At 41.4% G+C, this 227,277-nt stretch carries 256 protein-coding genes, 1 tRNA gene, 1 other RNA gene, 1 pseudogene, 2 riboswitches and 2 other annotated features (2 of these 263 only partly in view); of the genes and pseudogenes, 51 read left to right on the plus strand and 208 right to left on the minus strand.

Going from position 1 to position 227,277, the window contains the following annotated elements; genetic code table 11:
- The 25 genes from recN to NSQ76_RS12135 all read right to left on the minus strand — a co-directional run.
- Positions 1 to 1,083: the 5' portion of a DNA repair protein RecN gene (gene recN / locus NSQ76_RS12015; RefSeq protein WP_252049572.1), read on the minus strand. 651 nt of this gene lie to the left of the window's left edge; only the first 1,083 of its 1,734 coding nucleotides appear in the window; the start codon lies at positions 1,081 to 1,083; its stop codon lies off the left edge, out of view.
- 33 nt (positions 1,084 to 1,116) lie between these two features.
- Positions 1,117 to 1,566 (minus strand): transcriptional regulator AhrC/ArgR, encoded by a 450-nt coding sequence (gene ahrC, locus NSQ76_RS12020; RefSeq protein WP_024422938.1) that lies wholly within the window; start codon positions 1,564 to 1,566, stop codon positions 1,117 to 1,119.
- 369 nt (positions 1,567 to 1,935) lie between these two features.
- Positions 1,936 to 2,790, minus strand: a complete 855-nt coding sequence (locus tag NSQ76_RS12025) for a TlyA family RNA methyltransferase (protein ID WP_025092991.1) — start codon at positions 2,788 to 2,790, stop codon at positions 1,936 to 1,938.
- Positions 2,787 to 4,688, minus strand: coding sequence for a 1-deoxy-D-xylulose-5-phosphate synthase (dxs, locus tag NSQ76_RS12030; protein ID WP_024428010.1), 1,902 nt, complete (start codon positions 4,686 to 4,688; stop codon positions 2,787 to 2,789). The genes NSQ76_RS12025 and dxs overlap by 4 nt, the downstream gene beginning before the upstream one ends.
- 150 nt (positions 4,689 to 4,838) lie before the next feature.
- Positions 4,839 to 5,735: a polyprenyl synthetase family protein gene (locus NSQ76_RS12035; RefSeq protein ID WP_445661668.1), complete on the minus strand. Its 897-nt coding sequence runs from the start codon at positions 5,733 to 5,735 to the stop codon at positions 4,839 to 4,841.
- Entirely contained in the window at positions 5,719 to 5,979 is a 261-nt protein-coding gene (locus NSQ76_RS12040; RefSeq protein ID WP_003215880.1) for an exodeoxyribonuclease VII small subunit, read from the minus strand. The genes NSQ76_RS12035 and NSQ76_RS12040 overlap by 17 nt, the downstream gene beginning before the upstream one ends.
- Positions 5,976 to 7,322 carry an exodeoxyribonuclease VII large subunit gene (gene xseA / locus NSQ76_RS12045; RefSeq protein ID WP_041106829.1) on the minus strand — a complete coding sequence of 449 codons (1,347 nt, stop codon included), beginning with the start codon at positions 7,320 to 7,322 and terminating at the stop codon, positions 5,976 to 5,978. The genes NSQ76_RS12040 and xseA overlap by 4 nt, the downstream gene beginning before the upstream one ends.
- A gap of 70 nt (positions 7,323 to 7,392) precedes the next feature.
- Complete coding sequence (gene folD, locus NSQ76_RS12050; protein ID WP_024422943.1) at positions 7,393 to 8,244, minus strand: bifunctional methylenetetrahydrofolate dehydrogenase/methenyltetrahydrofolate cyclohydrolase FolD; 852 nt, start codon at positions 8,242 to 8,244, stop codon at positions 7,393 to 7,395.
- 11 nt (positions 8,245 to 8,255) lie between these two features.
- Positions 8,256 to 8,651: a transcription antitermination factor NusB gene (gene nusB, locus NSQ76_RS12055; protein ID WP_012010530.1), complete on the minus strand. Its 396-nt coding sequence runs from the start codon at positions 8,649 to 8,651 to the stop codon at positions 8,256 to 8,258.
- Positions 8,652 to 8,861: 210 nt separating this feature from the next.
- The gene (locus NSQ76_RS12060) at positions 8,862 to 9,269 is read right to left on the minus strand and encodes an Asp23/Gls24 family envelope stress response protein (RefSeq protein ID WP_024422944.1); all 408 of its coding nucleotides are present in this window, start codon (positions 9,267 to 9,269) and stop codon (positions 8,862 to 8,864) included.
- Between the two features lie 25 nt (positions 9,270 to 9,294).
- Positions 9,295 to 10,644: an acetyl-CoA carboxylase biotin carboxylase subunit gene (accC, locus tag NSQ76_RS12065; RefSeq protein WP_341054011.1), complete on the minus strand. Its 1,350-nt coding sequence runs from the start codon at positions 10,642 to 10,644 to the stop codon at positions 9,295 to 9,297.
- Between the two features lie 11 nt (positions 10,645 to 10,655).
- Complete coding sequence (accB, locus tag NSQ76_RS12070; RefSeq protein ID WP_024428007.1) at positions 10,656 to 11,138, minus strand: acetyl-CoA carboxylase biotin carboxyl carrier protein; 483 nt, start codon at positions 11,136 to 11,138, stop codon at positions 10,656 to 10,658.
- Positions 11,139 to 11,332: 194 nt separating this feature from the next.
- A complete protein-coding gene (locus tag NSQ76_RS12075) occupies positions 11,333 to 11,953 on the minus strand; it encodes a SpoIIIAH-like family protein (RefSeq protein ID WP_268414028.1) in 621 nt (206 codons plus the stop codon).
- Entirely contained in the window at positions 11,953 to 12,624 is a 672-nt protein-coding gene (gene spoIIIAG, locus NSQ76_RS12080; RefSeq protein WP_024428005.1) for a stage III sporulation protein AG, read from the minus strand. The genes NSQ76_RS12075 and spoIIIAG overlap by 1 nt, the downstream gene beginning before the upstream one ends.
- Entirely contained in the window at positions 12,617 to 13,249 is a 633-nt protein-coding gene (gene spoIIIAF, locus NSQ76_RS12085; protein ID WP_135032090.1) for a stage III sporulation protein AF, read from the minus strand. Before spoIIIAF ends, spoIIIAG begins: the two co-directional genes overlap by 8 nt.
- A 14-nt stretch (positions 13,250 to 13,263) precedes the next feature.
- Positions 13,264 to 14,457, minus strand: a complete 1,194-nt coding sequence (gene spoIIIAE / locus NSQ76_RS12090; protein ID WP_024422950.1) for a stage III sporulation protein AE — start codon at positions 14,455 to 14,457, stop codon at positions 13,264 to 13,266.
- Positions 14,458 to 14,476: 19 nt separating this feature from the next.
- The gene (gene spoIIIAD / locus NSQ76_RS12095; RefSeq protein ID WP_087978339.1) at positions 14,477 to 14,890 is read right to left on the minus strand and encodes a stage III sporulation protein AD; all 414 of its coding nucleotides are present in this window, start codon (positions 14,888 to 14,890) and stop codon (positions 14,477 to 14,479) included.
- Entirely contained in the window at positions 14,887 to 15,093 is a 207-nt protein-coding gene (spoIIIAC, locus tag NSQ76_RS12100; protein ID WP_003153142.1) for a stage III sporulation protein AC, read from the minus strand. Before spoIIIAC ends, spoIIIAD begins: the two co-directional genes overlap by 4 nt.
- Before the next feature lie 19 nt (positions 15,094 to 15,112).
- Complete coding sequence (spoIIIAB, locus tag NSQ76_RS12105) at positions 15,113 to 15,628, minus strand: stage III sporulation protein SpoIIIAB (protein WP_024428003.1); 516 nt, start codon at positions 15,626 to 15,628, stop codon at positions 15,113 to 15,115.
- Entirely contained in the window at positions 15,622 to 16,545 is a 924-nt protein-coding gene (gene spoIIIAA, locus NSQ76_RS12110) for a stage III sporulation protein AA (RefSeq protein WP_024428002.1), read from the minus strand. The genes spoIIIAB and spoIIIAA overlap by 7 nt, the downstream gene beginning before the upstream one ends.
- 66 nt (positions 16,546 to 16,611) lie before the next feature.
- The gene (locus tag NSQ76_RS12115) at positions 16,612 to 16,893 is read right to left on the minus strand and encodes a YqhV family protein (protein ID WP_024422953.1); all 282 of its coding nucleotides are present in this window, start codon (positions 16,891 to 16,893) and stop codon (positions 16,612 to 16,614) included.
- A gap of 170 nt (positions 16,894 to 17,063) precedes the next feature.
- Positions 17,064 to 17,621: an elongation factor P gene (gene efp / locus NSQ76_RS12120; RefSeq protein WP_024422954.1), complete on the minus strand. Its 558-nt coding sequence runs from the start codon at positions 17,619 to 17,621 to the stop codon at positions 17,064 to 17,066.
- 25 nt (positions 17,622 to 17,646) lie between these two features.
- Complete coding sequence (locus NSQ76_RS12125; protein ID WP_341054015.1) at positions 17,647 to 18,708, minus strand: M24 family metallopeptidase; 1,062 nt, start codon at positions 18,706 to 18,708, stop codon at positions 17,647 to 17,649.
- Entirely contained in the window at positions 18,705 to 19,148 is a 444-nt protein-coding gene (gene aroQ / locus NSQ76_RS12130) for a type II 3-dehydroquinate dehydratase (protein ID WP_024422956.1), read from the minus strand. Before aroQ ends, NSQ76_RS12125 begins: the two co-directional genes overlap by 4 nt.
- A gap of 108 nt (positions 19,149 to 19,256) precedes the next feature.
- The gene (locus NSQ76_RS12135; RefSeq protein ID WP_341054018.1) at positions 19,257 to 19,784 is read right to left on the minus strand and encodes a YqhR family membrane protein; all 528 of its coding nucleotides are present in this window, start codon (positions 19,782 to 19,784) and stop codon (positions 19,257 to 19,259) included.
- Positions 19,785 to 20,007: 223 nt separating this feature from the next.
- On the opposite strand from NSQ76_RS12135, the gene NSQ76_RS12140 reads away from it, so the two are divergent.
- Both NSQ76_RS12140 and NSQ76_RS12145 read left to right on the plus strand, forming a co-directional pair.
- A complete protein-coding gene (locus tag NSQ76_RS12140) occupies positions 20,008 to 20,964 on the plus strand; it encodes a DUF1385 domain-containing protein (RefSeq protein ID WP_024427999.1) in 957 nt (318 codons plus the stop codon).
- Positions 20,965 to 21,002: 38 nt separating this feature from the next.
- Positions 21,003 to 21,398 (plus strand): SA1362 family protein, encoded by a 396-nt coding sequence (locus NSQ76_RS12145; RefSeq protein WP_024422959.1) that lies wholly within the window; start codon positions 21,003 to 21,005, stop codon positions 21,396 to 21,398.
- Here NSQ76_RS12145 and NSQ76_RS12150 read toward each other — a convergent pair.
- From NSQ76_RS12150 to NSQ76_RS12160, 3 genes are all read right to left on the minus strand, one after another.
- Positions 21,395 to 22,270, minus strand: a complete 876-nt coding sequence (locus NSQ76_RS12150; protein WP_024422960.1) for a patatin-like phospholipase family protein — start codon at positions 22,268 to 22,270, stop codon at positions 21,395 to 21,397. The genes NSQ76_RS12145 and NSQ76_RS12150 overlap by 4 nt on opposite strands.
- A gap of 104 nt (positions 22,271 to 22,374) precedes the next feature.
- Positions 22,375 to 22,809 (minus strand): transcriptional regulator MntR, encoded by a 435-nt coding sequence (gene mntR, locus NSQ76_RS12155; RefSeq protein WP_024422961.1) that lies wholly within the window; start codon positions 22,807 to 22,809, stop codon positions 22,375 to 22,377.
- A gap of 85 nt (positions 22,810 to 22,894) precedes the next feature.
- Positions 22,895 to 23,731 (minus strand): lipoate--protein ligase family protein, encoded by an 837-nt coding sequence (locus NSQ76_RS12160; protein WP_024422962.1) that lies wholly within the window; start codon positions 23,729 to 23,731, stop codon positions 22,895 to 22,897.
- 219 nt (positions 23,732 to 23,950) lie between these two features.
- Between NSQ76_RS12160 and NSQ76_RS12165 the strand changes: the two genes are divergently transcribed.
- A complete protein-coding gene (locus NSQ76_RS12165; RefSeq protein WP_087978357.1) occupies positions 23,951 to 24,331 on the plus strand; it encodes a rhodanese-like domain-containing protein in 381 nt (126 codons plus the stop codon).
- Positions 24,332 to 24,375: 44 nt separating this feature from the next.
- Here the strand turns inward: NSQ76_RS12165 and gcvPB are convergent, their stop codons facing one another.
- The 3 genes from gcvPB to gcvT are packed head-to-tail and all read right to left on the minus strand — an operon-like array spanning position 24,376 to position 28,289.
- A complete protein-coding gene (gcvPB, locus tag NSQ76_RS12170; RefSeq protein WP_135032088.1) occupies positions 24,376 to 25,836 on the minus strand; it encodes an aminomethyl-transferring glycine dehydrogenase subunit GcvPB in 1,461 nt (486 codons plus the stop codon).
- Positions 25,829 to 27,175, minus strand: a complete 1,347-nt coding sequence (gene gcvPA / locus NSQ76_RS12175) for an aminomethyl-transferring glycine dehydrogenase subunit GcvPA (RefSeq protein WP_135032086.1) — start codon at positions 27,173 to 27,175, stop codon at positions 25,829 to 25,831. Before gcvPA ends, gcvPB begins: the two co-directional genes overlap by 8 nt.
- A 16-nt stretch (positions 27,176 to 27,191) precedes the next feature.
- Positions 27,192 to 28,289, minus strand: a complete 1,098-nt coding sequence (gene gcvT / locus NSQ76_RS12180) for a glycine cleavage system aminomethyltransferase GcvT (protein ID WP_135032084.1) — start codon at positions 28,287 to 28,289, stop codon at positions 27,192 to 27,194.
- Between the two features lie 103 nt (positions 28,290 to 28,392).
- Positions 28,393 to 28,487, minus strand: a riboswitch (glycine riboswitch).
- Between the two features lie 3 nt (positions 28,488 to 28,490).
- A riboswitch (glycine riboswitch) is annotated at positions 28,491 to 28,597 on the minus strand.
- A 253-nt stretch (positions 28,598 to 28,850) separates the two neighbouring features.
- Here gcvT and NSQ76_RS12185 point away from each other — a divergent pair.
- The 4 genes from NSQ76_RS12185 to sinR all read left to right on the plus strand — a co-directional run bounded on the left by NSQ76_RS12185 (position 28,851) and on the right by sinR (position 32,048).
- Positions 28,851 to 30,521 (plus strand): DEAD/DEAH box helicase, encoded by a 1,671-nt coding sequence (locus NSQ76_RS12185; RefSeq protein ID WP_341054027.1) that lies wholly within the window; start codon positions 28,851 to 28,853, stop codon positions 30,519 to 30,521.
- Between the two features lie 14 nt (positions 30,522 to 30,535).
- Positions 30,536 to 31,333: a YqhG family protein gene (locus NSQ76_RS12190; protein ID WP_024427993.1), complete on the plus strand. Its 798-nt coding sequence runs from the start codon at positions 30,536 to 30,538 to the stop codon at positions 31,331 to 31,333.
- A 181-nt stretch (positions 31,334 to 31,514) separates the two neighbouring features.
- Entirely contained in the window at positions 31,515 to 31,679 is a 165-nt protein-coding gene (locus NSQ76_RS12195) for an anti-repressor SinI family protein (protein WP_073206269.1), read from the plus strand.
- Positions 31,680 to 31,712: 33 nt separating this feature from the next.
- Positions 31,713 to 32,048, plus strand: a complete 336-nt coding sequence (sinR, locus tag NSQ76_RS12200) for a transcriptional regulator SinR (protein WP_024422969.1) — start codon at positions 31,713 to 31,715, stop codon at positions 32,046 to 32,048.
- Between the two features lie 67 nt (positions 32,049 to 32,115).
- Here the strand turns inward: sinR and tasA are convergent, their stop codons facing one another.
- From tasA to tapA, 3 genes are read right to left on the minus strand one after another with little or no spacing between them, the layout of a single operon-like run.
- On the minus strand, positions 32,116 to 32,916 hold the full coding sequence (gene tasA, locus NSQ76_RS12205) for a biofilm matrix protein TasA (RefSeq protein WP_098677431.1): 801 nt from the start codon (positions 32,914 to 32,916) through the stop codon (positions 32,116 to 32,118).
- Between the two features lie 54 nt (positions 32,917 to 32,970).
- Positions 32,971 to 33,543 (minus strand): signal peptidase I SipW, encoded by a 573-nt coding sequence (gene sipW / locus NSQ76_RS12210; protein WP_024422971.1) that lies wholly within the window; start codon positions 33,541 to 33,543, stop codon positions 32,971 to 32,973.
- 51 nt (positions 33,544 to 33,594) lie between these two features.
- Positions 33,595 to 34,122 carry an amyloid fiber anchoring/assembly protein TapA gene (gene tapA / locus NSQ76_RS12215; protein WP_341054031.1) on the minus strand — a complete coding sequence of 176 codons (528 nt, stop codon included), beginning with the start codon at positions 34,120 to 34,122 and terminating at the stop codon, positions 33,595 to 33,597.
- Positions 34,123 to 34,421: 299 nt separating this feature from the next.
- Here tapA and NSQ76_RS12220 point away from each other — a divergent pair, with 299 nt between their 5' ends.
- Entirely contained in the window at positions 34,422 to 34,700 is a 279-nt protein-coding gene (locus NSQ76_RS12220; protein ID WP_171464609.1) for a DUF3889 domain-containing protein, read from the plus strand.
- 34 nt (positions 34,701 to 34,734) lie between these two features.
- Here the strand turns inward: NSQ76_RS12220 and NSQ76_RS12225 are convergent, their stop codons facing one another.
- The 9 genes from NSQ76_RS12225 to NSQ76_RS12265 all read right to left on the minus strand — a co-directional run bounded on the left by NSQ76_RS12225 (position 34,735) and on the right by NSQ76_RS12265 (position 40,002).
- A complete protein-coding gene (locus NSQ76_RS12225; protein ID WP_056767455.1) occupies positions 34,735 to 34,929 on the minus strand; it encodes a YqzE family protein in 195 nt (64 codons plus the stop codon).
- Positions 34,930 to 34,988: 59 nt separating this feature from the next.
- The gene (locus NSQ76_RS12230) at positions 34,989 to 35,372 is read right to left on the minus strand and encodes a competence type IV pilus minor pilin ComGG (RefSeq protein ID WP_103131951.1); all 384 of its coding nucleotides are present in this window, start codon (positions 35,370 to 35,372) and stop codon (positions 34,989 to 34,991) included.
- Positions 35,369 to 35,896, minus strand: coding sequence for a competence type IV pilus minor pilin ComGF (gene comGF / locus NSQ76_RS12235; RefSeq protein WP_341054035.1), 528 nt, complete (start codon positions 35,894 to 35,896; stop codon positions 35,369 to 35,371). The genes NSQ76_RS12230 and comGF overlap by 4 nt, the downstream gene beginning before the upstream one ends.
- Positions 35,808 to 36,122 carry a competence type IV pilus minor pilin ComGE gene (comGE, locus tag NSQ76_RS12240; protein ID WP_087978326.1) on the minus strand — a complete coding sequence of 105 codons (315 nt, stop codon included), beginning with the start codon at positions 36,120 to 36,122 and terminating at the stop codon, positions 35,808 to 35,810. The genes comGF and comGE overlap by 89 nt, the downstream gene beginning before the upstream one ends.
- Positions 36,106 to 36,552: a competence type IV pilus minor pilin ComGD gene (gene comGD / locus NSQ76_RS12245; RefSeq protein WP_025092973.1), complete on the minus strand. Its 447-nt coding sequence runs from the start codon at positions 36,550 to 36,552 to the stop codon at positions 36,106 to 36,108. Before comGD ends, comGE begins: the two co-directional genes overlap by 17 nt.
- Positions 36,545 to 36,838, minus strand: coding sequence for a competence type IV pilus major pilin ComGC (comGC, locus tag NSQ76_RS12250; RefSeq protein WP_024422977.1), 294 nt, complete (start codon positions 36,836 to 36,838; stop codon positions 36,545 to 36,547). The genes comGD and comGC overlap by 8 nt, the downstream gene beginning before the upstream one ends.
- Positions 36,839 to 36,854: 16 nt before the next feature.
- Positions 36,855 to 37,895: a competence type IV pilus assembly protein ComGB gene (gene comGB / locus NSQ76_RS12255; RefSeq protein ID WP_341054040.1), complete on the minus strand. Its 1,041-nt coding sequence runs from the start codon at positions 37,893 to 37,895 to the stop codon at positions 36,855 to 36,857.
- Positions 37,876 to 38,946, minus strand: coding sequence for a competence type IV pilus ATPase ComGA (gene comGA, locus NSQ76_RS12260; protein ID WP_025092972.1), 1,071 nt, complete (start codon positions 38,944 to 38,946; stop codon positions 37,876 to 37,878). Before comGA ends, comGB begins: the two co-directional genes overlap by 20 nt.
- Before the next feature lie 180 nt (positions 38,947 to 39,126).
- On the minus strand, positions 39,127 to 40,002 hold the full coding sequence (locus NSQ76_RS12265; RefSeq protein WP_024422979.1) for an STAS domain-containing protein: 876 nt from the start codon (positions 40,000 to 40,002) through the stop codon (positions 39,127 to 39,129).
- 97 nt (positions 40,003 to 40,099) lie between these two features.
- On the opposite strand from NSQ76_RS12265, the gene NSQ76_RS12270 reads away from it, so the two are divergent.
- Positions 40,100 to 40,170 (plus strand) — tRNA-Gln (locus NSQ76_RS12270).
- 55 nt (positions 40,171 to 40,225) lie between these two features.
- Here the strand turns inward: NSQ76_RS12270 and NSQ76_RS12275 are convergent.
- Positions 40,226 to 40,606 carry a Spx/MgsR family RNA polymerase-binding regulatory protein gene (locus tag NSQ76_RS12275; RefSeq protein ID WP_007501232.1) on the minus strand — a complete coding sequence of 127 codons (381 nt, stop codon included), beginning with the start codon at positions 40,604 to 40,606 and terminating at the stop codon, positions 40,226 to 40,228.
- A gap of 212 nt (positions 40,607 to 40,818) precedes the next feature.
- Between NSQ76_RS12275 and NSQ76_RS12280 the strand changes: the two genes are divergently transcribed.
- Positions 40,819 to 41,061, plus strand: coding sequence for a DUF2626 domain-containing protein (locus NSQ76_RS12280; RefSeq protein WP_003217440.1), 243 nt, complete (start codon positions 40,819 to 40,821; stop codon positions 41,059 to 41,061).
- Positions 41,062 to 41,108: 47 nt separating this feature from the next.
- Here the strand turns inward: NSQ76_RS12280 and NSQ76_RS12285 are convergent, their stop codons facing one another.
- Positions 41,109 to 41,747: an MBL fold metallo-hydrolase gene (locus NSQ76_RS12285; protein ID WP_034621600.1), complete on the minus strand. Its 639-nt coding sequence runs from the start codon at positions 41,745 to 41,747 to the stop codon at positions 41,109 to 41,111.
- A 157-nt stretch (positions 41,748 to 41,904) separates the two neighbouring features.
- Between NSQ76_RS12285 and NSQ76_RS12290 the strand changes: the two genes are divergently transcribed.
- Positions 41,905 to 42,078, plus strand: a complete 174-nt coding sequence (locus NSQ76_RS12290) for a DUF2759 domain-containing protein (protein WP_003217333.1) — start codon at positions 41,905 to 41,907, stop codon at positions 42,076 to 42,078.
- Positions 42,079 to 42,103: 25 nt separating this feature from the next.
- Here the strand turns inward: NSQ76_RS12290 and NSQ76_RS12295 are convergent, their stop codons facing one another.
- The 10 genes from NSQ76_RS12295 to rpmG all read right to left on the minus strand — a co-directional run bounded on the left by NSQ76_RS12295 (position 42,104) and on the right by rpmG (position 51,683).
- Positions 42,104 to 42,418: an MTH1187 family thiamine-binding protein gene (locus tag NSQ76_RS12295; protein ID WP_024427984.1), complete on the minus strand. Its 315-nt coding sequence runs from the start codon at positions 42,416 to 42,418 to the stop codon at positions 42,104 to 42,106.
- A gap of 76 nt (positions 42,419 to 42,494) precedes the next feature.
- Positions 42,495 to 43,748: an MFS transporter gene (locus NSQ76_RS12300; protein ID WP_034621598.1), complete on the minus strand. Its 1,254-nt coding sequence runs from the start codon at positions 43,746 to 43,748 to the stop codon at positions 42,495 to 42,497.
- Positions 43,749 to 43,902: 154 nt separating this feature from the next.
- A complete protein-coding gene (locus NSQ76_RS12305; RefSeq protein WP_034621596.1) occupies positions 43,903 to 45,027 on the minus strand; it encodes a M14 family metallopeptidase in 1,125 nt (374 codons plus the stop codon).
- 85 nt (positions 45,028 to 45,112) lie between these two features.
- Complete coding sequence (locus NSQ76_RS12310) at positions 45,113 to 47,032, minus strand: LTA synthase family protein (RefSeq protein ID WP_024427981.1); 1,920 nt, start codon at positions 47,030 to 47,032, stop codon at positions 45,113 to 45,115.
- A 213-nt stretch (positions 47,033 to 47,245) separates the two neighbouring features.
- Positions 47,246 to 48,199: an ROK family glucokinase gene (locus tag NSQ76_RS12315; protein WP_341054052.1), complete on the minus strand. Its 954-nt coding sequence runs from the start codon at positions 48,197 to 48,199 to the stop codon at positions 47,246 to 47,248.
- Positions 48,200 to 48,212: 13 nt separating this feature from the next.
- Positions 48,213 to 48,416, minus strand: a complete 204-nt coding sequence (locus tag NSQ76_RS12320; protein WP_008342322.1) for a YqgQ family protein — start codon at positions 48,414 to 48,416, stop codon at positions 48,213 to 48,215.
- Between the two features lie 70 nt (positions 48,417 to 48,486).
- Positions 48,487 to 50,025, minus strand: a complete 1,539-nt coding sequence (locus NSQ76_RS12325) for a rhomboid family intramembrane serine protease (protein WP_341054054.1) — start codon at positions 50,023 to 50,025, stop codon at positions 48,487 to 48,489.
- Between the two features lie 86 nt (positions 50,026 to 50,111).
- Positions 50,112 to 50,285 (minus strand): hypothetical protein, encoded by a 174-nt coding sequence (locus NSQ76_RS12330; protein ID WP_162176177.1) that lies wholly within the window; start codon positions 50,283 to 50,285, stop codon positions 50,112 to 50,114.
- A gap of 639 nt (positions 50,286 to 50,924) precedes the next feature.
- Entirely contained in the window at positions 50,925 to 51,485 is a 561-nt protein-coding gene (locus tag NSQ76_RS12335; protein WP_034621592.1) for a 5-formyltetrahydrofolate cyclo-ligase, read from the minus strand.
- Positions 51,486 to 51,533: 48 nt separating this feature from the next.
- Positions 51,534 to 51,683 (minus strand): 50S ribosomal protein L33, encoded by a 150-nt coding sequence (rpmG, locus tag NSQ76_RS12340; protein ID WP_008360061.1) that lies wholly within the window; start codon positions 51,681 to 51,683, stop codon positions 51,534 to 51,536.
- A 413-nt stretch (positions 51,684 to 52,096) separates the two neighbouring features.
- Here rpmG and NSQ76_RS12345 point away from each other — a divergent pair, with 413 nt between their 5' ends.
- Both NSQ76_RS12345 and NSQ76_RS12350 read left to right on the plus strand, forming a co-directional pair.
- Entirely contained in the window at positions 52,097 to 52,444 is a 348-nt protein-coding gene (locus NSQ76_RS12345; RefSeq protein WP_024422989.1) for a hypothetical protein, read from the plus strand.
- On the plus strand, positions 52,441 to 52,941 hold the full coding sequence (locus NSQ76_RS12350) for an endolytic transglycosylase MltG (RefSeq protein WP_024422990.1): 501 nt from the start codon (positions 52,441 to 52,443) through the stop codon (positions 52,939 to 52,941). The genes NSQ76_RS12345 and NSQ76_RS12350 overlap by 4 nt, the downstream gene beginning before the upstream one ends.
- A gap of 41 nt (positions 52,942 to 52,982) precedes the next feature.
- On the opposite strand, the gene pstB (NSQ76_RS12355) is transcribed toward NSQ76_RS12350, so the two are convergent.
- The 9 genes from pstB (NSQ76_RS12355) to NSQ76_RS12395 all read right to left on the minus strand — a co-directional run bounded on the left by pstB (NSQ76_RS12355) (position 52,983) and on the right by NSQ76_RS12395 (position 62,585).
- Positions 52,983 to 53,765 carry a phosphate ABC transporter ATP-binding protein PstB gene (gene pstB / locus NSQ76_RS12355; RefSeq protein WP_024422991.1) on the minus strand — a complete coding sequence of 261 codons (783 nt, stop codon included), beginning with the start codon at positions 53,763 to 53,765 and terminating at the stop codon, positions 52,983 to 52,985.
- Positions 53,766 to 53,780: 15 nt separating this feature from the next.
- Complete coding sequence (gene pstB, locus NSQ76_RS12360) at positions 53,781 to 54,593, minus strand: phosphate ABC transporter ATP-binding protein PstB (protein WP_024422992.1); 813 nt, start codon at positions 54,591 to 54,593, stop codon at positions 53,781 to 53,783.
- A gap of 23 nt (positions 54,594 to 54,616) precedes the next feature.
- Positions 54,617 to 55,501, minus strand: coding sequence for a phosphate ABC transporter permease PstA (gene pstA / locus NSQ76_RS12365; protein WP_025092964.1), 885 nt, complete (start codon positions 55,499 to 55,501; stop codon positions 54,617 to 54,619).
- Positions 55,501 to 56,427: a phosphate ABC transporter permease subunit PstC gene (gene pstC, locus NSQ76_RS12370; RefSeq protein ID WP_024422994.1), complete on the minus strand. Its 927-nt coding sequence runs from the start codon at positions 56,425 to 56,427 to the stop codon at positions 55,501 to 55,503. Before pstC ends, pstA begins: the two co-directional genes overlap by 1 nt.
- Positions 56,428 to 56,506: 79 nt before the next feature.
- Positions 56,507 to 57,424, minus strand: coding sequence for a phosphate ABC transporter substrate-binding protein (locus NSQ76_RS12375; protein ID WP_024422995.1), 918 nt, complete (start codon positions 57,422 to 57,424; stop codon positions 56,507 to 56,509).
- Positions 57,425 to 57,639: 215 nt separating this feature from the next.
- Positions 57,640 to 59,775 carry a peptidoglycan D,D-transpeptidase FtsI family protein gene (locus tag NSQ76_RS12380; RefSeq protein WP_024427976.1) on the minus strand — a complete coding sequence of 712 codons (2,136 nt, stop codon included), beginning with the start codon at positions 59,773 to 59,775 and terminating at the stop codon, positions 57,640 to 57,642.
- Between the two features lie 122 nt (positions 59,776 to 59,897).
- A complete protein-coding gene (locus NSQ76_RS12385) occupies positions 59,898 to 61,184 on the minus strand; it encodes an MFS transporter (RefSeq protein ID WP_024422996.1) in 1,287 nt (428 codons plus the stop codon).
- Positions 61,185 to 61,309: 125 nt separating this feature from the next.
- On the minus strand, positions 61,310 to 61,918 hold the full coding sequence (gene sodA / locus NSQ76_RS12390) for a superoxide dismutase SodA (RefSeq protein ID WP_007501264.1): 609 nt from the start codon (positions 61,916 to 61,918) through the stop codon (positions 61,310 to 61,312).
- A gap of 181 nt (positions 61,919 to 62,099) precedes the next feature.
- Positions 62,100 to 62,585, minus strand: a complete 486-nt coding sequence (locus NSQ76_RS12395; protein WP_024427974.1) for a DUF456 domain-containing protein — start codon at positions 62,583 to 62,585, stop codon at positions 62,100 to 62,102.
- A 145-nt stretch (positions 62,586 to 62,730) separates the two neighbouring features.
- Here NSQ76_RS12395 and NSQ76_RS12400 point away from each other — a divergent pair, with 145 nt between their 5' ends.
- Positions 62,731 to 63,489: a DUF1189 domain-containing protein gene (locus tag NSQ76_RS12400; protein ID WP_327823095.1), complete on the plus strand. Its 759-nt coding sequence runs from the start codon at positions 62,731 to 62,733 to the stop codon at positions 63,487 to 63,489.
- Between the two features lie 72 nt (positions 63,490 to 63,561).
- On the opposite strand, the gene NSQ76_RS12405 is transcribed toward NSQ76_RS12400, so the two are convergent.
- Positions 63,562 to 64,107 carry a GNAT family N-acetyltransferase gene (locus NSQ76_RS12405; protein WP_034621583.1) on the minus strand — a complete coding sequence of 182 codons (546 nt, stop codon included), beginning with the start codon at positions 64,105 to 64,107 and terminating at the stop codon, positions 63,562 to 63,564.
- A gap of 198 nt (positions 64,108 to 64,305) precedes the next feature.
- Here NSQ76_RS12405 and NSQ76_RS12410 point away from each other — a divergent pair, with 198 nt between their 5' ends.
- Together NSQ76_RS12410 and ispG are read left to right on the plus strand one after the other, a co-directional pair.
- Positions 64,306 to 64,608, plus strand: a complete 303-nt coding sequence (locus NSQ76_RS12410; RefSeq protein ID WP_024427971.1) for a hypothetical protein — start codon at positions 64,306 to 64,308, stop codon at positions 64,606 to 64,608.
- Between the two features lie 105 nt (positions 64,609 to 64,713).
- Positions 64,714 to 65,829 (plus strand): flavodoxin-dependent (E)-4-hydroxy-3-methylbut-2-enyl-diphosphate synthase, encoded by a 1,116-nt coding sequence (gene ispG / locus NSQ76_RS12415; RefSeq protein ID WP_024423001.1) that lies wholly within the window; start codon positions 64,714 to 64,716, stop codon positions 65,827 to 65,829.
- 43 nt (positions 65,830 to 65,872) lie between these two features.
- Here the strand turns inward: ispG and NSQ76_RS12420 are convergent, their stop codons facing one another.
- On the minus strand, positions 65,873 to 66,235 hold the full coding sequence (locus NSQ76_RS12420) for a DUF308 domain-containing protein (RefSeq protein ID WP_025092959.1): 363 nt from the start codon (positions 66,233 to 66,235) through the stop codon (positions 65,873 to 65,875).
- A 139-nt stretch (positions 66,236 to 66,374) separates the two neighbouring features.
- Here NSQ76_RS12420 and NSQ76_RS12425 point away from each other — a divergent pair, with 139 nt between their 5' ends.
- Complete coding sequence (locus NSQ76_RS12425; RefSeq protein ID WP_025092958.1) at positions 66,375 to 66,953, plus strand: 5' nucleotidase, NT5C type; 579 nt, start codon at positions 66,375 to 66,377, stop codon at positions 66,951 to 66,953.
- A gap of 66 nt (positions 66,954 to 67,019) precedes the next feature.
- Here NSQ76_RS12425 and NSQ76_RS12430 read toward each other — a convergent pair whose 3' ends face one another.
- The 5 genes from NSQ76_RS12430 to NSQ76_RS12450 form a co-directional block, all read right to left on the minus strand.
- Complete coding sequence (locus tag NSQ76_RS12430; RefSeq protein WP_025092957.1) at positions 67,020 to 67,937, minus strand: ROK family protein; 918 nt, start codon at positions 67,935 to 67,937, stop codon at positions 67,020 to 67,022.
- Positions 67,938 to 68,056: 119 nt separating this feature from the next.
- A complete protein-coding gene (locus tag NSQ76_RS12435; RefSeq protein WP_003217433.1) occupies positions 68,057 to 68,485 on the minus strand; it encodes a Fur family transcriptional regulator in 429 nt (142 codons plus the stop codon).
- The gene (locus NSQ76_RS12440; RefSeq protein ID WP_024427968.1) at positions 68,463 to 69,323 is read right to left on the minus strand and encodes a metal ABC transporter permease; all 861 of its coding nucleotides are present in this window, start codon (positions 69,321 to 69,323) and stop codon (positions 68,463 to 68,465) included. Before NSQ76_RS12440 ends, NSQ76_RS12435 begins: the two co-directional genes overlap by 23 nt.
- Positions 69,323 to 70,102 carry a metal ABC transporter ATP-binding protein gene (locus NSQ76_RS12445; RefSeq protein ID WP_224426731.1) on the minus strand — a complete coding sequence of 260 codons (780 nt, stop codon included), beginning with the start codon at positions 70,100 to 70,102 and terminating at the stop codon, positions 69,323 to 69,325. The genes NSQ76_RS12440 and NSQ76_RS12445 overlap by 1 nt, the downstream gene beginning before the upstream one ends.
- Positions 70,103 to 70,237: 135 nt before the next feature.
- The gene (locus NSQ76_RS12450; RefSeq protein WP_024427967.1) at positions 70,238 to 71,119 is read right to left on the minus strand and encodes a YitT family protein; all 882 of its coding nucleotides are present in this window, start codon (positions 71,117 to 71,119) and stop codon (positions 70,238 to 70,240) included.
- 140 nt (positions 71,120 to 71,259) lie between these two features.
- Between NSQ76_RS12450 and NSQ76_RS12455 the strand changes: the two genes are divergently transcribed.
- A complete protein-coding gene (locus tag NSQ76_RS12455; protein WP_024427966.1) occupies positions 71,260 to 71,514 on the plus strand; it encodes a DUF2624 domain-containing protein in 255 nt (84 codons plus the stop codon).
- A gap of 48 nt (positions 71,515 to 71,562) precedes the next feature.
- Here NSQ76_RS12455 and NSQ76_RS12460 read toward each other — a convergent pair whose 3' ends face one another.
- Both NSQ76_RS12460 and NSQ76_RS12465 read right to left on the minus strand, forming a co-directional pair.
- Positions 71,563 to 72,456 carry a deoxyribonuclease IV gene (locus tag NSQ76_RS12460; RefSeq protein WP_024427965.1) on the minus strand — a complete coding sequence of 298 codons (894 nt, stop codon included), beginning with the start codon at positions 72,454 to 72,456 and terminating at the stop codon, positions 71,563 to 71,565.
- A 9-nt stretch (positions 72,457 to 72,465) separates the two neighbouring features.
- Entirely contained in the window at positions 72,466 to 73,785 is a 1,320-nt protein-coding gene (locus NSQ76_RS12465) for a DEAD/DEAH box helicase (protein ID WP_341054071.1), read from the minus strand.
- A 155-nt stretch (positions 73,786 to 73,940) separates the two neighbouring features.
- Between NSQ76_RS12465 and vrrA the strand changes: the two genes are divergently transcribed.
- Together vrrA and NSQ76_RS12475 are read left to right on the plus strand one after the other, a co-directional pair.
- Entirely contained in the window at positions 73,941 to 74,645 is a 705-nt protein-coding gene (vrrA, locus tag NSQ76_RS12470; protein WP_025092954.1) for a VrrA/YqfQ family protein, read from the plus strand.
- A 157-nt stretch (positions 74,646 to 74,802) separates the two neighbouring features.
- A complete protein-coding gene (locus NSQ76_RS12475; protein WP_024423011.1) occupies positions 74,803 to 75,747 on the plus strand; it encodes a 4-hydroxy-3-methylbut-2-enyl diphosphate reductase in 945 nt (314 codons plus the stop codon).
- Between the two features lie 37 nt (positions 75,748 to 75,784).
- Here NSQ76_RS12475 and NSQ76_RS12480 read toward each other — a convergent pair whose 3' ends face one another.
- The 25 genes from NSQ76_RS12480 to rpsU form a co-directional block, all read right to left on the minus strand.
- A complete protein-coding gene (locus tag NSQ76_RS12480; RefSeq protein WP_341054073.1) occupies positions 75,785 to 76,906 on the minus strand; it encodes a Nif3-like dinuclear metal center hexameric protein in 1,122 nt (373 codons plus the stop codon).
- Positions 76,899 to 77,615: a tRNA (adenine(22)-N(1))-methyltransferase gene (locus NSQ76_RS12485; protein ID WP_341054076.1), complete on the minus strand. Its 717-nt coding sequence runs from the start codon at positions 77,613 to 77,615 to the stop codon at positions 76,899 to 76,901. The genes NSQ76_RS12480 and NSQ76_RS12485 overlap by 8 nt, the downstream gene beginning before the upstream one ends.
- Before the next feature lie 120 nt (positions 77,616 to 77,735).
- Complete coding sequence (cccA, locus tag NSQ76_RS12490; RefSeq protein ID WP_024423014.1) at positions 77,736 to 78,095, minus strand: cytochrome c550; 360 nt, start codon at positions 78,093 to 78,095, stop codon at positions 77,736 to 77,738.
- Between the two features lie 301 nt (positions 78,096 to 78,396).
- Positions 78,397 to 79,518 carry an RNA polymerase sigma factor RpoD gene (rpoD, locus tag NSQ76_RS12495; protein ID WP_008342392.1) on the minus strand — a complete coding sequence of 374 codons (1,122 nt, stop codon included), beginning with the start codon at positions 79,516 to 79,518 and terminating at the stop codon, positions 78,397 to 78,399.
- Between the two features lie 206 nt (positions 79,519 to 79,724).
- A complete protein-coding gene (gene dnaG / locus NSQ76_RS12500) occupies positions 79,725 to 81,554 on the minus strand; it encodes a DNA primase (protein ID WP_024423015.1) in 1,830 nt (609 codons plus the stop codon).
- A gap of 33 nt (positions 81,555 to 81,587) precedes the next feature.
- Positions 81,588 to 82,088, minus strand: coding sequence for a YaiI/YqxD family protein (locus tag NSQ76_RS12505; protein WP_024423016.1), 501 nt, complete (start codon positions 82,086 to 82,088; stop codon positions 81,588 to 81,590).
- Positions 82,089 to 82,349: 261 nt separating this feature from the next.
- Positions 82,350 to 83,171 (minus strand): pyruvate, water dikinase regulatory protein, encoded by an 822-nt coding sequence (locus NSQ76_RS12510; protein ID WP_008342399.1) that lies wholly within the window; start codon positions 83,169 to 83,171, stop codon positions 82,350 to 82,352.
- A gap of 25 nt (positions 83,172 to 83,196) precedes the next feature.
- The gene (locus NSQ76_RS12515) at positions 83,197 to 83,835 is read right to left on the minus strand and encodes a helix-turn-helix transcriptional regulator (protein WP_024423017.1); all 639 of its coding nucleotides are present in this window, start codon (positions 83,833 to 83,835) and stop codon (positions 83,197 to 83,199) included.
- 167 nt (positions 83,836 to 84,002) lie between these two features.
- Complete coding sequence (gene glyS, locus NSQ76_RS12520; RefSeq protein ID WP_252049591.1) at positions 84,003 to 86,048, minus strand: glycine--tRNA ligase subunit beta; 2,046 nt, start codon at positions 86,046 to 86,048, stop codon at positions 84,003 to 84,005.
- Positions 86,041 to 86,928 carry a glycine--tRNA ligase subunit alpha gene (gene glyQ / locus NSQ76_RS12525; protein ID WP_012010611.1) on the minus strand — a complete coding sequence of 296 codons (888 nt, stop codon included), beginning with the start codon at positions 86,926 to 86,928 and terminating at the stop codon, positions 86,041 to 86,043. Before glyQ ends, glyS begins: the two co-directional genes overlap by 8 nt.
- A 329-nt stretch (positions 86,929 to 87,257) precedes the next feature.
- Complete coding sequence (recO, locus tag NSQ76_RS12530; RefSeq protein WP_024427960.1) at positions 87,258 to 88,028, minus strand: DNA repair protein RecO; 771 nt, start codon at positions 88,026 to 88,028, stop codon at positions 87,258 to 87,260.
- Between the two features lie 35 nt (positions 88,029 to 88,063).
- Positions 88,064 to 88,207 carry a YqzL family protein gene (locus NSQ76_RS12535; protein ID WP_003217288.1) on the minus strand — a complete coding sequence of 48 codons (144 nt, stop codon included), beginning with the start codon at positions 88,205 to 88,207 and terminating at the stop codon, positions 88,064 to 88,066.
- 148 nt (positions 88,208 to 88,355) lie between these two features.
- Positions 88,356 to 89,261 carry a GTPase Era gene (era, locus tag NSQ76_RS12540; RefSeq protein WP_007501305.1) on the minus strand — a complete coding sequence of 302 codons (906 nt, stop codon included), beginning with the start codon at positions 89,259 to 89,261 and terminating at the stop codon, positions 88,356 to 88,358.
- Positions 89,254 to 89,652, minus strand: coding sequence for a cytidine deaminase (locus NSQ76_RS12545; protein ID WP_008356263.1), 399 nt, complete (start codon positions 89,650 to 89,652; stop codon positions 89,254 to 89,256). Before NSQ76_RS12545 ends, era begins: the two co-directional genes overlap by 8 nt.
- A 113-nt stretch (positions 89,653 to 89,765) precedes the next feature.
- Positions 89,766 to 90,152: a diacylglycerol kinase family protein gene (locus NSQ76_RS12550; RefSeq protein ID WP_024423020.1), complete on the minus strand. Its 387-nt coding sequence runs from the start codon at positions 90,150 to 90,152 to the stop codon at positions 89,766 to 89,768.
- Positions 90,130 to 90,609 carry an rRNA maturation RNase YbeY gene (gene ybeY / locus NSQ76_RS12555; RefSeq protein ID WP_024423021.1) on the minus strand — a complete coding sequence of 160 codons (480 nt, stop codon included), beginning with the start codon at positions 90,607 to 90,609 and terminating at the stop codon, positions 90,130 to 90,132. Before ybeY ends, NSQ76_RS12550 begins: the two co-directional genes overlap by 23 nt.
- The gene (locus tag NSQ76_RS12560; RefSeq protein WP_370880885.1) at positions 90,610 to 92,721 is read right to left on the minus strand and encodes an HD family phosphohydrolase; all 2,112 of its coding nucleotides are present in this window, start codon (positions 92,719 to 92,721) and stop codon (positions 90,610 to 90,612) included.
- 114 nt (positions 92,722 to 92,835) lie between these two features.
- On the minus strand, positions 92,836 to 93,795 hold the full coding sequence (locus NSQ76_RS12565) for a PhoH family protein (protein ID WP_024423023.1): 960 nt from the start codon (positions 93,793 to 93,795) through the stop codon (positions 92,836 to 92,838).
- A 3-nt stretch (positions 93,796 to 93,798) separates the two neighbouring features.
- Entirely contained in the window at positions 93,799 to 94,989 is a 1,191-nt protein-coding gene (yqfD, locus tag NSQ76_RS12570) for a sporulation protein YqfD (protein ID WP_024427959.1), read from the minus strand.
- Between the two features lie 18 nt (positions 94,990 to 95,007).
- Positions 95,008 to 95,289 carry a sporulation protein YqfC gene (yqfC, locus tag NSQ76_RS12575; protein WP_012010618.1) on the minus strand — a complete coding sequence of 94 codons (282 nt, stop codon included), beginning with the start codon at positions 95,287 to 95,289 and terminating at the stop codon, positions 95,008 to 95,010.
- A 205-nt stretch (positions 95,290 to 95,494) separates the two neighbouring features.
- On the minus strand, positions 95,495 to 95,992 hold the full coding sequence (locus NSQ76_RS12580) for a hypothetical protein (RefSeq protein WP_024427958.1): 498 nt from the start codon (positions 95,990 to 95,992) through the stop codon (positions 95,495 to 95,497).
- 31 nt (positions 95,993 to 96,023) lie between these two features.
- Positions 96,024 to 97,016, minus strand: a complete 993-nt coding sequence (gene floA / locus NSQ76_RS12585) for a flotillin-like protein FloA (RefSeq protein ID WP_024423026.1) — start codon at positions 97,014 to 97,016, stop codon at positions 96,024 to 96,026.
- Between the two features lie 27 nt (positions 97,017 to 97,043).
- The gene (locus NSQ76_RS12590) at positions 97,044 to 98,357 is read right to left on the minus strand and encodes an NfeD family protein (protein WP_041106925.1); all 1,314 of its coding nucleotides are present in this window, start codon (positions 98,355 to 98,357) and stop codon (positions 97,044 to 97,046) included.
- A 142-nt stretch (positions 98,358 to 98,499) separates the two neighbouring features.
- Positions 98,500 to 98,949, minus strand: a complete 450-nt coding sequence (locus tag NSQ76_RS12595; protein ID WP_024423028.1) for a GatB/YqeY domain-containing protein — start codon at positions 98,947 to 98,949, stop codon at positions 98,500 to 98,502.
- Between the two features lie 14 nt (positions 98,950 to 98,963).
- Positions 98,964 to 99,137 carry a 30S ribosomal protein S21 gene (rpsU, locus tag NSQ76_RS12600; RefSeq protein ID WP_003152957.1) on the minus strand — a complete coding sequence of 58 codons (174 nt, stop codon included), beginning with the start codon at positions 99,135 to 99,137 and terminating at the stop codon, positions 98,964 to 98,966.
- Between the two features lie 182 nt (positions 99,138 to 99,319).
- Between rpsU and NSQ76_RS12605 the strand changes: the two genes are divergently transcribed.
- Positions 99,320 to 100,249: a Na/Pi symporter gene (locus NSQ76_RS12605; protein ID WP_341054089.1), complete on the plus strand. Its 930-nt coding sequence runs from the start codon at positions 99,320 to 99,322 to the stop codon at positions 100,247 to 100,249.
- Positions 100,250 to 100,290: 41 nt separating this feature from the next.
- Here NSQ76_RS12605 and mtaB read toward each other — a convergent pair whose 3' ends face one another.
- From mtaB to gpr, 12 genes are all read right to left on the minus strand, one after another.
- Positions 100,291 to 101,649 (minus strand): tRNA (N(6)-L-threonylcarbamoyladenosine(37)-C(2))-methylthiotransferase MtaB, encoded by a 1,359-nt coding sequence (mtaB, locus tag NSQ76_RS12610; protein WP_073206350.1) that lies wholly within the window; start codon positions 101,647 to 101,649, stop codon positions 100,291 to 100,293.
- A complete protein-coding gene (locus NSQ76_RS12615) occupies positions 101,649 to 102,419 on the minus strand; it encodes a 16S rRNA (uracil(1498)-N(3))-methyltransferase (RefSeq protein ID WP_341054092.1) in 771 nt (256 codons plus the stop codon). The genes mtaB and NSQ76_RS12615 overlap by 1 nt, the downstream gene beginning before the upstream one ends.
- Positions 102,420 to 102,442: 23 nt before the next feature.
- On the minus strand, positions 102,443 to 103,378 hold the full coding sequence (prmA, locus tag NSQ76_RS12620; RefSeq protein ID WP_024423032.1) for a 50S ribosomal protein L11 methyltransferase: 936 nt from the start codon (positions 103,376 to 103,378) through the stop codon (positions 102,443 to 102,445).
- A 22-nt stretch (positions 103,379 to 103,400) separates the two neighbouring features.
- Entirely contained in the window at positions 103,401 to 104,534 is a 1,134-nt protein-coding gene (gene dnaJ / locus NSQ76_RS12625) for a molecular chaperone DnaJ (protein WP_024423033.1), read from the minus strand.
- A gap of 165 nt (positions 104,535 to 104,699) precedes the next feature.
- Complete coding sequence (gene dnaK, locus NSQ76_RS12630; protein WP_024423034.1) at positions 104,700 to 106,538, minus strand: molecular chaperone DnaK; 1,839 nt, start codon at positions 106,536 to 106,538, stop codon at positions 104,700 to 104,702.
- A gap of 24 nt (positions 106,539 to 106,562) precedes the next feature.
- Positions 106,563 to 107,120 (minus strand): nucleotide exchange factor GrpE, encoded by a 558-nt coding sequence (gene grpE, locus NSQ76_RS12635; RefSeq protein WP_024423035.1) that lies wholly within the window; start codon positions 107,118 to 107,120, stop codon positions 106,563 to 106,565.
- Positions 107,121 to 107,183: 63 nt separating this feature from the next.
- A complete protein-coding gene (hrcA, locus tag NSQ76_RS12640; protein ID WP_003217350.1) occupies positions 107,184 to 108,215 on the minus strand; it encodes a heat-inducible transcriptional repressor HrcA in 1,032 nt (343 codons plus the stop codon).
- Between the two features lie 81 nt (positions 108,216 to 108,296).
- Entirely contained in the window at positions 108,297 to 109,436 is a 1,140-nt protein-coding gene (gene hemW, locus NSQ76_RS12645) for a radical SAM family heme chaperone HemW (protein WP_024423037.1), read from the minus strand.
- A 114-nt stretch (positions 109,437 to 109,550) separates the two neighbouring features.
- Complete coding sequence (gene lepA, locus NSQ76_RS12650) at positions 109,551 to 111,389, minus strand: translation elongation factor 4 (protein ID WP_024423038.1); 1,839 nt, start codon at positions 111,387 to 111,389, stop codon at positions 109,551 to 109,553.
- A 141-nt stretch (positions 111,390 to 111,530) separates the two neighbouring features.
- Positions 111,531 to 111,863: a YqxA family protein gene (locus NSQ76_RS12655; protein ID WP_024423039.1), complete on the minus strand. Its 333-nt coding sequence runs from the start codon at positions 111,861 to 111,863 to the stop codon at positions 111,531 to 111,533.
- A gap of 13 nt (positions 111,864 to 111,876) precedes the next feature.
- Positions 111,877 to 113,085 carry a stage II sporulation protein P gene (locus NSQ76_RS12660; RefSeq protein ID WP_025092944.1) on the minus strand — a complete coding sequence of 403 codons (1,209 nt, stop codon included), beginning with the start codon at positions 113,083 to 113,085 and terminating at the stop codon, positions 111,877 to 111,879.
- A gap of 66 nt (positions 113,086 to 113,151) precedes the next feature.
- Complete coding sequence (gene gpr, locus NSQ76_RS12665) at positions 113,152 to 114,267, minus strand: GPR endopeptidase (protein ID WP_341054099.1); 1,116 nt, start codon at positions 114,265 to 114,267, stop codon at positions 113,152 to 113,154.
- Between the two features lie 198 nt (positions 114,268 to 114,465).
- On the opposite strand from gpr, the gene rpsT reads away from it, so the two are divergent.
- On the plus strand, positions 114,466 to 114,732 hold the full coding sequence (gene rpsT / locus NSQ76_RS12670; protein ID WP_024423042.1) for a 30S ribosomal protein S20: 267 nt from the start codon (positions 114,466 to 114,468) through the stop codon (positions 114,730 to 114,732).
- 134 nt (positions 114,733 to 114,866) lie between these two features.
- Here rpsT and holA read toward each other — a convergent pair whose 3' ends face one another.
- Complete coding sequence (gene holA / locus NSQ76_RS12675) at positions 114,867 to 115,886, minus strand: DNA polymerase III subunit delta (RefSeq protein WP_034622828.1); 1,020 nt, start codon at positions 115,884 to 115,886, stop codon at positions 114,867 to 114,869.
- Between the two features lie 236 nt (positions 115,887 to 116,122).
- On the opposite strand from holA, the gene NSQ76_RS12680 reads away from it, so the two are divergent.
- Entirely contained in the window at positions 116,123 to 116,257 is a 135-nt protein-coding gene (locus NSQ76_RS12680) for a YqzM family protein (RefSeq protein ID WP_012010638.1), read from the plus strand.
- Between the two features lie 39 nt (positions 116,258 to 116,296).
- Here NSQ76_RS12680 and NSQ76_RS12685 read toward each other — a convergent pair whose 3' ends face one another.
- The 3 genes from NSQ76_RS12685 to NSQ76_RS12695 form a co-directional block, all read right to left on the minus strand.
- Positions 116,297 to 118,624 carry a DNA internalization-related competence protein ComEC/Rec2 gene (locus tag NSQ76_RS12685; protein ID WP_341055781.1) on the minus strand — a complete coding sequence of 776 codons (2,328 nt, stop codon included), beginning with the start codon at positions 118,622 to 118,624 and terminating at the stop codon, positions 116,297 to 116,299.
- A complete protein-coding gene (locus NSQ76_RS12690) occupies positions 118,617 to 119,186 on the minus strand; it encodes a ComE operon protein 2 (RefSeq protein ID WP_024423045.1) in 570 nt (189 codons plus the stop codon). The genes NSQ76_RS12685 and NSQ76_RS12690 overlap by 8 nt, the downstream gene beginning before the upstream one ends.
- 65 nt (positions 119,187 to 119,251) lie before the next feature.
- On the minus strand, positions 119,252 to 119,881 hold the full coding sequence (locus NSQ76_RS12695; protein WP_163114822.1) for a helix-hairpin-helix domain-containing protein: 630 nt from the start codon (positions 119,879 to 119,881) through the stop codon (positions 119,252 to 119,254).
- A gap of 90 nt (positions 119,882 to 119,971) precedes the next feature.
- Here NSQ76_RS12695 and comER point away from each other — a divergent pair, with 90 nt between their 5' ends.
- The gene (gene comER / locus NSQ76_RS12700; RefSeq protein WP_034622823.1) at positions 119,972 to 120,820 is read left to right on the plus strand and encodes a late competence protein ComER; all 849 of its coding nucleotides are present in this window, start codon (positions 119,972 to 119,974) and stop codon (positions 120,818 to 120,820) included.
- 48 nt (positions 120,821 to 120,868) lie between these two features.
- On the opposite strand, the gene NSQ76_RS12705 is transcribed toward comER, so the two are convergent.
- The 8 genes from NSQ76_RS12705 to NSQ76_RS12740 are packed head-to-tail and all read right to left on the minus strand — an operon-like array spanning position 120,869 to position 125,887.
- Positions 120,869 to 121,612 (minus strand): class I SAM-dependent DNA methyltransferase, encoded by a 744-nt coding sequence (locus tag NSQ76_RS12705; protein ID WP_341054106.1) that lies wholly within the window; start codon positions 121,610 to 121,612, stop codon positions 120,869 to 120,871.
- Positions 121,609 to 121,965 carry a ribosome silencing factor gene (rsfS, locus tag NSQ76_RS12710; RefSeq protein ID WP_341054109.1) on the minus strand — a complete coding sequence of 119 codons (357 nt, stop codon included), beginning with the start codon at positions 121,963 to 121,965 and terminating at the stop codon, positions 121,609 to 121,611. Before rsfS ends, NSQ76_RS12705 begins: the two co-directional genes overlap by 4 nt.
- A 13-nt stretch (positions 121,966 to 121,978) precedes the next feature.
- Positions 121,979 to 122,542, minus strand: coding sequence for a bis(5'-nucleosyl)-tetraphosphatase (symmetrical) YqeK (yqeK, locus tag NSQ76_RS12715; RefSeq protein WP_087975784.1), 564 nt, complete (start codon positions 122,540 to 122,542; stop codon positions 121,979 to 121,981).
- A complete protein-coding gene (locus tag NSQ76_RS12720; protein ID WP_087977490.1) occupies positions 122,532 to 123,101 on the minus strand; it encodes a nicotinate-nucleotide adenylyltransferase in 570 nt (189 codons plus the stop codon). Before NSQ76_RS12720 ends, yqeK begins: the two co-directional genes overlap by 11 nt.
- Positions 123,102 to 123,114: 13 nt before the next feature.
- Entirely contained in the window at positions 123,115 to 123,405 is a 291-nt protein-coding gene (yhbY, locus tag NSQ76_RS12725) for a ribosome assembly RNA-binding protein YhbY (protein ID WP_008342507.1), read from the minus strand.
- The gene (gene aroE, locus NSQ76_RS12730; protein WP_341054113.1) at positions 123,399 to 124,241 is read right to left on the minus strand and encodes a shikimate dehydrogenase; all 843 of its coding nucleotides are present in this window, start codon (positions 124,239 to 124,241) and stop codon (positions 123,399 to 123,401) included. The genes yhbY and aroE overlap by 7 nt, the downstream gene beginning before the upstream one ends.
- Before the next feature lie 21 nt (positions 124,242 to 124,262).
- Positions 124,263 to 125,363, minus strand: a complete 1,101-nt coding sequence (yqeH, locus tag NSQ76_RS12735; protein WP_341054116.1) for a ribosome biogenesis GTPase YqeH — start codon at positions 125,361 to 125,363, stop codon at positions 124,263 to 124,265.
- Between the two features lie 2 nt (positions 125,364 to 125,365).
- Positions 125,366 to 125,887, minus strand: a complete 522-nt coding sequence (locus NSQ76_RS12740) for a YqeG family HAD IIIA-type phosphatase (RefSeq protein ID WP_008356191.1) — start codon at positions 125,885 to 125,887, stop codon at positions 125,366 to 125,368.
- A 361-nt stretch (positions 125,888 to 126,248) separates the two neighbouring features.
- Here NSQ76_RS12740 and NSQ76_RS12745 point away from each other — a divergent pair, with 361 nt between their 5' ends.
- A complete protein-coding gene (locus tag NSQ76_RS12745) occupies positions 126,249 to 126,389 on the plus strand; it encodes a sporulation histidine kinase inhibitor Sda (RefSeq protein ID WP_003217327.1) in 141 nt (46 codons plus the stop codon).
- Positions 126,390 to 126,524: 135 nt separating this feature from the next.
- Here NSQ76_RS12745 and NSQ76_RS12750 read toward each other — a convergent pair whose 3' ends face one another.
- The 4 genes from NSQ76_RS12750 to NSQ76_RS12765 all read right to left on the minus strand — a co-directional run bounded on the left by NSQ76_RS12750 (position 126,525) and on the right by NSQ76_RS12765 (position 129,596).
- Positions 126,525 to 126,674 carry a hypothetical protein gene (locus tag NSQ76_RS12750; RefSeq protein WP_162842499.1) on the minus strand — a complete coding sequence of 50 codons (150 nt, stop codon included), beginning with the start codon at positions 126,672 to 126,674 and terminating at the stop codon, positions 126,525 to 126,527.
- 78 nt (positions 126,675 to 126,752) lie between these two features.
- Positions 126,753 to 127,481 carry an SGNH/GDSL hydrolase family protein gene (locus NSQ76_RS12755; RefSeq protein ID WP_024423053.1) on the minus strand — a complete coding sequence of 243 codons (729 nt, stop codon included), beginning with the start codon at positions 127,479 to 127,481 and terminating at the stop codon, positions 126,753 to 126,755.
- A gap of 84 nt (positions 127,482 to 127,565) precedes the next feature.
- A complete protein-coding gene (locus tag NSQ76_RS12760) occupies positions 127,566 to 128,306 on the minus strand; it encodes a polysaccharide deacetylase family protein (protein WP_025092934.1) in 741 nt (246 codons plus the stop codon).
- A 168-nt stretch (positions 128,307 to 128,474) separates the two neighbouring features.
- Entirely contained in the window at positions 128,475 to 129,596 is a 1,122-nt protein-coding gene (locus NSQ76_RS12765; RefSeq protein WP_024427938.1) for a response regulator aspartate phosphatase, read from the minus strand.
- A 218-nt stretch (positions 129,597 to 129,814) separates the two neighbouring features.
- Between NSQ76_RS12765 and sigK the strand changes: the two genes are divergently transcribed.
- Positions 129,815 to 130,543: an RNA polymerase sporulation sigma factor SigK gene (gene sigK / locus NSQ76_RS12770; RefSeq protein ID WP_034738387.1), complete on the plus strand. Its 729-nt coding sequence runs from the start codon at positions 129,815 to 129,817 to the stop codon at positions 130,541 to 130,543.
- 206 nt (positions 130,544 to 130,749) lie between these two features.
- Here sigK and NSQ76_RS12775 read toward each other — a convergent pair whose 3' ends face one another.
- Positions 130,750 to 131,589, minus strand: a complete 840-nt coding sequence (locus tag NSQ76_RS12775) for a LysR family transcriptional regulator (RefSeq protein WP_341054122.1) — start codon at positions 131,587 to 131,589, stop codon at positions 130,750 to 130,752.
- A gap of 32 nt (positions 131,590 to 131,621) precedes the next feature.
- Between NSQ76_RS12775 and NSQ76_RS12780 the strand changes: the two genes are divergently transcribed.
- From NSQ76_RS12780 to NSQ76_RS12790, 3 genes are all read left to right on the plus strand, one after another.
- Positions 131,622 to 131,969, plus strand: coding sequence for a DMT family transporter (locus NSQ76_RS12780; protein WP_341054125.1), 348 nt, complete (start codon positions 131,622 to 131,624; stop codon positions 131,967 to 131,969).
- Positions 131,970 to 131,971: 2 nt separating this feature from the next.
- Entirely contained in the window at positions 131,972 to 132,286 is a 315-nt protein-coding gene (locus NSQ76_RS12785; RefSeq protein ID WP_341054128.1) for a DMT family transporter, read from the plus strand.
- A 64-nt stretch (positions 132,287 to 132,350) separates the two neighbouring features.
- A complete protein-coding gene (locus tag NSQ76_RS12790; protein ID WP_341054130.1) occupies positions 132,351 to 132,833 on the plus strand; it encodes a DinB family protein in 483 nt (160 codons plus the stop codon).
- 22 nt (positions 132,834 to 132,855) lie between these two features.
- Here NSQ76_RS12790 and NSQ76_RS12795 read toward each other — a convergent pair whose 3' ends face one another.
- The 7 genes from NSQ76_RS12795 to NSQ76_RS12825 all read right to left on the minus strand — a co-directional run bounded on the left by NSQ76_RS12795 (position 132,856) and on the right by NSQ76_RS12825 (position 137,274).
- A complete protein-coding gene (locus NSQ76_RS12795) occupies positions 132,856 to 133,152 on the minus strand; it encodes a DUF3986 family protein (protein WP_268422162.1) in 297 nt (98 codons plus the stop codon).
- Between the two features lie 9 nt (positions 133,153 to 133,161).
- Complete coding sequence (locus NSQ76_RS12800; protein ID WP_341054137.1) at positions 133,162 to 133,578, minus strand: hypothetical protein; 417 nt, start codon at positions 133,576 to 133,578, stop codon at positions 133,162 to 133,164.
- A gap of 35 nt (positions 133,579 to 133,613) precedes the next feature.
- The gene (locus NSQ76_RS12805; RefSeq protein ID WP_041086300.1) at positions 133,614 to 134,039 is read right to left on the minus strand and encodes an NUDIX hydrolase; all 426 of its coding nucleotides are present in this window, start codon (positions 134,037 to 134,039) and stop codon (positions 133,614 to 133,616) included.
- Between the two features lie 241 nt (positions 134,040 to 134,280).
- On the minus strand, positions 134,281 to 134,466 hold the full coding sequence (locus tag NSQ76_RS12810; protein ID WP_025092862.1) for a hypothetical protein: 186 nt from the start codon (positions 134,464 to 134,466) through the stop codon (positions 134,281 to 134,283).
- Between the two features lie 107 nt (positions 134,467 to 134,573).
- Positions 134,574 to 135,977: a polysaccharide deacetylase family protein gene (locus NSQ76_RS12815; protein ID WP_341054140.1), complete on the minus strand. Its 1,404-nt coding sequence runs from the start codon at positions 135,975 to 135,977 to the stop codon at positions 134,574 to 134,576.
- A gap of 159 nt (positions 135,978 to 136,136) precedes the next feature.
- Positions 136,137 to 136,691, minus strand: coding sequence for a delta-aminolevulinic acid dehydratase (locus tag NSQ76_RS12820; protein ID WP_268478938.1), 555 nt, complete (start codon positions 136,689 to 136,691; stop codon positions 136,137 to 136,139).
- 16 nt (positions 136,692 to 136,707) lie between these two features.
- Complete coding sequence (locus NSQ76_RS12825; RefSeq protein ID WP_235566784.1) at positions 136,708 to 137,274, minus strand: GNAT family N-acetyltransferase; 567 nt, start codon at positions 137,272 to 137,274, stop codon at positions 136,708 to 136,710.
- A gap of 260 nt (positions 137,275 to 137,534) precedes the next feature.
- Between NSQ76_RS12825 and NSQ76_RS12830 the strand changes: the two genes are divergently transcribed.
- The 5 genes from NSQ76_RS12830 (at position 137,535) to NSQ76_RS12850 (ending at position 141,430) form a co-directional block, all read left to right on the plus strand.
- Complete coding sequence (locus tag NSQ76_RS12830; protein WP_024427926.1) at positions 137,535 to 137,861, plus strand: uberolysin/carnocyclin family circular bacteriocin; 327 nt, start codon at positions 137,535 to 137,537, stop codon at positions 137,859 to 137,861.
- A gap of 933 nt (positions 137,862 to 138,794) precedes the next feature.
- A complete protein-coding gene (locus tag NSQ76_RS12835; RefSeq protein WP_245207151.1) occupies positions 138,795 to 139,700 on the plus strand; it encodes a hypothetical protein in 906 nt (301 codons plus the stop codon).
- Positions 139,663 to 140,202 (plus strand): stage II sporulation protein M, encoded by a 540-nt coding sequence (locus NSQ76_RS12840; protein WP_226014623.1) that lies wholly within the window; start codon positions 139,663 to 139,665, stop codon positions 140,200 to 140,202. Before NSQ76_RS12835 ends, NSQ76_RS12840 begins: the two co-directional genes overlap by 38 nt.
- A gap of 21 nt (positions 140,203 to 140,223) precedes the next feature.
- Complete coding sequence (locus tag NSQ76_RS12845; RefSeq protein WP_135032027.1) at positions 140,224 to 140,769, plus strand: hypothetical protein; 546 nt, start codon at positions 140,224 to 140,226, stop codon at positions 140,767 to 140,769.
- Positions 140,762 to 141,430: an ATP-binding cassette domain-containing protein gene (locus tag NSQ76_RS12850; RefSeq protein ID WP_024427923.1), complete on the plus strand. Its 669-nt coding sequence runs from the start codon at positions 140,762 to 140,764 to the stop codon at positions 141,428 to 141,430. The genes NSQ76_RS12845 and NSQ76_RS12850 overlap by 8 nt, the downstream gene beginning before the upstream one ends.
- A gap of 38 nt (positions 141,431 to 141,468) precedes the next feature.
- On the opposite strand, the gene NSQ76_RS12855 is transcribed toward NSQ76_RS12850, so the two are convergent.
- A complete protein-coding gene (locus NSQ76_RS12855; protein ID WP_197198278.1) occupies positions 141,469 to 141,762 on the minus strand; it encodes a CotD family spore coat protein in 294 nt (97 codons plus the stop codon).
- Positions 141,763 to 142,012: 250 nt separating this feature from the next.
- Between NSQ76_RS12855 and NSQ76_RS12860 the strand changes: the two genes are divergently transcribed.
- Complete coding sequence (locus NSQ76_RS12860) at positions 142,013 to 142,225, plus strand: hypothetical protein (protein WP_024427922.1); 213 nt, start codon at positions 142,013 to 142,015, stop codon at positions 142,223 to 142,225.
- Between the two features lie 40 nt (positions 142,226 to 142,265).
- Here the strand turns inward: NSQ76_RS12860 and NSQ76_RS12865 are convergent, their stop codons facing one another.
- The 4 genes from NSQ76_RS12865 to NSQ76_RS12880 form a co-directional block, all read right to left on the minus strand.
- Entirely contained in the window at positions 142,266 to 143,606 is a 1,341-nt protein-coding gene (locus NSQ76_RS12865; protein ID WP_024423073.1) for a sugar porter family MFS transporter, read from the minus strand.
- A gap of 81 nt (positions 143,607 to 143,687) precedes the next feature.
- The gene (araA, locus tag NSQ76_RS12870; protein WP_341054163.1) at positions 143,688 to 145,109 is read right to left on the minus strand and encodes an L-arabinose isomerase; all 1,422 of its coding nucleotides are present in this window, start codon (positions 145,107 to 145,109) and stop codon (positions 143,688 to 143,690) included.
- A gap of 17 nt (positions 145,110 to 145,126) precedes the next feature.
- Positions 145,127 to 145,831: an L-ribulose-5-phosphate 4-epimerase gene (locus NSQ76_RS12875; RefSeq protein ID WP_025092857.1), complete on the minus strand. Its 705-nt coding sequence runs from the start codon at positions 145,829 to 145,831 to the stop codon at positions 145,127 to 145,129.
- Positions 145,825 to 147,450: a xylulokinase gene (locus NSQ76_RS12880; protein ID WP_341054167.1), complete on the minus strand. Its 1,626-nt coding sequence runs from the start codon at positions 147,448 to 147,450 to the stop codon at positions 145,825 to 145,827. The genes NSQ76_RS12875 and NSQ76_RS12880 overlap by 7 nt, the downstream gene beginning before the upstream one ends.
- Before the next feature lie 274 nt (positions 147,451 to 147,724).
- On the opposite strand from NSQ76_RS12880, the gene NSQ76_RS12885 reads away from it, so the two are divergent.
- Positions 147,725 to 148,813 (plus strand): GntR family transcriptional regulator, encoded by a 1,089-nt coding sequence (locus NSQ76_RS12885; protein ID WP_034622791.1) that lies wholly within the window; start codon positions 147,725 to 147,727, stop codon positions 148,811 to 148,813.
- A 146-nt stretch (positions 148,814 to 148,959) separates the two neighbouring features.
- Here NSQ76_RS12885 and NSQ76_RS12890 read toward each other — a convergent pair whose 3' ends face one another.
- The 13 genes and pseudogenes from NSQ76_RS12890 to NSQ76_RS12950 form a co-directional block, all read right to left on the minus strand.
- On the minus strand, positions 148,960 to 149,685 hold the full coding sequence (locus NSQ76_RS12890) for a DsbA family oxidoreductase (RefSeq protein ID WP_034622792.1): 726 nt from the start codon (positions 149,683 to 149,685) through the stop codon (positions 148,960 to 148,962).
- Between the two features lie 137 nt (positions 149,686 to 149,822).
- Positions 149,823 to 150,380 carry a 6-phospho-3-hexuloisomerase gene (gene hxlB, locus NSQ76_RS12895; RefSeq protein ID WP_034622794.1) on the minus strand — a complete coding sequence of 186 codons (558 nt, stop codon included), beginning with the start codon at positions 150,378 to 150,380 and terminating at the stop codon, positions 149,823 to 149,825.
- Complete coding sequence (gene hxlA, locus NSQ76_RS12900; RefSeq protein ID WP_024423080.1) at positions 150,377 to 151,009, minus strand: 3-hexulose-6-phosphate synthase; 633 nt, start codon at positions 151,007 to 151,009, stop codon at positions 150,377 to 150,379. The genes hxlB and hxlA overlap by 4 nt, the downstream gene beginning before the upstream one ends.
- A 247-nt stretch (positions 151,010 to 151,256) precedes the next feature.
- Positions 151,257 to 151,613, minus strand: coding sequence for a winged helix-turn-helix transcriptional regulator (locus tag NSQ76_RS12905; protein ID WP_029708013.1), 357 nt, complete (start codon positions 151,611 to 151,613; stop codon positions 151,257 to 151,259).
- Positions 151,614 to 151,685: 72 nt separating this feature from the next.
- On the minus strand, positions 151,686 to 152,555 hold the full coding sequence (locus tag NSQ76_RS12910; RefSeq protein WP_034622796.1) for an alpha/beta hydrolase: 870 nt from the start codon (positions 152,553 to 152,555) through the stop codon (positions 151,686 to 151,688).
- Positions 152,556 to 152,800: 245 nt separating this feature from the next.
- Positions 152,801 to 153,148 carry a YxiJ family protein gene (locus tag NSQ76_RS12915; protein WP_341054173.1) on the minus strand — a complete coding sequence of 116 codons (348 nt, stop codon included), beginning with the start codon at positions 153,146 to 153,148 and terminating at the stop codon, positions 152,801 to 152,803.
- Positions 153,149 to 153,213: 65 nt separating this feature from the next.
- Positions 153,214 to 153,822 (minus strand): hypothetical protein, encoded by a 609-nt coding sequence (locus tag NSQ76_RS12920; RefSeq protein ID WP_341054175.1) that lies wholly within the window; start codon positions 153,820 to 153,822, stop codon positions 153,214 to 153,216.
- A 69-nt stretch (positions 153,823 to 153,891) separates the two neighbouring features.
- The gene (locus tag NSQ76_RS12925; RefSeq protein ID WP_341054177.1) at positions 153,892 to 154,512 is read right to left on the minus strand and encodes a hypothetical protein; all 621 of its coding nucleotides are present in this window, start codon (positions 154,510 to 154,512) and stop codon (positions 153,892 to 153,894) included.
- A gap of 24 nt (positions 154,513 to 154,536) precedes the next feature.
- Positions 154,537 to 154,920: pseudogene (locus tag NSQ76_RS12930) on the minus strand (DUF2750 domain-containing protein).
- A 65-nt stretch (positions 154,921 to 154,985) separates the two neighbouring features.
- Positions 154,986 to 155,228, minus strand: a complete 243-nt coding sequence (locus NSQ76_RS12935) for a DNA-binding protein (protein ID WP_249856301.1) — start codon at positions 155,226 to 155,228, stop codon at positions 154,986 to 154,988.
- Between the two features lie 47 nt (positions 155,229 to 155,275).
- Positions 155,276 to 156,034, minus strand: a complete 759-nt coding sequence (locus tag NSQ76_RS12940) for a hypothetical protein (RefSeq protein WP_341054187.1) — start codon at positions 156,032 to 156,034, stop codon at positions 155,276 to 155,278.
- Positions 156,035 to 156,107: 73 nt separating this feature from the next.
- Positions 156,108 to 156,764 (minus strand): hypothetical protein, encoded by a 657-nt coding sequence (locus NSQ76_RS12945; protein ID WP_341054189.1) that lies wholly within the window; start codon positions 156,762 to 156,764, stop codon positions 156,108 to 156,110.
- Between the two features lie 64 nt (positions 156,765 to 156,828).
- Positions 156,829 to 157,431: a TetR/AcrR family transcriptional regulator gene (locus NSQ76_RS12950; protein ID WP_216099706.1), complete on the minus strand. Its 603-nt coding sequence runs from the start codon at positions 157,429 to 157,431 to the stop codon at positions 156,829 to 156,831.
- 138 nt (positions 157,432 to 157,569) lie between these two features.
- On the opposite strand from NSQ76_RS12950, the gene cyoE reads away from it, so the two are divergent.
- Complete coding sequence (cyoE, locus tag NSQ76_RS12955) at positions 157,570 to 158,466, plus strand: heme o synthase (RefSeq protein WP_370880886.1); 897 nt, start codon at positions 157,570 to 157,572, stop codon at positions 158,464 to 158,466.
- 55 nt (positions 158,467 to 158,521) lie between these two features.
- Here the strand turns inward: cyoE and blaBPU are convergent, their stop codons facing one another.
- Together blaBPU and NSQ76_RS12965 are read right to left on the minus strand one after the other, a co-directional pair.
- Positions 158,522 to 159,310 (minus strand): BPU family class D beta-lactamase, encoded by a 789-nt coding sequence (gene blaBPU / locus NSQ76_RS12960; protein ID WP_341054194.1) that lies wholly within the window; start codon positions 159,308 to 159,310, stop codon positions 158,522 to 158,524.
- Positions 159,311 to 159,435: 125 nt separating this feature from the next.
- A complete protein-coding gene (locus NSQ76_RS12965; protein ID WP_268456536.1) occupies positions 159,436 to 160,599 on the minus strand; it encodes an acyl-CoA dehydrogenase family protein in 1,164 nt (387 codons plus the stop codon).
- 144 nt (positions 160,600 to 160,743) lie between these two features.
- Here NSQ76_RS12965 and NSQ76_RS12970 point away from each other — a divergent pair, with 144 nt between their 5' ends.
- The 4 genes from NSQ76_RS12970 to NSQ76_RS12985 are packed head-to-tail and all read left to right on the plus strand — an operon-like array spanning position 160,744 to position 163,786.
- Positions 160,744 to 161,508, plus strand: a complete 765-nt coding sequence (locus NSQ76_RS12970; protein WP_024427908.1) for an amino acid ABC transporter ATP-binding protein — start codon at positions 160,744 to 160,746, stop codon at positions 161,506 to 161,508.
- The gene (locus tag NSQ76_RS12975; RefSeq protein ID WP_034622805.1) at positions 161,505 to 162,365 is read left to right on the plus strand and encodes an amino acid ABC transporter substrate-binding protein; all 861 of its coding nucleotides are present in this window, start codon (positions 161,505 to 161,507) and stop codon (positions 162,363 to 162,365) included. The genes NSQ76_RS12970 and NSQ76_RS12975 overlap by 4 nt, the downstream gene beginning before the upstream one ends.
- Positions 162,362 to 163,060, plus strand: coding sequence for an amino acid ABC transporter permease (locus NSQ76_RS12980; RefSeq protein WP_024423088.1), 699 nt, complete (start codon positions 162,362 to 162,364; stop codon positions 163,058 to 163,060). The genes NSQ76_RS12975 and NSQ76_RS12980 overlap by 4 nt, the downstream gene beginning before the upstream one ends.
- 12 nt (positions 163,061 to 163,072) lie before the next feature.
- The gene (locus NSQ76_RS12985) at positions 163,073 to 163,786 is read left to right on the plus strand and encodes an amino acid ABC transporter permease (protein WP_025092843.1); all 714 of its coding nucleotides are present in this window, start codon (positions 163,073 to 163,075) and stop codon (positions 163,784 to 163,786) included.
- Between the two features lie 35 nt (positions 163,787 to 163,821).
- Here NSQ76_RS12985 and NSQ76_RS12990 read toward each other — a convergent pair whose 3' ends face one another.
- The 9 genes from NSQ76_RS12990 to NSQ76_RS13030 all read right to left on the minus strand — a co-directional run bounded on the left by NSQ76_RS12990 (position 163,822) and on the right by NSQ76_RS13030 (position 174,617).
- The gene (locus NSQ76_RS12990) at positions 163,822 to 164,652 is read right to left on the minus strand and encodes a manganese catalase family protein (RefSeq protein WP_034622807.1); all 831 of its coding nucleotides are present in this window, start codon (positions 164,650 to 164,652) and stop codon (positions 163,822 to 163,824) included.
- 125 nt (positions 164,653 to 164,777) lie between these two features.
- A complete protein-coding gene (locus NSQ76_RS12995; RefSeq protein ID WP_341054199.1) occupies positions 164,778 to 165,818 on the minus strand; it encodes a 2,3-butanediol dehydrogenase in 1,041 nt (346 codons plus the stop codon).
- Between the two features lie 70 nt (positions 165,819 to 165,888).
- Positions 165,889 to 167,109, minus strand: coding sequence for an MFS transporter (locus NSQ76_RS13000; protein ID WP_034622809.1), 1,221 nt, complete (start codon positions 167,107 to 167,109; stop codon positions 165,889 to 165,891).
- Between the two features lie 372 nt (positions 167,110 to 167,481).
- The gene (locus NSQ76_RS13005; RefSeq protein ID WP_341055782.1) at positions 167,482 to 168,231 is read right to left on the minus strand and encodes an SDR family oxidoreductase; all 750 of its coding nucleotides are present in this window, start codon (positions 168,229 to 168,231) and stop codon (positions 167,482 to 167,484) included.
- 290 nt (positions 168,232 to 168,521) lie between these two features.
- Positions 168,522 to 170,240 carry an ABC transporter ATP-binding protein gene (locus NSQ76_RS13010; protein ID WP_341054203.1) on the minus strand — a complete coding sequence of 573 codons (1,719 nt, stop codon included), beginning with the start codon at positions 170,238 to 170,240 and terminating at the stop codon, positions 168,522 to 168,524.
- Positions 170,240 to 170,803, minus strand: coding sequence for a GNAT family N-acetyltransferase (locus NSQ76_RS13015; RefSeq protein ID WP_341054206.1), 564 nt, complete (start codon positions 170,801 to 170,803; stop codon positions 170,240 to 170,242). Before NSQ76_RS13015 ends, NSQ76_RS13010 begins: the two co-directional genes overlap by 1 nt.
- A gap of 723 nt (positions 170,804 to 171,526) precedes the next feature.
- The gene (locus NSQ76_RS13020) at positions 171,527 to 172,300 is read right to left on the minus strand and encodes a class I SAM-dependent methyltransferase (protein WP_034622868.1); all 774 of its coding nucleotides are present in this window, start codon (positions 172,298 to 172,300) and stop codon (positions 171,527 to 171,529) included.
- Between the two features lie 98 nt (positions 172,301 to 172,398).
- Positions 172,399 to 173,613 (minus strand): formaldehyde dehydrogenase, glutathione-independent, encoded by a 1,215-nt coding sequence (fdhA, locus tag NSQ76_RS13025; protein WP_024423097.1) that lies wholly within the window; start codon positions 173,611 to 173,613, stop codon positions 172,399 to 172,401.
- 401 nt (positions 173,614 to 174,014) lie between these two features.
- Positions 174,015 to 174,617 carry a class I SAM-dependent methyltransferase gene (locus tag NSQ76_RS13030; RefSeq protein WP_024427897.1) on the minus strand — a complete coding sequence of 201 codons (603 nt, stop codon included), beginning with the start codon at positions 174,615 to 174,617 and terminating at the stop codon, positions 174,015 to 174,017.
- 268 nt (positions 174,618 to 174,885) lie between these two features.
- Here NSQ76_RS13030 and NSQ76_RS20970 point away from each other — a divergent pair, with 268 nt between their 5' ends.
- Positions 174,886 to 175,011, plus strand: coding sequence for a YjcZ family sporulation protein (locus NSQ76_RS20970; RefSeq protein ID WP_008342643.1), 126 nt, complete (start codon positions 174,886 to 174,888; stop codon positions 175,009 to 175,011).
- 43 nt (positions 175,012 to 175,054) lie between these two features.
- On the opposite strand, the gene NSQ76_RS13040 is transcribed toward NSQ76_RS20970, so the two are convergent.
- The 7 genes from NSQ76_RS13040 to NSQ76_RS13070 all read right to left on the minus strand — a co-directional run bounded on the left by NSQ76_RS13040 (position 175,055) and on the right by NSQ76_RS13070 (position 179,735).
- Positions 175,055 to 175,216: a hypothetical protein gene (locus NSQ76_RS13040; protein ID WP_155267112.1), complete on the minus strand. Its 162-nt coding sequence runs from the start codon at positions 175,214 to 175,216 to the stop codon at positions 175,055 to 175,057.
- A 159-nt stretch (positions 175,217 to 175,375) separates the two neighbouring features.
- Complete coding sequence (locus NSQ76_RS13045) at positions 175,376 to 175,510, minus strand: YrzI family small protein (RefSeq protein ID WP_065214597.1); 135 nt, start codon at positions 175,508 to 175,510, stop codon at positions 175,376 to 175,378.
- A gap of 449 nt (positions 175,511 to 175,959) precedes the next feature.
- Positions 175,960 to 176,190 carry a YrhC family protein gene (locus NSQ76_RS13050; protein WP_034624035.1) on the minus strand — a complete coding sequence of 77 codons (231 nt, stop codon included), beginning with the start codon at positions 176,188 to 176,190 and terminating at the stop codon, positions 175,960 to 175,962.
- A gap of 72 nt (positions 176,191 to 176,262) precedes the next feature.
- Positions 176,263 to 177,411 (minus strand): bifunctional cystathionine gamma-lyase/homocysteine desulfhydrase, encoded by a 1,149-nt coding sequence (locus NSQ76_RS13055; RefSeq protein ID WP_341054211.1) that lies wholly within the window; start codon positions 177,409 to 177,411, stop codon positions 176,263 to 176,265.
- A gap of 1 nt (position 177,412) precedes the next feature.
- Complete coding sequence (locus NSQ76_RS13060) at positions 177,413 to 178,336, minus strand: PLP-dependent cysteine synthase family protein (protein ID WP_103131907.1); 924 nt, start codon at positions 178,334 to 178,336, stop codon at positions 177,413 to 177,415.
- A 46-nt stretch (positions 178,337 to 178,382) separates the two neighbouring features.
- Positions 178,383 to 179,078 carry a 5'-methylthioadenosine/S-adenosylhomocysteine nucleosidase gene (mtnN, locus tag NSQ76_RS13065; RefSeq protein WP_024423101.1) on the minus strand — a complete coding sequence of 232 codons (696 nt, stop codon included), beginning with the start codon at positions 179,076 to 179,078 and terminating at the stop codon, positions 178,383 to 178,385.
- A 15-nt stretch (positions 179,079 to 179,093) separates the two neighbouring features.
- Positions 179,094 to 179,735: a class I SAM-dependent DNA methyltransferase gene (locus NSQ76_RS13070; protein WP_024427893.1), complete on the minus strand. Its 642-nt coding sequence runs from the start codon at positions 179,733 to 179,735 to the stop codon at positions 179,094 to 179,096.
- A 186-nt stretch (positions 179,736 to 179,921) separates the two neighbouring features.
- Here NSQ76_RS13070 and NSQ76_RS13075 point away from each other — a divergent pair, with 186 nt between their 5' ends.
- Positions 179,922 to 180,125, plus strand: a complete 204-nt coding sequence (locus tag NSQ76_RS13075; protein WP_024423103.1) for a YrzA family protein — start codon at positions 179,922 to 179,924, stop codon at positions 180,123 to 180,125.
- A 219-nt stretch (positions 180,126 to 180,344) separates the two neighbouring features.
- On the opposite strand, the gene NSQ76_RS13080 is transcribed toward NSQ76_RS13075, so the two are convergent.
- From NSQ76_RS13080 to greA, 3 genes are all read right to left on the minus strand, one after another.
- The gene (locus tag NSQ76_RS13080; RefSeq protein ID WP_024427892.1) at positions 180,345 to 181,010 is read right to left on the minus strand and encodes a YrrS family protein; all 666 of its coding nucleotides are present in this window, start codon (positions 181,008 to 181,010) and stop codon (positions 180,345 to 180,347) included.
- A gap of 67 nt (positions 181,011 to 181,077) precedes the next feature.
- Entirely contained in the window at positions 181,078 to 182,820 is a 1,743-nt protein-coding gene (locus NSQ76_RS13085; protein ID WP_111926413.1) for a peptidoglycan D,D-transpeptidase FtsI family protein, read from the minus strand.
- Positions 182,821 to 182,870: 50 nt separating this feature from the next.
- Positions 182,871 to 183,344 carry a transcription elongation factor GreA gene (greA, locus tag NSQ76_RS13090; RefSeq protein ID WP_008358505.1) on the minus strand — a complete coding sequence of 158 codons (474 nt, stop codon included), beginning with the start codon at positions 183,342 to 183,344 and terminating at the stop codon, positions 182,871 to 182,873.
- Between the two features lie 623 nt (positions 183,345 to 183,967).
- Here greA and NSQ76_RS13095 point away from each other — a divergent pair.
- Positions 183,968 to 184,321, plus strand: a complete 354-nt coding sequence (locus tag NSQ76_RS13095) for an Ig-like domain-containing protein (protein WP_341054217.1) — start codon at positions 183,968 to 183,970, stop codon at positions 184,319 to 184,321.
- Between the two features lie 52 nt (positions 184,322 to 184,373).
- On the opposite strand, the gene udk is transcribed toward NSQ76_RS13095, so the two are convergent.
- The 13 genes from udk to NSQ76_RS13160 form a co-directional block, all read right to left on the minus strand.
- The gene (gene udk / locus NSQ76_RS13100; protein ID WP_024423106.1) at positions 184,374 to 185,006 is read right to left on the minus strand and encodes a uridine kinase; all 633 of its coding nucleotides are present in this window, start codon (positions 185,004 to 185,006) and stop codon (positions 184,374 to 184,376) included.
- Between the two features lie 7 nt (positions 185,007 to 185,013).
- Positions 185,014 to 186,282 (minus strand): peptidase U32 family protein, encoded by a 1,269-nt coding sequence (locus NSQ76_RS13105; RefSeq protein ID WP_024427877.1) that lies wholly within the window; start codon positions 186,280 to 186,282, stop codon positions 185,014 to 185,016.
- Between the two features lie 20 nt (positions 186,283 to 186,302).
- The gene (locus NSQ76_RS13110) at positions 186,303 to 187,232 is read right to left on the minus strand and encodes a peptidase U32 family protein (RefSeq protein ID WP_056767952.1); all 930 of its coding nucleotides are present in this window, start codon (positions 187,230 to 187,232) and stop codon (positions 186,303 to 186,305) included.
- Positions 187,229 to 187,894, minus strand: a complete 666-nt coding sequence (locus NSQ76_RS13115; protein ID WP_024423109.1) for an O-methyltransferase — start codon at positions 187,892 to 187,894, stop codon at positions 187,229 to 187,231. Before NSQ76_RS13115 ends, NSQ76_RS13110 begins: the two co-directional genes overlap by 4 nt.
- 211 nt (positions 187,895 to 188,105) lie before the next feature.
- Complete coding sequence (gene mltG, locus NSQ76_RS13120; protein WP_341054221.1) at positions 188,106 to 189,188, minus strand: endolytic transglycosylase MltG; 1,083 nt, start codon at positions 189,186 to 189,188, stop codon at positions 188,106 to 188,108.
- 73 nt (positions 189,189 to 189,261) lie between these two features.
- Positions 189,262 to 190,350 carry an acetyl-CoA C-acyltransferase gene (locus NSQ76_RS13125; RefSeq protein WP_341054224.1) on the minus strand — a complete coding sequence of 363 codons (1,089 nt, stop codon included), beginning with the start codon at positions 190,348 to 190,350 and terminating at the stop codon, positions 189,262 to 189,264.
- The gene (locus NSQ76_RS13130; protein ID WP_341055783.1) at positions 190,338 to 191,798 is read right to left on the minus strand and encodes an acyl-CoA synthetase; all 1,461 of its coding nucleotides are present in this window, start codon (positions 191,796 to 191,798) and stop codon (positions 190,338 to 190,340) included. The genes NSQ76_RS13125 and NSQ76_RS13130 overlap by 13 nt, the downstream gene beginning before the upstream one ends.
- On the minus strand, positions 191,798 to 192,364 hold the full coding sequence (locus NSQ76_RS13135) for a biotin transporter BioY (protein ID WP_041107025.1): 567 nt from the start codon (positions 192,362 to 192,364) through the stop codon (positions 191,798 to 191,800). Before NSQ76_RS13135 ends, NSQ76_RS13130 begins: the two co-directional genes overlap by 1 nt.
- A 154-nt stretch (positions 192,365 to 192,518) precedes the next feature.
- Positions 192,519 to 192,800, minus strand: a complete 282-nt coding sequence (locus tag NSQ76_RS13140; protein WP_024423112.1) for a DUF1292 domain-containing protein — start codon at positions 192,798 to 192,800, stop codon at positions 192,519 to 192,521.
- Positions 192,801 to 192,815: 15 nt separating this feature from the next.
- Positions 192,816 to 193,232 carry a Holliday junction resolvase RuvX gene (gene ruvX, locus NSQ76_RS13145; RefSeq protein WP_024423113.1) on the minus strand — a complete coding sequence of 139 codons (417 nt, stop codon included), beginning with the start codon at positions 193,230 to 193,232 and terminating at the stop codon, positions 192,816 to 192,818.
- Positions 193,233 to 193,235: 3 nt separating this feature from the next.
- Positions 193,236 to 193,502 carry an IreB family regulatory phosphoprotein gene (locus NSQ76_RS13150; RefSeq protein ID WP_008358522.1) on the minus strand — a complete coding sequence of 89 codons (267 nt, stop codon included), beginning with the start codon at positions 193,500 to 193,502 and terminating at the stop codon, positions 193,236 to 193,238.
- Positions 193,503 to 193,591: 89 nt separating this feature from the next.
- Positions 193,592 to 196,228, minus strand: a complete 2,637-nt coding sequence (alaS, locus tag NSQ76_RS13155) for an alanine--tRNA ligase (protein ID WP_248350873.1) — start codon at positions 196,226 to 196,228, stop codon at positions 193,592 to 193,594.
- 80 nt (positions 196,229 to 196,308) lie between these two features.
- Positions 196,309 to 196,516: a binding site (T-box leader), on the minus strand.
- Positions 196,517 to 196,560: 44 nt separating this feature from the next.
- Entirely contained in the window at positions 196,561 to 197,625 is a 1,065-nt protein-coding gene (locus NSQ76_RS13160) for an AI-2E family transporter (protein ID WP_024423115.1), read from the minus strand.
- A 230-nt stretch (positions 197,626 to 197,855) separates the two neighbouring features.
- On the opposite strand from NSQ76_RS13160, the gene NSQ76_RS13165 reads away from it, so the two are divergent.
- From NSQ76_RS13165 to NSQ76_RS13180, 4 genes are all read left to right on the plus strand, one after another.
- Complete coding sequence (locus NSQ76_RS13165) at positions 197,856 to 198,584, plus strand: amino acid ABC transporter ATP-binding protein (protein WP_024423116.1); 729 nt, start codon at positions 197,856 to 197,858, stop codon at positions 198,582 to 198,584.
- 13 nt (positions 198,585 to 198,597) lie between these two features.
- The gene (locus tag NSQ76_RS13170; RefSeq protein ID WP_025092422.1) at positions 198,598 to 199,407 is read left to right on the plus strand and encodes a transporter substrate-binding domain-containing protein; all 810 of its coding nucleotides are present in this window, start codon (positions 198,598 to 198,600) and stop codon (positions 199,405 to 199,407) included.
- Between the two features lie 77 nt (positions 199,408 to 199,484).
- Positions 199,485 to 200,138 carry an amino acid ABC transporter permease gene (locus NSQ76_RS13175; RefSeq protein WP_341054233.1) on the plus strand — a complete coding sequence of 218 codons (654 nt, stop codon included), beginning with the start codon at positions 199,485 to 199,487 and terminating at the stop codon, positions 200,136 to 200,138.
- Positions 200,139 to 200,153: 15 nt separating this feature from the next.
- Complete coding sequence (locus NSQ76_RS13180; protein WP_024427867.1) at positions 200,154 to 200,804, plus strand: amino acid ABC transporter permease; 651 nt, start codon at positions 200,154 to 200,156, stop codon at positions 200,802 to 200,804.
- Between the two features lie 96 nt (positions 200,805 to 200,900).
- Here the strand turns inward: NSQ76_RS13180 and NSQ76_RS13185 are convergent, their stop codons facing one another.
- From NSQ76_RS13185 to cymR, 8 genes are all read right to left on the minus strand, one after another.
- On the minus strand, positions 200,901 to 201,032 hold the full coding sequence (locus tag NSQ76_RS13185) for a YrzQ family protein (protein WP_003216198.1): 132 nt from the start codon (positions 201,030 to 201,032) through the stop codon (positions 200,901 to 200,903).
- Positions 201,033 to 201,052: 20 nt separating this feature from the next.
- The gene (locus NSQ76_RS13190) at positions 201,053 to 201,244 is read right to left on the minus strand and encodes a hypothetical protein (RefSeq protein WP_003216308.1); all 192 of its coding nucleotides are present in this window, start codon (positions 201,242 to 201,244) and stop codon (positions 201,053 to 201,055) included.
- 13 nt (positions 201,245 to 201,257) lie between these two features.
- Entirely contained in the window at positions 201,258 to 201,776 is a 519-nt protein-coding gene (locus NSQ76_RS13195) for a PRC-barrel domain-containing protein (protein ID WP_224426924.1), read from the minus strand.
- A 111-nt stretch (positions 201,777 to 201,887) separates the two neighbouring features.
- Positions 201,888 to 204,272 (minus strand): SF1B family DNA helicase RecD2, encoded by a 2,385-nt coding sequence (recD2, locus tag NSQ76_RS13200; RefSeq protein WP_024423121.1) that lies wholly within the window; start codon positions 204,270 to 204,272, stop codon positions 201,888 to 201,890.
- 19 nt (positions 204,273 to 204,291) lie between these two features.
- Positions 204,292 to 204,945 (minus strand): tetratricopeptide repeat protein, encoded by a 654-nt coding sequence (locus tag NSQ76_RS13205; protein WP_025092425.1) that lies wholly within the window; start codon positions 204,943 to 204,945, stop codon positions 204,292 to 204,294.
- Between the two features lie 59 nt (positions 204,946 to 205,004).
- A complete protein-coding gene (gene mnmA, locus NSQ76_RS13210) occupies positions 205,005 to 206,123 on the minus strand; it encodes a tRNA 2-thiouridine(34) synthase MnmA (RefSeq protein WP_024423123.1) in 1,119 nt (372 codons plus the stop codon).
- Positions 206,124 to 206,217: 94 nt separating this feature from the next.
- Positions 206,218 to 207,360 carry a cysteine desulfurase family protein gene (locus tag NSQ76_RS13215; RefSeq protein ID WP_044331688.1) on the minus strand — a complete coding sequence of 381 codons (1,143 nt, stop codon included), beginning with the start codon at positions 207,358 to 207,360 and terminating at the stop codon, positions 206,218 to 206,220.
- 18 nt (positions 207,361 to 207,378) lie between these two features.
- The gene (gene cymR, locus NSQ76_RS13220) at positions 207,379 to 207,798 is read right to left on the minus strand and encodes a cysteine metabolism transcriptional regulator CymR (RefSeq protein WP_024423125.1); all 420 of its coding nucleotides are present in this window, start codon (positions 207,796 to 207,798) and stop codon (positions 207,379 to 207,381) included.
- Between the two features lie 208 nt (positions 207,799 to 208,006).
- On the opposite strand from cymR, the gene NSQ76_RS13225 reads away from it, so the two are divergent.
- A complete protein-coding gene (locus NSQ76_RS13225; RefSeq protein ID WP_025092426.1) occupies positions 208,007 to 209,272 on the plus strand; it encodes a replication-associated recombination protein A in 1,266 nt (421 codons plus the stop codon).
- Between the two features lie 32 nt (positions 209,273 to 209,304).
- Here NSQ76_RS13225 and NSQ76_RS13230 read toward each other — a convergent pair whose 3' ends face one another.
- The 5 genes from NSQ76_RS13230 to NSQ76_RS13250 form a co-directional block, all read right to left on the minus strand.
- The gene (locus NSQ76_RS13230) at positions 209,305 to 210,069 is read right to left on the minus strand and encodes a tRNA threonylcarbamoyladenosine dehydratase (protein WP_024423127.1); all 765 of its coding nucleotides are present in this window, start codon (positions 210,067 to 210,069) and stop codon (positions 209,305 to 209,307) included.
- Between the two features lie 92 nt (positions 210,070 to 210,161).
- Positions 210,162 to 210,342, minus strand: a non-coding RNA gene (ssrS, locus tag NSQ76_RS13235) — 6S RNA.
- Between the two features lie 77 nt (positions 210,343 to 210,419).
- Positions 210,420 to 212,198, minus strand: coding sequence for an aspartate--tRNA ligase (gene aspS / locus NSQ76_RS13240; protein ID WP_024423128.1), 1,779 nt, complete (start codon positions 212,196 to 212,198; stop codon positions 210,420 to 210,422).
- A gap of 18 nt (positions 212,199 to 212,216) precedes the next feature.
- Positions 212,217 to 213,491, minus strand: coding sequence for a histidine--tRNA ligase (gene hisS, locus NSQ76_RS13245; RefSeq protein WP_341054246.1), 1,275 nt, complete (start codon positions 213,489 to 213,491; stop codon positions 212,217 to 212,219).
- Between the two features lie 73 nt (positions 213,492 to 213,564).
- Positions 213,565 to 213,803 (minus strand) — a binding site (T-box leader).
- Positions 213,804 to 213,861: 58 nt separating this feature from the next.
- Complete coding sequence (locus NSQ76_RS13250; protein ID WP_003216250.1) at positions 213,862 to 214,032, minus strand: YrzK family protein; 171 nt, start codon at positions 214,030 to 214,032, stop codon at positions 213,862 to 213,864.
- A gap of 137 nt (positions 214,033 to 214,169) precedes the next feature.
- Between NSQ76_RS13250 and NSQ76_RS13255 the strand changes: the two genes are divergently transcribed.
- Complete coding sequence (locus NSQ76_RS13255) at positions 214,170 to 215,750, plus strand: SH3 domain-containing protein (RefSeq protein WP_341054249.1); 1,581 nt, start codon at positions 214,170 to 214,172, stop codon at positions 215,748 to 215,750.
- Positions 215,751 to 215,847: 97 nt separating this feature from the next.
- On the opposite strand, the gene dtd is transcribed toward NSQ76_RS13255, so the two are convergent.
- The 8 genes from dtd to NSQ76_RS13295 all read right to left on the minus strand — a co-directional run bounded on the left by dtd (position 215,848) and on the right by NSQ76_RS13295 (position 225,299).
- Entirely contained in the window at positions 215,848 to 216,291 is a 444-nt protein-coding gene (gene dtd / locus NSQ76_RS13260) for a D-aminoacyl-tRNA deacylase (protein WP_024427859.1), read from the minus strand.
- Between the two features lie 18 nt (positions 216,292 to 216,309).
- Complete coding sequence (locus NSQ76_RS13265; protein WP_024427858.1) at positions 216,310 to 218,520, minus strand: RelA/SpoT family protein; 2,211 nt, start codon at positions 218,518 to 218,520, stop codon at positions 216,310 to 216,312.
- A gap of 142 nt (positions 218,521 to 218,662) precedes the next feature.
- Positions 218,663 to 219,175, minus strand: coding sequence for an adenine phosphoribosyltransferase (locus tag NSQ76_RS13270; RefSeq protein WP_024423133.1), 513 nt, complete (start codon positions 219,173 to 219,175; stop codon positions 218,663 to 218,665).
- 23 nt (positions 219,176 to 219,198) lie between these two features.
- Entirely contained in the window at positions 219,199 to 221,523 is a 2,325-nt protein-coding gene (recJ, locus tag NSQ76_RS13275; protein WP_212051562.1) for a single-stranded-DNA-specific exonuclease RecJ, read from the minus strand.
- A gap of 81 nt (positions 221,524 to 221,604) precedes the next feature.
- Positions 221,605 to 221,955: a LapA family protein gene (locus NSQ76_RS13280; protein WP_024423135.1), complete on the minus strand. Its 351-nt coding sequence runs from the start codon at positions 221,953 to 221,955 to the stop codon at positions 221,605 to 221,607.
- 101 nt (positions 221,956 to 222,056) lie between these two features.
- Positions 222,057 to 222,545: a cation:proton antiporter regulatory subunit gene (locus tag NSQ76_RS13285; protein ID WP_024423136.1), complete on the minus strand. Its 489-nt coding sequence runs from the start codon at positions 222,543 to 222,545 to the stop codon at positions 222,057 to 222,059.
- Between the two features lie 187 nt (positions 222,546 to 222,732).
- Positions 222,733 to 224,961, minus strand: a complete 2,229-nt coding sequence (gene secDF / locus NSQ76_RS13290) for a protein translocase subunit SecDF (protein WP_341054259.1) — start codon at positions 224,959 to 224,961, stop codon at positions 222,733 to 222,735.
- Positions 224,962 to 225,002: 41 nt separating this feature from the next.
- Complete coding sequence (locus tag NSQ76_RS13295; RefSeq protein ID WP_003216788.1) at positions 225,003 to 225,299, minus strand: post-transcriptional regulator; 297 nt, start codon at positions 225,297 to 225,299, stop codon at positions 225,003 to 225,005.
- Positions 225,300 to 225,415: 116 nt separating this feature from the next.
- Here NSQ76_RS13295 and spoVB point away from each other — a divergent pair, with 116 nt between their 5' ends.
- On the plus strand, positions 225,416 to 226,966 hold the full coding sequence (gene spoVB / locus NSQ76_RS13300) for a stage V sporulation protein B (RefSeq protein WP_341054263.1): 1,551 nt from the start codon (positions 225,416 to 225,418) through the stop codon (positions 226,964 to 226,966).
- Between the two features lies 1 nt (position 226,967).
- Here spoVB and NSQ76_RS13305 read toward each other — a convergent pair whose 3' ends face one another.
- Positions 226,968 to 227,277 carry the 3' portion of a DUF421 domain-containing protein gene (locus tag NSQ76_RS13305; protein ID WP_024423139.1) on the minus strand. The gene runs 353 nt beyond the window's last position, so the window shows 310 of its 663 coding nt (coding positions 354-663); its start codon lies beyond the right edge, outside the window; its stop codon occupies positions 226,968 to 226,970.

The following is a 227,277-nucleotide window of genomic DNA, read 5'->3' on the forward strand; positions in this document are numbered from 1 at the left end:
TTCGAGCAGGGCGTCACGGCTCATCGCATCTAATTTATTTTTGAGCGTCTGCAGATGGCTGTCTCGATTTTGGATTTGATCTATTTCTTCTTCAATCTTCGCCGCATACTCCAAAATTTCTTCAACGGTTGTGCCGTATTTTCGTTTTAGCTGCTTCATTTCATTCAGCCTGGATTCAATAAAATCAAGACGAGCCGGGTCGAATTCTAATTGATCCAGCATGCTCCGCATTTGGAAGGTTGAATCCTCTAATAAGTAGTAGGAGTTCGACACTTGTTCAGATAGCTTTTTCAAATCATCGTTGATCTCAGACACCTGATCAAGCTCGCTTGAAGACATACCAACCCAATCTAGCCCTCCTTGCTCATTACGCAAGGCGTTATACGCGTTTTGGAGTGAGGAATAGATTTTTTCGTAGTTGCTGATTTGATGACGCTCTTCCTGAAGCTTCTCATCTTCTCCCGGCTCTAATTGTGCCGCCTCAATCTCCTCTAGCTGAAATTGCAGTAAATCTAAGCGGTGCACCATTTCCTGCTCATTCTCAGACAGCTGCCTTAGCTTTTGGGCCGTCTTCATATATTGATCATATGCTTCTTGATACTGCATGAGAGCCGGTGCAATGTCTTCTGCTCCAAATTGATCGAGCAAATGCAGATGATTTTCATCTTCCATGAGCAGCTGGTTATCGTGCTGTCCATGTATATCAAGCAAAAGCCGTCCTACTTCCCGTAAAAGTGAGATGGTGACAAGCTTTCCATTAATCCGGCAAATGCTTTTCCCGCTGTTATTAATGTCACGGCGGAGGATCATCATTTCATCTGATGCGTCAATTCCCTGCTCTTCGCATAGAGCAAATACAGGGTGATCGGCTGGTACAAGAAAAAGCCCTTCCAGCTCTGCCTTTTTTTCACCGTAGCGGACAAATTCAGAGGATCCTCTTCCTCCCACGAGAAGTGAGACAGCGTCAATCATGATGGATTTTCCGGCACCTGTTTCCCCCGTTAGAACCGTGAGTCCTTTTTCAAATGAAACCGTTAACTCTTCAATGATTGCAAAGTTTTTAATGGTTAGTTCTGCTAACACTCATTTGACACCTCTTTTAGTAAACCTGATTCTTTATAGAAGCTCTAAAATTTTGCTCGAAACTGTCTCTGTATCATCTGGGGTGCGGCAAATGATTAAAATCGTATCATCCCCGCAAATCGTTCCCATAATTTCTTCCCAATCTAAATTATCCATTAAAGCACCAATCGCCTGAGCATTACCCGGCATTGTTTTCAGAACAATTAAATGACTGGCAGCATCCATTTTAATAAATGCATCCATTAGGGATCGCTTCAGCTTTGACAGCGGGTTAAACCGCTGATCTGCAGGAAGACTGTATTTATATGTTCCATTGTTCGTCGGAACTTTCACTAAATGCAACTCTTTAATATCCCTAGAAACGGTCGCTTGTGTGATGTTATATCCATCGGCTTTCAAAATATCGACCAATTCATCTTGTGTTTCAATTTCTTGGCTTGCAATGATTTCTCTTATTTTAATATGCCTTTGACCTTTATTCATATTTGACCCCCCTAGGCGTTTCATTCTCAGTTTGTCTTTACGTTCTATGTTATATGATGCACACTTCAAAAAACAAGCATTACGTGAGATACGGCCAATTCTTGTCTTTTGACCATGTAAAAAGGAATAATAGCGAGCTATTATTCCTTTCAGCGTGTAGACAAACCCTCGCATTCGGTGTCAGTCCTGCGCGCTGGTGCTCACGAATGTCAAATTCGCTCCGCAAAAGTAGCTGAACTTCCTAGACTTCAAAGGTTTTCTATCACGCTGAAAAGAAGACAAAGGGCTAAAATAAAGATCATTTTAACCCTTTGTCAACAATCTGAAAAGGAATAATAGCGAGCTATTATTCCTTTTGTTTCAATGATTTCATGTGTCAGCCGGCTCAGGGCTGTTTTTCTTTTCTTTCAATACGGAATGGGCTTCCTTGACGACCTTCTCAAGTTCTGAAGCAGGAAGTGCCGCATTTTCTTCTTGATCAGGATGAAGCACTAAATGAAGCAGAAATTCAATATTTCCATCTCCACCAGTGATAGGCGAAAATGATACATCCTTTACATCATAGCCTTCTTTTGCAGCAAATTGATTCATCTCTTCTAGTACACCAAGGTGGACAGACGGCTCACGCACGATGCCTTTTTTCCCAACAAGCTCTCTGCCTGCTTCAAATTGAGGCTTGACGAGCGCAATACAGTCACCACCCGGAACAAGAATATGCTTTAAAGCCGGCAGAATGAGTTTGAGTGAGATAAAAGATACATCAATCGATGCCACTTCTGGCAATCCTTCAGTAAAATCAGCTGGAACGGAATGGCGGAAATTGGTGCGCTCCATGACGATGACCCTGTCATCCTGCCTTAATTTCCACGCAAGCTGATTGTAGCCAACGTCTACAGCATATGATTTGACTGCTCCATTTTGAAGAGCACAATCTGTAAATCCGCCTGTTGATGAGCCAATATCAATCAGCAATTTCCCTTCAACTGTCAGATCAAATTCTTTAAGCGCTTTTTCAAGCTTTAACCCGCCGCGGCTTACGTATTTGAGAGGGTTCCCCTTCACTGTAAGCGGGGTATCACGAGCAATTTTCTCGCCTGGTTTATCCAAACGGGTTTCATTTGAGTAAACGATCCCTGCCATGATGGCACGCTTTGCTTTCTCTCTTGTTTCCATTAGTCCTTGTTCGACTAATAAAACGTCAAGTCGTTCTTTCTTTGATGTCATGATCCAATTCCTTTTCTTGGTGCTGCTGGAAGCAGGTCACGTAAAGTCTCAGCAACCTGTGCTTTCGTCAGTCCAATTTCTTCAAGCAGGGCATCAACACTTCCATGCTCAATAAATTGATCTGGGATACCCATACGTTCTACTTTGATATGTGATGCTTTCTTGTCGTGTAAATATTCTAACACGCTGCTGCCAAACCCGCCTTGAAGCACAGCTTCTTCAATCGTTAAAATCGGAATCCCTTCAGAAAGAATGTCATGTAGCATCGCTTCATCAAGCGGCTTAATAAACCGAGCGTTGACGACACGAATTGATTTCCCTTCTTTTTGAAGTTCCTCAGCTGCTTGCAGCGCCATTTTAATCGTCGTTCCGAATGTTAAGATGACGGCATCCTTCCCTGGACGAAGAACCTCCCAGGACCCAATCGGAATGGTTTTCAGCTGTTCATCCATTTTCACGCCAAGACCATTTCCGCGTGGGAAACGCATGGCAATAGGACCGTCATCATACTGAATGGCTGTATTGACCATGTGCTGGCCTTCATTTTCATCCTTCGGCATCATGAGCACCATATTCGGCATATGACGCATGAAGGCAATATCAAACACACCTTGATGCGTTTCTCCATCTGCACCGACAAGACCCGCACGGTCAATTCCGATAAAAACATTGAGGTTTTGGCGGCAAATATCATGCAGCACTTGATCATAAGCTCTTTGCAGGAATGTTGAATAGATCGCTAAAAATGGCTTCATATCCTGCGTCGCAAGCCCAGCTGCCATTGTGGCTGCATGCTGCTCAGCAATTCCTACATCAAACATTCGCTCTGGAAATTCCTTTGCAAAGCCTTCAAGTTTTGAGCCAACAGGCATCGCAGGCGTGATGGCCACAATTCGCTCATCTTTCCGCGCAAGCTTTCTGACTGTTTCACTGACAAGACCACTCCATGACGGTGCAGCAGCTGCTGGTTTTACAAAATCACCTGTATCAATTTTGTATGGACCTGTGCCGTGCCAAGTCCCGATTTTATCGGATTCTGCCGGCTGATAGCCTTTTCCTTTTTTCGTGATGACATGCAGCAGGACAGGACCTTTTGTTTTCTTTGCATATTCAAGGTTTTCAAAAAGATCTTCATAAGAATGTCCATCAACAGGACCTAAGTAAGTGAATCCCATTTCCTCAAAGAACATGCCAGACACTAGTAAATACTTGAGGCTGTCTTTAATACGTTCTGCTGTGGCAGCAAGCTTTCCGCCTACAGCTGGGATCCGCTTAAATAAATACTCGAGCTCGTCCTTTACCCATTGGTACTTGCCTGCTGTGCGCAGTCTGCCAAGCATGGTGTGAATTGCACCGACGTTTGGTGCAATACTCATTTCATTATCGTTTAAGATAACGATCATGTCTTTCTTTTCATCACCGATATGATTCAGAGCTTCAAGCGCCATACCTCCGGTTAATGCACCATCTCCGATAATCGGCAGGATATATTCATCTGTCCCTTTAATATCCCGCGCCGCCGCCATACCCATCGCGCCAGATAATGACGTTGAGCTGTGGCCTGTTTCCCAAACATCATGCTCACTTTCATTTCGTTTAGGAAAACCGCAAAGTCCTTTATATTGACGAAGTGTATCAAACTCCGCCCCTCTTCCAGTTAACAGCTTGTGAACATAAGACTGATGTCCAACATCCCAAAGGAATTTGTCTTTCGGGCTGTCAAATACTTTATGAAGGGCAACCGTGAGTTCAACGACACCCAGGTTTGGACCGATATGCCCGCCAGAGTTAGCCAAGGACTCAATTAAAAACATGCGAATGTCAGCACTAAGCTCCTCTAATTCTGCATTTGACATTCCTTTTAGAAACGTTGGATTTTTTATTGATAAAAGATCCAATCAGGATCAACTCGCTTTCAACAAAATTTCTATCTACATATATAATGCCTTATTCCTATGAAAACCAAGCGGGAATAAGAGTTGTCTCATCATGATAAACTGTTTACAGTTTACCACAATTGCTCGAAGACCCTCAAATCTAGGCTGTTTTTAATGATCTCTTGAGGCGATCAGATCACATAACTCATGCAGCAATTGCTGCTCTAATTCAAGATTTGAGACAATTTCTTTTGCACGTGTGATGTGCTCGTGCAGCTTTTCTTTTGCTCCTGAAAGCGTTAATAAAGAAGGATATGTCGACTTTTCATTCGCTGTATCAGAGCCGACTCGTTTTCCTATTTTTTCTTCGCTTCCTTCGAGGTCTAAAATGTCATCACGGATTTGAAAAGCAATGCCAATATGATAGCTGAATTCTCTTAGTTTTTCGATATCCTCATCTGATGCTCCTGCCAGCATTGCACCTGCTGTGACGCTGAATGTGAGAAGCTTTCCTGTTTTCCGGGCATGAATGGATTCTAGTTCAGCAAGCGGGACTTGTTTTTGCTCTGCTTCCATGTCATCAAATTGACCGCCAACCATTCCTAGTGCACCTGCTGACCGCACAAGCTCATCTACGATTCTAAGCTTTTGGTCAGAAGTGACGCTGCTAGATAGCTGCGATGTAATGAGGCGAAAGCTTTCCGTTAAAAGTGCATCACCAGCGAGAACCGCTGTTGCTTCCCCGTATACTTTATGGTTAGTCGGCTTTCCTCTGCGAAGGTCATCATCGTCCATGCAAGGAAGGTCGTCATGTATCAAAGAATACGTATGAATCATTTCTACAGCACAGCCAACCGGTATGCCATCTTCTTCGTTTTTTCCGTAAGCATGTAATAAAGCAAGAACGAGAACAGGGCGAAGTCTTTTCCCTCCAGCTTCAAGAGAGTAAAGCATCGAAGATTTTAGTTCTTCTGGAATCTTCAATTCCTGAACATATGTAAATAAATAATCTTCAATGGCCTGTTTTCGTGTTGTTAAAAAATCCTGCAAATTACTTGTCACCAGCATCTGCCTCCTTCACCGAGAAAGGAGCCAGTTCACCGTCCTCTTTTAAAATGAAATCCATCTGCTTTTCAACGTGCTGTAATTTTTCATGGCAAAGCTTTGAAAGTGTCATGCCTTCTTGGAAATAATGAATGGCTTGCTCAAGTGGTACATCTCCTTCTTCGAGCTTCCCAACGATCTCCTCAAGACCTTTCATCGCTTCTTCAAATGTCATTTGTTCTTCTTTTTGTTTATTTGATTCTGTCATGATGATTGCCCCTCCTTCTCAATAACCTCACAAATCAGACGTCCATCCTTCATGGTGATAGCCAATTGATCCTTCGTATCGACTTGGTTCACACTTTTAATCAGTTCATCGTCTTTATAGGCTAAACTGTAGCCTCTTTCCATCACTTGAAGTGGATTTAATGCATTTAGTTTACCAAGAACAGATTGGAACTGCGAATGAATTGTTTTCATTTGCACATTCATGCTGCGGATGAGTTGTTCTGTTTCATTGGCATGGCGTTTTTTCGCCTGAAGCAGCTGCTCTTTTGGATGAAGCGGCTTCAGCCTGTATGTCTGGCGGTCTAGTTGACTGCGCTTTTGTTCAATTTGTCTCGTCAGCTGTTTTTGAAAACGGTCAAATACCAAATCGAATTGCTGCTCTTTTTGCTCCTGCAATCGTTTTGGAAAACGGAAGGCATAAGAGGATTGCAGCGCCACAAGACGGTCTTTCGCTTGTGATGTTCGATTCTTCACGGCCCTTGTAAGCCGAATGTCGATGGATTTGATTCGTTCTATTAAATCGGCTGTGCTTGGAACAGCGAGCTCGGCTGCTCCTGTTGGTGTGGGTGCTCTCATGTCTGCAGTGAAATCACTGATCGTAAAGTCCGTTTCATGCCCCACTGCAGAAATGATTGGAATGTCTGATGCGAAGATTGCTCTTGCGACAGCTTCTTCATTAAAGGCCCAAAGTTCTTCGATCGAACCGCCTCCTCTTCCGACAATCAAGACATCACAGATCTGTTTTTCATTTGCTTCTTTGATCCGCTCTACGATTGAACGGATGGCATTTTCACCTTGGACAAGCGCCGGAAGCACAATGATTTTCGCCTGCTGATAACGCCGGTTAATCGTTGTGATGACATCTCGAACAGCCGCTCCTGTTGGGGATGTAATGACACCAACAACCTCTGGATATTCAGGAATTGGTTTTTTATAGCGCGCATCAAATAAGCCTTCACTTGCCAGCTTTTTCTTCAGCTCTTCATAAGCTAGATGAAGAGCACCAACACCATCAGGCTGCATTTCTTTTGCATATAATTGATAGTTGCCGCTTGGTTCATATACTTGAATCCCGCCGCGTACAAACACTTTCATTCCGCTTTTTGGTGAAAAAGGCAGCTTTGCTGCGGAACGCTGGAACATGACGGCTTGCATGCGTGCGTTTTCGTCTTTTAAGGTGAAGTACACATGACCTCTTGAATGAATCTTCACATTGGATAACTCACCTTTGATCCAAATATCTTCTAAATGCGGATCAACATCAAATTTTCTTTTTATGTATTTTGTAAGGGCTGTGACCGTCACAAAGGCTTTTTCACTCATGACGTATTCCTCCTCTTCAAAAACGCACATTCATCCACCGGCAGCATGCAGGTGGATGAATGGATAAAGCTTATGCTAATGTACGTTTTGCTGATTTAACCGTATTATGTGCAAGCATCGTAATCGTCATTGGACCGACTCCGCCAGGGACTGGTGTGATGTAAGAAGCTTTTTCTTTCGCTTCTTCAAAATCAACATCCCCAACAAGCTTCCCAGTATCCAATCTATTGACTCCTACATCGATGACAATTGCGCCTTCTTTGATTTGGTCAGCTTTTATAAAGTTTGCTCGACCGACGGCAACAACTAAAATGTCCGCTTTTAACGTATGTTCTGAAATATTCGCCGTTCTTGAATGGCAGTAAGTAACCGTTGCATTTTCGTTTAACAGCAATTGTCCCACTGGTTTGCCGACAATATTGCTGCGCCCTACAACAACCACTTCTTTTCCAGAAAGACTGACACCCGTTTTATTCAGTAATTCAACAATGCCTGCTGGTGTACAAGGTAGGAATGTATCTTCTCCAAGCAGCATTTTCCCGATATTTAATGGATGGAAACCATCTACATCTTTCTCAGGTGAAATACGTTCAATGACGGCTTTTTCAGAAATATGTTTTGGCAGTGGAAGTTGAACAAGAATCCCGTGGAATTGATCGTTCGCATTGTACTGATCAATCAGCTGAAGCAATTCTTCTTCTGTTAAAGAAGCATCTAAATGATCAAGCTGAAAGTGCATGCCCATTGCTTCTGCTGCTTTTTTCTTCCCGCGTACGTAAGAAAGTGAAGCCGGATCATCACCGATTAGAATAACGGCAAGACCAGGTGTGACTCCTTTTTGTTTTAGCTCTTCTACTTCTTTTGCTAATTGTTCACGTTTTTCTTTTGCTGTTTCTTTCCCATCGATGATTGTTGCTGTCATGTCGAATCCTCCTATTGCTGCTTTAGGTCGTTTTTAATGTTCGAAAGTACACCATTTACAAATTTCGGTGCTTTATCATCGCCGAATAATTTGGCGAGTTCAATCGCTTCATTCATTGAGACACTAACTGGGATGTCTTCTTGATACACCATCTCGTACACAGACAGCCTTAAAATGGCTCTGTCTACGTTTGCAATACGATCGAGTTTCCAATTCACTAGATGCTGCGAGATCATGTCATCAAGCTTGTCCTTTTGTTCAAGCACACCGAAAACCAGTTCCTCGAAAAAAGGATCTGATTCTTGTTCATCCAGCGCATGTGTAATGGCCTCTTTCGGATCAATATTGCTCACATCAATTTGAAATAATGTTTGTAGCGCCTTTTCTCTTGCAGTTCTTCTTTTCATTATTTACTCCTTTAACCACTTTATCCGCTTGTCGTTAAGCCATACTGAGATCATAACATATTTTGACCGTGGTCGCACCAAGATCCATGCGAGCTGTGACGAAAAACGAATCAATCCACGCGTCACGTTATCAATATTCGGAAATTACTCAAAAATGGGCTTTAAAAAACCAAAGAGGCAATGCCTCCTTGGTTTCACTTGAACCTTATTTTACATTTCTTGATCTACTTCAGCCTCAGGTGCTTTTGTTTCAAATTGAATGCCAACGACATGAATGTTAATTTCATTAATCGTTAAGGCAGTCATGTTCAAAAGGGTTTGACGGATATTTTCTTGTACAGCAGTGGATACCTTTGGAATGGATAGGCCAAATTCAACCACACAATACACATCGATTGTGATGCCTTCATCAGAGACATCTACTTTTACACCTTTACGGTGATTTTTCTTACCAAAGCGTTCTGCTACATCAGCAGCGAAATTGCCGCGCATTTCGGCAATGCCTTCGACTTCTGAAGCGGCGATCCCAGCAATGACTTCAATCACTTCTGGTGCAATTTGCACTTTTCCCAATTGATCCTCATCAAGGTTCATTTCAAGCAAATTGTTTTCTGACACGATCATTCACCTCCGAAAGCTGTGATTATTTCATGATTTGGTATGTTTCTAAAAACTTCGTATTAAAGTTACCGCTCACAAATGTTTCATGCTCGAGCAATCTAAGGTGGAATGGAATCGTTGTGTAGACTCCTTCAATGACGAATTCTTGAAGCGCACGTTTCATTTTCGCAATCGCTTCTTCTCTTGTCTTACCATATGTGATCACTTTTGCAATCATGCTGTCATAATATGGCGGAATCACATAGCCCGGATAAGCGGCAGAATCAACACGTACACCTAAACCGCCTGGCGGAAGATACATTTTAATTTCACCAGCTGAAGGCATGAAGTTTTTCTCTGGGTTCTCTGCATTGATGCGGCATTCGATCGCCCAGCCTTCATATACGACATCCTCTTGTGTAAGAGAAAGCTTCTCACCTGATTCAACCTTGATCTGTTCTTTGATCAAGTCTACACCTGTGACCATTTCTGTCACAGGATGCTCTACTTGAATACGAGTATTCATTTCCATGAAGTAGAACTTCTCTTCATTATAATCATAAATGAATTCGACTGTTCCAGCACCTGTGTATTCAACAGCTTCTGCTGCTTTTACAGCTGCTTCACCCATTTGCTCACGAATGTCTGCATTTAGTGCTGGTGATGGCGTTTCTTCAAGAAGCTTTTGCATTCTTCTTTGGATCGAGCAATCACGCTCTCCTAAATGAATCGTATTGCCATGCTGATCTGCAAGCACTTGAATTTCCACATGTCTAAAGTCTTCAATGAACTTTTCTAAATAGACACCAGGGTTCCCAAAGTTTTGCGCCGCTTCCTGCTGCGTGATGGTGACTCCGTTAATAAGCTCTTCTTCTGTACGAGCCACACGGATCCCTTTACCGCCTCCGCCTGCAGTTGCTTTAATAATCACAGGATACCCAATACTAGCTGCTGTTGAAACAGCATCATCAAGATCTTTTACAATTCCTTGAGAACCAGGGACGATCGGAACGCCTGCATTCTTCATTGTTTCTCGCGCGACATCTTTCGTTCCCATTTTGGAAATCGCTGACGCAGTTGGTCCAACAAAGATTACATTACATTCCTCGCAAAGCTCTGCAAAGTCTGCATTTTCTGCTAAAAAGCCGTATCCTGGATGGATGGCATCTGTCCCTGTTAATTTTGCTACGCTGACAATATTCGTGACATTTAAATAACTATCTTTAGAAGCAGTCGGTCCGATGCAATATGCTTCATCAGCCATTTGTACATGCAGCGCATCGCGATCCGCTTCAGAAAATACCGCAACAGTTTCAATTCCAAGCTCTTTACAAGCGCGGATAATTCTAACTGCGATTTCTCCTCTGTTTGCAATTAATAGCTTTTTAATCATGATCGTACTCCTTACTCTGCTTTCACTAGAAAGAGGGGTTGTCCGAATTCTACAAGCTGACCGTTTTCAGCTAATACTTCGACGATTTCACCTTTTACTTCTGCTTCGATTTCATTAAACAGTTTCATCGCTTCCACGATACACACAACAGTGTTTTCCTTGACCTTGGAACCTGTTGTCACGTATGGATCTGCTTCTGGTGAAGAGGAAGCATAAAATGTGCCAACCATTGGGGATGTGATTTTATGCAGATTTTCAGACGCAGCTGCCTCTTGTGCAGGGGCTTCGGTCTGAGCTGGAGCTTGTGCTTTAGGAGCTTGTTGAGCTGGAGCTGCTTGGACAGGAGCCACTGGTGCTTGTGCCGCAACTTGCTGAACGACTTCTTTATTTTTCTTCAGTTTGATTTTTGCACCTTCGTTTTCGTACGTAAACTCATCGATAGTAGAGTCATCAATTAATTTAATCAGTTCATGAATTTCTTCGATTTTTAACATGGATTTGCACCCCTATGTATGGATTTATCTTTTTATTATAGGCTAGTACTAAAAGTACATACTATAACCATCTTACAGGAGGATTTCGATGAATTCAACTACTATTGTGGTGAAGCGCCTCGCGTAAGCACCTTGGAGAGGGCGTCAAGCCGCATCAAAAAACGCCCTTTTCCGCAAAGGGCGCCAGTTCATTTTTATTGATTAGTGGGCTCAAAAGTGACAGCTACGTTATCAAGACCTCTCATTTCTTTTGTGACCATATCAATAATATCGGCCGCTTGAGATTTTGATTTTTTATCAGAACGAACCGTGATGCTCACTTTATCCCCTTCAGCACTTACGAGCGCATCTTTATAGCCTTTTGTTTTGATCAATGTCTCAAGCTGACGCTCAGTTCCTTCTGCTTCACTGAGCGCTGTCATTTGATCGTATGCTTCACTTTTTTCTTGTGCTGTTGCATCGTCACTGGAGACAATTTCGTTGTATTCTTCGCGCTGCTTGCTTCGTTTATCTTCAAGCTCTAGTCTGTATGTTGTAAAAAGCTCATCGTCTGTTTGCTCTGACACAGCCTTTCCTTCTTCACCGCTTGTTTCGATATCCTCTTGTTTGCCGTTTGTTTCTTTGTCAGTGGATTTCTTATCAGCGCCTTTGTCCGTCCCTTTTTCTGTTTCAACTTTTTTCTCTTCAGTGCCTTTTGATTTCGTATCTTCTACTGTCACTGCATTTTCACCCTGTGGAGACATGATATAGTACACACTTAATACGACAACTAAACTTAGCATCGTTAATAGCCAAACCGTTTGTTTTTTTAACATCATTCCGAATCCTCCTTGATTTTTTTAGGGGCAACAGCCACTCTATGGCTCGGTACATCAAGCACTCGTGTAACCGCTTCAATGATGGTTTTCTTTATTTGAACGTTGTCTACTCCTTGAGCAACAACGAGGACACCTCGGATTTCTGGTTTTTTCGTTTGAACAACGACTGGTGTTTCTTCATTGCCATTTTTGATGATGACGACTTCTTCTTCTTTTGTTTGATCAGTGACACTTCGTACGCCGCCTTCTTTATCTGTTTCCTCGGTCGTTGTACTTTTATTGGATTTGTTTTTTTCAAACACTTTTAAAGACGTTGCATCTACATTGACCACAATGGATACATCCTCAACGCCGATGATGGTCTCTAAAATTTCTTTCAGCTGATTTTCGTATTCTTGCTCCACATCCTCAATTGAATTTTTTGGTTTACCTGAGGATGCCGGTTTGAATACCTCCTGCTCTTCTGAGGATGTTTTTTTAGAAGCAGGAACCGCAGCTTGTTGTTTGCTTGATGGCGGTGACAAGATTTGACTGACTAACATGAAAGATACGCCGATAATGAATACAAGCAGCAAGTAATGGTGCTTCGTTAATTTGGGTTTCCCTTCACCTTTTTCAGGCGGCTGGAAGAATGATTTCAGCTTTTGTTTCCAGTCCTTGTTATTCATGATCTGCTGCGTCACCTCCCTCAATGTTCAGCGCGATGTGCTCAGGACTCGTATTCCAAACATCAGCAAGTGTCTCTTTCACCCTCGTGATCTCTTTGCTAGAAGATCCAGCGCTTTCCTCCTTTTGCTTGGAGAGATCAATGTCCACCTTTGCCACCGTTTCTACAGAATCACCTGTGAGCGGGGAAAGAACTGCTTTGATGCGAAATTGATCCGCCTCCATATTCTGATCCAGATGCTCCTCATCAGCCAGCACTTCTACGTGTTTCATTACATAGCTCTCCTTCTCCAGTGGCTCCTTTGCGCTTTTTTCTAGTTGGACAGCCATTTGCTTTAAAATATATGCACGCTGAGAGGCTTGTATTTCTTTTTTTTCTAAATTCATCTGATTTTTTATTTCTTCTGACTGCGCTTCTTCCTTCCCTTTCATCAATTCTGAAAAAATTTGATCAGGATCAGCTCGAAATAAAGCAAAAATCGGATTGAGCATCACCACGATTAGCAGCAGGCTGACGACCATTTTTGCATACTTTTGCATGCTCGAATTGGGAAGCAGAAGATCAATAACAATCGCAAATAAGATAAAAAGAATAATACTTGTGATCCATTCCGTGAGAAAACTCAAAAGGTGTCCCCTCCTTACTTCATCATCATGGTCAGGTTACCAGCAGTGATGATGACGGTAATGCTTAAAAAGAACATGAGCGACACAACAGCAAGTGCGGCAAATATATACAGCACACTTTTTGAAATGACATCAAGACAGCTGATGATGGGTCCGCCCCCTAACGGCTGAAGGATGGCAGCAGCAAGCTTATAGATAAGGGCTAACGAAAGCACTTTAATCGCCGGGAAAGCGGCAATTGAAATCAAAATGGCGACCCCAACTAGTCCGACTGTATTTTTGAGTAAAACAGAGGCGCTGATCACGGTATCGGTCGCATCTGTAAACATTCTGCCTAGGACAGGGATGAAGTTTCCGGTAATGAATTTGGCTGTACGAAGAGCGATTCCATCCGTAACGGCCGCAGATGCACCCTGAACGGAAATGACGCCGAGAAAAACGGTTAAAAAAACGGCAAGCCCGCCAATTGCCACATTTCTTAACAGCTGGGCAAGCTGGGTGACCTTGTATTGTTCGGTCAGCGTACTGATAATGCTCAATATTGCAGATAAAAAGATGAGCGGGAGAACGACATACTGAATGAAAACACCGCTCGTGTTCATTAAAAATATAATAACGGGATGAAAGAATCCGGCTGAGACAAGCCCGCCTGATGAAGCAATAAGCGCTAGTAAAAGAGGAATAAGAGCAAGAATAAAACTGGTCATCGTTTGAATGGCTTCTGTAGCATAGGAAATCGCCACATGAAAGCTGTTAAGTGCAATAATAATCAGCACCATATAAACAAGAGCATATGCGACTTTGCTGACGGTGCTTTGTTCAAAGGCATTTTGTAAAAGCTGCAAAAGCGAACAAAAGATGGTGAGTAAAATCAGAGTACCTAGAAGCTTTCCGTTTGCAATGACCTCGTGAAACAGATAATGTACAAAGGCTTTCAGCCATGTTTGGGGAGACAGCTCTTTATCGCCGTCAATCATTTCCTTCACTGTGCCCTTTTGGCTTTCTGGCAAAAAGCCGCCATACTCGTCCAAAATGGTTTCCCAAAAGTCACTGATGGAATGAAGCTCAAGTGCATCAGCCTGTCCATTCGCCACTTCCTGTGCTGCTGGCTGTTCATTAGATAAAGGTTCTTTTTCTTCTGCCCCTGCATGCGGAGCAATCAGCCAAAAGAAAAGCATCAATCCCATTACAGCGGTCACCCGTTTCATTGTCATCACCTCTTTTCATTTACGTCATGGACGGGATCATTCCTAAGATCGTCTCAATGATGACTGTTAAAATCGGGACTGCCATCACCAAGATGAGAATCTTGCCGCCTAGCTCTATTTTGGATGCAATGGCGCCTTGTCCAGCATCCTTCGTCAGCTGAGCGCCAAATTCCGCAATATAGGCAATGCCAATAATCTTCAATATGGTTTCAACATACTTCATATTGACGCCGGCACTTGCTGCAATTTTTTCAATCATCGAGATAATGGCATAGATTTGATCAATTAAATAAAGAAAAATGACACATCCGGTAAAAACAACAAGCATAAAGGCGAAGGTTGGCTTTTGTTCTTTGACGATTAATGCTAAAAAAGTAGCGATTAAACCAAGTCCAACAATTTGTATGATTTCGATTTGTAAGCCCTCCCCTATCCTTGAAATAGAAATACGGCTTTAATCTTTTTAAACAAATCGTCTACAATGGTTGCCACCATAAACAAAATGTAGATAAACCCAAGCAGCGTCACCCACTGAGCGTACTCTTTCTTCCCCATTTGGTCTAAAATCGTATGGAGAAAGGCCACGACGATGCCTACTCCGGCAATTTGAAAAATGACGTTTACATCAACGCCCATGCTCTCGACTCCCTTCCTCTCACATCAATAAAAGAATCAGTAGTAATCCGCTTAAAAATCCGAGGCTTCTGACCATTTTTTCATTTTTCGCTTGGGCGATTTCAGCTTCTTTCTCCTCTGATTCCAAATGGCCTAAAGCAAGCTTGATATACTTTTGCTGAGAAGTGACATCATGCTGGCCAAGTGTTTCTCCAAAGTGCTTCAACGCCTCATATTCGCCTTTTTTCAATACGGTTTTTTTCCAAACATCTTCAAGACTTTCGTTCCATGCATGGCGTGCAGAAAAAGTCCCCACTTTCAGCTTTTCTGCAAATTGTTCAAACAGCTGATTCACAGGTGGACCTACCTGCGCTGCAATTTGCTCTGCCGCCCGTGCTAAAGGGGTTTGACCATACATAATTTCAGCTTCAAGAGACTGGAGAGCAAACCGCAGCTGCCGAATTTGTTTAGGTCTGTCGCTATATCGTTTGGCAAACTCGAAGCCTCCCCAAGTCGTGGCCGCGACAATGAAAATAGCGCCAATGAGCTTTAACATACGTCCACTCCCCGCCTCCATTTCATCTCTTGGCCGTCCCCGCCGTACATTCGCCCGATCGTGCCAGGCCCATTGTTTCGATTTAATTCAACATATCGTTCAAACACACGAAGCTCCCATAACGGTTTAAAAGAAGGTCGTTTATATACATCTTCAAGTGAATAGCCATGAGCTGAGACGATGATGTTGACTCCGGCATGAATCGCTTCTAACAGTGCCTCGACATCCTCACTTTTTCCGATTTCATCGACAATCATGACCTCTGGGCTCATAGACCGAATCATCATCATCAACCCTTCAGCCTTTGGACATGCATCGAGTACATCAATCCGGTGGCCAAAATGGTGCTGCGGCACCCCTCTTATACATCCGGCAATTTCAGAACGCTCATCAATAATGCCTGTTTTTCTAGGAGGAATGGTTTTTGTGCCTGTACTAGCAAGACGTGCTATATCCCGGAGCAATGTGGTTTTCCCCGTTTGCGGGGGGCCGATGATGAGTGTATTGTGCCAGTGCTCTTCATATAAATAAGGAAGAAAAGGAAGCGCAATCCCGATTTTTTCTTTGGCAATGCGGATATTAAATGAAGAGATATCTCTTAACCCTTTGACAAATCCGTTTTCAACGATCACCTTTCCAGCAAGTCCTACCCGGTGTCCGCCAGATATCGTGATATAGCCCTGTTTTAGCTCTTCCTCAAGTGTGTACATGCTGTAATTGCTCAGCCTGCCTAATAGCTGAGACGCATCTTCCCAAGTTGTGTGATAAGAAAGGAAACGTGGTTTTCCTCCCTGCATTAATTCAATAGGACGATCCGTGCGAATGCGGATTTCTTCTATTTGCGCCCATTCTGCCTCTTTTAGCAGCCTGAGTTCTTGTCCAATCGAGTGCGGGAGAATATCCAACAAACTCCGCAACGAATTCCCCTCCTTTTTTTCTTCTCTAAAATGTATGATGTGAGCCGTTAATTATGCCAAGCCGTTTCACTTATAGATCCCAACAAGAATAAACACGACACCAATGAAAATGAACACAAGCTTTGCATAGGATAGCTGCCCGGCAATTTGATAGATTCCAATCGTCATCGTGATAATAAAAATGAGCGGCCCGATGATTGCCAATATACTATTGATGACTACCGCTTTCCGTACATCATTGGTGATTAAAATAAGGATGGCTGCCGTCAGTTCAATGGCGGCGGATAAGAATCTCATGCCTGCCATTGCAGCGACTGACGGGTGTAGACCTGGGAGAAATTGTTTCATATAGAACCTCCAGCTTTTTTTACACTATATGCTTGACCAGCTGGAAGTAGTCTTGTTTTTCAGGAAGGAAGAGAGATGAATGAGAGAATTGAGAGAAGGCCTGCCTTGAGGAGTCATTTTTCCAATAAAATAAGACTGTAAACACGAGGTTTACAGTCTTTTTTCGTTCATTACGCTCTTGAAACGTATGAGCCGTCAGATGTATTAATCACTAGTTTATCTCCTTGGTTCACAAAGAAAGGAACGTTGACGATTAAACCAGTTTCAGTTTTTGCAGGTTTTGAGCCGCCTGATGTTGTGTCACCTTTAATACCAGGCTCTGTTTCTACTACTTCTAGTTCTACTGTGTTTGGAAGTTCTACTCCAAGAGTTTCAGCACCGTACATCACGATTTGAACAGACATATTTTCAAGCAAATATTTCAGCTCATCTTTAATTTGTGCTTCACTTAGTTCAAGCTGCTCATAAGAACTTGTATCCATGAAGACATGCTGATCGCCATTTGCATACAAGTATTGCATTGTTTTTGTTTCGATTTGTGCTTTCGCTACTTTTTCGCCTGCGCGGAATGTTTTTTCTTGAATGGCACCTGTACGCAGGTTACGCAGTTTCGAACGAACAAACGCTGCGCCTTTCCCTGGTTTTACGTGCTGAAAATCCACTACTCGCCAAATACCGCCGTCCACTTCAATTGTCAGGCCAGTACGAAAATCGTTTACTGAAATCATTTTGTCATCCTCCTACATTTCACCATCATAATATGATAAGTTCTTTCGGTGAGTGGGTCAATCGTTTATTGCCGTCAGCTGTCAGGACAATATCATCCTCAATTCTCACGCCGCCGACATCTGGCAAGTAAATCCCCGGCTCAACTGTGACGACCATTCCCTCTTCTAAGACGACCTCTGATCGTGAGGAAAGGCCTGGCGCTTCATGTACTTCCATACCTAGCCCGTGCCCGGTTGAATGCCCGAAGTATTGACCATAGCCATACTTTTCAATGATGTCTCGTGTGATGCGATCAGCTTCTTTTCCTGTTAAGCCTGGCTTGATTCTATCCACACCAGCGTTTTCTGCTTCTAATACGATATGATAAATTTCCTTTAGCTTGTCGCTTGGTGTTCCGACAGCAATCGTTCTTGTCATATCAGAACAATAGCCTTTATAGTAAGCACCAAAATCGAGTGTCACTAAATCACCAGATTCAATCACCTTTTCACTCGCTCTTCCGTGAGGCAGGCTTGAACGAACACCTGAGGCAACTATCATATCGAATGAAGATCCTTCAGCACCTTCTTTTCTCATGAAAAATTCAAGCTCGTTCATGACAGCAATTTCCGTCAGGCCCGGCTTGATGTAAGTGAGAATATGATCAAAGGCGTGATCTGCAATCTTCGCAGCTTCCTCTAATATCTTAATCTCTTCACTAGACTTAATCAAGCGCAACTTTTCAACTGATTCAGAGACTGGAACAAGCTCTATACCGCCTGCTTTGGCTGCGTACTGCTGATACGTGGCAAATGTCATATGGTTTTGTTCGAACCCAAGGCGTTTCACTCCAAATTCCTTTGCCGTTTGAGCAGCCGTTTCCACAATGTTTCCTTTATGTTCAATGATGTCATAGCCTTTGACTTGAGCCTTCGCTTGCTCTGTATAGCGGAAGTCCGTGATAAAAGCTGCCCGGTCCTTTGAAACGACAGCAAGACCGGCTGATCCGGTAAAGCTGGTCATATACTGTAAATTAAAACTGCTCGTAATGACAAGGCCATCGATATCTAATTCACTTAATAGTGCTCTTAGTTTTTCAAGTTTCATGATACTGCTCCCCCTTCACTGACTAAATAACGAATCGCCAATTTATACCCTTCTAAGCCAAGCCCAACGATTTGTCCTTGGCATACTGGAGCAAGTACAGAATGATGGCGGAATTCCTCTCTCTTATGAACATTTGTGATATGTACTTCAATGACTGATAAAGAAATACTTGCAATGGCATCTCTCAGCGCATAGCTGTAGTGGGTAAATGCACCCGGGTTAAACACGACACCATCGTATTGATCTTCTGCTTCATGGAGCGCATCAATCAAATCCCCTTCGTGATTTGATTGAAAGAACGTTAATTGGATGTTTGCTCGTTCTGCGAACTGGAACAAATCCGTCTCTAAATCTGTCAGCGTCTTACTTCCATAAACAGCAGGCTCTCTTTTGCCAAGCCTATTTAAATTGGGTCCATTCAGTACAAGAAAATGAGGCATATGACCACTCCTTCACCCTAATTCAATCTATATCGAGATCTGTTTCTTTTTCCTTAGAAACCTTTCGTTTCCAAAAATATTTTATCATATGAATAGGCGATTTACACTTTATTCTGTCTTTTTCCCGAGTGCCCTCGCAAGCTTCTGACTCGTCAATTCATTATATTCAAACGAAATGCTGAACCCGACAAACATGCCATATAAAATATATAGGCAAAATGTCGTGACAATAGTGCTTTGCTGCAACTCTTGTACTTGCTTTACATCTGGGAAAATGGGATTAAATACGTAAAAAACGAGCAGCCATAAAAGCCCGCCATATACTAAACCCATCCAAAAGCCTTTGATCCTTTTTAAAAGCCCAAAATAAATAAAGGCGGCTCCAATCGATAAAACTCCTAACAGCACAATACTGATAAAAGTACCAAGTCCTCCCTTTTTCCATTCTCCAAGCACAAATGGCTGAAGCAGCATATTGGGACTCACCTCTGAAAAATGAAACACATGGGTCAGAAACCCGATAAAGCCCCAAAAAACACCGCCGACAAAGCCTGTAGCAGCCGCTCTTGCCACAAGTGATGTCGTTTGCACGGACTGATTTTTTTCTTCTTGGTTTTTCTTTTCATCACGTTTCATTTGTGAACACCTCCAGCAAGTAGTATGTCCAAAATGTCATGAAAAAAAAGGATTTCCATGCGTGAGTGTAAAATTTTTAAAACAGGGTATACTGGCTAAAAAGAGGTAGATAGAATTCTAGTAGATAATCGACCTGTGAGCTAGTGATTTCCCCTCATTTCCTGTACAATAAAGGTATAAGGAAATGCATGTAAATTACAGGAAACAGGCAGGTTGATGAAATATGTCCAATCAAACAAAACCTCCAGCTTATGGAGGGCAGGCAGTTGTCGAAGGTGTCATGTTCGGAGGTAAGAAGAACTATGTGACAGCGATTCGGCGAAAGGACCAGTCCATTGAGTTTTTGAAGCTTCCCCGGACCTCCAATAAACGAACCGCCTTTCTCAAGAAAATCCCCTTTGTCAGGGGTGTTGCTGCACTTGTTGAAGCAAGCGCAAACGGCAGTAAGCACTTAAACTTCTCCAGTGAGCGATATGACTTAGATCCTTCTGAAGATCATACTCTTGAAAAAGAACAAAAAGGCTCGAAATTATCCATGATCTTCGGCATTGCTGTGATCGGAGTTCTCTCTCTACTCTTTAGTAAATTTGTCTTTACCCTGGTACCTGTCTTTTTAGCAGAGCTTGTGCGTCCCATCTTTTCAGGGAATTTCGCACAAATCGCAGTGGAAACATTCTTCAAATTGGTCCTTTTATTAGGCTATATTTACTTTATTTCCATGACCCCTTTAATTAAAAGAGTATTTCAATATCATGGGGCAGAACATAAAGTCATAAACTGCTATGAACAGAACCTTGACATCACAGTGGAAAATGTCCAAAAGCAATCCCGTCTGCATTATCGATGCGGCAGCAGCTTTATTTTATTCACTGTCATTGTCGGGATGTTCGTCTATTTACTCGTACCGACAGATCCTTTATGGGTGAGAGTTCTGAACCGCTTGGCACTTATTCCGGTTGTTCTCGGCATTTCATTTGAAGTGCTTCAATTCACGAACAAACTCCGAGAAGTGCCTGTGCTTAAAGTGCTTGGCTATCCTGGCCTTTGGCTGCAATTGCTCACAACAAAAGAACCTTCTGACGATCAAGTCGAGGTAGCCATTGCAAGTTTTAATGAACTTCTTCGTTTAGAGGAAGTATCTCTGAAACAAGCGTCAGATTCTGCTCATCAAGTGATCTAACTTATAAATCCGGTAAATTCCTTCGGAGGTGGACAGTTATGAATCGCCGAGTACATCCTGCTTTTACCATTATTTTCGCTTTAGGTGTTTTGGGATTTGTGTACTTACTCACAACGAACCCAGGCAGACTTTTTACCATGCTGCTGTCAGTTGTGATCATTGGAGCGGTTTTGTTTTTCCTATTTAGATGGCTGATGAATCGAAGAACTGGAACAGAGGGCAATCTTTATCGTAAAGCAGTCAAACAATCAAAACGTCGCTACCAGCAGCCTAAACCAAAAACGAAAAGCCAGATGAAAAATCGGGTCACTCATTTGCGAAGCGTGCCGACTGACCACAAGTCTAAGCCCGTCCTTCTCAAAAAGAAAAGCCAAACACATTTGACTGTGATTGAAGGCAAGAAAAACAAAAAGAAGAATCGCGCCTTATTTTAAAATGTCCAGCTTTTTAAAAATTGCTCGGCCTTCTGTCTGCCTAGATCGACGAGCGCCTTTTTCTTTTCTGTCATGAGTTGAAAATCAGTGGCAATGACGTGTTCTACAGGAATAAAAATAATATGACGTTCGTGTTTTGTGGCGATATGTCTTTCGTCATGAGCACCACGCATCGTTTCAAAAAGAGCGCCAAACAGTTCAAACGCATTGCGGATGGAGTGTTGAGGGCGTTCTTTTTCGTTTGGCGTTAATGTGACACCGACGAACGGTCTTTTTTTCTCTTCAGCAAACAGCCAAATTGGAAAATTGCTCAGCACTCCTCCATCTACAATGGTACAAATGCCTTTTGATGACTTCAGTTTGACAGGTTCGAAAAAATACGGCAGGCTGCAGCTCATTCGAATGGCCCTCGCCACGGAAAACCGTTCTGGATTTAATCCATATGAAGGAAGGTCGTCTGGCAGAACAAGGATTTTTCCATTCGTTAAATCGGACGCAACGATTTTCAGTGAATCTTTTTTGAGGTCTCCAAACACGGTGACCCCTTTTCGTTTTAGCACATCGGTCAGCCATTTTTCCAGCCGGTCTCCTTTATAAAGACCGAGACGCCAGTAAATGGATACCCACCTGAGCATTTTAAAGGGGATGAATTGACATCTCCTATCAAGCAATTGATGCTCATCCATTTCATCTAAAAGCGTTCGAATTTCCTGGCTTGTAAAACCTGCTGCGATGAGTGAAGCAATGATTGCTCCAGCACTTGTACCAGCAAGACGGACAAATTGAAATCCTCTCGCTTCAAGCGCTTCATAGGCACCTGCAAGCGCTGCCCCCTTAATGCCTCCACCTGAGAACACACCATCTATCTTCATCAAGGAGCCCCCTTTGATTTCACGCTAATAATAGTGTAGGAGCTTTTGCTTTCAATTAGAACTTTAATCAAAAAGGACACCCATGCTGAGGGTGTCCTTTTTGATTAAGATTCTTGATTTGTTTGTTCGTTTTTCTTTTGAATCGCTTTCAGCTGAACAGATCGCTCATCGTTTTCTTCAAAAAATTGAACGAGATCGCCGATGCGGTCAATACTGTTCCAGCTGAGATGATGTTCAATGCCTTCTACATCATCATAAATTTTCTCTTCATCTACACCAATGATTCTTAAAAATTGCTCTAGCAGTTCATGTCTGTATACGAGACGTTTTCCAATTTTTTTGCCTTTCGGGGTTAAAATTAGACCACGATACTTCTCATAAATGAGGTATTCATCTTTATCTAGCTTCTGAACCATTTTTGTTACAGAGGAGGGATGGACAGCGAGTGCTTCTGCAATATCAGAGACTCTGGCATATCCTTTATCTTCTATCAGCATATAAATTTGTTCAATGTAATCTTCCATACTAGGTGTAGTCATAAAACCCCTCCATAATGCACCTTTACTTAATAATCAACCCAATTCTACACCATCGTTCATTAAAAAACAAGGAGTGTCCTTCGGCTTAACGCTTGTAATTCCAATCATCTGAGGCATATTTCGTTTTTGCGAGATGATGGACAAACGCTAATTCTTCATCTGTCAGCTCATAAGGTTCAAGCTCAATATTTAATCCTTTTTCAAACCCTCTTTTAAACGCAGCACGCGCATCGTCTATTGTACATGTTCGGTCTGAGATTTCATTGATGGCAACCGCTTTGTTTTTAAAGCTTCGCTGCATCCGCTCTCTCACCCGGTCGTTTGGATAAAGGAACAAATCGAACAATTTGTCCTCATCAAGGTCAATTAAAATAGATCCATGCTGGAGAATGACACCTTTTTGTCTCGTCTGAGCACTGCCCGCTACCTTTCTTCCTTCTACAACAAGCTCGTACCAAGAAGGGGCATCAAAGCATACAGATGATCTTGGGTTCTTTAAGCTTTCCTTTTCTTTATCTGTACGAGGAATGGCAAAATACGCATCGAGTCCCAGCTCTTTAAAGCCCTCTAAAATGCCTTCTGAAATAACGCGGTACGCCTCTGTCACCGTCGCTGGCATTTCTGGATGTTCCTCTGACACAATCACGCTGTAGGTCAGCTCCTGGTCATGAAGTACTCCCCGTCCTCCGGTTGGTCTGCGGACAAATCCAAGACCATATCGCTTGACGGCTTCTAGGTTGATTTCTTTTTCAACGTTCTGAAAATACCCAACAGATAATGTCGCCGGATTCCATCCATAAAAGCGGATAACAGGCGGAATGAGCTTCTCGCTATGCCAATAAAGCAAGGCTTCGTCCATTGCCATGTTAAAGGCAGGGTCTTGGTTTCCTGAATCAATGAAACACCATTTCTCTTTTTGCATATAAAATCCCTTCTCTTTTACGTAGTCAATGTTAGATGATGGTGGTGACCACCGGTTTTCTCTCTTCATCAGTCTATCAAATAGGGACGGAATTGAAAATAATTCTTACCATTTATGATGACAAGTTTCTTATGCTTTACTATAATAGTATTTGTCTAAAACGTACCATCAGACAGGCTACTGTGCTGATGCTCAAGAAGGAGTCGAGTTGTATTGTCAATATTCAACTATATCGTCCTCGCACTTTGTGGACTTTTCGTTCTTTATTCCATCGGCAGCTACATTTATCAGCAGCGCATTATGAAAACGCTGACGGAAGAAGAATTTATTAAAGGTTACCGCAAAGCCCAGCTCATTGATGTAAGAGAGCCAAATGAGTTTGAAGGCGGACATATTTTAGGGGCAAGAAATATCCCCCTTTCCCAACTAAAGCAGCGCAAAAATGAAATACGTCCTGACAAGCCTGTTTATCTCTATTGTCAAAATAATTTTAGAAGCGGAAAAGCAGCCCAAACTTTACGTAAAAACGGCTGCCGTGAGATTTATAATTTAAAAGGCGGCTTTAAAAAATGGGGCGGCCGCATTAAAACGAAGAACTAACTAAAAAGACTCTGGGAGCATGATTCCCCCTGAGTCTTTTTTCTTTATTTTCTTTCAAAAACGAGAACTGGATTCCGTGCGGCCTTTGTTTCGTCCATACGTTTCACGACCGTTGTATGCGGCGCTTCCTGCACCACTTCAGGATTCTCTTCTGCTTCTTTCGCAATTTGAATCATTGCTTCGATGAATGCATCAAGTGTTTCTTTTGATTCTGTTTCAGTCGGTTCAATCATAATACATTCCTCTACATTGAGCGGGAAGTAGATCGTTGGCGGATGGTAGCCGAAATCAAGTAATCGTTTGGCAATATCCAGTGTCCGCACACCTAATTTTTTCTGACGTTTACCTGATAGCACAAATTCATGCTTACAGTGACGATCAAACGGCAAATCATAATGAGCACTTAAGCGGCGCATCATATAGTTCGCATTTAACACGGCATTATCGGTTACAGCCTTTAAGCCGTCTGGCCCCATAGAGCGGATGTACGCATAAGCTCTGACGTTAATGCCAAAGTTGCCATAGAATGGCTTCACGCGCCCAATTGATTCTGGACGGTCATGATCAAAGTAAAAACGGCCTTCCTTCTTCACAAGCAACGGCTTTGGCAAATAAGGAATTAATTCCTTTTTAACGCCAACAGGACCTGAGCCAGGACCTCCGCCTCCGTGCGGGCCTGTAAAGGTTTTGTGAAGATTTAAGTGGACAACGTCAAATCCCATATCTCCTGGTCTTGCTCTGCTTAAAACAGCGTTCAAGTTGGCTCCGTCATAATAAAGCTTACCGCCAGCTTCATGAACGATTTCAGCCATTTCTAAAATATTCTCTTCAAAGAGGCCTAGTGTATTCGGGTTTGTAAGCATTAAAGCAGCTGTTTCTTCATTAACAACGCGGCGTAAATCTTCTAAATCAACAAGCCCATTTTCGTCAGATGCGACGGTAATGGTTTCAAATCCAGCGACTGTCGCAGATGCCGGGTTCGTTCCATGGGCAGAATCAGGCACAATGACTTTTGTACGCTGATGATCTCCCCTTGCTTCATGATACGCACGGATCATCATGAGTCCCGTCCACTCGCCGTGTGCTCCTGCCGCAGGCTGTAATGTCACAGCGTCCATTCCCGTAATTTCTTCAAGATGTTCACCTAGATCGTATAGTAATTCTAATGCACCTTGCACAGTGTCTGCCTCTTGTAGCGGATGAACCTGCGAGAACCCTGCAAGGCGTGCAACCTTTTCATTAATCTTTGGATTATATTTCATCGTGCATGAGCCAAGAGGATAAAATCCGGAATCAACCCCATGATTGCGTCTTGATAATGCTGTATAATGACGCATAATATCAAGCTCAGATACTTCAGGAAGCTCAGCATCCTCATCCCGGATGTACGTCTCATCAAATAAAGACGGGATCTCCTGTTCAGGTACATCTAAATCAGGCAGGCTGTACCCTATTCTTCCTTCTTTAGATAATTCAAAAATAAGCGGCTGATCTTGTTTATTCATGGCGATCCCCCAATTCCTTGATAAACGTATCAATTTCTTCTTTTGTTCTAAGCTCTGTCACGGCTACAAGCATGTGCTGCTGAAGCTCTGGGTAGTCTAGCCCCAAGTCGTAGCCGCCGATGATTCCTTTTTCAAGCAATCGTTTATTGGCTTCTTTCACAGGCTCCTGTAACTTGATCACAAATTCATTAAAATGAGCCCCTTCTACATCCGCCTGCAGTCCATATTTTTCTGCCTGTTTTTTGGCATAGTGGGCTTTTTGCACGTTTTGATAGGCGATATCTTTTATGCCTGTTTTCCCTAGTGCCGTCATGGCAACAGAAGCAGCTAATGCATTTAATGCTTGGTTTGAGCAAATATTTGACGTCGCTTTATCTCTTCGAATGTGCTGCTCACGCGCTTGAAGGGTCAGAACAAATCCACGAACACCATTTTCATCTTCTGTCTGCCCGACTAAACGACCTGGCACTTTTCTCATCAACTTTTTCGTCACAGCAAAATATCCGCAGTGAGGTCCGCCAAATGCAGCCGGGATGCCAAACGGCTGCGCATCACCAACGACAATATCTGCCCCGAGTTTTCCAGGCGGCGTCAATAGTCCGAGTGCGAGGGGATTGCTAGAGACAATGAATAGGCTTTTTCCTTTATGTGCAATGGGTTCAATGTCTTTTAACGGCTCGACTACACCAAAAAAGTTTGGATATTGCACGAGAACTGCTGCTGTATCATCGCAGACCGCTTTTTCCAATGCAGCTAGATCTGTCTGCCCTTTTTTCGCAGGCACTTCAATAACTTCAATGTTTTGTCCTTTGGCGTATGTTTTCAGCACCGCTCTTGATTCAGGGTGAACCGTTTCAGAAACAACCACTTTTTTCTTCTTTATGTGTCCCGCAGCGAGCATTGCCGCTTCAGCCAGTGCCGTCCCGCCATCATACATCGAGGAGTTGGCAAGATCCATACCAGTCAGCTCAGCAATCATTGTTTGAAATTCAAAGATCGCTTGCAATTCACCTTGCGAAATCTCCGGCTGATAAGGTGTATACGCTGTATAAAATTCAGAACGTGAGATCACATGATCGACAATGACAGGCTGGTAATGATCATATACACCTGCACCAAGAAACGATGCATAGGAAACTGTATCCTTATTCTTTGCAGCTAGTCGGGATAATTCCCTGACAAGCGCTGTTTCAGATGCGGCTTCTTTGATTTTGTATGCTCCTTTGAATCTAACTTTCTCTGGGATATCTGAAAAAAGCTCATCAATCGACTGAACACCGATGACATCCAGCATTTCTTTTTGATCTTGCTCTGTTTGCGGCAAATACCTGTGCTTCATCCTCTGTTCCCCCTCGTTATTTGGCTCTTTTATAAAATGGTGTTGCGACAATTTTGGCTTTTAGACGTTTTTTGCGAACTTGTACCTCCACCTCTGATCCAAGCTCCGCCTCTGAGGTTTCGATCAAAGCAAGCCCGACATTTTTCTTTAATGTTGGGGATTGAGTGCCCGTTGTGACAATCCCAACCTGCTTTTCTCCTGAAAAGACTGGATAATCTGTACGCGGAATCCCTTTATCAATCATTTCAATGCCGACAAGCTTTCGCTTCAGTCCCTCTTCTTTTTGTTTTTTAAGTGCAGCTTTTCCGATAAAATCAGCTTCTTTATCCATTTTGACAGCAAAACCAATTCCGCCTTCTAATGGAGAGATATCCTTTGTCAGCTCCTGGCCGTAAAGCGGAAGTCTTGCTTCAAATCTCAAGGTGTCACGTGCACCGAGTCCGCATGGAATGAGTCCTTTTGGCTGCCCCGCTTCTAATAAAGCGGACCAAAGGTGGACCGCATCTTCTGACTGGCAGTAGATTTCAAAGCCATCTTCCCCTGTGTAGCCTGTTCTGGAAACGAGCACTTCTTTATTTGCGACCTCAGCTTTTGATAAAAATGTAAATGGCTTAAGCGATGTCACCTCTTCACCCGCCACCTCTTTGATGATGTCAGCTGCAAGAGGTCCTTGAAGCGCTAGCAAGGCGATTTGATCAGACATATTTTTGATCAATACATCATCCTTCTCTTGGTGCTTCAAAAGCCAATCCACGTCTTTATCGATATTTGATGCATTGATGACAAGCAAATAGTGATTCTTTTCTTTTTGGTAGACGAGCAGGTCATCTACCGTTCCGCCATCTTCATAACACATGGCTGTATATAGTGCCTTACCGTCTGTCAGCTTAGACACATCATTGGTTAATAACCTTTGTAAAAATGGAAGGGCATCTTGACCTTTGACGTCCACCTCACCCATGTGAGACACATCAAAAAGCCCTGCTTTTGTTCGAACAGCTTCATGTTCTTCTTTAATGGAAGAAAATTGGACAGGTAATTCCCAGCCCCCGAAGTCAATGGTTTTTGCGCCAAACGTTTCATACGCATGAAAAAGCGGTGTTCGTTTCAACATCAATCGTTTCCCCCTTTTTTCTCACAGTGCAAATGCAAGCTGAATTTTCAGAAAAAAATCACAGCAAAAAAGGACAGAGCGCTCCCTTTTATCAAAAAGAAGTCTCTGTCCTTGCACCTGAAAGTTTACAGCACAATATCATTGTGCGTTTTCCCCTTTGGTGGTTTGCTAAAACCCTTAAGCAAACACTCTCCAGAGTTGCGTCCGGTAAGAGTACTTTTGCCTGAGAGATTCACTGAATCATTCAGCTTGCTCCTTCGGCGCCTGCCAGTGCAAAATAACCGCCAAGTCTCTCCCCATACCATCATCCGCTCATATTTTTCACATTTATTGGACATACTATCAAAATGGGTGACTTATTTTCTAGATCACTTATCAACATCCTACCATTAGAAATGGATGAAGAGCAACAGAAAAATCATTAACATTTTTAAAATAACCCTTCGATATCGTTCGCTTTTATTCATATATCTAGTCTTTTAGAGACCTCCAAAAAAATGAAGCGTTTAAAAACAGAACAATTTTATCAGATCCTACTAGAAAGAAAGGCAGGCGACCACATTGAATATTCAAACGATTTTTGATCAGGAATGGGCAAATGAATTTCAGCAGCGGCTTTCAGCAGACGGCCCCTGGGCGAACTGGGATATGTATCGTTTAGCGACGCAGGTTCAAAAAGTCACAGCCATTGATTCATTCGAGGGACTGCAAGCTCCCGCGCACCTGCCTGCATTCACACCTTTAAAGCACCAGCTCGAAGTAGCCAGAAGAGTCGTAGAAGAAATGAATGGGAAAGCCATTCTAGCAGATGAAGTGGGACTTGGAAAAACCGTAGAAGCAGGACTCATTATCAAAGAATACATGATTCGTGGACTTGCCAAAAAGATTCTCATTCTCGTCCCCGCCTCCCTTGTGTCTCAGTGGGTACAGGAGCTGCGGACGAAATTTTATATTGATGCTGTTGAACAAAAAAAGAGCTATGTGTGGGAACAGTGTGACGTTGTCGTTTCCTCTATTGACACAGCCAAAAGACAGCCGCATCGAGACACGATTTTATCGATTGCCTACGATATGGTCATTATCGATGAAGCACACAAACTGAAAAACAATAAAACGAAAAACTATGAATTTGTGAGAAACCTGAATAAGAAGCTCTGCCTGCTGCTGACAGCCACACCTATTCAAAACCGGATCGGAGAAATATTTAATCTTGTTTCCCTTCTGAAGCCAGGCCACCTAGGAAATGAACATCAATTTAAAGATATCTTTGCCAAAAAAGACTTGCAGCTTGAAGACCATGACCGATTAAAACAGCTCGTCAATAAAGTGATGATTCGAAACCGAAGACAAGACACAGGCATCGAGTGGACAAAACGGCATGTCAAAACGATTTCCATTGATTTCTCTCCGACAGAACAAGCCTTGTATGATGAAATCTGCAAGCTGAAAGAGAATCCGTCTTATACAAAGCATATGTTTTCCATTATGACCTTGGAACGAGAATGCTGTTCAAGCCGTGAAGCAGTTTATATGACGATTAAAAAAATGCAGGAAGAAGAAAAGCATATTCTCGGATCTTCTGCTATAACGCAAATCATGGAGAAAATCAATCAAGTGGAGCAAAACTCAAAGGCGCTTGAAGTGGTCAAACTCATTCAGCAGTTAAATGAGAAGGTCATTATTTTCACCGAATACCGCGCCACACAAATTTATTTACAATGGTTTCTACAGCAAAATGGCATCAGCTCCGTGCCATTTCGGGGCGGCTTTAAGCGGGGCAAAAAAGATTGGATGAAAGATTTATTCAGAGAACGGGCGCAAGTGTTAATTGCGACAGAAGCTGGCGGCGAAGGGATCAACCTTCAGTTTTGTAACCAAATCATTAACTACGACCTCCCGTGGAACCCGATGCGTTTAGAACAGAGAATTGGACGTATCCACCGCCTTGGCCAAGAGCGAGATGTCCACATTTACAATATGGCAACGAGCGGAACAGTTGAAGAGCATATTTTAAAGCTTTTATATGAAAAAATTCAGCTGTTTGAAAACGTCATAGGCGATTTAGATGATATTTTAACAAGAATTGATATTAAAGATGTCGAAACAGAATTGCATCAAATCCTCTTCCAGCATGAACCAGGCGGAGACATGAAAAAGAAATTAACCCAGTTTGCTTCTTATTTAACTGAAGCACAAACACCACTTTTAGAAAAAAGACAGCAAGGCTCATAAAGGAGAGTTGATCAATGGAGCAGCATGACATTCACACCTTTCTTCTCCGTTTTTTCAAGGCGAATCAATGCAGCATATTAGAAGAAAGTGCAGGACATATGACCGTACAGCTGACAATTGAAATGGATAAATTGATTATGAACCGTCCTTTTTATTGGCACTGGCTTGAAAAAACTGGCGGTGTACCTGAACCGCGGCAATTGACTTTGATCACAGATCAAAAAAAAGCGGGTGATACGATCAGTGGTGAATTTATCCATTTCGGCTCCCCCCGGTTATTTCAAATATTTGAGGCGGTCAAAGAGCAGGGCCGTTTTATCCGGCTTTATGAACGAGTCAGCCCGCTCACGAACAACCAGATCGCCCTTGAGCCATGGCTTGGTCTCAATGTAAAAATTTCTTACCTTGCAGACCGGAAGAAGGATAAGCTTTTATCATTAGGCCTTCATCTCATTCGCGGAGAAGTCATTGAACAATTTCAAGAGAAGCTGGAAGCTCGTGAGCTGTCGTCTCAAATTCCCGATTATTGCTTTACGATGAGCACAATGATTAAGCCAGAGAGCGGAATCAAACGGCTCTACAGCCTTATGGAGCATTATGCCCATGAGGAGCCGGACGACTGGGCAGTGCGCGCCGTTCAAAAATGGAAGGAAGACTTCGAACTTTTAAACCAATTTTATGAAGGGACTTCAGACACATCTGTAGAATATGAAATAGAAAGACAAGCACTCAAAACTTTATACGAACCAAAAATCAGTCTTACGATTGAAAATGGCGGACTTTTTTACTTACAGCAAAAAAGAGGAGGTTGACTCATGGTCCCCTCCCTTTTATGTGACATACAATTTTCGATCAGTCTAAAGCTAAGTTTGTCTGTTTGTATTGGGCGGAAACATGACGCAAGCAAACTATGAGGTCTTACCACCTATGTCTTTCCATTTCATGCGTTAAGTGCCTGAAATACATGATTCAGTATTTTAGGAGGGTATTTGTATGGAAAAGAAAACGAACAAATTAGACAGTGAATGGGTTCAATTATTACGCGAAGCTCGCAAGGCAGGACTAACAGTTGAAGAAGTCCGTCATTTCCTCAAATCAAATGAAAAGTCCTCTGAGTCTCCCCCTCTGGTAAGAAGTCATTCTATCAAACCTTTCTGAATGTGCTATAATATCGAAAGGAAGGTGATGACATTGATTGGCCAGCGTATTAAACAATACCGCAATGAAAAAGGCTACTCACTATCAGAACTGGCCGAAAAGGCTGGGGTAGCGAAGTCTTATTTAAGCTCAATAGAAAGAAACTTGCAAACAAACCCCTCCATTCAATTTCTTGAAAAAGTCTCCGCTGTTCTGGACGTCTCGGTTCATACACTTTTAAACGAAAAAGATGAAACCGAATACGATGGTCAATTAGATAGTGAATGGGAAAAACTAGTTCGAGATGCAATGACATCAGGGGTTTCGAAAAAGCAATTTCGTGAATTTTTAGATTATCAAATCTGGAGAAAAAAGCAAGAAGAGGAGTAAAGCGCACGTTTTAGCGCATACTCCTCCAATTGCTATGCAGACCTTGATATCAGCCTAAAGACTGGCTTTATTTTTTATCTTCGCTGTGTGCTTTTTCGTTTTCTTTCACGTAGCCTTTTTCATCCGTATGCTTTTTTGGATTGATCGTTAAACCATTCCACTGAGTCGCTTCGAAGGAAAGATCAATTTGAATCGCATCGCCTTGGTATTTATTTTGGATATAGTGACCAGCTTTATCCTTCGTCTGGTCATTGATAAATTCAATGATCATTTCCATTTTATCGTAATCAAACGGATTCTTTGGAATGCCGTCATACTCTGGAGCCACTGTTCCATCAACAGTTGCTACATTAATTTTCCCACTTTCATGTAAAAACTTCTCATCGACGGCATGACGAAGCTTTTCAAATGCGGTCTGATCCTGTTTTGACGTTAATTGATGCAAGTCAAGCAGGTTTGCATGGTCTAAAATAATATTTTTCGGATAACCATTTCCACCTTCGGCTCCAACCGTAAGAACACTCACCTGAAACTGGCTGAGAAATTCTTCAGCTGTATTTTTACTGCCATTCTTCGCGGAAGATCCATCTGTAAACTGGCTGTAATCAAGACTCATCAGCACTTGGTTTATCGCTAGTGATCCCTTATTATCAAAATGAAATTCTTTCTTGATCCGATCACCAGGTTTTAAGTTCGAAAGGTTGATGGCGCCGGAGTTCTCTTTAGCAGATAAATCCAGCTCTCCTGTCGAGTAGACCGCGTTTGCCTTTTCAATATCATTAAACGCCGCCCATGTTCCCCCGCCAATTAATGCAAGACCTAAAGCCCCTGATAATACACCTAAACGAATTGATTTCTTCATTGCCATGAATAAACCCCCTAATATATTGTTTTATTGAAACCTGATTAGGTTACAAACGATTTAAGCTTGTTCCTCTGAGATATGTACATCAGCCGTGTGTCTACGATGTTTTGCTGCGCCCACAAAATGAATGGTTGAATAAACGAGCAGCATGACACCTGGTATAATAAGGAGCAAAGCAGTTCCAGCTGATGTCCCTGCATACGAAAGAAGCTTTCCTGCATAAGGAATGTTCACTCCCATATACTGCGCAGTTACCTGATCCGCTTTTACCAGCGTACCGTCCTGATACATATTATTGTCACCCTTCGTCTCAAACGCTTTATTTGCACCCTTTCCCTTCACCCCAACAATTCGGTGGGTCACAAAGGACTGATCCTGCTTTGTTTGAAACGTAATAATATCTCCTTTTTTGAGCGTCTCAGGTGAGGCGACCTGTTTTACAACAATCAGTGACCCAGCTGAAAATTCTGGTTCCATCGAACCTGATAATACTTGCTTCAATTGATAACCGAAAATCTGAGGTTCTCCTCCTGTTGTTCTTGATGACAACACGACAATAATAGAGGCTATCATCACCGTGAACACCATCACATAAAGAATACTCCCAGACATTTTCATCCATTTTTTCATAACCCCTTCTCCTTTCGCCTATCATTTTTTCACTTTAAAAGACAGCTCCATTTAGGACGCCTTTTCTTGACACTTTGAGAGCACCATCGGTTTAGACCAAAAGTACGCCTGATCAGATGCGCCAAACCCTTTAGGATAATAGATTTTAAATGCATAGCTTCCATTTGTTTTTGCTTTATCTGTCGTGACAGTCGCTGTTTCTTGCGACAACAGGGACTTTATGGAGCCCTTTTCAAGAATATGACCATCTTGTAATGGCTTCTGACCATTTCCTATTTTATGTAATTCCCACTTCCATTCAGAGTACGCAATAGGCTGTCCACTATTTTTTAGTGTCATGCTCAGCTTTTGAGGTGCGCAGACTGTTCCTTCGATCATTGTTTGATCGATAAGCTCCAATTGACTTTCATCCCATTTTTTAGGCTGACAATGCTGATCTGTCTGTTCAAAATTTTCACATGTTCTCATGACAAAGTTTTTGTACTCAACATCGTTAAAAGAAGCATTCGTTGGTGTCATGAGGGAAGACGTCAAAATCAAACAAATGGCACAAAAGAGTACAAAGAGCGACTGTTTCATTCATTCCTTCAACTCCTTGAACAAATGTTCTTTAAAAAGAACGATTATATACAGTATAAGGAAATACCTATAAAACCCAAAACGTCAAATTAGTCCATTTTGTTCTTAAACAAGAACCATTACGAGAAAATTCTCCCATTTTCTCATTTTTTCACCATATTCAATATTTTTTTGTGTGACATTTGTACTTCTTAAAACTTACATAAAAATGTAGGATTTGGTCAGGATATGAAGAGGTGAGGTGATGTTAAGTGAAATATGGAAAAATCATAATCATGCTCAGTTTACTGCTGAGTTCTATGATTCTAGAGGTCAAACCCGTTGATGCGAGAGGTTTGACTGCCGCCGCAGATCAATGGGAAACGCGGGCAGTCAAAGAAGCAAAAAAAAGATACCCGCTAACGCAAGTATTATTTAAACAAAAAGTATGGGACCGGCACCGGGATAAGGAATCTGTGAAACAGTATCATATTACGTTAAAAGACCATACAAAGGAATTTGGGGTATTCGTCACCATTTCCTATAACCCTTACTCAAACAAGGTGAATAAAGTGATTGTTGTGGAGGAATACAGCTAAAGTGGCATAAAAAAACCGCCTGCTGGGCGGCTTTTTACTTTCGTCGATGGCGCTGGCGTTCTTTAAGCATCATGGATAAGCCAAACGGCAGAACCCCAAATAAACGCTGTGAAAACGGCGGTTTCGTTTCTATTTTTTCTTGTTTGTGTTCCTTCCGTTCGTCACGTGGTGTATTCATATATTTAATGATTTCCTGCGTCATATATTTTACATAGTCATTTGTTTTCAAGCACATTCACCTCTTCTTCCTTCAAGTCTTACCAGGAAGAGGATGATTTTATACACTGGCTAATCAGGATTTGCCCATCTCATGATTTCACCGGTCTTCCAATCCAGCATCAGTTCACGCTCATCGGATAAACCATCTTTTGTTTTCACCTTCACCAAAACAAGGACAAGTTTTTTCTTAAGATCGCATTTCATCCGCTTCAGTGTCACACGGCCTTCTTCAGTATCAATATGGGTTTTCTGTTTCGCACAAATACGTTCTACTGTGCTGGCAGCTTCACTCACACCCACCCTAAAAAGCTGCTGTTTTTTATAAAAGGAAATCGTCAGCTCTGCACTTTTCAGTTCTTTTTGAAACCCCATCGTTATCGCCCCTAGGATCAAGAGAAAAAATAAAATCGCCGCAAGTACATGCGGATAGATAAAACCTTCCTCTCTTTTCACGATTTACGAACCACTCCTTTATATGTGAAAAAAACGGCTTCATACACTTTACCAGATCCATCTGTGACTTTCAGGATGGCTCTATGCTGACTCGTTCTCACGTGAAATTGTTTCACCTTATGCAATAAAGGAAGGTGGCCAGCTTGATCCATTCGTTTTCGAAGCATCTCTTGATATGGCTCAATCGTTACCACTCGCCCTTGATCAGAAATATACTCTAACGCTTTTCCATCTTTCACTGATTTCACAGCATCGGCACGACTTAATTCCTCATCTAATTGCAGGACAGTCTGTTTCCACTCCATTTGGGAAAATCCGTTGATGTCTTCAAATGGACGAGCTTTCTCAGCTGCTGAAAAGATCAGTCCACAGCCAAAAGAAAGAAATAGAAATAACTGCAACTGCCACAAAGCTTGTAAAAGGGTAAAAGCTTTGTCATCGCTCCACATGCTGAAAGCATATGGTCTCTTTTTTTTGTACTTTGTATGAAACACATCCCTTCTGTTTACGCCAATTGAAAACATATGTGATCTCGCCTCTCTTCTTTTTGATGGAAGATGTTGTCCCATTTATGAACGCTTCATTCATCTGTTCATGTAAAACCTGATAAGCTTCAAGCTTGGCTCTCACTTCCTTTTTCCCCATCATGAGTTTTTCATAGGCTGGCATGAGCACTAGGGCAGCAAATAGAAAGAGATGACAGGCAAACAGCGTTTCAAACGTACTAAATCCTCTATTGTTTTTGAACATGGATTCGCCCGCTTCCTAAATAAATCGTCAGTTTATACGATTGACTGCCAAATTCGACAATGAAAGATCCACCGCTACTTGGATGTCCGCTTGCATTAAAATAGATACCTTGCGAGAATGTAGAAGTTTTGATGCTGCCCTTTTTATGTTGATATGAAGCAATAACTTCGTTACTCTTTTGATCTATTACCTGATAAGATACATGCGGCGGATGGATCCCAACATGTACACGTGTTTTTTTGATAAATGCAGTATATGATGCCAATTGAAGATCTTGTTTCATGATGTTTACTTGTCTTTTGGCTTCAGCGTTTTCTATTATTTTTGGGATTTTCCCTCCCATGATCGACAATACAATCGATAAAACAAGTAAGATCATCAGCTGTTCAATCAGGGTAAAACCCTTCTCATGTAAAAATAATTTATTCATGCTTCACGTTGCCGTTTTGAATGACAATCGCTTTTCCATTAGGACAAGTTAATCCCTTTTTGACATAACCTTCTTTTTCTAATTCAGCTAAAGATGGCGTCTTCCCATCATGCTCCAATTCATATGCCATCACTTGTGTGCTGACCATTGATTTAAGCCCTTCACAGCCCTTTGCCTGAATCGCTTGGTGATGACGTGTGATATTCGGTATGGTAATGAGTAAAAGAATGGATATTACGAGCATGACTATTAACATTTCTAACAGGGTAAATCCTTTATCATTCATGTCTCTGTCCTCCTTCTTACACTTGCTCCATTAGTTGATACATTGGTAAAAGAATAGATAAATACACGATGAGTATAAGAAGTGCTGTTACCCCATAAATAACTGGCTGCAGCCAAGAAATCCATTTTTCAATTTTTAGCTCTGCATTCTCTAATAGAAATTGGCTGTACGTGTACATTTCTCTCGCAAGCATTCCGCTGGCTTCACCATGCTTGATAATGGCCGCAAAATGTTTTTCGAAAAAAGGAGACACGCTTACTTGATGGGCCATGCTTTCTCCTTTTCTTAACTCTTCCATCATTTGTTCACCTATTTCTTGAAGAAAAGGCAGGTAGCTTTGCTGTTTAAAAGCTTGCAAACCTTCGTACATCGATAATCCAGCTTGAAGCAGTCCGCTGAGCTGAAGAGAAAAAAGGTACGTATGCATCAGCTGCATCCCTTTATATAAAAAAGGCAGCTTACTCATCACCCTCAATTTCTCAAGGGTCGACTTTTTCCTAAAAAAAACAGCATAATATCCAATAAGACAGATACACAGACAACTAGTGATGAGAAGAAAAGCATGAAGGAATTGAAATAGTCCAAACATCCCTTGAATCAGCCAAGACATGCGGGTATCCATCGATGAGTACAAAACAGAAAATTGAGGAATGATCATTTGCTGAACGAGTACCAGCACGACCAAAACCGTGAAGATGAGGAAAAGCGGGTAACGTAACATACGTTTAAACGTGTCTAACTGTTTGATTTTTTTCTCTAAAAAACGGGCGCTTTGTTCTAAAGCACGGGCTAGACTGCCATGCTTCTCAGAAAAACATAGTATAGCGATGACTTCCCGCTGAAAATGGAGTCTCTCCAGCACTACATAAAAAGGCTCGCCTTCGTGAAGCCACTGAATACCTAGTTTTAATTGCTGCCGCTGTTGTTTTGATAACTGGATATTCACTATCACTAATGCCTCAATCAATGTATATCCAGCCTGAATCAACTGAGCTAGTTTTGATAGGCATTCAGCTTGGTCCTTTTTAGACCATACTTTAGAGACTCGCTTCTTCATAAACCCAGCGATGATAAGTGTTTTTTGATAAATAGCCGAGTGCCACTCCTTTACGAATTAATCTTTGCAGTGTTTCATATGACGAGTGAGCATATTCTCCTTTAGCCTCCTTGATACACTCACCAAGCTCTTTTCCGAACAGCAGTTCAAATACATTTGTTCGTCTGATCGGTCGATTTAATTTACAGTAAAGCTGACATCTTTCTCCGCAAAAAGGACAGGTGAGCTCGATTAATCGCTGCGCAGCAATCGCAACCATCGTTTGCTCAAGTTCATTCATCGTGACACCAAATTCAAGCATGCGGTAAAGGGCTCCTTTTGCATTTTTTGCATGGAGCGTACTCAATACTAAATGGCCTGTCAGCGCTGCTCTAATCGCCGTTCTGGCCGTTTCAGCATCTCTTATTTCTCCTAGCACAATCACATCTGGATCATGTCTTAAAATAGCGCGTAATCCTGCGGCATATGTGATGCCGGCTTTTTCATTTACTTGAACCTGTAATACTTCTTCATTCCTTGTTTCGACAGGATCTTCAAGGGTAATAATATTTCGGTTAAAATTCTTTTTTGCAAACTGGATCAGTGAATAGAGGGTTGTTGTTTTCCCCGAATTGGTTGGCCCAGTAAATAAAATGAGTCCATGCGAGTGGTTTAAAAAGGATAATAATCTGGCTGAGGCTTTCGGAAATAATGACAGATGTTTTATTTTCGGAACATGATCCTGCGGCAATATTCTAATCACTAAGCTCTCATCATTCACTGTCGGCAAGGTAGACATTCGAATAAATACTTGACCTTTTCTTAGCATCACAGCTAGTGAGCCATTTTGCGGCCTCCTTTTTTCCCCGATATCCATAGAAGATAAAAACTTAAAATGTGCAATAAGCCGCTCTCCGCTTTTTTTATCAATCGTTCGCTGCTGGATTAAATCTGAGTCAACACGAAATGAGACCGAAGCTTCCTTTTCTTTTGGCACAATATGCACATCAGAAGCCCTCATGCGGCATGCTTCTTCTAGCAGCTCTTGCCTTAAATATTCAATCCCATACAAGTGGATCACTACTCCTTTCTGTGATCACATTGTAGAATGGTGGAACGTGAATGACAAAAGAGTAATTTATGATTTTCATGACTAATAAATGATGAAAACCCTCAACTCACGATGCATTACATCATTTTTTAGAAAAGAGCATATAAAAAAACCTGACTTTTACAAGTACAGGTTTTTTGGTCATGATGTGGCTTCTTGCGGCTGCTCTTCAAAGATACGAAATCCTCTTTTTTCTAACGCTTTTGCAAGGCTGTGTTCTGTATTTACTTTTGAGAAATCAATGCCGAGTTTCACTACAGTTTGAGCGATCTCTGGGCGGATGCCTGAAATAATCGTCTCAATTCCTAGCAGCTTCGCACTATCGACCACTTTAAACAGCTGATAGGCCACCATCGTATCAACAACGGGAACACCAGAAATATCAATAAATAAATGCGTTAGACGCAGTCTTGAAGCCTGTTCTAGTACGGATTCCAGAATGATTTTAGCCCGGTACGTATCGATCTCACCAATCAGCGGCAAAATCCCAATTTCCTTTGATACTGGAATAACTGGGGCACTTAGTTCTTGAATCATCTCTCTTTGTGCATTCAGCTGACTAAGTGTCACGCGGTCATATTCTTCTGATAAACGCTCAATCATGTCATCAAATGTAGCGTGAAAGTGCTGATTCCACTGACACACATCTTGCAGCGTCACTTCAAGCTCTGTTTCTTGGGTGAATGTCTCAATTCTCGAACAGAAAATGTGGCGGAAAATCTTAAACTGTCCAATGATTTCATATAACGGCACCTCGTGCACTGCTCGATCACGTGCAATATCAACAGACCACTTTTTCAAATGGTTTTCTACTTTGTCAGACAGTGTCACAAGCGTGGCTGCAATGGTTTGAATAAACGCTGTGTTCTGTTCCTTCAGCTTCTTTTCCGTTTCCTCTGAAGCATGTTTAGAATATAATGAGCCTTCTTCTGTTCTTGTTTTTAGCCATTCTTCGGTCATGACAGGGGCTTCTTTTAGGATAAACTCGTATAATTGCTTTGATTTTTCATTTTTCATTTATTTCTTTCGCTCCTTTTTCACTAAAACTCGTGACATACAACTTTTATGTATAAATGACCGCAGATGGTGAACAATAACATTACACATTTGATAGTGGGCTATAGCCAAGTGGTAAGGCAATGGACTTTGACTCCGTGATCGTTGGTTCGAACCCAGCTAGCCCAGTTCAGCACAAAAACGAAGACGGCTGAAGCTTGTTTCAGCTGATCTTCGTTTTTTATTAGGAAACCGATTGATGAATCGCTTTCTTCTTTGATATTTTCATGAGTTCTCCTGGATTATAGCCGACCACTAATTTATTCCCATCAATGATGATTGGTCTCCGGAGCAGCTTTGGTTTTTCAATGAGAAGCTGTAAGACCTCGTTTACCTTTAAGTCATTAATATTTAAATTTAAGCTTTTAAAAGCCTGACTTCGTGTGGCTAAAATTTCATCCATTCCTTCTGTTGTTAAAGAAAGAATCTTTTTTAATTCATCTAGTGTTGGCGTTTCTCTGAAAAGGTGACGCTCTTTAAAATCAATTTGATTCGCCTTTAACCAATGTTTTGTTTTGCGGCAAGACGTGCAGCTCGGGTATGAATAAAAAGTAATGTCACTCATTAGTCTTCCTCCTTAGGTCGTTAACCTTTTCTCTTATGGAGTAAGTACCCTCATGCTTTTCAGCATAAACACTTTTTCATCATTTTTTCAAAAAAATTTTTTCTACATTCAAAATAAATTGTTCACATGATGTCAAAAATGTAAATGTTTACATAACAAGTGATGATCAGCTATAATATGAATCAAAGGGGTTTTTAAGGGGAGGGAAAGAAATGAATCGCATGTTCCGCGTGCTTGGCTTTTGGACGGGTATTTTTGCTGTCATGTTCTATTTAGGACATATGAAAGATGCATCGCTGCTGTTCTTCGGTCAAACCGTTCTTTTTGTATTTTTATCCTACTTGAATTTATCCGAAAGAATGTATATTTACATTTTCGGAGCGTACTTGACGATTTTCTTTGCCGGATTTACATATTATTCGATTTTCATCATGGTTCCCGGTACCGGACATTAATTGAAAAAAGCATCTCTTTTAAAGAGATGCTTTTTTCATGCCTGCAATTAAAGAGAAAAACCATTAATAAACGGATTTTGCTCCTGCTCCGTCAGCACAGTCGTTTCCCCGCCATGTCCGCTTAAAACAAGAGTTGATTCTGGCAATGACAATAATTTTTGATGGATTGATTGTAGCAGCACTTCCTGACTGCCGCCTACTAAATCTGTTCTCCCGATGCCGCCTTCAAATAGCGTGTCACCAGAAATAACAAAGCCCTCTTCCGCCGAATAGTAAGACACACTGCCTGGTGAATGCCCTGGTGTATGGAACATTTCTAATGTAAACGATCCAATTTGAAGCGTTCCTTCTGACGTAATCAATTTTTCAGCTTCTTTGACCGTAATTCCATTCCCAATCAATCGAGCTGAACCGTTTAATTCAGCGTTCGTGAGCCATTCTTTTTCATTTTCGTGTACATACAGCGGCACTCCCCACTCTTCGCGCACCTCATCTGCCGCGCCAATATGATCAAAATGAGCATGTGTCAATAAGACAGCAAGTGGTGTAAGCTGTTTTTCTTTTACATAAGCAATCAGCTTTTGCGCTTCACCGCCTGGATCAAAAATTAAGCATTCTCCCTGCTCATTTTTCCAAATATATGCGTTCGCTTGTACATAGCCTAGTGGCATTCTTCTCCAATTCATTTTCATCACCTACTTTATTCATTCTTTTTTATTATGAAGGCTATTCAATAAAAATTCAAACAATCGTCAACTGGAATCTACTCGACAAGCTATATGAAAACGGTTAAAATGAAAAGAAAGGAAATCAAGGGGATTGATGACAAAGGGGGACTTTCACATGATGCTCGTCATTATTTTTGGTCTAGTCACGATTTTAGCTGCGCTCGGCATCTATCGCTCACTAAAAAAAGTGAACGTACTTGCCATCGCTTTTGCAGGCGCTACATTTTTGGTTTTTGGATGGTTCACTGTCATGACCATCATCTATAGCGGTTATCCAACTGCACATTAAAAAGCCTGCATTTAGCAGGCTTTTTTTATTGATTTAAATGCTTATTCACGCTTTCTAATTTGCTTGTAAGTGTTGTGGTTTGATCCCGTCTGTCATCGATGCGAATATTGGTCGCTACTCGGTGCAATCCCTTTTCAAAAGGGGCTTCATGAATGCGCTGAATGACCTCAAATAAAACGGATAATTCGCCTTCAATTAACGTATTCATCGGTGTTAATTGATATTTGATTTTTCCTTCTTGTTGAAAGCCTTCTAAAATTCTTTGTACATCTGCTACATAAGCACTGACACTTGGTGTTTCAGTGCCTATCGGAATGATGGTGACGTCTGCTATAGCCATCGTTTTTCCCCTTTCCATTAAATTCTCATGTTTTCTCGTCCTCATTGTAACCTATCCTCATTCAATCATGCCATGCTTACGTTGCGTTTACGGCAGATTTGTCTCGTTCTATCGTCAACTCCGCTCTCTCTACCTTCCCGATCTTTGTAAACAGAAGCAGGCATATACCTGAAACAGCTTCAATGATGCCGCCAGCCGCAATGACATACCCAGATCCAAACAGGGTTGCCATATAACCGCCAATGAGGGCGCCTAACGGAATCATCAAGTAGGAAATCATGTTGATGATCGCATACACTTGCGGCTGATCCTCTGCCTTTACTGACAATTGAATCATCGTATGTTCGGGTACGTTAACTGCACTAATGGCTGCTCCTAAAGCAAAAGCTGATATAAACACAAGTGGTAACAATGCGTTCATACCTGTGATGAAGAAGGCGATTCCATCAACAATCCCAGCACCTATAAACAGCAATCCATACCGATTCACTTTTATCTTTGTCAAAACAAACCCCATCAAAAATGCGCCTAGTGCGGTTGTGACTTTGATGAATGAATAGACGACAGGTCCACTATGTAAGTCTTCCGTTAAATAAATAACAGACAATGCTTCCCATGGTGCCGCAGCAAAGTTTGAACAGACACAAAAAATCGCTAATGGAAACAAAATATGATGGCTTCTCACAAGTGAAAAACCTCGAATTAATCTTTTGCCGTAAGATAACCCTTTTTTGGCTTTATCGATGATGACTTCTGTTTGATATGAAATCATGACCACCAATAAAGCGGACAAAAGGTAAAGAGGAATGATCACAAGCATTGTATAACCTACGCCTACAAATGCAATCATGACACCACAAATCGTGACCGTCACAAGTCTTACTACATGACTTGCTGATTGGATCGTTGCATTCGCTTTTTGTATGAGGTCCTCATGAACAAGCTTTGGGATAATCGATACAGATGCCGGTTCATAGGAGCCTCCTGTCGCCGAATGCAGCAGCATACAGCCAATGATGAGGACTAATGGTGTGAAACCATAAAAGTAACTAACCACGATCACAAGGATAATCGCTCCTCGTGTTAAATCAGCAAAACACATCCAAAATTTCAATTGATGCGGCTTCATCATAGGCGTAATAAATGGTCCAACAATCGCTTGAGGAACAAAGCTGACTGCAATAAAAAAAGCTGTCCCTATGGCCCCTTTCCCTCCTAGTACTAAAAGCCACAAGATGGTGTTGAAAGATAAACTATCAGCCGTAATTTTGCACATTTTAGAAACAAATAAATAAGTAAAATTTCTTTTCCACAGGCTTTGAGCACTCAATAGTCGACATCTCCCTAAATCATATCCTTTTTTTTACATCCATATCTTTCACAATAGCTTACTAGGAAGCCTTCGTCAATTGCTTCAACATTGTTTTTATTGACCATAAGCAATTGATTTTCTCAAAATATGAAAAAGCACCAGACAGGTGCTTTTAACATTTACACGCTTCCCACAAAAGCCGCTTTGTTTTTTCATAGATCGAATCAAATTGATCCATGGAAAGAGGATTTTTCCCTAGACCAAGCTCGACTGTATAGCCCTCACTATGAAATTGATAAATAAACCAATCACGATAGCCTGCATAGCTGTCGAGATATTGGATCGGTTTGTAGCCGCTCACTAGTTCGAAGCGTTTGACCGTTTCTTTTGAGATGGCTGGCTCATGGCCAAGAAACCCCCAATAGATCTCTTCTCCTTGTGTATGAAGGGCGATCAGCCGGTCAAATCGTTTTCGCAACGCAAGATTGGCCATCGCTTTCGCTTCTGGTTCTGTTAATGGCTCGCGCCCAGGATAATCCCGGTAGGACGGTGCCTTCGACTGATGACGATAGTACTCGATCTCCCAATAAGCAGGGAATTGATTGTTTAAATCCACCCCTCGAATATTTGCTTTCCATTCCCGGTAATCGGAATATCCCTCGTTTAGCAGTGTGAATTCTTCACGATGAAGACCTAGTGACTCCGGTCCATTACGAACCAAATCCACTCCATCTGGATTGACCATTGGCACGATGGATAAAGCGGTGGTCTGCAGGATATGAACCGCTTCATAATGTCTTGCCTGAACCGGATCTGACGCTGCTAAGCAAAGCGATTTCAACCATTTTAATAAAACAGACGTCGTGATCCATTCATTTGCATGAAAAGAGGCATTGAGATGAATAGAATGTAAATGCTGAACAGGCTCTGTTCGGATCTCATAAATAGGTGTATCAAGCACTGAATGGCCAATAACACTGATATGAAGAAAAGGAAATACGGCTTTCAAGCGGCTCAGCTCTTCTTCTAATCGAGCGCTATCATATTCAAATGTTCCATTAATCCAATCATCTGATTGCTGCAGTCTGTAAGGTGCAATAAATCTCTGCACATCACCTATCGATTCAAATACATGGACTCCTTCTGGAAGTCTATATCCCGGTAAAAGAAGGTTATCAGTGCTTGATTGATTAGATAAATGAAAAGCTGCTTTGCCAATACCAAGCTGCTTTGCCACAGCATCCCTCCCTGCTTCATCCAGCTGCCATTCAATTTTTCCAAACGACGTTGTCTTCATTTACATCCCTCCTCTCATACTATATGAGCCGTCAGACAAAAAAAGAAAACCTCTGCTTCTAAAATAGCAGAGGTTTTTTCATCTATTAGGACGCCTTTTTCAGCTCCGTTTCACCTTCTTTTTTGGATGGTGAATGGTCCGGGCTGTTTCGATCATAAAATCTAAGGAGATCTCCGTAGATGATTTGATCAGAGAATTGAAGCTCCTGCTTCGCTTTCTCTTCATAAGACTGACACACATTTTTATCATCTGCTGGCTCGCCTGTCTCTTTATTGTAGCAAACACCATCTGTAAAAATGCTGTCCTTCGTAATAAAGCTTCCATCACGGAGTACTGTAAAGTCATTCGTATCTTTTGATAAAAGGTCATGACCAAATTGAATTTGTTTACTTGTATCAATCCCTAGAAGATTGAGTACAGTTGGACGGATATCGACCTGACCGCCTACCGTATCAATTTCTTTTGGATGTTGATCCGTTACCCCTGGAATGTGTACAACAAACGGGACTTTTTGAAGCTGCACTTCTTCAAATGGCGTAATCTCTTTATTTAAGAATTGTCCCATGGCTTCGTTATGGTTTTCAGAAATTCCGTAGTGATCCCCATACAAAACAAAAATGGAGTTATCGTATAACCCAGCTTCCTTCATCTTTTTAAAGAAAAGCTTAAGGGCTTCATCTTGATAACGCACTGTAGGGAAGTACTTGTTCAGTGTTTTGCTCTTTGAATCATATTCATCAATGAGCTTATCTTCCTCATCTAAATCAAAAGGGAAATGGTTCGTTAATGTAATCAATCTCGTATAGAAAGGCTGCGGGATCGATTTCATTAATTCAGCGGACTGCTCAAAGAACGGACCATCTTTCAATCCCCAGCCAACTGAGTTTTCTTCATTCACATCAAATGATTTAATATCAAAGAACTTATCGTAGCCAAAGCTATCGTAGATAAGGTCACGGTTCCAGAAGCTTTTGTTATTCGCATGAATAACAGAAGAGTGGTAGCCCTCATCCTTTAACAGCTCAGGTGTCGCTGTAAACTCATTACTTGGATTTGTGAAGAACACAGCCCCTCTTCCAAGTGGATAAAGAGAATTATCTACAATAAACTCTGAATCAGATGTTTTCCCTTGACCTGTTTGGTGATAAAAATTAGTAAAGTTATAGCTCTTCTTGATCAATTTGTTTAAAAACGGAGTAATTTCTTTCCCGTTTAATTTTTCATTGATCACGAAACTCTGTGTCGATTCAAGTGATACAAGAATGACATTTCGTCCTTTTGCTTGACCAAATGTCTTTTCATTTCGGTCCGTTTGATTTGCGCTTACATAGTTTTCAATTTCAGTTAAGCTATTGCTGTCAGCAAGAGCTCGCTGGGCGGACTGCTTCGATTGCAATACCCCATCATAAATATGGAAGTTATATAAGCTGATATTTTTCACCAGCATCTCACGGTCAAATGAGCGAGTAAGCAGTTCTGGTCTTTCTGTTTCAGCTAAACCAAGGTTAAAGAAAAATGTAGCTGCCACAAATAAGTAATATGCTGCTCGTTCTTTTCGTGAAACGGTGACATCTGTTCTAAAGGAAGGCTGTTTTTTATAGAGCCAAATTAAAATGATGATATCAACAAACATCAGTAAATCGACTGGTTCAATTAAAGAGGTAATACTGGAACCGAGGTCACCCATATTGTTTGTTTGAAATAGGACGGGGATGGTTAGAAAATCACTATAGAATCGATAAAACACAATGTTGGCTAACAAAACGAATGTTAGGATAAAGCTTGTCACGATGATATATCGATTGCGATTTTTTTCTTTGAAAAATAAACCGATACCGAAGATAAACAAGAGAAAGCTAAGCGGATTAATAAACAGGATAAACTCCTGCATGAAATTTTCAATTTTAATATTGAAGCTAGATTTATAGATAACATAGGTTTTGACCCACATCAGCAATGTCGCAATCAGTAAAAATGAAATCGCCTTTAATCTATTCTTTCGCATTGTAACCTCCTTATGCTAAGCGCGCACCCAGGCTCTAGATACACCCTAATTATTGGTGCTTCTAGAAAAATAACTAAAGTATATCTTATCCTGTATATGATGGAAAATCAATGTCTTTTTCCTCATGACAAACTTATGAATATGCTAAACATCCAATTTCATGCCTATCTATCGCTTTTTTTAATAAAAATGACATCATTATGACTTTTTTGTTCAAGACAGCCATTTGGTTTTAGCCATCCATGCACCGCCGATAACACCCGCATCGTTTCCGAGTGATGCAATTACCACTTCAACATCGTCAGCGCAAGGCGGGAAAGCATGTTGTTTCACAATGCGCTCTACTTTACTGCGAAGAAGCTCACCTGCTTTTGAAACACCGCCGCCAATTACAATTTTTGTTGGGTTTAAAGCACTAGCAAGATTCGCTAGGACAAGTCCAAGATGTGTCGTCACTTCTTCTACGACACGCATTGCAAGATCATCTCCGTTTTCTGCCGCTTCAAATACATTCTTTGCCGATAGCGAAGCGAGCTTGGCAAGTGAAGATGTATGCTGCTCGGTTTCTAATTTATCCTTTGCAATCCGGACGATGCCAGTTGCAGATGCGATCGTTTCAATACAGCCTGTTCTTCCGCAGTTACACGGTGCTCCTTGAAATGGAACGGCACAAATATGGCCAATTTCTCCGCCAGCACCTGTCTCACCTTGAACAACTTCACCATTGACGATGATGCCGCCGCCAACCCCTGTTCCAAGTGTGACCATCAGGATATTTTTTGCGCCATCGCCTGCACCCTTCCACATTTCACCGAGTGCAGCAATATTCGCATCATTTTCAATGACAGATGGAAGTCCCGTCTCTGCCTCTAGGTGATCTTTCAAGGGGTAGTTTGTCCAGCCCAGATTCGTTGTTTTATAGACGATGCCAGATACTTTATCTACAGGTCCAGGTGCACCCATTCCGATCCCAATAAGTGCTGATTTCGGCATACTGATCTCAACCAGTTTATGGTCAATTGATTTGGCAATATCGACTGTGATCGTCTGCCCGGATTTATCCGTAGGAATCTCCCACTTATGCTGAATTTCACCATATAGATTAATGAACGCAAGCTTAATTGTCGTACCGCCAAGATCAATACCTACAAACCAATCCCCTGTCATATGCCCTCCACCTTCACATTGTTTTTCGATTTAATTTGGCTAGCTCCATTTGAAGAATCGTCATTGCGTTTGACCATTCGGTCCGGTCAATGATGCCCGATGTATACATTTCCTTCAATTCGTCTGCCATAAATTCTAATTCTACTTCACGATCTCCGAAATACACATAATTTCCAAATCTCATGAGCAGCTGCTGTACATCATATAACGTTTTCATTGTTTCCACCATTTCTTTTCATCAACAGATAGGATAAGCGTATTCATAAATGCGCTTTCAGTCAAGTCATTCAACGTGTTTGACTATTTTCGATATATTGTTTCAGCTTTAAAAATTGATCATTTTGAGGATCTTGTTTTAACGCTTTCGCTAATAGATCCTCTGCTTTCGCTGTCTCTCCTTTTTCTACGTATAAAAGCGATAAATGATACAGTTTATTTGGATCATCTGGATCTTTTTCAAGCGACTTTTGTAAAAATTGAATAGCCTTATCAAGTTGGCCCTGCTGCGCTTCCGATAGTGCATAGATATGAAGTGCCTCAGCTGATGCATCTTTATCGTGCACATATTCCTCTAGTCGTTCACTTGCTTCGCTATACTTTTTCTCATCAAATAAACTTGCTGCCTCACTTGCTGCCGCTGCTTGCTTTTGATCGTCAGAATGAAACCCTGTATACAATCCAAAACCGCCAATAAAGAGCAAAGCAGCACTCGCAAGAAGCATTTTGACAGGCTGGATCTGTTTAGGCAGACGGACAGCTAATGCGGTGAAAAAACCGCCAACCAGGCCGCCAAGATGCCCTGCATTATCAATACCTGATACAGTGAAGCCTATTCCTAGGTTAATGAGGATAATGACAATAATATTTGTCCCCATCGTCCGAAAGAAAAGCTTTCGGTTTGAGATGGCTAAATATAACAGTGCGCCTAAGCAGCCAAAGATCGCGCCAGATGCGCCTGCTGCAATTGCCGTATTAAACACAAAGCTCGCTATAGAACCAAAAATGCCGGAAATCAAATAGATGAGCAAAAATCTTCCCGACCCATAAATTCTCTCAACAGCCGCTCCAACGGACCAAAGAGCAAAAGTATTAAAGAGTAAGTGCGTCAAGCCAATATGTAAAAACATTGGTGTCATCAGGCGCCACCATTCACCCTCTAAAATCAGCACATTATTTTTAGCACCAAATGCTGTTAAAGTTGCGGTATTGGTACTTCCGCCTGACAGCTCAAGTAAAAGAAACATCACCACTTGGACAGCAATCAGCAAGTAGGTAAAAATGGGTCTCCCATTTTGAAACACGGCCCGTTCTCGTTCTCTCTGCTTTTCCTGATCATCAAATGCCTGAAGCACGTTCCTTTTCAGCTGCATTGCATTCTCAGCTGTATCTTCCTTCGCTTCTTCTACATCTACTGCAAGCGATGTATTCAGCCATTTTTGCAGTTCGTTTACATCGTTTTGAAGCGTGTCTGCATTGAGTAATACAGGAGTAACTGTCACCTTATTCTCTTTTTGCGGCTGACCGTTTAGGTCTTCCCAATCATCTACTGGAACATCAGTTGTAAATTGCAGCTGCAGGAGATGAAGAGATCGTTTACGCATAGCTTCTCTCAGCTGATTGATCCGATATGTTTGCTCCTCGATATCTCGAACGATCTCCTGCCTGAAATTCACATCTTTTCTATATAGACGGATAAGATCATAACCTGAGTTTCGTGGTGCTTCAAAAAATATTTCATCTTCTGGGTACGGACTTTGAATCATCTCGTATCCTTTTTGTCTAAGTTCTTCAACAACTCGCCAAAATAAACTATCTATGACATTCATACATTCGCGCTCCATTTTTTACATTATTATAGCAAGAATCGTTCTTATCCGCATTTCTAAACAAAAAAATCCCGGCTTTTGCGGGATTAGAATGCTTGGCGAATAAATTTCGTCCGAAAATATGGGATTTTCATCAGCCATTTAATCAAAAAGTGCCGGACTTGATTTTGCCCTAAAACCAAATTCATGAGCCGATAACGATTTTGCACGAGAACGAATGCAAACAGTGTGAACACAATGCTCCAAATCATTTTATTCATCATATTCCCTCCTATGTTCGTATCGTGGCTTAAATAGGATTTGTTTATGCATGAACCATCGTTTTTATCGCTTAAAAGGTTCATTTCATATCCGCACTCTGATTGATCATAAGAAACGTCAAATTGAGAAGGTCGATTAAATCCTTGAAAGTATAAGGCAGCCTACAATTTCGCTCTAACTCCTCCACCTTGTGCGGGAAGTAACTGTCGTATGGATTTGGTGTATGAACATATACAGCGTCTAAACCAGGGTCATGTTCGTGAATACAAATCCAAGTTTGGTATGGCTTTTCAAGGCTTTCAAGCTGTTTTAGCCGCCTATGATATAAAGCGATATGAGCTTTGATATGCTCTCTTCTTATTTTTAAGCTATTTTCCCCGACTCCAAAAAATCAAGGTGCGTATGCCAAAAATCAAACCATGAATCACGATCAAGTTTTAAGTCACAAGTATTCACTTCCTCCTACATATTACGGAAGTATCTTTTCTTTCCACGAAATTTTTTCAAAACATATCCCTCGTCAGCTAAAATGCCTTTTAATGAAGAATGTTGATCGCTATCGTGTATGTGACTTTTGATCATAAGCGAGCACCTTCGCTCAACACAAAAAGCCCGTTCATCTGTATAAGCAGCGGGCTTTATTTTGGAAATATGGTACCTTTCTCACTGACCATGATTGAGACCGGGATGTCGTGCGTTTCAGCCGGAATATGCTCGGTTTGCTGTACTGTCAAACAAAGGGCAAGCGTTTCGCCGTGATAGTCAGCTAAGTAGCGGTCATAATAGCCGCCCCCATATCCGATACGGTATCCTTTTCGATCGAAGCACACACCAGGCACAATGATTAAATCGATTGATTCTTTAGATGCAGCGGCCGATGTCAGAGGATCTGGCTCCAATAGCCCAAAGTAGTGGGAGATCATTTTCGTTTCTGGTGTATATTCATAAAACGTCATCTCTTTTGTTTCCGGAAAACAGGTGGGTAAACATACTGTTTTCCCCTCCCGCCATGCTTTTTCAATGAGAGGCATTGTCGGTACCTCTTTTCCTCTAGACATGGTAAGTGCAACCGTATTCGCTTGTTTCCATGCTGGCAGTTGAAACAAGCGCTCATGAAGTAAAGCGGTGCTTCGCTTGAATTCTTCGGCACTCATCTGGTCCAGTTTGGCTAATGTTTGAAGGCGAAGTTCCTTTTTCACAAAGATCATCTCCCATCATAAAAAAACAGCAGGAAAATTCCCTGCTGCTTACTTTGTTTCACGATGTAAAGTTTGTTTTTTATCACGTGAGCAATACTTTTTGAATTCAACGCGATCTGGATTGTTTCGCTTATTCTTTTTAGTAATATAGTTACGCTCACCGCATTCAGTGCAAGCTAGAGTAATATTTACGCGCATGTTTTTCCCTCCAAACTAAAATCAATTCACATTCAGACCTAACTATAATACCACTTCTAGCTTAGGAATGCTAGAATGTTTTTTCACCAATTTGATTTTCAGTGCAATCCATCCGCGTTCTGATCCATATCGCACGGTCATTTCATGAAAAATAGCCTGCTCCCCTATAAAACCTCACTCTTTGTCGTACTGTATACATGAGAAGCCCTCTTTTATTTTGACAGCGAGCAAGATTTTCATACTCGTTTTTCATATAAAAAGAAAAAAGATGAAAAAAAGGTGATTTTTTCAGCAATTCCTTTTGAAACTAGCTTTTTTATGGTATAAAAAAGAAGGGTCGAAAACTGTCTGAAACAATCATGAAAGCCTTTTATGGCTTTCAGCATTAAAATATGAATAAAAGGTGATGAAACATGGAAATTGCAATTATCGGATTGCTTGTTGTCAGTATCGTACTGATCGCATTCTCATATTTTCAAAGAGAGCCGATTAAAGAAGTCGAGCAGGAACTTGAAACACTTCAACTATCTGCAATGCAAGAAATCTATAAACTGAAAAAGAAAATGAAGGTTCTTGAAGAAGAATTGCTTGAAACAAACATTGTCGTCCGCAAACATTCAGAAATTGATCCATCTATCGCAAGACAAATCATTTCAAAGCATCAAAATGGCATGTCTCCTGAGGCCATTGCGCGCGCTGAGCATGTATCTGTAGATGAGGTCAACATGATCATTAAAGACAATGAGAAGGTGCTTGTATGACGAAAAAAAGCATCCAAACGTTTGCGGCAGGTATGATTCTTGCAACTGGTGTTCTGGCGATCGTTTTTTTCCTCACTGGAAAAGATGAAGCGGCGGCTGATACAACCACAAAAGAAACGCTCGCAGCGAAAGTAACAGACACCGATGTGAAAAACTATTTAGACTCTAAAAAAGAAGTCTCTGTCAGCCGTGAAACATATCAGCAGCTTCTTGATTATAAAGAAAAAGCACTGAAAGCAAATGAAGACGGCGATTCTAAAAATGATAAAGAAACATCGGACAAGCCTAAAGGCAAATCGGTCAAATTTGTTATTAAAAACGGGATGAGCACAAGTGATGTTTCAGACATGCTTGAAAAGGACGGAATCATCAACTCGTCTAAAGATTTTAATGATTACGTGATTGACGCCGGCTACCATAAAGAAATTCGTGCAGGCAAGTTCAATTTAAAAACAGGGATGACGTTCAAACAAATCGTCAAAGCCTTAACAAAATAACAACAATACCCCCTGGCGGCGCTGACCTCCAGGGGGTTTTATTATCCAAATCGACCAGATATATAATCATTTGTTCTTTGATCATTTGGCTCTGAGAACATCACATTCGTATCATTGACCTCAACAAGCTCTCCCATTAAAAAGAAGGCTGTTCTATCTGATACCCTCGCCGCTTGCTGCATGTTATGCGTCACAATGGCAATCGTGTATTTCTCTTTTAATTTCATAATCAATTCTTCAATCTTTAATGTTGAGACAGGATCAAGTGCTGATGTTGGTTCATCCATTAGTAAAATGTCTGGGCTCGTAGCAATAGCTCTTGCGATACAAAGACGCTGCTGCTGACCGCCGGAAAGACCTAATGCTGGTGCATTTAATCGATCTTTCACTTCATCCCAAAGGGCAACATCACGAAGCGCTTTTTCAGCGATTTCTTTCAATTGCTGCTTGCTCTTCACGCCATGAATTCTTGGTCCGTAGACGACATTATCAAAGATAGACTGAGGGAATGGGTTTCCTTTTTGAAAGACCATCCCGACGTTTTTACGCAGTTCCACTAGATCAACGCGGCCTTTTAAAATATTGTCGCCGTTATACATCATATCCCCGGTGATTTTCACACCTGGCACTGTTTTGACCATAAGATTTAAGGTCTTGATAAACGTTGACTTTCCGCAGCCTGACGGACCGATAATTGCTGTGACTTCATGCTCTTTAATGTCTAAATCAATATGCTTCAGTGCGTGATGCTGTCCGTACCAAAGGTTCATATCATTCACACGAAACACTTCTTTTTTTGCTGTTTCAGTTGCTACTGCATTCATCAAAATCCACCCGCCTTATCCAAATCGACCATTGATATAGTCTTCTGTTTTTTGTTGCGCAGGACGTGTAAAGATACGTTCAGTGGCATCATATTCTACTAGATCACCGTTCAGGAAAAAGGCCGTATGATCAGATACACGTAACGCTTGCTGCATGTTGTGTGTCACAATGACGATCGAATAATCATTTTTCAAATCTGATAATAACTCTTCAATTTTTGCATTTGAGATCGGGTCTAGGGCAGATGCTGGTTCATCTAATAAAAGAACGCTGGGCTTCATCGCAAGTGTACGCGCAATACAAAGGCGCTGCTGCTGACCGCCGGATAGTGACAAAGCCGAGCGGTGCAGACGATCTTTGACTTCATCCCACAGCGCTGCTTTTGTTAAGCTTTCCTCTACTGCATCATCAAGTACTGATTTTCTTTTTTCACCCGCATACTTTAACGCATGGGTAATGTTATTGTAGATCGATTTAGGAAATGGGTTTGGTTTTTGGAAAACCATGCCGATTTCTCTTCTTAAATTCACCACATTAATGCGGTCATCCAAAATATTGAGTCCTTCGTACATGATCGCACCTTCACTTCTCGCACCTGGGATCAAGTCGTTCATGCGGTTAATGCTGCGTAAAAAGGTTGATTTCCCGCAGCCCGATGGGCCGATTAATGCGGTAATTGCGTTCTTCTCAATTTCAAATGAAATGTGATTGACCGCTCTTTTTTCACCATAATAAATGCTTAAATCCTGCACCTGTAAAATCTGTTCCGCTTGAAGTGGAGCCTTTTTTGCTGCAATCTCTTTTTTTTCTGCTAGCATTTGAACCATATCCCCTTCACACCTCTCTCACATTATTTTGACGTAAGCTTTTTATGAATAAATGAACCAAGCCATCTAGCTGCTAAGTTAAATACTAAAACTGAAAGCACAAGTACGGCTGATGCACCATTTGCAATGGCCTCTGCATCTGGAATGATTCCTTGTGTATTGACGTTCCATATATGAACGGCTAATGTTTCTGCCGGTCTAAAAATATTCAGTGGTGACGTATCAGAAAATGGACTCCAGTTTGTAAAATCAAGACGCGGTGTGGTGAGACCTGCTGTGAAAAGAAGCGCTGCTGCCTCCCCAAAGACTCTTCCTGATGCTAAAATCGCACCGGTAATAATAGAAGGAATCGCACCAGGAATCAGGACTGTCTTCACTGTATGCCATTTCGTCACACCAAGCGCAAGTGATGCTTCCTTTTGATCCTTCGGTACAGAGCGAAGCGCGTCTTCTGTCACCCTGACCATCACTGGCAAGTTAAACACCGTGAGCGCAAGAGCTCCTCCGATGATCGTATAGCCCCAGCCTGTTAAATTGACAAACATGAGTAAACCAAACATACCAATGACAATAGAAGGAAGTGAAGACAACACTTCGATACATGTGCGAATAAAATCAGTGACTTTGTTTTGAGGCGCATATTCAGCCATGTACACTCCACCGCCGACACCAAGTGGTACTGTGATCAGCATTGTTATAAACAAAATGTAAAACGAGTTAAACAGCTGATCCCTAATACCGCCGCCAGAGCCAATTGCACTTGAGCGGGTTGTCAAAAAGTCAAAATTTAATTCTTTTGCACCGTTGAAGATGATATAAGAAAACAAACCAACTAGGATCGCCGTAATAATGGCGGCACATAATCCAAAAACAAACGTGGCAAAACGATCGGTCATTTTGCTATTCATTAAATCTTCCTCCTAGACGACAAGTATCTGATAATGAGTATGAACATAAACGATACAACTAGAAGGACAAGACCCATTGACCAAAGTGTATTGTTTTCAACACTTCCATACGTTGTGTGACCCATGTTTAACGTAATAATGGTTGTTAATGTACCAGCTGTATCCATAATGCTCTCTGGTAAATTACGCGTGTTTCCAATGACCATCTGAACGGCAAGGGCTTCACCAAATGCTCTTGCCATTCCAAGAACGACTGCTGTCATTAATGTTGGAAGAGCTGCCGGTACAAGCACACGTCTAATCGTTTGCCATCTTGTAGCGCCAAGTGCATAGGATCCCTCACGTAAGCTTTTTGGAAGGGAAGCCATTGCATCAGTTGCAATAGATGTAACGGTTGGCAGAATCATAATAGACAGGACAATCGTTCCTGCTAACACGCTATGCCCTGAGCCGCTTGACTTGAAATGTCCGATAAACGGCACCAATACTGTAAGACCTATGAATCCGTAAACAACGGATGGAATCCCTACAAGCAATTCAATGACTGGCTGGAGAATTTTCCGGCCCCATGCAGGTGCAATTTCTGTCATAAAGATCGCTCCTGCGATGCCTAGCGGCGCTGCAATAAGTGCCGATAGAAGCGTGACGGCGATCGATCCAAAGATAAAAGGAAATGCGCCGTACTCCGGGTTTTCTGCTGTTGGGTTCCAATTGATACTGGTTAAGAACTCAATTGGGCTTACACCATTTACGATGAAAGATTGTAAACCCTTAATGCCAAGGAATATTGTGATGGCGATGGATACTGCAATCATTAAGAATGCGCAGAATTTCACCAAAATACTTCCTCTTACTTCATCCATTTGCCTATTTTTCTTCGAGCTGATCAGCCGATCGCTCGCTTCTGTATGTTCTATCTGCTTCATCTTTTTCTACACTCCTATGAATGTCATAAAAGGAAAAGTGAAATGCTCCACTTTTCCTTCATCAGCAATTCAAGACCTCTTACTTATCCGATTGTTTGCCTGTTGCGTCTCTTTCTACTTTCATATTAGAGACTGAGATGTAGCCTTGGTCTTTGACGATTTCTTTTTGTACTTCGTCACTCATAAGGTAATCTAAGAATTGTTTTGCTAGACCTTCCGGCTCACCTTTTGTATAAGAGTGCTCGTATGCCCAAATTGTATATTTACCGCTTTCTACATTGCTTTCTTCTGGTTTCACACCATCAATGCTAAGCGGTGTAATTTTGTCATCTGTTAAATAAGAGAATGCTAGGTATCCAATCGCACCTGGTGTTTCTGCAATCAGCTTTTTCACTGTGTTTGAAGAATCTTCTGTGATTCCTTCTGCAGGTGTTGCACCATCAAGTGCATATTTCACAAATGTTGCACGTGTTCCTGAAGAATCAGGTCTGTTAACAAGCGTGATTTTTTGGTCTTTCCCGCCAAGCTCTTTCCAGTTTTTGATTTTACCAGTGAAGATTTTTTTCAATTCGTCCTTTGTGATGTCTTTGACACCCACTTCAGGGTTTACAGCTGCGGCCATTCCAACAACTGCTACTTTGTGGTCTTTTAAAGCTTTTGCGTCGACTCCGTCTTTCTCTTCAGCGAATACATCTGAGTTACCAATCTGTACAGATCCTTCTGAAACTTGAGAAAGTCCTGTTCCTGAACCGCCGGCTTGTACTTGAATATCGGCTTTTGGATGTTTATCCATGAATTTTTCTGCTGCCGCAAGAACTAAAGGCTGCATCGCAGATGATCCTGAGATGGTAATGGAACCTGATGCCTCATCTTTGTTTGAAGCATTTCCTTTACTGTCTTTTGAATCTCCGCTTGAGCTGCTGTTTCCGCATGCTGTGACGAATGCTAACAATGCGATAGTAAGGAAAGTAAGCAGCCATAATTTGTTCTTTTTCATTTCAAGAATACCCCCTGAATAATTTGTCCTACGAGTAATACATTAAAGGTTCTTTATTAATTTCGTTTAAATGGAATGTTAAGGTTTTGTAAATGTCGAAGTTTTGTAGAGAAATTGCGGCGTTTTTTATGAATTTTGTCAATTTATATCGGAATTTTTGAAGAAAACGTAAAAAAAACGCCCACAAAAAGTGAGCGTTTTTACCTATGAAAGGTCTAGTTATTTGTTTCTGCTTCATTTTCAATTTTGTTTTTGTTTTTCGCCTGTGTATCATTGCTTTCCTGTTTTGATTTCAGTTCAAAGTACTTATCTAATACTTGTTCACCAATATCATTTGTAATTGGATAGCGCTGGTTGTAGTCTTGATACACCCATGGCACGACAACGGAAATAGCCACTTCTGGATTATCAGCAGGCGCATACGCAACAAGAGTTGTGTTATAAGTCGGTGTACCGCGCTTGCTTTTAATTGGACCGTCATAGAATGATTGAGCGGTTCCTGTTTTGCCAGCTGGATTATACTTTTTGTTGCCAAAGTTTGAATAGGCTGTCCCTCTTGGGTTCTGCATCACAAGCTTGAAGCCTTGCTGGACACGCTTGATTTCATCACTTGTCATGTCTAGCTTATTCAATACATCCGGTTTGACGGATTCCGTCACAGCTCCAATACCGCGCTGCGGGTCTGGCTCTCTCACTTCTTTGACAAGCTGCGGACGTAAACGATATCCGCCGTTTGCAATGGTTGAAACGTATTGCGCCATTTGCAGCGGTGTAAACGTATCATACTGTCCAATCGCATAGTCAAGTAAGAGCCCCGATTGTGTAGACGTTCCTCTGTAGCCCGTTGCTTCGTTTGGCAGGTCAATACCTGTTTTGACGCCAAGACCAAATTTACTGAAATTGTAGCGGAACGTATCAAATGCTTTCGGATCAATTGGGAGCGCCTGATTCTTACGATATTCGCTTTTCCCAATGGCGATTGCGGTTTTGAACATATATACGTTTGATGAACGCTCTAGTGCAGTTAAATCATTAATGAGTCCCATATTTTGATAGGATTTCTTTGGCGGCGACTGGGCGATATAGAGAGGTTCATCGTATTGGGTACTTCCAATATGAATAGCGCCTGTTTTATATCCAGTCAATACCGTTGCCCCTTTTACGGCTGATCCCATCGCATATGAGGATGTCATCGTTCCTAATGCGTAGTCATCGAATTTGTATTTTCCGTTTTTGTTTGAAATCTGCTTACCCGCAACAGAGAGAACCTCTCCATTTCTCGGGTCCATCATGACAACAAATGCGCGGTCAAGAAGCTCAGTTCCCCCTCTTTGTTTCGCACTTCTCAAGTTCTTTTCAATAATTTTTTCAACCGCTTTTTGCAGCTGAATATCAATTGTCAGCACAAGGTCTTTCCCGCTCTTACCTTCTGTTAACACTTTAGAGCTTGTGACATTGCCCTGTTTATCAGTTGTACTCTGTTCTTTTTCCTTTTGGCCCTGCAGGACATCTTCATATTGATATTCGAGATAGCTTTTTCCTACACGGTCATTTCGGCTGTAGCCGAGTGATAGATAATGCTCAAGAAGTGACTGCGGAAGACCTTCATCACTCGAAGACACACTGCCGAGCATACTGCGGAGCAGTCCTTTATACGGATAGCTGCGTGACCAGTCTGTCGTCACATCAACACCTGGAAGCTCGTCCAAATGCTCAGAGACGTAAGCAATTTCGCTTGGCTTTACATCTTCATTTTTAATAAATTGAGGCGTAAGTGCATAGCCTCCATCCATCTGCCTTTTAATGGCAAGCACTTGTAAATCTTTTTTCGTCAGTTGATTTAATTCCTTGTCTGTGATGCGTTTTAGCTGAAGCTCATATAGTTTATCATCAGAGACCTTATCGTCACCCTTTAATTCTGATTCCTTTTGAACAAGCTTTTTCGCTTCATTCGGATGCGTTAAGATCCAGAAATCTTTTTTGTCACGATCTGTGATTTTTTTCGTACTCACATGAATCATATCCGCTAATTTTGATGCCACTTTGAGCCGCTCTTCTTGTGAAGTCGTCGAGGTTCTCGTATATGTAATGGCATTCAGCGCTTTATTGCTGACAATCGTATTGTAGTTTCGATCATAAATTTTTCCGCGCGGAGCAGATGAGCTGACATTCACATCCTCTTGTTTTTCTGCCTGCTTTTTATAATCTTCTCCATTGACAATTTGCACAAATCCGAGTCTAACGACAACGCCGGTAAAAATAATAAAGGCAGCTAAAAATAATAAATTCAGCCGGATCGGAAGTGTTTTGCGCCCTTCCTTCGCGTCTTTTTTGTTTTTCTTGTTTCTCATCACATCACCTTTTCTATCAAGAAAGAAATGGCACCCCTTTTTGTGTATAAAAGGTGCCATCATCATTTTAGCGGTTTTTCTATCATTTATCTAGAAATTTGATGTTCCATAGGTAAGAAATTTTACCTTTCTCCCTTAATAAGGTTCGTTTGAGAAACTGGCTTTTGACCGTCAGCCTCTTTCATATCAGCTGTTTTTTCTTTCAAATGAATATCTTTTACAAAGTAATAAATGAGGGTGTGCCCCGCTCCGAGCACAACAAGTGATGCAGGGATTCCGAGCTCATCACCTAGTAAGGTGACAGACAGCAGGAACAAAACAATCGAACAAATACGGCCGGCATTTAAAAATAGCTCTCTGACCACAATATATTCAATTCGGGCCTTTCTGGCGTACCTTGCATGACCAATGACATCATATGTTAAGGATACATAAGGAACAAGCAGGAGTGGATATCCTATTGCAATGGCTACCGCATACATCAGAAGTGATACATAGGACAAGTGGAAAACGATTAAAAACAAGGCGCCGTATAAAATCAGCCCGCCAAGCATGATGGCCTTCTTCCGCCACTTTTTCTTAATCAAACGTGTAGCGAAGAAATAAGCAAAAAAGGCAACACCTGAATTCACTAAACCAAACGTCCCAAGAGCAAGCTCACTGTTTGTTGCAATAAACACAAAGACACTGATTAAGAAGACAAAGACCCCTTCACGAAGCCCTTGAAAAAAGTGAGCTGTTGTAATCCTACGCCAATTCTCGTCTGCATGACGTTCTTTCCAAATTTGTTTGATCATAAATTTGCCTTTAGACTGCCTTCTTTTGAGGAAAAAGCTCATCACAACCGCTAGTGAAAACAAAAAAAGCGATAATGTGAAAATGACTGTGTAGCCTGTATCATCCGTTAACTGAGAAATGACAATCCCCGCAATGAGAGGACCGATCATGCCGGCAGTTGAGGAAAGCACACCGAGAAATCCATTAAAGAAGTCTCTTGTTTCAGGCTCGGTGATCTCAAAGGTGAGTACGTTAAAAGCAAGCCAGTAAAAACCATAGCCGATCCCAAGGACACTTCCCAATAAAACTAGCCGTGCGGCCGCTTGTTCTCCTGCCATTAAGACAATTAAATAAAAAGCGGCTAAAAAGATGACACCGAAACGAAGGACAAACGCCCGGTCTATTTTTTTTGCAAGCCGGCCAGCGAATAAAAACGTAATGGGCTGAAGCACCACAATGGCCAAGTTATAAATCGCAAGATCCGTGAATTTCCCAGACTGTTTCCATAAGTACACATTTACAAACGTATTCGAAAGCGCAATGGCAAGTGCGTATAACCCGCCAATCGTGAGGAGGAGCAATAAATCTTTTGTAACATCCATGTCCCCGAACATTTTCTTTAATCTGCTCATACCATTCATTCTCCTTTTCTACACAATAGTCTGTCTCATCAAAAGGCAGATATGTAAAAAAAAAAAGGAGGGAAAATATAAAAAGACCTGCTTCTCTTGAAAGCAGGTCTTTTCAAATCAAATCATTATTTTGCTTCGCTGTAAAGGCGAGCTACTTCATCCCAGTTCACAACATTCCAGAATGCTGAAATGTAATCAGGACGACGGTTTTGGTAGTTTAGGTAGTAAGCATGCTCCCAAACGTCTAGTCCTAGAATTGGCGTTTTTCCTTCAGTTAAAGGAGAATCTTGGTTTGGCGTGCTTGTGATTTCAAGTTTTCCATTGTTCACAACAAGCCATGCCCAACCAGAACCAAAGCGTCCTGCAGCTGCTGCAGCGAAATCAGATTTGAATTTTTCAAATCCACCTAGTTCTTTTTCGATCGCATCTGCAAGTTCACCAGTTGGTGCGCCGCCACCGTTTGGTGAAAGAAGCGTCCAGAATAATGAGTGGTTCGCATGTCCTCCGCCATTGTTACGTACAGCTGTACGAATGTTTTCAGGCACTGAGTTTAAGTTAGCCACTAGCTCTTCAATTGATTGATCTTCAAGAGCTGATACACCTTCGATTGCTTTGTTTAAGTTTGTTACATATGTGTTGTGGTGTTTTGTGTGGTGAATCGTCATTGTTTCCTTGTCGATATGTGGTTCTAATGCATCGTAAGCATATGGTAATTCTGGAAGTTTAAAAGCCATGGTTAAATTCCTCCTTAAAATGTATGTACTGAAATGCTTCCTCTGTAAGTCAGCAATTCACCCTACTCAAAGAGTATCAAAAGAAACAGCTTGTTTCAACGTTATTGCTCATGTTCTGAAACATTTCAGTGTTTATTTTGTATTTAGCCCTTTTGAAAAAGTTTTAAACACCCTTTTTCACTTAGCGAAGGACATAAAATAAAAAGATCCCCAGCATCAGCGCTTGAATCAATCCTTTTGCAAAAACACCTGATACAAATCCAATTAATGAGCCTAATCCGACTTTCACACTCGTCTTCAGATCTTTTTGATGAACAAGGAGCTCTGCAATGACACTCCCAAGAAATGGACCAATAATAATTCCTGCAATGGGTATCACAAAAGGACCAGCTAATAACCCAATGGTGCTTCCCCAAATAGCTGCCTTGCTGCCGCCAAAGCGCTTTACCCCAATAAGGTTTGAGACATAATCTGCCGCAAATAAGACGGCAGTAAACATGGCTTGAATGAGCCAGAACGTCAGGGTAAGCGGCTCGAAGCTAAAGAAGAAGCCATATAGAATAAATCCGAGAACCATAAAGACCACACTCGGGATAATTGGATAAACCAGTCCAACAAACGCAATGATAAATGCACAGCCAATCAGTATCCAATACAGAATGTCCAAGACCGTGCCGCCTCCTTTTTATATGCTGTATACATTATGCCTCATTCCCTCTATCTTAACCAGTGATGAAGGCCATACTTGTACTTGATGGATAGACATTGATACAATATGAGAAATAGAAAAGAATGTAGGAAGTGAATGGGTATTGAACGTATTTAATCTATTGTTAAAAGGAATTTATTCACCAAAAGATATTGCTAAAGCACGGTTTACAGGGATCGGTAAAGCGATTTTATTCATTTTTATCCTCTCAATTATCGCAGCAGTTCCTCAGGGGTATCATATGAGCCAAGAGATCTCGAATGCGATGTCAGGATTTCAGCATGTGATCAAAAAAGATTTACCCGACTTTTCAATCGAAAAAGGAAAGCTTCAAGCGGATCAAAGTGAACCAATAGAAAAAGAAGAAAACGGCATCACGATTATCTTTGATCCTGCTGAAAAAATAAAAGCAAGTGAGCTTGAATCAAAGCAAGCGGCCATCGCTTTGTTAAAGGAAAAAGCAGTGATTGCCATTGATGGACAAATGACAGATATTCCATACCAGCTCCTTGGTGGAACGCTGACAAAAGATGAACTCGCCCGCGTCACAAATCAGAACCAAGCGATTATCATCCCTGTCATCTGTGTACTGCTATATCTATCAACTGCGGCTCTCATGTTTATCAGCGCAACATTCCTTGCGATGCTTGGTACATTTATTAAACGAATGCAGCAAAAAGAGCTGTCCTTCCAAATGCTTTGGAAGCTCTCCGCTTATTCACTCACATTAACAACGGTCTTTTTCGCCATTATGAGTGCATTAAACACGCCTGTTGCAAACTCATTTTTATTAAATTGGGTCATTAACTTTATCTTTTTATATCTTGTTGTGAAAGAAATCCCTGCCAAAAAAAGCAAATGATCCATCCAACAAGGATTTGTCTATACAATGAAAGCTCCCCCGGCTCGGAGGAGCTTTTTATGTCTATTCATGCTAGGACTCATCTGGATGGATGATCGCAAACAAATAGTGATCCTCCCACACTCCATTAATCTTTACTTTTTTACGATTTAGTCCCTCATTTTCAAAACCTGTCTTTTCAAGTACACGAATGGAACCCTTATTACTTGGCTTTACTCCAGCCTCAATACGATGGAGATTCAACTCAAAAAAGGCAAAGTCAATGATTAAACGAATGGCTTCTGTCATATATCCATTTCCGCCCTGCCTTTGATCGAGTACATACCCGAGCCAAGCTCCTTCTATCGGACCTCTTACGACAGAGCTTAATGAGATCGTCCCAATTAAAGCACCTGTTTCATTTAAGAAAATACCATGCATGTAAGATTCATCTTGTGCAATTCTTTGCCTACTCCGCTGAATTCGTTCAATTTGACGAGGTAACGTGAAGAAATCATCTTTGACCAAAGGTGTAAATTCCTGAAAATATGAGCGATTCTCAAGCTCTAATGTTAACAGTGATTCTGCATCATTTTCTGTTAGTGTTCTCACATATATATGCTGACTAACTTTCTTCATTAAATCTCCCCCTTTTTTATTTTATCATAAATCGTCATATGAGCTTGCTCTCCTATTTACACCACCGATCCAAGCAGTTTTATTACAAGTCATACTAGAACGGACTAGAGCCATCCTTTCCAGCTTTTCTCCTCTTTTTGGTTCTATCATTTCAAGACATGCATAGACTGAAGTAAACTCTTAAAAGCGGTGAGTAAAATGCGGCGAATTCTTTTTTTACTAATCAGTTTGTTTGTCCTCTTTATTATCTTTTTTGATTTGAAAAATGGAACCATCCCTGTTGAGGAAAACCCAGCTGTCCCAGCAAGTGCGCTTCAAACAGCTGAGAAAAAGACTTATAAGAATGTCACTGTTAAACAAGGTGACACTGTCCTCTCCATCGTACATACAAGCAAGCCACTTGATGATGTCATTAAAGATTTCGAGGAGCTGAATCAAGGTGTCAAGGCGAACGAAATCAGGGCAGGCAGCACATATAAGTTTCCTGTCTATAAGAGATAAAACGTTAATTCCTTGTCATTCATACAAAGAGACTGTTACAATATGAACTGTAAAACACGACGTACACGGCAAATGATTGCTTGTACACTAAGGAGCGATTGACAAGTGAGTGAAGTCACACATCGTACTAAAACGCGTCCCGTCAAAGTGGGACCTTTAACTATAGGTGGAAATAATGAGGTTGTCATTCAAAGTATGGCAACAACCAAAACACATGATGTCGAAGCGACAGTCGCTGAAATTAAACGTTTAGAAGAGGCAGGCTGTCAAATCGTGCGTGTCGCATGTCCAGATGAGCGTGCAGCAAATGCAATTGCGGACATAAAAAAACAAATTAACATCCCGCTTGTTGTGGATATTCATTTTGACTACAAGCTTGCACTGAAAGCGATTGAAGCAGGCGCAGACAAAATCCGAATCAATCCAGGAAACATCGGAAGAAGAGAAAAAGTCGAAGCTGTTGTCAAAGCAGCAAAAGAAAAAGGCATTCCCATTCGTATTGGCGTAAACGCTGGTTCATTAGAGAAAAAAATTCTTGATAAATACGGCTATCCAACAGCAGATGGTATGGTCGAAAGTGCACTGCATCACATTAAAATTCTAGAAGACCTAGACTTTCATGACATCATCGTCAGTATGAAAGCATCTGATGTAAACCTTGCAATTGAAGCATACGAAAAAGCGGCTAAAGCCTTTGATTATCCTCTTCACCTTGGGATTACAGAATCAGGTACGTTATTTGCAGGTACAGTCAAAAGTGCAGCTGGACTAGGCGCTATTTTGAATATGGGGATTGGGAACACACTCCGTATCTCATTAAGCGCTGACCCAGTTGAGGAAGTAAAAGTAGCACGTGAATTGTTGAAATCATTTGGTCTTGCATCAAATGCAGCAACACTGATCTCCTGCCCAACTTGTGGACGAATTGAAATTGACCTCATCAGCATTGCAAATGAAGTCGAAGAATATATTTCTAAAATCAAAGCACCAATTAAAGTAGCTGTTCTCGGGTGTGCTGTTAACGGTCCAGGTGAAGCACGTGAAGCGGATATCGGTATCGCAGGCGCTAGAGGCGAAGGCTTATTGTTCCGTAAAGGTGAAATTGTTCGTAAAGTACCGGAAGAAACAATGGTCGAAGAACTGAAAAAAGAAATCGATAAAATTGCTGAAGAACATTATGCGAAAATGGAAGCTGAAAAAGAAAAACAAGCGAATGCCTAACAAAAAACGCCTGACGTCATAGTCAGGCGTTTTTCTGTTCTTGTTAAAAGAACGGGGTGATAAATATGCCTAGGATGACGGAAACAATTCCGATCCCAATTGACCACGCGCCAAGCGCATGTGCTCCTTTTCTTCTTGCAATATAACCAACGACGATTGCCGCTACCCCTAATAGCACCGGCAAGACAAATAATGAGATAATCGCAATCGCGAGTGCTGTATAGCCTATCCCTTTACTGCCTGATTCGTCACCTGCTTGGTCACGTCCTCGTCTATCTTCTCGATCTCTTGAAGCTTGATATGGCTCTGCAATTTCAGCAGCTGTTTCCTCTAAATAGCCATCATCATTACTAAAGTGTGTGTCGATTTCACGATCATTTCTTCTGAAATCCTCGTCTCTTTCCATGATCAATTCCCCCTTTTGGTTAATAGAAAGGAGCTTTTTTAGTATGAGCAAAAATGTCTGTTTCATGATTGCTAAAACTTGCTGGAATTGTGAATTGATTATGTTACACTTTAAGAGTATAAAAATGAGGAGTGTGGGCATGTTACGTTTAGGAATTGATATTGATGGTACAGTGACGGCACAGGACACCTTTGTCCCCTACTTAAATGAGTCGTTCCAATGTGCCATGACACTAGATGATATGACAGAGTATGATTTGACGAAGCTTTTAAAGATTTCTCAAGAAGAATTTTGGGGCTGGATGGATCAGCACGAGCCTCTTATTTATAAACAGGCAATGCCTGCTGAGGGTGCAAAAGAGATCCTCGACGAAATGAAGCTACAGCACAGACTGATTTATATTACCGCAAGAAGGCAGCAGCATTCGGATATCACCTACAAGTGGTTTCAAGAACATGATGTGCACTATGATGCTATTGAGCTGGTTGGCGGTCATTATAAGCTGGAAGCCGTTCAAAAGCACAAAATTGATGTATTTTTTGAAGACCATCATGGCAATGCCACAATGATTGCAAAAGAGGCTGACATCCCGGTTATACTTTTCAACTCCCCTTATAACCAGATGCCAATTGACGACAGAATTATACGCGTAAACAACTGGCAGGAAGCATCTAAGTGGATCAAACAATACGAGCAGCGTCTGCAAACTGCTTATTAATGTAACTGAGCGAGCACCGAAGCGGAACAAACCCGAGGAATAGTCTACACGCTGAAGCCGATACATTTAATGTATCGGCTTTTTCGATGGAGCAAGCTGCCCTTCTTTCATGAGGAAATGGTACAGTGCCCCCTTCATGCCTGCCTGATTCAAGTAGTAGCAAGTTTCCAGCTTCACCTGAATGTTCTTCCACGCATGCAGTGTATGTAAATGTTTTTCAATGTTTTGTAATAAATCTGGTCTTGCACTTACGCCTCCGCCAATGAGGATTTTCTCCGGGTTAAGAACAGTCGCTACATTGTAAACGCCAATGGCGATTCGCTTGTACCATTGATCCACCAGCTTCTCAATGGCCGGATCATACTTCGCCTTTTCAAAAATTTCTTGACCGTCTATTTGAGCACTTTGCGGAATTCCTTGCTTTTCTTTATAGCTCCGAATTAATCCAGCCGTTGAAGCGCTGCTGTTAAGAGTTGTAAACTGGCCATTTTCCGTTTCTGTCAGCATCATGCCAAATTCACCACCGCGGAAGGATGCACCCCGCACAAGCTGACCATTAGCAAAAATACCCCCGCCGACACCCGTGCCAATTGTCATACAAATAAAGCTGTCACAATCTTTTGCATGACCGCTGTATTTTTCTGCGAGAGCTGCACAGTTCGCATCATTTTCCACTTCTACACGAATAGACGTTTTCTTTTCTAAAAGTGTTTTTACATTTTGGCCATTTAAGGCGATGATGGCGCCTGCAAATTCTGTATAACCTGATTCACTGTCCACAAAACCTGGAAGACTGATGGCAATACCGCTGACATCCTGTATCCTTTGATATTGCCTGACCACATCCGCCATGGCTTCTAAAAACGGTTCAAGCTGCCGGCAGTTCGTTTCATAGTCACCACTTGTGACAAGCTCCCCATCCTGATCCATTAATCCATGTTTTGTTCTCGTCCCGCCTACATCAAACACGACGTAATAGGCCACTTTTAACCCTCCCTTTACTTTAAAAAGTAGTACCTTGATCTCATTTTAATGAAACAGCCTCCCTTTGTAAAACGTTTTCAAAAGACAAAACAAAAAAGCCAGCTCCATGGCTGACTTTTTCATGAGTGAACTTCCTTCGGTTCGCAAGAAGGACACGTTCCATATATTTCAAATTTATGTCCGCTAATATGATAATCCTCTAAATCGGCGTCGAGCTTGTCCATAGGGCAGGCATCGATCTCTTTTGTTTTCCCGCATGTAAGACAAATAAAGTGGTGGTGATGATGGGAAAATGAACATTTAAAACGGAATAATTTCTCCCCTGACAATTCCGTTGTTTCTAATATTCCAAGGTCTTCATATAGTGACAAGTTTCGATAAATCGTATCAAAGCTGAGACCCGGGTAATCTTCACTTAGTGCCGTCAGCACATTTTTAGCAGTCAAGTATTTATCAGAATCAGAAAACAATTGAAGCATATCTTCACGTTTGCTTGTATATTTGTAGCCTTTTTCCTTTAATAAATCAAGCGCTTCTTGTACGTTCATGTTGATTCCCCCTTCTGAATTTCCCAATACTAATACACCCGATTAAAATCAAGATCGACAGCATCACAATGGTTCCGCCTGGCGCTAAATCAAGATAATAGCTTAAAATCAATCCGGCCAATACAGACAATTCACCAAACAAGATCGAAAGGAAAATCGCCTGTTTGAATCCTTTGGCAATGCGGATACTTGCTGCAACAGGAAGCGTCATGAGCGCCGACACAAGCAGTGTACCGACGATCCGCATCGATGCCGCAATGACAAGTGCAACGACTAAGATAAAAATAAAATGAATCCATTTTGCTGAAATACCAGAAGCCTTTGCATGCTCTTCATCAAAAGAAAGCAGAAACAATTCTTTATATAAAAGCACAACAACTAACACAACAACGAGTGAGATCCCTACAATAAGCCAAAGATCAAGTCTTGAAACCGCACTGACACTTCCGAATAAATAACTAAACAAATCTGTATTAAAGCCATTCGCTAGTGAAATGAAGATGACGGAAATCCCAATACCACCTGATAAGATGATGGGAATGGCAAGCTCCTGATAATGCTTATACACAGAGCGCAGGCGCTCAATAAACAATGAACCGGCAACAGAAAAAGCCATCCCTAAGTAGAGCGGGCTTACCCCTGTCAAAAGACCAAACTTTTTATCAAGAAATAGACTTGCGGCAATACCGGCAAGTGATACGTGACTGAGGGCATCTGCAATAAGCGAAAGCCTTCTTACGACAATAAATACACCAAGTAAGGGCGCAATAAAACCAATCAGTAACCCTGCGATAAACGCATTTTGTAAAAATTCATAATGAAAAAATGGAAATAGCATTATTCATGTCCCCCATGATGGTGATGATGATCGTGATGAATCACTTGAATGTCATGCCCGTAAAATTGGGATAGCGCCTGATCATCCATTGAATCAAACGCTTCTGCATCCCCGTGGAAATGCAGTGTCTGATTTAAACAAGCCACATGGGTGACTTTATCAGAAACAGTGCCAACGTCGTGTGTGACGAGAATTAAAGACATTCCTTTTTCTTTGTTCAATGTTTCGAGCAGCTGATAAAAGCCTTCTACTGTCCGCTGGTCAACCCCAACCGTAGGCTCATCCAAAATGAGCAGCTTCGGCTGACTGACAAGCGCACGGGCAATAAATGCACGCTGCTGCTGGCCGCCAGAAAGCTCACCGATGTTTTGATGCTTTAAATCCTGTATGCCAACTGAGCGAATAGCATCTTCCACTTGCCATTTATCCTGTTTGCTCATTCGTTTAAACAAACCAATTTTTGCGGTCAGTCCGCTTGCGACGACCTCATATACAGAAGCAGGGAAACCTGTATTAAAGCTATTCGCCTTTTGAGAAACAAATCCAATTTGATCCCAGTCTCTAAATTTTGAGACAGGCGTGCCAAATAGCTTTAATTCACCCTGCTGCGGTTTAATGAGCCCAAGCAGGCATTTTAATAAGGTTGTTTTACCAGAACCATTCGGTCCAACAAGTGCTAGGAAGTTTCCTTCCTCTACTGTTAAATGAATGTGATCAATGACATTTCGCTGTCCATACGAGTACGAAATGTCCTTCATTTCAATAATTGGCTTTGCCATGAATCTTTCCACCTTTAATCAATATAAAAAGAATGATTACGATTTATACAACAAAAAGAAAATGGCTTTTGCCATTTTCTCTGTCCATACATACATTTCATTATATAAAAGAAAGATAAAAAAGTAAAATAAAAGCTAATGAATGGCTGTTTTGAACTTACCGCCTTTTGTTTCATGCGTATCCATAATCGTGATAAATGCTTGGTCATCAATTTCAAATACAATGGATTTCAGCTTTGTAATTTCAAGCCTTGTGACAACGGCGTAGATGACATCTTTTTCTTCATCTGTATAGCCGCCTTTTCCTCTCAGCTTTGTCGTTCCCCTGCCGAGTCGATGCAGAATCGCATCTGAAATTTCATCATAATAGTCTGAGACGATAATGACAGCTTTTGTTTCATCAAGCCCTTGAATAACAGCATCAATTGTTTTCATTGCCAAATAATATGTCATGACAGAATACATAGCCTGCTCTGGTCCGAAAACAAAGCCCGCCCAAATAAAAATGAACACATTGACGATCATGACAAACTCACCGACGGAGAAAGGAATTTTTTTCGTCAGAAGAATTCCCAAGATCTCTGTTCCATCCATTGAACCTCCATTACGGATGACAAGTCCAACACCAAATCCAAGTAATAGTCCGCCAAATACAGTGGCTAAGATCGGCTGTGTTGTAAATGCCTCCACATGATGAAGTGAAGATTCAATCACGGCTAAGCTGACAATCCCAATCACAGTGGAAATGAGAAAGGTTTTCCCAATATGCTTGTATCCTGATATCATAAATGGAATATTTAAAATGACAACAATCGTCGCGAAATTAATAAACGGGTTATCTGTAAAGAGATAATCCAAAATAAGCGAAATGCCGATGATGCCCCCATCAATAATATTGTTTGGCACTAAAAATAATTCAATGCTGACTGCTGCACATGCAGCTCCTACTAGAATCAGAAAAATTCTCAAAATAAAATGAGGCACCGATTCCTTTCTATGCTGTTTACTATTTGCCATACGTTCTCCCTTCTACACATGTTAAATTTTCAATGAACATTTTATCCACTTTACTATTTTATCATTTCACAGAATAAAATAAAATTTTTTGCACATTTTCCGTTTTCGCCCATACATTGTTACAGAGGGGAGGAATGGAATTGATTTTAATTCAAAAAATTGTCCTGCAGCGGCTCAATCAGATCACAGCAAGCGATCTGTTAAGGTATGCGAAACAGTATGGCGTCAGTTTAACGTCTCATCAAGCTGCTGAGGTGGCCAAACTCATGAACGGGAAAAACATCAATATTTTTAATGACTCAGAGCGTAACCGGCTTCTTAAGCAAGTGGAAGCGATTACTTCTAAACAGACAGCACAGACTGTGAATAATTTATTTAACCAGTTTACAAGTTAAGCAAAAAAGGGCCGCATTTAGCGGCACCTCAACATGTTGCATCCTTTTTTACTGACCCGTAATTTTATCTAGTAAGCCTTCATCAAATTGCTTTTCTTTCAGCATGGCAATTTCGAATTTGTAAGGTGGTTTTTTGTTCTTTTTATCTTCACCTACATAAGGCGTTTCTAGAATTTTCGGCACATCTTGAAGCTGCGGATGATGCACAATATAGCTCAGTGCATCGAAACCAATTTCACCAAAACCGATATTTTCATGTCGGTCTTTTCTTGCGCCTTGCACGTTTTTACTGTCATTAATATGAAGAACTTTGATTCGGTCAATACCAACGATTCGATCAAATTCTTCTAATACACCATCAAAGTCACTCACAATCGGATAACCAGCATCGTGCGTGTGACACGTATCAAAGCAGACAGAAAGAGCTTCGTTATGTGTCACTCCGTCAATAATTTGGGCAAGCTCTTCAAAGCTTCTTCCGCATTCTGATCCTTTTCCCGCCATTGTTTCAAGTGCAATTTGAACCTCTTGACCTTTCACAATGACTTCGTTTAAACCTTCAATGATTTTTTGAATCCCTGCCTCTGCCCCTGCTCCGACATGCGCACCCGGATGGAGAACAATTTGTCTTGCTCCCAGCGCTTCCGTACGCTCAATCTCAGAGCGAAGGAAGTCTACACCAAGCTCAAATGTCGCTGGATTCACTGTATTTCCAATATTGATAATATACGGAGCATGCACGACGATATCCGTCATGCCATGCTCTTTCATATGCGCTTGTCCAGCTTCAATATTGAGGTCTTCAATTTTTTTTCGGCGCGTATTTTGCGGTGCACCTGTATAAATCATAAACGTATTCGAACCATAAGAGGCAGCTTCCTCACTCGCTGCAAGAAGCATATGTTTTCCGCTCATGGATACATGTGAACCAATCTTTAACAATGTTTCCCCCTACTTTCCATTACGCTTTGACTTTCTACGTTCCTGTCTTTTGATTTTATCCATCTCACGTGTCATTTTCTTTTTATATCCAGGTTTGACGGCTTTCGGTTTTCTCACAAGACGTTTTGCTTTTTCTTCAATTTCATTTGGGGCTTTTTTACGTCTTTGACGCTTCAGACGGTCATCTGCATCTCGCCATTCGCCATGAACAATGGTTTTGTTTTCAAACACAACGCCCATTTTCTCAATTTGAATGAGTGCATCCTCATCAGCCAGCTCATAAATGGTCATGGCAATTCCAGATGAACCCGCACGAGCTGTTCTTCCAACGCGGTGCACATAAAAATCAAGATCAGATGGAAGTTCATAGTTAATCACGTGGCTGACGCCTTTAATGTCAATCCCGCGAGCTGCAAGATCAGATGCCACAATATAAGTGAACTCCAAATCTTCAATTTGTTTCATCACTTTTTTACGTTCGCGCGGCGTCAATCCACCATGGAGCACACCGATTTTCATTCCTTTTTCTTGTAGGAACGATGCGATTTCATCAACAGTTGTTTTTGTATTGGCAAAAATGATCCCTAAATATGGCTGTACATTCGTCACCATTTCATGGAGCAATTTTAATTTATCACGCTGTTTAGACGGAACTAAAATATGCTGAATGTTTTCAGCTGTAATCCGTCTTGGTTCAACATGCGCATACTTTGGATTGTCCATATATTTTTTCAGGAAAGGCTTTAGTTTTTCTGGGATGGTTGCAGAGAACACAAGCATTTGCAGCTGTTCTGGCATTTGTGCACCAATACGGTCCACATCTTCTAAAAATCCCATATCCAGCATTAAATCAGCTTCATCAATAACAAGAGATGTCGCTTTGTAAACATTCAGCGCCTGCTCATGAATGAGGTCAGCAATACGTCCAGGTGTACCGACAACCAAATGCGGCTGGTTTTTTAGCTTTTGAATTGATTTCTGCTTGTCCGTTCCGCCAATGTAAAGCTTTGCTTTGATCTCTTCTTCTGGAGAAGCATTCTTTAAAATCGTTTGAGCTTCTTTGAAAATTTGATTGGCTAATTCTCTTGTAGGTGCAGTAATCACTACTTGTACCTGTTCTTTGCTTGGATCAATTGAATGAATCAGCGGCAGTAAGTAGGCATGAGTTTTTCCTGTTCCGGTTTGTGACTGGCCAATCACGCTTTCTCCTTTTAAAACAGCAGGGATGATTCTTTTTTGAATATCAGTCGGCTCATAAAAGCCTAGTTCATGAATAGCATCTATAATAAAAGGCTTTAATTCATATATCGTAAATTTCGTTTCTTTCATGTTTTCACTCCTTAAGGCAATGCCTTTTTGCTCATCTCCTCATTATAGCTGATTTTCAGTAAAAAAACCATGTCCGCTTTTCCTACAGGAAACCAATTGGTGCTTCCTTGCATAACCTATGAAGAGAAAGAGAATGCAGTAAGGGAGGTACAAGTATGTTAGGGCAAAGGCCTATGGGCGATTTTCAGCCGCGCCGTCCCTCACGCCGGCACCTTGGAAATGGCGGACAGCCCGGAATATTTCAAAGAGGGCAGCAGCCTCCTATCCAACAGCCTTTTCAAGGGCAAGGCAATCCATTTCAGCAAATGATGCCTCGCTCCCCGTCTGTACAGGGAGGCGGTTTACCCGGGATGGGCGGAATTCCAGGAGGTGAGAGCCGTGCACTAGGCGGCGGAGCAGGAATTAAAGGCATGCTCTCTAAATTTCTTCCTGGCGCAGGAGGAGCTGGAGTCTCTGGAGGTGGTGCGGGATTACAAGGAATCCAGAGCTTCACAAATCCTGCGACCCTCTCAAGCATGTTAGGAAATGTTCAAAAAGTGCTCGGGATGGCGCAGCAATTTACGCCAATGATTCAGCAATACGGTCCTTTAGTGAGAAATTTGCCGGCGATGATTAAACTGTACAGCCAGCTTGGCAGTGCGGATGATGATGAAGAAAGTGCAAATGATGCTGATGCAGAATCAACGGAGACCAGCGCGGAAACAGAAGTGCACGAGGAAGAAGCACAAACTGACGAAATAGAAAAAAATAAAGAACCAGAAGACATCCTCGTCAAAAAAACAGCACCTCACACATCACCTGCTCCTGAAGCAAAACCGAAAAAAAGATCTGGCAGCTCTGTTCCAAAACTATATGTCTAGTGATCTTTTAACGGCGAAGTGTTCACTGCGTATAACAATCTTTGATATATACGCTTACTTTGGCTATAATGGAAGCAAGAGAATGATAAAAAGCCGTTTTTTACGGCTTTTTATATTGTTCTTCTCTAGCAGCACTTCCCTACAGGAGGACGAATAAATGAATGTAATTAAAATATCGCCGCGTGGCTATTGCTATGGCGTTGTGGATGCAATGGTCATTGCTAAAAATGCCGCACTTGATAAGAACTTGCCACGCCCAATTTATATATTAGGTATGATTGTGCACAACAAACATGTCACTGATGCCTTCGAAGAAGATGGCATTTACACACTGGACGGTCCAAACCGCTTAGACATTTTAAAGCAGGTTGAAAGTGGAACAGTCATTTTCACAGCTCACGGCGTTTCTCCTGAGGTTCGTCAAATCGCAGAAGAAAAAGGCCTTGTCGCCATTGATGCGACCTGTCCCGATGTAACGAAAACACACGAACTCATTTCAGAGAAAACAGCCGATGGCTATGACATTATTTATATTGGGAAAAAGGGTCATCCTGAGCCAGAAGGAGCTGTCGGAGTAGCCCCTGACAAGGTACATCTTGTCGAAACAGAAGCTGACATTGAGGCACTCGATTTAACATCAGAAAAACTGCTCATCACGAACCAAACGACGATGTCTCAATGGGATGTCCACGACCTGATGGAGCTGATTAAAGAGAAATACCCTCACGTCGAGTATCATCAAGAAATTTGCCTTGCGACACAGGTGCGTCAGGAAGCTGTATCGCAGCAAGCTGGCCAAGCCGATTTAACCATTGTTGTCGGCGATCCAAAAAGTAATAACTCTAACCGTCTCGCACAAGTGTCAATGGAGATTGCCGGAACGCAGGCTTACCGTATTGGCGACTTAAGTGAACTCAAGCTGGAATGGCTGCAGGGTGTCAAAACCGTTGCCGTTACTGCTGGTGCTTCAACACCAACGCCTATTACAAAGGAAGTCATTCGTTTCTTAGAAAACTATGAACCAGATGATGAAACAACTTGGAAGATTGAACGAACCGTCCCTCTTTCTAAAATTTTACCTCGCGTCAAAACAAAGAAATAAGAAAACGTCAGAGCGGATCTGCTCTGACGTTTTTTGTTTACATAAATTGAAAAGGGTTTGTGTTCGATTCAGAAACAAAGAGCTGTACGTCATATTTTTTATCCGCACATAGCGATTGAAGCTTCGCCTTTACGCCCTCTTTCATAATCTTTTCAGCATAATGTCCTGGGTCCACAACGTTCAGCCCTAGCATCATGGCATCGTGCGCAACATGGAAATAAAGGTCTCCTGTCACATACACATCTGCACCCATTCTTTTCGCTTGATGGATGTATTTATTTCCGTCTCCGCCAAGCACCGCCACTTTTTTCACAACAGCGTTTTGGTCTCCTACAAAACGAGCACCATTCACATCTAGCTTCGTTTTCACAAATTGTGTGAAATCTCTCAGTGTCATTGGCTCATTTAGCTCTCCAATACGGCCAAGACCTTTTTGAATAGGAGGAAGGTCTGTCGTGTGTACACTATAGGCGACTTCTTCATAAGGATGTGCTTTGATCATTTCGCGAATCACTTGTTTTTCTATACTTGCTGGGAAAATGGTTTCAATCCGCACTTCTTTCACAAATTCTAATTGACCCGATTCACCAATAAACGGCTCAGCTTCTTCTGATGGCAAAAAGCTGCCTGTCCCTTCATTTGAAAACGCACAATGGCTGTAGTTGCCAATATGGCCGGCGCCCGCATTTCCTAAAGCTGTCCGGATGGCCTCTTCAAATTCCTCTGGGACATACAGAGCAAGCTGTTTGATTGGATCTTCGTATGTCGGCACTAACACTCTTGTTTCTTCAAGCTCTAAGGCCTCAGCAAGCAGGTCGTTGACTCCGCCATCAGCTACGTCTAAATTCGTATGTGCCACATATACCGCAATATCATGTTTGATGCATTTTTCAATGATCCGTCCAGACGGCTGATCCGTCGCTACATGTTTTAATGGTCGAAAAATCGGCGGATGGTGAGCAATAATAAGATCCACTTTTCGCTCGATCGCCTCATCTACTACATTCTCTAATACATCCAAGGTGATCATCACATTGGTTACTTTTTTATTTAAAGTCCCAATCTGAAGACCAATTTTATCCCCTTCCATGGCGTATGCCTTTGGTGAGAATTGTTCAAATAATTGGATGATTTCATGCCCGTTTACTGTTTTAGCCAACAGTCAAAACCTCCTTTAGCATCTTTATTTTCGCATTCAGCTCTTCAAGGCGTTCTTTATTTTCTTCTGTCCGCGCCGCCTGCTGAATTTGACTTTCTATCTTCTCCATATGCTGAAGCTCTTGCATCCACTTGCGCTGGAAAACGTCATTTTGCTCTTTCGCAAGAAACGGACCAACCAGCATGCCTGTTTCAAGTGACATTCCTTTATAGGCTTTATCTTTATCGCCTTTTTCTGCGATGATGATTTCGTATATTTTGCCGTCCTCTTCTAAAATGACTTCATCTATCAATTCATACCCCTCTTGATAAAGCCATAAACGAATATGGTGGGCATGGATATTCGGCTGAAGAATGAGCCGCTCATGGCCTGCGAGCTTATGCCTTCCTTCATTTAGAATGCTTGCGATGAGCGCCCCGCCCATACCTGCAATTGTCACTGCATTCACTTCGCCTTTTTCAATGACTTCAAGGCCATTTCCTTTTCTGACCGATATCTGTTCATCTAATTCAAGTCTATGTACTTGCTGCTGCGCCGATTGAAGCGGTCCATCGGTAATTTCACCAGCAATGGCTTTCACTGCTTTTCGATGCAGAATCGCATAGCATGGCAAATAGGCATGGTCTGAGCCGATATCAGCGAAGACTGCCTCATCTGGTAAAAAGTCCGCGACTTTTTTTAATCGTTTCGATAAATTCATTTCATTCATACGTATCACTACTTTTCTTTAATGTTCATACTTGTCTATCTTATATAAATTATGGACTTTTTAAAAGTCGTTTTCAAATGAAAAAAGCTCTTCTTTTGAAAAAGAGCTTTTTGTGTAAGATTATTTAATTTTAGACACCCATTCCGCCATTTCATCGAGCTTTTCATTTGGAATCAGCCCGCCTGGCATCCCGTTGCCGCCTTCTTGAATTTTCTTCTTGATGTCAGCTACTTCAAGCTTGTCTCCAACACCTTTTAATGCAGGACCTGCGCCGCCTTCATAGTTTTCCCCGTGACAGCTTATGCAGTTCTGCTTATACAATTCTTCCGGCGTTGCATTTGCTGTCTCTTCTTGCTTTTGCTCTTTGCCCCCAGAGGCAATTTTTTCTTCATCTTTCAGCCCCTTCATTGATAAGAAAAAAGTGAGTCCAATACCTAAAATGGCAATCAATAAAAATGGTATAAGTGGATTCCGTTTCATTTCTTTCATCCTCCCCTTTGTGAAAACCCCTTTGAGACTATGCAAACAATTCTAATTCTACTTTAATTTTACAAAAAGTAAACGAATTATGATACAAAACTTTGGTCAAGTTCACAGATTAGACAAAAATGATTCTAGATGAGAAATGAAGTCTTCAGCACATTTAGATGTATTTTTTATACATCTTTTTTCTAAGAACGTTGCAAATTCATTTGTTATTCAGTAAAATATAATCAGATTGAAAAAAGCGTTTTCATTTTTGATAAGAAAGAACGGATCTCTTTCAAGATCCGTCCGGTTTCTACTCTAAGAAGTCTTTTAATCGTTTACTTCTGCTTGGGTGTCTTAATTTACGAAGAGCTTTCGCTTCAATTTGTCTGATACGCTCTCTTGTTACGCCGAACACCTTTCCAACCTCTTCTAACGTGCGAGTTCTTCCGTCGTCTAGTCCGAAACGTAGTCTTAGCACATTTTCTTCACGGTCCGTCAGCGTGTCTAATACATCTTCAAGCTGCTCTTTTAAGAGTTCGTACGCAGCGTGGTCAGATGGAGATGTCGCCTCTTGGTCTTCGATAAAATCACCAAGATGCGAGTCATCTTCTTCACCAATAGGTGTTTCTAAAGATACAGGCTCTTGCGCAATTTTAAGAATCTCTCTTACCTTTTCTGGAGTTAAATCCATGTCTTCAGCAATTTCCTCAGGCGTTGGTTCTCTGCCTAGGTCTTGCAGAAGCTGTCTTTGAACACGGATCAATTTATTAATCGTTTCCACCATATGAACCGGGATCCGGATTGTTCTCGCCTGATCGGCAATCGCACGTGTGATCGCCTGTCTAATCCACCAAGTCGCATATGTTGAGAATTTATATCCTTTGCGGTAATCAAACTTCTCAACCGCCTTCATCAGACCCATGTTTCCTTCTTGAATCAAGTCAAGGAACAGCATACCACGACCGACATAGCGTTTCGCAATGCTGACAACGAGACGAAGGTTCGCTTCCGCTAATCTTCTTTTTGATTCCTCATCGCCCTCTTCGATCTTTTGAGCATACGTAATTTCTTCTTTAGCAGATAACAAATTGACGCGTCCGATTTCTTTTAAGTACATACGAACAGGATCATTAATTTTGACACCTGGTGGTACGCTTAAATCATTCAGGTCAAATTCTTCTTCTGCTTTAGCCAGCTGCTGAACATTTGGGTCTTCTGTCTCTTCGTTTTCACTAATGAGCTCTACACCCTGTTCGCCTAAGTATTCATAGTATTCATCCATTTGGTCTGATTCAATTTCAAAGCTAGACATACGCTCTGCAATTTCTTCGTATGTTAAAACGCCCCGTTTTTTACCCGTTTCAGTGAGCTTATCTCTCACCTGTTCAAAGGTTAATTCAGTTTCGGTTTCGTGGGCTTGTTTATCAGCCATTATGGATCCCTCCTTCCAAAGCTTGCAACGAATTCTAAAGTAACTTGCGATTTACTTCCGCCCTGCTTTTCTCTCTCTATCAAACAGATGACGAAGCAAATAGGAAATAAAATAAATAATGATGAAGGCAAGATGCTTGCGGTCTTATGCTCCTCCCGTAAAGGATTCATTGCCAGCCGTAAGTCCTGTCATTAATAATAGACGTATTACTTCAGCGAACGGTTCAACTGAATAATTTCTTTTGCAAGTGTTGCCGCTTTGAAGAAATCTTTTTGCCTCTCCGCTTCTGCACGTTCTAGTTCTTTTTCCTTTATCATTGACAAATTCCGATGATTCAACACTTTTTTTACATAATCACTTAATTCAGCTTCACTTAGTTCGTCTCCGACTTGAATCATCAATATATCCGTCAACAGCTGATTCATGACATCATCTTCTATCCGGTTCATCAGGTGCTGCGGCGTTGGTTCTTTGCCTTCTTCATACAAGGCATAAATGTACGTTGCCAGCGCCCTGTGCGAATCTATATTAAATTCAATCCCGATTCTGTCAAGTACTTTGCGGATCACGTCATCGCTTTTTAACATATGAGCAAGCAGCATTCGCTCTGCATTTTCATATGCCGGCCGCAGACGCTTTCTTCTCACTTGTGTTGACAGATGTGCACGCCGTTTTTCAAGCCCGTTTTCTTCCTGCGTGCTTTTGGTTTCTTGCCGCTGCTGTTTTTCAAACAGCTCCAGTTGTTCTTTTAATGAATCAAGTGAGATCGAAAACTCCCCAGCAAGCTGTTTCATGTAAATCTCTTGCTCCAAAGAGCCGTTTAACCGGCTGATTTCTCGGAGAACCTGCTTCATATAAGTAAGACGGTCTCCTTCGTCTGATAAGTTTTTTCCTCTTCGGAAAAAATTCATCTTAAACGTCATTAATGTCACACTTGCATCTATGATGTCATTCCTAAATTTCTCGCCGCCATATTTACGAATGTAATCATCTGGATCAAGTCCATCTGGTATCATGGCAACGCGAACTTTACATCCTCTTTTTCCAAGCAAATCTGATGCTTTCATGGTCGCTTCGTATCCGGCCGTATCAGAGTCATAGCAAAGGATGATCTCTTCTACGTTCCGCCTGAGAAGCTTTACGTGCTCTTCTGTAAGAGACGTACCCATTGTTGCAACACTTTCACCGACACCTGATGTAACAGCTGAGATGACGTCTGCAAATCCTTCAAAAAGAACCGCCCGTTCGCGTTTGCGAATATGCATACGTGCGTCGTGAAAGTGATAAAGCAGCTTACTTTTATGAAAAAGCGGCGTTTCAGGACTATTCATATATTTAGGCTGCTGATCACCAAGCGATCTTCCGGAAAAAGCGATGACCGTTCCATGATGATCATGAATAGGAAACATGACACGATCTCTAAAGCGGTCAAAAAAGCCTGTGCCGTTTTCACGTTGAATCAAAAGACCAGCCTTCTCCATCATCACAGGATCAAATCCTCGTTTTTCTAAAAACTTGGTCACGAAATCCCAAGAATCAAGAGCATACCCGATCTCAAACTTGGCAATTGTTTCATCCGTAAAGCCTCTGGACCGTAAATAATCGAGTGCGTTTTGACCTTCCTTTGTATTTACCAGCAAATGGTGGTAAAATTTCTTAAGAAGCTCATGGGCCTCAATCATTTTATGATCTGCAGTGTCCTCTTGCTGAGAGGAACTCATCTGAGCATTCGCCACCTGATCAGGCAGATCAATATGGTACTTATCAGCCACATGTGAAACGGCTTCAATAAATGAGTAGCCTTCCATTTGTCTGAGGAACGAAAACACATTGCCTCCTGCACCACAGCCAAAACAATGGAAGATTTGCTTATCTGCTGAAACAGAGAATGAAGGAGTATTTTCACCATGGAATGGACAAAGACCGAAGTAATTTCGACCTTGCTTTCTAAGCTGTACGTATTCTCCAATCACTTCGACAATGTCTGCGTTTTTTTGGATCTGCTCCAAAAGTTCATCTGGTATACGTTTGCTCATCCTAATAACACTCCGTCGTACATTATTCGCCTTTTAATTTAAAAATCCTTCATGATTCGACAGGATTTTTTGTAGTTGCGCCATAAATCGCTTCTTATCCTCTTCTAAAAGCTTTTTGGGACCTTTTCCGTATACACCTTTTCTTCGCTGTTTGCTGGAAACATGCCTGCGTTCCAAATCAAAATCAATTGTTTCGTTTGTGTACATTCGTCCTCTTTCAGACAGAACAATGACCTGTCTCGGAAGCAGTAAGGAGGCAAGACCAATATCTTGGGTGACGACAATATCATGTGCGGCAGCTGAGTTTGCAATGACTAAATCCGCTGCTTCCTTATGTGTATCTACAAACCGCCAATCTTCAAGTGGAGATCTTTTGGTTTGAAAATGCTCATATGAAGCAATGAACGTCACTGGTACTTGAAATTGAGATGCGACAGAAAGGATTTCGTCTTTTACAGGACAAGCATCTGCATCGACATAAATCGTCCTCTCTTTTTTACGTTCATTCAGGTGACTAATTCTCCATCCCTCCACCTTATTCCTGCTTTAGAGAAGCAAAAAGACCATACTTTTCCCCTATAAAGCAATCAACAGTAAAACTCATTTTGTCGAAAAGTTATGTTCAGAATCACTTGACTTCTGCCAATATTAGTTTATTCGTTCTTGACTTAACTTAAACCTAAAATCAATCATTTTATCACAATTTTTTATTATAATACAAATGCAGCAAATATGCCATTGTTTTTGTTTACCCGTTTCCCACCATAGGAAAAACCCAGGAGGAGCATCCTGAGTTTATTCGGAACCTCTTTTGGTCAGCATTTGATGAATGACATTTGCCGTTTCCTCAACTGCTTTATTCGATACATCAACGACTTGACAGTTAATGCGGTCAACCACTTTTTCAAAATACTCTAGTTCCTCTTTAATCCGCTCAATGTTCGCATAAATAGCGCGATCATTTAAACCAAGAGATTTCAAACGCTCTTTGCGAATATGATTTAGTTTGTCTGGACTAATTTTCAAACCGATACATTTCTTCGGATCAACTGAAAATAACTCTTCTGGCGGATCAACTTCAGGTACAATTGGAACGTTCGCTACCTTCAGCCGTTTATGTGCCAAATATTGAGATAATGGTGTCTTAGACGTGCGTGATACACCAATGAGTACAATATCAGCCTTTAGAATACCTCTAGGGTCTCTGCCGTCATCGTATTTCACAGCGAACTCGATGGCTTCTACCTTTTTAAAATAGTCCTCATCTAATTGACGTACACGACCCGGCTCATGTTTCGCTTCATTTCCATATGCCGTCTCCATTTTATCAATGAGCGGACCGATGATGTCATAATAAACGACACCGTTGGCTTCTGCTTCCTCGATTAAGAATTGGCGCATTTCTGGCACAACAAGAGTAAAGCAGACGATCCCATTATCTGCTTTCGCCAGTGAAATGACTTCTTTAATCGTACCAACATCCTCTACATACGGGATTCTTCTAATATTTGAATGGTCTGATGAGCCGCCATCAAATTGGCTAAGTGCCGCTTTGACCACGAGCTCTGCCGTTTCTCCAACTGAATCTGATACCACAAAAATTACGCGATTACTCATAACATCCCCTCGCAGTCTTCTGTCATTAGATTATTTCGTTCTCCGATAAGCTGACAAGTATTTTCGTCATGTTTGTTTTCGTAATTCTTCCGACCACTTCAAAACCTTTATCCGTATCTTTTATCACAGGAAGTGCATCTATTTGCTTTTCAATCAAGTGCTTCGCCACATCCATAATGAAATCTTCCTTGCGGCAAACGGTGATGTTCGGCATTCTTGTCATAATAATATGGACAGGGATAGATGGAAGCTCCTGTTTCCCTATACTTGCACGAAGGAGGTCTTTTCTTGATAACACGCCTGTTAAAATAGAGTGATCGTCCACAACGAATAATGTGCCCACATCCTCTAAAAACATCGTACAAATCGCATCATAAACCGAAACATTCTCATGTATCACCACTGGAATGGATTGAAAGTCTTTCACTTGAAGTTTTTTCAGCTTATCTGCGAGAAGCTGCGTGCCTGTTTTTCCTGTGAAAAAGTAGCCGACCCTTGGTCTTGCTTCTAAAAAGCCTGACATTGTTAAAATGGCTAAATCCGGTCTGAGGGTCGCCCTTGTTAAGTTCAGCCGATCGGCGATATGCTCTCCAGTGATCGGACCATTCTCTTTGACAATCTGTAAAATCTGCTCTTGCCGTTTATTTAACTCGATTGTACTCACCACCTTTAAATAGAGAGAGCGAAATCTTTATTTTATGTATATCATTTTCATAACTCATCATATTATAGCGCATCTTTGTCCGAATGAAACAAAAATCCACTCAAAAACCGTGAATTAAATGAGTAAAAAACGATTGCCCTTCGGAAAAGGCAACCGTTCTTAGGTATTTATTTTACAATTAAATTGTTCATATTCGCAAATGATTGAATGACTTTGGCTAGTTTGACCATTTGTGCCAAACGATTTCGCTTCAGTTTCTCATCATCCGCATGAACCATTGTATGATCGAAATAATGAACAATCGGTGTTTTTAACGTATCAAGTGCCTCAAGTGCCAAGCTGTATTGCCCTGCTGCTACATGTTCCTTTACAGCTTTCTCTACTTGCTGATACGCCTCAAACAGCTTTTGCTCATGTTCATTTTCAAACAGTTCAGGCTGAATCTCTGCGTCTTCCCCTTTTTTACTGATTGAAATGACGCGACCCAATGCTTCAGCCGTTTCTTTGAAGCTTTCTTGTTTCACACTCTCTTCAAGAACAGCTGCTTTTTTGACGACTGCATATGGCTCAATATTTTCAACATCCAGCACTGCATCAACAACATCATGGCGGATATGCTCTGCTTGAAGAACATATTTTAAACGATGCGTTAAAAATTCAATCAGAGCAGCTTCATGTTCTGCCTTTACTTGAGCAAGTGCTAACAGCTCTTTAAATGAAATATTCCAATGACGGTCGAGCAGGATTTGAACGATACCGCTCGCTTGTCTTCTAAGTCCATAAGGGTCTTGAGAACCCGTTGGGATCACATCAATTGAGAAGAATGAACAAATAGAATCAAGCTTATCTGCTACTGCCACAATGGCACCAATCAAAGTGGATGGCGCCTCGTCACCAGCAAAGCGCGGCATATAGTGCTCGTTGATGCTTCTTGCTACTTCTTCATGTTCACCAAGAGCTCTTGCATATTTCTCACCCATGATTCCTTGTAATTCTGGGAATTCATAGACCATTTGAGTCACAAGGTCAAACTTCGAAATACTTGCTGCTCTCGCCACACGTTTAGTGGTTTCGTCATCTGCTCCGACATGCGCCGCTAGACGAGTTGCAATGTCTGTCACTCTCTTCAGCTTGTCGCCGATTGTTCCAAGTTTCTCATGGAATACCACTTTATCAAGCTTTTTAATATTGTCTTCAATCACTAGTTTTTCGTCTTCTTTATAGAAGAATGCAGCGTCTGATAAACGCGCACGAAGTACTTTTTCGTTCCCTCTTGCGACATTTTCCAGCGCCTCACTGTTTCCATTTCTGACTGTAATAAAGTGCGGCAATAATTCCCCTTGCTCATTTTTCACAGGGAAGTAGCGCTGATGCTCTTTCATTGTCGTCACCAATACTTCTTCCGGCAATGCAAGAAACTCTTCTTCAAAGGAACCAGACAGCACAGTTGGATATTCTACAAGGTCGTTCACTTCTTCTAAAAGTTCAGGATCAACAGGAATGACCCAGCCTTTTTCTGTAGATAGCGCATCTAGCTGTTCAGTAATGAATTGTTTTCTTTTCTCTGAGTCTGCAATCACAAATTGATCGCGCAATGTTTGTTCATAGGAAGCAGGTGTGTCAATGCTGGCTGTCGTTCCAAGGAAACGGTGTCCTCTAGTCTCACGGCCGCTTTTCACCCCAGCAATTTCAACAGGTACAATCTCTTCTCCAAATAAACAAACAATCCATTTAATCGGACGGATATAGCGTAAATCCTCGCTTCCCCATCTCATGTTCTTTGGAAAGCTTAATGAAGCAGCGATTTCACCTAACGCTGGCAGAAGGTCTTTGACTTGCTTTCCTTCTTGAAACTTTTGGACATGGACATAATCCACTCCTTTGATCTCTTTGAAATAGAGATCATCTGTTGAAGCACCTTGTCCTCTGGCAAAGCCTTCAGCTGCTTTTGTCCAATTGCCTTCAGCATCTTGGGCAATTTTTTTAGCCGGGCCTTTTGCTTCTTCTTTGATGTCTTCTTGTTTTTCTGCGACACCTTTCACAAGTACAGCAAGACGTCTAGGTGAGTTGAATAAAGCAGTCTCTTCAAATGAAATATTTTGCGTTTCAAACCATGCTTTTACTTTTTCACCCAGCTGTTTTGTGCTCTCTGGCATGAAACGAGCCGGCATCTCTTCTAAGCCGATTTCAAGTAATACATCTTGTTTATTCATGAGAAGCCGCCTCCTCTTTTAGCATCGGGAATCCCAGTTTTTCGCGTTCTTCATAATAGGTTTTGGCTACTTTTCTTGCTAACTGACGCACTCTTCCGATATAGCCAGTTCGCTCAGTCACAGAAATAGCACCCTTTGCATCGAGCAGGTTAAACGTATGAGAGCATTTGAGGACATAGTCGTATGCCGGGTGAACAAGCCCTTTGTCCATTTGGCTATGTGCTTCTTTCTCATAGGTTGTAAATAGCTCGAACAGCATGTCAGTATTAGATGTTTCAAATGTATAAACAGAGTGCTCGTATTCAGCCATTAAGAATAAATCTCTGACCGTAAATCCGTCTGTCCATTCAAGATCGAAGACATTTTCTTTGTCCTGGATGTAAGAAGCAAGACGTTCAATACCGTATGTGATTTCAACAGAAACGGGCTTACATTCTAAGCCGCCGACTTGTTGGAAATAAGTGAACTGCGTAATTTCCATGCCATCAAGCCATACTTCCCAGCCAAGTCCTGCACAGCCAAGAGATGGATTTTCCCAGTTGTCTTCCACAAAACGAATATCATGTTTCAGCGGGTCAATGCCAAGTGCCTTCAATGATTCAAGATATAGCTCTTGAATATTGTCAGGTGATGGCTTAATGATCACTTGAAATTGGTGATGCTGATACAATCTATTTGGGTTTTCTCCATATCTGCCATCAGCCGGGCGTCTTGAAGGCTCTACATATGCTACCTTCCACGGCTCTGGGCCAATGCTTCTAAGGAACGTGTATGGACTCATCGTTCCGGCACCTTTTTCTGTGTCATACGCCTGCATTAATACGCAGCCTTCATTTGACCAATGCTTTTGCAGCGTCAAAATCATGTCTTGAATATTCAATGATCGCACCTCCATCTTTTCTAGACCAACCGCTATGTATGGCGGGTGGGATTAGAACCTTGTAAGAGAACACAAAAACTCCCGTCTCTATGCTCGCAAGGTTCTTGCAAACATAGGGACGAGAGTTTTTTCCCGCGGTTCCACCCTATTTGCTGGTGTCGTAGCACCCAGCCGCTTTGTTTTACGTTGCTCAAGAATGCCTTTCGTTACGCCTCCATCCTTAGCTCACACCGCCCTAAGGTCGCTTTTATGGATTTTACGTAAGTACTTCTTTCTGTCAATGCAACATATTTTATCTTAGATGATCTTACAAAAAGTCATGGGAGATGTCAACTTTTGTTTTCGTCACCCATTAGCTTTTTCATGGATTCCATCTGATTCATGAATTTTTTTGATTTTAAATAGAGGCCGGAATATTCGTCATAGTAGTGATCAAGCACTTGACGAATTTCTTGTTTCGTCTGCTGTTTCACATCAACCTGACCAAGCCTTGATAAATCAAAATAATGAAACAAACGGAGCAGCCTTGCAGCTGCGGGGGATAAGGGCAGTTTATATGGATCTTTCGAAAAACAATTTTGGCAAATGAAGCCGTTATCTCTTATCGAGAAATGGAACTGCCCTTCTTTTTGACCACAGTGGACACATTGATCAAGTTCAGGCTTCATCCCCATCACTGATAACATTTTGACCTCTACGATAAATAAAATAATATCAGCATCTGTGCCTTCGTTGAGATGACGCAGAGATTGAAGCAGAAGCTCAAACAAATAAGGGTTTGGCTTTTTTTCTTCTGTCCCTTTATCCATTAATTCCGTCATATATGCGGCATATGCGGTCAGAAATAAGTCTTCCCGAATGGCCCGCATACTTTCAATCATTTCGCCTTGCTGGAGCGTTCCAAGTCCTGTTGATGATTGGATGAGAAAGGCGCCGTATAAAAACGGCTGGCTTATGGCTGACAGGCGGCTGTTTGATTTTTTAGCGCCTCTGGCCATCACGCCAATTTTTCCATGTTCTCTAGTGAGCAGCGTGACAATTTTGTTTGTTTCGCCATAATCTGTTGTTCTAAGGACGATTCCTTCACTTTTAATGAGCATTTGTCTACACTCCGAGCGCTGGAGGGGGTCAAGAATTATAAGATTGGAAAATCAAATCGTGCTATTTCTTCTTCAAGTACATCGGGTCTTTCCAGGTTCTCCTTTTCTAACTCTTTGAAAAGCAGATACGTGTCAACGCTTCCTGTTTGTGAAAATACGTTCCATGTAAAATTCAACATAAAAACCCCACCTTTCTTTATTAGAAGCAGCAACGCTACATCCAACATATTAATTTTATCTTGACCAGGCTACCTCCATTTCATGATAAACAATTTTTACTAATCGAGCCGCACCATTGTCAGATTTGCTGACAAATGCAGCGATTTTTTAATATTCGTCTTCTCTAAATCCGAAGTCACGCAGGTGAGTGGATTTATTACGCCAGTCCTTCTGAACTTTGACCCAAAGCTCTAAATACACTTTTGAGCCTAGAAGTGCTTCAATGTCTCTGCGCGCTTTTTGTCCCACTTCTTTTAACAAGCTGCCTCGTTTACCAATGACGATCCCTTTTTGCGAATCTCGTTCTACGACAATGGTCGCCGCGACATGGATCTTGCCATTTTCATCTGGCTTAATCGATTCAATCGCAACCGCAATACTGTGCGGAATCTCTTCTCTCGTTAAATGCAGCACTTTTTCACGAATTAATTCAGAAATAATAAACCGTTCTGGATGATCTGTTACTTGATCTGCCGGATAAAATTGAGGGCCCTCTGGAAGATAACCTTCAATCTGCTGAAGAAGCGTGTCGATATTGTTTCCTTCAAGAGCTGAAATGGGCACAATTTCCTTGAATGGATAACGTGTGCGGTATTCATCAATTAAAAGGAACAGTTCATCGGGATGAATTTGGTCAATTTTATTGACGACTAGGAACACCGGTGTAGACGTTTGCTTTAGTCGTTCAATGATGAATTCATCACCTTTGCCATAGCCTTCCTGTGCGTTGATCATAAACAAGATCAGGTCGACTTCCTTCAGTGTATTTTGAGCCACCCTCATCATAAAATCACCAAGCTTATGCTTAGGTTTATGAATCCCCGGTGTATCGATAAAGATCGTTTGTGATGTGTTTGTTGTCAGAACACCTTGCACTTTGTTTCGCGTCGTTTGGGGCTTATCGCTCATGATGGCGATCTTTTGTCCAATGACACGATTAAGAAAAGTTGATTTCCCTACATTTGGTCTTCCAATAATTGATACAAATCCTGATTTGAAGCTTTCGTTAGTCATTTAAATCCTCCGGTGAAAATGCGCCTGGCAATAGTTCGTTTACTGTTGTTTCGTATATATGTCCTTTTAAGTTCGTTAGAATCACTGGCATATCAGGTGCACATAGCTCTGAAATGACCTGTCTGCATGCGCCGCACGGCGAAACAGGCCGGTCTGTATCAGCCACCACTGCTAACATTTGAAAAGATGTAATGCCTTCTGAATAGGCTTTAAAAAGTGCTGTTCTTTCCGCACAATTACACATACCATATGCTGCATTTTCAATGTTGCAGCCGCCATACACTTTTCCATCATTCGACAGTAATGCTGCACCGACTTTGAATTTAGAATAGGGTACATATGCAAAATCTCTTGCTTTGATTGCTTCTGAAATCAACTCTTGTTTGTTCATTCCTAGTTCCCACTTTCAGAAGAAATGGTACCACTGTCACATTTATATTTTACATAATTCACGTGACATTTTCACGCCCATTTCTAAAAATGTTAATAAATAGTAATATTGTTCTATTGCATGATCTTCGGTAAGAAGATGATCAACCCAATCATAACCGAAATCGCGGCGTAAACGCAAACAGCGCCTGCCGCAGCGTCCTTCGCTCTCTCTGCAAGCGGGTGTCTTTCTTCTGTCATCAGATCCACTGTATGTTCAATGGCTGTATTGACAAGTTCAAGCGCAAACATCCCCCCGCAAAGAAGAAGAACGATCAGCCATTCAAATGGGTCAATGCGGAACCAAAAGCCGCAGATCACCACGATGATGGCTGCGACTGTGTGAAATCGAAAATTCCGTTCATTCAAGAAAGTTCGCCATATTCCTCTAAATGCATAGTAAAAACTCCGAAAAAAACGGGCGAGCGGCCTTCTTTTCTTACGATGATCTCGAAAGGCCATAATCATCCAAGATTTTTGTCTGTTTGGCGAACATTTCTTTTTCATCTTCCTCTGTCATATGATCGTACCCGAGCAAATGGAGGAAGCCATGAATCGTTAAGAATCCAAGCTCTCTCATAAAGGAATGTCCATATTCCTCTGCCTGCTCTTTCGTTCGATCCACACTAATGATAATGTCACCAAGTACAGGCGGGATATCATCCGCTCCTATGATTTCAATCTCCCCTTCTCCTTCTTCCTCAAGTGCAAAGGAGATCACATCCGTTGGTGCGTCTTTTCCGCGGTATTCTTTATTGATTTGATGAATCTCTTCATTCGAAACGATCGTCACTGATACTTCCGCTTGATCCTTGACCTCAAGTTCGTCCGCAGCAAACTGAAGAAGCTTTTCCACTTCTTCAAGCTGCTCTTTTGATACTTGTCCTGTTTCATCTATTAAATCGATTAACAATGTCATTTACTTCACCTTCTGCTTCGGGGCATCTGGATATTCAATCCGAGAATGGAAAATCCCCTTTAATGTTGTACAAATCGTTTGGCTGATAATATTTAATTCTTTAAATGTGAGGTCACACTCACTAAATTGCCCGTCCTGCATTTTATCTGAAATAATGCCTTTGACAAGCTTTTCAATCCGCTCTGGATTTGGATTATGCATGGAACGAACCGCCGCTTCAACGCTGTCAGCCACAGAAATAATCGCTGCTTCTTTTGACTGCGGCTTTGGACCAGGGTAACGGAATTCTTCTTCTGTCACCTGATCATCACGCTCTTTCGCCTTATAGTAAAAGAACTTTAAAAGAGACTTCCCGTGATGCTGTTCGGCAATGTCGACAAGTTCTTCAGGAAACTTCTTTTCTCTCAGCATATCAGCGCCATCTGTCGTATGGGCAATAATAATATTTTTACTCAGCTGAGGAGAAAGCTTGTCATGCGGATTATCAATGTTCATTTGGTTTTCGATAAAGTATTGCGGTCTTTTCGTTTTCCCAATGTCATGATAATAAGCGCCGACCCTTGCTAAAAGACCATTTGCGCCGACTGCTTCACATGCAGCATCCGCTAAATTCGCCACCATGACACTATGATGATATGTACCTGGTGTCTCGGTTAAAATCTTTTTGAGCAGCGGATGATTTGGATTGGATAATTCAATCAGTTTCATTGTGGAAAGAATACCAAACATGCTCTCAAAAACAGGCATTAACCCAATGACCAAGATAGATGATGCAAACCCTGACACAATCGCCATCATGAGGTTCACACCGATTTCAAGCCCTGATGGTGAAGAGTTTTGGATCAGTGTAATAGATAAAACCACAAGTACATTCACCAAAGCCACCAAAAGCCCGGCCTGCAATATTTTTGATCTTGCATTATGTTTTCTTAAAAATAAAATACCAGCCATCCCGCTCACAAGATAATAAGCGCAGATCACATAGTTAAAGACGCCGGTTACTCCTTGATTAAACATCATACTGCCGCAAAGAGCAAATACAAGGCCGGAGAAGATCGCTAACCGCTCATTAATGAGCAGCTTGATCAGCATCGTGCCAAGTGCCACTGGCACGACATAGCCTATCGTCGTATACTTCGTTTCCTGGAAGAGGCTGAACACTTCCATGATAATTAATATAATCGTGAAAATAAGCGAGTAAAGCAGTAATGACTTATTCTTATGGACAAGCGATTTTTTCCTCGATTCAAGGGAATGAATAATCGCTGCTAAAAAAAGTCCAATTAATATGAGAAGACCACTTACAGGCTTAAATAAATTTGAGCTGTTTAACAGACCCGTCAGTTCTAATTTGCGATAAACTTCCCGGTCGATGAGCTCTCCTTCTTCAACTAAGATTTGCCCCTGCTTAATTTGCACAGGCTGAATATTATCAGCCGCTTCCTGTCTTTTCTTTTCTGTTGCCACTGGGTCAAATACATAGTTTGGAATGATCGCAAATTCACCGATTTCTGTCGCTGCATTTAAGTATTTTGATGGAATTGAATTGTTTTTAAGCTCTGTTTTGACTTGTTTTTTCTCATCTTGTAATTTCGCTGCTGTGATTTCTTTACTCATCAGTGAATTCACCACTGTGATGATGGAATCCTTAGTAAATGAGAGATTTTCATCACTTGCCTGGAGCAGTGCTTTGATGGATTGATCCGAAACAGCCTCCTGCATATCTGTTGTGAGCTTTTCTTTGACACGCTTGACCATTTCTTGATCTGATGGCGCGTTCTCTTTATCATCAGCTGCTTTCTTCTCTTCTTTAATGGCTTCAAAGAGGGATGAGATGAGGTCTACGCGATTATCAGAATACGCTTTTTTGAGCGTATATTGATCTTCTACCTGATCTGTTGCTTCTTGTTTCTTTTCTTCTGTCGCTTCTTGATCATCAACGGTTGACGGAGAATAGATGGTCTGTTCGCTCACTGAAAATAAATCTAAGTCGAGCGATTCAGGCTTTACATGGAAGAAGAGCACCACGAATAAAATGGCTGCTAAACCAGCGTACAGCAAAACATTTAAATAACGTGAGCGCTCCATTTTCTGAGGTTCTTTTTTAGACAGCATTCTTTTGCGCTTACTGCCTTTTTGATTCTTTCTCAAGGAAAGTACCTCCTTTTTTACTTTAAACCACGATCGAAACAAAATGACCCGATGAAGACGATCGGGTCACTCAGTTCATTTTTGCTTTTCGTATGCGCCAATGATCTTCGCCACAAGCGGGTGTCTGACCACATCTGTCTGGTCTAATTCAATAAATGAGATGCCCTTGATCTCTGCAAGCATGTCCTTTGCAGCCGCAAGACCTGACTGCATGCCCTTTGGCAGATCGATCTGTGTAATATCTCCTGTAATGACCATTTTAGAGCCAAACCCAAGTCTCGTCAAAAACATTTTCATTTGGGCAGGTGTTGTATTCTGCGCTTCATCTAAAATCACAAATGCATCATCAAGCGTCCGGCCTCTCATATAGGCAAGGGGCGCTATTTCAATCACGCCGCGCTCGATTAAACGTTCCGTATGATCACTGCCAAGCACATCATGCAGGGCATCATATAGTGGTCTTAAATAAGGATCTACTTTTTCCTTTAGATCACCTGGTAAAAAGCCAAGGCTCTCTCCTGCTTCAACAGCTGGTCTTGTCAGGATAATCCGTTTTACATGTCCATTTTTCAGTGAATGGACCGCATTGACGACTGCCAAATACGTCTTCCCTGTACCAGCGGGTCCAATTCCAAAGACCAGGTCATCTTTTTTCATCGCCGCAGCATATTCCCGCTGGCCGATTGTTTTCACCCTGATCGATTTTCCTTTGGCATTTTTCGTAATTTCATCTTCATACATATTTTCAAAATAATTCAGCTTGTTTTTTTGCGCCATTTTAATGGCATAAACGACATCCCGTTCAGATATCTCAATTCCTTTACGGATGAGATGTAAAAGAGATGTGATCAAACGGCTTACTGTATCTCTTGATGCTTCCTCACCAGAAACATACACTTTTTCTCCACGCGTAATAATGGAGACGTTCAGCTCGTTTTCCATTAGTTTCAGATAAGCATCTTGATTGCCAAATAAAGCAATCGCTTCGTTTGGGCTATCCAATTTTTGTTGAATCTCAAGTAAATGTTCTGTCATTCTCTAGTCTCCCTGAACAATAGGTGTTGGTTGAACAATATCTTCTATTACTTGGTAAAGGATGATTAACTTAACTTTACCATTCCCTGTTGTCTCGTGCAAAACTTTTTCACTTTTCACCTCTCCTGTTTGACCTAGCTTCTCTTCTAATTCTTTTTTACCCATTTTAATCCCTGCTTGAACCGCTTCTTTATTTGTGTATTCTCGATTTATTTTCTCACTTTCGCGTGTAATTTCCTTTTCATAAGAGAATGGGAGCTGCATGTTTAAAAAATGAAGCGGATGAACTTCTGTTTCTGTTTTTGGCTGCTTAAAATCATCCTTTTTAAAAGAAAAGCCCCAAAATGGCAGTGAGCCTCCAAATGCGGAGAGCTTGTGCTTTGTCTTCATTTTACCCGTAAAGACGTCAAAAGATGTTCGAAGAGGGACAGAAACTTCAGAACGATACCACGTTTCACCATAGATTTTCGCTTTGGCTCCTACCGTTTTTTGCTGATCTTCGCTGCCAATGAGTCCAGAGACAAGCATCTGTCCTTTCTTTACATGTTCATCAACCGCGGCGAGCGGCTCCCCTTTTTCTACATACATTCTCGTGATGACCGCCTTTTTCTTGGCAACGATATGCTGAGGACTCGTGTATTTCTCTTTTTCAGGTTCATTTTTTTCTACAACTTTCATTTGAAAGGTTGTGCCGTTTAGTTCTACACCGACCCATGTGATGCTTGGAATATTGGTTGTCAGGGATTTTTGAATTTTTTCAGGTGTTCCCATTAGAAACTGAAAACGTCCTTTTTGCACCCCGATGTCGTCTAAATGCTTTCTCATTTGATGTTCAGTTTCTGGATTGGCTCCTTTAATATCAATTTTCCATACCATGTTTGAAAGTGCCAATATCGTCACTAGAAAGCATACAATCCCAAGGGTAAATCCGATATTCTTCCTTGACCATAGGAGTAGAAATGGAAAGCCCTTTTTTTGATGAAATGAACATGTCACGTCATGATGTCTGCGTACCTTTCTGAAGGCATGTACATCTGATAAGCGAATAAATAAGCGCACGCTGTCTTGACGGCGGCTCACTTGAAACATTGTGATCCCCTGCCTCGTGCACTCATTAATGAGCCGCTCAATGCCATTTCCTTTGATCTCCACTTCCACTCTGCCAATAAAATAGGCGAACCATTTATTCTTCACGCTTCTCCCCTCCGTCAGTTAAGAATCAATATAACGGACCTCATCGATTTTCCCTTCCAATAAAATCTCTTCTGGCAAAATCGTTTTAATCACAAAATCTTTCCCTGAAATAATGCACTGTCCCTGTTTGAGCATCAGCCTTACCTCTTGATCACTGAAAAGCAAAAGCCCTTTATGGTTCTCTATGTAAATGTGGAGTCTGCCAACCATCGTAATACGGGGAAGATCCATCATCACGTCTGGAGGGATTTCAAGTGTTCTTGTCAGCCATGCTTTAAGTCGATTTTTTCTTTTTCCCATTCAATAAGAACCCCTTCCCACCTCATGTGTATGAGATCAAACTGAAAGATGGTGAGACTGATGAGAAAGCCTCTATATCATCCTATTCCTCAGGGGTTCATATCATGCTAATGAATCCCGTAAAATAGCCTTTTCAGCATTTTCTTTAAGAAAAATCGTCATCAGGCAAAAAAAGCCCCCTTTATGAAAAAGGGGGCTTTCTTCTTTATCTTTTATATGGCCGTTTCATCGTTCTGTGCGGCTTTTTCGCGCGCGGCTCTCCAAATACTTCTCCAAGGATCATTCCTTGAACAATTGTATCTTGGTTCAGCTTCTCAATGAATTTTGGCCTCATTTCAGCAGATGCAGCCTTTGGCCTTGTCAGCTCTCTTTCAAGCGATTGGAACTCTTTGTTCAGCTCGTTTTTTCTTTCTTCCATTTCGGCAAGTGTAGCCGTATAGCGATCTTGTAAGGACTGAGAAGTTTTTTTCTTCATCCCGCCATGATCATGTACATCGCCGAAATCGTCCAGCTGATCGGTCACGACTGGATCTGGACTTGTTTGCTTTGTTTGCTTTTGGGGCACCTGCTTACGCTGAGGAGCGGGCTTCTTTTGCTGATTCTGCTCTTCGTTCTCCTCTTGTTTGCCGATCTTCCCAAAGACGGCAGAGATGATACCGATGATAATCGCAATTAGTAGCGGATTTTCAAATAAAATGTCCAATGGGCTCCCTCCTTAAAGCGTGAGAGGATGCTTATTTGTTTTCATTATCAGATGGACCTTTTGTCATTTTGCCAAATGAATCTCTCATATCCGTATCAGCATCGATATTCTTAATGTTCATGTAGTCCATGACACCAATATTGCCTTCACGTAATGCTTCAGCCATTGCAAGTGGTACTTCAGCCTCTGCTTCAACGACTTTCGCGCGCATTTCTTCAACTTTCGCACGCATCTCTTGTTCTTGTGCAACAGCCATTGCGCGGCGTTCTTCTGCTTTCGCCTGTGCAATGTTTTTGTCTGCTTCTGCTTGGTCTGTTTGCAGAATTGCCCCGATGTTCTTACCGATATCAACATCTGCGATATCAATCGAGAGAATTTCAAATGCAGTACCTGAATCTAATCCTTTACCAAGAACCGTTTGAGAAATCATATCAGGATTCTCAAGAACCTTTTTATGATTATCTGATGAACCGATTGTAGAGACAATCCCTTCACCTACACGGGCAATAATTGTTTCTTCCCCTGCACCACCGACAAGTCGGTCGATGTTTGCACGAACTGTAATACGTGCTTTTGCTTTGACCTCAATCCCGTCCATCGCAACACCAGAGATAAATGGTGTTTCAATAACTTTAGGGTTTACACTCATTTGAACTGCTTCTAGTACATCACGGCCTGCTAGGTCGATGGCTGCACAGCGGGCAAAGTTCAATTCGATATTCGCGCGTTGAGCTGCAATTAATGCGTTCACAACTCTGTCCACGTTACCACCTGCAAGATAGTGGCTCTCCAGCTGGTTAATCGTCACATCAAGACCTGCTTTATGTGCTTTGATGAGCGGGTTGACCACTCGGTTTGGAATCACTCGGCGCAGTCTCATTCCGACAAGTGTAAAAATGCTCACTTTTACGCCAGCCGCTAGGGCAGAAATCCACAGCATCACCGGTACAAAGGTGAAAAAGATCGATAGAACAATCAAACCTGCTGCGATAATCACAAATAATAGTAAAGTAGATGGATCCATTTTATTCCTCCTCTAAAATCAGTATATCTATACTTTCCTCACGACAATGCGTGAGCCTTCCGCTTTCACAATTTTTACTTGTTCATCTTTATCGATAAATGCACCTTCTGACACCACATCAATGCGCTCATCTCCGAGTACGATTGTACCAGATGGACGAAGTGCAGTGGCTGTCACTGCGATTTGCCCAACAAGATCCTCTCTTGTTTCATTTGAGACATAACCGCTTTCCTTATTGGTTGAATCGGTTAAAATGAACTTTTTAAAGAATTTCATACGTTTCCCCAACACCTTTGTCAATAAAATAACTGCTATGATTGAAACAGCAGTGGCAATCAAGATGGAAATCGCCATTTCTGTAAAGCTTCCAGCTGCTAAAAATAAGCTGACAACGACACAGATCAGTCCAATGACACCTACGATTCCCCCTGGCAAAAACAATTCCAGAATGATGAGTGCAATCCCTGCTAAAAACAGGAACAACGTCTCATATCCTGCAAAACCTGCCACGAGATGACCATAAAAGAATAGAAGAAGCGCTGTCACTCCCATGGTGCCCGGGACCCCAAAGCCAGGAGAATAGAGCTCAACAACTAACCCTAAACTTGCAATGGATAAAAGGATTGGAATGACAATTGGGTGCGTAAGAAAACGCGCAACCTTTTCAGCAAAGCTCACTTCATCGTATTGAACAGAAGCATCTTTTAATTTCAGCTTCTGAAGCAAGTCATCCATATTTTTTGCTTCTCCTTCTGCATAACCGAATTGCAGCGCCCGGTCTGTGTTGAAGGTGAGCAATTCTCCTTTTGGTGCACCGGCTTCTTTTGCGTCTATATCTATATCCGCCATGGCAAGAGCATACTTTGGATCACGCCCCTGCTTTTCGGCAGCATCACTCATTTCAGCAAGCCATAGAGATTCAGATTTTTGATCGGCAGCATTGCCTTCTCCATCGATGATCGCAGCAGCCCCCATCTTTCCATTCGGGGTCATATAAATTTGATCGGCATTTAGCGCGATGAAGGCCCCGGCTGAAAGCGCTCTATGATTGACAAACGCTGTCACTGGGATATCAGAAGCACGAATCGTATCTGCGATCTCAAGCGCTGCATCGACTGCACCACCTGGTGTATTGATGTCGAGAATAATATGCTTCGCCCGCTCCGACTTTGCCTGCTCAAACGATCGTTCAATGAATTTAGAAAGTCCTTTTTCTACTGTATCTTCAATTGGGATAACATGAACTTTCTGATCTGCTGATTTCGCGGTCAATTGAACCCCTAATAACAAGCATATTATAAAACAACTGAAGAGAGCAATAGAAATTTTTATTTTTTTCATCTATTTGGTGATCCCTCCTCTCTTTCTTCCATTTTACCGTTCCTTTACATACGTTACAAATGTATCATAGGTTTCATTTTTATATGACAGAATCACGAGGGCATAAAAAAAGTACCCTTCTAACAATAGAAGGATACTTTTTTTATTGAGACAGCTGCTCGCTGACAAGTCTGTTAATGACAGCTCCATCAGCTTTACCTTTTACTTTTGGCATAATAGCGCTCATGACTTTACCCATATCAGCCTTCGAGGAAGCACCTGTTTCAGTAATCGTTTCTTTCACGATCGTTTGCAGTTCTTCTTCAGAAAGCTGTTCAGGTAAATAAACGTCTAATATGTCAATCTCTTTTTGAACTTTATCTACTAAATCTAAGCGATTAGCTTTCGAAAATTCATGGAGGGAGTCTTTACGTTGCTTAATCTCGCGGGAAAGGACGGTTAGTTCCTCATCGCCGGTCAAACTGTCTTTCTTAAGCTTAATTGCTTCATTTTGCAGCGAAGCCTTTACCATACGAATGACAACAAGCTTGTCTTTCTCACGGTTTTTCATCATAAGCTTCATATCAGAATTTAATTGCTCAAGAAGACTCATAAAATCCACCCTCTTTAGAATTTACGTTTTCTAGCAGCTTCAGACTTTTTCTTGCGCTTTACGCTAGGCTTTTCATAAAATTCACGCTTTCTTGCTTCTTGCAATGTTCCAGTTTTGGATACACTGCGTTTAAAGCGACGAAGAGCATCTTCAAGCGATTCGTTTTTTCTAACGACCGTTTTTGACATTCTCTTTCCCTCCCTCCGAATACACCAATCGACTGCATTAAAAAAAGATATACATGCAAAACATGTACCTAGACATTATAATATAAGCCTAGTGTGAGGTCAACTAAGTGATTTGGAAATATATTTTCGTCATGAGCAGGTAGACAAGTCCATATATTCATTGGTAAGAGGAGGACTTTTCTATGATGGCGATCATTTATTTTTGTGCACTTATTTTCATTTTTTTATGGTCAATGGGCTTGCTGAGAAAAGGATTAATGGCGCTTGCGTCGTCTCGTATTGAGAAATCACTTCTTCTCTTTACAGATCACCCGGTCAAAGCATTCTTGGTCAGCATTGTGTTTACAGGGGTTCTACAAAGCAGTTCGGCGTTTATGGTTATCGTCATTGGCTTTGTCAGTACTGGCATTCTCTCTTTTAAAAAATCGATCCCAATGATTCTTGGAACCAATATCGGCTCCACGTTTACGACAGAATTTATCGCCATTAAAATGGACGTGTTCATGTGGGTTTTGATCATAGCCGGTCTTGTATTTATCCTTTTTGGCAGGACATCTTTTAGACATGCAGGAAAAAGTTTATTTGGGCTCGGGATGATCTTTTTTTGCATACAAGGCTTTTCAAAAATTGCAGGGATGATGACAAGCCAGCCTGAGACATTGCGTTTTCTTGAAATAATGCAGCATTCAGACTGGACAGCGCTGCTTTCGGGTACCATTTTCACAGCAATAGTTCATTCGAGCTCAGTCTGTATCGGTATTTTAATGGGATTTATGAATGAGGGAACTGTGGCACTTCAGGAAGGTATCAGCTTTGTGTTGGGGTCCAATATTGGGACATGTATTACGGCTGTGATGGCTGCGATATCCGGCGGCTACGCAGCACGTCAAACGGCTTATGCACACGTCGTGTTTAATGTGCTTGGGGTTCTTTTATGCCTGCCGTTTCTCGCCCTGATCACAGAGGTTGTCGCCCTTCTCACAAGCTCTCCTGCCCAGCAGATTGCGCATTTCAGCCTGCTGTTTAATGTGGCAAGCTCTCTCCTCTTCTTTCCGTTCATTCGCCCTTTTCACGGATTGATCTTGTGTCTCATGCCGAATCAGTCGAAATAAAAGAAACCGGCTTGCCCTTTTGGCTGCCGGTTTTTTATCTATTATGAGGTCATTCTCACTTTGTCTGGCTGCACATCATCGCTGATGCGAACGAATTGTCCTTCGTTATAAGGATAGCCCGCTTTCGTAATTTTCACTTTGACCAGACGGCCGATCATGTCCTCCGTCCCTTCAAAAACAACTTTCATGTAGTTATCGGTATAACCAACATAAAGATTGTGGTTTCCTTCTTGTTCTTTGAAGGATTCTTCCGGAATAATTTCTAGCACATCACCTTCGTATGCTGATGCATACTCTTTCGCAAGCTGGTCAGAAAGAGCGATCAAACGGTGGACACGTTCGTTTTTCACATTTTCATCCACTTGATCTTCCATTCTTGCAGCCGGGGTACCTGTACGTTTGCTGTAAGGGAATACGTGCAGCTCAGAGAATTGATGGTCTTTGACAAAATTGTACGTTTCCAAGAACTCTTCTTCTGTTTCCCCAGGGAATCCAACGATTACATCAGAGGTGACAGCAAGTCCTGGCAATGCTTTTTTCAGCTTTGTTAAACGCTCTGCAAAGAATTCCATCGTATATTTACGGCGCATTCTTTTCAGCACAGTATTTGAGCCAGATTGAAGCGGGATGTGTAAGTGTCTGACAATTTTATCTGACTGATCAAGCACTTCAATCACTTCATCTGTAATTTGACTTGCTTCAATAGATGAAATACGGATTCGTTTCAAGCCAATAACACGTTTATCTAATTCTTTTAAAAGCTTTGCAAAGTTATAATCCTTTAAGTCTTCTCCGTATCCGCCTGTGTGAATACCTGTAAGCACAATTTCTTTATAGCCCGCATCAACAAGCTGCTGCGCTTGATTGATGACCTCTTCTGGATCACGAGAACGAAGAAGGCCGCGCGCCCAAGGAATAATGCAGAATGTACAGAAATTGTTACAGCCTTCTTGGATTTTTAATGAAGCGCGCGTTCTGTCTGTGAAGGCAGGAACATCAAGTTCTTCAAACACACGTGCTTTCATAATATTGCCAACCCCGTTGATCGGCTGTCTTTCTCTGCGGTATTCTTCAATATAGCCTAGTAATTTATGTCGGTCCTGTGTTCCAACCACAATATCAACACCAGGAATCGCCATGATTTCTGCTGGTGATGTTTGCGCATAGCAGCCTGTTACACAAATAACACCATCCGGGTTATGGCGAATGGCTCTTCTAATGACTTGGCGGCTTTTCTTATCTCCTGTATTCGTGACCGTACATGTATTAATGACATATACGTCTGCTTTTGATTCATACTCTTTTCTTTCATAGCCAGCTTCTTTAAACAGCTGCCAGATCGCCTCTGTTTCATAGTGGTTGACCTTACAGCCAAGTGTATGGAACGCTACTGTTCCCATCATGATTCACCTCTTAATAACTCTGTTTGATAAGATATAGCAGAAAGCGCATATAAAGGAGCAGTTTCTGTTCTTAAAATGCGTGGTCCAAGCCCGCAAATGACTGCACCAAGCGTTTCAAGCTCTTCAATCTCCTTTTCTGCCAAACCGCCTTCAGGGCCAAAAACCACTAGCAAGGTTTGTCCGCCTTTCATCTGTTGAAGCACAGTTTGAAAACGGCTTTGCTCTCCTTCTTTCGATGATTCTTCGTATGCAACGACACATTTATCGAATTCACCAGCTAATTGCGTCAGCTCTTTAAACGTTGATACTGAATAAACACGGGGAATGATATTCCGGTAGGACTGCTCGGCTGCTTCTTTCGCAATTTTCTCCCAGCGCTCTCGTTTTTTATGTGACTTTTTTTGGTCAAGCTTTGTAATAGAACGAGCCGCTTGAAACGGGATAAAAGCACTTGCGCCAAGCTCTGTGCCTTTTTGGATAATGAGCTCAAGCTTATCTCCTTTTGGAAGACCGCTTGCAATCGTCACCCTAATCGGAAGTTCTCTGTCCTGATTTGTCCAGCTTTCAAGGTGGCAAATCACTTCTTCCTTTGTTATTGTATCAATTTTACTGAGCGCTTCAAAGCCGTCTGTCGTTAAACAAAGGATTTCCTGCCCTTCTTTCATCCGCATGACATTGGAAAGATGATGCACATCTTCACCTTTTATAACGATGGCTCCCTTTAACGTCACTTCTTCTTTCGTGAGGTCGATAAAATATCGTTGCATACGTGTCCTGACACCTACTCGCTTTATTTTTTCGCTATAATGCTGACCCAATCTTCCATTGACAGCACTTCAACAATGTCAAAACCTGCTTCTTCTAATGCTGTTTTGACCTGTAATTTCTTTTGTCCAATGATGCCTGATGTAATGAAATAGCCATCTTTCTTCAATAGGTCATAGGCTTGATCTGTAAAGCGCAAAATCACTTCTGCCAGAATGTTGGCGACAATCACATCACGCTCACCTGAAATTCCATCAAGCAAATTGTTTTGTTTGACCGTCACTTGGTCACTTACACCATTTAGTTCGATGTTTTGCTTCGCACTTTCTACCGCAACGGTGTCGAGATCAAAGGCTTGAATGTCCTTTGCACCAAGCATTGCTGCTGCCACACTTAAAATTCCAGAGCCTGTTCCAACATCAATCACCGTATCGTTTTCCTTCACGTAGCGCTCAAGCGCCTGAATGCAAAGGACGGTTGTTGGATGCGTACCTGTTCCAAATGCCATTCCAGGATCCATTTCAATAATCAGTTCATCAGAATGAACCGGTGTATATTCTTCCCACGTTGGAACGATGGTGAATTTTTCAGAGATTTTCACAGGATGATAGTATTTCTTCCAGGCGGTGGCCCATTCTTCTTCATTTACTTCACAAATTGACAGTGTATTGCGTCCAAGGTCAATATCGTATAGAAGAAGATTGTTGATGGCTTCTTTGATCTCATCTACCGTTTCCATCAAAAAGCTGTTCATTGGAAGATAGGCTTTCACAATGACACCTTCATCCGGATAGTCATTCGGATCGAGCTGGTAGATCTCACCGTATACATTTTCACGTTCCTTGACTAAATCAAGCGGGTCCTCAATCACGACACCACTTGCACCTGCTTCATGCAAAATATTGGTGATCGGTTCCACCGCTTCATTTGTTGTATGGACGCTAATTTCTGACCACTTCAATACTACCAACTCCTTATCCGTCTTACTCGCCTTTAAATGCGCGTTTTACCTTATCGAAAAAGCTCATTTCTTGTTCGTCTGGTTTATTTCCGCTCACTTCAGCAAATTTTCTAATGATATCTTTTTGATTGTCTGTTAAATTTGTCGGTGTGACAACACGTACAACGATATGCTGATCGCCTTGGCCGTAGCCGCGTACATTTTTCACACCTTTTCCTTTGAGTCTAAACTTCGTGCCAGTTTGAGTGCCAGCAGGAACTTTTAATTTTACTTTTCCGTGTAATGTCGGCACTTCAATTTCGTCACCTAGTGCAGCTTGGGCAAAGGTGAGCGGCATCTCGCAGTAAATGTCATCTCCATCACGTTCGAAGAATTCATGCGCACGCACATGGAACACAACAAATAGATCGCCTGGAGGTCCGCCATTTACACCTGGTTCACCTTGGCCAGACACTCTGAGCTGCTGGCCATCATCAACACCTGCAGGAATCGTCACGTTAATTTTCTTACGCTTACGCACTTTGCCAGAGCCGCCGCATGTTGAACATTTATGGTCGATTTGTTTCCCTGTTCCGCTGCAGTAGTTACATACTCTGCGGTTGACCACTTTACCAAATGGAGTCGATTGCTCAACATTTAATTGACCAGAGCCGCCGCAATGTGAACAGGTTTTTGCCTGCGTACCAGGCTTTGCACCTGATCCATGACATGTTTCACAAGTTTCTTCACGAGGGATTTCAATGGTTGCTTCTTTTCCAAATGCCGCTTCTTCAAACGAAAGCGTCATTGTATATTGCAGGTCCGCTCCTTGGCGCGGTGCATTTGGATCTCTTCTTCTGGCTCCGCCGCCAAAAATACTAGAGAAGATGTCATCAAAGCCGCCGAAGCCGCCAAAGTCTCCTCCCCCGCCAAAACCGCCGCCGCCAAAGCCTTGGTTAGGATCGGTATGACCGAACTGGTCATAATGCGAACGTTTTTGATCATCAGAAAGGGTTTCATAGGCTTCTTTTACTTCTTTGAATTTCTCATCTGAGCCAGCTTCTTTATTAATATCAGGGTGATACTTTTTTGAAAGCTTGCGGTATGCCTTTTTGATTTCGTCCTTTGAGGCGCTCTTACTTACGCCAAGCACTTCATAGTAATCACGCTTACTCATCTCTTCACACTCCCGATTTTCTCACATAAATACGATTGTATCATTTTGATTTAACCTTTTTCAATTCCTTTCATCGTTGAAAAGAAAAAAAGTCAAAGCCAAGAGATCCTGACTTTGACTTTCTGACGAGTACGTTTCAGCAGTCTTTTTCAAAAGTAAAGGTGATTATTTTTTCTCTTGATCGTCGTTTACTTCTTCGTATTCTGCATCCACTACATTGTCATCTGCTTTTTGAGCACCTTCAGCGCCTTCTTGCTGAGCTTGTGCTTGTTTTGCAGCTTCTTCATAGAGCTTTGTCGTTAATTCTTGAACGATTGTTTGCAGCTCATCTTTTTTCGCTTTGATGTCTTCAAACTCGCCTTTTTCGATCGCAGCTTTTAGCGCATCTTTCGCGTCATTTGCTTTTTTCACTTGCTCTTCATCGATTTTGCCTTCTAGATCTTTTAATGTTTTTTCAGTTGTAAACACTAATTGATCTGCTTCGTTGCGCACTTCGATTTCTTCTTTTTTCTTCGCATCTGCTTCAGCATTTTCTTCTGCTTCTTTTACCATTTTTTCGATCTCATCATCAGAAAGACCTGAAGAAGATTTGATTGTGATGTTTTGCTCTTTGCCTGTACCCATATCTTTCGCACGTACGTTGACAATACCGTTTTTATCGATATCAAAAGATACTTCGATTTGCGGTACGCCGCGTGGTGCTGGCGGGATATCAGTCAATTGGAAGCGGCCTAATGTTTTGTTATCTGCAGCCATTGGGCGCTCACCTTGCAGGACATGGATATCTACAGCAGTTTGGTTGTCAGCAGCTGTTGAGAATACTTGAGATTTACTTGTTGGAATTGTTGTATTGCGTTCAATCAGCTTTGTGAATACGCCGCCCATTGTTTCAATTCCTAAAGAAAGTGGTGTTACGTCAAGAAGAACAACGTCTTTGACATCCCCTGTGATCACTCCACCTTGGATCGCTGCACCAAGTGCAACTACTTCATCAGGGTTTACACCTTTATGAGGCTCTTTGCCTGTTTCTTTTTTGATTGCTTCTTGTACTGCAGGAATACGAGTTGATCCACCAACAAGGATGACTTTATCAATCTCGCTAGCAGATAAACCAGCATCTTTCAGTGCTTGACGTACAGGTGTCATTGTACGCTCTACAAGATCTGCAGAAAGCTCTTCGAATTTAGCACGTGTTAACGTTAATTCAAGGTGAAGAGGTCCTGCTTCTCCAGCTGTGATAAATGGCAGTGAGATTTGTGTAGAAGATACACCAGAAAGATCTTTTTTCGCTTTTTCAGCAGCATCTTTTAAACGCTGAAGCGCCATTTTATCTTTAGAAAGGTCAATGCCATTTTCTTTTTTGAATTCAGCCACTAGGTGATCAATGATAACTTGGTCAAAATCGTCTCCACCTAGACGGTTGTCCCCAGCAGTTGAGCGCACTTCAAAGACGCCGTCTCCAAGCTCAAGGATCGATACGTCAAATGTACCGCCGCCAAGGTCGTATACAAGAATCGTTTGATCTTCTTCTGTTTTATCTAAACCATACGCAAGTGCAGCTGCTGTTGGTTCGTTGATGATACGTTCTACTTCAAGACCAGCAATTTTACCAGCATCTTTCGTTGCTTGACGTTCTGCATCGTTGAAGTAAGCAGGAACTGTGATAACAGCTTTTGTTACTTCTTCGCCAAGATAGCCTTCAGCGTAAGATTTAAGGTGCTGAAGAATAATTGCAGAGATTTCCTGCGGTGTATAGTTCTTACCTTCAACTTCTACTTTATAATCAGTACCCATATGTCTTTTAACAGACATGATCGTGTTCGGGTTTGTAATTGATTGACGTTTTGCTACTTCACCCACTTGGCGCTCTCCGTTTTTAAAAGCGACAACAGATGGTGTTGTACGTGCTCCTTCAGCGTTAGCAATGACTTTTGGCTCGCCGCCTTCAAGTACTGCAACACATGAGTTTGTTGTTCCTAAGTCAATCCCAATGATTTTACTCATATTCGATGACCTCCCATTATGTAGTTATTGATTTACTTTTACCATTGATGGACGAATAACTCGGTCTTTGAGTTTATAGCCCTTTTGCAATTCTTCTACAACGATATTTGAATCGTAGTTTTCATCTTCAACTTGCATGACGGCTTGATGAAGGTTTGGATCGAACTCTTTGCCGACAGCTTCAATTGGTTCAACGCCTTCATTTTTCAACGCTTCTACCAGCTGGCGGTAAACCATTTGCATTCCTTCTAACAAACTTTTCGTCTGCTCATTGTCTGGATCAATTCCAAGCGCTCTTTCAAAGTTATCAAGAGCTGGGAGAAGATCACTGACAACATGTTGAGAACGATATTTTTGCACGGTCTCCACTTCAGTTCGAGCACGGCGTTTATAGTTTTCAAAATCTGCTTGAACACGCAGAATTTTGTTTTCTTTTTCATCAAGAAGCTGCTGCAATTCATCGATTTTTTCTTGGAAGGCAGACTGTTCATCATTTGTTACTTCCTCAGTATCTGCTTGAACTGCTTCTTCTTGTGCTTCAACCTCTGCTTCTTGCTCAGGTGTCTGTTTTTCTTCTGACATTGTGTTCACCTCCCTCAAAAGATTCAAAAATACGAAGGGGCTGTGCCCCTATCTTTTATCACCCTACTCATCATACAAATTGGAAAGTGCGTTTGACAAGTCTTTTGATACATGATGCAAGAGACTGACAACCCTGCCATAATCCATACGGGTTGGACCAATGACGGCAATGGAGCCGAGTGATTTTTGATCAATCGAATAAGTAGCTGTGATTAAGCTACAGTTCTCCATCGCTTCCAAATTGTTTTCTGAACCGATTTTAATGGTGATTCCTTGCTGATTTGGATGAAACAGCTGCATGACATCATTCTTTTGCTCAATAAGCATCATGAGTGAACGGATGCGGTCAATGTCATGAAACTCCGGCTGATTCAACATATTAATCTTCCCGCCAAAGAAAAGTTTTGATTCATTTTGAGTCGATGTAAATGTATTGCCGAGCGCATCTAAAATATGATCATAATCTTTTAAATGCGTACGAAGAAGCATCACAACTTCTTTATACATTCTGTCCTTCAGCTGATCCATCGGGACTCCGGCTAGGCGGCTGTTTAAAATATTCATCAGCTTCTCAATATCGGAGACATCGAGATGCTCAGAGAAGGTAATGGTTTTGTTTTCAACATGTCCGCTGTCTGTAATCATGATCGCCACTGCTTTGTTTGGCTGAACAGGGACAAGCTGAATTTGCTTTAATCGATTTTCACTTAGCTTCGGACCAAGCACAATCGATGTATAGTTTGTGAGATCTGATAAAATTTCCGCCGATTTTTGAACTGTCTTTTCCAGCTCAAAAATTTTCTCCTGAAAGGCCGACTGGATGAGCACAAGCTCTTTAGACGACAGTTTTCGCGGAGAGAGCAAATGATCTACATAATAACGATATCCTTTTTCGGAAGGAATTCTTCCTGATGAAGAATGGGTCTTTTCAATAAAACCAAGTTCCTCCAAATCAGCCATTTCGTTTCTAATCGTCGCAGAGCTGAATGTAATGTCTTCTTTTTTAGAAAGAGTCCTTGATCCAACTGGCTGCGCCGAACGAATAAAGTCATTAATGATGACTTGCAGAATCAAAAGCTGACGATTTGTTAACATCATCATCACCCCTGTTAGCACTCTCTTTCAACGAGTGCTAATTGTATAAACAAAATTACCAAACTCAAATTAAAATGTCAATTATAACTCACCGAGAAACGCTTGAAATACTTCATTGCCTAACAATTTTCCTTTTCTTGTTAAACGTATCCCCTTGTCATCTTTTACAATGAGGCCTTTTTCTTCTAAATCTTCAAGAACAGTGGAAAAAAGTGCTTCTGGTGCAGCACCATATTTTGCTTGGAAATCAGCGCTTTTCACCCCTTCGATTTTTCGAAGACCTAAAAACATTTCTTCTTCTATTTGCTCTGCTTTTGTGACCTGATGTGTTTCCTTATACGGGAACCCTGTTTGGTCAATCAGCTCCAAATAATGTTTCACCGGCCCTGCGTTCACATTTCGGATGCCATCTACATACCCGTGTGCGCCTGCACCAAAACCGAAGTAATCTTCATTGCTCCAATAGGTCAGGTTATGCTGGCTTTCAAAGCCAGGTTTGGCGTAATTGCTAATTTCGTACTGCTTTAATCCATGGCGCTCCATTTCATCCATCACAAGCTCATACATTTCAGCCTCACGTTCTTGCGGCGGTAAATGAAGTTTTCCTTTTTGCATTAAGTTATAAAAAACGGTTTTCGGCTCGACGATGAGTGAGTAAACCGAATAATGCTCTGCCCCCAGCGAGAAAGCCGTCTCAAGTGAATTCATCACATGATGCTTTTCTTGATGCGGCAAGCCAAACATGAGATCGAGGCTAATATTGTCAAATCCAACCGCTCTAGCTCGCTCAAAGGATGTAAGGACATCCTTCTTTTGATGAACTCGTCCAATTTTCTTGAGCAAATCGTCTTCAAAGGTTTGAACGCCAAAGCTCAGCCGATTCACGCCGGCTGCTTTAAGCACATGCAGTTTCTCAAGCGATAATTCATCTGGGTTTGCTTCTACTGCAAATTCAATCAGATTTTTTGTCGGCTTTAATACGCTGTGAATGCTGTTCATGAGCTTGTCTAGCTGACTGACAGTCAGTGATGTCGGGGTTCCCCCGCCAATAAAAATTGTCTTTAGTTCCTGCTCGCCTTTTTGCTCGATCGTGTGCTGCATCTCTTTCTCAAGAGCCGCTAAGTATTCGTCGACTGGCTGCGTTTTGATGAAAAATTTATTGAAATCACAATAGTGGCAAATATGCTCACAAAATGGAATGTGAATGTATGCTGCTTTCATTAGATGACACCTTCTTTACAGGTAAAGAGCCGCAGTTTATCGCTGCGGCGTCTTTGTTTGTTATCGACTATAAACGTCAAGGCAGACATTGTAAAGCAGGTAGCCTTGATGATGTTATTTTTTTGGTGTGCTGTCGTCCATCTTCAGCACAGCCATAAATGCTTCTTGCGGGACTTCAACAGAGCCCACTTGCTTCATGCGCTTTTTCCCTTCTTTTTGCTTCTCAAGAAGCTTTCTTTTCCGGGAAATGTCTCCACCATAACATTTAGCAAGTACGTTTTTACGCATCGCTTTAATGGTGGAACGTGCAACGATTTTTTGACCGATTGCTGCTTGAACCGGCACTTCAAAGTGCTGGCGTGGAATCAATTCTTTTAGCTTTTCTACGATGATCTTGCCTCGTTCATATGCATAATCGCGGTGAACAATAAAGGAAAGGGCATCGATTTTTTCGCCATTCAGCATAATATCCATCTTCACCAGCGTCGAAGGACGATAGCCAATCAGCTCATAATCAAAGGACGCATAGCCTTTTGTGTTGGACTTTAGCTGATCAAAGAATTCGTATACGATCTCTGCCAAAGGAATTTCGTACACAATGCTCACGCGGTTCGCATCAAGATACTGCATATCAATGAAATTCCCGCGCTTTCCTTGGCAAAGCTCCATCACAGAGCCTACATAGTCATTCGGCACCATCATTGTTGCTTTTACATACGGTTCTTCAATTCGCTCAATCTTTTGCGGATCAGGCAGATTGGACGGGTTATCTACGACAATTTTTTCTCCATCTGTCATATATACATCATAAATAACACTTGGCGCTGTCGTAATCAGATCAATTTTAAATTCACGTTCAATCCGTTCCTGGATGATTTCCATATGAAGCATTCCAAGGAAGCCGCAGCGGAAACCGAAGCCAAGTGCTTGGGATGTCTCTGCCTCATATTGAAGTGAAGAATCATTTAATTCAAGCTTTTCTAACGCTTCACGTAAGTCGTTGTATTTCGCTGTATCAATTGGATAAAGTCCGCAGTATACCATTGGGTTTAGCTTTCTGTATCCTGGAAGTGCTTCTTTCGCAGGGTTTTCCGCGCTTGTGATCGTATCCCCTACACGTGTATCACCGACATTTTTAATCGCAGCGGTTAAGTAGCCAACATCTCCAACGGTGAGTTCGTCTGTTGGCATGGCTTTTGGTGTGAAAACGCCAACTTCAAGTACTTCAAATTCTTTCCCCGTCGCCATCATTTTAATTTTCTGACCCGGTCTGACGGTTCCTTCGACAATTCGTATGTACGCAATAACGCCGCGATACGCATCGTAAAGAGAATCAAAAATAAGGGCTTGAAGTGGTGCTTCTGGATCTCCAGCGGGAGCCGGCACCTTTTCAACGATTTGTTCTAAAATATCCTCGATTCCAATACCCGCCTTAGCAGAGGTGAGAACAGCTTCAGACGCATCCAACCCGATGACATCTTCAATTTCTTCTCTTACACGCTCAGGCTCTGCACTTGGCAGATCGATTTTGTTGATAATCGGAAGAATTTCTAAGTTGTTATCAAGAGCTAAATAAACGTTCGCAAGTGTCTGTGCTTCAATTCCTTGTGCTGCATCTACTACAAGAATCGCACCCTCACAGGCAGCTAGGCTTCGAGATACCTCATAGGTGAAGTCGACATGCCCTGGTGTATCAATCAGGTGCATGATATATTCTTCCCCATCCTTCGCCTTATACTTCAGCTGGACAGAGTTTAATTTAATCGTTATGCCGCGTTCACGCTCTAAATCCATGGAATCAAGCAATTGTTCTTTCATTTCCCGTTGAGTAATCGCCGCTGTTTTTTCCAAAATACGGTCTGCCAATGTGGATTTCCCATGGTCAATATGGGCGATAATGGAGAAATTTCGAATTCTTGATTGCCGCTCTAATCGTTTTTCTTTATCTGTCACAATCTATCACTCCTACTATAAAACGCGGGTTGCGCTAGGTTAGATTATATCAATAGGGCTGTAAAGATTCAATCGAAATCAAGAAAAGCCGCTTATCGGTCAGCGGCTTTGTTCAAAAGGGTGATATCTCATGAAATTCGTTTATTTCCCATTCACCCAATCATAAAGAGAACGGGCTGCATGTGTCATGCCATCAGACAGGGCTTTTCCTGCCTTGGAAAAGGCATTAAAGCCCTCTATTTCCTCCAGCTGTTTTTGTTTTTCGGCAAGATCCTTTTCTGTAACAGCCGTTCCTAAGATAGAAGCTTCCTTCTCTTCATTGTCGTTCATTTGAATGGAGAAAGCTCCTTTTAATTGCGGATCATGGTAGCCCTTCATTTGCAGCATGCCATTATTCGCTTGCTGCATTCCTAAAAAGACACCAAACAGCAAGACCAATCCTAAAATAATGGTTTTTCCAATAAATGAGCCCATCCCCGTCACCACCTTAAGAGCGTTTTTTCTCATCCTTTGCTTTGCCGTCCACCTTTTCCGCGTCCCAGAAAATGTCGCTGAATACATCAGCTGCCGCATTGGATGCATTTCTTAATTCTTCCATATTATTATCTACTCCACCAAATTCTAAAAGAAGGGCTTTGTCGGATAAATCTTGATTATAGATTCCATTATCGCCAATTTCTCCTTTGGCAAACACACCGACACTAAGACCTTTATATTTTTTCTCCATCAAATGGTGGAATTCTGTCGCAAGCTTTAAGTTTTTCTCATAGCTTTGATTCTTCTTCCCAACAACAAACGCAATTCTCGCATATTTCTTCCCTTTGATTTCGACAGTCGTATCTTTCTTTCTTCTTGAGTCCCGGTGAATATCAATTAAATAATCGAGGTCATCATTTTTCGCTAAGGCTTCTTTCACGACCAATCTTGATTCATTATAAGACTGCGGATATTTTAATCCTTTTTTCACCAGTCTTTTTTCAATTTCCGTTTTGTCGACTGTATTGCCGATTCCTTGCTGATCAAGCGCCTTTCCAAACATGTCGCCGACAAGGGTGACATTCACTTTTGAGTGCCGTGCATTATTTGGATTCGTTTCTCCTTTTAAAAATGGTAAATATGATTCCGTATTATGTGTGTGGTAAATGTACACAGCTTTTCGTTTTCCTGTTGACCGGTCCGGTTCTTTGGCAGGCTTTTTCGGCGTATCATCATCGAGCTTGTCCAGCTCCGCCAAATTTGCTTCTTTTTCATCTTGGATCACTTCACTAGGCGGCGGCGATTCCATCGGCATATTGGTATAGTCTGTTCCTTCACCCGCTAAGATGATTTTTGTATCAAAATGTTCAAAGCCTGGGAGCTCTCTTCCTAGGAAACTGCGCGGGTCTTCTAAATTAATACTGGTTGCAAGCTTCAGTGACAGCCCAGAGAAATGAAATCCTTTTTGATCTTCTGGAACTGCTGAGGCGAAATATTGGTTTTCCATGCCCATTAATGTGGCAAAAAATGCGCCAGAGAGCTCATCTGCTACACCATATAACGAGGCTTGTGGCCTCAGCTCGGGTTTTAAAGAGGTCAAAGCCCCTGACATCACAAACACCACAACAAGAGAGGCAATAAATAAGAAGATGCTTTTTACTACTTTCGTTCCATTAATCGCAACGACCAACTGTCGAGGACGGCGGGGTCTTTTTTTCATGATTTACTCCCTCCAGCACGCTTTCTAGTAATTACACTATGAGCGAGCTAGAGAAAGTAGAACCGATTAATGATTATATGAACCCATATTATCTTGAGTGATTTTTTGATGAAGCGCTGTATTTAATCCGTTGGCAAGTACGTTTGCCATATCATCAATGAATGTATCGACTTCCTTAGGCGTGACCATTAAATTTTGCCCCAGGGGCGCAAGCACTTCGTGGATCAGCTGCCTTTTTTCTTCTTCAGGAAGGGTTCCTACGATGCCTAAGAATGACTGACGCGTTTCTTCATCTGGCAAGTCTTCTTCGTTAAGTACTTTTTTCTTCCCGAATGTCAAACCAGCCGGCACAAGAGAGCGGGATGGTCTATCATCTTTTAGTTCTCTACCAAAATGCTTTAAGACATAATCAATTGTGTCACTAGCAATCGTTACTGCATCCACCACTGTCGGAACGCCAATCGCAATCACTGGAATGCCCAATGTTTCTTTGCTTAATTCTTTTCGCTTATTCCCTACACCAGAGCCGGGATGGATACCTGTATCAGAAATTTGAATGGTTGTATTCACTCGTTCTACTGCTCGAGCAGCAAGGGCATCGACCGCAATGACAAAATCAGGCTTAGACCGCTCGATCACGCCTTGGATAATGTCACTTGTTTCAATACCGGTCAGTCCCATCACCCCTGGAGACAAAGAGGAAACCGGGCGATAGCCTTCCTGAACATTTTCCGGCTGCAATTCAAAGAGATGGCGGGTTACAAGCAGGTTTTCAACTGTGAGAGGACCTAATGCATCTGGCGTAACATTCCAGTTTCCCAGCCCTACTACAAGGCAGCTTGCATCAGCCTGAATGCCTCTGTCTTTTAGAAACTGAGCAAAATGATGGGCAAAGACTTCAACGACTTTTTCTTGCATCTCAGAGTCTTTCTCCCGAATGCCTTGTGCCTCAAACGTCAAGTATGTCCCTGCCTTTTTGCCGGTCAGCTCCTCCCCTTCTTTCGTGATTTCCACAGTACGTATGCGGATGCCTTGCTCTTCTTTTTCCTTTTCGACAATCCCTTGGATCCCGTCCTTTTTGACGACTTTCGGATCGTTCTCTTGTTCTAGTATCTCTTTTGTTTCAACAGCGAGGTCTGTCCGGATTTGATAAATGCTTAAATCGAGTTTCTGTTTCTCCATAAAAAGACTCCTTCCACCAAGTAATTAACAGTAGTCTTTCCATCTCTTGAAAGAAACATTCGAGCACGTCATCAATGAAAAATACTTTACATTTATATTGCATTCTAAAGGTGTGTTTGATAGAATACAATTTGTTCTATTGTGAAGATTTAACCTTAAGACAATTGTGTTTAGGTTGTATCTTAGGAGGTGAAACACATGCCAAATATTAAATCAGCGATCAAACGTACAAAAACGAATAACGAACGCCGTGCACATAACGTAACAATCAAGTCTGCGATGCGTACTGCGATTAAACAAGTTGAAGTTTCTGTAGCTAACAACGATGCTGAGCAAGCAAAAGCTGCTCTTGCTTCTGCTGCAAAACGCATTGACAAAGCCGTTAAAACTGGTCTTGTACACAAAAACGCAGCTGCGCGTTACAAATCAAGACTTGCTAAACAAGTAAACGGACTTTCTGCATAATGCTTGCAACGCCTCAGTGATGAGGCACCTGTTTAACTGTACGTCCGTCCTGACCGGCCGAGCCTTAAGGACAGACTGGCAATTATACATCTAAACAAAAACGACCCTCTTTTTAGAAGGTCGTTTTTTTATATTCAAGCGCCTAACAAACGAAGCAGGAACAATTCTAACAGCAGCTGCTTGTCCTTTTTACCCGTTTTCATTTCGTAATCAATCGTTGAAAGCTCTTTGACGATCTGCTTGAGCTCTTCTTCTGAAAACAGTCTTGCCTGATCCATCGCAAGTTTGACCCGGAATGGATGGACTTTTAGATTTGAAGCAATTTGTTTTTGTCCATAGCCTTGCTGAGCGAAGTACTTCGTCTGCAAAATCAATCGAAATTGAGTTGAAATGAGTGCTAATATTTTAATGGGTTCCTCATTTTGCTTCAGCAGATCATAAAACATCTGCATGGCCTCAGAACGGCGTCTGTTTACAATTTGATTAATCAGCTCGAAAATATTTTGCTCTAAGCTTCTTGCAACGAGCTGATTGACATCCGCTAACTCAATTTCCTCCCGCTCTCCAATATATGTACTTAGCTTCCGAACCTCTTGGAATAGAGAGGAGAGACTCCCGCCGCATAGCATCACAAGCTGCTCAGCCGCTTTAGATGTAATCGTCTTCCCTTCTGTCTTCACCAGTGTGATGGTGAAATCAGTTGTTTCTTTTGGGTTTAACTCTTTCGCCTCAACGACAGCAGCTTTCTTTTTTAGCAATTTGGTGATTTTTTTACGCTCATCCAGCTTTTCATATGGTGCCAATAACACGAGAATGGTATAGGGCGCTGGCTTTTCTAAATAAGCTTCTAATACAGAAAGCTCATGCTCAATCTTTTCCTTTTTCTTTTCTGCTGTAAGAAAATAAGGATTCTTGATCACGACGAGACGTCTTTCTCCCATAAATGGAAATGTTTCTGCATCCGTTACAGCCTGTTCAAGCGGCACTTCTTCCATATCGAAGACGGAGTAATTAAAATCCTTCGTTTCTTCGTCTACTACAGCTTGTCTCAATTTAGCAGCGGTTTCTTGCAGTAAATATGTTTCTTTCCCATATAAGCAATAAACGGGATGGATATCCCCTCGTTTTAAATTGTTCCATACATCAAAGACCATCAATTGAATCCCTCTCTTTCACTTCCTCCTCTATCCTAAAGTGTGTGAAGACATTAGTAAAGAGGAAGCTGAAAGTGCCGCCTCCTCATTTATAGTAAACGTCCGGCGCAAGCTCCCGGGTCAGCCTGCTGTCAGACGATATTCATAAAATGATCATAAAATGGAAAACGGTTACTTTACCTTCTAGCAATTCCAAATGAGTTCAAGTATACTAAAATTAGCCAGGAGGGATGAAAATGAATGAATTTGAAAAAAATGTTCAAAGCAAGCGGAATGATGTGACCGACTCAGCCGTTGGTTTTATCGTCACATTCGGATTTTTCGCCTCAATGTTTATTTTGGCAACCATTATACACCTCGTTGGATCTTAACTTCATGAAGGTTACATGACTGCCGTTTTGGCAGTTTTTTTATTGAGTTTGTAAGATATCATATGGAGGGTGTGTGTAAAACGTTCCTTCCTCATCGAGAAATTCATACGTCACGCTCCCGTCGGTATCTGTACGATACACCTTCATTTGCTGGTCCTTTAATTTCTTCAAAACTTCCTGATGTGGGTGCTGATAACGATTGCGTTCACCTGCTGAAATGAGTGCATGTGAGGGCTTGAGATGCTGAAGCCATTCTTCGCTTGTTGATCCTTTACTCCCGTGATGTCCAACCTTTAAGATATCTGCCTGCAGATCAGGATAGGCTTCTATAATGTCTCGCTCCCCTTCTTGTTCAAGATCTCCAGTGAGCATAAACCGCTTCCCGCCTAGAGTAAATGTCAAAACGAGTGAATCATTATTCTTAGTTGTTACCCGATCACGCGATGGATGAAGGACCTTAAATATTTGCTCTCCAATCTGAAGCTGATCTCCTCTCTCTAATTCATCAATCATGATCCCTTGATCAGCTGCTTCTTTTAACAGCTCCGCATCCTCTGGACTCCGTGCAAAGCCTTTGGGAATAGCCAGCCGCTTTACTTTATTTCGTTTGATTAAACGAGCTGCTTCTCCCATATGGTCTTGATCCGCATGTGTAAGAATAAGAACATCAAGTTTTGCTATACCTTTAGAATGCAGAAATGGGATCAGCGTTTGATCACCGATCGAAGACACTTTACGCCTTTTTTTCCACGGTTCTTCTTCAAAAGAAAGTCTGCCTCCTGTATCCACAAGCAGGTGCCCCTTTCGATAGGGCAGCTGAATAAACAAACTATCCCCCTGTCCTACATCCAGCATCGTCACTTCCCCTTTTTCGAAAAAATTCGGGGTGAAATAGTGTGCACTCAAGACACCAATAAGAAAAAGGATCGGCAGTGCATAGGATTTCACAGAAGTTTTGCACTCCATCACAAATAACAGAACAATTAAGGCGCTCACCTCAAGAACAATATGCCACCAAGCAGACTTCACAAAAATCAAGTTAAATTCATCAAAAACAGCCATATAGGCTGACAATTGATGACTAAGCTGAATCACCGAATCAAGCAGCTGAAACAATGTTTGTCCAAGCGGAAGATAAATAGTAGTGAGAATAAAAAAGAGTAAGGATAGCGGCATAACGACCGTCGTATATAAAGGAACAAATATCATGTTCAAAGGTACGCTCAGTAAAGAGAATTGGTGAAAATGATATAAAAGAACAGGAAGTGAAGCAAGCTGTGCAATAAAGGAAATCAGGAATAATTGCATGACTGAACTTTTTGCTTTTGATAAAATCCTAGTCGATAACAAAATAAAAAACGTGACCGCGAATGAAAGCTGAAATCCAATATCAAATAAATAAAGAGGATGAATTGCTAATAAGAGTAAAAACGTTGCACTTAATACTACAGCAGAAGGCTGTTTCATTTCTTTTGGCAGACTAGTCATCACTAAATAGATTCCTGCCATGAGGCAAGCTCTTAAAACAGATGGTGCAGCACCTGTCAAACAAGCATAAATAGGAAGAAAGCATAATAGAAGAATACGTGCTGTCTCTCTTGTCACGCCCGCACGAAGGAGACACCAAAATAAACATGCAAGAAGCGTTTGTACATGCAATCCTGAGATCGCTAGTAAATGAATAATGCCAAGCATTTGATAATCTCTTAATGTGTCAGGGTCTATCAACTCACGATCGCCAAAAATAAGTGCCTGTACAATGCCAACAGAGTGTTTAGGCACATGATCTTCTAAAAATTTCAACCCCTTTTGCCTTATCACTTGAAGATAATAGGAAGAACTGTCTTTTTTTGTACAGTTTTTGATCGACTGTAGCAGAAAAATGGCGTCAATGCCTTTTGATTTTAAAAATTGATCGTATTGAAACCCGTTAGGAATGGTTGCGTGCTTTGCTGGACGAACATCACCTGTCATGTGACAGCTCATACCAGGTTCTATCTCTTTTAATGCCTCTTTTTCACGCTCTGTTTGAATTGTATAAAAAGTGGCTAGTTGTTCATGTTCTGTTGAAACAGTCGCTGAAAAACGATTGCCATCTGTTTTCGGAATACTTTCAATCACAACGGAACCAGATAGGAATTTTTCTAGTACGGGTTGATCCGTTTCAAGAGACTCATGAATCATAAAAATGAGTATATAGACAGCACCGCATAGGCTGACCATTAAAAAGAGCTGAGGCATTTTTTTCAGTAGGCTGAGAAGTAATATGATGAGAAGAAAGAGAAGGAAATACATATGAAGATGATATGCAGCCAGAGCAATTCCAACAGCTGCTGAAATTGCCCCAAACGGCAAATATTTAAACATAGGAAGTAAATAATTGATTCGCCTTCTCATGCATATCGCGAATTTCTGTTTCGCTAAGTCCTGATTCACTCAGCTTCCCAATTAAATCTGCAACAAAGGCCAATTTTTCTTGATTTTTTAAGTCGATGATCATTTCATCTAATTCAACTTGCTCTGTTTGAACACCCGCCTGCTCGAATAAATCAATCGCATATGGATGATTTTTATAATCCTTTGCATAGTACACTGTTCGTATGCCCGCTTGAATGATGGCTTTACAGCACTGTAAACAGGGAAAATGTGTGACATATATTTCAGCATCAGCTGTAGGTGCACCAAATTTGGCACATTGTAAAATAGCATTCATTTCCGCATGGATGGTGCGAACACAGTGATGATCAATGACATAGCATCCTACATCCGCACAATGAACATCACCGGCAATGGAGCCATTATACCCCCCTGCAATGATGCGCTTGTCCCTTACGATGGTCGCCCCAACAGCTAACCGCTCACAGGTGCTTCGTAAAGCAAGCAAATGGCTTTGTGCCATAAAATATTGATTCCATGAAATTCTTTCCACGAGCTGATCCCTCCAGAATGATGGTTGATATTAAGTGTACATGCCTTTCTTCTCTACCGTCAATTCTACTTCACGGTCAATTGACTTTTCAGCCGTTCAATCGTCTTTTCCCCAAAACCTGAAATATTCCGCAAGTCTTCAATTTGTTGAAATTCTCCGTGTTCCTCTCTATACGTAATGATAGCTTCGGCTTTAGCTGGTCCTATGCCGTTAATGGTTTGCAATTCGGCTGCATCGGCCTGATTGACATTTACACCTTCACTCTTTTCAACGCCCGCTGATGCGTCAGCTGATGCTGTTTGCGTCTCTCTTTCCGCTTCCCCCTGCTTCCGAACATAAATCATCATACTATCCTCTAATTTAGCTGCTTGGTTGATTTCAATCGAGTCTGCTTTGCTGGTAAAGCCTCCTGCCCTTTGAATCGCTTCCTCTACCCGAGCATCGGATTGAAACGTATAAACACCCGGCTTCCTTACAGCTCCTTTGACCTCTACAAAAATCGTCGATGGCTCTTTTTTTGTCTTTTCTTGTTTGTCTTCTAATGTGACTTGTATGTCTTTATTTTCCTTCAATACACTTGGCTCTCTGCTGCCCTCTCCTTTTCCAGTGAAAAAGAAGAAACTGAAGATGATCACGACTATGAGTCCAGCGGCGATATAAAGACTGTATTTTTTTAATGAAATGAGTCGTTTCACTTACTCACGCTTCTTTCAATCATATTTTTCTACTGCTCAACATACTGTTTAGAAGATAACAGATCCTATGCGTCTAAGGAGGGAGAACGTTTGAATATAGGGTTAATCGGTACAGGAAACATGGGTACCATACTTACTGAGGCATTTATTGAATCAAAGGCAGTCAATCCCTCATCGATTACCATTACAAACCGAACCATTGAAAAAGCGTTCAATATAAAAAAGAACCATCCAGAGCTTGAAGTAACGAAACAGCTTTCAGGGGCTGTCACGAATAAAGATTTCATTTTTGTTTGTGTCAAGCCACTTGATATTTATCCACTTTTAAAAGAGCTGAGCCCTCTTTTAACGGAGCAGCAAACCATTATCATCATTACAAGTCCGGTTCATCCTGAACAGCTTCAGGATATCGTTCCTTGTCAAACAGCCAGGCTGATCCCAAGCATTACAAACCGCGCTTTATCAGGCGCATCACTTTTAACTTTTGGTTCATCATGCAATGCCGCGACGAAAACTGCGTTAAGACAGTTAGCTTCGTGTATTTCAACACCTATCGAGATCCATCATTCAATTACTAGAGCGGCTTCCGATATTGTCAGCTGCGGACCTGCTTTTATCAGTTTTCTCGTTCAGAAAATGATTGAAGCAGCCGTAGAAGAAACGGATATTTCCAAAGAAGAAGCCACCACCTTATCAGAGGATATGCTTGTTGGTCTTGGCCGTTTGATTGAAAAAAGAGTCTATACCCTTCCGACACTGCAAGACAAAGTATGTGTGAAAGGCGGCGTCACTGGTGAAGGCATTAAAGCACTTGAAGCAGGTGTGCAAGATATGTTTCACCGTCTCTTTCAAAACACCCATGAAAAATTCGATGAAGATCTAGAAGCGGTTGCGCATCAATATCCGCCAAGTGTGTTCACTGATGATCGCAGAAATTAATCATCTTTGCAACAAGCGAAAAAAGGGTTTTAAAAAACCATCGTTCTATTAAACGATGGTTTTTGGTTTCTTAGCTGAGATGAAATATCTTTCGGCGAATTCACCGGGGGCTTCATTTGTAAAATCAGCAGTCACTTCTATTTGTTCAAAGCCAGCGGACTCAAGGAACGCTGCATATGTTTCAAATGGAAATGTGCGCTGTTCATGTGTCTCATCATAACGCTGATACATGTCTCCGTCTTTTACAAAAAAGCTTAAATCATGTATGACCGAATACATGTCATCCCCTTTATCACTCTGCCAAATATAGCTGATCTCTTCATCTTGATCTGCATAAGTCGAACCTGGGAATACCTCTTCCATTTTATAAGGCGTATGAACATCAAAAAGTAAAACCCCATCTGCCTCTAAAAGCTGAAACATGTTTTTAAAGGTTTTTTTGACGTCATTTTCGTTTTTTAAGTAATTCAAGGAATCACAGCAAATAACGGCTGCCTGGAAGGCTTGCTCAAAGCCCGTAATCTCTCTCATATCTTGATGTAAAAATTGAATCGACTGCTTTTTCGCCTGCGCTTTTTGCTGCGCAAAGGCCAGCATTTCTTCACTGAGGTCAATTCCTGTGACCTTGTGGCCCTTTTCAGCTAACCGAAGAGAAATCTCTCCAGTTCCACAGCCTACATCGATGATGGCAGCATTCGGCTTCATATACTGCTGGATCCACTGAACCCATTCATCATAAGGTGCATGTGTCATGAGCTCGTCATACACACCTGCAAACCCTTGATAAATCATGAGTTAATGCCAAGTGAAAGCGTTTCTCTCGGCGCATCTCCCCATAGCTTTTCTAGATTGTAGTATCCTCTTTCTTCTTTGTGGAACACATGGGCAATGACATCACCTAGGTCAATCAATACCCATCTTGCTTCATCAAAGCCTTCCATCTTCTTCACTTCGATTCCGCTTTCCTCTGCAAGATGTTTTACTTCTCTTGCAATGGCTTGCACTTGTTTATCAGAATTCCCGTGACAAATGAGAAAATAATCCGCAACAAGTGAGATTCCTTGCATATTAAGGGCAATAATATCCTCAGCCCGTTTATCATCGCATGCTCCTGCTGCGACGTTTAAAATTGATGATGAAACCATCCAAAATTCCTCCTTAGTTGTTCTTATGCACAAGCGAATTGTAAGTAGCAAGCGTATCTGGAAAGACTGGCTGATTCTTTTTCATTAGAAAACTGATGGTGTTTTTTAATGATTGGATCAGTGCACGATCTAGATCATTTTCTGCTAATTCCCTTACTTCTTCGACACCAGGGAAATGACGTCCTGGTTCAATATAATCTGCGACATAAATGACTTTTTCAAGTAAGGTCATGTCTGGTCTGCCGGAAGTATGAAATTCAATAGCTGTTAACACATCTTGATCGTCAATTCCAGCTTCTTTTTTGACCAAATAGGCACCAACCGGGGCGTGCCAAAGCTCGGGCGAATATTCAAGCAATAAAGGGTTCATCTGTTCTTTTTGGATAATCCCTTTCATTTCTTCTTTTGGTCTAAATTTCGCATAATCATGAAAAATAGCGGCGATCTCTGCTTTTTTCACATCTGCACCAAACCGTTCCGCTAATGAAATGGCTGTCTCCATGACCCCGAGTGTATGTGTATATCTATGCTCTGTTAACTGCTCTTTGACACAGTTCAATGCTTCTTCACGATTCATATAAATGATGCTCCTTTATATAACGCTCAACAGCTTTCGGAATCAAATAATCGACAGGGTTCCCCTGCTCTATTCGCTGCCTAATCAATGTCGATGATACATCAAAAGCTGGAACATCTGCAAATAAAAGAGGATATGCCGTACTTCCAACGTAACCCGGCCTTTTCATCCCAATAAAGGTGATCATTTGAAGCAAATCATTGATCCGATGCCATTTTGGCAAATACTCGACCATGTCCGCTCCTATCATAAAAAAGAACTGATCTTCTGGATGACGCTTCTTTAACAGATTCACTGTATCTACCGTATAAGACGGACCCTCCCGCTCCATTTCAATAAGCTCGAGCCGAAAATATGGATTTGATTGAATCGCTGCCTCCACCATTTTTATGCGGTGATGACTATCTGCTCGTTTCCGTCCAGTTTTATGAGGAGGCATATGGTTTGGGATAAACCAAATTTCATCAAGCCCCACTTGAATCCGTACCTCACTTGCCATCAGCAAATGCCCGTTATGGGGAGGATCAAACGTACCGCCGAACAACCCTATTTTTTTCATATCGCATCCACCTTTACGGCAGCTTAATTTGTTTATTTTCCTTAGATTCTTTGTAAAGGACAATCACATTTCCGATCGTTTGAACGAGCTCAGCCTTTGCACCTTTTACAAGTGCTTTCGCAACTTCTGTTTTGTCCTCGTCACAATTTTGCAATACGCTGACCTTTAACAGTTCTCTTGCTTCAAGCGCCTCGGAAATTTGCTTGACCATATTGTCATTTACCCCGCCTTTTCCAACTTGAAAAATAGGTGATAAATGATGTGCTTGTGCACGTAAAAAACGTTTTTGCTTACCTTTTAACATGGTGTTCCTCCTAATTTCTCTATGACAATTGACTTCATTTTTCCGGCGTCAGGCGTAATGCCTGTCCACAGTTCAAAGGCTTTTACTGCTTGTCCGACAAACATGCCAACCCCATCCACTGTTTTCAAGCCTAAACCTGCTGCTTCCCTAAGCAGTTTTGTTTCTATTGGATTATACACAATATCACAAACGACCGCTGTTTTTTTTGCGTTCGCTAAAGAAATCGGGGTTTCTTCAACATTCGGATACATGCCGATCGAGGTCGTATGGATGATGACATCATATTCCCCAAGCCGCTCTTCTGCTGCATTTAATGTGATTGCTTGAGATGTGATTTTTCCCTCTGCAGTTTCAATTAAAGCTTCAGCTTTTTCAATGGTGCGGTTCGTAATATCAAAGCTCTTCGGTGCATACTGAGCAATTGTCGTATAAATCGCTCTTGCGGCTCCGCCAGCACCAATCAAGAGAAATGACAGCTCTGATAACGGCTGATCCAAGGCTTCAAGCAATGAATGAAGAAAGCCTTCTCCATCTGTATTGTACCCAACGAGCTGATCCCCTTCGAGCCGCACCGTATTGACGGCACCGAGGCGTTCAGCTGTCACATCAATTTTGTCAAGGTACTTCATGATTTCTACCTTGTGAGGAACAGTGACGTTAATGCCGCTGATTCCTAACGCCTTCATGCCGCTAATCGCATCTTTCAGATCATCATTTTCTACTTGAAAGCCATGATAATGTCCATCAATTCCAGCGTCCTTTAGTGCTGCATTATGAATATCCGGAGACATTGAGTGGCCAACAGGGTTACCGATTACTCCGTATAAAGGTTTCAAGGTCTCTCCCCCTTTGAACATTTAAATTAACGAACGTCTCATAAACACATGAACGCCTTTTGGCGCATAAACTTTGATTTGCTTGCCCGCATCATTTGCAGTAACCCAGCCTAAACCTGAAAAGACGATGTCCATTTTTGGCTGATCAATGATAAAGGTATGCGGAACGAGCGGCGGGAAATCTTCCATTCCCTCTTTTGATGGCGGTGACAGCAGTTCCCCTGCATGTTTTTCATATAAATCATCTGCGTTCTCCAGCTTTGTCCGGTGAATGTTCAGCTCATTTGGCATATAGCAGACAAATGATGTTCTGCCGCCTTTTACGTAATCAAATCGAGCCAGTCCGCCAAAATAAAGCGTTTGTGCTTCATTTAATTGGAAAGTTCTCGGTTTCAATTCTTTTTTCGGCGTTAAAATCTTTAAGTCATTTTTGCTGACATAGTGCGCCATTTGATGGCGGTTGATGATGCCCGGCGTATCGAATAAAGCAGACCCGTCATCAAGCGGGATTTCAATCGCATCAAGTGTAGTACCTGGATATTGGGATGTAGTAATGACGTTCTCTTCGCCAGATACTTCTTTGATGATTCGATTGATAAATGTTGATTTTCCAACATTCGTACAGCCGACAACATAGACATTTCTTCCCTCTCGGTAATGATCGATCGCTTCCATCACCTCAGGCACACCCTGGCCTCTGCTTGCACTGATCAAGAAAACATCGATAGGGTTTAATCCGTTTTCCTTTGCTTCCCGTTTCATCCAATGAATCAGACGATCTTTTTTCACGGATTTCGGTAAAATATCCACTTTGTTGCCGACAAGTAAAATCGGATTACCGCCGACAATACGGTTCAGCCCATTGATCCAGCTTCCGTTAAAGTCAAAAATATCAACGACCTTGACAATGAGAGAATCTGTCTCTCCAATGCTGTGCAATATATTTAAAAAGTCGTCCTCTGTTAAAGAAACATCCTGAATCTCATTGTAGTTCTTTAACCTAAAACAGCGCTGACAGATCACATCTTCTTTCAATAGAGATGCTGCCGGCGCATATCCTAATTGATCTTTATCTTCCGTCTGAATGGCTACACCGCAGCCAATACAAACAACCTTTTCCATTATTACTCTTCCTCCCACTGAATGTGGCCCTTACGCTTTAAGGCTCCTAAAATTCTGCGTTCAATCTGCCTGTTAAACTTTGTGAAAAATCCGTCCGAGGCAGCAACAGGAACGACCAAAATCGTATGGAAGCCATGACGATTCCCGCCAAGAACATCTGTCATGAGCTGATCCCCAATGACAACCACATCTTCTTTTTTCAACTGCATATCAGCGACTGCCTTATTAAAGGCTCTTCCCATAGGCTTTCTCGCTTTATAAATAAACGGGATATGAACCGGTTCAGAAAAAAGCTTGACCCTTTTTTCATTATTGTTTGATACAATCGTCACTTGTATCCCGTGATCTTTCATTTCTTGAAACCATTCAATTAAGCGCGGTGTCGCACTTGGACGGTCCCATTCTACTAGTGTGTTATCTAGATCGGTAATAATTCCTTTTACATTTCGTTCTTTTAATTTTTGCGGCGAAATGTGGAAAATACTTTTCACAAATTCATCCGGTAAGAAATACTTCTTTAGCACAATTTGCACCCTTTCTTCCATTGGTTTTCAGCGATTGTGTCGAATCAAATCACAATTTGTCTGTCTATCGAATACAATGAAAAAGTTTTCGACATATGATGAGGACCTTCAACAGGTGTGGATAATTTTACACACATTATCCACCTATATTTCATCATGCTTTCATTCAATTATAAACACTCTACCCACAAGTTATCCACTTAACCATGTGGATAACAGAACGATTGTTCTTGTTTCCCATTCATGGTAGATTAAAGGTACTTCAAAGACAGTCGATCAACCTATGATGATATGTCTTTTCCTCAAATTTTATGCCAACTTTTTCAGGGGAGGTGTTTTTCCCATCATATGGGTTTCTAGTATGAAAAAGCTGTCAGATGATTTACTTATAGAATCGTATTATAAAGCAAATGAAATGAACTTAAATCGCGACTTCATTGAATTAATTGAGACAGAAATGAAAAGACGTTCGCTCGGGCATATGCTCTCTGTTTCCTCTTAATTCCATATCACAGGAACCATGCCTCCCGAGCACTCTCCTTTTTTAAACTCAGGTGACTGATATTATATCACTTGCGCTATCGGCTTACTACTATTTTCCGTAAAAAACACCCCTTCTGATGAAAGAAGAGGTGTCTTAATTGCAAGGCTGTTCATTCCAAAACCATAACCCTCCGCCTACGACTAAAATGACCACAAGGAACACAACAAGAAAAGCGTAACCGATTCCTGCTCCTTGTGCTGGATAAGGCGAACACGCAGGGTAAGGATAAGGACATCCCCACATATCAGTTACCTCCTTCTAGGAAGATATACTGTTAGACTATGCTGGATGGATGGTCTTGTTTAGGCAGATGGCCATCATTTAAAAATGTTTGATGACATCACGCTCTTTGATTTCGTTATAAATAATTCTCGCCCCTTTTGGTGTCATATGATTGCCAGAAGGGTCGATCAAGCCTGACTGAATCAGGGCATGATCACTATCTTCTCCAGCTTCTCGGATAAAAGCTTTCCAGTTGTCGACAAGCGGTACCTGCTCATCCTTCGCTACTTCTCTTGTGATGTCATTATAAGAGTTTTGCCAAGCTCTTGCCCCGCCTCTCCCGGCAAAATAAGATGACTTATATCTGGAGTAATAATACAAGCCCTTTTTCCCGCCTTCTACAACAGGCACACAGGTCATGAGAATCGGGGTAATGCCTTCTTTTCTACTTTCAGAAATGAAGTAGGTTAAATTTTCTTTAAACCGTTTTTTCGTCACTCGGGGATGTTTCCCGTCTAAAATCGCCGCATCATTCGTACCGAACATGATGAGGACGTAAGTTGGTTTCTGTTTTAAAATATCCTGCTCAAAGCGCAGTTTCGCGTCTTCAGTCGTCTGCCCGCCAATGCCTGCATTCTTCACTTGAATTTGGCCGCGCTCGACGTTTTTCATGAGATTCACCCATTTTTCAGATGTTGGATAATCTCGAAAGTCCCAGTTTGATCCTCTTGTATTGCTGTCACCAAATGCAATGACGCTTTCTTGTACTGGCTTAGAGCACCCAGCAGCAACACATAATAGGATGAAAAGGAAAACATATTTCTTCACAACATTCACCTCCAAAAGCCCTCTTCATATAGTAAACGACAAGACTTTTGGTTTCAATGAATGAATGTTTTTGACGAATGCTGCCTATTGCATCTGAACAGGCATATATGCTTTGTCGTGGTGCAGCAGTTCACTTACTTTTACAAATTCATAGCCCCTCTTCTTCAACTCAGGAATCACTTGTTTCAATGCTTCTACCGTTTGCTTGCGATTTCCCCCGCCATCATGTAAAAGGATAATATCGCCGCCTTGAATATGATCAATAATTCGGCTTGCAATTTTACGTGCGCCTGGTCTTGACCAGTCCTTCGGATCTTGCGTAAAGGACCACATGACCACATCGTACCCTTGCTTTGACAGAATGCGGAATGATTTCATTGTTAAGCGTCCACCAGGAGGGCGAAATAATAAGGGACCGCCAGGCTGGAGTGAAGCGATATGAGCCGCTGATTCTTTTAATTCCCGCTTGATCTCCTTTGACGACAAAAGGTCAAAATACGTATGATTCATCGTATGATTGCCGAGTTCATTCCCTTCGTCCACAATCCGTTCTGCGATCATTGGATAAGCATGGATTCTGCTCCCTATCACAAAAAAGCTTGCATTCACTTGATGCTCCTTCAGCACATCTAATATTTGATTTGTATACACTGGATGAGGTCCATCATCAAAGGTGATCGCAATCTTTTTCCGTTCCGCTCTCATGTCCCAAAAGGCACGTCCCGTTTTTTCAAGATCGACTCGTTTTAATGTATGTGCCTCTACTTCATTAGGAACAAAAGCACATAGCAGCCATATACACATCAAGATATGCAGCCCTCTCATTCGACCGCCTCCTCCACCGAACATCATTACCGATAAATTGCCCGCTTTCGCATCAATTCATGCAAGCTTCATGGTGATATCTGCTTCTTTTTCAAATAAAAAAAGCCGGCCATATCGGCCCGCTCTTTGTTTCACGTTTGGTTTCTCTCTTCAACTGTCGAACGTTGCTTAGAATTCATACAGACACTCTCCTTCTTGGATTTGATTTTGAGCCCATAATAATTTCTGATAATATTGGTTGGACTTTTTGTATTGTTGAGAGGCTTCTAAGGCTGTCGCAATTTCTAGTGAGATATCCTCTATATAAGAGTATAGGCTAAGTTTTTCCAAATAATCAATGGTTTTTTGCAGTTGGTCTTCATTGATTTCCTGAACATATAAAGCATCCAGATACTCAAACATATGACAGAACAGCTGGTCTTCATGCTTCTTTGCAGCCAATTTCCCATCTTCTAATATGCGCAGGGCATCCGCCTGTTCATTCTGTCTAAAAAGCAGCTTCGCCAGCGTATAGAGCGTATGCGGAAGCGTTGGGAGCAGCTCTTTGCGGGCAAGATCAGCGGATTCCGTTAAATATCGTTCCGCTTCTTCTCTATAGCCAAGCTCGCCATAACATTTCCCTAAATTATAGAGCGCTGAACTGTATATGCGCGGGTGATCAATTTGAGATGCGAGCTGTTTTGCCTTTTTTAAATGAGGCAGCGCCCGATCTTTTCGTTTTAAATCTTGATAATTTCCTGAGATGACAAAGAGACATTGAATGATGCGAATCGTATACGCATCATGCTGATCGTATATTTCCAGCGCCTTTAAAATATGGTGCATGGAGACATGTGTTTGTTTCATTATATAGTAGGCTTCTGCCACTTTAAAATGAAACTCTGCCTGCTCAATATCATCAAAAACCATGGACAGCTGCTTTTCTGCGACTCGATAATATTTGACGGCTTCTAAATATTCTTTTTGACTAAATTCATGCATGCCACGAAAAAATGCATGGTAATAATGCAGCATATCAGATAACTCATGATTGGAGTTTTCGATTTTATCGACTAGATTAGATACTGAGAAAGGTTGATATTTTGAAGGGTGTATATAGTCAAGCATGATTTGGTGCCGAAAACACATGAGCTGATAATAAATCAGTAAATGCTGGTCCTCTTCCATCTGTTCAATTTCCGCTTCAACTTCCGCTTTCAAGATTTCCGCATCTGGAACACTGAACTGCCGTATCATTCGATACCATTCATTAATTTTCATACCTACATGTGAAGATAGAACCTTCCCCATGTTCCGAAATTACCCCTTCCTTTTCGGTCTAATATTACATATTTTAGCACGCTTCTTGACCGCCAAGCACCGCAAAGAAACCGCAAACATAAAAAAGAGACGAACTGAAGCACGATTTTTTTGAAAAAGATGATTTTTTCATCGTACAGACACAGACAATCCCTCCTTCACATACATTTGAGGATATAGGCAGCGGCCTAAACATGGTGGAGGTGAAAATCGTGGCAGGAGTATTTACAGCGATGGGATTGATGGTCAAAGAATTGGTGTTTTTAGTGTCCTATGTCAAAAACAATGCCTTTCCACAGCCCCTTTCGGGAGATGATGAAAAAAAATACTTAGCCCTCATGGCACAGGGCGATGAACACGCAAGAAACATGCTGATTGAACATAACCTTCGGCTCGTCGCCCATATCGTAAAGAAATTTGAAAATACCGGGGAAGACGCTGAAGACCTCATCTCCATCGGGACGATCGGACTCATTAAAGCCATCGAAAGCTATTCCTCTGGAAAAGGAACAAAGCTGGCAACGTATGCGGCGCGGTGTATTGAAAATGAAATTCTCATGCACTTACGCGCGCTCAAAAAAACGAAAAAAGACGTCTCCTTGCATGACCCCATCGGTCAGGATAAAGAAGGCAACGAAATTTCATTAATTGATGTCTTAAAATCTGAAAATGAAGATGTAATTGATACCATTCAGCTCAACATGGAGCTTGAAAAAGTAAAGGAGTATATCGACATTCTCGACGGCCGAGAAAAAGAAGTGATCGTCGGCCGGTTCGGACTTGATTTAAAGAAAGAAAAAACGCAGCGGGAAATAGCCAAAGAGCTCGGGATATCGCGGAGCTATGTGTCACGTATTGAGAAGCGAGCGTTGATGAAAATGTTTCATGAGTTTTACCGGGCGGAGAAGGAAAAACGGAAACGGGAGAAGGGGAAGTAATGCGTAGAAGCCGGTCTAAAATTCCGGCTTCTTTTCATTGCTTGGCTGCCCATTAAACTTTTATAAAACGATGAATGAGCATTTTTACTTTCCTCAAAGTCACTACTTTTTCATTTCCAAAACCTATTTTTAACCACGGTATAACTTATAGTTATATCCTTATGAAAAATCATTATTTTTTTTATAAGATTCTTGTGTTTATAATTTTATGAAGATGGTTTTTCTAAATGATGGTACACAAGTTCAAGATTATGCCTGCTATTCGCATAAAGATATAATTTTCTCATCAATTCTTTATTCTTAATATTAACAAACTCCAAATTGCGGTAGGAGTAATGCTGGACAAGAAGAGACGGTAAATAAGTGATGCCGTAACCTTTCATAACATAATCGATGATTGCCTGATATGGGACAGAAATGACTTTATCATTAAGACTGCCTGACTCTTTTAATTTAGAAAGAATATTGTTGTATAGACGGCTTTCCTTTGGCGGTAAGACTTGTGGGTATTGCAAACACTCTCTTAATTCAACTGTTTCTTTTTCTGTTAAGGGATGCCCTTTTGGTGCAACTAACTGAAATTCTTCTTCATAAAGAAACCTTGAAAACAGATTTCGATGGTCAGAGCAATCTTGAACGATAGCTGAGTCAATTTCACCTAATTCCAGCATTTGAATAAAATCAAAACATTCCTCCCTTGTTACAGTAAGCTCTATCTTTATATTCGGTCCTTCTAATTCAGGAAGATAATACGTTGCCAAAAAAGGCGAAACACCAAAACGGATCATATTTGTTTTGATGTGCTCACTCATTTTACGTTTTAAAGCATACAAAAGTGGCTGGATATCTACCAATAAGTTTTTTCCTTTTTCCGTAAGGATCATACCGTTTGATGACCGAATAAACAACTTATGACCAATCTCTAATTCAAATAACTTTATTTGTTTACTTAGAGCTGGTTGGGTTACATAGAGATGATTAGCAGCCTGAGTAAGTGAACCATATTCCGCAACAGCAATAAAGTATTCAATAGATTTTAAATTCAATTATAGACACATCCTTACGAAGGAGTAATATTATGACTTATTATATTTTACTATTGTTATCCATACTATTAGAAGTGATTGGTGTTTTTTGTTTAAATGACTCAGATGGTTTTACTAACTTTGTACCGACAATCCTAGCCATTCTATTTTATTGTTCTTCTATAGCGATATATATATCATTAACAGCTCATCGAGAAGTTGGAACTGTTAATGCTGTTTTTGCAGGGACCGGTACTGTTTTAGTCACCATCATTGGAATCATTTTTTTCAATGAAGCAATCTCAACATTAAAGCTAATAGGAATTAGTCTTATTATAATCGGGTCCATTTCAATAAACTTACGGTTTGAAAACAGTAGAAACATGTGTAAGGAGAGTTAAATATGGGATATCTCTTTCTTTTATTCAGTATTATATTTGGTGTTTCCGGTCAGATATGCGTAAAGCTGTCAAAAGGATTTAAAATCAAGGTTCCAACTGTATTGGCATTCATATTGTTTATTACTTGTATATATTTTGTCTCTTTAGCAACAAGCTACTTCGAAGTTGCAATTGTATTTGCCATATGGTCTGGGTTAACAATCGTCTTAACAACAACATTAGGAATCATCTTGTTCAAAGAATCCAAAAGCAAATTAAAATTGATCTCTATTGTATCTATCCTATTAGGAACCATTTTATTAGAATTAATCCCTTGACCGTGCTTCGTCTATTTTCATGAAGATAACAGTAAACAAACAATTTAACTTTGGAGTGATCATAATGATTAAGTTTTTTGAGTACAACTGGCAGGTTAGAGACGAATGGGTTAACTGGTGTAATCAACTAACGACAGAAGAGTTGTTACAAGACCGCATAGGTGGAGCAGGGAGTATTTTATACACTCTTTTTCACATTATTGATGTTGAATATAGTTGGATTCGTGGTATTCAGGGTAAAGAAGACATGGTATTAGATTTTGATGATTACAAGACTCTGGCGAAAGTAAAAACACTCTCAATGACTTTACGACATGAAATAGTTGAATTTTTAAAATCTCATTTAGATGAAAAACAAGATCGAATGGTAATAGTTCCTTGGGATGAAGATGAATACACTAAAAATGAAATATTACATCATATAATTGCCCACGAAATTCACCATATCGGTCAACTTTCTGTTTGGGCAAGAGAAAAACAATTAACACCTGTATCTGCTAATTTTATCGGTAGAAAGTTAAAATCAGTACATTCTTATGAAAAGTAAGGTCTGTTAAAGATCCATTCATTTATCCCACTATGTTGTTTTCTTTTAAAAAATGCTCAAATAATTGCTGACCTTTCTCTTCGATTTGAGCATCTTCAATTGAATATTCCCCAATGAATAAGCCTAAATGATTGTATTCCTCATAACTCTTTAAGAGATTCAACCCGTAACTTTTTTGATCAAAAAACAATAACCATCTTCCTGTTTCTAAACTCTTAAAAAACACGCCTTCATAATCACAGCCATGTTCATAATATCCTACATGTAAATGCATACTCTCATCTAAACTATGTATCCTTTCTTCTGTACACACTTTCACCTTACTCCCCTACCTTTTCACATCATGCTGAAAATGAATATTCCTCAACTCGACCCATTCAACAAGATCAGATACCTTTTTTGTCGTCACAAAATGTTGAACGATTTCATACGCCTGATTGCGGTCGACATAGCTGCACGATGGCACATACAATGGTGATCCTGCTATGAAATGCTCGATCGTTTCAATCTTTTCTACCTTTTGAAAAGGGACTAAAAGATCTGGATATCTGATGATAAAGAATCCATACGGTTCAGTATAAAAGAAAACTAGACTTTCACTTTCACAATCTTCCCCTATCTCAATGGAAGATTCTCCGTTTCCTTGTTTCCAATACTCTTCACCCTCCTGAAAGAAGATCCTTTTCATGAATTCTTCCCCCGGATTTTCTACTGGAGCTCCTGTAGGCCCGTAGTATAAAAACATCAATATCGCTCCTTCATGCCTATATCAATTTGGATTTAACCAATTGTTCTATCTCCCTCAAAATCATAAAAGGCTTGTGTTTGTTGGTTTAATTTTAGCATGTGATATAGCTTTGGGTTTAGCTTTTGAAAGGTTTGAGTGCTGACCCATTTTACTTCTTCAATATCCTGATCCGGATCTAGAATGTTCATCTCTCCCCCGATCATTTCCGCAAAGAACGTAATGATCAGCGCATGATGTTTTTTATCTTGAAAGAACGCTTCTCGAACCGAATGAAGTTCATTTACTTTGACAACATACCCTGTCTCTTCTTTCACTTCGCGGATGACAGCCTGCTGCAGGTGTTCACCTTTTTCCACAGCACCGCCTGGAAGTTCCCAATATCCCTTTACATTCTTGACCGTTAAAAGATTTTCTTCCTCGTCATAAATAATAGCTGAAACTACGTCTACTCGTTTCAAATAAATCCCCCTCAACATTCTCCATTCACATCAATTGCCCGATATATGACACGAACTGTTCATTTTATCATTCTTATTATACTGGTTGTGCTCGTGGGATTTACAGGAAATATCGTTTCTCTTTTGAGACAAACCAAAGCGTCCAACGAGAAAATCATCCAACTGTTAGAACAGTAAAAACCGAAAAAATAAAACCTCTCGCATCTAGCAGGAGGTTTTTGCCATAGGAGAAATCTTCCCCTTACTCATCAAATAACATATTTCTGATTCGCCGAATATAATGAAGCGCAATATGAGCAAGACATAAAATGAGCCCAATCATTGCAAGAATATAGATGGGCAGCATCAAACCAGGTACATAGTTTATAACAAATCCCAAACTAAACGCTGTCAGCATATATATGCTGATCAACCTCATCAACACCATTCGAAGCCCTCCCCTTCTACAATCACTTTAACATATTTTCCCTTCATTCTCATAATTGGCTTTAAAAAAGATGCGAATCCATTAAGACTCGCATCTTTTTTACGTATTCAATTCACCTTTTTCGCCCGTGCTTCCTTCCACTGCTCAAGCTCCGAGACTGTTAGTAATTGATATCCTTGTTTGGTCAATTCCTTGATGATCGTGACAGCCGCGTTGGCAGAGGTGTCATAGATGTCGTGCATTAAGACGGTTTCTCCGCTAGACGCATGTGTGAGAATGTAGTTGACGACGTATTGGCTGTTTCGATATTTCCAGTCTTCAGGATCAACGTCCCAAAGCGTGACTTTCATGTTGACAGCCGAGTTGATCTGTCCGTTTGTTCCACCATATGGCGGTCTAAAGTGAGTCGGTGTGAACCCGCCTGCTTTTTCAATGATTTGCTGCGTATCTTCTACTTGTTTGATGGCTTGTTTTAATGGCAGTCTTGTGAGTAAAGGGTGGTTATAGGAATGATTTCCGATTTCATTTCCACCTTTTCTGATTTCACCTAGCATATCGGGATAATATTGAACCCTGCTTCCTAACACAAAAAATGTTGCATGTCCTTTGTTTTCTTTTAAAGCTGTTAAGATTTTTGATGTCGTTGATGGATTTGGTCCATCATCAAATGTAAGGGCAATGGCTTTTTGATTTGGGTTGAATCCTCCCTGTTTTGGCAGTTTTACGATCTTTCTTTTTGCGATCGGTTCTTTTTTCTCGTTTTTGTTCTTTTCTTTATTGATGTATTCTGGCTTTAACATTCCTTTAAGCAGTGTTTTCTTAATCGCCAGCACTTGAGGACCTTTTTTGTCTGGTGCAATTTGCCCTGCTGGGAAGTAGAATTCAATAAAACGATCTTTGATGGCAAAATACTGATAATGCTCTGCCTTAGGAGATGTTCCTTGTTTAAGCAAATGCTCATTTTCCGCAAGAGAGCGATCTTTTTTCAACTCCTCAAATGTCATTTGAGACAGTTTTTGCAGACTTTCTTTTTTTGATAAAAATAGATCATCTATTGATAAAAAATGCTGTTTCTTGAAATCAAAATTGAATATCTTCGTTTCATGTGCGCCTTTTACTCCGCCTTTCCATTCATATGTATTGAATTTGATCGCAGCAGTTTGTTTGGCATAATGAGTAATCTCATAATCTATGTTTAATTCGTATCGATGATCTTCATCGACATCACTTGCTTCACTAAACGATGTTTTGAATTTGTCCAGCGCTGTTTCTGCAAATCTTTTCATCTCTTGATCTAGCTTTTTTTGATGAAACACAGGATAGTTCACAGCATATCTCAAGTATCTCCCGTCATTCACGAGGGTCACAATTTCAACTTCTTTATAGCTCGCATCTGGTTCTACCTTCTTCTTCTCTGTCCCGCTTGCCTGCTGATTATGATAAAACGCAGCGATTCCGATGATCATCGCAAGTCCGCATAGGACGAGACTGACTTTCCATTTAATTGACACAATGATTCTCCTCTCGTGATGCCGCCATGCCTGAATGACGTGTGTTTGTAGGATAGACTTTGCATGCCCCCATTTTAGTTTGCAAATCACACATTTGTCACATTTCCGACACATTTTTGGAGAGGAATAAAAAAAGGACTTGATTTCTCAGTCCTTTGATTACTTTTGCATATATAATTGAAATAATTTCGTTTCTTCATCAATGGAACGCGCTCGATCAAATGCCGCTCTGACTGTCTTTGTATTGTTCATGAGCTCGTACAGCATGGTCAGCACAAAGATAAATGCTGCATTCCCATCGATGTAATCGTCCGGTGCTGAATAAGATGCAGCCCCTGCCTCTAAGAAAGCATCTGCTAGATTTTTCTCTCCTAGTGTGCAGCCTGTAGAGATGACATGAACTCCTTCTAATGAGGCATACCGCTTGATTTCTTCCGCTCCAAAGGCAGTATCTCTAGGCTCCTCATCTTCGTAAACATCTTCCCCTAATTCAGGCATGATAAATGCTCCTTCTTCACCGTGAAACGATAAAAGAAGGTAATCTATTTCTCTTCTATTTCTACCAGATAACACATGAATCAGGTCATTCGGTCTTCCAATCCAATGCATATCGACTTTCGCGCCGAAGTTTTCAAGTGCTGCACGCAGTGCAAAAGATTCCAGCTCACTATTGGGTCCTGCTGCTAATATGATACGCATGGCCTGTTGATCCACTTCTATCTCCTCCAGACTATGATAAAAATAAAACCATTTTTTCCTCATCCGCATATGTATCAGTCCATTTTAGCGCTTTTTCTTCGACAGCGTACGACTCAAATCCAGCGGAGCGATAGAGGCGCTTGGCTGAGTGATTAGTTGTCACCACTGATAAATACATTTGCTCGATATCCTGCCGTTCTCGCGCAAAGAAAAGAACTTTTGTCATCAAGGCCTGGCCTGTTCCTTCTCCGCGGGCACTAGGTGTTACATACATCGCTGTCAGATTCGCTCGGTGTTTTAATTTCTGCAAGGTTTCTTGGATAAGCGTGACTGTCCCCACAAGATGTCCTTGATGAAAGGCGCCAAAAGTCCACATAGATTTCGCCGAAGCAAAACGCACTTTATATTTATCCTCTATATTGATTCGCTCTTCCTCATAGCTCATCGCAAAACCCTCTGGATTTAATTGCAGTGCTTCTAGTCTGAGTGCTGCATATTCTTCAGCATCATCTGGTGTTAACAATCGAATATTCAGAAAATCGCCTCCAAAAGAATGATGGATACTTCTAATTTTATCTTGAAAGGAGATTTTGATCAAAGGATATTGGCCCCTCTGCACATATCTCTTTACCTATATGCAAATTAGAGTCGCTTCCCCAACTGTAAAAAAAGGTATTTCCGATCATTTTCACGTGTTATATTCTAGCAAAAACGATTCTTTTCTCACTTATCTTTTCACTTTATTTATATTAATCTATAACTAATTCATGAAAAAAATGAAAAAAAAGGATTGCGATGAACTAAAAGATAGCTTAAGATATAATAGTAATAAAAATACAAAAAAGGGAGGAATTTGATATGACAGAAACAAAAAACGAAATCAAACTACATGTTCTTTTTGGTGCTTTAGCAGTAGGATTCCTTATGCTAGCTCTTTTTTCCTTCTCGCTACAAATACTGCCCGTTGCTGATCTAGCAAAAGAATTTGGTATTCCAGGCAGTGTTGCAGCAGTTGTTCTGAACGTGGTTGAAGCGGGCGGGGCTGTTACAACAATTATCTCCATTTTAACTGCTGTAGGATCAGGTGGTCTTTCTCTCATTGCAGCGGCTGGTAAAGAGACAATTCGCCAGTACCTTAAAAACGAAATTAAGAAAAAAGGCCGTAAAGCTGTTATTGCTTGGTAATTCAATTTTATGACCCAATAGAAGGAGACTTTGTTCTCCTTCTATTTAAATTTTTATGCAGGTGAGAAGATGTTATATCCATTATTATCACTACTTCTATCAATTAGAATGAAACAACAATATTCAAATCTAGCTCAGTTTATAATACGCAGGGTTCCATTTTTCAAATCGTTTTCTTCTAAACAATACATATTATTTTCTTGCATCCTTGATATTTTATTCGGATGCCTGATTGTATTCGTTATTTCTTCATATCTTTACTCCCCGGTCTATCAAATAGAATGGGAAAGTGCTTTTGTGATATTTTTGTTCCTTTTCTCTATTGTCAAAGGAATTGAATCTTATAGAAGAACACATATTCTTCCTTTTGAAGAGTTGATACAGCTTGCACCTATATCCGCGAGACACCTTTTTCAAACGCTTTTGTTTTCTGAGTTGGTATGGCTTCTATTTACGAGCTTGAGTACTTATTTGATCTATTTTCTCTTTCAATATTTCATTGCTCAAACACATGACTGGATATTCTGGTTGAAGCATCTCAATGTTATATTGACAGGCTTCTTACTTTTTATCGTCAGCAATAAGATATTTGGTGCTTACATCTATAACATTGTCGTAAAAAAAATTGGGATCATCCGTGTTCTTTTTTTCACAAGCATCTCTTTACTTTTTTTCTTATGTGGAAGAGTTCTAATATCAAACATTGTTTTCCCTTTTTATTACACTTTCCGACAACTTTTTCAATCAATTTCTTCGCTTGCAGAAGATGCGTTTTGGATTACACTTTCAAACAACTTGATGTCTTTATATCAGAATAATCTTCAACAAATCCATCATGCTTTATTTTCACAGGATTCGGTATTTCTACAATTTCTAGAGCTTTTTACTTCACCCGTCACATTTTTCGTGGTGATATTAGCGGCAACACTCGTCATGAAGACCCCTGTTCGCTGGATTCCGACTGGAAAAGAGCATGATCAAAACTCAAAACATTTTAAAGATTTATTTTATTGGTACTTTCAAGCACTTGATAAAATTCAGGGCTCGCTGTTTCAAAAGAATATGTTGATTCAAAAAGACCTTAAGGTGTTAAAAGAAAAAAGATGGCTGCTGTCTAAAGAGTTTTTTAATTATATGTTCATGTCATATGAAGCCTTCTTCTATGTCGGGATTATGACCGGCTTGATCTCGCTTATTGATCATCAAGCCTTGCAAATTCAGCTATTATTCACATTAAATGTGATGATTTTAGCTAATCAAACATATGAAATGAGAATGCTGACCCCTTCTATATTTTCTTTGAGTGCTGAAAAAAAGAATATTTGGCTCTATGAGCTTTCTCAAACATCTCTTATGCAGTTTTTCTTATCAAAAATCCAGTTATTTTATTGTTTATTTTCCATACCGTCACTCTTTCTACTGTTCATTAATCTATCAATCATGAGTGTATATCACCTTTTTGATGTTCAGATGCTCATTCAATTGGTAGCATTGGGAATTGGCTTTTTCATTTTCCCATTGATTCAGCTGTATTTGTTTCCATTCACAACGAAATTCAATTTTATTCACGAGCATGAAATAGGGACAACCAATGAAGAAATAGAAATTATCGATAAAGGACAGGCTTTTGCAAGGAATTTTCTCGTGTTGCCTTTCATGTACTATATGATCTTGACCTCTTTTCTACCTATTTTGCAGCATTCTACAAGTCTCATAAGCGTTCTGTTTGCTTTATATTTTGTGATCGTTTCAGTAATTTGCTGGGTGTTATGCCGAAAGACCATCTATAAAGGGATTGAATATGTTGAAAAAAATAAGATGTTTTATATCGGAGAATAGACTGATTCTACGCCTCGGTTACCTCTACGCTGCTATCTTTATCGCAGCTGTGCTAATCGGAAGCCTTCTTCCTTATGATCAGATTCCTTATCTTAAAAAGGATGAAGAGATGTTTTTTCTATCTATTTTCTTAAACAATTTACAAGTTGGAATGGCAATATTAGGAATTGGAGCTTTTACAGGCGGCATCATGTCTGCAGGCATTCTTTTTTACAACGGCTACATTATCGGCAAACTCGTTCAGTATTTAATTGTCAATCACGAAGCGCAGCAGCTATTTACAGGGTTACTGCCTCATGCTTTTGTAGAAGTTCTTGGATTAATTCTGTTCTCAATCGTCAGCTCTTATCCTTTTATTTATCTTTATCGATTTATAAAAGGAGAAACGATTGAATTAAAAAAACTGACCCTAACTGTGCTTCAATTGATTTTTGCAGCAGCCGTTCTTTTATTCATAGCATCTCTTTTAGAGCAATACGTTAGCCATGTACATCTACCATAGAAGAAAGGAGAATGTGGTTCCATGGAGCTACTTCTACGACCTAAGCAATTTTTCAATCAAAATCAATCGATTAAAACCATTGTAGGCCTCGTCTTACTATCATTATTTATGTCGACTGTCTTTTTAACATTTTTTATTATTGATTTGTTAGTAGATAAACCTTTATCCACTGGGAAACAACTTGCCAGCATTATTTTTATCTTTTTGCTGACAATCCCGCTTTATTTCATTTTAAATTTTCTCAGTACTGTTCTAACTTCTATTTATATGTATTTTTTTCATAAAGCTTTTATTTTACGCAAAATGTATCTTGTTATTTTGGTTTATAATGCATTTCTTTTATTAGTGAATAGTGCAGCGATCTATTGTGTGATGGTGTTACAATTAGATAACTATTTTCTCTTGATTCAAATAGTTTCCTTCTTATTCAACTTATATCTTTTACGCATCCTTTATGATGGAATTATTTACTATGCTGAAGGATCAAAAAAAGCTGCCTTAGCAACTGTGATCTTGTATATGCTTGTGACGACTGCATTTGTTATTGGAGGATTCATCAATGGCTAAACTTCAAGTGTCTCAGCTATCTTTTCGCTATGAAACAACAGAAGAGACTTCTCCCCTTCTCGATCATGTGTCATTTGATCTGAAAGAAAGTGATCGAGCTTGTATTATTGGAAAGAACGGCAGCGGTAAATCGACACTTTTAAAGATCATCGCAGGTCTGCTTCCTTCAGCATCAGAAACGATTTTACTTAACGAGCAGCATCACCCTGGAATGGCTCAATATAAAAATCTAGTAGCGTACATTCCAGATAAACCTTTAGTTTATGATGCGCTCACTGGTTTCGAGCATATGGAGCTTATCCAGTCTTTATGGAAAATGAAAAAGTCGGAAAAGGTTTTATACAAAGAGACCTTTCTATCGCTTTGTGATGCATTTGATTTAACTCATGCCCTAAAGATGCCTGTCAAACAGTATTCTTTGGGCATGAGATATAAACTTTTTTTAAATTGTATGCTGGCAAGATCTCCAGAGCTGATTATTCTTGATGAGCCTTTTACCTCTCTTGATGAAGCCTCTCAAATACAATCGATTTCTTTATTAAAAAAAGAATTCTCACATCGATGTGTTTTATTTACAAGCCATCAGCGCTACCTTTATTCAGAATTAGGAAATCGTTTCTTTCAGCTGGATCAAGGACAATTAAATGAAATGGAGCATTAGACATACAAAAGGCATCCTTTAAAAGGATGCCCCCTTCATTACCACTTACAGCGCTTCACCGGACGGCAACAAGGGTTTTTGATATCACTGCCGCAATCGTATTCTTCTACAATATACTCGTTGTGAGTCGATTCAGTGACCGGATAGTAGTTTTCGATTCTTTTGATGTTTTTATTGATGTTTTTAATATGCGTTGGATGAATTTTTCTGATCGTTTGTTCATTCGTTCTTGTGTTGACAATTTGACGTGTGGGGAAAACAACCGTTTCGTCTCCTCCTTGGTTTCCTCTGCGAGGTCCAAAGAAGAAATCATCTAATCGATTTCGGCTCATCTTAACACCCCTTCAAGTTGTCTTTCACTTACACTCTATCGTATGTCAGAGGCACCTTTCGTGATTAGATGCATGTCTATTTTTTAAAAAATCCACTTTCTATCTAGTTTTCTCTTTCTTTACAAAAGGACAATTTTAACATATTATACAAATGATATCTTACGAAGACAGGTCATCCATGAAAATAAAATATCAGCTCTTTTTATTCAATGCATTTTTTCCACTCATTATCAAATAAGAGGTGAACGATATGATCAACACGACACAGCCATTCGAACGAAACAAGCTAGACATTGCACTTGAACTAACTCAATTACATCTGAATCAATATCAAACAAACCATCCTGATCAACTGAGTGAAATCTATGCGAAATATTACGCGCTGCTTGAAGTGCTGGATTTGTCTTCCTATGATCAATTGATTGATTTACTGCCAAATGAGCTCAAACAGACGCTTGAGTAAAAAAACCATCTACCCACATGGGATAGATGGTTTTCTTTATTTATACACGTGCTGCCATATCGGTTTCGATTTGCTCTAAGCTTCTTCCCTTTGTCTCGACTAGCACAAAACGGGTAAATAACAGCCCGATTAAGCAGATGACTCCGAATGAGGAGAAAATGACCCCAAAGCTGAATTGATCAGCCAGAATAGGGAAAACGAGTCCAACTGCTAACGATCCGGTCCAGTTAAAGGCAGAAGAGATACCTGCTCCAATGCCTCTGACAGAAAGCGGGAAGATTTCGCCGATGATGATCCAGGTGATCGGTGCCCACGAGAAGGCATAGCACAAAATAAAGCAGCAAAGTGAAATCAATGTTACCCAGTTTAAAATTCCTTCACTGACGCCAAGTGCCCCTAATGCGGCGGGAGCAAAGAAAGAAAGAGCCATGCCCGACCCTCCTACGGTGAGAATCGTTCGGCGGTCGAAGCGGTCAACAAATTGTAAAAAGATCACGGTCGTGACGACAAAAATGACACCGACAATGACTGTAAAACCTGCGGCAACCTGAGGTGCAAGCCCTACATTCCGAGCGATACTCGTTGCATAATAGACAATGGAGTTCGCGCCTTGAATTTGCTGAAGGGTTGCCATTCCAACCCCAATGAAAAGAGCCATTCTGAATTTCTTTTGAAACAATTGACGAATCCCCGAGCGTTCTTCTTTGGCGACTTCTAAAATTTCCTGCATTTCTGATTCGATTTCTTCACGGGAAGAACGCAGTGATCCTAATACTTCCCGTGCTTTATGAGCCATTCCGTGTTTAATCAAATATCTCGGAGATTCAGGAAGCTTCAGCATACCAATATAAAGCACTATCGCAAATAAAGCGGCACTTCCCAGCATCCAGCGCCAGCTGTCCGGGATGGGCTCAAACACAAACGCAACAATATAGCTGAGCAATAGACCAGTTACAATCATGAGCTGATTGAGCCCAGATAATTTCCCGCGGATTTTAGCAGGAGCGATTTCAGACATGTAAGCCGGAACCAAAGATGAAGCTGTTCCTACTGCTGTCCCTAAAAAGATGCGAGCGATGGTGAGTGAAATCTCTTCTGGTGCGACAGCTGATCCGATCGCCCCGACAAAAAAGATCACGGATGAGACCAAAATGAGTTTTCTGCGGCCAAATTTATCCCCTAAAAGACCGCTTAAGATGGAGCCAATGATGGCCCCGCCCATTAATGAAGAGACAACGATTCCAAGCCATAATGGGCTGAGCTGAAATTCTTCCTGAATATGTCCTTCCGCCCCTGCAATAATACCAATATCATATCCAAATAAGATGCCTGCAAAGGACCCGAAAAAGAAGATAAATTTGCTTGACACTTTTTTCTCCAAGTGGATGACCCCCTCACTTAATTAACCGCTTTCATTTCACCCAGTGCTTCTACTGTAACCAGCAGAAGACCTTTCCCCATTCTATAAAACCACATATTCTGCATCGACAAGCTTTGCAAAATGAACAATTTGATCCACCGTTAAATTGAGAGACACGACTGTATGGTGGCCTCCGCCTTCTTTAATCCATGCTTTGACGCCATCCTGAAAATTCGGTTTGATTTTCCACAATACACGCGCAACTGGTAAATGAGGTGCTGCTTCCTCTGGCTCAAAGGCTTCGACTTCTTGTATGAGCCATTTAAAATGTGTTCCAAAATCCGCAATGGAGACAACGACACCATCGCCTGCTTTTCCATCAAACACAAGACGTGCTGGATCTTCCCGGTTTCCGATCCCAAGTGGAGACACGACAATGACAGGTTTTGTATGGGCAAGCGCTGGATCTACTTCCAGCATATGAGATTGCAGCACCGCTTCCTCTCCAGACGTCATTTCATACGTATAGTCCTCCATAAATCCAGTTGATTGATGATGACTCATCACCTTTAATAAGCGGTCCAGTGCGGCCGTTTTCCAATCACCTTCCCCAGCAAAGCCGTATCCCTTTGCCATCAGCCGCTGTACCGCAAGTCCAGGCAGCTGCTTCATCCCATGTAAGTCTTCAAAGTTTGTTGTAAAGGCATTATAGCCGCCTTCATCTAAGAAACGTTTGATGGCGATCTCATATCGCGCCTGCACCTTGACACTTTTCTCCCACTCTTCAACTGAATACGTTCCATAATTCACATCATATTGCGTTAAATACTCAGCAAATAATGCATCTACCTCTTCGTCTTCTACTGCATTTACATATTCGACGAGATCGCCTATTCCAAAGTAGTCAACGGTCCATCCTAATTGAATCTGCGCTTCGATTTTATCGCCTTCTGTCACAGCCACATGCCGCATGTTGTCACCAAACCGGGCTACTTTGATGTGAAAGCTCTCATGATAGGCAGCCGCAACGTCCATCCAATCAGCAATTTGCTGCTGCACTTCCGGCTTAGACCAATGACCGGTCACAATTTGGTTTTGTTTATTTAAACGTGCATTGATATAGCCATATTCTCTGTCTCCATGTGCGGATTGATGGAGATTCATATAGTCCATGTCGATCGTGTCCCACGGAATCTTTTCATAATATTGTGTAACAAGATGTAAAAGAGGCTTTTGCAAAAGACTGGTGCCGCGTATCCACATTTTTGCTGGAGAAAATGTATGCATCCACGTCATCACACCGACAACTTCATCGCGATAATTGACCTCTTTCATAAGCTTTGTGATTTGATCGGCACTGACAGCCAGTTCCTGCAAGATCACTGGATAAGGAAGTAAACCGCTCTCATTTAAAGCATCCGTCATCTTTTGTGCATCTGCTTTTACTTTTTGCAGTGCTTCATCACCATATAAGTGCTGTGACCCCACGATAAACCAAAACTCTTTTTTCATGCTTGTTAACATAGATATCCCTCTTTTCTTTATGTTGAAGGTTTTTGTCCGTAATACGCATGCTTTCCATGTTTTCTTAAGTAATGTTTATCTAAAATTCGCTGCGGCAATGGCTCAGCAAATTCGTTCAATTGCTTGGCAAAAAGATTCATTTTGGCGACTTCATCTAAAATCACACTGTTTGTGACCGCACTTTTTGCATCTTTCCCCCACGTAAATGGACCATGCCCTTGAAGCAATACACCCGGCACCGCCATCACATCTAGGTTTCTTTTCTCAAACGTTTCGATGATCAGCTTGCCCGTTTCTACCTCATAACCCCGATTGACTTCTTCTTCTGTTAGAAAACGAGCGCACGGAACGGCGCCGTAAAATGTATCGGCATGTGTTGTGCCCATTGCTGGTAAATCAAGTCCTGCCTGCGCCCAAACGGTAGCCCACATGGAATGGCTATGTGAAATACCGCCAATTTCCTCAAAGTGTTTATAAAGAACTGCATGTGTAGCTGTATCTGACGAAGGACTGAATTCCCCTTCCACCACTTCACCATCAAAGTTCACCACGACCATATCTTTTGCTGATAGTTGGTCATACGCTATGCCGCTCGGCTTAATCACAAACAAACCACTGTCACGATCACATGCACTGACATTACCCCATGTAAATTTCACAAGTCCGTATTTTGGCAAATCTAAATTTGCTTGATACACTTCTTCTTTTAAGCGATCTAGCATACCGTCGTCACTCCTTTCGTTGGCATGAGATGTGCTACCGCCGCTTCTTCAATCGCAAGCCCATTTTGATAGCGCTTTAAAAATTCGTTAAAGCCTTTGACATCGAGTGGATCGGGCTCCATGAGCTCTTCTGATGTATGGGCAAATACGCGATGGGTGAGAAATTCAGCCAATGTTTGCTGCTGATGATGGACCATATATGAAGCAAGGACAGCCATCCCAAACGCACCGCCTTCTCCCGCTGTTGAAACAACTGATACAGGTGTATTCAGCGCTGCGGCAACCATTTTTTGTCCAACGAGCGGTGTTTTAAATAATCCCCCATGCCCTAGTAAGCGGTCAATCACTACATGTTCCTGTTCCTTTAATCGGTCCATGCCTATTTTCATAGCACCAAAAGCAGAGAACAAATGGGTGCGCATGAAATTAGCAAGGTTAAAGCGGCTTTCAGGAGACCTGACAAAAAGAGGTCTTCCTTCTGGCAGTCTCGTAATATTTTCACCAGAGTAATAGCCATAGCTTAAGAGTCCGCCGCCATCTCGATCTGCTTCTAAAGCTTGCTGCAATAAGGATTCGTATAACCTTTCTGACTCCACTTGCAGGCCAAGTGCTTCAAATGCCTCTTTGAATATATTCATCCAAGCGTTTAGGTCACTTGTACAGTTATTCGCATGAACCATGGCAACTGGCAGTCCATCCGGCGTCGTAACCATATCCACTTCTGGATACACACCTTTTAGATCCTGCTCCAGCACAATCATGGCAAAAACCGACGTCCCAACAGAAATATTTCCGGTCCGTCTTTCTACACTGTTTGTCGCCACCATGCCCGTTCCAGCGTCACCTTCCGGCGGACAAAATGGAATGCCTGGCTGCAAATGTTTTCCTTGATCCAAAATGGCTGCCCCTGCTGCCGTTAACACGCCAGCCTCTTCGCCTGCTAAATAGACACGCGGCAGAAGGTGGCGAAGCTTCCACGGATAGCCTTTTTCTGCAATCAATGCTTCAAATTGCTGGAGCATTTCTTCATTGTAGTCCTTCGTTTGTTCATCAATCGGAAACATCCCTGACGCATCGCCAATACCAATGGCCTGCTTTCCGGTTAACAGCCAGTGAATATATCCTGACAAAGTGGTCATATATTCTAATCGGGATAGATGTTTTTCATCTTCTAATACCGCTTGATACAAATGGGCAATGCTCCATCTTTCTGGAATATGAAATTGAAATACGTCTGTCAGCTTTTGACTCGCCTCGATGGTCGTTGCATTCCGCCATGTTCGGAACGGAACGAGAACCTCTCCTGTATGATCACATGCCACATAGCCATGCATCATCGCTGATACCCCGATTGAGCCAATGGTATGAATGGTCACACCATACTTTTGCTCGGCCTGTTCTTTCATCTCTCGATACGCCACTTGCAGACCTGTAATGATATCAATTAAGTTGTACGTCCATATTCCATCCTGGAGAAAACTTTCCCATTCATATGCACCTTGTGCAATTGGCTGAAATTCCTCATCTATTAAAATTGCTTTAATTCGTGTTGAACCAAATTCAATGCCTAAAGATGTCCGTCCTTCTTTCAAGGCTTTGGCCGTCTCTTTGTGATCCACTCTACGTTCACCCCCATTTTTGATAGCGGTTTCAATTTTCTTTTTCTAGATTCATTGAATTCTCTGGTACAATCACAATATAATATTTGTACGTACATATGTCAATAATAAATATAGTTGTACATACATAATGCGACAAAAACTTTCATTTTTTCTGAAGGGGTCATAACAGAAAAGGGAAGCGCCTGTTTTTGATCCAACAACCATGTTAAAATATGTCCATACAATTTCTTCTCAATCCGAGTAGATGATCAACTGAGAAAGAAGTGAAACGATGAAAAAGAAGTACCAGATCATTATTGATGATATAAAAAGCAAAATACTCACAGGGGATTATCGGATCGGGGAGCGTATTCCAACCGAATCAAGCCTGCAAGACATGTATCAAGTAAGCAGACATACAGTTCGAAAAGCCATTTTGGAATTGTCCAGCGAAGGATTTTTGCGCAGCGAAAAAGGTTCAGGCACATTTGTGACCAATCAATATCAAACAAAACCTGCGGGACATGCACATATGAAAACGATTGGTGTCATTACAACATACATATCCGATTACATTTTTCCTTCTATCATTCGAGGCATTGAAAGCCGTTTAAACGAAGAGAACTATTCCTTGTTACTGGCAAGTACAAATAACGATGTTGAGCAGGAGAAAAAAGCGCTGGAAATGATGCTGTCCTTTGGGGTGGACGGACTTATTGTCGAGCCGACGAAAAGCAATTTATATAATCCAAACATTTCGTACTACTTATCCTTTAAAGAACAGGATGTACCGCTCATTATGATCAATGCCTATTATGAGCAGCTAGAAGTTCCTTTTCTCTGTTTGGATGATGTAAAATCCAGCTATTTAGCCACAAAAGAGCTGATCACCTCAGGCCATCAACAAATTGGACTTATTTCAAAAACAGATGATTTACAGGGAAAATATCGGATGAAGGGCTATATTCAAGCGCTAGGTGAAGCTAAGCTTAATTTCCTGCCTGAGCATGTGCTCTTTTTCGATACAGAATCGAAGCAGCATTTAGGGGAACAAATTAACACATTTCTGATGGCGCACCAGCATGAGCTGACTGCCCTTGTTTGCTATAACGATGAGGTGGGTTTAGAAGTAGCCAATGTATGCAGCGAAATCGGGCTGTCCATTCCAGATGATCTCTCGATTATTGGACAGGATAATTCGTATATCGCCCAGAAAAATGCCCATGTGAAGCTGACAACACTGACCCATCCTCAGGAGCAAATGGGCCGTGATGCAGCAGACTGGATGATTAAAAAAGTACAAGGAAAAAAGAATCTCCCTGATCAAACGTTTTACGAGCCTGAATTGGTTCCAGGTGAAACGATCAAACGAATAAAATGAGCCCTTACTCCAAGTGGCTCATTTTATTTTAGAATTCCAGCATAAGGCGTGAATAGGTCGGATCCCTGAAATGAAAGACATGGGTTTCCCCTCATCCTTAAACAATAAAAAATCCCCATCTTATAAAAAGATAGGGAACATATCTATTACGCCTCTTCTTTAGGGGAAGGCACCGCACATACGCCATCTGCACATGCCGCTTCAAACGCATTGTCAGCAGCTTTCTCTGCCTGAGCTGCTTCCTCTTTCCAAGCTGTTTCAAGTGCACCCAGGAACGTATCGGCTGGCTGCGCACCTGCAACTGAATACTTGTCATTGATCAAGAAAAACGGAACAGCATTGATCCCAAGCTGTCTCGCTTCTTGTTCATCTTTTCGGACATGATCGGCAAATGCTTCGCTGCCCAAAACTTGCTGTACTTCCTTCTCATCAAGACCAGCTTTTTCTGCAATGTCTAAAAGAGTTTGACGGTCACCAACATGCTTTCCATCTGTAAAATATGCTTGAAACAGCTCTCCCATAACGAAATCGCCTTTCCCCATTTGACCAGCATATTGCGCCAATCGATGGGCATCAAAGGTGTTGGTCAACACGAGCGGATCAAATTGAAAATCGATCCCTTTCTCTTTGCCGGCCTGCTTCACCTGCTCATTCATCGCCATGGCCTGGCTGCGGCTCATGCCATATTTTTTGACGAGCATATCATGAACGTCATGATCGACATCAACAGGTGCGTGGGGATCAAGCTCAAAGCTTTTAAACTCTATCTCTACCTGATCCTTCTCTGGGAATTGTTCTAGCGCTGTTTCCAGCTGTTTTTTTCCTATATAACAAAAAGGACAGGCGATATCTGACCAAATTTGTACTTTCATGTTCATCTTCCTTCCGTGCTGCACTTTTTCTTTAACGATGTAACAATTATAGTTACATCAAATAGATGATGTCAAGATTCTGTTCTTGATAATTGAAAAAGCCTCTCCTTTTAAGAAAGGAAAGGCTTTGAAAATATCTACTCTAAATTTGCATGGTGACCGTACATTGTATGTGTGTCGAGCTCTTTTATTTCCATTAACCTTAAAATGACCGCATCGTATGTCAGAAGAAGCGACTGCTCAAATAGTGAGCCCATTGGCTGAATGGTATGATGGTTTCCATCCTGTTGATCCTTCGGTGCACCTGACAATAAGATGACTTCATCCGATAGATCAGCTAAAGGTGACTCAGGAGAAAGCGTGAACGCTGCTACTTTTCCGCCAATTGCTTTTGCCTTTTTTGCAAGGACAAGCAAAGACTCTGTACGGCCAGATCCGCTCCCGACAATCAAAAGATCCTCTTCTGTAAAGGAAGGCGTATTCGTTTCACCAATGACATAAGCCTTGACGCCAATATGCGTAAGTCTCATCGCAAACGATTTTCCCATCAAACCAGACCTGCCTGCACCTGCCACAAAGACTTTTTGTGCGGATAAAATACTTGTAACCAGGTACTCTGCTTGTTCATCTTGAATGGCTGACAAATGCTCAGAAAGTTCATTTAAAATGACTTTCACATAGTCGCTGGTCTTCATGATTGTGCGATCAGCTGCTTCATTTGTGCCGCTACTTCTGCTTTATTGTCCTGACTTGCGATACCGCCGCCGACAATGATTAAATCAGGGTTTAATTTTACGACTTCAGGTAACGTATCAAGCTTAATTCCACCTGCAATCGCTGTTTTCGCCTGCTTGACAACTTGTTTAATCGTCATAAGATCAGCAAATGAATTTTGACCAACTGCTTGCAGGTCATAGCCTGTATGCACACAAATATAATCGACTCCAAGCGCATCCAGCTCTTTTGCACGGCCTGCGATATCTTTGATGCCAATCATATCAACTAAAATTTGTTTTCCTCTTGCTTTTGCTTCTTTCACCGCTCCTTGAATAGACATATCTTCTGCCGCTGCAAGAATGGTGACGATATCTGCTCCTGCTTCGGAGGCCTGCTGCACTTCATAGCCGGCAGCATCCATAATTTTCAGATCAGCGAGTACACGTAAATTCGGAAAAGCCTGCTTGACTTCTTTTACAGCACGAAGCCCTTCGTTAATCACAACAGGTGTCCCAATTTCGACCACATCAATGGATGCTTCTACTTCTTTGATCAGCTCAATCGCCTCTGGTATATTCACTAAATCTAATGCTAATTGTAATTTCATCAACTTTCACTCCCGTTTATCATCTCATCTTCAAGAGCTCCGCGGATGATGCATCTTGAACGATGAAATGAGTATAACAACAGGAATAACGCAATCCAAGTACGCACTTTTTTTTTACATACTATACTTTTCCGCATATGGTTACAAAAAAGATACTGTCTTTTGGCCAGTATCTCAGTGTGAATGAAAAGAAGACAAAGGGCTAAAATAAGTAATTTTAGCCCTTTGTCTACAACCGGTAATATGACTATTTATCGTCCTTTAAAAAATTGCTGTCGAGATATTGCTTTCCCCAATCATACATCGCCTCTAAAATCGGCATTAAGCTTTCTCCTAATTCTGTGAGAGAATACTCAACCTTTGGCGGAACGACAGGATAAACCTCCCGGTGCACAATGTGATCTTCCTCTAATTCTCTTAGCTGATTGACAAGCATTCTTTGCGTAATCCCAGGCATTAACGACTTTAACTCACCAAAACGTTTTGTCCCTTCTCTGCCAAGGTGCCATAAAATCAGCATTTTCCACTTACCGCCGATAATATTCAGCGTCAGCTCTTTTTCGCAATTGAACACTTTATTTTCCATTCGTGATGACAACAACATACACTCCTTTAATTTCAAACCACTTTATCATTATACTGCGGCAAAAAGAATTGCCCGAGCATACGGTCTTCATTATTGATTTTGTTTTTTAACAAAAGCCATCACAGCCTCTGTCATTTTTTGTGCTTCTTTTGGCGCTCTGTCTGATCCAAACCATTTGTTCAGGTCACTATGGCTTAGCGTATGCACCCGAAAAACAAACCGAGAGCCTTTGTCGTGATTCAGTTTTTCAGCAAATCGGTACACCTCAGGATTTTCCCAGCCCGTCACCAAATAGACAGGTGGTAAATTCTTTTGATTCATATAAGTGACAGGTGATGCCTTTGTCCAGTTCTTCTCTTGTTTGCCAAAGACTTTTTTGTACGATGGGATAGCTTGTATAAATTGATTGAGGTTTAACGGCCCATCTAAAATCACGATGGAATTGATCGCTTTTGGCGACAGCCCCACACGTTTTAAGTAGGTCGAATCTGTGGCAACCAGCGCCGTCAAATGACCGCCCGCTGAGTGACCCATGACATTGATTTTTGATGAATCAATTTGATATTCATCCGCATGATCCTTCACCCATTTAATGGCGTTTGCTGTATCATCTGCCATCTGCTCGTAATTAGCATCAGGGTGAAGCCTGTAATTCATCGAAACAAACACATATCCTTGACCTGTAAAATAATCAGCCTTTGAAGCGACTCTATTCTTATCGCCGCCTGTCCAGCCTCCGCCATGGAGATAGATCATCACAGGATGCTTCTTCTTTTTGTCTTCATCTTTGCCCTTTGGCATATACATATCGAGTGTTTGCTGTTTATTTTGTGTGTCTGCATAATGGATATTGGTTGTCGGCTTAGGCTGGTTGAAACGGAACACAAAGAATGCACATACCAATAAACCAGCGATGACCGCCGCAAATAAGAGCCATTTCATGATTCGATTCAATGTCATTGCACCTTTCTATGTTGGGATGGGGAAGTATGAGTAGCAGATATGTAGAGAAACTAGCACGATTCATTCGATACTAAATTCATATGGGATGTGCAGAGCAATACAAGTGATCAAGTCGTAATATTCATTATACCCCTTAAAGTGGTGAAATTCATTGATTTGCTCTAGAGGGTTGACATCGAAAACAGGAATTAGATTCTGGATTTTTCATCTAAAAACCAATGTCATAGCTTATCTCCTAGAGGTTATTTTATAAATGCAATGATTCGTTTTCTTGTTTCTTCATGGTACTGGATATAGGAATGTAATAAAGGATACGATTCAAGGACGTGTTGAAATGATTTGATTTGAGGGTATTGCTCTTCAAATGACTGACGCAGCACGTTTAACTGTTTTTTGGGAATTCGTTTATGATCGATCACATAACTTAAGCTGCCTGTCACAAGAGTGAAAAATTCATAAAAACCATCGGACCACATACCAGTTTCCTCCTCAAAAGATAGGATCTCTTCAGGGTAATCTGAATGAAAACAATATTGATAGCGCTGCTTCAAATCATTGATTAACTCTTGTTTATCTTGGCTGGTATTCATAGATCCACTACACCTTCTCTCAATGCTTTTAAGTAGGTTAAAATTTAAAAAGATTATAGTCCTTATTAATCAATATTTGTGTAATTTTGAATGAATTCATTTCTAAAATCTTCTGGAAGTTTCTGATTTGGAAATACAACTGAAATCCAATCTAATACAATCTCATCTAAAGTTCTCCACGTTTTTAACAATTGTTTATTCATTTGTTCTAGTTGATGAACCGCTAGTACTCCTATCTCATAACCTCTTTCGCCATAAATGATCCATTTCGCAGAAGGGGAAACCCATATCACACGTGAAGCAATATTCATCATGCTATCGTTTAAACTATGTATCGGGTAATCCGTTAAGATATCAAGATAATCACTTGGTGTTATATTTAAAGGAATTTTCACCCAAGGATAATAACCAAATTCCCGATAAAAATCATTCATACATCTCGAATCATCTAAAGCAGCCATTAGTATGTTTTCATCTCTGTGTTTCATAGCTAAACCTTTTAACATCTCCCAGCTATCATCTGATAACAACCAATGAAATTCTTCAAATAAATAATGAGGTTTTTTTGTTTTAAACACTTGATCAGGGAATGTTTTTGTATTGTGAACGAGCGAATGAATAAACGATTGAACCTGTTCAAGTTCTTTTGGATCGGATATAAATAAATTTTTCACTTTATGCTCCTTTCATATCTTCGGGTAAATTTATCATCAGTCATTGATACTCCATTTCACCGCTTGTAACTAACATGACGCATAATGAGAAAGCATTTGAGTGTAATAGTCATTGAATTTTTTTTGATCCTTCAATAATCCTTCAAACCAATTTGCTAAAACAGGGTGATCCATTGGTTTCCACCCTTCTTTTAATAACCTATTTTTCACAGAATCTTTTGTTGACACCATACCTATGATACAAATTTCCATATCTCTATCTCCCCAAATCGCCCACTGTAAAGAATGAGATAACCAGACCACTATGTTCGAATTCGTGATTATATCATCCGCTATGTAACCTTTTGGGTGCGTCCATAGTGCATTTACATAGTCCTCATCTGAAATGTTCACACTCGTTTTCAGCCAATTATAATAACCAAATTCCTTCAAATAGTATTCGGTTGGATCTGGTTGAAGGACTGCAGTCAAAAATTCTCTATCTTGTGTAACATTTGATAACTCTTTTATTGTTGGTAAAATATCATCACTCAATGCCCAATCAAATTCTTGAAACAAAAAACAATCAAAATTCTTACGGAAGACTTGTTGTGGCAGCATTTTATTTTGGTCAAACACATTGTCCACTAAATTCTGATAGGATTTGAATTCTTCTTCTGAACGAATAAATAAGTCTTCAAGCTGTTTCAAACAAATGCCTCCACTCGTGTCAATCTAGTAGTTTTTTAATTCTTCCTCTATATCTTCTTTTAATGTTTGAATTTCAATTGACACCGAATCATTTCGATTATAGAAAATCGACGGATTGATTCCATCTGCTATCATCCCCGGTATCCACTCTTCTATAAAATCGTCTAAATCAATCATTTATGGCACTGTTTTTTCCCATTGATCGATTGCGCAATAAGCGGCATGATCCTTTGTCGCCCAAAAATGAAGCTTCGGTACACCACGTTCATCCTCTGACATCACCCATCCCCTCTCGTTGCTTAATGACCAAACCTCTTCAAAATCAGCAATCTTTTTGATGAAATAGTCATAACGCTTTTTCGCAGATAACTGGACGGTGGTTTCTAATTCTTTTGGATGCATGGACATTGCGTCACTCCTTTTATTTATAAATGGGCTTAACCATAAGAATTTAGCAAGCTCATATATAGGAACTATTTGTATTCTTCTAACCAGTCATTCAAATCATCTACAGGATGTAAGTAAGAATTAGGTGAATCTTTCAAATCAATTCCACTTAAAAGAATCAACATATCCCAAACTTGATCATCGTCTATTTCTGGATCGTCTGAAGAAACGTAAATTTCAGCCCAATCAGATACTTGTTCTCTTGTGATCATCCCCTTCAAGACTTGTCTTATTTTATTTAAACAGTCTAGCATTTTGGGTGCATCCATTCATTACACCATTCCTTTCTCAAAACTCACTTCACGTTGTAAACTGCCTATATTTCATATTTGATAATATCCTCCATTGACATCCCTTTAAAATATAAAGAAAGAATGTTTATAATAGTGTATTCGCCATAAATACCAATCGGGTTAAATATAATTTTAGCGATTTTTGGATCAGCAACCTCTAGGTCCATAACAGGTGCAATGGAACCTTCTTTCCCCTCGCTTACGTAATAATTTCCACCTCGGTATTCCACGAATTTCAGATTTTGAAGATCCTCTTCTTTTATAAAATCTTTATTTATTTTTGTGATGACTTTCCATGAACCACTTAAAAAGCCTGTCAGGCCTGTACTTGCAACAAATAACCCATTTTCTTTTTTAATCAATTGTTTTAACTCATTTTTTTCTATTTTTTCATCAACAAATAAATCATAGTATTGGATTAAAATATCATCATATTGATTTTTTCCCTCACCCGAAATGATCAAAGCATAGCTCAATTTCCCAACTTCTTCTAATGGGAATTCAATAATAGTTCCTGGTTCAATGTCACTTAAATTTTTTGCTTTTTTAGTTGTTATTTTAATGTCCGTTACTTCTTTGTCGTTTAAATCATCAAAATAGTGTCTACCTCCATTGTTTAAAGCCATCATAATTGTCAAAAGCATCTCATCAATTGTTGGCTTTCTCTCCAAATGTTCCTCAGTCATTTCATAAAATTGTTCGATCGCTTCTTCAAAAATATCTAATCCGTCATCACCGATCATGATGGTCTTTTTCTTATGTTCTTCTTCCCAAAAACCCATTTTGAATACACTCCTTATATATTGCGTTCTTTATTTCATCAAGAGTTATGTATGCTATTCTCATTTTGCTTTATCACGATAAACGTATACTTGTATAAGCTGTTTTATTTGCACGTTTGAAAAGTGCGACCTCATTATCCGTTAACCATTTAAGCTCTCTCATATGATACGAAATCTCTTCTAAGTAGGTATCGGTTTCAGCAATTAATTTTTTATCTAAGATATTTCTTTTTTTGTCTTCAACTACAAGATAAAGAGTAAACTGCTTTAAATCTAATTCGATAAGTGGGTAAGCTTTCTTTTTTTTATCGGGACTTAGTTTTGTTTTCCCTTTAATCTCCGCTTTATATTCTTTCTCTTTCATTTTCTTAAATGTAGCTTTGACTAGCTGACTATCCCATTTTTTTAATTCACACAGATATAGCAACGCTTTTTCCAAAGTATCAGCTAAGATTTTTTTCTTATTGGTTGCATTTTCAAATTCACTATAACTGAAGGGTACTTCCAGTTCGTACGTATTTTTTAAAAATAAGAAGTCAGGTTCATCTTTTGAAGTACTAATTAATTTGTAGTCTTTAAAAGATCCACAAATCAAAACAATAGCCTCACAATCTTTCGTTTGAAATTTCATTTCTAATTCGTATAAAAACATTTCAGTCATACAAAGGGATTGGCTAGCTAAAATTCCACGATCATCATCTGACATTAATTGTAAATTTTTCAAATGCACTTCTTAAAATCCACCTTTCTAGAATCACTATCTCCACCACATTCAAACTAAGGAACCTTCATTTCTATTTAGAGGAAATTATTCTTTTTAAAGATTTTTCTAATAAATCATGTGGTATATGGTCTTGACTAATAAAGTGAAATATTGCTATTCCATTTTCCAATGAAAGAATTGTCCATGCCATTTCCTCAGATGAAAGAGTAGATGTAAGGTTCTCTTTATTTATTAACTTCTCAATGGATTGAGAGATTTGTTTTACCGATTGTAAGATCATATTTGACCACTGACGCCTTGCTTCCTCATTTCTCATTGAATACAAAAGAAATTCCATATTTAGCAGGCTCCACGTCCGATTTTCTTCACGTCTTTGAATAGACTGTTGATTCATTTTTTCAGGAAAGTGCAAAAGAGAAGGCTGTTCTGTTAATAAAGCATTGATTTTTTCTACATGTAATTGCATTTGTTGTTCCAATAGAGCCAAAAAGATCTCTTCCTTTGAATGAAAATGCGCATAAAAGGCCCCTTTGCTAAATCCCGCATATTCTGCCAATTTATCAATGGAGACCCCATGAAAACCATACTTGGCGAAATTCTCAACTGCAGAATTTATGAGTAATTTCCGTGTTTCATCTTTCCTTTCACTTTGCGTTTTCCTTTGTCTAATCATTCCTTAACCTCCTTATATTGACAATCACACCATATAGAATTAATATACCAATTAGTATATAAGTTCAACAAGGTATATATCTTGCTGTACAGCATAAATAATTAATCGCTATTAAAAAGGAGCAAAACAATGCGAAAGATGGGGAAAAAAATTCACAAAACCAAAATGGACATAATAGCTCAAACAGTTAAATCAGGAATTATTAAATCAAATTTAATCCCAATGTGTGCTGGCTTAACCTTGGCATTATACACTTATCAAATTGACATCCTTAATAAATCTATTGAGATACTATTAGCATTTGCAGGTTCAATTTTATTAATTGGTGCTGCTGGAGCTTTAAACAATTTGTATGATAGGGACATAGATTCCGTGATGAATAGAACAAAAAACAGACCTACTGTAACAGGAGAAGTCAATCCTAAAAAAGTTCTATGGCTGAGTATCTTAATGTCTATTTTAGGATTGGCTTTTTTAGCATTTACAACCTATCTAGCAGCTATTATAGGATTGATTGGTTTACTTTTTTATATTTTCCCTTATACAATGTGGAGTAAAAGAAAAACCGTTTACAACACGGAAATTGGTAGTATTTCTGGGGCAATGCCGCCTCTCATTGGTTGGGCGGCTATTTCATCAGACATCTCACACCCGGCTATTTTGGGGTTGTTTTTCATTACGATTATTTGGCAAATGCCACATTTTTATTCAATAGCTATTAGAAAGCAAAATGAATACAAGGCAGCAAACATTCCCATGTTACCTGTTGTAAAAGGAATGAAAAGAACATACTTGCAAACGAATCTTTATATCTTAGCAATTACCTTAAGCAGTTTTCTTTTCCGTTCTTTAAGCATAGGGCTTGTGATTGTGTCTTTTTTCTTAGGCCTTATATGGATTTGTTTAAGTATTATTGGTTACAAGCGAATGAATTCCGAGAAGTGGGCATCATTTATGTTTGTCTATTCACTAATTTATATGACAACTCTTTATTCAACTATCATTATCTATACTCTTACTCGTCAATTTTTTTGATTTATGAATACCTTAGTTGTGTAGGTAACCATAAAAATTCATATAAAAAAGCATCCTAAACGGATGCTTCAATCAAATGATATTTTTTCAAAATACGATAGGTCATTTCTTTTGCTTCTAGCCCGGTGCCTTCGATATTTGTGGCGAAGATGTAGGTTTTGTTTTCATGTTTGATGAAGCCTGCGTACCAGCCGATGCCTGAGCCGGAGCCTGTTTTTCCGTATAGGGTGGCATGTTTCTCTTCTTCTTGGATCATCATTCGTTTGACCTTTCTCATGACAGATAGGTCAAATGGAAGACTTTCTTCATATAGCTGTTTAAGGAAATGGACTTGTTCTATTGGAGAAATTTTCAATGTACTGCTTAACCAAAATTGATCGATTCCGCCTGATATGTCTTCATTCCCATAATGAATGGCTTTCACCCAATGACTCATGCGTTCTTCTCCGATGTCACGCGCCATGGCTTGATAGTACCAGACAACTGAATCTCTCATGCCTGAGCCCAGTGTATGATCCTTATTCCAGTTATCAATCTCTCTTTTCACTCCGTCCCAATATTTGATGTCGTATTCATCTCTCACTGCGCCTGTTTGGAGTCCGATGAGGGCATTTGCCACTTTAAATGTCGATTGTGGTGCAAAGCGCTTGTTCGCTCTTTTTTTGTTATACACCCATGGCGATTTTTCTTTTACTTCTTGGATAACAAATGTGCCTTCCCGGTCTTTCATGAATTCATCTACTGACCACGCTGGTGATGTTCCCTCACTTGATGAAGGCTGGCCGATACAAAGTGCCATCATCATGAAGCCTGAAAACAGCCATTTCATATGCTTTTTCTTCAAAAAAACCGCTCCTTTTCCTATGATTTGTATCGATTGTAGCATGCCTGAGCGATGAGACATAAGGGACGCTTGTCCTCTTTTCTGCCAAATAAAAAAAGCCGGTTTCATCCGGCTTTTTGATCAGATTAGCTTTCTTTTTTCTCTTCAATGGCCTGCTTCGCGATTTTTGAAATCGTCATATCATCCATTGGCGGGTTATGGAGCCCAGCACGAATATCTCGATAGTAACGCTGCAGCGGACAGCCTAGGCTCAAGCTTTTTGCACCGACTAAACGCATGGCTTTATCAACCACTTGCAGACTATGATTAACGACTGTATGCTTCACAGCACCGAATTCATTGATTAACAGCTCTCTTTTCTCAGGCTTTTCATACAATGTTGTCGTTGAATAGATGACGTGGCGTGCTTGCTTTAATAGTAAATCAATTTCGCCAATCAATGTTTGGACATTCGGCAGTTCGCTAATCGTTCCGCTGATACTGTTCGGTGAATGTGTGATGGCATACTGAACTGCATAATCTCTTGCCGCTTGCGCAATCCCCAAATAACAGGAAGGAATATGTGCGATCCAAGGGTTTAACGTACCGCCCCGAGGTCCTTTTTGCACTTCAACAAGCATGTCATCTGAAACCACAACCTGATCTAAGATTAAATCATGGCTTTCTGTTCCTCTCATACCGACAACATCCCAAGTTTCTTCTATAGAAACACCTTCTGTATCACGGTGAATTAAGAAAAATCCCATGGCTTCTTTTTCTTCGATCCATACGCCGACTAAAAAGTATGTGAGAGCTGGTGACATCGTAGTGAAAATTTTACGTCCGTTGATCACCCAGCGATCACCTGATTTCATCGCTGTTGTCCCAGGCTTGCCGCCTCTTGTTGGACTGCCTGTCTGCGCTTCACTTACAGCGCGGTTGACAAGGGCGCCCTTCTTCACTTCTTCCGCAAAGAATTGCAGCTGCTTCTCATTCCATAGTTTCTTTTCATAAATTTCACCAACAACTCCTTGGTGCCAGCCAATCGATAAGGCAGTTGCTCCGTCCATGCTGCCTAGGGTTTCTTGAAATAGAACCATATCCGTTACAGATTGACCCCCGCCTCCATATTCAGCGGGAAGAGACAGGGCTGTATATCCCATGTTTACTAATGATTCGATATTCTGTTTAGGAAAATAAGCGCCTTCATCATGTTTTTTTGCGTTTTGTTCGATCGTTTCACGAAGAGATTCCAGCTGATTGAGCCATGTTTTTTGAAAATCGGTATCGACAAATAATGCTTTAGACAAAACGTATCCAACTCCTCTGTTTCTTACAATCTATGATATCTCATTTTTCCAATTGGAATGAATAAAACACACTTTACTTATAGGATTTAATGTGTTAAATTTTATCAATATTAAGTACATCTGTCAAAGGAACGTGATGCTTTTATGATCTCAGCTACTAATCTACATAAATCTTATGGGCAGACCCATGTGTTAAAAGGCATTGATTTCACCGTACAAGAAGGTGAAGTGGTCGCAATTATTGGACCGAGCGGATCAGGAAAAACAACACTTCTCCGCAGTTTAAACAGCCTCGATATTCCAGACAAAGGAGAGCTGACTGTTGGAGAAGCCACGATTCAATTTGAACGATATCATAAAAAAGATCTTTTAAAACTAAGGCAGCAATCTTCCATGGTATTTCAGCATTATCACTTGTTTCAAAATAAACGCGCACTTGAAAATATTACAGAGGGATTGATTGTGTCCCAAAACATGTCTAAAAAAGAAGCAGAAAAGGTTGGAGAGCAATTTTTAGCGCGGATTGGACTGCTTCATAAAAAGGATGCATTTCCAAGTGAATTATCTGGCGGTCAGCAGCAGCGGATTGGAATTGCCCGCGCTCTTGCGATGAATCCTGCGGTGCTTTTGTTTGATGAACCAACGTCCGCATTGGACCCAGAGATGGTCGGAGAAATCCTTGAAATGATCAAAGATATTGCGAGCCAAGGGATGACGATGGTCATTGTGACGCATGAAATTTCGTTTGCAAAGGACGTAGCGGATACGGTGATCTTTATGGCAGATGGGGAAATCGTTGAAAAAGGCTCACCAGAAGACGTCCTCATGAAGCCTCAGCATGAACGAACAAAACAATTTTTATCCAGGATTCATCGCGGAATGTGGCAAGGATCGGAGGAAGACATATGAAGCAAAAGACAGCATTCATGACAGCTGGTGTCCTTCTGATTCTCCTCTCTCTGATTGGCTGCAGCAGTGTGAAAACAACAACAGATGATGGAAAACAAATTGTGAAAGTCGCACTGAGTGCAGAGGTCAATCCACCCTTTTTAGCCACAAATGACCGAAACGAACCGATTGGCTATAACATTGATTATTTAAATGAAGTGGAAAAAAGACTTCCACACATACATTTTGATTACATATTTGGCGAGGAAGAATCCAATTTAATTGGTGTTGGCGCGGGGAAGTTTGAAATGGCAGCTAATTGGTTTTTCAGTAACCCTGAACGTGAAAAACGGTTTCTTTACCCTAAAGTTCCGTACGGCTATTCGATGACAGGATTAATTGTGAATGAATCAAACCGGGATATTCAATCGCTTGACGATATGACATCAAAAAAGCTCGCTCCTGTCAGTCCCAGCGGCGGATTGCGTTCAATATTAAATCAATATAATGAAGAACATGATCCAGATATTTCGCTGACAACCATTGAAAGCCCTTCAAATGAACTCAACTTAAAGCGTGTTGAAAGCGGAAGGTCCGATGCGGCCTTTATGAATATTTCGACCTTCGATACCATTCAAAAGCATCTGAATCTGAAGGTCAAAGTGGGCGGGATCGTGTCAAAAGAGCCGATCTATCTTGTCTTACAGCCAAGTGAGAAGCAGCTTGCAGCAGACTTGGACCAAGTCACACAAGAGATGATTGATGATGGAACACTGCCTAAGCTTGCGAAAAAGTGGTTTGGGGTTGATTTCTTTCAAGATATTGACTACATCTCAGAGCAAGGCTATCAATATGAAGAAAGGAAGGAAGCGTCATGACGTTTACAGCTGGAGATTGGCTGCGAATTTTTTTACAGGTGCTTGAACGCCTGCCACTCACTTTTCTCATTATTGCGGTGTCATTGTTTTTCGCCATCATAATAGGGCTCTTATTTGCATGCATTCGTATAAAACAAATCCCAGTGCTGAAGCAATTGGCTGTTATCTATTTATCTTTTACACGAAGTACGCCATTAATTGTTCAGTTATTCTTAATTTATTTTGGGCTTCCTCAGCTTTTACTTGTGGCAGGAATTCAAATCAATCATTGGGATCGTGTGTTATTTGTGATGATGACGTTCTCTTTACATACGGGGGCTTATTTATCTGAAGTTTTTCGCAGTGCGTATTCGTCTGTTGGGAAGGATCAGCTGGAAGCCGCCTACATTGTTGGGATGACAGATACACAGGCCTTGATCAGGATCATTATCCCGCAGGCCTTTCTCATTGCCCTGCCAAACCTCGGAAATTACACCATTGATCTTGTGAAAGACACGGCGATTGCCTTTACGATCGGGCTCATCGATATTATGGGACAGGTGAAGATCATCTTAGGAAATAACTATGGAATCGGCATGTTTGAAGTGTATGTGATCATCGCGCTTGTGTACTGGCTCATTTGTATGAGCATTGAACTAGTCACCATGCTGCTTGAAAAGAAATTCGTAAAAGGCCGTACCAGTCTGTCACGTTAAGGAGGCGATTTGATGCAAACCATTGATATTCCATTTGCGATTGACCAAGTACCACATATTCTAAAAGGTGTTCCTTTCACCTTATTAATTGCTCTTGTTTCCATGGCTGTGAGTCTTGTGATCGGATCTGTTTTTGCTTTCATTCGCCTCTTTCGCATCCCTGTACTCAGACAGCTCGTTACGCTCTACGTCTCCTTTTTTAGAGGAACGCCGCTTATTGTTCAACTGTTCGCTTTCTTTTATGGGCTCCCTTTTCTTCTAACCAGTATGAACGGCACATTCGGACTGACCTTTCATCCGGATATGGTCTCCCCTTTAGCTGTGGCTCTTATTACCTTCAGCCTGCATTCAGCCGCTCATTTAACAGAGGTGGTCCGAAGTGCACTTCTGGCAGTAGACAAAGGGCAGCTTGAAGCGGCAAAAATTGTAGGCATGACCACACGTCAGGCGATGATACGCATTATTTTGCCGCAGGCATTTGTTGTGGCCTTACCAAACCTAGGCAATCAGCTCGTTCAGTTATTAAAAGCGACATCTCTTGCGTTTACAATTGGGGTACTCGAAATCATGGGTATTTCCCGGATCATTGCAAATGACGGCTATCAGTTTTTAGAAACTTATCTCGTCTCTGCTTTGATCTATTGGCTGCTGAGCATTGTCTTTGAATTAGCCTTTGCATTATTAGAGAAACGTGTCAGCGTATACGGAAGAACTCTCGGACGTTAAAAAGTCGATCAGGCACAAAAACCTGATCGACTTTTTTATTCACCCTTTTTTGGTGTGTTAAACAGTTCTTTTGGTGCGGGTTTGAGCTTTGGTGCAGAGCCGAACACGACAGGTGCAGAAATATATCTGAACTCTCCTTTCCCATCCATGCTGCGGCCATGTGCCCATCTGCCTTGCTTACTTTCTTCCCCTCTTGAGAAGTTAAACAAGTCATAAGATACTTGCTGTTTCTCTAATGAACGAGGGAAGGTGGTTGGTACGACGACATCCCCTTCTCGCTCTTCTAATTCTTTAATTGCAGCAAGCCACATATTTTGATGGTATGTATCACGAGCAATGAGGAAGGAGAGCATATCTTTGACGCCGCGGTCATCTGTCATTTCGTAAAGTCTTGTGACCTGAAGACGGCCCTGGGCCTCTGCATTTAAATTGGCTCTGAAATCCGCCATTAAATTTCCGCTTGAAATGATGTATTTGGCATTCCACGGGTATCCTTGACTATCCGCTGCCATTGCCCCTAAACCGGCAACAATTGCATGCTGCGGGTTCATTCCGCCCATAACAGCCGCAAGTGCTGGATCACTTTGATACGCCTGTTCTTGGTCTTTGACGGGTGCATTATCTAATAAACGTGCGATCATCGTTGCCAGCATTTCGACATGACCAATTTCCTCGGTTCCAACATCAAATAACAGATCTCTATATTTTTGGTCTGCCCGGCAATTAAAGCCTTGAAATAAATATTGCATCATTACACTGATTTCGCCATATTGACCGCCTAATACTTCTTGTAATTTCTTTGCATACACCGGATCAGGCTTTGAGGGCTTTGCTTCATATTGCAATTCTTTGATGTGATAAAACATGATGTCATCTCCCTTATCAAAAACATCTTTTCACTTATCACTATTCGACCGCAGCTCCCTTTATGAAAAAGATCTGAATACATAAAAAAAGAGAACGGCTTATGCCATCCTCTTTGTTATCTTACTTATTCAGCACTGACTAAAATTTTCACTTGATCTTTTTCATTGATTAATGCATGGAAGCCATCCTCGATCACATCGTCCAGCTTGATTTTTTTCGTGACGAGTGTGTCTGCAGAGAAATAGCCTTTTCTCATTAAGTTTAATACAGATGGGAATACGTCTCTGTAGCCGATAATTCCTTTTACTGTACGTTCTTTAATGACAATGTCATTCGGCATAATTTCTGCGCCTTTTTCCCAAATGCTTACAATGACTGTTTCGCCTGAAATTCTAGTTGATTGGATTGCTTGCTTCAATACAACAGGTACACCTGTCACTTCAAAAGAAACATCGACGCCACCGTTTGTGCGGCTAGCAATTTCTTGAACAACATCTTCATACTGAGAAGGATCTACAATGATCGCTCCAAGCTCTTTTGCTTTCTCTTGACGTTCTTTTGATAATTCAACTGCATAAATATCAGTAGCACCAGCTGCTTTTAATGCTTCAATGACAAGTAAACCAATTGGTCCGCAGCCAAACACAGCCGCTGTATCCCCAGCTTGTACTTTACTAGAACGAACCGCATATAAAGCAACCGCAGAAGGCTCGACAAGCGCGCCTTGCTCATATGAGATTTCGTCTGGTAATAAATGAAGTAATTCTTCATCGACTGATACATATTCAGAGAATCCACCGCCGCCTCCGGCAAGCCCTAAAAAGCCCATGTTTTCATCTAAGTTATAAGCACCTTGATGGCCGTGAGTTGCAAAAATAGGTTCAACAACCACTCGGTCGCCTACTTTGTAATTGCTCACGCCTTTTCCTACTTCAACAACTTCACCAGAGAACTCGTGTCCCAGTGTAATTGGTGCTTTTTCTTTTGTAAGTGGATGAGGTTCATTCACAGGAATGAAGATCGGTCCGCCTAAATATTCATGTAAATCACTACCGCAAATGCCGCACCATTTTACTTTCAGTTTCACTTTTCCTGGAGCAACTGTTGGTTCATCAATTTCCTCTAGTCGAATGTCCTTTTGATCGTGCCAGCGTAGTGCTTTCATTTGTAAGACTCCTTTTCTCATCAATTTAATTAACTTACTTAAATAATGATAACATAATTTTTTTAATTTTCTAAGTAGGATGCACTATTTTTTTGACAGTCAATGGACGAAAGATGACAAAACATAACAATAGACAGATTAGAAGCATACATATACACCCAATGATGACGGAGATTCTGATCGATAAAATATGAGCGAGTCCGCCAAATATTCCTGTCATGGTCATCGTCAGAATGGCTTCAACCAAAGCATAAAAGCTGGCTACCCTTCCCATCACCTCTACAGGAATATTCGTTTGATAGAACGTCATAAAGCCTGTGTTCGCAAATGCTAAAAAGAAGGCTAAAACAAAAAATCCAACGGCGGCTGCAACTAGGCTGCTGGAAAATGCATAAATAAGATAGCCAAACGCCACAAACAAACTGCCGATTCCAAGCATCAGCGAAACTGACAGCCTTTCTACAATGACCGAATTAAGACTTGCTCCTGCAATAATACCCGCTCCAGCTATACTGACAAGAAGGCCATATTGTGTATCAGTCAGCATCAATACTTCTTTTGCAAAGGCTGTTTCAAGTGAGTCTATAGCCGTAGGAAGGACCGTTATCGCCGCACTAAATAATAAATATACCGTCATGATCTGGCGTGACGTCAGACTAAATCGCAGAACAAGCTTTGCATCCTCTTTTAACATTGAAAGGGAAAACCGCTTTTGGGCAGCATCTGTTTTGAGCAAATTCGGTAAACACATCGTTAACAGAGCAGATATCAACAGGCAGATGGCATTTACATAAATTGAAAGAACAGGAGTCCCAATGAGAAAGAGCAGACCTGCTGCTGCGGGCCCAAGTAAAAATCCACCAGATTGTAATAAAGAGCGAATGGCATTAAACCGTTTTCGGTTATCCGCCGGGATTAGTCCTGTCATATACACCATCGACGCTGGATGAAACATCGCTTGTGCCATCTGTATGAAAAACACCATGACATACAGAATGAGCAGATGTCCTGAAAATAAGGCAAAAGGGATGCATGCAATGAGCAGAGCACGGGTAATATCTAAACTGATCATCACATTCCGCTGATTCAGCCTGTCAACCAAACTGCCGGACCAGCTATTGGTCAAAAGAGCAGCAGCCGGTCTTAGCAAATAAACTGCTGTTACAGCAAGTACAGAGCCCGTTTCTTGAAAAATAAGCAGATGGAGGGCAATCATATAAATCCATTCTCCTATGTTCGCAATCCCGATGGCTCCAAGTAAAATACTCATATCCCGCCAATGTTTTTTCATCATTGTCCCCCCTATTTGTCATAAAAAAAATCCCGCCCCCAAGACTTGTCTGTCTTGAGGACGGGATTTACTCCGCGTTGCCACCTCAGTTCATTCATCTGTTGCCAGATGAACCTTAGCGGGTGATCATTCACCCTTCTCTGTAACGGGAGAAATTCGCTGCACCACCATCCGAAGGAATCCGGTGCAGAGCTAAGAGGCTTGGTTCCATCATGCTTCCCAGCTCCTTCTCAGCTTCACGGAGTTCTCTGTGTGGGGCAGCTATGATGTACTCTTCTCTATTTGCGCTGTATCTTTTTTTCATCACGATCTTCAGCTGAATTGTTACATATTGTACTGCGCCCCGATCAAAGCGTCAATGTTTTTTTCATGTTAATCCGCATAAATCATTTTCCTAGTCATGCCGCCATCAATAACCAAATCTGTGCCGTTCACAAATTGATTGTCTTCATCTGTTAAATAAAAACAGGCTTTCACAATATCCTTTGGCGTGCCGACTCGATTGGAAGGATGCTGCTGATGGTCAATTTCTCGAAGACTTTTCTCATCTTTCGTTTCAATCCATCCAGGGGAAATGCTATTTACCGTAATGTGATCCTGACTAAAAGAAACTGCCAAAGCATGAGTAAGCGCGGAAATCCCGCCTTTTGATGCAGCATATGCTTCTGTATGAGGCTCTGACATGGTCGCACGGGTAGATGAAATGTTCACAATGGAACCGCCGTTTGGATTCTCTTTGATATAACGTGCTGCTTCTCTAGCGCATAAAAAAGTCCCTCTTACATTTGTATGCAGCACATGATCCCACTCATCGACCGTTAACTCATAAGGCGATGCTGTGCACATGACGCCGGCATTATTAATAAGAATATCAATTGTTTTGCAGTGCTCCACCGCAAATGACATTAAGCGCTGAATATCCTTCTCCTGTTTCACATCTGTTTTAATGAAATAAACTTCAAAGGACTCCTTTCTCAGCTGCTCCTCCAAACGCTTCCCCTTCTCTTCATCTATATCCGCAAGCACCACACGCGCCCCTTCTTTTGCATAACCGCAGGCGACCGCTTCACCAATACCATTGGCTGCGCCTGTGATGATGACGGTTTTATGTTGAAAATTCATCATTCATCCAATCCTTTCTCCATGAGATGTTGTCGTCTATCATATCATTTTGAGGAATCTCGGCACAAAGGGAATTTGTATGACTAGATCAACTGGTCAAAGAGGATCACCTGTTTCGTAAAATTGAGCAGTAATTGATTTTTCATTTATCATTGAATATATAAAATAATTAAGATTTAGGAAGTAGGATGTTGTTCTGTCCCATTTCCATTTCATTCGTATTTTTAACGTCTTTACTTTCAAAGAATACATGAAAGCAACTGACTCGAAACATTTTTGTATTTCATCGTCTAATCTTCAGTTAAACGACCATTTTGCCAAAGCTGTTGATAATACGGATGTGTTTTTTGTAATTCTTCATGTGTGCCTTGACCTGACAAGCGTCCATCTTCAAAGACAAGGATTTGGTCTGCACTTGTAATCGTGGATAACCGATGGGCGATGATGATCGTCATCCGGTTTTTCGTTAACGCTTGAAGAGCAAGCTGCACTTCACGCTCTGATTCGTTATCTAAGTTCGATGTCGCCTCATCAAGTAATAAGATTCTCGGATTTCGTAAAATCGCACGAGCAATCGCAATACGCTGTTTTTGACCACCTGAAAGCTTAATACCTCCTTCACCAACCTCTGTATCGAGGCGTTTATCCAGCTGCATGACAAAATCATAGGCATAGGCTGCTTTTAATGCGGCAAGTACCTCTTGTTCACTTGCTCCATTCGTCCCGTACATGACGTTGTCACGAATCGTTCCGTTTAATAACGGTGCATTTTGACTTACATAGCCAAACAGCCCACGCCACTCTGTTAAGTTAAATTGCTCAATGTTTTCTTTGCCATACAGGATCGCACCTGATGACACGTCATAAAAACGTTCAATAAGGGAGAACATGGTCGTTTTCCCGCCACCACTTCGGCTGACAAAGGCCGTTGTTTCATTTGGCTTTAACGTAAACGTCATATCTTTTAATACGTACTTTTCGTTGTACTTAAACGACACATTTTCAAAATGAATCGGCTGTGACGCCGCAGTTACCGGTTTACCGTCTTGGACTTCACGCTTCTCATCTAAAGCCTCGACAATACGCTCTGTTGCGCCAAGTGTTTTTTGTAAATCAGTAAAGAATGTCGCCATTTGTGTAAATGGCATAATAATTTGTACTAAATAAATCATGATTGCCACAAGCTCGCCAGAACTAATGGCACCTGAAGCAACCTGTGAACCGCCATACCCAAAAATCGCAATGATCACAACCATCATGAGCAGCGTCATAAGTGGTGAAAGAATTGCAACAATTTTTGCTTCTTTTAAACCATACTTGTACAGCTGCTGAATTTGCTTTTCTCCGCCTGCTAGCTCTTGCTGCTCTGTTTGTGAAGCTTTCACAAGGCGAATGTTTGTTAAAATTCTCCCTAATCGCCCGCCAAATCCTGCCAACTCATCTTGATTGGCTTTCGAAATCGCGTACATTTTTTCCCCTAGCGGATACGTCACAAAAATTGTGAGTGGTACGGCGATCAGTAGCAGCAGCGTCATTTTCCAGTCAATCCACAATAAAACAACGATTGCACCAAGTATCGCAAAAAGCCCTGATACAAACGATACGAGCTTTTCCGTTACAAACTCCTTTACGACGTTTGTATCCTGCGTAATTCGACTCATCGTTTCGCCAGATTCATGTGCATCGTAATATGTTAATCGTAAATGCAGCATATGCTCCCATACTTCTGTTCGTAAATTCGCGACAACTCCTTCACCTAAACGACGCATCATATAAAATGTAACAGCACTAAGCATCGCCTGTACAATTAAAACAACAATGACTGGTAAGAGTGATGTTAATGCAAAACCAGTATCTGAAATTTGGTTAATAAGCTTCATTGTGAGTAGTGGCACAGCAAGTCCAGCTGCCACCTCTACGATACTTATAAAAAATAAAAGAACTAATTGACTATTCGCCATTTGACTGCGCTTCATCAAAATCCAAAGCTGTGAGATTTTCCCTTGCATTATGATTCACTGCTCACTTTCGTCATGACCTTTTCAAAACGGAAAAACTCATACTCTTCATCCGATTCCAGCTCCTTGCCTTCAACATTAGGTCCTGGGTTGCCTTGGTGATAAAACTCAACAATTTTAAAGCCGCATTTATTCACGTAAAAATGAATATTACGCTTTTCAAAATATGGTGTGTGCAGCTCCCAAACCTTCGTCTCTGGGAACGCTGCTTCTATCGCTTCCCACATTTTAGTGCCAAGACCTTTGCCATGTGCATTTGCCCTTGTATACAGGAAATCCACTTCGTTTCGCTGGGTTTCGTTATTCATTTTCAATACGACACCACCAATTCTTTCGGCGTTTAATAAAAGTTGACGTACAACCGATTCTTTAGCAGTAAGTGAATGATTGAAATCTTCCTCAGATGGGATTGGTCCCATTTCTGCCGGATCTTCCGCATCTGTAAAACGATCTTGTAATCCTTTCATAAATGCCTCTTGTAATTCTGCCTTAAATGCTGCTAGCTCGTCCTGCGGTACAGGTGCTAATGTCATTTGTTGATTTAGTTTTGTCATTTCTAAAAAACCCTTTCTTTTAAACTGATTAAAATATTCGACCGACTGTTAAAAATAGCTGACTATAATGGCCTAGACTCCGTATTTTCGAATCCAACCTTCCCCTTATTACTCCATTTCATTGAGAAACCCCACCATTTACCAAGCCAAGTTAGTAGTGGTCGAATGTTAGGTCATGTTAAGTTCACAAGAAATAGTGTAAAGTATGGAGTAACTCTAGAGTAAAGAAAGAAAGGAAAATATATTCGAAGAAATCATTATCAGCTAAACCTCTTATGTAAAGCGACGAGAAAATAGGTTGGTCGGTACCAACGGAGAAACTTTACGAGCAATCTACGCCATTTTTTAAAAAAACTTGGGATTAAAATACGGTATTGTGTATGCAAAAAGAGGTGACTTAAATGAGGAGTCTGGAGATGTGAGCTGCCTATTTGTCGCCTATATGACCGTCAGCAAGAATGAAACAAGCTGGGTTCTATGAGATTATTTATCATCAAGGATCTTATGAAGAAACCTTAGAAAGTATCTCTTTCGTTGATATGTATTGTATATTCAATGTGAATTCCACAATAAAGAGCCGACCCATTTATGGAGCGGCTCTTTATTGTTAAACATTTATCGAGAAACCAATACCATTGGCTGCGCCTATGATGATGACGGTTTTCCCTTTAAAATGTAGCATATGATTAATTCCTTTCAATGACTCGTATGAATGATTTACTTTTACCCTTTCCTGAAAAGAGCAATCCAGTCATCCACCTCTATTGATTCTATTTGATCCTCTGTCATGTTCAATCTATAATATTGCTTTATTTTCTCGTTAGCATCTAGCATATATTTTGTAACGATCTCTTCTTCCTTTAAAGTTTTCGTTGTTCGCTTGACCCATTCTTGAAAAGGGTAACGTTTTTTTCGTTCCATTGATCTTACTTCTTTTATTCCCTCTTTATAAAACAATTCCCGCCATTGTTCTGTAGATAGACAGATCACATGACTTGGGTCTCTCAATCTTTCCAGCTCATTGATAAATAGTGCAAGCTCTTCATCATTTGGCGAAACATTATCAATAAAGAAAAACAGACCATTTGACTTTAATACGCGAGATGCCTCTTTGGCAAACTGTTCAGGGTGCGGGAAATGGTGTGCTGCAATTCGGCATGTGACCATATCAAATGTGCCATCTAAAAAAGGAAGGCTTTCTGCATCCGCTACTACATAAAAAATTTGTGGATACGCTTTTAAATGAAGTGATGTATGCGAAAGCATCTCTTTCGTTAAATCCGTCGCAAATACTTGATTCACATATGGAGCCAATGCTTTTGCGGTATGCCCGCCACCAGTTGCTATATCGAGGACGGTCCAGCTTTCTTCTGGAGCTGTCCATTCAACGATTAGATCCAGGTCTGCTCCCTTTGCATGAGTTTGACTCGTCACATACTTTTCTGCATTTCTCCCAAATTGTTCTACAACCCTTCTTTTGGCTTGATCTGAATTCATCTAATTCCTCCCCCTTGAAATGGATTTGTATATTCTATGTGATTTTCCACAATAAAGAGCCGTCCCATTTTATTGAGCGGCTCCTTTCATGTTAAAAATTATCGAGAAAGCATCCCGTGCGGGTCAATGACAAATTTCTTCGCCACACCCGAATCAAAGTCACTATATCCTTTAGGGGCTTGATCAAGGTCAATGACGGTCGCATTGACGGCTTTAGCGATCTGTGCTCTGCCGCTTAAAATGGATTTCATTAGACTGCGATGATATTGCATAACAGGGGTTTGACCTGTCACAAAGGTATGAGCTTTCGCCCAGCCAAGTCCAATTCGCACTTTCAGAGAACCGACTTTTGCATCGGCATCCACTGCTCCTGGATCTTCTGTGACATAAAGCCCTGGAATTCCAAGCTTGCCGCCAACTTTAGTAATATCCATAATCGTATTTAAAACAGTTGCTGGTGCTTCTCCCTGGTCTCCATGACCCGAAGCTTCAAAGCCGACACAATCGACGGCACAATCAACTTCTGGCTCCCCTAAAATATTCGTAATTTGTTCGCCGATTCGATCATGTTTTCGTAGATTGATCGTCTCACAGCCGAAGCTTCTTGCCTGTTCCAGTCTTTGCTCATTCAGATCTCCAACAATCACAGCAGATGCGCCAAGAAGCTGAGCCGAATGTGCTGCTGCAAGACCTACTGGCCCAGCACCTGCAATATATACGGTCGAACCAGGCTTTACTCCAGCCGTATAAGCACCATGAAAACCTGTCGGGAAAATATCGGAAAGCATCGTGAGATCAAGTATTTTTTCCATCGCTTGATCTTTGTCTGGAAATTTGAGCAGTTGAAAATCTGCATATGGAACCATGACATACTCAGATTGGCCGCCAACCCATCCGCCCATATCTACATATCCATAGGCAGAGCCTGGGCGGTCCGGGTTTACATTTAAGCACACATGGGTTTTTTGTTCCTTACACATGACGCAGCGTCCGCATGCAATATTAAACGGAACGGACACGAGATCTCCTTTTTGAATAAACTCCACATCTCGCCCAACTTCCACGACTTCACCTGTAATTTCATGACCAAGGACAAGTCCTTCAGGTGCAGTCGTACGCCCTCTCACCATGTGCTGATCACTTCCGCAAATATTCGTCGTCACTACTTTTAAAATGACGCCATGCTCACATTTGCGCCCCACATTGGCTTTAGGTACACCCGGGCCGTCTTTTAAGACCAAATCAGGGTATCCAATATCCTCAACTGCTACTTTTCCTGCCCCTTTATAAACGACACCTTTGTTTCCCGACATGATTTCATTCCTCCCTTTTGTTTAAAAATGAAGTCTCTACAATTTTCTCTATTTCTTAAGCAATTTCCTTCTTCAAACAGCACATTATGTGAAAAAGAGGGAGGCACATGTCTATGTGAGAAAGAAAAATGTGTCTTTCAGCGAAATAAAAAAGAAAATATTGAAAAAAAAGCTAAACTTTTGCAGAACGGTGTCGATATAAGAAATAAGCCAGACAGGTATCCTTAATCGACAAACAAATTCCTTATATATACTATCATTCCTTACACACCTGGCTGGCGCCTATATCACATACAAAAGGCTCTTCTGATGAAGAGCCTTTATTTATTGCAGGCAAAGAGGCTCCTCTGACAAAGAGCCTCTTTTTTGAGTGCTTGTTCATTACCTGGGAAATATTTTCATCATTTTAAGGCTTTGATACAGATGTATGTATCATAGTGATAAACCGAGACTTCTCTAAAGTGATATGCTGAAAACAGACGGCTGATCTCTTCTTCACTGTACGATGAAAAAGATGTTGACCGTTTTTGTTCGTTGATCAGCTCCTGCTTTTGGAAAGATAAAAATACTTCTCCATCCACTTGAAGGACGCGGTACACTTCCTTCATGACTTGCTCAATATCCTTCAAGTAATAGATCGTCTGCACCGTAAATAATTTATTGAATGATCTGTCTTCAAAAGGTAATTGCTCAGCCTTACCAAGTGTAATGACGGCTTTGTCCTGTTCCGCAAGCTTCTTATGTTTTCTTTTTGCATATTTAATCATATGGCGAGAGGCATCCACTCCATATACTTTTCCGCGGTCAAGTTTTTCAGCTACCTTTGATAAGGTGATGCCTCTTCCAGTCCCAATTTCTAAAATTCGGTCATTTTCTTGTATATTTAAGAGTTGAATCGTCCATTCATTGATATTATGATGATTTTTTTCCATATAGCGGGCAACCCATTTTGAGAACAAGCCTTTTGGTTCCCTCATTTGTTTTCCAATCCAGCTTTGAATCAATGTTAACACCTGCTTTTCACCAGTAAATAAAACTATTTACAAATTTTCTTACTTTTCATATCGGCTCTCACCTAACAAAAATTAAGACCTAGTCCTAATTTATTTGTCCTTTATAAGACGCTTCTTTTCAGAAAATGTTTCGCAGAAAGTGAAAATTTTTTTAACCTGAATAGGCGTTTTCATTATTTGTGCTCAGATTGATTTCGTTTTCTGCATGAGCTGCATAATTTATAAATGTATCTTGATTAGATAAAGGTGGTGCTAGATTATGGGCTTTGGCGGTTATTCTGGAGGCTACTGCGGTGGCTACGGTGGCGGTTTTGCAGGCGGATTCGCATTGCTTGTTGTACTGTTCATTTTGTTGATCATCATTGGTGCAAGCTGGATTTGCTAATGTAAAAGGAGCAGGAAACGTCATGGTTTCCTGCTCCTTTTCTTTAATACCAATAAGTCCGGTACTGATACATATAACGTCTGAGCATTTCCTCTTGCTCTCTTTGCATGCGGTATGGATTGCCGTATCCGTGCTTTAAGGAATGCGGAATAGATGCATACCCGTGCCCCACAGACGGAAATCTCATATATGGTGACATCGACATTCATTGATCACCTCACAATCACCTTTTACGGTATCATATGTGCAGGTGATCAATGTGGAGCGTGTCTAAACCTGGTCCTTCTCCATCGTATAACAATCAAGCATGGCAAGCATCATAAACATGTCAATCTCCTCCTTTTCACATTTTTCATTTCCTGTTTTAGTTCATATACTTTAGTTGTTTCTGTTTCATTTCTTCATAAATTGTTTCGACTTCTTGTTCGTAAAGAACGGTCTCAATGTCCTTGTATTTCCGCTTAATCGTCAAAGTAATAAAAAATAAATGGATTGTCATATACGCTCACCTCCCTTCAGTTCGCAGCACGCGAAATAGCCCGCAGATCTTCTTTATCAGTTGACCTGCGGGCACACAAAAATGCAGATCAAAAGACAGTGTCTTCCAACCTGCAATGGATGATACGTGTGAAATCCTCGTTTACTTAAACAGTTTTGAAGCGTGCACCGTATAAGGCAAAGGAAGGACACGAACTCTTCCACAGGCTGATGACATGATGAAATTGTTGGTTGAATTGATCACAAGTAGATACGAATAACATATTCTTCAGCCTCCTTTACGTTTTTTTTAATTACTTTGTAAGTATATCCAGCAAGCACCATTTTGTAAACCTGTTTTTAGTAATATAGATGAATTTTGTGTTTTTGACTAAATTTCTACAGTTATTCTTGTCCATTTATCCAATACAATAAAAAAAGCCTCCTCAGGCAAATGAGGAGGCTTTCGAATTAATCTTCATCTAATTCTTGCAGTTTCTTTTGAAAGAAAATCGCGCGTTTAACACAAATAAAAGCTGCTAATAAGAAAACACAATCTATTCCCATCATCAGCATTTTTGGAGATGCTTCGATGTGCTGGTTCGGTAAGATCGTACCAATATATAAAAAGGTGCTGACAGCAAGCAAAATAAAAGCGTACTGCTTGTAATCTGTCACTAAATCACTCCACTTTTTCTTCACTTGTTTCACCTTCCAGTTATCAATGTCTATTCATAGCTTAACATAGTGAGAGAAAGCGAGGAGCATGTAAATCTATCCATTCGCCAGTGCGCTTAGTCCTTGCTTGATATCATGTAGTAAATCATCCACATCTTCAATTCCGACGGAAATACGAATTAAACCATCTGTGATGCCAAGCTCCTCCCGGCGGTCTTTTGGAATGGACGCATGGGTCATCCGGGCAGGGACAGAAATTAAGCTTTCAACCGCTCCAAGGCTTTCTGCGATTGTAAACAACTTAAGCTGGCTCAAAAATACATCGACATGTTCTTCTTTTCCAATATCAAAAGAGATCATGCCGCCGAAGCCGGATACTTGTGTTTTCGCAAGTTCATGTCCAGGGTGAGTATCGAGACCTGGATAATAAACACGTGTGACGGCTGCATGTTGCTTTAAAAACTCAGCGATTTTCTGTGCATTTTGTTGATGTGCTTCCATTCGTAGTCCAAGCGTTTTCATCCCTCTCATGAGAAGCCATGAATCCTGCGGTCCAAGAATTCCGCCTGTCGAGTTTTGAACAAAGTGCAGTTCTTCTCCAAGCTCTTTCGTCGCTGTGACGACAAGCCCGCCTACAACATCACTATGGCCGCCTAAATACTTAGTCGCACTGTGCAAGACAATGTCTGCGCCATATTCAATCGGCTTTTGGAAATACGGTGTGAAAAATGTATTGTCGACAATCATCAAGATGTTGGCTTCCTTTGTCAATTCGCCGATGGCTTTTAGATCTGTCATTTTGAGTAAAGGATTGGTTGGCGATTCAATGTAAACGGCTTTTGTTTCAGGTAAAATGGCTTTTTTCACTGCTTCAGGATCACTTGTGTCAACAAAGGTTGCAGTAATGCCAATGCGGTTTAGCACCTTTGTGATGACGCGGTAGGTTCCGCCGTACACGTCATCTGTCAGCACAATATGATCTCCGCTGTTAAACAGCATCATCACAGCCGTAATGGCTGCCATCCCTGAACCAAATGCGTAGCCGCTTGCTCCTCCTTCAAGATCACGAATGACTGTTTCCAGGGCAGTTCTTGTTGGATTTGCTGTTCTGGAGTATTCATACCCCGTATGTTCGCCTGCTTTCGGCTGCTTATAAGTACTTACTTGGTAAATCGGCACAGACACGGCGCCTGTTCTTTCATCACCCGTTGTTCCGCTGTGAATCATCATTGTTTTTGGTTTCATGCTATTTTCCTCCCTCATAAATTCCTTTACTTAAATATCGCTCACTGCTGTCAGGAAAAATGGTGACAATGACTGTCCCAGGTGCTGCTTTCTTTGCTTCCTCTAAAGCGGCATATAAAGCGGAACCAGAAGAGCTGCCGATGAGAATACCTTCTTTTTCAGCTGCTTCTTTCACCATTTGAAACGCATCATCATCACTGACAGTGTAAATCTCATCAAATAAAGCCTGCTCCATATAATCTGGGATAAATTCAAGGCCAATTCCTTCCGTTCTATGCGGACCCGGGTCCCCTCCATTTAAAATTGATCCTTCAGGCTCCACAACCACTGTTTTTAACGACTGATTCTGCTCTTTTAAATAGGCGGCACAACCTTGAAAAGTTCCGCCAGATCCTGCTCCCGCCACGAATACATCGATATTCCCTTTTAAGTCGGACCATAATTCGGGACCGAGCGTTCTGTAGTAAGTCAATGGATTTACTTGGTTTTTAAATTGTAAAACACAATAGGCATTGTCAAGGCTTGCCTCTAATTCAAGGGCTCGATCAATCGCACCTTTCATGCCTTCTTTTCTCGGCGTATGAATAATCTCTGCACCGAGCGCCTTCATCAGTTGTTGTTTTTCTTGACTAAAATGTTCTGGTACACAAAAAATGGTCTGCAATTGATGCTTTCTTGCACTTAGGGCAAGCCCAATTCCTGTGTTTCCAGCAGTTGCTTCAATAATAGTTCCGCCTGGACGCAGTTTGCCAGATGCTAATGCTTCTCTGATGAGCATGTCACCTAAACGATCCTTAATACTTCCACCTGGATTCATCATCTCAAGCTTTGCATACACCTCAACGCCTTCTGGGACGCCAATCCCTGACAGCTTTAAAAGCGGTGTGCGGCCAATTAATTCAGTAATATCCTTTATGACAGCCATATGATTCCCTTCCTTTGCATGGAAAAGAAGGGGGAAACCCCTTCTTTTATTGTGTTTGCTTTATCATACGCAAGACAAGGTCGGTTGAGTGAATCGCTGCTTGCTCAAGGAATTGATCAAAGGAGATGTTGGATTCTTTCCCTGCTATATCTGATAGCGCACGAACGACAACAAATGGCGTACCAAAGAGCTGGCAGACCTGTGCAACGGCTGCGGCTTCCATTTCCACCGCATATAGCTCTGGAAACTTCTCTCTCACAAACGCTACACGATCCGGATCATTCATAAACGAATCTCCTGTTGCAATCGTTCCTTTTGCCACTTGAATATGATCAATTTCTAAAGCAGATTCTTCTGCCAGCTTCACAAGCTTTTCATCTGCAATGAAAGCAGCTGGAAGTCCCGGCACTTGTCCATATTCGTAATCAAAGATGGTCACATCTACATCATGATGTCTCACATCAGTAGAGATGACAATATCACCTACATTTAATGAGTGGTGAAAACCGCCAGCAGATCCTGTATTGATCACATAATCTGGCTGAAAGCGGTCAAGCAGTAATGTTGTGCTGACCGCTGCATTTACTTTTCCAATCCCTGATTTTAATAAAATCACTTCTTTATCTTCATAAACACCTGTTGTAAATTCACACCCAGCGATGTTTTCTTGTGTAGCATTTTTTAGTTGATCTCTTAAAATCGTCACTTCTTCTTCCATTGCACCTATAACTGCGATTTTCAAATCAAAAACATCCTTTCATTCCCTTTTCTTCGCTTCTACGATCCAAACAAAATCATTCATTTGATGAAAGGACGTGCTAAAACCTTCTTCTTCGAAGATTTGCTTTAGCACATCAATGGATGGATAATATTCCGTTTCTAAATCCTCTGCAAGCTGATCGAACCCTGCGGCTCTCGCTTTGTCGATCTGAGCTTGATGTGCTGCTTGATTTTGAAACATTGTATCAGCAAAAACTATTTTACCATCTGAGTGAAGGATGTTGCTATAGGTGTGAATGGCTTGTTTTTTTTCTTCATCCGTTAAATGATGGAATGCATATGAACTGACGATCGTATCTGGCTCAAAAGGCGGCGCTGGGAATGATAAAAAATCCCCATCATGAAATAGATCTGGCAGTCCTTTTTGAAGAGCCGCTTTCTTCATGGCATCTGATGGTTCAACACCAAACACGTTTTTATCAGCTGCAAGGAGCAGCGCTGTTAGATTCCCCGTACCGCTTCCAAACTCAAGAACGTCTTGGCCTGAAAGGCGGACAATCTCTTTTAAAATAGCCGGATACCGGCGAAACACTTCTTTATACTGCTCGTCATGACCACTTACCGTGTCGTCATAAGAGTCAGCCCAATGATCAAATAAAGAAAGAAATTCACGTCCCATTTTCTTTCCCTCCACTTTATCTATTTATTCCTATGCGTATAGTATGTTTTATTCCGTCGAACAGTTCCTATCCTACCACAACTTCTGTTTCTTTCCTACTAAAAAATACTGGGAGAGACCGAAAAACATTTGCCCTTCTGAGGGAGAGAGATTAAGATGAATGAAGAGTATAGAGAGGTGAATCAAATGGATTTTCAGCTGGATTTTTTAAAGGATAAAATAGAATTTTTTGAAGCAACATCTTTAAAAGAACTTGAACAAAAGATCCAAAAACAAATTGAACATAATCAAGCGATTCTGCTGACTGTTCATTCTGTCAGTCATCAAACGACTGTGATCGATGAGCGGATTTTGTATACAGCAGTTGTTCATTTTAAAGCGAATGTCTAAACAAAAAAGATAGCATATCTGCTATCTCAGCGTGTAGACAAACCCTCGCATTCGTTGTCAGTTCTGCGTGCCGGTGCTCACGAATGTCAAATTCGCTCCGCTCCAGTACTCGTCCTTCCTAGACTGCAAAGGTTTTCTATCACGCTGAAAAGAAGACAAAGGGCTAAAATAAACATCATTTTAGCCCTTTGTCAACAATCTGCTATCTTTTTTTCATGTTTATCTTAATTTTTCAACCTTCACAGGTTTCCAGCCTTTTTCATCTACCCACGTAATTTCCACGCGGTAGCGTTCACCTGTTGATTTATCACGGATGGTTCCTTTTGCATCTTGAGGACCTCCGTTATTTCCTAACCAAAGAACGGTCATTTGATCTTCTGAAATTCCTGTCGCATAGGACATGGCTTTGATCATTTCTTTCCAGTCTTTTGAGCTGGAATCATAGGTTGCTGTATGTGAACCGGATTGCTCTGTTCCTACAGGCTCCCAGTCATCATTTTCGTATGTTTTGTCTACATCACTCGTTTTGCCGCCATCTGTTTCTTTGGCGTCTTTTAACGCATCTTTATTAGGTTTTTCTTCATCATCTGTCTTCTTCGTTTCGTCGTCTTGATCAGATGAATCATCTTTTTTTGCATCTGAATCATCGGATGTGTCTTTCTTTGGATCTTTCACATCTTCTTGTGAGTTTTGTTTATTTTCACTTGTTGCAGGTGCCGTTTTTGATGGTTCTTTCGCTACATCTGTATCTTTCGGCTTATTAAAAATTAACAAACTCGATGCGACAACCAAAATAAGCACCACAACGATACCAATTAATATGTTAAGCACCATATTTGCCTTTCTGCGCTTATCACGATGTTCAAATCGAGAATTTCTACTCAAAATCTCTGCACTCCTTTGCCTCTGTTCCCTAAGTCGTTACTATTCTAACATGTCATGAAGGGATGTTCTATGTCTGTTTCTTTTCAATTTCATTGACCTTTTTTACAATATCATAAAACGCATCATTTGTCTTAGCCCGGCCACTTGTCTCATCAAGGTGAACAACAACAAGGGCGTATTTTGGTTTTTCTACCGGAAAGTATCCAGCAAACCACTTATGATAAAGCGGATTCCCCTTTTTGTCTTGACTGCCGGTTTGGGCAGTACCTGATTTTCCCGCTACATCGTATGGCAAATCTTGAAACCTTCTTCCAGTTCCCTTGTCAGAGGTCACCACCTGCCTTAAGAATTTTTGCAGCTTTTGAGCTGTATAGCGGTCTATGCTGCCCCCTTCAGGCCGTTTGTTTTGAAAGGACAGCATCGTTGTTCCGTTTTGATACAGCACTTTTTCTGCGATTTTCACTTCTTTTCGTTCTCCTCCTCTTGCGATCGTAGCCATCATATTCGCGATTTGCAGAGGCGTCGTTTTCACATTTTTTTGTCCTATTGCGGTTTGTGCAATGGCTTTTTTGACATGCTTGTCTCTTTTATCTCCCCACACACTGCCTGTTTCTTCACGATCAAACTGTTTGAAGTGCTGCTTATGATAGACATCCCCTTCCCAGCCAGCTCGATCTATGAGTCCAAGCTTTGCAGCCGTCTTTTCGATGATTTGATCATCTGTTTGAATGAGCCTTTCAGCAAGTGTCGCAAAGGTATAATTGCAGCTCTCTGAGAAACTGTCCGTTAGATTCAGCACTTCCTGTTTTCCTTCAGGCTCTCCATATAAATTCTTTCGACAGTCATACATGGTTTGTGGCTGGTCAAGGTTTTTTTCGATAGCTGCGGCAAGCACAGCCGTTTTAAAGACTGAGCCTGGAGCAATCGCTGTCAGCATGTAATTTCTTGCCTCATGCCGGTTTTTACTTGTGACATTTGGGGTACTCGCCATCGCGAGTACACTGCTTTTTTCAATGTCGAGCAGAACGGCACCGCCTTTTTCAACGCCTTGTTCTTTGAGCACCTTCTCCATTTCAGCCTGCATGTCTTCATCTATTGTTGTCTGTACCTGAAGTGGATAAAAGGAATGAGCTTCTGCTGTATATTTGACGTCCATACCGAACAAAGGGTTTCCCCTTCCGTCCACATGATATAACAATTTTGTGTCTTGCTCGGGTAATAGAAATTCGTCAAAGGTGCTTTCCAGCCCAAATGTGCCGATTTCAGTACGAATAGAAAGCTCTTTTTTGTCAGGATAACGCTTTCTCAATAGTTCTGGATTCTCGCTTGTGAAACCTAATGTGTGGAGGGCAAGTCTTTTTTTGTCCTTCTCTTTCATATATACGCCGTACACACCTGAATATTTCATATCATTGATGTCTTTCAGCTTTTTTTTCGTGATGTCATCTTTTAAAATGAGAGGTTTTTTCGTTTCTGTTAACTGTTTTTTGAGTTCATCTTCTTCCATCTCAAGAATAGAGGCGGTTTGCTGTAAGCGTGGAAGATCATATTGCAGGAAAGGAAATAAGATAACCGCAGGCTGTTCTTTTGTAAGAAGTGCTTGGCCGTTTCGATCTAAAAACTCACCGCGCCCGTCTGAAATAACGACTTCTTCTGTTCGCTGTTTGACACTTTCTTGTATTAAATTGATATCAAGCTTTGAAAACGATTCTGTGAAGAACAGCTGAATTTCTGCCAGTCTCATCAGAAGACCGAGCAATAGTATAAAAATAATCGCACCTGTCCATTGAATTCTTCTTTTTTTGCGCATAAAAACACCTCGTCCCTATTGTGGACGAGGTGTTTACCTGATAAACGTGATTATGAAATCTTTACAATTTGGACGAACATTTCTCCACCAGGTGTTTGAACGGTTACTTTGTCGTCTACTTGTTTACCTAAAAGGCTTTTTGCAATAGGTGAATCGTTTGAAATCTTGCCTTCGAACGGGTCAGCTTCTGCACTTCCAACAATTGTGTAAGACTCTTCTTCCCCGTCTGGTAATTCAACGAATGTCACCGTTTTACCAAGTGAAACCACATTTGAGTTTCCTTCATCTTCGATAATTTTAGCATTACGAATCATATTATCAAGCGTTGTAATACGGCCTTCTACAAACGCCTGCTCTTCTTTAGCAGAATCATACTCCGAGTTTTCAGAGAGGTCTCCAAAACTTCTAGCGATTTTAATACGCTCTACAACCTCTTTACGTTTAACCGTTTTCAAATATTCAAGCTCTTCTTCTAATTTACGTTTTCCTTCTTCTGTCATTGGAAATACTTTCTCTTGTGCCATGAATCATTCACTCCTTCTATTAATCCTCATCATACAAACTTTCTGCACGTGAGTGACGACTGAAATATACAAGAATGAGGACATGTTCAGGCCCTCATTCCTTCTGTACCATATTCGTAAAAGTCCATCTTACATGGCGTCCCTTTTAGATGCAACTATTATGCCTTTTATTAGACAGGACCACTCGCAGCGGTCTAAAATCGCACAAACTGTGGAAAGGCACAGGAAGCTCCTGTACCTCGTTCGGCCATTTCGATCATATGTAGAAGAATAGCTTATCCATTCTCCATCTTCCAATACATAATATGGTCAGTGTACGATATGTCTATGCTATATTATTACAAAATTGCATTTTGATCAAGAATTGTTTGAAAATTTGCGATGATTTGTTTGTCGTTTTTTTAATATACTTTTTCAACTTCATTCTTTCGCTATGTGGTAGTGGTTTCTCCATCTCTTCTTTTCTTCATTGTTTTCTTATCATATCAAACCCTTAAGATTTTTTCCGAGAATGCTGCTTTTATAAATGTTCACATATTATTAACAAATATTGACAAGGTAATATTTGGTTTTTGTTGAATTCTATCAATGCAAGACCAAATACATGCTAGGGAGTGTTTTAAATGAACATGAAGAAAACAATTGTTTCTGTTCTATCCATCTCTACATTATCTTTTTCACTAATGGGCATGGCTTCAGCCAAAGAAACAGCGGATTTCACAGTCAATAACAATATATGCACTTCTGGATTGAAAACATTAGATGTGATTTCAATTCAAAATTACGATTTACCTATGAAAGTTGGTCAGGAGTGCTCAGTCTATAATGCTGCAGCAACACGTTATTGGACAGACAACCAGAGAGTTGCATCTGTTAACTCTTTTGGAATAGTGACCGCTCATTCACGTGGCGATGCCACTATCACTCTTTTTAAAGGAACGTCTGTCTTAGGACAAGTTTTTGTGAGAGTTTGGTAAGATGATGCTGAAAAGACCTTTACACTGTAAAGGTCTTTTTCTTCTCCACCATTTACTCTGCTCGGTTTTGAAGAATCGTTTGAATTTTTGTCACCATTAAGTCGATCGCCACATGGTTTTGGCCGCCTTCTGGGATGATGATATCGGCGTATCGTTTCGTCGGTTCAATGAATTGATTATGCATCGGTCTGACAACAGATACATATTGTTCAATCACAGAATCGATCGACCGGCCTCTTTCCTTCGTATCGCGTAAAATGCGGCGGATGATGCGAAGGTCTGCATCTGTATCAACATATAGTTTAATATCCATTAAGTCTCTCAAACGTTCGTCTTCGAGCGCAAAGATACCTTCAACGATAATGACATCCTTCGGCTCAACATGAACCGTCTCTTCTGAACGTGTGTTTAGTTTAAAATCGTATATTGGTTTTTCAATGGATTCGTATCTTAGGAGCTGTTCCAAATGCTCAAACATCAGGTCATTGTCGAATGCAAGCGGATGATCATAGTTCGTGAGCAGGCGCTCTTCAAATGGCATATGACTTTGATTTTTGTAATATAAGTCTTGCTGAAGCATGAGGATGGAATGTCCTTTAAATTTTTCATAGATTGAATTGGTGACGCTCGTTTTACCCGAACCCGAGCCGCCAGCAATACCAATGACAACTGGTTTACTCCTCATGTGGCTGTTATTTCCCCTTTCTCATCATGTTGCTAGGGTATACTTTTTGATCAAGCTTGAATTTGACGATTTGCAGCGGATGACGAGCGGCATCTAGTTCATTTCCTTTTTCATCCCAAATCGTCTCAATTTTGCATGTGAAATTCTCAATTTCTGGTCCGAAGAATTCGACTTCGTCGCCTTGCTTAAAGAAGTTACGCTGCTGCAATGTCACGATTTGTTCTTTTTCATCATAATGAAGAACAAGACCTGCGAAATCAAATGTCGTTTTCTTCCCATGGATGCCAAACATTTGTTCATCCGTTCCTGGTATGCCTTCGAAAAAGGCTGGTGCTGTGTCACGGTTTGCGCATTTATCTAATTCATCTAACCATTCCTGCTGAATGACAAAATTGTCTGGGTCAGCACAATACGCATCAATGACTTTGCGATATACACTTACAACAGTGGCAACATAATGAATGGATTTCATCCGTCCTTCGATTTTTAAGCTGTCAATTCCCATTTCGATCATTTGAGGAATGGATTCAACAAGCTTCAAATCTTTTGGACTCATTGCAAATGGCGCATCTTCCTCACCAAATAAAGGCGCTTCCTCAGAACCTTCTAGTTTATAAAGATCATAATCCCAGCGGCAGGACTGACAGCAGCCTCCGCGGTTAGAATCTCTTGCCGTCATATGGTTACTGAGCACGCAGCGGCCAGAGTATGCGATACACATCGCACCGTGAATGAATGTTTCGATTTCAATATCGACCTTTTCTTTCATTTCTCTAATTTCTAGCGCACTAGTTTCACGTGCGAGCACCACACGCTCAAGCCCTTCTTCCTTCCAAAACTGAACAGCTTTCCAATTTGAAAGAGACTGCTGTGTGCTTAAATGTACTTCAAGTTTCGGTGCAACACGTTTACATGTTTCAATGATCAGTGGATCAGCTACGATAATGCCTGCTACTCCAGCGCCTTCGATCCCTTGAAGGTATTCCTCCAGCCCGTCCATGTTTTCATTGTGGGCGAAGATATTTGTTGTCACATAAATGCGTGCGCCATATTTGTTTGCAAATGCGACACCTTCTGCCATTTCTTCAATTGAAAAGTTATCTGCATTTGAGCGAAGTCCAAATTCTTTCCCGCCAATAAAAACAGCGTCAGCTCCGTAATGTACAGCAATTTTCAGTTTTTCCAAGTTTCCTGCGGGTGCAAGCAGTTCTGGTTTTTTTGTAATGACACGTTTCCCATCAATCATTTCAGAAATACCATCTTTCAATAATGCCATTTCCTCTGCCTCCTCTTATCTTAATAAACCGTTTCTTTAAAGAAGAACCCTGTATCAATCGAACGATTCACTGGCTGAATCTCTTCAATCCGCTTCACCCAGTCCTCTTTCTGATCTTCATACGCGTCTTTGTCAGTCGTTAGTAAATCAATTGCTTTTCTATAAAGTGATGTCACCTCTGTCATATAAGAAAGTGACTTTAAAATTCCGTCAATTTTAAATGAGTCAATGCCTGCGTCAACAAACTCTTCTAATTCGTCAATCATACACACATCATTTGGACTCATAATATGTGTTCCGTTTGCATCCTCGAAAATAGGATATTTGTTTTGACGCTCTTGGTCATGCAGGAATAGCCCTTCCTCCATATTTCTGCCTTCGACGTCCATTTGTTTGCCCTGGTATTCAAAGTAGTTGCCGATGAGCGTACGTTTCGATTGAAACATACATGTCATGCCATGGACTTGAATTTCAATCTCCACTTCAGCATTTTCTTTGATGTCGATCACACTGTCCATATTCAGCTCTTTTGCAAGAACAGCACGCGATGCGCCTTTTCTGCCCCAGTAGTTACAAGTGTAATAGTTTGTCCCAGTCGTTTCTGTACTCCAGTGAAGATTCAGGTTCACTCCTGTTTCCTTTGCGGCCATGATCACGGCTGGGTCTCCAAAGACGACGCCGTCCACGCTTAATGAATCGAGAAAGGTTAAATAATCTCCAAGCAGCTGCACGCGGTCATTATGAAAAATCGCATTCATCGCTACATACACTTTTTTGTGATGGGCGTGTGCAAGCAGAGCCGTTTGTTTCACATCTTCTCTTGAAAACTCACCTGCAAGACGAATACCGTATGTTTGTTCGCCTATTAAGAATGCATCAGCTCCTGCCTCAATTAATGGCAGTACGTCTGACACGCTGCTTGGCGTCACAAGCAATTCTGGTTTCTTCATGATTGGTCACCTCTTTTTGTACTAATGGCGATCCCGTCTCCAACTGGAATAATGCACGTTTGGAAATCAGGGTTTGACATGAGCCATTGATTGTATCGATCAATTTTTCCAATTAATTGTTTTTTTCGTTTATCTTCAATTTCTTCTTCATAATTCGTTGCCACTAAGCCTTTGAATAAGACATTGTCTGTGATAATCATTCCGTCGTGAGCGAGCATCGGTTCAAACAATTCAAAGAAACGCTTGTACTGCCCTTTTGCGGCATCAATAAAGATCACATCATAGGGCGCCATCGTTTGGACCGTTTTAGCCGATTCCATCGCATCACCAAAAAACACGTGTATTCTTTCTTTTAACTTTAATTCCTCAATGTTCCGTGTTGCTTCTTCATAGCGCTTTGCATTTCGCTCAATCGTATAAATCTCAGCGTCTGGAAGAGCTGTTGCCATTCGAATAGCGGAATAGCCAATCGCTGTCCCAACCTCAAGAATTTTCTTCGGCTGTTTCATTGAAAGCAGCTGCAATAAAAGCTCGATGCTCACCTTTTCCATAATTGGCACATGATGCTCTTTTGCATAGATCTCTAATTGAGCGATTGCATCAGGACTTGGGTGAATTAAATGTTCAATATAATCATTTATTCGATCATCTTCGATAGTCATTATCTGTCTAGCTCCTTCATGACCTGAAAAAGAAGAGTCCTGCCTATTGCAGCTCTCTTTCTCGTCAATCTTTCGTTCATCTAAGTAAAAACAACCCGATATATTTTACCACAAAGAAGGGGCAATTGCGAACCTATAAAATGGAGATTCCAACGAAAAAAACTGCAGGCAAACTCGTATTGTCTACAGTCTTTTTCGATTCACTTGTCCATTAATCGCTGCCTGTGATGTATTTCGCTTTTGCTTTATTATGCTCATTTAACGTTTTCGTAAATACGACTTCTCCATTTTTCTTCGCAAGGAAGTAAACGTAATCCGTTTTCTCTGGATGCAGTGCGGCTTTCCAAGAGGATTCACCCGCATTTGCAATAGGTCCAGGCGGCAGCCCTTTGTTGTTATACGTGTTATAAGGAGATTTCACTTTTAGGTCTTTGTAATACACACGGGATTTATGCTCACCAAGTGCATAAAGAACGGTTGGATCAGTTTGAAGCGGCATGTCTTTTTTCAACCGGTTATAGAATACACTTGAGATTTTTGCCCGATCTGTCTTTTCTGTTGCTTCCATTTCAATCAGTGAAGCCATCGTTAACACATCATGTATGGACATGTTTCTCTTTTTCATGTCTTTTTCATACGTTTTCACGTATTGATCTGTTTGTTTAATCATCGTTTCAATGATCGTTTCGAGCGATTCATCCTCACGATAAAATGGATACGTAGCAGGGAATAAATAACCCTCCAACGGATGTTTCACCTGTTTTCCATTCACCTGTGATGTCACGGTTTTCGGATATTTTTTCATTAACGTTTGAATAAAAGCAGGATCATCCAGCTTCGCTTCAACTTCCTTCGCTGAAAAATTCGTCTGATTTGCAATAATGGCTGCGATATCAGACAGCTGTCTTCCCTCTGGAATCACAAGCTGAAAGGCGTAATCTGTCCCGCCAGATGTCAGCTTTTTGATCAGCGTGTCTGCGTCCATTGTTTGTTTTAAATGGAAATATCCCGCTTTAAAGCCGGACGCCTTTTTGTATTTTGCATAATAAGTGAAAATCGTGTCATTCGAAATGAGCCCATTTTCTTTTAAAATGCCCGCAATTTCGCGGACAGATGTCCCATTTGGAATATGAATATTAATGGTTTGTTTGCTTTTTTGATCGACCGGTCCGAGTGCTGATTTAACATATAAAAAGCCTGATAATGCTGCAATGATGATGACAGCAAGGACAGATAACAGGACGATCCCCATTTTTCTCTTGAAGAATGGTCGTTTCTTTTGTTCTGAAAACATGCATGGCCCTCCTCACATCTAGCTTTTATAGTACATGATTCGACGGAGTTCGGCAATTCCTTGCTTATGCATGTCATGACAGAACTTGACATAACACGGCTAAACCAATGCCGCCACCACTTCCAATAGCAGCCATGACATAGCTTCCATTTGGTAAGGCGCGCCCTTCATAAAATAATCTCACCATCATAGCAGCTCCTGACGCGCTGTAAGGATGCCCAAGGCAAAGTGCACCGCCTCTTCTATTGATCCGGTCATATGGTATCCCCAGCGTCCGGGCAATAAGTGCAGCTTTCAGCGCAAACGCTTCATTGATTTCAAATAGCGCCACTTCCTCTGCCTTGATGTTCTCTTGATGTAAAAGCTTCTTGATCGCATCAATTGGTGAAGCAGCTGGAAAATGAGGATGTATCGCTGTCACAGCACTTCCGGCATACCGTAGCATTGCCTTATATCCACTTGCTTCCGCTAGCGATCTTTCCATCACAGCGACAGCGGCTGCTCCGTCCGCTTCCTTACAGCTATTGGCGGCAGTCACAGTTCCTTTTCCCGGTAAAAATACAGGCTTTGCCCGCTTGATCAGCTTTGCCATCGGTCTTATTTTAGCAGCCGCTTCATCTATGTTCATCCCGTCAATCGAAACGATTTCTTCTGAATATGTACCATGTGTGAATGCCGCTAAACTTCTTTCCCAGCTTAAAAGTGCATAGTCATCTTGTTCTTTTCTCGTGACAGAAAATGCCGACGTGGTCAGCTCTGCTGCTTCTCCCATATGCGGATCTCCTATCCGCTCCGGTGAAAAGCGCGCTCTCTCTTTCATTGGTGAGCTGGAAATGCTCTCAGTCCCGCCAGCGATATACATCGTGCCCTCCCCCGATTGAACCATGACGCAAGCTGTTCGGATCGCTTCAAGACCAGAGGCACACTGCCTGTCAATTGTCATACCAGGAACGTGTAAAGGAAGACCTGCTTCTAATGAGGACAGACGGGCCATATTTCCACCGCCTCCGACGACATTGCCTAATATGACGTCATCCGGTGTCATGATCTGAGACAAATGCCGAATAAGGGGAGCGGCTAATTGCTCTGGGCGATAATTTTTCAGCATCCCATTTTTGTCACCGAAGGGTGTTCGTTTTGCTTCTACGATCACTGCTTGCATGACAATTGCTCCTCCGCCCACTTTTTCATGCTCGCGCGGGCTATTTTTCCGCCGGATGTTTCAATCATTTGATCAATCACAAGCCATTTTTTTGGTACCTTGTAGGCCGCCAGCTTTTCTTTAACAGCTTGTCGAACCGCCTTTATTTGCGGCACTTGCTCCAGTATGGCAACAGGGATTTCACCCCAATATGGGTCAGGAACACCAACTACAATCGACCTTTTTACCTCTGGCTGTTCATTTAGCACGCGCTCGATTTCCTCAGGAAAAATATTCAGTCCCCCATAAACAATCATGCCATTTTCGCGGCCGCTCATATACAGATAACCGTCTTCATCCAGCCATCCCATGTCGTAAACTGTCAGCCACTCCTGCGGCGGTTTCTCCTCATGTAAGTAGCCTGAAAAAGTCATTGGACTTTTCACATAAATCCTCCCTGTTTCATTTGGCTGACAGACAGATTGATCGGGGTGCCTTACTTCTACTTGAATGGAGGAGAAAGGCCGTCCAACAGAAGAAGGTTTTTGCATAAAGTCATGTGAAGACAAATAAGAGACAAAACTTAACTCTGATGTGCCATAAAAATCAAAAAAAGTAACATGTGGATAGTTGGTGACGAGCTGTTCTTTTGAAGAGATACTCCAATCTGCTCCCGATGACATGACAAGAAGCGGATGGTTCCCTCTAAAAGCATCGATTTGCAGTAACGTTTCTGTCATTGTTGGGACAGTATACATCACGGTGATATCACCTGTCTCTAAGGCTTTCTTTGCTTTTCCTGGCACAAATTTTTCTAAAAGCGTCACTGTGCCGCCAAAGTATAATGTACTGATGGCACCATATAAAAAGTGAGAGGATAAGAGTGTACCTAATATAAGAGCATGATCTTGATGAGTGATTCCAAATGAAGCGGTGGTCATTCGAAAGCTCTCGATCCAAGACTGCTGACGCCTAATAAAGGCTTTTGGTGAGCCTGTTGATCCTGACGTAAATCCCATATAAAAGACAGGATCCTTCTCGGTATCGCAGCTGTTATCTGGACTGTCTGTGAGAAGGCTCATTCTTTCCTTCCATTCAGATAAAGAAATAATCGGTATGTCTACGCTGCTTTGTTCAAATCTTTTCATCAATCGATCCTCTATAATGGCGAGATCCGCCTCACTTAACAAGAGCTTTTCAACACATTCTTCATGACTCCATCTCGGATCAAGCGGAACGGCTGTCCACCCTGCACAAGCGGCGCCCGCAAATATTTGCAAAAAAGAAGCACCATTTGATAATAAAAAAGCGATTCTTTTTTGCTGATGAGCCGTTCCTTGTAACCACTGCGCTGATCTCTGTACACGTTCGTACCAATCTTGATATGTAATGCTTTCTTGCTCATCTATGATGGCAATCTGATCTGGTTTCATTTCTGCATGTACTGCATAGCTTTCCGTTATTCTGATCAAACCGCACGCCTCCCTTTATGCAGATCCCTTTTTCGATATGACATGGCCTGTATGATTTTAACCGTAAAGACAGCACACATTCCTGCTTTGATGAGATCACCTGGAAGATAAATCAAACTAAGGAAAGCGGCCTGCGACACCTTAATATGCATCATCATGGCTTGAAAGGGGATGCCGCACATATACAAAATCACAATACTGCAAACCGCATAGATCACAAAAAGACGCAGTGCGGTTACTTTTTTCAGCCGGTTCACCCATAAGCTGATCATGAAGGCAGCAACAGGATAAGCAAGAAGAAAACCACCGCTTGGACCAAAGAAGACCCCTATCCCGCCTCTCCCGCCTGACAAAAGAGGTGCGCCTGCTGCCACAACCAAAAGAAAAAGACATAAACTGATCAGTGCTTGTTTTGGCTTTAACAGCCCCCCAGCAAGCAAAAGACCTGCGGTTTGCAATGTAATCGGTACAGGTGTAAATGTAAGTAAAATCGGCGGGATCAAGCCTAACATCCCGATGACCGCTGTCATTAACGCTATTTGCATCATATCTTGTATTTTCAATCTCCATGCCCCTCACTCAATTTATTGTTAAAAACAGAGTAAAAGGTACAATTCATTATGTCAACATAAAATAAAATTAAGTTAACATAGTGATCGTAAAAAAAGACCTGTGAAGAAAGATCAAGAAGATCTGTTCACAGGCCTTTTATTTGTTCTATTCTTCGTCTTCTTGATCTAAGAACGTATTTAACGTTTCTTCAATCATGTCCCATTCTTCATCCGTTTCAATCGGCTCTAGCTCGCCATCTTCACCGTCTTCGTTCGGTGTAAAGCTTGATGCATGAATTTCAATTTCCTCATTGTCTTGTTCAGAAATTGGGTAGTAAAGGACATAAGATTTGTTAAAATGGTCGCTTTCAAAAGTAAATAGTACTTCGCAAAGCTGTTCATTTCCATTATCATCAACGATTGTAATTTGCTTTTCTCCGTGTTCCATTTGATTCACCTCATTTTAATTTAAGCTGTCTAAATATCCTTGCAGGATCATGACAGCCGCCATTTTATCAATGACTTTTTTACGCTTTTGTCTGCTCACATCTGCAGAGATGAGCATTTTTTCCGCTGCCATTGTTGACAGACGCTCGTCCCAAAGCACAACAGGAACATTGTACGTGTTTTCTAGCACTTTCGCAAATGATTGGCTGGCTTCGCCTCTAGGACCGACCGTACCGTTCATATTTTTTGGAAAGCCAAGTACAATTTTATCCGCTCCGTATTCCGCTATGATCTCAGACAGGCGGCTGAGACCAAAGTCTCCGCCTGCTTCATCAATTTTAATTGTTTCAATCCCTTGCGCTGTCCATCCCATTTCATCACTGATCGCAACACCAAGGGTTTTCGTGCCTAAATCTAAGCCCAAAATTCTCATGTTTTACGCCTCTTTATGTGTCTCTAAGTACGATTTAACCAATTCCTCAATTAATTCGTCTCGTTCTAGTTTACGAATTAGGTTGCGTGCATCCTGATGTCTTGGAATATAAGCAGGGTCGCCTGACAGCAAGTATCCGACAATTTGATTGATCGGGTTGTATCCTTTTTCTTGGAGTGCGTCATGAACTGTAATGAGCACTTCATTCACATTGGTTTCAGCTGAATCATCAGAGAAGTTAAACTTCATTGTCTTATCAAATGAACTCACTGCTTCTTGCACCTCTCTTCCAACATTCTACTAGCAAGCTTTTTTCTAACCGCTCATCTAATACCATTATTCTACACTACATTGCCTGATTATAAAACGGATTTGACAGATTCTTCGACAGTTGCCAGTGCTTCTTCAAGCTTTTCTGGTTGTTTTCCGCCTGCTTGTGCCATGTCTGGACGTCCGCCTCCGCCTCCGCCGCAGATTTCAGCTGCCTGCTTCACAAGTTTCCCTGCATGCAGACCTTTTTCGATCACGTCTTTTGTTACTCCTGCTGAAATGTTTACTTTTCCGTTTTGAACGGCTCCCAGGACGATGACAGCTGATCCTAATTTAGCTTTTAAGTCATCAACCATTGTTCTTAAATGGTTCATGTCTTTAGCATTTACTTTTTCAGTTAATACTTTCACTCCGCCAACTTCTGTCACTTTCTCTAAAATAGAGCCAGCTTCTGCTTGGCTTAATTTCGCAAGGAGAGATTCGTTTTCTCTTTGAGCCTCTTTTAAATCTGCCTGTAATGAAGCAATCCGTTTTGGTACATCCTTCGTATTTGACTTCAGCTCACTTGCTGCCTGTTCTAAAATCGCCAGCTGGTCATTTAATTCTTCATAAGCGCCTTTACCAGTCACAGCTTCAATACGGCGTGTTCCAGCACCAATACCCGACTCAGATGCAATTTTAAACAAACCGATTTCCGCAGTGTTTTGCACGTGACAGCCGCCGCATAGCTCGATGCTGTAATCGCCCACTTGGACAACACGGACAATATCGCCATACTTCTCGCCAAAGAGCGCCATTGCACCCATTTCTTTTGCTTCAGCAATTGGTTTCAGGTCAATGGCAACAGAGATGCCTTCCCAAATTTTTTCGTTGACGATTTTTTCAATTTGAGACAATTCTTCTTTCGTCACTTGTCCAAAGTGAGAGAAATCAAAGCGAAGTCTGTTTTCATTTACCAATGAACCTGCTTGGTTTACGTGGCTTCCTAATACATCTTTGAGCGCCTGATGCAGAAGGTGTGTCGCTGTATGGTTTTTGACAATCCCTTTTCGAAGAGCTGATTCCACTTCTGCAGTGACCTCGAGACCTTTTTGAGCCATACCGCTTACGACGACTCCTTCATGGACATGCTGACCGTTTGGCGCTTTTTTCACATCTTTGATCTCAATGATGGCTTCTGCACTTTTTAGTGTTCCTTTATCCGCTACTTGTCCGCCGCTTTCCGCATAGAAAGGCGTTTCATCTAACAAGATTTGCACCGTGTCTCCTTCATGTGCTTCAGAGACAAGTTCACCATTTTGAAGCAATTCGATAATGCGAGTTTCCGCAGTTAAATTTTCGTAGCCAACAAAGGTACTTTCCACTTTAATATCGCCTAAAGCGCCGCCTTGAACCTGCATACTGCCGACATCTTGTCTCGCATTTCTTGCCCGTTCACGCTGCTTCTCCATTTCCGCTTGGAAGCCTTCTCGATCAACTGTCATGTTTTCATCTTCTGCGTATTCTTCTGTCAGCTCGACAGGGAATCCATACGTGTCATACAGCTTAAATACATCTTCACCTGAAATCTGTGAGCTTCCTTTGTCTCTTTCTTTTTTGATCACTTCTGACAAAATAGCTAACCCTTCGTTCAATGTTTCGTGGAAACGTTCCTCTTCGTTTTTGATGACTTTCGCAATAAATTCTTCTTTTGCTTGTACATCTGGGTAGAAATCCTTCATGATCTCAGCAACAACTGGCACTAGATCATACATAAACGGACGGTGGATATGGATCGTTTTTGCATAACGCACAGCGCGGCGCAGCAAACGTCTTAATACATATCCGCGGCCTTCATTGGAAGGAAGTGCTCCGTCACTTACAGCAAAGGCAACTGTCCGGATATGGTCAGCAATGACTTTAAATGCTGTATCTTTTTCCTTCGCCAAACCATAGCTTTCTCCAGAAATGGTCTCAACTGCACGAATAATTGGCATAAATAGGTCTGTATCGAAGTTCGTCGGCACATTTTGAATGACAGATACCATTCGTTCAAGGCCCATCCCTGTATCAATGTTTTTCTTCGGCAGTGGAGTGTATGATCCATCTGGATTATGGTTGAATTCAGAGAACACGAGATTCCATACTTCTAGATAACGCTCGTTTTCTCCGCCTGGATATAATTCTGGATCGTTCATGTCGTCACCGTATGATTCACCGCGGTCATAGAAAATTTCTGTATTCGGTCCGCTTGGGCCCTCGCCAATATCCCAGAAGTTGCCTTCAAGACGAATAATACGTTCTTCAGGCACACCAATTTTATCTCTCCAAAGGATATATGCTTCTTCGTCCTCTGGGTGGACTGTCACAGATAACAAATTCGGATCAAAGCCAATCCACTCTTCACTTGTGAGGAATTCCCATGCCCATTCAATGGCCTCTTCTTTAAAATAATCACCAATAGAGAAGTTGCCAAGCATTTCAAAGAACGTGTGATGACGTGCTGTCTTCCCTACATTTTCAATATCATTCGTACGAATCGATTTTTGCGCGTTGCAAATACGCGGATTGTCAGGTACAACGCGGCCATCAAAGTATTTTTTTAATGTTGCCACCCCACTGTTGATCCATAAAAGTGTCGGATCGTCATGCGGTACAAGTGACGCACTCGGTTCTACAGCATGTCCTTTTTCTTTAAAAAAGTCTAAAAACATTTGACGTACTTGAGCTGAAGTTAAAGTTTTCATTCAAAAATCCTCCCTTATCATTCATCAATCTCCACACAAACGAAAAAACATCCCGCCCTATGCAAGCACAAAACGACTTACACAGGGACGAGATGTTCTCGCGGTACCACCCTGATTATAGACACATTCGTCTATCACCTTCACATCCGATAACGCCGGAAGAGAGCGGCAGTGTTTATCTGCACTCGGGACTAGCTTCCGTTAAAGGTCTGATAAGGCTTTTCTCAGCAAATAAAGCCTCTCTCTGCAACAGCTTTTTAACGTACTCGGGTCCGTCATTGAATTTCAATATGTATGAATCGAAATTATTATAGACAACTCGGCTCGTCTTGTCAATGAACGCTTCGTCTCATCAGGATATATTGCACAATGATCACCCTGATAATCGCAGCTGCTGGTACAGCTAAAATCATCCCAATTAAGCCAAACAGCTCCCCTCCTGCAAGCAAGACAAGCATAATGACGACAGGATGCATATGAAGACTTCGCCCTACAATGATAGGGCTGAGGACATTGCTCTCTAAAAATTGCAGCACCGCTACTGTGATCAATACGATGATGACCGATTTCACTGAGATGGTAAACGCAATAAAGATGGCAGGCACTGCGCCAATTATCGGTCCAAAATACGGAATCACGTTCGTTGCTCCTATCAGCATGCCAAGAACGAGCGGATACGGGATATGAAAAAGCCAAAGCACAATGGCTGCTGCACCCCCGATTAAAGAACAGACAAGCAGCTGCCCTCGAATATAATCACCAAGCGATTCATCCACTGCTTTCACAAAGGCATGCCCCCTCTTCCTAAATGACGGCGGCGTTAAATACCATGCCGCCCGTTTCATCGTATTCATGTCTTTTACCATATAAAAAACAAGAAAAGGAATAAGTGCTGCAACTAATGCGTAATCAAATAAAACTTTACAGCTAAGAATCATCCGCTCAGCGCTATTGGCTGCATATGTCTCCGATTGAACAATGAAGCGGTCCAAACGGTCATGAAGTCCGTCAGGCCAGTGGCTCGTATGATGATGAATATGTGATAATGCGCCATTATACGTTTCAGCGATGACAGGAATTTGTTCTGACAGCTCATTTAACTGTGCGATCATAACAGGCGCTCCTTTATATACCGCAAAACCAATCCCGCCAAAAAACAGGACATAGATGAGTAAGAGACTGACTGTTCTCGGCAGCCCTCGTGCATGCAGTCTTTCAACAATCGGATAAAGCAGATAAGAAATAAAAATAGCGATGAGAAGCGGAATGAGAACCGCCTTCAGCAATAAAAAAACAGGCATCCATAACTCGTCGAGCTGCAGTAAAATGAGCAAGGATGCAAGGACAAGCAGGACCCCTGCAGCATATATTAGAAATTGGATCGGACGTTTCTTCACCTTTTTCACCTCTTTTCTTATTGTTTAACCATCTTCTGCAATTATCCACGTAAATAAAATTTGTCCTAACTTTGTTAAAAATGAATACACATGAAACATACAGCTCCATCCAAAGTCACTGTTTGCTGTAAAATCTCGTCAGAAAATATTCCATCATTTACTTCTTTTTACACAAGTTGTGCTAGAATCCACTTTAGCTTTAGCCAATGAAACACAAGAGGAGGTTCTTCATGATCACATTCGAAGAAGTCAACAAGCATTATGGCCAGTTCCATGTACTTAAGGACATTAACCTACATATTCAAAAAGGGGAGGTTGTTGTGATCATCGGTCCTTCAGGGTCTGGTAAAAGCACGATGCTCAGGTGTATCAATCGTCTTGAAAGCATTGATGCGGGAAAAGTTCTCGTCAACCAAGTCTCTGTTCAGCATCCGAAGACCAACATCAATCTTGTCAGGCAAAATATCGGAATGGTCTTTCAGCATTTTCACCTCTATCCGCATAAGACGGTGCTTGAAAACATTATGCTTGCGCCGATGAAGGTCAAAAAAGTGAGCAAGGAAGAAGCAAAGGAAACAGCTGAATTTTATTTAAATAAAGTCGGCATTCCTGAAAAGGCAGACACCTACCCTTCACGACTCTCGGGCGGACAGCAGCAGCGCGTTGCCATTGCAAGAGGGCTTGCGATGAAGCCGGAGGTGATGCTTTTCGACGAACCGACATCTGCACTTGATCCAGAGATGATCGGCGAGGTATTAGATGTGATGAAGCAGCTGGCTCGTGAAGGCATGACCATGGTTGTCGTCACACATGAGATGGGCTTTGCCCGCGAAGTGGCTGACCGTATTGTCTTTATTGATGAAGGCAGAATTCTTGAAGAATCAACACCGGCTGCATTTTATGAAAAACCGCAAGAGAAACGTGCTCAATTATTTTTAAGCCGTATATTAAATCACTAGGGGGAATGGTTTGATGAAAAAAATGAAACGCTTTGGCCTGCTGCTCTTTATGACTTGCTGCATCGCCGCTTTGGCTGCTTGTGGATCTACTGAAAAAGGGTCAACTGATGCAAAACAAGGAAGTTCTTTAGAAGCCATTAAGAAAGACAAAAAAATCATTTTCGGTGTAAAAAATGACACACGTTTATTCGGTCTAAAAAATCCGAGCAGCGGTGATATTGAAGGATTTGATATTGACATTGCAAAAGCCATCACAAAGGAAATACTCGGCGATGAAGGAAAAGCAGAATTTAAGGAAGTGACATCTAAAACAAGAATTCCTTTGCTTCAAAAAGGGGATATCCATGCAATTGTTGCGACTATGACAATCACAGAAGAGCGTAAAAAAGAAGTCAATTTCTCAGATGTTTACTTTGAAGCAGGACAATCACTGCTTGTGAAAAAAGGAAGCGACATTCAATCCATTGATGATCTTAAAAAAGGAACGAAGGTGCTGGCCGTGAAAGGATCTACTTCTTCTCAAAATATCCGCGAGAAAGCACCTGAAGCATCCGTATTAGAATTTGAGAACTATCAGGAGGCTTTTACAGCATTAAAATCAAACCAAGGGCAAGTGCTGACAACTGATAATGCGATCTTATTTGGTATGGCAGATGAAGATTCAAATTATGAAGTGGTCGGCGGCACCTTTACAGATGAGCCCTATGGCATTGCTGTGAAAAAAGGGGATCAAGAATTAACAGATGCGATCAATAAAGCCTTAAAAACGTTAAAAGACAATGGAGAGTATGACAAGATTCTTAAAAAATGGATCAAAGAATAGCATTTGATTCGTCAAGATCAATGCCTCAGGTGAGCCTCTCAAAGGCTCCCCTGTTGATCAGGAAGGAAGTGAACTGATTGCTGGGGTTTTCCATTCTCACTGAAAATGTTCATCTTTATTTAGAAGGCTTTAAATATACCATTGGTGCAAGTGTCATTGCTCTGATTGGAAGCTTTTTGATCGGTACACTCATTGCCATTATGAGAATTGCGCCATTTAGGCCGCTCAACTGGTTCGGAACGGCTTATGTTGAATTTATTCGGAATATTCCGTTATTATTGATCACCTTTGTTTTCTTCTTTGGTTTACCCGTGTTAGGTATTGTAGCAGATGGCTTTACTGCTGGTACGATTGCTCTTGCCATTTATACCTCTGCCTTTATTGCTGAAGCCATTCGTGCAGGGATACAAGCTGTGCCCCTTGGACAAATGGAAGCAGCCCGCGCCTCAGGTCTATCATATGGCGGGACGATGCGGTATATCATTTTGCCGCAGGCAATTAAAATCGTCATTCCTCCTCTTGGGAATCAATTTATAAACCTTGTTAAAAACTCCTCTATTTTAGGTGTCATTGCAGGGTTTGATCTCATGTATCAAGGAGACCTTATTGCATCTAGAACATTTGTGACGTTTGATGTCTACATCTTTGTTGCGATGTTCTATCTGCTATTAACCATTCCGCTCAGTCTAGGTGTTGGTTATTTAGAAAGAAGATTAGCAAGAAGCCACTAGAAAGGAGGAAACATCATGGATTTTATAGGTGCCTACCAGCCTGATCATCTCGCCTTTTTACTTGAAGGATTTGCTGTCACCTTAAAAGTGGCTTTTATCTCCATCATTTTGAGCTTTATCATTGGATTAGTCGTTGGCACATTACGGTTCGCTCAAATTCCGGTTTTATCAAAGGTGCTTGCGGTTGTTGTAGAAACCATTCGGAACCTGCCGCTTTTGCTGATCATTTTTTTCACGTATTTTGCATTGCCTGAGATCGGCATCAAGCTGAGTATCACAGCCTCTGCTATTGCGGCTTTAACCGTGTTTGAATCCGCGATGCTGTCAGAAATTATTCGGAGCGGTCTTAAATCAATTGATAAGGGGCAGATCGAAGCAGCCAGGTCTTCTGGTTTAACCTATATTCAAACATTAAAAATGATTATTATGCCGCAGGCTCTGCGCCGAATGGTGCCGCCAATTGTCAGTCAATTCATATCCCTTTTAAAAGATACGTCGCTTGCCGTAGTCATTGCGCTTCCAGAATTATTACATCACGCACAAATATTAAACGGGCAGAGCCAATCCTATTTACTGCCGATTTTCCTATTGGCAGCTATGATGTATTTTGTCGTCAATTTCAGCTTATCCATTCTTGCAAGACGATTAGAATACAGGCAGGCATAAAAAGAACATCCGCTCTTGGCGAATGCCAGCGTATAGACCGGCTGGCTATCACGCAAAACAAAGGGCTAAAATGAAGATCATTTTAGCCCTTTTTGTTTACATCATTCTCATAACACGTTTTCTTAGCTTTTTCATATCCCGCTTTGATGGCATATCATATCGGCTTGCAAAGTGATATGCGAGTGCACCTGCACCAAGCGTTAATAGTGAAGAAGTCATTTTGCCCATTCGAAATTCCCCCTTAACACTTATAGTTGAATTGAACGTTCATCGTCACTAAACAGATCATCTAAGCTGCTTAGTGTCCCGTCTTCCTCCACTTGGTGTGTAGATATTTTGCCTTTTGACAGCGTCAATTCAATAAAACAGCCCCAGCAATAATATTGATTGACCCCAATTTTTCCGATGTCTTTACATTTGCAATTTGGGCAAATGAGCATAATAAGCACCTCTTTACGTTCGGTTTAGAACCAGTGCTTCCTTTTGAACGTTCATCAAGGTTCCGGCAGCCTGCAGCTGTTTCCGAATCCCTGATAGCTCTGTAAAGAAGCCGTCCGAGAGTTCATATGCTACGATTGTGCCCGAATTTGAGCAAAAGTATACATCTTCCAAAATGCCTAAATTTTCACCATCAGGGGACTGCATCATTTTCTTCTTTAATTTCGAAAATAACAAGAATGGAGCAGAGGAATCCATGCCCACTCCCTCCTGGCAGCTCACATACAAACCTTTGTCTGTCAGCTGATCAAAAGCAGAAAATGGAACGAGTGCACAGTCTTTCTTTTTCCCCTCTAACACATATCCTCCGCAGCTGCCTCCGGCTAAAAAGCAAATATCTTTTATGGAACCAAGCGATTGGGACAGCTCATCTGTATAGATCGTCATTCCTTCAAGTTCTCGGCATGTTCTCAAAATGTGCTCAACCACCTTTTGCGGAACAGTCTTATCGTATGCGTTTGCTTCATGACTCATACGAAGAAATGGCTTCCATGAACGGAATGAGTGAAATTCTTTTCACGCTGAAAAGAAGACAAAAGGCTAAAATAAAAATCATTTTAGCCCTTTGTCAACAATCTGAACCTTCTACTCATGCATAAAGTCAAACGGAGTGATTCCCTCCATGCCAATATTTGCGTCATGTACGCTAAACGGAAGCTCTTTTTGGAGGGCTTCAAGTTCTGCATCCATGATTTGTTCGGTTTGTACCAGCCGCATCGTTAAGGACGTTTGTCTGAGGGAATCCTCATTGTTTTTCACGCCCCACTCCAGCGCTGATTCCTCGCCGCACAGTATTAAAAACTTTTTACTGCGTGTAATGGCTGTGTACAGCAGATTCCGCCGAAGCATTCGGTAGTAGCTCCTGACGACTGGCAGCACAACAATCGGGAATTCACTTCCTTGTGATTTGTGAATGGAGCAGCAATAAGCATGTGTAAATTGATGAAAATCTTTTTTTGTAAAGGTGATTTCATTTCCATCAAAAGAGATCACAGCCATGTCTTCTTTTTCTGTATTTTCTTTTGCATAAAAAATCGAGACAATTTCACCGATATCGCCGTTAAAAATGTTGTTCTCCGGCTGATTCACAAGCTGAAGCACCTTATCACCTGTCCGGTACACCACATCACCAAACGGGATTTCCCTGCCCTTTGGTTTTTTAGGATTCAAAATGTGCTGCAGCATTTTGTTGAGCTCATTGATGCCCGCTTTTCCTTTATACATCGGTGCCAGCACTTGAATATCCTTTGCCGAAAACCCTTTTTGAGCAGCATTGCTGACAACTTTCTCAATGACTTCTTTCATTTGATCAGCTGAACACTGAATGAAGGACCGATCCTTTGAGCGTGCAGTGATATCCTTTGGCAGCACACCATTTTTCATATCATGTGCAAGTTCAACAATGGTTGAGCCGTCTGCCTGCCGGTAAATATCTGTCAGGGTAACAGCCGGCACGGCTTTTGAGGCAAGCAAATCCCGTAAAACTTGGCCTGGTCCGACAGATGGCAGCTGATGTTCATCCCCTACCATAATCACTTGGATATGATCAGGAATGGCTTTAAACAAATGATTCGCCAGCCAAATATCCAGCATACTTGATTCATCAATGATGACAAGCTTTCCTTCAATCGGCTGTTCCTCATCATGAGAGAAGCCCTCCGAACCATTCCAGCCTAGCAGCCGGTGAATGGTCACAGCTGGAAGCCCTGTTGATTCTGTCATCCGTTTAGCCGCCCGTCCAGTTGGTGCCGCAAGCACAAATGGGAAGGATTCATCTTTTTTATAATCACTCGGATCAAGAGAAACACCGTGAAGATCACTGTAAAGCTCGACAATTCCTTTAATGACCGTCGTCTTCCCTGTTCCAGGCCCGCCTGTTAAAAGCAGCATCGGGGACATGAGTGCCTTTTGAATCGCTTCCTTTTGTGTCGGTGCATATTGGACGCCTAACCGCTCCTCCAGCTCGCCAAGTGCCAGCAGGAATTCTGATTCAGGAAATTGATCTGCATATTCTGTTTGGGAGACGATTTTTTGAATGCGTTTGGCGACACTTTGCTCCGCATAAAATAAGGATGGATGATAGCAGCGGTCATCTTCAATGATCATTTCTTTTCCTTCGCCAAGTGCAATGATCTGATTGGCAACATCCATTTCAGTCACTTTGTAATCATTGCCGGTTTGGTTGAGCAGCTTGCGGGTTTCGACGATCAAATCTTTCGTTTGTATGTACGTATGACCGTCCTGTAGACTGGCTGTCTCCACTGTATATAGCAAGGCTGCGCGAATCCGTTCTGGGTCATTTCCTGAGATGCCTGTTCTAGCCCCAAGCTCATCCGCCTTAATAAATCCGATTCCCTCAACATCCTTAACGAGCTGATAGGGATTTTCCTCGATTTTCTGCAGCGTTTCACTCTCGTACACTTGGTAAATCTTCATGCTGAGCTGCGGACCAAAGCCATACTGATTCAGGCTGATCATGATTTGTTCCAGCCCTTGATGCTCCTGAAGCGCTGCGGCAAGCTTATCCGCCTTCTTTTTTGATAAGCGCGGTACATCATACAAAACCGCTGGGTCACGCATAATCTTATGAAGCGTCTGATTGCCAAGCTGCCCCACGATTTCTTCAGCCGTCTTTTTTCCTATCCCCTCAAATAAATCACTTGAGAGATAATGTATGATGCCTTGCTTCGTTGTCGGCACTTCCTTTTGAAAATGAGTGGCCTGAAACTGTTCACCAAATTTCGGATGGCTTGTCACTTTGCCATAAAAGGTGTAGGTTTCCTCCTCATGAAGTGCTGGGAAGTAGCCTGTGACAGATGCAGTTTTTTCCTCTAAGTTTTCCGATGTTTCAATGACTTTTACCTTTAACACCGAGTATAAATTACTTTCATTATGGAAAATAACGGCTTGAATGGTCCCCTTTAAAAACGGTTCGTCCTCAAGCTTCATTTGATCTGGATGTTCCTGCACAGGTCTTCCCTCCTTCCATCTATTCTGCCTCTTGAATCAGCTTTTGTGCATGTAGTGCCAGCATATGGTCAGGCTGCACGTCAATGGCTTTACCCAGCATCTCAAGTGCTTCGTCTTTTTTCTCTAAGTACGCATATGCAACCCCTAAATTATAAAAAGCATCTGCATGCTGCGGATCACGCGTAATGACTTCAGTAAAAGTTGTCACCGCTTCTTCCAGCATGTGTTCATTGGCTAAACACATGCCAAATTGAAACCTTGCTTCATTATCCTCTTCGTTTAGTTCAACGGCACGCTGAAGATATGGCATCGCAAGCTTTGGCTGCTCTAATTTGATGAGCGTCTGCCCAAGCATATAAAACAAATCACTATTTTCCATGCCGGCTTTTAGTGCTTGTTCAAAATAGTCTTTCGCTTTCATAAAGTCTTCTTTTAATGTATATACATTTCCTGCTCCATAATAGGCTGCAGCTGCGGTATGATCAAGTTCAATTGCTTTTTGAAAAAAGTTTAAAGCACGTTCAAATTCATTGATACTTGAAAGTAAGTTCGCAAAGTTAATATATGGAACCGGGTCCTTCGGGCTTTCTTCGATCGCTTTTGTAAAAGCTTCAGCTGCTTTTTCGATATTCCCTTGATTCAAGGCTTCTATGCCGATTTCGTTATGATTCATTCGCTCTCTCATCCTTTCATTAAAAAACCTCAACAGCGACGTTGAGGTTTTGAAACATGCTACACATACGACAGCTTTTGACCATCTTTGAAGACATCGTCAATTGTACCGCCGCCAAGACATTCGTCGCCATCATAAAAAACAACCGCTTGTCCCGGGGTAACAGCACGAACAGGTTCATCAAAAATAACCATCGCTTCTTGCTCACCTGTCATTTTGACCTTCACATGGTGATCTTCTTGACGGTATCTGAATTTTGCTGTGCAGGTTAATTCACCGTTTTCTCCGACAATATGAGGACGAGTCCAGCTGATATTAACGGCTGAAATGCTTTCAGAGTATAAAAGTGGATTGTGGAAGCCTTGTTCAACAAACAAGATGTTTTTCTCCAAGTCTTTTCCAACGACAAACCAAGGATCACCGCTGCCGCCAATGCCAAGTCCTTGGCGCTGACCGATCGTGTAATACATCAGTCCATCGTGCTCCCCTTTTACTTCTCCGTCCATTGTCTGCATCACACCAGGCTGTGCAGGCAAATATTGACTAAGGAACGTTTTAAAGTTTCTTTCTCCGATAAAGCAGATACCAGTTGAATCTTTTTTCGCTGCTGTTGCGAGCTCTGCTTCTTTAGCTAATTCACGAACCCTTTTTTTCTCTAAATCACCGATTGGGAACATGACTTTATCAAGTTGTTCCTGAGTCAGCTGATTTAAGAAATACGTTTGGTCTTTGTTTGCATCAAGACCTCGCAGCATTTTGACTTCATCGCCTGTTCTGTCAACACGGGCATAGTGTCCTGTTGCCAAGTAATCCGCACCAAGTGAAAGTGCATGCTCAAGGAAAGCCTTGAACTTAATTTCTTTGTTACACATGACATCTGGGTTTGGCGTTCTGCCCGCTTTATATTCATCAAGAAAATATTGAAACACTTTGTCCCAATATTGCTTCTCGAAATTCACTGCATAATAAGGGATTCCAATTTGGTTACATACGCGGATGACATCCTCATAGTCTTCCGTTGCTGTGCAAACACCATTTTCATCAGTGTCATCCCAGTTTTTCATAAATATGCCGATGACATCATAGCCTTGCTCCTTTAACATAAGAGCGGCAACTGATGAATCGACTCCTCCGGACATACCGACCACAACTCTTGTATCTTCTGGTCTTTTTGTCATCTTCATCAACTCCAATTTCAATGAAACAACATGCGCGTTTCGTTCTTCAGGTGCTTCGCTGTTTCATTTTTCACACACGAACAAAAGGAAGTATTTATTTGGCTAGGCGTTTGACAACAGCCGCTATCTTACGTGCCGCCTGCTTCACATGATCCTCTTCATTCCCAAGACCGAAGCTTATTCTGACTGAGGACGTCAGCTCTTTTGCTTCTTCGCCATACATGGCGCTTAACACGTGCGAAGGAAGGACAGATCCAGCCGTACATGCCGATCCGCTTGAAACAGCAATTCCTTCCATATCTAAATTCACAAGCAGCGATTCAATGGAGACGCCCGGGAAATGAACATTTAAAATGTGCGGCAATGTCTCTTTCGGATGTCCATTGATAGAGAAATTGAGAGATTCCTCTTCGAATACTTGCAGCATGGTTTCTTTGAGCTTACCATAATGCATCGCTTTTTCTCTTCTATTTTGCTTCGTTAATTGAACAGCTTCTGCAAGCCCAACAATTCCTGCCACATTTTCAGTGCCAGCACGGCGCTTTCTTTCTTGTTCGCCTCCGAATATTTGCGGAGAAAGTTTCACGCCTTCGTTTACATATAAAAAACCTGTTCCCATCGGACCATTCAGCTTATGGCCAGAAGCAGATAAAAGATCAATATGGAGATCTGCTGCATCAATAGGCACTGTGCCAAACGCCTGCACTGCGTCTGTATGAAAATGAGCCGTGTGATCACGCAGAAGTTCGCCAATGGCTTTGATTGGCTGAATCACACCTGTTTCATTATTGCCGTACATGACGGTCACAAGAATCGTATCTTCTCTCAATGCTTGTTTTAATTGATCAAGATGAATCAATCCTGTTTCGTCCACATCTAAATATGTCACTTCAAATCCTAGTTTTTCTAGGCGTTCACATGTATGCAGCACCGCATGATGCTCTGTTTTCACTGTGATGATATGTTTTCCTTCATGCTGTCTTGCCATGGCAACACCTGTAATTGCCAGGTTGTCCGCCTCGGTTCCACCGCTTGTGAGGATGATCTCCTGCGGTTTACAGTGTAATTCTCCTGCAATGACTTCTCTTGCTTCATCGAGCCACTTTCTTGCCTCGCGCCCATATGAATGAATACTAGAGGGATTGCCAAATATCTCTGTAAAGTACGGCATCATCTTGTCCACAATACGCTGATCCATCGGCGTTGTGGCCGCATGATCTAAATAGATTCGTTCCATTTCCGGTACACCTCTGATCTAAATATAGAACATATACGAGTCTTGATCCCCGTCATCTGTGTAGCTTGCCAAGTCTTCAAGAGTTGTATTGTCTAGTACGTCTTTTACTGCATCACGAATACGAATCCATAGTTCACGCTTTGCTGGTTCTTCGTTTTCGATGACTTCAACAGGACTAATGGGTCCTTCTAATACACGAATAATATCACCTGCTGTGATCTCGTTTGGTTCATGTGCAAGAACATAGCCGCCATACGCTCCGCGGATACTTTTTACAAGACGGGCATTGCGGAGTGGTGATACAAGCTGCTCTAAATAATGCTCAGACAAATCATTGTTTTGAGCGATTGATTTTAATGATGTAGGGCCTTCGCCATGTTTTTTGGCTAATTCGATCATGATCGTCAGACCGTATCTGCCTTTAGTTGATATTTTCAAGTTAAACACCTCTGCGTTTTCTATTCTATGTCATCAATTATTTTTCTGATTTCATATACGCTGATATATAGACCAAAAGCAATTATATCATACTTTCAGCCAACTTTCATTTACGGGTTCTGAGCATGATAGAAGGACGAATCCCTTTTCTATTTGAAGAAATTTCGGTACTCTATACAAACAAGACATTGCTATAGGAGAGATAATTATGAAACCTTTAGCGTACCGGATGCGCCCAAGTCATATTGAAGACATTATTGGGCAGGAGCATCTTGTTGGAGAAGGTCAAATTATTAGGCGAATGGTCGAGGCAAAACATTTATCCTCGATGATTTTATATGGACCGCCGGGCATCGGCAAAACATCGATTGCAACCGCGATTGCTGGCAGTACAAGCATTGCTTTTCGAACGCTGAATGCGGTCATTCATAACAAAAAGGATATGGAAGCTGTTGCCGCTGAAGCAAAAATGAGCGGCCAGGTGATCCTTATTTTAGACGAAGTCCACCGGCTTGATAAAGGAAAGCAGGATTTTCTTCTTCCTTATTTAGAAAATGGCATGATCATTTTAATTGGGGCAACAACGGCTAATCCCTATCATGCGATCAATCCTGCCATTCGAAGCCGGACACAAATATTCGAGCTGAAGCCGCTTGAAACAGAGCAAATCAAAGCTGCGTTAACAAGAGCCTTACAGGATGAGCATCGCGGGCTTGGCGGCTATGAGGTGACAGTGGACGATGAAGCGATGAATCATTTTGCCAATGGATGCGGAGGAGACGTGCGTTCTGCTTTAAATGCACTCGAGCTCGCTGTCTTATCGACAAAAGCTGATGAGACAGGGCATATCACAATTACTCTTGCCGCAGCAGAAGAATGCTTACAAAAAAAGAGCTTCTCACATGACAAGAATGGTGATGCTCATTATGATGTCCTCTCGGCTTTTCAAAAATCCATTAGAGGATCTGATACAGATGCGGCGCTGCATTACCTTGCCAGACTGATCGAAGCAGGAGACCTTGAAAGCATTACAAGGAGATTACTCGTGATGGCTTACGAGGACATTGGCTTAGCCAGTCCGCAGGCAGGCCCCCGCGTGTTAAGCGCAGTACAAACAGCAGAAAGAATCGGTTTCCCAGAAGCACGAATTCCGCTGGCGAACGCAGTGATTGAGCTGTGTCTTTCTCCTAAGTCTAATTCGGCATATAAGGCGATTGATGCGGCACTTGGTGACATTCGTACAGGGAAAATTGGAGAAGTTCCAGTTCATTTAAAGGATGCTCACTACAAAGGCGCCACAGCACTCGGAAGAGGCGTCGATTACTTATACCCACATGATTACGAAAACGGCTGGGTGAAGCAGCAATATTTACCTGATCCGCTGAAAAACAAGCAATACTATGTACCGAAACAAACCGGAAAATTTGAAGGTGCATTGAAACAGGTCTATGAAAATTTAAAACGCCAGAAATAAAAAAGCCCCCTGCATGTCAGCAGGCGGGCTGTTTATTTATCCTTCACACGTGTAATCGGAATATCTTTTAAAAGCTTCATAATGACATGACCACCCATGATCAGTCCGGCAACAGACGGAACGAACGCATTAGATGATGGCGGCATTTGCGCCTTGCGAATCTTCGCTTCATCATTTCCAACTTCTTTTCTGACATCTTCGCGAATGACAATTGGACTTTCATCAGAGAAAATGACTTCAATTCCTTTACGAATCCCTTCCTTACGCAGACGTGTTCTCACAACTTTTGCAATAGGATCGGTATGTGTTTTTGAAATATCATCAATTTTGAAGCGTGTCGGATCTGTTTTGTTCGCAGCTCCCATACTTGAAATGATGTTCACACCTCGTTTCAGACACTCTTTCATTAAATGAATTTTATAGTGAATGGTATCTGAGGCATCAATGACATAATCAAGCGGATACTCAAAAAATTGCTCGTATGTTTCCTCTGTATAAAACATCTTCAGCGCAACAACTTCACATTCTGGATTAATATCAGCGATTCTCGCCTGCATTAAGTCAACCTTTGGCTGGCCCACTGTTGATAGCAATGCTGGAAGCTGACGGTTTACATTTGTAATATCAATATCATCTTTATCAACAAGAACAATACGGCCAACGCCTGAACGCGCGAGTGCCTCTACTGCGAATGAACCAACACCGCCCACACCAAGCACTGCAACTGTACTGTTTTTTAGTATATTTAAGCCTTCCTTGCCAATGGCAAGCTCGTTTCTTGAAAACTGATGTAACAAGTGCCTCACTCCACCTTTATTTAAAATGAATCGAAAGAATCATATCATATTCAGACTTCTCCGTCATCCTTCTCTAAAAGAAAAAAACACAAAAAAGTCCCGATGACGCCGCCAGCATTTCCTTCGTTTTGAACCCCGCACCATGCAGGTGGGTGCTTTCTTCCTGACTTTATAAGTCCTCTAAAGAGGCATTTATGCAGAAAGGAAAGGCAAGCTCCCGTATAAAAAAATGTTCGGTCAAAACTAGGTAACCACCGTACGTATCAGGACTTTATTTATTGATTGATGAAAGCATATCATAGGCATATTTCTTTTTCAAGCGTTTACATACCTATAAACATGCGCCTATTTTACTGTTTTACTTTTGTTTTAATCGCTAAACTCAGCTCATCAAGCTGCGCCTCGCTTACATGGCCAGGGGCATCTGTAAGAACGCAGCTCGCACTTGCCGTTTTAGGGAATGCAATCGTATCTCTTAAGTTAGAGCGGCCTGCAAGCAGCATCACTAAACGGTCAAGCCCAAGCGCGATTCCGCCATGCGGAGGAACACCATGCTCAAACGCATCCAGCAGGAAGCCAAATTGTTCGTAAGCCTCTTCTTTTGAAAAACCAAGTAAGCCAAACATCTTTTCTTGAATGTCCTTTTCGAAAATACGAATAGAACCTCCGCCAAGCTCGTAGCCATTCAGCACAAGATCGTAAGCCTGGGCCTTCATGTCTTCTGGGCTTGTTTCAATTAATTCAAGATCATCGCGAACCGGCATTGTGAATGGATGATGGGCAGCATAGAAGCGGCCTTCTTCTTCATCCTTTTCAAGCAGCGGCCAATCGACAACCCATAAGAAATTGAATACAGACTCATCAATCAGTTCAAGCTCTTTACCAAGTTTTAAGCGAAGTGCACCAAGCGCATCATGGACAACAGACGTCTTGTCTGCAACAAAGAGTAAAAGGTCGCCTTCTTCAACTTGCAGCTGTTCTTTTAATTCAGCTTGCTTTGCTTCATCAAAGAATTTAGCGATTGGACCTTTTAATTCAGTCCCTTCTGCTTTTAGCCAAGCTAGACCTTTTGCACCGTAGTTCGCTGCAAATGCACCAAGTGCATCAATGTCTTTTCTTGAGTAGTTCGCTGCAGCCCCTTTGACATTGATGGCTTTCACAGCTCCACCATTTTTCACAGCTCCGCTAAACACTTTGAAATCGGAGTCTTTTACCGTGTCTGAAATGTTCACCAGCTTCATCTCAAAACGTGTATCCGGCTTATCAGATCCATAGGAATTCATCGCTTCATCATATGTCATACGAGGTAATGGCAATGTAAGGTCTACGCCTTTGACATCTTTCATCACCTTCGCCATCATCTCTTCAGCAAGCGTCATGATATCCTCTTGACTCATGAAGGACATTTCAATATCGACTTGTGTAAATTCCGGCTGACGGTCAGCACGCAAATCTTCATCTCTAAAACAGCGGGCAATTTGATAATAACGGTCCATCCCAGAAACCATCAGCAATTGTTTAAATAATTGCGGAGACTGAGGCAGTGCATAAAATTCTCCCTCGTGTACACGGCTTGGAACAAGATAGTCACGCGCACCTTCTGGCGTACTTTTCGTTAAAATTGGCGTTTCAATGTCTAGAAAGCCGTTGTCGTCTAAGAAATGGCGGAATGCTTTTGTGACTTCATGTCGCATTTTCATTGTTTCAAACATTGCAGGGCGGCGAAGATCCAGGTAACGATATTTTAAACGAACATCTTCTGATACCTCGTCTGCTTGATCTGAAATCACAAATGGAGGAGTCTTCGCTTCATTTAAAACGGTGACCGTTTCGACTTGAATTTCAATTTTGCCCGTTTTTAAATTTGGATTGATCGTTGCTTCTTCTCTTGCGACAACCGTTCCTTTAATATCAAGGACATATTCATTACGAATTGATTCTGCTGTCTCAAGCGCCTCTTTTGATAAGTCTGGATTGAAGACAACTTGTACAATCCCTGTACGGTCGCGCAAATCAATAAAGATTAATCCGCCTAGGTCACGCCTTTTTTGAACCCATCCTTTTAATACAACTGACTGACCAATTTGGTCTTCTGTTACTTCTCCACAATAAAAAGTTCTACCAAACACAAACATTCCACTCCTTCTTTACGCTTTCTGGTGGGCCTTCAACATTTGAATCAGCTCATCAAGCTTCACTTCAATTTGTTCACCCGTTGTCGTATCTTTCACATTCACAATTTGCTGCGCTAGCTCATCTTCACCAAGAACTGCAATAAATTTGGCTTTTAATCGATCAGCCGCTTTAAATTGTCCTTTTAATTTCTTCCCTGTATAGTCCATTTCACTTGAGATACCTTCTTTTCTCAGACGGTTTAATAATGAAACAGAATAATCCTTCGCTTCATCTCCAAGTGCAGCAATGTATAGATCAATACCATCTTGGAGAGGAAGCTCAATTCCTTCAGCATCGATCGCAGATAAGAAACGTTCAATACTCATCGCAAATCCGATCCCTGGTGATTCAGGACCGCCAATTCCTTCAACGAGTCCATCATAACGGCCGCCGCCGGCTAATGTTGTAATCGCACCAAAGCCTTCTGCATTACTCATGATCTCAAATGCTGTGTGATTGTAGTAATCAAGACCGCGTACTAAATTTGGATCGACGACATACTCAATGCCTATATCTGATAAGTATTTTTTGACCTTTTCAAAATACGTCCGTGATTCTTCATTTAAGTAATCTTGAATGGATGGAGCGGTTGTCATCAGTTCATGATCACGATCCTTTTTACAATCAAGAATGCGCAGAGGATTTTGATGCAAACGCGTTTGACAGTCGTGACAGAATTCCTCAATTCTTGGCTCAAAGTGCTTGACCAATGCTGTGCGGTAGTCTGCACGGCTCTCTTTGTCACCAAGGCTGTTAATGACGAGTTTTAAGTTTGAAAGGCCTGCTTTCTCATACACACTCATCGCAAGTGAAATGACCTCTGCATCAATGGCAGGATCTTTGGAACCAATCGCTTCGATTCCAAATTGATAAAATTGACGATATCTTCCGGTTTGCGGACGTTCATAGCGGAACATTGGTCCGATGTAATAAAGCTTTGTTGGCTGAGCCGGCTGTGCGAACAATTTATTTTCAACATAAGAGCGTACAGTTGAAGCTGTTCCCTCTGGACGAAGTGTGATGCTGCGTCCTTTTTTGTCTTCAAATGTGTACATCTCTTTTTGAACGATATCAGTTGATTCGCCTACTCCCCGTGCAAACAGCTCAGTATGCTCAAAAATCGGTGTGCGGATTTCTTTGTATTGAAAGGCTGCACATGTATCTCTTGCAATTTGTTCAACATACTGCCAGCGTTCTGACTCTCCAGGTAAAATATCCTGTGTGCCTCTTGGAATATTAAAACTCATTTTTCGTCCTCCTACGACCATCATTCATTTTTTATGTGGACATATAAAAAACCCCCGCCTCTACTATGTGTATAGTAGGGACGAGAGTTATACCCGTGGTGCCACCCTAGTTGGAACATGAATAAGCATGTTCCCGCTCAAATCCTTAACGCAGATTCACGTTCTCCGCCTATTGACTCATTTTCAGAGCGTTCAGCAGGAAACCTACAGAGTGTTCTTTCGTGATAAATGCCATGCGGATTCGCTTTCAGCCTAAGGCGAGTCCTCTCTGCTCACGCAATTTACCCTACTATTCTCTATCATCAGTTCCACATTTTAAATTTTCAAGTGTGTTGATTTATATTATAATAAGGTCGGTGCTGCCACTCTGTCAACCCTTGCCGTGCCTCTTTTTCTTTTCCAGCTCTTCTTTTGACGTACATCCGTATTCAGATGCGGTCTCTTCAAGGAAGCCTGGCTGATCCATTTCATCGTGCTGCCAGCGGTCGATATCACGATGTCCATTATATTGCACTCGTCCTAATTTTCTGCTTAATCTCATGTTTGTACATCCTTTTATCACATTTTTATTTAGTATAAACAGATTGATTCATTTTTATTAGGGAAACTGCAAGGAATTCATCCACTACATAACGAATTAACATTCATCGGTTTTACAAGGGAGGGGAAAACACCGTTTTGAATCTGAAAAAACACAATCAAATGATGATGCTGCTTACTTGTTTTGTTCTCATCGCGAGTTCTTTGCCTATGACACATGCTACAGCACAAACAGATCAAGCTGTTGTCGCAACAGATGAAATCAATGTGAGAACGGGCCCTGGTTTAAGCTATGGAATTGCAGCTGTTGTGAAACGCGGCGAAAGTTATCCTATTCTCACTGAACAAGGAGAATGGGTGCAGATCCAATTATCAAACGGACAAAAAGGCTGGGTCGTCTCATGGCTGATTACCACATCATCCGGCGCTCAAAAATCCGCGAAGCCAAAGGCGCAAGGTCAAAGCACGGCTGGAGGCAGTACAATTACATCGACAGCTTCCGATCTTCGCATCCGGACAGGCCCTGGGACTTCCTATCAAGTGATTGGTACTTTCCCGCAAGGCGCTACCGCTAAAAAGCTCGAGACAAGCGGCGAATGGACGAAAATTTCGTATAAACAAGCAGAAGGCTGGGTTCACTCTGATTATGTTTCAGGGGGGCAGAAAACTTCTCAATCAAGTTCCGGCGAGTCCTCTCGCTCTAACGAGACAGGCACAGTTGGCGTATCGAGCTTGAATGTACGACAATCGGCCGCACCAAATGCACAAGTCATCGCTTCTCTTGCCCGCAACACACAGATCACCATTTTGCGAGAGCAGAACGGCTGGTATGAAATTGAGGGGAAAGGCGTAAAAGGCTGGGTTGCAAGCTATTACATTGTCACAGGCAAAGGAGCAGGCTCTGCACCTGAAAAGAGTTCATCCTCTTCGGCTTCTGAGCAAAAAGCATACATTGTCTATGACGGCACCAACATTCGAAAAAGCGCTTCTACCTCTGCTGGGATTGCAGAAAGAGCAACAAAAGGAGCTGCCTATCACATTGTTCGGACGCAAGGTGACTGGTACGAGGTGACACTATCAAACGGCGGAACTGGCTACGTGGCGAGCTGGGTCGTTCAAACGAAGAAAAATAGCAGCGAAGCGCCAAGACCTCAGCAGGATTCATCGTCTGGAACTGGTTCTTTAAAAGGAAAAACGATTGTTCTTGATCCTGGTCATGGCGGAAAAGACAGCGGCACGATTGGCGCAGACGGTGCATTTGAAAAGAACATCACCATCAAAACCGCCAATTTACTGGCAGGCAAATTAAGGGCTTCTGGTGCAAATGTATATTTAACAAGAAGTGATGATACCTTTATCAGCCTTCAATCAAGGGTGGCAACCTCTCATTATCGAAATGCAGATGCATTTATTAGTCTTCATTATGATAGTTTTATGGACCAAAGTGTTAGAGGAAGTACTGCGTATTATTATCATGCAGCAAAAGATGAGCAGTTAGCGTCAAGCGTTCATTCCGAAGTCGCAAAACGCTCTCAAATCCCTGATAAGGGTGTCAAATTCGGAGATTACTTTGTTTTAAGAGAAAACAAACGCCCTTCCCTTTTATATGAACTCGGGTACTTAAGCAATCCACAGGAGGAAGCGATCATTTATAGCGCCTCTTACCAAGAACGAGTCACAGAAGGAATGACTGAAGGATTAAAACAATATTTCCGTTAAAAAGAAAGAGGCCTCTGCGCCTCTTTTTTGTTTGACCGCAAAAGAAAAAGACTCTAAACAAACTCCCGCATGAGTTCATCTACAGTCTAAAGAGAATCTATTCTTTGCTGTCCATCAAGATCGTGACCGGTCCTGAATTGGTCAATGACACGTCCATCATCGCACCAAAACGGCCAGTTTCGACATGGATGCCTTTTTCTCTAAGGGTTTTATTGAAACATTCGTAAAGCGAATTGGCTGCATCCGGCTTGGCGGCTTTCATAAAATTCGGCCGTCTGCCCTTTCTCGTATCACCATAAAGGGTAAATTGAGATACAGACAGAACGCTTCCTTTTATGTCCAATAATGAACGATTCATTTTCCCGTTTTCATCTTCAAAAATACGTAAATGTGCAAGCTTTTCAGCTAAGTAGAGCACATCTTCTTCTGTATCTTCGTGTGTGACACCAACAAGCACCATATAACCTTCGTTGATGGCACCTGTGATCTCTTCTTCTACTTTCACAGATGCATTTGTCACACGCTGCACAACAAGCCTCATAGACGATATACTTCCTTTCTAATTCATGAATCGGCGAACAGAGTAAATGTCTTTGATTTGCTTAATGCGTTCGACTACTTTGTGCAAATGGTTAATATTTTGGATAAAGATCGCCATATGGATCGTCGCCACTTTGTTACGGTCAGACTTCCCAGAAACAGAGGAGATGTTCGTTTTGGTTTCGTTGACTGCTTGAAGCACCTCATTGAGTAAGCCGCGTCTATCATATCCTAATATTTCAATTTCCACATTGTATTCTTTACGGTTTTGAGCAGGCTGCTCATGCTCCCACTCGACCGGAATTAACCGCTCCTGTGCTTCTCCTGTCTTTACGTTCGGACAGTCCTCGCGGTGAACAGATACACCTCGGCCCTTCGTAATAAAACCGACAATGCTATCACCCGGAACAGGATTACAGCACTTAGATAAGCGGACAAGCAGGTTATCAATCCCTTTGACCCTTACGCCAGCTTCCCGTTTTTTCCCGTGATACGTCTTTGGTTCCACCGTCACTTCTTGAACGGTTTTCTCTTGCTCTTCTTGGTCTCTTTGTTTTCTTTCTTTTTCCGTTAAACGATTGGCGACCTGCAATGCAGTAATGCCGTTATATCCAACAGCTGCATACATGTCCTCTTCGTTTGAAAAATTAAATTTGTCAGCCACTTTTTGCAGGTTTTCAGCGGTCAGAATGTCTTTCACATCAAACTCAAGGTTTTTGATTTCTTTTTCCACGAGCTCTCGGCCTTTTTCGACATTTTCTTCACGGCGCTGTTTTTTGAAAAACTGTCTGATCTTGTGCTTCGCTTGGGAGGTTTGGGCAAGCTTGACCCAATCCTGACTTGGCCCGTAGCTGTGCTTTGATGTCAGAATTTCAATAATGTCACCTGTTTTTAGTTTGTGATCGAGTGTGACCATCTTGCCATTGACCTTGGCACCGATCGTCTTATTCCCAATTTCCGAGTGAATCCGGTAAGAGAAATCAATCGGAACTGAGCCCGACGGCAGTTCAATGACGTCTCCTTTTGGCGTAAACACAAACACCATATCAGAGAAGAGATCGATCTTTAACGACTCCATAAATTCTTCTGCATCTGTGGATTCATTTTGGAATTCAAGAATTTCTCTAAACCAAGAAAGTTTCTTCTGGAAGACCGCTTCTTCCGTTGATTCTGCTGACTCTTTGCCTTCTTTGTATGCCCAGTGTGCCGCAATCCCGTATTCTGCAATTTCATGCATTTCCACTGTACGGATCTGAACTTCAAGCGGATCACCTTTTGGCCCAATCACCGTTGTATGAAGAGACTGGTACATGTTCGGCTTTGGCATCGCAATATAATCCTTAAATCTGCCCGGCATCGGCTTCCAGCATGTATGGATAATTCCGAGCACCGCATAACAGTCTTTAATGCTGTCGACCAAAATACGAACGGCAAGCAGATCATAAATTTCATTAAACTGCTTATTTTGCAAGACCATTTTGCGATAAATGCTATAAATATGTTTTGGTCTGCCAGAAAATTCAGCCTTGATGTTCACCTCAGACACGCGGTCTTTCACTTCATTGACAACCTCGTCCAAGTATTCCTCACGTTCCGCTCGTTTGCGCTTCATCAGATTCACAATCCGGTAATATTGCTGCGGATTTAAATAGCGGAGTGCTGTATCTTCAAGCTCCCACTTAATCTTTGAAATCCCTAATCTGTGCGCAAGCGGTGCAAAGATTTCAAGTGTTTCATTTGAAATTCTCCGCTGCTTTTCCTGCGGAAGGTGTTTGAGCGTTCTCATATTATGAAGACGGTCTGCCAGCTTAATCAAGATCACGCGAATATCCTGCGCCATTGCAACAAACATTTTTCGATGGTTTTCGGCCTGCTGTTCTTCTTGTGATTTATATTTAATCTTCCCGAGCTTTGTGACACCATCAACAAGCATTGCTACTTCTTCGTTAAAATGCTCTTTTAAATCCTGTAATGTCACATCTGTATCCTCAACTACATCGTGCAGGAAACCGCCTGCAATGGTTGATGGGTCCATTTCAAGGTCAACAAGAATACCCGCCACTTGAATTGGATGGATAATATAGGGCTCACCAGATTTCCGGTATTGCTCCTTGTGTGCATTTTCAGCATATTCATATGCTCGCTCTATAAATTGAATATGTTCAGCGGACAGGTATTCTCTTGCCTTGTCAATGACCTGCTGCGCCGTTAAAACTTGTTCGTTCGCCATGGAATCACCTTTTTAAATGAAAACTGTATTGTAGTTTATTATCAAGAAAAATTCGATAGATGTAAAGAGAAGAAGTCCGCTAAAAGATTTTTGATAGGAAAAAAGCACCCTTCTTACTGAGTGCTTTTTACGAAAAACTCCATTAGTATTGCATTAACGTCATGATGTCGTAGCCGTCAAGCTTCTTTCTGCCGTCCAGATACGTCAGCTCAATCAAAAATGCAATCCCTGCCACAACGCCGCCTAATTCCTCTACAAGCTTGATGGACGCTTCAATTGTTCCACCAGTTGCCAGTAAGTCATCAGTAATCAGGACACGCTGACCAGGACGAATCGCATCTTTATGAATCGTTAATACATCTTTACCATATTCCAAGCCGTAATCGACTTTAATGACTTCACGAGGAAGCTTTCCTTCTTTACGAACCGGTGCAAAACCTACACCAAGTGCGTATGCTACAGGGCAGCCAATAATGAATCCACGCGCTTCAGGTCCAACAATGAGATCAATGTCTCTTTCCTTCGCGTATTCAACGATTTGATCCGTTGCATAACGGTACACTTCGCCTTTATCCATTAACGTTGTAATATCTTTAAATTGTACACCTTCCTTTGGGTAGTCAGGTACAACTGTCACATATTGTTTTAAATCCATCTTTTCCTTTTCCTCCTCGTACGTCAAAGCACAGGTGAGACTTCGCTCATCATGCTATTCAGCCATTCCTTCAGCTCTTTAGCTGAGGAATATGTTAGTGTTTGATCGAGTTCCATCAATCGTTGTTTTGCTGTATAGGACGCTGACGCCGTTAAATCTTTTTTAGGGGCATCAAGTACTATTGACAGCACACCATTCTCTATTTTAACAAAACCGAGTTCAAAAAACACCTTTGTCATAAAAATGATTGTATCTTTTGTCCAGCCTCTATGTTTGGCAAGCTCCATTCCTTGTTCTTTGATAGGAAAACTTCCCCGTTTAAACAAGAACCCATAAAACCATTTGAATTGGTCACGGCTTGGGAAAGAGGACATAAAATGATCTTCTTTTCTTTGAAAAACCGTATAAATTCTCGCAGGCTTTTGATTTTCTAAAAGCTGCTTCAGCAATTGCTCATCTGCGGGAACATCTGTAAAGACCACATACTTTCCTTGTACATCAAATGTTGATACATTTTCTGCATGAACATGATGAATGGGGAGATCGACGTCCTGTTTTGTTGCTTCATCAAAACAGACAACCAATGATTTTTCTGAATCAAGTGTCGAAACTTTCTTCTCCCAATCCTTTTTCCCGCGCAGATCAAACAGCTGCCATTCATCAACTCGTGCATCTTTTAACATCAGCTGGGGCTTCTTCCGGTTATTCCATTCATTGACCGACATTTCTCCAATCACAGAAATGCGGCTTCCTGGAACAATCTCCTCTTTTAATTTCCCTTGGTGAAAGCCAACACAGTCAAGCAGTGTATCTTCGTCTTTCAGAGACATTTTAATATGGTTGTGATTTGCCCCAATCGTTCGGATATCTTCAAGCTTTGCATCTTCAATCATAATGAACGGTTTTGGGTTTGACATACCAAATGGTGACAGCATCCCCGCTTCTTCAATCGCTTGAACCGTCAATTCGTCTACCTTGCACACGGCATCGACCCGCTGAATTGGAATAAAATCTTCTTCCGTCAATGTTTCATTTGCATATTGATTTAATCTTTCCCTTAGTAAAGATACATCATCCGCTCGAAGTGTCATCCCTGCTGCCATCGGATGCCCGCCGAAATGCGGCAGGATGTCGCGGCATTTGCTTAGATGGAAAAATAGATCGAAGCCAGGAATACTCCGGGCTGATCCTTTTGCCATTTGCGTCTCTTCATCTATTCCAAGCACAATCGCCGGACGAGAAAAAGTATCCGTCAATTTAGAGGCAACAATTCCGACAACGCCCGGATTCCAGCCAGCTTTCGCTACAACAATCGCAGACTGGTCATCACCTGCCTCTTCCACCATTTGAATGGCTTCTTCTGTGATCGTACTGACAATCTTTTGTCGTTCTTTATTCAGTTCCTGTACAAAACGAGCGAGCTCTTCTGCTTCATCCTTATCCTCAGTCATCAGAAGATGAACGGCTGGATCTGCCTGTTCAATTCGCCCAACAGCATTCAGCCTTGGCGCAATTTGAAAGCCGACCGTTTCCTCGCTCGCTTCTTCTAGAGTGGCTCCCGCTTCTTTCAATAACGCTTTCAGCCCCGGTCTATTCGACTGCCGAAGCTGCATAAGGCCTTTTTTGGCGAGCCATCTATTCTCATCGTGAAGCGGTACGAGATCCGCGATTGTCCCGATTGCTGCAAGATCTAACAGCTGAACTGGTAGCTCTCCAAGAAGTGCATGCGCCACTTTAAACGCGACACCTACACCAGCAAGTTCTTTAAAGGGATATTCACAGCCAGGCTGCTTAGGATGGACAATGGCCAGTGCCTCAGGCAGCTCCTCACTTGGTTCATGGTGATCTGTAATGATCAGGTCTAACCCTATTTCTTTTGCAATACGTGCTTCATTTACAGCAGCAATGCCTGTATCGACCGTGATGACAAGCGATGCTCCTTGCTCCTTGATATATCGAAAAGCCTGTTCATTAGGTCCATAGCCTTCTTTAAATCGATCTGGAATATAAAAGTCTACTATCGCAGACCGCTCTTTTAATGTATGTAAAAGTACAGACGTACTTGTCACACCATCTGCATCATAGTCTCCGAAGATCACAATCGATTCCTGCTCTTCGATCGCTTTGTTGATGCGCTCTACTGCTTCTTTCATTCCTTTTAATAGGAATGGATCATGAAATTCGGCTTTTTGATCAAATAAAAAAGACCTCGCCTCTTCTACTTCTTCAAATCCTCTTTTTACGAGAAGCGATGCAGTCAGCGCTGAAATATTCAGATTTTCAGAGAGTGATTTCACTTTTTCTTCGCTTGGATGTTCATATTCCCAGCGCATTTTGGATAATAACATAAATTCACCCCTCAACCACACTATTATACTAGAGTGGCCTGAGGGGTTTCAATTTTTATTTTATGAAATTGTGCTGGAAGATTATTTTTCCTTTCGGTCAAATGATGCTGGCTGTTCTTTTAAAGGCGTGACATGAGATTTTTTTTGAAGATCTTTGTCTGCCTTTTTCGTCGAAGCAGCAGGTGCAGCGGCTGCACGCTCAGCTTTTAGTGCCTTTAGTTCACGTTTCAATTTCACAATTTGGAAGATCCCTGCAAATGCCACAATCAGTCCGCCCATTAAAACTGAACCGATAATGACAAGGATCAGCGGCCATTCAGCCGTTCCAAATAAGTAGTGTACCTCGACAGGCCGTACATTAATCACGGCAAATACTGAGACAATTAATACGAAAATAAATGCGAGTATGATGGTCCATTGTTGTTTATTCATCTACAAATCCCCCAAGCTTTTTCTTTTATTCTTCCCTTTTCACTGCCTTTTTTAAACACCGAAAGAAAGCAGTGGAAGAAAACCTATCAGCATGGGCATGATCAGCTGCTGAGTTTTTCTTTAATCAGATTCTTTAATTCTTTTCTTTCTCCAGAAATGACAAGGGTATCCCCTTCTTCGATGATGGTATCTGGTCCTGGATTTAAAATCTTCTCATGTGATTTTCTCACAATGGCGATGACTGTTACTTGATAGTTTTGGCGAACATTGAGGTCACCGATGCTTTTCTGAACAGCTGGTGCATTCTTTTCAATTTTAAACCATTCAATCACCAGTTCATCAATGGCTACCTCTACGGTTTCAAGCGCTTTCGGCTTATAGACCATGCCGCCTAAAATAGCCGCGATTTGTCTTGCTTCTTCATCGTTTAGCAGGATGCCAGAAATCGTTTCTTCGTGGTCGTCCTCCTGAAAATGATACATTTCTCTTCTGCCGTCATCATGTGTAATGATGGCAAGCTTCTCATTATTTCTTGTGATCATTTCGGCTTTATGACCGATACCTGGCAGTTCAGTTTCCCGAACCTTCATAACAGCCCCTCCAATGAATAAAGCCAAATGCCCTAAACAGACACTTGCTTTCTATACTGGTCTAAACGTAAGTCATTATAGCAAAAGACCATTTCAAGATCAATGAAACCCAAAATGTTTTTTCAAAGCGTCTACTTTTCGGGAAAAAACGATAGAAAAAGACTGCCGAAAAGGCAGTCTTTCTAGATTAAATATCTTGATCTGTATCTATCTTAGCTGGTTTTTTCAGCTCACGGCCTTTCCACATCAGCCAAATTTGTGCCGCGATGTAAAGGGATGAGTATACCCCTGTTAATAAGCCGACAAGTAAGGCGATGGAGAAGTTTGTAATCGACGCTGATCCGAAGATAAGCAGTGCGATAACAACGACAACTACAGTCAGCACCGTGTTGACAGATCGCGTAAAGGTTTGCTGTAAGCTTAAGTTCACAATGTACGATAGATCTTCAATGGTTTTCGGTTTACGTTTCTTCATTTGTTCACGAACCCTGTCGAAGGTAACGATCGTGTCGTTGATCGAGTATCCAATGACTGTGAGGATCGCGGCAATGAAGGTGACATCCACCTCTAAGCGCGTAATACTAAAGAAGGCGACAATAAAGAATGCATCGTACAGCAATGAGGCAATCGCCGCAATCGCCATTTTATATTCAAAGCGGATGGATACATATATAATGATCCCAATTGAAGCAATGATGACGGCATATAGCGCATTACGGGCAAGCTCTTTTCCGACAGTCGGTGATACTGTACTTACGTTCGGCTCAGTGCCGTATTTATCTTTGAAGTAATCTTTTACTTCAGCAATTTTTTCTTTATTCGGCACACCGACAAATCGAACCGCTGCCTGATTTTCATTTTGCCCCGATAGCACAACACTGTCTGCTTCAAGGTCAAGCTTTTTAAAGTCTTCCTCTACTTGTGCAGTTGTCAGCTTGTGATCGCTTTGAACATCAATTCTCGTTCCACTAGCAAAGTCAATACCAGCATTAAGCTTGAAGATCGAAAGGACGATGATTCCCGCAATGGTAACAGCTATTGAGAAAATCATAAAGCCTTTACGTTTGCTGACGAAATCCCATTTATCAAATGGCGTTTTCGGTTCGGTATTTTCTGTTGTTTCGTGGATATTCATGATGTCTTTTTTGCGGACACCAAACCAGCCTTTTTTGCGGTCAAGCGCGCGGCTCTCTACAAGCAGTCCAAGAAGGAATCTTGATAGGAAAACAGCTGTGATAAAGCTTGTTAAAATTGAGAGGATGAGCATCGTTGCAAATCCTTTTACAGAGCTTGTCCCGAAGAAGAACAGCACTCCGCCGGCAATAATACTTGTTAAGTTGGCATCAAAGATGGTCGCAAATGATCTGCGGTTCCCTGATCTAAAAGCAGACCGGACAGATTTGCCGAGTTTCAGCTCTTCTTTGATCCGCTCATAAGTAATAATGTTGGCATCGACAGCCATCGCTACCCCTAGAATCAGTGCAGCAATTCCAGGCAGTGTCATGACCGCACCCATCCAGTCAAACACTTGCAGCGTAATGTAGATATAAGCTGAGAGTGTGATGACTGCAATAAGACCAGGTAATCGGTAATAAAACAGCATGAATAAGAAGATAAATGCGATTCCTACTATTCCTGCGAACACTGTTTCGTTCAGTGCTTGTTCACCAAACTGTGCACTTACAGATGTGGAATATTTTTCTGTTAATTTTACTGGCAATGCACCAGCATTTAAAATACTTGCAAGGTCTTTTGCCTCTTGGACAGTAAATTTCCCTTCAATTTGTACGTCACTGCTGTTAATCTCTTGATTCACATTTGGTGCAGATACATACTTGTGGTTTGATTTTGAGACTTCTTTTTTGAAGGAATCTCCTTTGTCGTAATCAAGCCAAATGACAAGCTGATTATTTGGTGCCATCGCTGCTACTTTTCTTGTGACGTCACCAAATTTTTTCGCATCTTTTAGTTTAACCGTCACAATTGGCTCATTCGTTTGACTGAATGTTTGTTTTGCACTATTTTCGACTAGGTCAGCCCCGTTAAGGAGTTCTTTATCATTCGTATCTCTGAAGGATAGCTGCGCTTCAGTGGAAAGAATTTCCCTTGCTCTGTTTTGATCTTTTACCCCCGCAAGCTGCACGCGGATACGGTTGTTGCCTTCAATCGAGATGTTCGGCTCACTTACACCAAGCACGTTCGCTCTTCGGTTAAGAGCCTCCACTGTACTAACGAGAACACTATTTGTGATCTTGTCCTCTTTTTTCACTGGATGTACTTCATACAGGACTTCAAATCCACCCTGTAAATCCAGCCCTAGCGTCATATCTTTCGCAACAGGCTTTGTCAGTAAGCCCACGCCAGTTCCGATTAACAGAACCACTAAGAAAAACGCAAGAATGCGCCCTTTTTTCATTATGTATTTCCTCCTTAAACACCTAAATCCATTAAGATGGCTTATTTCAACAGTTCATCAAGCATATTCTTGCCATCTTCACTGTCCAAAAAAGCAGACGTTTTAAACGACTGAACGGTTGCATAGTTCATAAATTCGCCTATTTTCACAGATAAAATATCTGCAACCATTTCATGAATCGGATACTCTTGTTTTTTCTTCCACTTCTTATTCTCTAAGTATGACCATAATTCCTCTAAATCTACATCTTTATAGCCCAAAACGATGAATTCTTCAAGCTTACTGAACAGAAAAGGCTTTAAATGGTCTTTGTAAATAGCAGCTGGGTGTTGTGTCATTGCGTAGCTCCCCCTTTTCAGTTTTTTATCGAGAGACTTGTCATGCTTGGACGATATACACGCATATCTTATTGTATATGATTCTATGTCGTTTGAGAAGGCAGGTGATCTGTGATTTGACGAAGCAAACGTTTTTAAAGGGGACCATTATTTTAATTTTAGCAGGTTTTATCACGAGAATATTGGGTTTTGTCAATCGAATTGTCATTGCGAGGTTCATTGGCGAAGAAGGGGTCGGGCTTTATATGATGGCTGCACCAACCTTTTTTCTCGCCGTGACGCTCACACAATTCGGACTGCCTGTCGCCATTAGTAAGCTTGTCGCAGAAGCAGAAGCCCGGGGTGACAAACAGAAAACAAAACGTATTCTGGTCATGTCCCTTGCGATAACAGGAACACTCAGTCTGATTTTCACGCCGCTCTTTTTATGGTTTGCGCCCATCATGGCAGAAAATATGCTGACAGACCCTAGAACGGTCTATCCACTGCTGGCTATTACACCTGTCGTACCAGTCATCGCCATTTCCAGTGTGTTAAGAGGCTATTTCCAGGGCAGACAGCAAATGAGTCCGCTTGCGATGTCTCAAGTTCTGGAGCAGGTCGCAAGAATTTCGCTAGTGGCGGGATGTACAACGGCTTTCCTTCCTTACGGGATTGAATTTGCGGCAGCAGGTGCGATGGTGTCATCTGTGATTGGAGAGATGATTTCCCTTGCTTACTTACTGATCGCCTTTCGCTATAAAAAGACCATTCGTATTCGAAAACGATTTTTTAAAGCGATTCATGACGGGAAGGACACATTTAAACAGCTGATGAGCATTGCCCTGCCAACAACAGGCAGCCGTTTTATCGGGAATATTTCGTGGTTTTTAGAGCCGATTGTTGTCGCGCAAAGTCTTGCCATTGCTGGTTATGCGGCTGTAGAGGCGACAAGACAGTACGGGGAGTTGACCGGGCTTGCTCTGACCCTTTTGACACTGCCTAGTTTTATTACGTATTCACTCTCCACTGCATTAGTTCCGGCGATCAGTGAAGGAATGGAGCAGAACAAACGTAAAACGGTCGAATACCGCCTGAAGCAGGCGATGCGCCTATGTTTACTCAGCGGAGGCATTTCATGTATTATTCTTTTCGTTTACGCCGAAGATTTAACGCTCTTTATGTATGGTTCATCGCACGCGGCCATTTATGTGAAATTCATGGCGCCATTTTTCCTTCTATATTATTTTCAGGGGCCCCTTCAAGCCGTGCTTCAAGCACTCAATTTAGCTGGTGCGGCGATGACCAACAGCCTGATTGGCGCTATTGTAAAAACAGGGATGATTTTTGTTCTTGCTTCACAGCCAGGCTTTGGCATTATGGGCGCTGCACTTGCGATATTAATCGGTATCATCCTTGTCACACTGCTCCATGCGGCAACTGTTGGAAAGGTGCTGCCTATTCATTTACCATTAAAGGAATATGGACTATGCGTCCTTGTGATTATCAGTACAGGTGCTGTCAGCCTTTGGCTGAAATCTCAAGTAAATGGACTCTTTTCTGCTCCTATTGAACTTGTGACGCTCATTTTTGTTACGTGCACGCTGTATGTCATTCTATTAATCTGCCTAGGTCTAGTGAAACGAGAAGAGCTGCGCCGCATCCCGTTCATTGGGAAGCTGTTTTAGCTCATCTCTTTTTGATCACTTCATCTTTCAAATCAATATAAAATGTTTTTTGATTAAAGCTGCAGTAAGAGATTTGTTCGATATCATGATAGCCTCTTTTAGCAAGCTCATCTTTCAGCCACTGTTCATTTTGATTGATTTGCTTTAGGTGGTCATGCTGCACCACACCATCCGCAACAAGTGGAAGCTCAAGCGCTGCATGTTTGCGCTTGTTTTCTTTTTCGACGACGGCGAGCTTTCCAGACGGCTCTAAAATGGCGTAAGAGACATCCTGAATGCTGTCGATGTTATTTTCTCTTAATTGAATGAGC

This window comes from Bacillus sp. FSL M8-0256 (assembly GCF_038005765.1).
Classification (GTDB): Bacteria; Bacillota; Bacilli; order Bacillales; family Bacillaceae; genus Bacillus; species Bacillus safensis.

Excerpts from the sequence above, each read along its gene's own strand:
- dnaJ (WP_024423033.1), bottom strand. The coding sequence starts at position 104,534 with ATGAGTAAGCGTGATTACTATGAAGTGCTTGGCGTAAGTAAGAGCGCC.
- mnmA (WP_024423123.1), bottom strand. The coding sequence starts at position 206,123 with ATGACAAAAAGACCAGAAGATACAAGAGTTGTGGTCGGTATGTCCGGA.
- tasA (WP_098677431.1), bottom strand. The coding sequence starts at position 32,916 with ATGGCAATGAAGAAATCAATTCGTTTAGGTGTATTATCAGGGGCTTTA.
- NSQ76_RS12465 (WP_341054071.1), bottom strand. The coding sequence starts at position 73,785 with ATGAAAGAAACGAAATTTACGATATATGAATTAAAGCCTTTTATTATA.
- yqfC (WP_012010618.1), bottom strand. The coding sequence starts at position 95,289 with ATGGGAAAAAGAAAAAATCGACTTAAAGCATGGCTGACAAGAACACTT.
- NSQ76_RS12565 (WP_024423023.1), bottom strand. The coding sequence starts at position 93,795 with ATGACAGAACATTTACTTGAGATTCAACAAAAATTGGATAGCCCAAAC.
- NSQ76_RS13195 (WP_224426924.1), bottom strand. The coding sequence starts at position 201,776 with ATGAGTCATGAAGCAAACGCATACGATAAGACTGTTCCGCAAAAGGTG.
- NSQ76_RS13070 (WP_024427893.1), bottom strand. The coding sequence starts at position 179,735 with ATGGGACGTGAATTTCTTTCTTTATTTGATCATTGGGCTGACTCTTAT.
- NSQ76_RS12330 (WP_162176177.1), bottom strand. The coding sequence starts at position 50,285 with ATGAATAAAATGATTTGGAGCATTGTGTTCACACTGTTTGCATTCGTT.
- NSQ76_RS13250 (WP_003216250.1), bottom strand. The coding sequence starts at position 214,032 with ATGAGATTAAGCAGAAAATTAGGACGAGTGCAATATAATGGACATCGT.
- holA (WP_034622828.1), bottom strand. The coding sequence starts at position 115,886 with ATGGTCTTTGATGTATGGAACAATTTAAAACGAGGGGATATCCATCCC.
- comGC (WP_024422977.1), bottom strand. The coding sequence starts at position 36,838 with ATGAATGATAAAGGATTTACCCTGTTAGAAATGTTAATAGTCATGCTC.
- NSQ76_RS13020 (WP_034622868.1), bottom strand. The coding sequence starts at position 172,300 with ATGAATTCAGATCAAGCCAAAAGAAGGGTTGTAGAACAATTTGGGAGA.
- gpr (WP_341054099.1), bottom strand. The coding sequence starts at position 114,267 with ATGGAGAAACAGAAACTCGATTTAAGCATTTATCAAATCCGGACAGAC.
- NSQ76_RS13140 (WP_024423112.1), bottom strand. The coding sequence starts at position 192,800 with ATGGAACACGGAGAAAAGCAAATTACAATCGTTGATGATAATGGAAAT.
- NSQ76_RS12915 (WP_341054173.1), bottom strand. The coding sequence starts at position 153,148 with ATGAATACCAGCCAAGATAAACAAGAGTTAATCAATGATTTGAAGCAG.
- NSQ76_RS12315 (WP_341054052.1), bottom strand. The coding sequence starts at position 48,199 with ATGACAGGGGATTGGTTTGTAGGTATTGATCTTGGCGGTACGACAATT.
- spoIIIAG (WP_024428005.1), bottom strand. The coding sequence starts at position 12,624 with ATGAATAACAAGGACTGGAAACAAAAGCTGAAATCATTCTTCCAGCCG.
- NSQ76_RS13040 (WP_155267112.1), bottom strand. The coding sequence starts at position 175,216 with ATGTCGATGTCACCATATATGAGATTTCCGTCTGTGGGGCACGGGTAT.
- NSQ76_RS12195 (WP_073206269.1), top strand. The coding sequence starts at position 31,515 with ATGGAAAAGAAAACGAACAAATTAGACAGTGAATGGGTTCAATTATTA.
- NSQ76_RS13185 (WP_003216198.1), bottom strand. The coding sequence starts at position 201,032 with ATGGGCAAAATGACTTCTTCACTATTAACGCTTGGTGCAGGTGCACTC.
- NSQ76_RS12025 (WP_025092991.1), bottom strand. The coding sequence starts at position 2,790 with ATGACATCAAAGAAAGAACGACTTGACGTTTTATTAGTCGAACAAGGA.
- NSQ76_RS13295 (WP_003216788.1), bottom strand. The coding sequence starts at position 225,299 with ATGACACAACACCCAGCTGCTATTTACAAAGACCATTTAAAGCCTTTT.
- NSQ76_RS12075 (WP_268414028.1), bottom strand. The coding sequence starts at position 11,953 with ATGTTAAAAAAACAAACGGTTTGGCTATTAACGATGCTAAGTTTAGTT.
- NSQ76_RS12860 (WP_024427922.1), top strand. The coding sequence starts at position 142,013 with ATGATCAACACGACACAGCCATTCGAACGAAACAAGCTAGACATTGCA.
- NSQ76_RS13075 (WP_024423103.1), top strand. The coding sequence starts at position 179,922 with ATGGATTTTCAGCTGGATTTTTTAAAGGATAAAATAGAATTTTTTGAA.
- pstC (WP_024422994.1), bottom strand. The coding sequence starts at position 56,427 with ATGAAGCAGATAGAACATACAGAAGCGAGCGATCGGCTGATCAGCTCG.
- NSQ76_RS13010 (WP_341054203.1), bottom strand. The coding sequence starts at position 170,240 with ATGCAAGGGAAAATCTCACAGCTTTGGATTTTGATGAAGCGCAGTCAA.
- araA (WP_341054163.1), bottom strand. The coding sequence starts at position 145,109 with ATGTTAACAAGCATGAAAAAAGAGTTTTGGTTTATCGTGGGGTCACAG.
- comGD (WP_025092973.1), bottom strand. The coding sequence starts at position 36,552 with ATGAATAAATTATTTTTACATGAGAAGGGTTTTACCCTGATTGAACAG.
- dnaK (WP_024423034.1), bottom strand. The coding sequence starts at position 106,538 with ATGAGTAAAATCATTGGGATTGACTTAGGAACAACAAACTCATGTGTT.
- NSQ76_RS13060 (WP_103131907.1), bottom strand. The coding sequence starts at position 178,336 with ATGGCTGTCATAAAGGATATTACTGAATTAATTGGCCGCACACCGCTT.
- NSQ76_RS12345 (WP_024422989.1), top strand. The coding sequence starts at position 52,097 with ATGGAAATTGCAATTATCGGATTGCTTGTTGTCAGTATCGTACTGATC.
- mtaB (WP_073206350.1), bottom strand. The coding sequence starts at position 101,649 with ATGGGAACAGTAGCGTTCCATACACTTGGCTGTAAGGTCAACCACTAT.
- fdhA (WP_024423097.1), bottom strand. The coding sequence starts at position 173,613 with ATGTCGGGAAACAAAGGTGTCGTTTATAAAGGGGCAGGAAAAGTAGCA.
- NSQ76_RS12420 (WP_025092959.1), bottom strand. The coding sequence starts at position 66,235 with ATGGAAAGAGACGAGGATTTCAGAAGAAATGATCGTGAAATCGACACA.
- NSQ76_RS13205 (WP_025092425.1), bottom strand. The coding sequence starts at position 204,945 with ATGAATCATAACGAAATCGGCATAGAAGCCTTGAATCAAGGGAATATC.
- NSQ76_RS12985 (WP_025092843.1), top strand. The coding sequence starts at position 163,073 with ATGCAAACCATTGATATTCCATTTGCGATTGACCAAGTACCACATATT.
- NSQ76_RS12320 (WP_008342322.1), bottom strand. The coding sequence starts at position 48,416 with ATGAAAACGTTATATGATGTACAGCAGCTGCTCATGAGATTTGGAAAT.
- cyoE (WP_370880886.1), top strand. The coding sequence starts at position 157,570 with ATGGGGAAAAAAATTCACAAAACCAAAATGGACATAATAGCTCAAACA.
- folD (WP_024422943.1), bottom strand. The coding sequence starts at position 8,244 with ATGACAGCAACAATCATCGATGGGAAAGAAACAGCAAAAGAAAAACGT.
- NSQ76_RS12780 (WP_341054125.1), top strand. The coding sequence starts at position 131,622 with ATGACTTATTATATTTTACTATTGTTATCCATACTATTAGAAGTGATT.
- comGF (WP_341054035.1), bottom strand. The coding sequence starts at position 35,896 with ATGTTTTCAATTGGCGTAAACAGAAGGGATGTGTTTCATACAAAGTAC.
- NSQ76_RS12305 (WP_034621596.1), bottom strand. The coding sequence starts at position 45,027 with ATGAAGACAACGTCGTTTGGAAAAATTGAATGGCAGCTGGATGAAGCA.
- NSQ76_RS13110 (WP_056767952.1), bottom strand. The coding sequence starts at position 187,232 with ATGAAGAAACCAGAATTGCTTGTGACGCCAAGCAGCGTGTCAGACGTA.
- NSQ76_RS12440 (WP_024427968.1), bottom strand. The coding sequence starts at position 69,323 with ATGCTATTTCCATTTTTTCATTATGAATTTTTACAAAATGCGTTTATC.
- NSQ76_RS12285 (WP_034621600.1), bottom strand. The coding sequence starts at position 41,747 with ATGAATTGGAGAAGAATGCCACTAGGCTATGTACAAGCGAACGCATAT.
- NSQ76_RS12660 (WP_025092944.1), bottom strand. The coding sequence starts at position 113,085 with ATGAAAAAAAGACCCCGCCGTCCTCGACAGTTGGTCGTTGCGATTAAT.
- NSQ76_RS12595 (WP_024423028.1), bottom strand. The coding sequence starts at position 98,949 with ATGAGTCTTCTTGAGCAATTAAATTCTGATATGAAGCTTATGATGAAA.
- NSQ76_RS12840 (WP_226014623.1), top strand. The coding sequence starts at position 139,663 with ATGTTGAAAAAAATAAGATGTTTTATATCGGAGAATAGACTGATTCTA.
- gcvPB (WP_135032088.1), bottom strand. The coding sequence starts at position 25,836 with ATGAATAAACAAGATCAGCCGCTTATTTTTGAATTATCTAAAGAAGGA.
- NSQ76_RS12145 (WP_024422959.1), top strand. The coding sequence starts at position 21,003 with ATGAATCGCCGAGTACATCCTGCTTTTACCATTATTTTCGCTTTAGGT.
- NSQ76_RS12885 (WP_034622791.1), top strand. The coding sequence starts at position 147,725 with ATGAAAAAGAAGTACCAGATCATTATTGATGATATAAAAAGCAAAATA.
- NSQ76_RS12140 (WP_024427999.1), top strand. The coding sequence starts at position 20,008 with ATGTCCAATCAAACAAAACCTCCAGCTTATGGAGGGCAGGCAGTTGTC.
- NSQ76_RS12035 (WP_445661668.1), bottom strand. The coding sequence starts at position 5,735 with ATGCTGGTGACAAGTAATTTGCAGGATTTTTTAACAACACGAAAACAG.
- NSQ76_RS13265 (WP_024427858.1), bottom strand. The coding sequence starts at position 218,520 with ATGGCGAACGAACAAGTTTTAACGGCGCAGCAGGTCATTGACAAGGCA.
- era (WP_007501305.1), bottom strand. The coding sequence starts at position 89,261 with ATGACTAACGAAAGCTTCAAATCAGGATTTGTATCAATTATTGGAAGA.
- grpE (WP_024423035.1), bottom strand. The coding sequence starts at position 107,120 with ATGTCAGAAGAAAAACAGACACCTGAGCAAGAAGCAGAGGTTGAAGCA.
- NSQ76_RS12325 (WP_341054054.1), bottom strand. The coding sequence starts at position 50,025 with ATGAATGTCATAGATAGTTTATTTTGGCGAGTTGTTGAAGAACTTAGA.
- spoIIIAC (WP_003153142.1), bottom strand. The coding sequence starts at position 15,093 with ATGGGCGTTGATGTAAACGTCATTTTTCAAATTGCCGGAGTAGGCATC.
- mntR (WP_024422961.1), bottom strand. The coding sequence starts at position 22,809 with ATGACTACACCTAGTATGGAAGATTACATTGAACAAATTTATATGCTG.
- rpmG (WP_008360061.1), bottom strand. The coding sequence starts at position 51,683 with ATGCGCGTAAATATTACTCTAGCTTGCACTGAATGCGGTGAGCGTAAC.
- NSQ76_RS13105 (WP_024427877.1), bottom strand. The coding sequence starts at position 186,282 with ATGGCATTATTGAAAGATGGTATTTCTGAAATGATTGATGGGAAACGT.
- rpsU (WP_003152957.1), bottom strand. The coding sequence starts at position 99,137 with ATGTCAAAAACGGTCGTTAGAAAAAACGAATCGCTTGAAGATGCTCTT.
- NSQ76_RS12890 (WP_034622792.1), bottom strand. The coding sequence starts at position 149,685 with ATGAAAGTACAAATTTGGTCAGATATCGCCTGTCCTTTTTGTTATATA.
- recJ (WP_212051562.1), bottom strand. The coding sequence starts at position 221,523 with ATGTTATTATCCAAAATGCGCTGGGAATATGAACATCCAAGCGAAGAA.
- NSQ76_RS12990 (WP_034622807.1), bottom strand. The coding sequence starts at position 164,652 with ATGTTTTATCACATCAAAGAATTGCAATATGAAGCAAAGCCCTCAAAG.
- NSQ76_RS12970 (WP_024427908.1), top strand. The coding sequence starts at position 160,744 with ATGATCTCAGCTACTAATCTACATAAATCTTATGGGCAGACCCATGTG.
- NSQ76_RS13280 (WP_024423135.1), bottom strand. The coding sequence starts at position 221,955 with ATGAATAAACAACAATGGACCATCATACTCGCATTTATTTTCGTATTA.
- NSQ76_RS13285 (WP_024423136.1), bottom strand. The coding sequence starts at position 222,545 with ATGAAGGTTCGGGAAACTGAACTGCCAGGTATCGGTCATAAAGCCGAA.
- rsfS (WP_341054109.1), bottom strand. The coding sequence starts at position 121,965 with ATGGTTTCATCATCAATTTTAAACGTCGCAGCAGGAGCATGCGATGAT.
- NSQ76_RS12935 (WP_249856301.1), bottom strand. The coding sequence starts at position 155,228 with ATGGATGCACCCAAAATGCTAGACTGTTTAAATAAAATAAGACAAGTC.
- sipW (WP_024422971.1), bottom strand. The coding sequence starts at position 33,543 with ATGAAAAAATGGATGAAAATGTCTGGGAGTATTCTTTATGTGATGGTG.
- efp (WP_024422954.1), bottom strand. The coding sequence starts at position 17,621 with ATGATTTCAGTAAACGATTTTCGTACTGGCCTGACAATTGAAGTGGAC.
- NSQ76_RS12350 (WP_024422990.1), top strand. The coding sequence starts at position 52,441 with ATGACGAAAAAAAGCATCCAAACGTTTGCGGCAGGTATGATTCTTGCA.
- rpoD (WP_008342392.1), bottom strand. The coding sequence starts at position 79,518 with ATGGCTGATAAACAAGCCCACGAAACCGAAACTGAATTAACCTTTGAA.
- NSQ76_RS12410 (WP_024427971.1), top strand. The coding sequence starts at position 64,306 with ATGCGGCGAATTCTTTTTTTACTAATCAGTTTGTTTGTCCTCTTTATT.
- NSQ76_RS12295 (WP_024427984.1), bottom strand. The coding sequence starts at position 42,418 with ATGGCTATAGCAGACGTCACCATCATTCCGATAGGCACTGAAACACCA.
- NSQ76_RS13125 (WP_341054224.1), bottom strand. The coding sequence starts at position 190,350 with ATGCAAGCAGTGATCGTAGAAGCAAAACGAACACCCTTCGGTGACAAA.
- NSQ76_RS13095 (WP_341054217.1), top strand. The coding sequence starts at position 183,968 with ATGAACATGAAGAAAACAATTGTTTCTGTTCTATCCATCTCTACATTA.
- NSQ76_RS12750 (WP_162842499.1), bottom strand. The coding sequence starts at position 126,674 with ATGTGGGGATGTCCTTATCCTTACCCTGCGTGTTCGCCTTATCCAGCA.
- NSQ76_RS12685 (WP_341055781.1), bottom strand. The coding sequence starts at position 118,624 with ATGTTTAAATATTTGCCGTTTGGGGCAATTTCAGCAGCTGTTGGAATT.
- NSQ76_RS12760 (WP_025092934.1), bottom strand. The coding sequence starts at position 128,306 with ATGAGAGGGCTGCATATCTTGATGTGTATATGGCTGCTATGTGCTTTT.
- cccA (WP_024423014.1), bottom strand. The coding sequence starts at position 78,095 with ATGAAACGGAATCCACTTATACCATTTTTATTGATTGCCATTTTAGGT.
- NSQ76_RS13270 (WP_024423133.1), bottom strand. The coding sequence starts at position 219,175 with ATGGATTTAAAACAATATGTGACAGTTGTACCTGACTACCCAAAGGAA.
- mltG (WP_341054221.1), bottom strand. The coding sequence starts at position 189,188 with ATGTTTTCAGAACAAAAGAAACGACCATTCTTCAAGAGAAAAATGGGG.
- hrcA (WP_003217350.1), bottom strand. The coding sequence starts at position 108,215 with ATGTTAACAAATCGTCAGCTTTTGATTCTGCAAGTCATCATTAATGAC.
- comGB (WP_341054040.1), bottom strand. The coding sequence starts at position 37,895 with ATGAAGAAGCGAGTCTCTAAAGTATGGTCTAAAAAGGACCAAGCTGAA.
- NSQ76_RS13045 (WP_065214597.1), bottom strand. The coding sequence starts at position 175,510 with ATGACAATCCATTTATTTTTTATTACTTTGACGATTAAGCGGAAATAC.
- NSQ76_RS12160 (WP_024422962.1), bottom strand. The coding sequence starts at position 23,731 with ATGCAAAAAGAGAAATGGTGTTTCATTGATTCAGGAAACCAAGACCCT.
- NSQ76_RS12835 (WP_245207151.1), top strand. The coding sequence starts at position 138,795 with ATGAAGACCCCTGTTCGCTGGATTCCGACTGGAAAAGAGCATGATCAA.
- NSQ76_RS12940 (WP_341054187.1), bottom strand. The coding sequence starts at position 156,034 with ATGGGTTTTTGGGAAGAAGAACATAAGAAAAAGACCATCATGATCGGT.
- glyS (WP_252049591.1), bottom strand. The coding sequence starts at position 86,048 with ATGAATAAACAAGATGTATTACTTGAAATCGGCTTAGAAGAGATGCCG.
- NSQ76_RS12450 (WP_024427967.1), bottom strand. The coding sequence starts at position 71,119 with ATGGCAAATAGTAAACAGCATAGAAAGGAATCGGTGCCTCATTTTATT.
- floA (WP_024423026.1), bottom strand. The coding sequence starts at position 97,016 with ATGGATCCATCTACTTTACTATTATTTGTGATTATCGCAGCAGGTTTG.
- pstA (WP_025092964.1), bottom strand. The coding sequence starts at position 55,501 with ATGAATAGCAAAATGACCGATCGTTTTGCCACGTTTGTTTTTGGATTA.
- NSQ76_RS12790 (WP_341054130.1), top strand. The coding sequence starts at position 132,351 with ATGATTAAGTTTTTTGAGTACAACTGGCAGGTTAGAGACGAATGGGTT.
- NSQ76_RS12910 (WP_034622796.1), bottom strand. The coding sequence starts at position 152,555 with ATGACATTGAATCGAATCATGAAATGGCTCTTATTTGCGGCGGTCATC.
- NSQ76_RS13005 (WP_341055782.1), bottom strand. The coding sequence starts at position 168,231 with ATGAATTTTCAACATAAAACCGTCATCATCACAGGCGCAGCCAATGGT.
- NSQ76_RS12850 (WP_024427923.1), top strand. The coding sequence starts at position 140,762 with ATGGCTAAACTTCAAGTGTCTCAGCTATCTTTTCGCTATGAAACAACA.
- hxlA (WP_024423080.1), bottom strand. The coding sequence starts at position 151,009 with ATGAAATTACAATTAGCATTAGATTTAGTGAATATACCAGAGGCGATT.
- sodA (WP_007501264.1), bottom strand. The coding sequence starts at position 61,918 with ATGGCTTTTAAACTTCCAGAATTACCATATGCTTACGATGCATTAGAA.
- hxlB (WP_034622794.1), bottom strand. The coding sequence starts at position 150,380 with ATGAAGACCAGCGACTATGTGAAAGTCATTTTAAATGAACTTTCTGAG.
- NSQ76_RS12275 (WP_007501232.1), bottom strand. The coding sequence starts at position 40,606 with ATGAGTGACATTACTTTTTATTCATACCCGAGCTGCACGTCTTGCCGC.
- gcvT (WP_135032084.1), bottom strand. The coding sequence starts at position 28,289 with ATGTTGAAACGAACACCGCTTTTTCATGCGTATGAAACGTTTGGCGCA.
- NSQ76_RS13225 (WP_025092426.1), top strand. The coding sequence starts at position 208,007 with ATGAAACCTTTAGCGTACCGGATGCGCCCAAGTCATATTGAAGACATT.
- accB (WP_024428007.1), bottom strand. The coding sequence starts at position 11,138 with ATGTTAAAAATCGAAGAAATTCATGAACTGATTAAATTAATTGATGAC.
- ruvX (WP_024423113.1), bottom strand. The coding sequence starts at position 193,232 with ATGAGAATTTTGGGCTTAGATTTAGGCACGAAAACCCTTGGTGTTGCG.
- NSQ76_RS13055 (WP_341054211.1), bottom strand. The coding sequence starts at position 177,411 with ATGAAACCAAAAACAATGATGATTCACAGCGGAACAACGGGTGATGAA.
- NSQ76_RS12980 (WP_024423088.1), top strand. The coding sequence starts at position 162,362 with ATGACGTTTACAGCTGGAGATTGGCTGCGAATTTTTTTACAGGTGCTT.
- NSQ76_RS12875 (WP_025092857.1), bottom strand. The coding sequence starts at position 145,831 with ATGCTAGATCGCTTAAAAGAAGAAGTGTATCAAGCAAATTTAGATTTG.
- NSQ76_RS12485 (WP_341054076.1), bottom strand. The coding sequence starts at position 77,615 with ATGAATGAAATGAATTTATCGAAACGATTAAAAAAAGTCGCGGACTTT.
- NSQ76_RS12425 (WP_025092958.1), top strand. The coding sequence starts at position 66,375 with ATGTTACGTTTAGGAATTGATATTGATGGTACAGTGACGGCACAGGAC.
- NSQ76_RS12040 (WP_003215880.1), bottom strand. The coding sequence starts at position 5,979 with ATGACAGAATCAAATAAACAAAAAGAAGAACAAATGACATTTGAAGAA.
- NSQ76_RS12220 (WP_171464609.1), top strand. The coding sequence starts at position 34,422 with ATGATTCTAGAGGTCAAACCCGTTGATGCGAGAGGTTTGACTGCCGCC.
- rpsT (WP_024423042.1), top strand. The coding sequence starts at position 114,466 with ATGCCAAATATTAAATCAGCGATCAAACGTACAAAAACGAATAACGAA.
- pstB (WP_024422991.1), bottom strand. The coding sequence starts at position 53,765 with ATGAATGCAGTAGCAACTGAAACAGCAAAAAAAGAAGTGTTTCGTGTG.
- NSQ76_RS13180 (WP_024427867.1), top strand. The coding sequence starts at position 200,154 with ATGGATTTTATAGGTGCCTACCAGCCTGATCATCTCGCCTTTTTACTT.
- NSQ76_RS12800 (WP_341054137.1), bottom strand. The coding sequence starts at position 133,578 with ATGTTTTTATACTACGGGCCTACAGGAGCTCCAGTAGAAAATCCGGGG.
- NSQ76_RS12435 (WP_003217433.1), bottom strand. The coding sequence starts at position 68,485 with ATGAACGTACAAGAAGCGCTTGATTTATTAAAGGAAAAAGGCTACAAA.
- dtd (WP_024427859.1), bottom strand. The coding sequence starts at position 216,291 with ATGAGGCTTGTTGTGCAGCGTGTGACAAATGCATCTGTGAAAGTAGAA.
- NSQ76_RS12445 (WP_224426731.1), bottom strand. The coding sequence starts at position 70,102 with ATGGCAAAGCCAATTATTGAAATGAAGGACATTTCGTACTCGTATGGA.
- ybeY (WP_024423021.1), bottom strand. The coding sequence starts at position 90,609 with ATGACATTGTTAATCGATTTAATAGATGAAACAGGACAAGTATCAAAA.
- NSQ76_RS12385 (WP_024422996.1), bottom strand. The coding sequence starts at position 61,184 with ATGAGCAGATTAAAGAAAATGTTCGGGGACATGGATGTTACAAAAGAT.
- NSQ76_RS13165 (WP_024423116.1), top strand. The coding sequence starts at position 197,856 with ATGATCACATTCGAAGAAGTCAACAAGCATTATGGCCAGTTCCATGTA.
- recO (WP_024427960.1), bottom strand. The coding sequence starts at position 88,028 with ATGCTCATTAAAAGTGAAGGAATCGTCCTTAGAACAACAGATTATGGC.
- NSQ76_RS12535 (WP_003217288.1), bottom strand. The coding sequence starts at position 88,207 with ATGTTGAATTTTACATGGAACGTATTTTCACAAACAGGAAGCGTTGAC.
- NSQ76_RS12655 (WP_024423039.1), bottom strand. The coding sequence starts at position 111,863 with ATGGGCTCATTTATTGGAAAAACCATTATTTTAGGATTGGTCTTGCTG.
- NSQ76_RS13170 (WP_025092422.1), top strand. The coding sequence starts at position 198,598 with ATGAAAAAAATGAAACGCTTTGGCCTGCTGCTCTTTATGACTTGCTGC.
- NSQ76_RS12765 (WP_024427938.1), bottom strand. The coding sequence starts at position 129,596 with ATGGGGAAGGTTCTATCTTCACATGTAGGTATGAAAATTAATGAATGG.
- NSQ76_RS12265 (WP_024422979.1), bottom strand. The coding sequence starts at position 40,002 with ATGAAAAATGAAAAATCAAAGCAATTATACGAGTTTATCCTAAAAGAA.
- NSQ76_RS12605 (WP_341054089.1), top strand. The coding sequence starts at position 99,320 with ATGATGGCGATCATTTATTTTTGTGCACTTATTTTCATTTTTTTATGG.
- NSQ76_RS12995 (WP_341054199.1), bottom strand. The coding sequence starts at position 165,818 with ATGAAAGCACTACGCTGGCACGATCAAAAGGACATTCGACTAGAGGAA.
- NSQ76_RS12310 (WP_024427981.1), bottom strand. The coding sequence starts at position 47,032 with ATGCGAAAGAATAGATTAAAGGCGATTTCATTTTTACTGATTGCGACA.
- NSQ76_RS12905 (WP_029708013.1), bottom strand. The coding sequence starts at position 151,613 with ATGTTGTTGTCATCACGAATGGAAAATAAAGTGTTCAATTGCGAAAAA.
- NSQ76_RS12590 (WP_041106925.1), bottom strand. The coding sequence starts at position 98,357 with ATGAAAAAAATAAAAATTTCTATTGCTCTCTTCAGTTGTTTTATAATA.
- accC (WP_341054011.1), bottom strand. The coding sequence starts at position 10,644 with ATGATTAAAAAGCTATTAATTGCAAACAGAGGAGAAATCGCAGTTAGA.
- hemW (WP_024423037.1), bottom strand. The coding sequence starts at position 109,436 with ATGAAAGCAGCATACATTCACATTCCATTTTGTGAGCATATTTGCCAC.
- hisS (WP_341054246.1), bottom strand. The coding sequence starts at position 213,491 with ATGAGTTTTAATATTCCAAGAGGCACACAGGATATTTTACCTGGAGAG.
- pstB (WP_024422992.1), bottom strand. The coding sequence starts at position 54,593 with ATGGTTCAAATGCTAGCAGAAAAAAAAGAGATTGCAGCAAAAAAGGCT.
- ahrC (WP_024422938.1), bottom strand. The coding sequence starts at position 1,566 with ATGAATAAAGGTCAAAGGCATATTAAAATAAGAGAAATCATTGCAAGC.
- tapA (WP_341054031.1), bottom strand. The coding sequence starts at position 34,122 with ATGAAACAGTCGCTCTTTGTACTCTTTTGTGCCATTTGTTTGATTTTG.
- NSQ76_RS12845 (WP_135032027.1), top strand. The coding sequence starts at position 140,224 with ATGGAGCTACTTCTACGACCTAAGCAATTTTTCAATCAAAATCAATCG.
- NSQ76_RS12190 (WP_024427993.1), top strand. The coding sequence starts at position 30,536 with ATGGAGCAGCATGACATTCACACCTTTCTTCTCCGTTTTTTCAAGGCG.
- NSQ76_RS12510 (WP_008342399.1), bottom strand. The coding sequence starts at position 83,171 with ATGAGTAATCGCGTAATTTTTGTGGTATCAGATTCAGTTGGAGAAACG.
- vrrA (WP_025092954.1), top strand. The coding sequence starts at position 73,941 with ATGTTAGGGCAAAGGCCTATGGGCGATTTTCAGCCGCGCCGTCCCTCA.
- NSQ76_RS13115 (WP_024423109.1), bottom strand. The coding sequence starts at position 187,894 with ATGACTATCGAAGATGATCGAATAAATGATTATATTGAACATTTAATT.
- NSQ76_RS12720 (WP_087977490.1), bottom strand. The coding sequence starts at position 123,101 with ATGAAAAAAATAGGGTTGTTCGGCGGTACGTTTGATCCTCCCCATAAC.
- NSQ76_RS12405 (WP_034621583.1), bottom strand. The coding sequence starts at position 64,107 with ATGAAGAAAGTTAGTCAGCATATATATGTGAGAACACTAACAGAAAAT.
- NSQ76_RS12115 (WP_024422953.1), bottom strand. The coding sequence starts at position 16,893 with ATGAAACAATTTCTCCCAGGTCTACACCCGTCAGTCGCTGCAATGGCA.
- yhbY (WP_008342507.1), bottom strand. The coding sequence starts at position 123,405 with ATGTTAAAAGGTAAGCAAAAACGTTTTTTACGTGCACAAGCACATCAT.
- NSQ76_RS13000 (WP_034622809.1), bottom strand. The coding sequence starts at position 167,109 with ATGAAAAAACATTGGCGGGATATGAGTATTTTACTTGGAGCCATCGGG.
- xseA (WP_041106829.1), bottom strand. The coding sequence starts at position 7,322 with ATGAGTGAAAAAGCCTTTGTGACGGTCACAGCCCTTACAAAATACATA.
- spoIIIAE (WP_024422950.1), bottom strand. The coding sequence starts at position 14,457 with ATGAAACGGGTGACCGCTGTAATGGGATTGATGCTTTTCTTTTGGCTG.
- NSQ76_RS12475 (WP_024423011.1), top strand. The coding sequence starts at position 74,803 with ATGAATGTAATTAAAATATCGCCGCGTGGCTATTGCTATGGCGTTGTG.
- NSQ76_RS12855 (WP_197198278.1), bottom strand. The coding sequence starts at position 141,762 with ATGAGCCGAAATCGATTAGATGATTTCTTCTTTGGACCTCGCAGAGGA.
- NSQ76_RS12975 (WP_034622805.1), top strand. The coding sequence starts at position 161,505 with ATGAAGCAAAAGACAGCATTCATGACAGCTGGTGTCCTTCTGATTCTC.
- NSQ76_RS12150 (WP_024422960.1), bottom strand. The coding sequence starts at position 22,270 with ATGAAGATAGATGGTGTGTTCTCAGGTGGAGGCATTAAGGGGGCAGCG.
- NSQ76_RS13015 (WP_341054206.1), bottom strand. The coding sequence starts at position 170,803 with ATGACAAAACTAAATCAACAAATGACATTAGCACCTGTACCGCAGGAC.
- NSQ76_RS12680 (WP_012010638.1), top strand. The coding sequence starts at position 116,123 with ATGAATGAATTTGAAAAAAATGTTCAAAGCAAGCGGAATGATGTGACC.
- NSQ76_RS12545 (WP_008356263.1), bottom strand. The coding sequence starts at position 89,652 with ATGAACAAACAAGAGTTGATTTCAGAAGCAATCAAAGCAAGAGATTTT.
- comGE (WP_087978326.1), bottom strand. The coding sequence starts at position 36,122 with ATGTTCAAAAACAATAGAGGATTTAGTACGTTTGAAACGCTGTTTGCC.
- NSQ76_RS12550 (WP_024423020.1), bottom strand. The coding sequence starts at position 90,152 with ATGGCCTTTCGAGATCATCGTAAGAAAAGAAGGCCGCTCGCCCGTTTT.
- NSQ76_RS12380 (WP_024427976.1), bottom strand. The coding sequence starts at position 59,775 with ATGAGAAACAAGAAAAACAAAAAAGACGCGAAGGAAGGGCGCAAAACA.
- NSQ76_RS12785 (WP_341054128.1), top strand. The coding sequence starts at position 131,972 with ATGGGATATCTCTTTCTTTTATTCAGTATTATATTTGGTGTTTCCGGT.
- NSQ76_RS12810 (WP_025092862.1), bottom strand. The coding sequence starts at position 134,466 with ATGGTGTTGATGAGGTTGATCAGCATATATATGCTGACAGCGTTTAGT.
- secDF (WP_341054259.1), bottom strand. The coding sequence starts at position 224,961 with ATGAAAAAAGGGCGCATTCTTGCGTTTTTCTTAGTGGTTCTGTTAATC.
- NSQ76_RS13085 (WP_111926413.1), bottom strand. The coding sequence starts at position 182,820 with ATGCGCAAAAAAAGAAGAATTCAATGGACAGGTGCGATTATTTTTATA.
- NSQ76_RS12125 (WP_341054015.1), bottom strand. The coding sequence starts at position 18,708 with ATGAAACTTGAAAAACTAAGAGCACTATTAAGTGAATTAGATATCGAT.
- gcvPA (WP_135032086.1), bottom strand. The coding sequence starts at position 27,175 with ATGAAGCACAGGTATTTGCCGCAAACAGAGCAAGATCAAAAAGAAATG.
- NSQ76_RS12705 (WP_341054106.1), bottom strand. The coding sequence starts at position 121,612 with ATGATTTATCAAGGGTTTGCAGGTGTGTATGACGAGCTCATGACACAT.
- NSQ76_RS12135 (WP_341054018.1), bottom strand. The coding sequence starts at position 19,784 with ATGAAACGTGATGAAAAGAAAAACCAAGAAGAAAAAAATCAGTCCGTG.
- greA (WP_008358505.1), bottom strand. The coding sequence starts at position 183,344 with ATGGCACAAGAGAAAGTATTTCCAATGACAGAAGAAGGAAAACGTAAA.
- NSQ76_RS12830 (WP_024427926.1), top strand. The coding sequence starts at position 137,535 with ATGACAGAAACAAAAAACGAAATCAAACTACATGTTCTTTTTGGTGCT.
- NSQ76_RS13215 (WP_044331688.1), bottom strand. The coding sequence starts at position 207,360 with ATGGAACGAATCTATTTAGATCATGCGGCCACAACGCCGATGGATCAG.
- NSQ76_RS13190 (WP_003216308.1), bottom strand. The coding sequence starts at position 201,244 with ATGCTCATTTGCCCAAATTGCAAATGTAAAGACATCGGAAAAATTGGG.
- NSQ76_RS12375 (WP_024422995.1), bottom strand. The coding sequence starts at position 57,424 with ATGAAAAAGAACAAATTATGGCTGCTTACTTTCCTTACTATCGCATTG.
- NSQ76_RS20970 (WP_008342643.1), top strand. The coding sequence starts at position 174,886 with ATGGGCTTTGGCGGTTATTCTGGAGGCTACTGCGGTGGCTACGGTGGC.
- dnaG (WP_024423015.1), bottom strand. The coding sequence starts at position 81,554 with ATGAGCAAACGTATACCAGATGAACTTTTGGAGCAGATCCAAAAAAAC.
- spoIIIAB (WP_024428003.1), bottom strand. The coding sequence starts at position 15,628 with ATGTTAAAGCTCATTGGCGCTATTTTCATTGTCGCGGCCACGACTTGG.
- NSQ76_RS12290 (WP_003217333.1), top strand. The coding sequence starts at position 41,905 with ATGATGCTCGTCATTATTTTTGGTCTAGTCACGATTTTAGCTGCGCTC.
- NSQ76_RS12280 (WP_003217440.1), top strand. The coding sequence starts at position 40,819 with ATGAATCGCATGTTCCGCGTGCTTGGCTTTTGGACGGGTATTTTTGCT.
- NSQ76_RS12745 (WP_003217327.1), top strand. The coding sequence starts at position 126,249 with ATGAAAAAGCTGTCAGATGATTTACTTATAGAATCGTATTATAAAGCA.
- nusB (WP_012010530.1), bottom strand. The coding sequence starts at position 8,651 with ATGAAAAGAAGAACTGCAAGAGAAAAGGCGCTACAAACATTATTTCAA.
- yqeH (WP_341054116.1), bottom strand. The coding sequence starts at position 125,363 with ATGGAAAAGGTTGTTTGTATTGGCTGCGGTGTAGCCATTCAGACGGAA.
- aroQ (WP_024422956.1), bottom strand. The coding sequence starts at position 19,148 with ATGCCTCATTTTCTTGTACTGAATGGACCCAATTTAAATAGGCTTGGC.
- NSQ76_RS12950 (WP_216099706.1), bottom strand. The coding sequence starts at position 157,431 with ATGATTAGACAAAGGAAAACGCAAAGTGAAAGGAAAGATGAAACACGG.
- NSQ76_RS12615 (WP_341054092.1), bottom strand. The coding sequence starts at position 102,419 with ATGCAACGATATTTTATCGACCTCACGAAAGAAGAAGTGACGTTAAAG.
- udk (WP_024423106.1), bottom strand. The coding sequence starts at position 185,006 with ATGAGGAGTAAACCAGTTGTCATTGGTATTGCTGGCGGCTCGGGTTCG.
- alaS (WP_248350873.1), bottom strand. The coding sequence starts at position 196,228 with ATGAAAACTTTAACTTCAGCTCAAGTACGTCAAATGTTTTTAGACTTT.
- yqeK (WP_087975784.1), bottom strand. The coding sequence starts at position 122,542 with ATGAATCGTGAAGAAGCATTGAACTGTGTCAAAGAGCAGTTAACAGAG.